Origin of the sequence: Candidatus Pelagibacter sp., from assembly GCF_052049995.1 — a bacterium.
Classification (GTDB): Bacteria; Pseudomonadota; Alphaproteobacteria; order Pelagibacterales; family Pelagibacteraceae; genus Pelagibacter.
Genome location: NZ_JBNGYX010000001.1, coordinates 114,711 through 345,396 on the forward strand (window position 1 = coordinate 114,711; position 230,686 = coordinate 345,396).

The following is a 230,686-nucleotide window of genomic DNA, read 5'->3' on the forward strand; positions in this document are numbered from 1 at the left end:
CTAAAACAGGAGTATTTGGATTGTATGATCTAATTGGAATTGATTTGATGGCCGATGTATTAAAAAGTTTTATAAAGGAACTTTCAGATAAAGATGAATTTAAAATTGTTGCAAAAGAAATTCCATTAGTAAAAAAATTAATTGAGACAGGCTACACCGGCCGTAAAGGAAAAGGTGGCTTTTATAGAATGAATAAAAGTGGAGATCAAAAAATTTTAGAAGCAATTAATTTAGAAACAGGAGAGTATTCAGCAACAAAAAAAATAGATTTAGGAATTGAGACAGTTGACATAAATAATTTAATTAATCGAAAAGATAAGTTTGGTGAGTATGCTTGGATTGTAATCTCAAAAATAATTAAATATGCATCTTCACTTGTTCCAGGAATTACTGATAAGTTCAATGATATTGATGAAGCTATGAGACTTGGTTTTAATTGGGCAATGGGTCCTTTTGAAATGTTGAAATCTATAGGGGTAAAGAATTTCTTTGAAAGAATAGATGACTTTGAAAATAATATATTTTTAGAAAATTTATCAAAAACAAAAGATGAAAACTTTTATGGAGAAAGACAAATTTATACAGACATTCAAACCTTAGGAAAAATAAGGCCATCAGCAATTAAAGTAGATAAAAATAATTCAGCTGAAATTCATCGATTTAAAGATTTTAATATTGTTGAGTTTACGACAAAAGCCTGTGCATTAGATTATGACTCGATGGATGCACTTAAAAATGCAACAGACAAACCTTTAATAGTAATTAATGAAAGCATGCAATTTTCAGCAGGTGTGAATTTAAGTTATACTATGAATTTTGCTGATAAAGGTGATTTTAAATCAATTGAAAAATTTATAAAATATTTTCAAGATACTTGCAAAACTTTAAAATACTCTAAGTACCCAGTTGTATCAGCACCTTCTGGACTTACACTTGGAGGAGGCTTTGAGGTTTTAGTTCAAAGTAATTTTGTTGCCTCACATACAAATTTAGTTATTGGATTAGTTGAAACTATTGTTGGGTTAGTTCCTGCAGGCGGAGGATGTAAAGAAATGTTGTGGAGATGGTCACAAACAGAGGAAGCAAAATCAGATCCAGATTATGCCCCACTAAAAGTTTTTGATATTATTGGTTATGCTAAAACAGCCACATCTCCAATCGAGGCTGAGCCATTAAAGTATTTAAGACCAGAAGATAAAAAAATAATGAACAGAAATAGCCTTTTTGAGGAAGCAAAAAATTTAATTAATCAAAATACTGATTTTGTTCCTCCAGAAGAGTGTAAATTTAAGCTTTCTGGAAAGCCGTTGAAAGATAAAATGATTAAGGTTTTAGAGAAATTATACAACGAAAAGGTAATTTTAGATCATGGAATGTATGTTGGAACTGAGCTTGCAAACGTTTTAAGTGGTGGAGACACTACTATTGAAAAAGTATTGTCAGAGGATGATCTGTACAAACTAGAACTAGATTCTTTTATGAGATTGATAGAAACAAAACAAACTCAAGAAAGAATTAAACATACATTATCGACAGGTAAACCTTTAGTTAATTAGAATTAAACATTCTAAAGGTTTTAATATAATCAGGTCTTAAAACATAAATTGCCTTATTACCTGTTTTAATTTTAGTTAATATATCTAAGCCATAAACTACTTTACCAATTGGAGTATATTCACCTTGATAAATTGGAATTTCTTTTAATGTAATAAAGAATTCACTATCTTCTGTATCAAATTCTGTTGCTCTAGCAAAACCAACACTTCCTTCTGTAAATTTAAAATCGTTGCTCAGTTCTGATTTTAACAATCCCAGTCCAGACTTTCCGCTACCAATTTTAGAATAATCTAAATTATTTATATTTCCATACTCGATATCTCCAGCTTGTACAAAAGTATTTTCTGAAACTTTATAAAAAGCAGAACCATCATACATTTTTTGTTCAATTAAAATTTTAAATCTTTCCACCGCTTTAGGAGAAACATCTGGATAAAGTTCAATTATTACATTTCCACACTCAACATTCATTACTACAATATTATCTGAATTATTAAAATTAAGTTTACTTAAATTATTTTTTTCTACAAATAGACATTTATTTTTTAATAAAAAAAAAGATGTAAAAACAAAAATTGAAAGACAAATTAAAAATATAAATAAAATTTTTTCTGATTTTGAAGCTTTAATTGTTTTAATCATAAAATATTTTTATCTATTTTAGCTAAATTTATTTTTATAAAATTCACTTTGTTTTTTAGAATTTTGTCACTATTAATTTTATCTTCGATTGTTTCCTTATCAGTCATTAAAAATGAAAAAATTTCTGCCATATCTTCAGATGGGATAGATTTAGAATATTCTGTTAAAAAACCATCAGTTTTTTCATATAGATCTAAATTTAATCTATCAGAACAAGTCGAACATTCAGCGTAATTAAATGATGTTAGATTAAAAGAGGAAAATTTATCCTCATCAAAATATTTAACGTGAGTGTTTTGTATCATATGAAAAATTTCATGATGCATCATTCTTTCAAAATATTTTTTATTAAAATTAATATCTAAAATTAATGTCCTGTTTTTATTATCAGGTATTCCTCCAGTATTAATTTCAGAGATGAATAAATTTTCACAAAATACAATATATTTTAATTTAATCTTATTAAGAAAATTAGAATTATATCGATTAAGATTTTTTTCAATTAAAGGAAATTTTGAATTTAAATTATTGATACTAACTTTATCGCAAGAAATGTTCTTATTTATACCAATTTTAAAATTACCTTTAGCGCTCAAATAACGAATATTATTATCGTTTTTTAATTTATAAATTTCTAAATTTGGAATTTTTATAAGATTATAAATTTCATCAGCATTTACATGCGAAATATGAAAAATAAGAATAAATAAAAATAAAATTTTCATTAAATTATTATAGACGAATTAGATGAGATAATATTATCTTAGATTATTAAAAAATGAAAAAAGAAAGAAATAAAAATCCAATTCAACCAGTTAGCGGAACTAAAGTTCCAAGATTTGCTGGCCCAAGCACATTTGCAAGATTACCTGAACTAAGAGATGTGAAAAGTTGTGACGTTGCAATTGTTGGAATTCCGTTTGATGCTGGCACAAGTTATCGACCCGGAGCAAGATTTGGTCCACAAAGCATAAGGCAAGCTTCTAGACATTTAAGAACTAATTATCATCCTAATTATGATGTTGAGCCTTTCAAAATCCAACAAGTAGCTGATGCTGGTGATATCGCTTGCAACCCATTTAGTATTGATGAAGCAATTAAACAAATAGAAGTAGGTGCAACAGATTTATTAAATAAGGTTGGAGGAATTATAAGTTTAGGTGGAGACCATACTATTGCAGTACCATTGTTAAGAGCAATCAATAAAAAAAATAAGGGCCCTGTATCTTTAGTTCATTTTGATGCCCACTTAGATACTTGGGACACATATTTTGGTGCACCTTATACTCACGGAACTCCATTCAGAAGAGCTAGAGAAGAAGGATTATTTTTAGATGATGCTTCTATGCATGTTGGAATTCGAGGACCACTTTATAGTAGAAATGATATTAAAAATGATGAAAGTTTTGGATTTAAAATAATTCATTGTGATGAGTTTCAAACAGAAGGAACTGATAAAATAGCAGAAAGAATTAGAAAAAGAGTGGGAGACAATCCATTGTACTTATCAATTGATATTGATGTTTTAGACCCTGCATTTGCTCCAGGTACTGGTACACCAGAAATTGCAGGGATGACTACAAGAGAAATGGTAAATGTTTTAAGAGGTTTGTCTGGATTAAATTTGGTTTCAGCAGACGTCGTTGAGGTTTCCCCAGCATATGATCATGCAGAAGTAACTTCTTTAGCAGCAGCAACTATTGTTTATGAATTAACTAATTTATTTGCAAAAACATAAAGAAAGGGTAACGTCAAAGCATGTTAGACAAAAAAAATTTTTACATTAATGGAGCGTGGGTTAAGCCAAATAGTTCTGAGGAAATTAAAGTAATTGATCCTGCTACAGAAGAAAATTGTGCAGTAATTACTTTAGGGAACAAAGCTGATGTTGATATTGCTGTTAATGCAGCTAAAGATGCCTATGAATCTTGGGCCTTTTCTTCCAAAGAACAAAGAATTGGATTATTAGAAAAACTTTATGAAAATTATAAGAAAAGATGGGCAGATATTGCAGAAGCTATAACTCTTGAGATGGGTGCTCCAAAAGATTTTGCAACAAAATTACAAGCAGGTACAGGAGCAAGTCATATCAAATCATTTATTAGATATTTAAAAAATTTTGAATTTGAAAAACCGCTAGGAGATCATGCTCCTAACCAAAGATTAATTTATGAACCAAAAGGTGTTTGTGCATTAATAACTCCATGGAATTGGCCGATGAACCAAGTTTGTTTAAAAGTAATGCCAGCAATAGCTGCAGGTTGCACAATGGTTTTAAAGCCATCAGAATTAGCACCACTCTCATCAATGATACTTGCTGAAATTATTGATGAAGTAAAATTTCCAAAAGGTGTGTTCAATTTAGTTAATGGTGATGGAGCAAAAACAGGTAATGCTCTCACAAGTCATCCAGATATTAACATGATATCTTTTACTGGATCAACAAGAGCAGGAGCTTTGATTTCACAAAATGCTGCTAAAGATTTTAAAAGAGTAAGCTTAGAATTAGGAGGCAAGGGTGCAAATATAATTTTTAAAGATGCTGATCCAGAAGCTATTGAAAGAGGTGCTTTTAGATGTTTTAGAAATTCTGGACAATCTTGTAATGCACCGACAAGAATGTTAGTTGAAAAATCTATGTATGGTGAGGCAATTGAGAGATTAAAAAAATATACTGAAAGTTTTGAGGTGGGTGATCCTAAAAAAGAAGGAGAACATATAGGTCCAGTTATTTCAGAAACTCAATATAATAAAATACAAACTTTAATCCAAAAAGGAATAGATGAAGGTGCAAAATTGGTCGCTGGAGGAACAGGTAAACCTGATGGATTAGACAAAGGTTACTTTGTTAAACCAACTGTTTTTGCAGATGTAAATAATGATATGGAAGTTGCAAGAACAGAAATATTTGGACCTGTTTTATCTGTTATTCCTTTTGAAACAGAAGAGGACGCAATTAAAATCGCAAATGATACTGCTTATGGACTAACAAACTATATTCAAACCCAAGACTCTCAAAAAGTACAAAGAGTTGCGAGAAAATTAAGATCTGGAATGGTTGATGTTAATGGAGCTGGTATTGCAGTTGATGCACCTTTCGGTGGATTCAAACATTCTGGAATAGGTCGAGAAGCAGGTGAACACGGTTTAGAGGAGTTTTTAGAGGTAAAAGCAGTGGGTGGTTGGAGTTAATTTACTGATTTATCTTTCACACCTTCTAAAAATTTAAGGCACTTTTTCATTTCATTTAATTCTATAAACTCGTCAATTTTGTGAGCTTGTTCTATCGATCCAGGTCCACAAACAACAGTACTGATACCTAATTCTTGAAACAAACCAGCTTCTGTTCCAAAAGAAACTACTTCTCTAGAATTATCACCAGTTATATTTGATACAAATTCACATGCTTCAGATTCATCTAATCTGTTAAAACCAACAACTTCACCTATCACTTCTTTTTCGATATAAGAATCTGGAAATACTTTTTTCATTTCTGGTAGAAGTACTTCATTTGCATATTTATCAATTTCTTTTGTAACAAATTCTCCATCTTCTTTTACAACTGGTCTTGTTTCCCATTCAACACTACATTTATCTGCAATGACATTATGAGCAATACCACCTTTAATTCCACCAATTGATAAAGTTGAATGTGGAGGATCAAAAATACTATCTTTTTGAACTCTTTTTTTTAATTCTTCTCTAATTTCTAAAAGTTTTCCAACATATCTAGTAGCATATTCAGCTGCATTTACTCCTAAATGTGGTTTAGAACTATGTCCCGCAAGTCCTCCAAAGTGAACTGTGTATTCATTCATACCTTTGTGGGCGTCAATAATTTTCATTTTAGTTGGTTCACCAATTATACAAATTCCATTTTTGATTTCTCTTTTTTTTAATTCCTCTATCAATAAAGGGGCTCCAATACATGCGGTCTCTTCATCAAATGTGTAACAGAAATGTAAGTCTCTATCTAAATTACTTTCTTTGAAGATAGGTGCATAAGCAAGTGTACATGCAATAAAACCTTTCATATCACATGAGCCTCTTCCATATAATTTATCATTTTTAATAGTTGCAACGAATGGATCACTGCTCCAACCTTTAGATACGGGAACCACATCAGTGTGACCAGATAATATGATTGGTTTTTTTATGCTTTGATTTTTTGCTTTTAGAGTTCCAAAAAGATTTACTCTTTTTTTATCATCATCATAAACTTTGAAAGTATCTATTCCGATGTTATTTAAAATTTTTTCACAATAATCAATTAAATTACTGTTATCTTGACCTGAGATAGTTTTAAATGCGATTAAGTCAGTTAAAATCTTGATTGATTTTTCATATAAATTGTTATCTATACTCATAAACTTAAAACACTATATTATATTATGATTAAAGAGCAAATTACCTATAATGATTTTGATAAAGTAGATATTAGAATTGGTACTGTAATTTCTGTAAAAAAAAATGAAAAAGCGAGAAAGCCATCTTTAGTGGTTGAAGTTGATTTTGGAAGCGAAATTGGCATTAAACAATCTTCGGCTCAAATTACCCATTATTATAATGAGGAGAATTTAAAAGGAAAACAGGTTATTGCTGTTTGTAATTTTCCTGAAAAAAATATTGCTGGAATAGTTTCTCAAGTATTGGTTTTAGGGGCAATTGATGCCGATGGCAAAGTTACACTTGTTCATCCTTCTCAAAAGGCAGAAAACGGATTACCGATTGCTTAATAATGCATCCTGAAATTCTTTCTATAACTTTATTTGGAATTGTTGCAGCATTTACTCCTGGACCAAATAATTTCGTTGCTTTCTATTCTGGTTTCAATTTTGGTATTCTTAGAACACTGCCACATATAATTGGTGTAACTTTAGGATTTCCATTTTTGTTATTATGTTTAGCTCTAGGGTTGATAAATATTTTTAAACTTTATCCTTTAACTCAAGAGGTATTGAAATATTTAGGAACTCTATTTTTAATTTATTTAGCATACAAAATTTCTTTTTCAGGACCTTCTGATCAGGAAAATAAAAACAAAAATCCAATTAAGTTTCATGAAACTTTTATTTTTCAATTCTTAAATCCTAAAGGCGTTATTGCATCAATTATTCTTGTTTCAACTTATATTAATCCAGGAGAAACCTTTTTAAGTTATACGACTCAAATTATCATTATGGCCTTAATTGTTTCAGTGACCAGTATAACTCTGTGGACCTTCTTAGGTAAATTTTTCAGGAAATTTGCGACAAATCAGAAATTTATTAATTACTTTAATTATGCTATGTCACTGCTTCTTTTAACAAGCATAATAACTTTTTATTTATAATATGACCCCAGGAAACAAAAATTCTTATAAATCACTAAAAAAAATCACAGTCAATGACAAGGAGTATAATTATTACTCATTAAATGAAGCAGAAAAAAATGGACTTAATGGAATAGATAAACTTCCAAAATCTCTTAAAGTTTTACTAGAAAATTTATTAAGATACGAAGACGACTTAAGTGTAACAAAATCTCAAATAGAGGCGATTAAAAACTGGCTAAAGACAAAAAAATCTAAAACTGAAATTGCATATAGACCAGCAAGAGTTTTGCTTCAAGATTATACAGGAATACCTGCGGTTGCAGATTTAGCTGCAATGAGAGAAGCAGTTAAAGAAAAAAACAAAGATCCAAATACAATAAATCCACTGTCTGCAGTTGATCTTGTAATTGATCACTCTGTGCAAGTCGACCAATCTGCAAAAGCAGATTCTTTTGAAAAAAATGTTGATATAGAATTTGAAAGAAATGGTGAGAGATATTCTTTTTTAAAATGGGGACAGCAGGCATTTGATAATTTTAGAATAGTTCCACCAGGAACAGGAATTTGTCACCAAGTAAATCTTGAATATTTGTCAAAAGTTGTTTGGTCAGAAGAATTTAAAGGTGAAAAATATCTTTTTCCAGATACTTTAGTTGGAACGGATAGTCATACAACAATGGTAAATGGTTTATCTGTTTTAGGATGGGGTGTTGGAGGAATTGAAGCTGAAGCAGGAATGTTAGGTCAACCAATTTCCATGTTAATACCAGAAGTCATCGGTTTTGAAATGAAGAACAAAATGCCAGAAGGAACTACTGCAACTGATTTAGTGTTAACTGTTGTTAAAATGTTAAGAGATAGAGGAGTGGTTGGTAAGTTTGTTGAGTTTTATGGAGAGGGTTTAAAAAATTTAACACTAGCGGATAGAGCAACAATTGCAAACATGGCACCAGAATATGGTGCTACTTGTGGTTTTTTTCCTATCGATGAAGAAACATTAAAGTATTTGAAATTTTCTGGAAGAGATCAACAAACTGTTGATATCGTAGAAAATTATGCCAAGGAACAAGGTTTATGGGCGAGTAACGAAATAGAATTTACTGACATTATATCTTTAGATATGTCCACAGTCGTACCAACTATTTCAGGACCTAAAAGACCTCAAGACAAAGTTCTGTTAACAGATGCACCTAGTTCGTTTCAAAAAGTATTGCAGGAAGCTACAAATAAAAATGAAAAGTCAATTTCGAAAGTATCAAATACAGATTACGAAATTAAAGATGGCTCAATATTAATTGCTGCAATAACTTCTTGTACTAACACTTCTAATCCAAATGTTTTAATCGGGGCTGGACTATTAGCTAAAAAAGCTATTGAAAAAGGTTTGCAGGTTAAACCCTGGGTAAAAACTTCTTTAGCACCTGGATCTCAAGTAGTTACAGACTATTTGGCGAAAGCTGGATTAAACACTTATTTAGATCAGCTTGGTTTTAATTTAGTTGGGTATGGCTGTACTACTTGCATTGGAAATTCAGGACCACTTCCAGAAAATATTGTAGAAGCTATCCAAAAAGAAAATATTTATGCTGTTTCAGTTTTATCTGGAAATAGAAATTTTGAGGGAAGAATTTCTCCACATATAAAAGCTAACTATTTAGCTTCACCCCCACTTGTTGTTGCATATGCAATAGCTGGGCATATGGAGGTTGATTTGTACAAAGATCCATTGGGAAAAGATAAAGAAGGAAAAGATGTATTTTTAAAAGATATTTGGCCTTCAAATAAAGAAATAGAAGAAACTTTAAAAGATTCACTTAATGCTGACATGTTTATAAAAAGATACTCAAATGTTTCAGAGGGCCCAACTCAATGGCAAAAAATTAAAACTGATAAAAGCAGCATCTATAATTGGGATGAGGGATCAACATATGTTAAAAAACCTCCGTTTTTTGACTCGTTACCAGATAAACCAGAAGGATTTAAAGAAATTAAGGACGCAAGACCATTATTAATTTTAGGTGATATGGTTACAACTGATCATATATCGCCAGCTGGCAGTATTCAAAAAGATAGTCCAACTGGTGAATATTTCATGGAACACCAAATTTTACCTAAAGATTATAATTCATACGGTTCCAGAAGAGGTAACCATGAAGTTATGATGCGAGGAACTTTTGCAAATATAAGAATTAGAAACGAAATGGCTCCAGGTACAGAAGGTGGTTTTACAAAGTTATACCCAGAAGAAAAAGTTCTTCCTGTCTATGATGCGGTTGTTGAATATAAAAAAAGAGGAACAGATTTGGTTGTTATTGGTGGAAAAGAGTATGGAACCGGATCATCTAGAGATTGGGCAGCTAAAGGAACAAAATTACTTGGGATAAAAGCAGTAATCGCAGAGAGTTTTGAAAGAATCCACCGATCTAATTTGATTGGAATGGGAATATTACCGTTACAATTTATCGAAGATGTAAATAGAAAAAATCTAAAATTAATTGGTTCTGAATTAATTAGTATTCTAAATATAGAAAAGGGTGTTCATCCTTCAGATGAAGTGACAGTTGAAATTAAATATGCTTCAGGCGAAATAAAGAAAATTAAAACTTTATGCAGAATTGATACAAAAAATGAATTAGAGTATTATAAAAATGGAGGTATTCTGCAGTACGTTTTAAGGAATATGATTTAATTATGGATGAAGATTTATCAATTATAAATACCAATACTAGAAATGAAAAAATTAAGAATTTTTTTGTAAATAATAAAAATAAAATAATTTCAGGTATAATTATCTTAATAATTATTATATTTGGTGTTTTTAGTTACGATAAATATTTAATTAATAAAAAAAAAGATATCTCAGATAGTTATAATTCAATAATCATCGATTATTCTGACAAAACAAAAGAAAAAACAGCTAGTAGTCTGATTGAAATTATAAACAAAAAAGATCCAACTTATTCACCTTTATCTCTTTATTTCATCATTGATAATAATCTTGTAAGTGATCAGTCCAAAATCAATTCATTATTTGATATATTGATAAAAGATACTTCATTAGACAGTGAGATTAACAACTTAATTATATACAAGAAGGCACTTTACAATGCAGATAACGCACAAGAGGGTGATCTTTTAAATATATTAAATCCACTGATCAATTCCAAAAGTGTCTGGAAATCACATTCTTTATATTTAATGGCAGAATATTTTTATGCAAATAATCAAAAACAAAAAGCTAAAGAATTTTTCAACCAAATAATAGCTTTAGAAAATTCAAACCCAGATATAAGGCTTCAAGCAGAAAAAAGATTGAACAGAGACTTGAGTGAATAAATTAATTTTTACTTTAATTGTATTATTTTTTCTTAGTAACTGCTCATTTAACGAAAACTCAAGAATTTGGAAAGATAAAGAAAATAAATTAGAAGCAGATAAAAAAATAACAAAAGTTTTTGCTGAGGAAAATCTTAGTGTTTCAGAATTTAATAGAGATTTAAAATTAGATCTGTCATCAATAAAAATAAATAATAAAAATTATGAAAATCAAAATAATCTTGGTTTGCAAAATTACAAAGGTGAATTAACAAAGATTGGAAACTTTAAATTTTCAAAGCTAGAGGAACTTAATCAATTAGATTTCGAGCCGATTTTTTTGAATAATGGAATAATATTTTTTGATAAAAAGGGTACAATTATTAGGTATGACAATAATCAGAAAGTTATTTGGAAAAAAAACTACTATTCAAAAGCTGAAAAAAAATTAAAACCAAAACTTAATTTTTTAGTAGATAGTCAAAACCTTTTAGTAGCTGATAGCATAGCAAAATATTATTCTGTTAATATTAGTACTGGAGAATTAAATTGGTCCAAAAATAATGATTATCCATTTAATTCAAATATTAAAAAGCATAAAGATAAAATATTTGTTATCGATTATAATAATACATTGAGATGTTTTAAAATTAAAGATGGTTCTGAATGTTGGAATTTGCAAACAGAAGACTCATTTACAATTTCAAATATTAAATATTCTTTAATTATTTTAAACGATAATGTTATTTTCAATAATTCTATAGGAGATATTACAGCTGTAGATATTGAAACAGGTTTAATTACATGGCAACTACCTACACAGAGCAGCTCGATAATAAATGAAACTTATAACTTTAAGACTTCTCAACTAGTATCAGATGGAAATTCTGTATTTTTTTCAAATAATAAAAATCAATTTTATTCTATTGATTTAAAAACAGGAACAACAAACTGGATAAATGAAGTTAATTCCAATGTAAAACCTATTTTGGTTGGAAATCTAATTTTTACAATCTCTAATGAAGGTTATTTATATTTAATTGACAAAAATAAAGGCAATATAGTTCGAATTACAGATCTATTTCTGAATTACAAAGATAAAAAAAGAAAAAATATTTATCCAATTGGTTTTGTAATTGGGGACAAAAACCTATTTTTAACTAACTCAGATGGTAAGATGGTCATAGCTGGGATTGAGGATGGAAAAACAATAAAAATTGAAAAAGTTTCTAGTGGACTGGTATCTGAACCGTTTATATTTAATAACAATTTATATGTAGTAAGAAATGGTTCAATTGTACAATATAATTAAACATGTTCTTAAAATTTTTAGAAAAAATTGGCAGAAAAAAAGTTGTATTAGATAGAGGACCTTCACATCCTAATTTTAAAGAGGCAAAGCCTTGGATGAACCGTTACTATGTTTTAATGAGGTATCGGCCTAAATGGTTTCCATTCAATATATTAATTCATGAGATGCTAGCAGATGACCATGGAGAAGGAGTTCATAATCACACATTTCCTTATATTACCATAATTTTAAGAGGTGGTTATTGGGAGACATTAAGCACTGGCAAGTTTTGGCGTCCACCAGGGTATATTGGTTTTAGATCAGCAAATAATTTGCATCGAGTAGATTTGGAACCAGGAACCAGACCATTAACTTTATTTATCTCAGGTCCATTCGGGCTAAGGAAAGGACCAAGATCAGAGTATGGTATTGACTTTAAAACTAAAAAAAATTGATGCCAAAAAAATTTGAAAAAGAATTCATATCTTATTGTGAAAATCAAAATTTAGAAGTTAATCCTTATCAAATCAAAGTTATTAAAAAATTAGAAGATTACCATAATAGTAATTACAAATCATTTTTTTCAAAATTATTTTCTAAACAAAAAACTAAAAAAGGATTTTATTTGTATGGTGGTGTAGGGGTTGGTAAAACAATGATTTTAAACTTCTTTTATGATCATCTTGAAGAAAAAAAATTAAAAAAGCATTTTAATGAATTTATGTTAGGTTTTCATGATTTTGTCCATGAGCAAAAAGAAAAAAATGAAGAAAATGTAATCAATCAATTTGTTAAAAATTTAAAATCAAAAGCTTCATTAATTTATTTCGATGAATTCCAAGTTACAAACATTGTTGATGCAATGATTTTAGGAAAATTATTTGAACAAATATTTAAAGAAGATATTAAAATTATTCTTACCTCAAATACTGAAATTTCAGAACTTTATAAAGAAGGTCTTCAACGCGAACAATTTATACCTTTTATAAAAATAATGGAAGATCAATCAATCGAGCATGAATTAAAAATTGAGGATGATTATAGAAAATCTAATGATAATCAAAAACAAAGATATTTTTTTCCACTTAATCAAGAAACCAATTTTAAGATTAATAAATTTTTTAGAACCATAACTAAGGATAAAAAACAATCTTCAATAACAGTTAATGTCAAGGGAAGAGAATTAAAAATAGAAAACTTTTATGAGGGAATTGTTAGATGTGACTTTAATCAACTTTGTGATCAAAATTTAGGAGCGGAAGATTATTTGGAAATAATTAAAAACTGTAAATTTATGGTAATAGACCAAATACCTCAATTTAATGATGTCAATTCAAATCAACAAAAACGTTTTATCACTTTGTTAGATGTAATTTATGATAAAAATATTTCATTAGCAGTTACAGCTGATCTAAATTTAGATCAATTTACCTCTTCAAGATTGTTAGAAAAACCATTTAAACGAACCATTAGTCGTTTGTATGAGCTTACATCGAAGGAGTATAATTGATGAAACAAGAATTTTATAATCTTCAAATTAAGACTAATGGTCAAAAGTTATATGAGTTTACTAATGATACAATTCATTGGATTGGTCAAAATAACTTTAAAAATGGTATTCTTAATTTAAGTATTCAACACACAAGCGCCTCATTAATTGTTCAAGAAAATGCAGATCCAGATGTACAAACAGATTTGATAAATTATTTTGATAAATTAGCTCCTATGGACAACAAACTATATGTTCATACTACGGAGGGAAAAGATGATATGCCTGCACATATTAAATCGGCATTAACAAATAATCAAATTTCTCTTAGTGTGAAAGATAGTGAATTGTTGCTCGGAACTTGGCAGGGCATATATTTATTTGAACACAGATTAGAGGCTCAAAAAAGAACTATAATTCATCATTTTATTGGAGAATAAAATTAAATTTATTTTTTCTTCAAAGATTGAAACGCTTCAAGAGCTGCAGCTCTAGCTTTTTCGTGAACAACAATAGGGCCTGGGTAATCTCTGCCAATAATTGTTTTTATAGCTTCTTGATACTTTAATTCCATTTCCCATGGTTTATGAATGAATTTTTTTGGCACTTTGCTTAATTCAGGAACCCATTTTTTTACATATAAACCTTCCTTATCAAATTTTTCTCCCTGCAAAATCGGATTAAATATTCTAAAGTAAGGTGCAGCATCAGCACCACAACCAGCAACCCATTGCCATTGAGCTACATTATTTGCTTTATTGAAATCTAATAAACAATTTCTGAAATGTTTCTCACCTTCAGTCCAATTAATTCTTAAATGTTTTACAAGAAAGGAACCAACAACCATTCGAATTCTGTTATGCATCCATCCAGTTTCATATAATTCTCTCATTCCAGCATCCACAATAGGATAGCCTGTCATTCCTGATTTCCATGCCTTCAAAAATTTATCATTTTTTACCCACGGAAATTTATCAAATTCTTTTCTATAATTACCTTTTAAAAATTCGGGAAAATAATTAATTAAACTATGTGAAAATTCACGCCACCCTAATTCATTGATGTATTTCCTATAGCCAATTCCTTTAGATTTTATTTCATTACATTTTTGCCAAATAGTACTCACGTGAATTTGACCATGTTTAATATATGGAGACAATTTTGATGTACCCTCTATTGATGGATAATCTCTAGCTGTCCCATAATCTTTAATTTTTTTTTCAATTAAATTATTAAGAACTTTTTTCGAATCATTTTCAGAAACTTTCCAGTATTTCTCAAATTTTTTATACCAATTTTTTTTTGGTAAAATGTTTTTAGGTTCAATACTATTTTTAAAAAAAGAAATTAATTTAACTTTTTTTTTTACAATATAATTTTTGCTTGGGGGCAAACTAAGATATTTCTCTTCAGCATTTCTCCAGAATGGACTAAATACTTTAAAAGGTGTACCATCATTTTTAGTTACTTCTTGAAACTCATTAAGAATATTTCCTTTAAAATATTTGAACTCAACTTCGTTTTTTTGAAAAGCATCTCTTATTTTTTTTCCTTTAGCAATTACATCTGGTTCATATATTTTATTCCAATATACAGAAATATTATCTTTTTTTTTAATTTTCGATAATACATCTAGCTCGTCTCCTTCTAATATCTGAAGATTGATTTTGTATTTAAATAATTCTGATTTAAATTCCTCTAGAGACTTATATAACCACCATTTTTGTGCTTCCCTTTTTTTATCAAAATCACTTTTATTATAAATAAACAGTGCTACAACGTTATCGTGATTTTGACTCGCAAAAGATAATGCAGGATTATGTTCAATTCTAAAATCTTCCCTAATCCAAAATATTGCATTTTTTTTCATATGAATTTATTTTCTGCCTTTAGATAACAGTTGTTTGTAAAGTTTTACATCTGCATTACCTTCGCATCCTATTACCAAAACATTAGAATTTTCGTTAAGTTCTAAAAGTTTTTTAGTTTTAGTATTATTACAAACGCCTACCAGGCTTATAATACCAGGTGCAGAGCACTCTCCACCAATTATTGAATTTTTACTAAGCTTTTTGTCTTTCAACATCGCTACAGTTTTAGCAATATTTCGATCACTTACAGACACACAACAATTGCTCGTTTTTTTCAATATTTGCCAAGGAATATATGACATTTCATTACATGACATACCACCCATGATGCTCTCCTTTTTAATTTTAATTTTTTTTAATTTATTGTGTTTTATGCTTTGAAGAACACAATCAGCTCTATCAGGCTCAACAATTATGATCTTTGGAATTCTTTTAAAATATTTTGCAACACCAGCAACTACACCAGCAGCCATACCACCAACACCAGCTTGTAAGAAAATATGGGTTATATATTGATTTGTTTGTTTAGAAATTTCTTTAATCATTATGGAATACCCTGCCATGGTAAGTTGAGGAACTAATTTATATTCTTTTGTTGAAACATCTTGAACAATTTTCCAATTATTTTTTTTTGATAACTTTTTACATTCGTTAAGTGAATTTTCATAATCTCCCTTAACTCTTATTACTTTGGCTCCGAATTTTTTAATTTCTTTAACTCTTGTGTCACTAACGTATTGACTAACAAATATTTTACATTTTAAACCCAACCTTTTAGCACCCCATGCTACGGATCTTCCATGGTTCCCAGCAGTTGCTGAGGAAATGATTATATTTTTTTTTCCTTTAGATATTTTTTCAACAGCATAAGCTCCACCTAAAGCTTTAAATGATTTTAAATGAAATCTTTTAGATTCATCTTTATAAAAAACATTATTAAGTTTTAAATTTTTTTGTAATTTCTCAAGCTTTAATAGTGGGGTTGCTTTATAATTTTTCCAACTGGAAATTGATTTAAAAGCGTTTGTTAATAGTAATGACGGGACAAATCTTAAAACATAATTTCTTTTAAAACCAAAATTATTATTTTTTAAAGATTTTGTAAGTGTCCAGTTCTTAATACTTTTTAAACTCTTCACTTTAACAGTCTAAAGTATTTTGTCTTTCCCATTGAGTTACAGGTTTGGACTTATCGAAGTTTTCTTTATTATCAAATTCCTCAATTTCAGATTTTCTAAGTTTTATATAACTATTGATTGTTTCTTTTCCAAAAGCCTCATTCATTTCTTTATTATTTTGTAATAAATTTAAAGACTGTGTAAGTTTATCAGGCAGTTTTGGTAAGTCAGGATACTTTGCATGGTCTTCATACATATTACAATCCAAAGGTTTACCTGGATTAACTTTATTTTTTAAACCATATAGACCTGCTGCTAAAACGCCTGCTTGTAACAAGTAAGGATTAGCAGAACCATCCATCAATCTTAATTCAAACCTTCCTGGATCAGGTATTCTAATCATATGTGTTCTATTATTACCCGTATAGGATATACTACTTGGTGACCACGATGCTCCAGACTTAGTTGGTGGTGCGTTAATTCTCCGATAGCTATTTATTGTTGGGTTAAAAAAAGCAGATAAAGATGAAGCATTTTTAATTACTCCACCTAAAAAATTATACGCCATTTTACTTAAACCTAGTTTATCTTTATTGTCTAAGAATTTATTTTTACTACCTTGCCAAACAGATACATGGGCATGACAACCGTTACCTGTCAGATTTTCGAATGGTTTAGGCATAAATGTTGCTCTCAATCCGTGCTTTTCAGCAATTGTTTTTACCATAAATTTAAAAAAAGCATGTCTATCTGCTGTTTTTAAGCAATCTGAATAATCCCAATTCATTTCAAATTGTCCATTAGCATCTTCATGATCATTTTGATATGGGCCCCATCCCATTTCAATCATACAGTCACAAATTTCCTTAATTAGATCATACCTTCTCATTAAAGCTGATTGATCATAACAAGGCTTGGATTGTGTATCTCTTGGATCTGCAATTGAGTCGCCATCAGGTGAAATCAAAAAATATTCACACTCAACACCTGATTTCATTGTTAAATTTTGTTTTTTAAGTTTTTTTATTTGATTTTTTAGCATTACCCTAGGCGACGCATCTACTGGTTTACCATTCATCCATAGATCAGAAGCTAACCATCCTACCTCTTTGTTCCAAGGAAGCTGGATTAAGCTATCTGGATCAGGAATTCCAAACATATCAGAGTCAGCAGGTGTCATATCTAACCAAGCAGCAAAACCTGCAAAACCTGCTCCTGTAACTTGCATTTCTTTAATAGCATGTGCAGGGACTAGTTTTGATCTTAATACACCAAACAAATCTACAAAACTAATTAAAAAATATTTAATTTTTTTTTGTTTAGCTATTTTAAATAAGTTTTTAGCCATTGCTAAGGCTACCACAATTATTTGAAAAATGAAAAGATAGTTTCTTTATAATAAGTAAAATTAACTAAAATTATCAGAATAATTGCAAGAATTACTCCATACTTTGCTTTTGGAAAAGCAACACCTCTCATTTTACTCGGTCTTAGTTGTTCGTTTTTGTCTTCACTCATTTAAATCATTAAAAAAGGGCGCTACAATTTTGTAGCGCCCAAATTTTATTTTACCATTCAGTAATATTACTTTTATGGTCGTTAGCACCGTGTCTTTTTCTGGATAATGCGTTCAGCTCATCACTTTCAGATTTGCTTGTAATTACAGTCCATCCTATCCACACAGCAATTAACAAAAGAACTAGTATAAATTCACTAGATCCAGCTCCAGGATAAACCGATCCACCAACTTCTTCAGCTGGTTTATTAAGATGATCTATCCAGTTTGATACTGTTGCCATATTTTTCTCCTTTACCTGGTTGCTGATGAAACTGCTTTTTCATCTTCTTTAGCACTTTCCATCATTTCATAGTCTAGTCCAGCTATTTCAACTTCTCGTGGGATTCTTAATTTACCCATACCATTAAGAACTTTAGCGATGATATAGCCAGGTATCAATCCTAAAACAAAGAACATTATTATTGCTCCAATAAATTGTCCTAATGGATTAATTGTTGCATAAGTTGTTCCATCAAACATAGCTCCAACACTGTAACCAGATGAAGGATAACCATTTAAGACGAATCCACAAATTACAAGACCTACAAAACCAGCATAACCATGTACAGCTACTGCGCCAACTGCATCATCAATTTTGAACTTTCGTTCAACCCAGTAATGAAGTTTGTAGGCAATAACAACTCCGATCATACCAATAATTAATGCTTGAATTGGATGATATAAGTCGTTTCCTGCAGACGCACATATAATGCCAGCAAGTCCACTTGAGTAAGTCCAGAAAGGGTCACCTTTAGCGATAACATATCCAGCCAATAAACCTCCTGACAATGACATCAAAAAGTTCATTGTAATTCCACTTAAAGTAGTAGGTGTTAAATAGATATTAGTTGCTGTCCAGAATGATATACCTTCCATGCCATACTCTGGGCCCAGATCATATATTGGAACGTTACAAGCCGCATAAAATCCCCAAAATCCGGTGTAAATTAAGAACAATCCAATTGTTACTAACCAAGGATTTCGAGGACCAATATTTCTTGGTTCACCACTTGATGAAAATTTTCCAATTCTTGGACCTAAAACCATAAGTACACCTAAGGCAAATCCACCAGCAATAGCGTGAATTACACCTGATGCATAAGCATCATGATAACCTAAGATTTTAAGCATCCAACCATCAAAGTGCCATCCCCATGACGCATCTATTGACCAGAAAACAGATCCTATTGCAATTGCTAAAACTCCAAATGCAAATGTTGTTATTCTTTCAATAACTGCACCCGAAACTATAGAAGCTGCGGTCCATGAAAATAAAAGGAATGCTGCCCAGAACACACCCATTATATGGTCATTAAGATTGATTGCCATAAGAGCATTTGTAGGATTAGCAAGATCATTACCTCCAAATCCTCCACCTAGTACAAGCCCTGTACTTTCTGTCATTATTGACGGAGCTAATCCAGGTCCAGTTGGAAAAGCCCAATAAATCCACCAACCAAACAAAAACCAAGTTACTGTTACCAATGGTATCAGCATTGTGTTTTTCATAAGAGTATGTTGATGGTGTTTGTATCTTGAAGCTCCAACCTCATACATACAGAAACCAACGTGAATTAAAAACATTAGTACCACTGTTGTCCAGTAGTAAAATTCTGTAAATATCGTGGTAAGAGCACCTAACTGATCAGTCATATTCTCTCTCCATATTTGTTTATTTAAACCCTATTAAATTTTCTGAGTCGTTACAAATATAAAGAGATTGAAAAAATCCAGTTATGAACACCAGATTTAAAAAATAATCAACTATTGATTGTAATATTAAAACTTCAAGTAAGCTTTTTTCAAATCAACAAGTGGATGTTTTGGAGACATTTGAAACTTAACCAAAAGCTCTCTTGCAATCATATCTCTATCTTGTTGATTGTTTGGTAACTTAATGGAACTTGGAATAGTAACCCAACCATTTGCATTTCTGCAAAAAACTGCAGGTCTATCTTCTTCATAACCCATGTGCACGTCTTCCAACCAATTCAGATCATCCCATCCCATCGCCTCTATATATTTTTTTAGAAAAGGGGTGATTTTACTATAATCAGGCAAAAGATTAACATCATATCTATAGCCAATAGACTGGCCAATCATTTTTTCTCTGTCTGTCTCTTTCTTTTTACCTAATTGACCTTTAATCTCTTTTGACTTCGTTTTTGATACCTTTTTATTTTTTTTCTTTGGCATAATTATCTCTATATTTTGTGATAGTTATCAACTCCAACAGTGTAGTTAGTTCCAGCTAATGGAACTTTTGCTAAAGCTGATGCTTCTGATGTTAAAGCAGCTAAATCTTCAGGTTCTAGAGAATGGATATTTGTTTTTCCACACGCTCTAGCTAACAACTGAGCTTCTAAAGTCATTGAGTGAAGATAATTGTAAACTCTTAATGCTGCATCATCGGGATTTAATCTAGCTCTAAGCTTAGGATCTTGTGTTGCAACACCAACTGGACATCTTCCAGTGTGGCAGTGATAACATTCACCTGCTTTTACGCCCATTTCTTTTTCAAAATCTGCCTCTGGAATATCTTTATTGCAATTTAATGCTATCATCGATCCAGTACCAATTGCTATAGCATCAGCTCCAAGAGCTAAAGCTTTTGCCATATCAGCACCGTCTCTTACACCACCTGCATAAATTAATGTTACTTTTCCAGTTTTTCCGACATCATCGATTGCTCTTCTCGCTTCTCTAATCGCTGCAATTCCTGGAATTCCAGTATTAGCAGCAGCGATATGTGGGCCAGCTCCAGTAGAACCTTCCATTCCATCTAAGTAAATTGAGTCTGGGTCACATTTTGCAGCCATACGCACATCATCATAAACTTTAGATGCACCTAACTTTAATTGAATTGGCACTTTATTTTTTGTTAATTGTCTTAATTCCTCTACTTTTAAAGCTAAATCATCTGGACCTAACCAGTCTGGGTGTCTCGCAGGAGATCTTTGGTCAATACCAGATGGTAATGATCTCATCTCAGCAACTTGGTCAGTAACTTTTTGACCCATTAAGTGTCCACCCATTCCAACTTTTTGACCTTGTCCAATAAACACCTCAATACCATCTGCTAATTGCGCGTGGTGTGGGTTAAAACCATATCTTGATTGAATACATTGGTAATACCATTTTTCAGAATATCTTCTTTCATCAGGTATCATTCCACCTTCACCAGAACATGTAGCACTACCTGCCATAGTTGCTCCTCTTGCTAAAGCAGTTTTTGCTTCATAAGATAGAGCACCAAAACTCATTCCTGTAATATAAACTGGAATATCTAACTCAATTGGATTTTCACATCTTGGACCAATTACTGTTTTTGTTTCACATTTTTCTCTGTAACCTTCGATTACAAATCTAGTTAGTGTTCCAGGCAAAAAAACTAAATCATCAAAAGTAGGAATTTTTTTCATTAATGCCATTCCACGCATTCTGTATCTTCCTAATTGAGCTTTTATATGAATGTCGTCTATTACTTCAGGAGTGAAGATAGCATTATGTCCTAATAAACTTTTATTTCTTTTACCTTCTTCGTGCACATGTACATCTGCTTTTCCACCAACACCTTTTCCATTTTTTTTAACTTTTTTACTTTTTTTCTTAGGCATTAAATTGCTCCCTTCTTCTCTGTAGGTTCCAAATTATCATAATTCCAAAGTTTTTTACCTGCTACAATTTTTTTCATTTTACTTACATCGAAATTTTCACCAATCTCAGCAACTTTTAATTTTCTTTTAAGCCAATCTTGATCACTTGACGTTAATTCCGAATCTACAGCATCACTACCATATGACCCAATTTCTCCACCTACGAAAATTGTCCCATCATACATGGAGTCACCCAGGTTAATTCCAACATCTCCCAGGATAATTATTCTTCCTCTTTGCATCATAAAACCTGTGAATGCACCCGCATCTCCACCAATAATGATAGTTCCACCTTTCATGTCAATTCCAGTTCTGGCACCAACACTACCTTTGCAAATTAAATCTCCACCTCTAATTGCCGCACCAAAACATGATCCAGCATTTTTTTCAATTACCACTTTACCAGCCATCAAATTTTCTGCACATGACCATCCAACTCTTCCATTAATTCTGACTATTGGACCATCAGAAGAACCCATTCCAAAGTATCCTAAACTTCCTTCAAAAATTAAATTCAGTTTATTTAAAATACCAACTCCAAGACTATGTTTACCTTGTGGGTTTTTAATTACTATTGTTCCATACCCTTGGCTCATTAAGTTATCAATTTCTTTATTAGCTTCTGGTGCAGTCATATCTTTAACATCAAGCTCAGTTCTTTTATTGAAATCTACATCATACGTACCAAAGTAATAAAAGTTTTCTGCTTCGTCAGGATTAAAGAATTTTTGTTGAGTTCTTCCTGTTAATACCTCAGTGTGCATTCCCATTGATTGTGCTTTTGATTTTTTCGACACAGTTTTTAGATTTGCCATACTTTCACCTCCCCATCAAATGGATCATATGTTTCAATTTCTTGTGGTAATACAGACCTAATTGCAATTTCCTCTGATCCCATTGCTACTAAATCATCAGACTCATACAAAACTAAAGGTTTTGCAGCCATTGTATCTTTAGCCATTCCTAATGAGTCTTTAGTTGCAACAAAGTATGTGAAAACTCCGTCGAGACCTGTTAATGACTCTTTCATTCCTTCTTCTAAAGTTGCTCCATGTCTCATTTTTTCTGCAATATAAACTGCAATTAATTCTGAGTCACATTCTGACATAAATCTCATTCCCTTGTTTTCTAAAACTCTTCTGTTATTCCAATAATTAGTTAATTGTCCATTATGAACTACAGATACATCACTAAATGGATAACCCCAGAAAGGGTGAGCAGACTTAATATCCACACCTGATTCAGTTGCCATTCTAGCATGACCAATTGCATGTGTTCCAACCACTTTATCTAAACTATATCTGTCACAAACCATTTTAGCATTTCCAAGATCTTTAATTACTTCTAAAGATTTTCCCATAGAAAGAATTTCAACACCTGGAATACTTTCAATTCTCTGTGAAAAGTCTAACAAATCTTTTGTATCATAATCAATCTCATATCTTAGAGAGTAAGGAAGAGTTCTCTCTTCTTTAACCACTTTAGCTCCCATCTCAGCTAGAGTTTCATCTACAATTTTTTTTCTTTCATCGTAAACAGACACATCTTCCATAACCGATGAACTTCCTTCTCCTACGTTTTCTCCAACTTTAAAACGCATAATGAAGTTTTTTCCGTCTGTATCTCCATATAGAGCATACCCTGTAGAATCTTCACCTCTATGTTTTAATGCTTGGAGCATCCCTTGTAGTTCGCTTCCAACATTTGAAGATTTTCCTCTATGAATTAAACCTGCTATTCCACACATATATTTTTACCCTTTCTATCTATTTCTGTGACCTACGGTAGACAATCAAGATAAGTGTCCAGATCCCATTGTGTTGTTGCACCAAGAAATCTTTCCCACTCATCATTTTTATACCAATGGAAAACTTTATACATTTCATCTGGCATTGCAGATTTGATTACTTCATCCTCTGCCAATCTATCTAAAGCTTCACCTAAACTTAATGGAAGTTTTTTAACATCTTTACCAGCTTTTTGAGCCTCATAAATATTTCTAGATTCAGGAGCTGCTGGTTTCATCTTCTTGCTTATACCTTCATCGCAAGCTTTTAATAAAGCAGCACCTAATAGATAAGGATTATGCATAGAATCTACCGATCTATACTCAAATCTTCCTGGAGCAGAAACTCTTAAACCACAAGTTCTATTTTGATATCCCCAGTCAGCGTAAACAGGAGCCCAAAAACCTTGATCCCATAATCTTCTGTAAGAATTTACAGTTGAAGATCCAAGAGCTGTCAATGCTGGTAAGTGCTTCATGATACCCGCAATTGATTGCAAACCAATTTTACCTGGTAATTGCATATCTTTTGTATCTGGCATGAAAGTATTAGTTCCGCCTTCAACATAACTAAATACTTCTTCAACACCCGGAAGTGTTTTGTTACCAAGTTTGTTTAGTTTAATTTTTCCACCTTTCCATAAAGACATATTTGTATGACAACCACTAGCAGAGACACCCATAAATGGTTTTGTCATAAAGCATGCGATTAAATTATGTTCTCTTGCTACTTGAGCACATATTTGTCTATATGTTGATAATCTATCTGCATTTCTTAAAACGTTATCGTAAGTCCAGTTTAATTCTAATTGGCCTGGGGCATCTTCGTGATCTCCCTGAATCATATCAAGACCCATTGCTTTGGCATACTCAATAACCTTCATAAATACTGGTCTTAATGACTCAAACTGATCGATGTGATAACAGAATGGTTTAGAAAAACCTTTACCTGTAGGAGTTCCATCCTCATTTTTTGTTAACCACATCATTTCAGGCTCAGTACCAACTCTTAATTCTAGACCATGTTTTTTCTTAAATTCATCCATAAAAATTCTTAGGTTTCCTCTACAGTCTGAAGTTAAATGACCACCTGGATTTTTTCTTTCTTCTCTGTTTCTAAAACAAGTTACAAATACTCTTCCAACTCTTTTATCCCACGGTAATTGAACAAAAGTTTCAGGATCAGGTATTCCAACAAGCTCCATAGCTTCTGGTCCATAACCAATATAATTATTGTGACGATCTAAAAATAAGTTTGCGGTAGCACCGTATACTAATTGAAAACCCTTTTCGGCAGTTCTTTCCCAATGATCAGCGGGTATACCTTTTCCAACAACTCTACCTGTTACAGAAATGAATTGGTAATAAATATAAGTGATGCCAAGCTCGTTAATTTTTTCTCTAACTTTCTTAACTAATTTCGCTCTACCTGGCTGGTTAACATGTTTCTCTAGATCTGTCATTTTCACCCCTCAATGAATTTAATTTATTCAAACGTAGCTGAAAAATTTATTTGTGTCTAGGCTTAGAGTCTAGCTCCAAGGAAACGGACTGTTCGAAGTAGGGTGAAGTTCTCCCTTCTCGTAACGGTTGAATCTAAATGGTTTTAACAAATCACTTTCAGTACCAAGAATTTCTTTTGCAACAAGCTCACCAACACCGATCATCTTGTATCCGTGGTTTGCATCTGCAATCATGTAAACATTTTCAAAAAATCTGTCAAAGATTGGAAACGAGTCTGGTGTCATACATCCAAGACCACCTGAAGGTCCTTTTCTATATAAATCAGATTTCCCTTCAAATCTTTTTTGACAATGTGCTAATGCTGAGCACCACATTTCACTAAAAGCATCGGTTGTTTGATACTCAGGAGATTCAATTCCATAAGGATCAACATTAACTTGATCAAAATGTTTTTTAACTATGTATGGTGAAGTACCACCTTGAACACCTAACCCTTCAATATCGGGTTTATAATAAATTCCCCAAATTTTATCTGTTAATAACTTTTTACTTTTGTCTGAATATAACGGAGCAGTCGAGTCTACGTGAACTACAGGTGGTTGTTTACCATCATTTGTTTTCAAAAAATCTGGTTCAACACCAATAACACCTTCTTGTAACATCCAGTAAGTCCACATGTCAGTCTCATGCATCTTACCATCTTTACCTAAAATATTTGCAGTTTTTGGTAGTTCTAGCATGTTCCAAAAATCTCTTGCCCATGGACCTGCACCAATTACTACTTGTTCACACTCAATGTTTCCCTTGTCGGTTTCAACACCTGTAACTGCTTGACTATTACTTCCTCTTTTAAAACCTGTTACTCTTACACCTTTCATTACTTGAACACCATTTGAAGTAGATTTGTTTTCTAGTGCCTTAATTGAATCCTTGTTGAATGCATATCCACCTTTCTTTTCATGAAGAACAGATGTTATACCTTGAGCTTGCCAATCATCAAAAATACCTTTCATGTAGTTAGCACAATCTTTTTCACCTTCTATAAAATTTGACTCATATCCGATTGCTTTTTGTTGCTCGTAAATACTTGCAACATCTTTATGCATTACCTCGGGTGATATTTGTAAATAACCCACTGGATTATATTTAAATGCTTTAGGATCACTCTCCCAAACAGAAACTGAGTGAGCCATCAATTCTCTCATTGCTGGTTGAAAATAATTATTTCTTACTACACCGCACGCAATTCCACTTGCTCCAGCAGCAGTATCTTTTTTTTCTAATACAACGATGTCACCTGGATTTTTATATGTTTCAGAAAGCTTCCAAGCAGTACTTAGTCCGTGGATTCCACCACCTATGATAACTACTTTTGCTTTTGAAGGTAATGTCGTCATAGCAAAACATTATTTTTTGGTAGGGATAATTAATATAATTATTTATAGAACTAAAAATTATATATAAAAAATAGATACTTAAATTTTCGTTAAAAAATGGCTAATAACTTATGTTTTTTAAAGTTACTAAATAATCATTAAACTCTTTAATAAATGATTCACTTGGCATTATATTTTTTATTCTCTGGTCTGCTGAAGTTTTTTCAAGTCTAAAGAATCCTTTTTCACAAGCTTCTGTAATTATTAAAGCTGATTTAGGTCGAGAGGTTTTAAAAAGTTTTGTTTTTAATTCTTCTACTGATAATTTATTACCTTCTTTATATGCAGACATTACTAGCAACATCATATGATAATGGGACGGTGATTTTCTAAAAAAGTAATTACTTGATGTATGAGATTGCCTCATTTGATCTTCCCAAAAATCTAAGAGCGTTTTCTTTTCTTTTGGCATAGCTATTAAGCTTTTACTCTCGATTTAGTTGGATCATAAAAAGGAAAACCAACTACTTTTGCCCCAATTCTTTTTTGATGACCGTCAATTTTACCAATCTCTACATCGGTACCGATCTCAGAGTATTGAACGTCTATTCTACAAAGTGCAATATTTTTATTTAAAGTAGATGACAAGCATCCACTTGTAACTATACCAATTTGAGATCTGCCTATATGAACACAGTCTCCATGACCAGCTATTTCTTTGCCAGCAAGTTCCAATCCTACTAATTTTTTTTGAGGGTTTGCCTTTCTTTTTACTAATTCCTCTTTACCAATGAAATCTTCCTCTTTTGTTTTCAATGGAACAGCAAAACCTATGCCAGCTTCAAAGGGATCTTGTTCACCGTCAAACTCAGCACCAAATAAAATTAAACCTGCCTCAATTCTAAGTTTATCAAGAGCTGCAAACCCAGCTGGAATAAGTCCATCATCTTTACCTGCTTCCATTAATTTATCCCAAACTTCTGGCGCATGTTTTGGATGACACCATATCTCGTACCCTAACTCACCAGTATAACCAGTTCTTGAAACAATTAAAGGTATACCTTGAAGTTCTTCTATTCTACAAATTGTAAATCTAAACCAGCCCAACTCATCTATCGAAGGCTGTGTTGGTGGTGTAAAGATTATTTTTTTTAAAATTTCTCTACTTTTTGGACCTTGCAAAGATACATTACTAATTTGGTCAGTAGAGTTTTTAACAATAGCATTAAAATTCTTTTTTTTTGCAATTTCTTTAAGCCATTCACCACCATACTCATCTCCACATATCCACCTAAAACCTGTTTCGCTTAATTTTAAGAGAGTTCCATCATCAAACATCATTCCATTTTCGTAACACATTGCGGAATATACAACCTGTCCAACAGAAAGTTTTTTTATATTCCTTGTAAGAGTGTAGTTCATTAACTCTTCAGCATCAGGACCAATTATTTCAAATTTTCTTAGTGACGATAGATCAATTAAGACAGCATCATTTCTGCAAGCATTGTACTCATTAACTAATCCATGTTTTGTATAATCATTTGGAAGCCAAAAGCCTCTAGCATCAACAAAGTTTCTAGTTAATTTTGAAGTTTTTTCATAAAACCCAGAATTTCTAGTTAGTTTATTTTCAGAGTCTGTTTTCATTCTAAAACCAAATGATTTTCTAAATTCTTTATTTTTGTCATAAGTTCTAACAAATATATTAGTAGGATTCCATGAATTACACGGATCTATATCACTTGGACATGCAGTTGTTCCTATTGTTAAATCTTTTAAAGCTTTAAACATTACATAGTCACCAGGTCTTGAATAAGATTCATCAGAAATAACAGAATTTAATCCTCCAGCAGAAGTGTTAAAAAATAAATTAATTGCATGCCAACCTTTTTGTTTCTGAACACCGTATTTTGACATACTTTCAGTTAAATTATCTGAACAATTTGGATGACCAAAATATCCCGCGTCTTCATAATATTTAGATGTACATGCTAGATTAAAAGTATCGTGTTTACCTACAGTATCTCTTATAACTTCAACAAGAGGCTCATGGTCTGTATCATAAAATTTAGAGTGTAATCCAGGTCCAGGAAAAGTATTTCCCATAAATGTTCTGGTGGTTTGCCAGTCTAATCCCTTTTCAATCCCTTTTTCTAATTTTTTTGTATCAAATGCTACGAAGTCAGAACATTGTCTTCCAGTTGGACTAATTACCTGAATATAATCTCCTTCTTTTACCTGGTAAGATATAGATGTTTCTTTATTTATGTTTTCTTCATACAGAGGTTCAAATACAGGATCTGGTATTACATTTAGTTCTTTATCATTTATGATTTTAAATCTCTTGATAAAAATCGTTAAATCACTTGGAGGATTTTGATTTGTTATATCCATATCATCGCCAGGTGCAGCAAAAATAGCAAAACATTTATCTTTTGATTTAAATTTCATACTTTCTCCCGCTTTAGTATCGGGATCAAATATGATTGAAGATTTAGACTCTGAGATATTTAAGTTTCTTTTTTTTAATTGATAATTTGTTGCTAATATAGTTTCATCTTTACCATTAAGAATATTTCTAATGAAATTTTTTTTATTGTTTGATTTTAAATTTAATATTCCAACATCAGATTTACCATCTTTGTTAAAACAAAGTATTTCACAAATTTGATTACCCTCATTGTTAATAATTTCTAATTCATCATCAGGAAAAATTTGAAAAGCAGTAAGAGCACCACCATTAACAACATGTCTTTCAACTCCAGGTGGTAAAATATTTAAACCAGGGTATTTAATATCTTTACTAGTTCCTAACATTTTAATTTTTAAATATTGTTATATTTTTTATCATCATTTTTATTGTTTAAATATATATATATTTTTTAGAACTAATAATTCTTTACCTTCCTATTTGTTTTGTCATAGACTATTAAATATTAATATTAATAGAGGGGTATACATGAAAAAAATAATATCATTACTATCTGCTCTAGTGATTTCTGTTGTAAGTTTTGCGGGAATTTCTAACGCTGATAGCAAGAAGCCTATCGTTATTCCAACTCATAACTGGTCAAGTCAAATTGTAATGGCTTATGTTATTGGTGGGATTTTCGAAAGTATGGGCAATAACGTTAAATACGTTAACGCAGACTCACAAGCAGTTTATGAGTCAATTAGAATTGGAGATGTAACTATATCTCACGAGGTATGGGAATCTGCATTTGGTAAATCTTTTACTACTGCTTTAGATAAAGGTGGTTTATTAGATTGGGGTGATCATGAAGCAAGAACTCTTGAGGATATGGGATATCCAAACTGGGTTACTGAGAAAGGATTATGCCCAGGTTTACCAGACTGGACAGCCTTAAAAAATCCAGATTGTGCTAAAAACTTTACAACACCTGATTCACCAGATGGAAAAGGTAGAATGTTGGAAGGTCCACAAACTTGGCATGGTGACTTAATTCCACAAAGGGTTGATGCACTAGGTTTAGGTGATTTATGGTGGGTTAAATTTGCTGGAAGTGCTGATGCACTTTGGGCAGAATTAGCAGCAGCTGAAAAAGAAGGAAGAGGAACAATCATCTTCAACTGGACGCCTAACTTTACGGATGGTGCTGGTTTCACATTTATTGATTTCCCTCCATACACAGCTGGTTGTAGACCAGAAGATGGTGGAGATGGTAAATGTGGTTCTCCTGATGGATATTTGAAAAAAGCAGTTCATGAGGATTTTCCAAAAACTCATCCTAAAGCAGCAGCAACATTTAAGAAAATGTCTTTCTCTACAAGTCAAATTGGTGCAATGGCAGCTTTAGTTGACGTTGACAAAATGACTCACGAAGATGCAGCTAAAAAATGGTTAGCTGATAACGAGTCAGTTTGGAAAGCATTTATTCAATAAGGATTAAAGTTTAAATTTAAAATCTCCCCCAACTTGTTGGGGGGGATTTTTTTTTATATTATTTTGTGTAAAATAAATTCATGAAAAAATTTCTCCTTTTTATATTATTAAGCTTTTTAATAAGCTCTTCTGCATTTGCACGTAGTACCGGCTGTAAAGAGGGCAATTGTGATAATGGATATGGCAAGTGGGTTTACACTGATAAAACCACTTATGAAGGGGAGTGGGTTTCTACAAAAAAAGAGGGACAAGGTGTAGAGACTTGGCCGAATGGATATATTTATAACGGGGAATTTAAAAATAGTGTTTGGAGTGGAATTGGAACGTTAACATTTCCTGATGGTTCCACTTATGAAGGGGAGTGGGCAAATGGTTTTATGAATGGTCAAGGAACATTTACTTGGGCAGATGGAAAACAGAAAACAGGCATTTGGAAAAATGGTAAGTTACAAGAATAATGTCTAAAGAAAATTATATTAATAAAATAAAAAATTTACCTGAGTCTCTAAGACAATTTATTGGTCTTATATTTATTACTCTAATAGTAATTGTATCTTTTAGTATTTTAAATGGAATTTTTGGACAAGGTGATGATTTAGTAAAAAGAATGAAGTTAGAGGAGGAGAGAATTGCTGAAGAAAAAAAACTAAGTGAGTTAATATCTAAACTACCCTCTGGCATATTAGTTTCATTTGATGGAACTGATCACTACAAATTAACAGATGAAGTATATGAGCAAGTATGTAAAGCTACAAAGCTAATTCCTCAAAGAGCAATAATGGGTGCTAATTTTTTAAATTTTAGAGCACATGAGCTTTATACAATTAATGGAAATAAAATTGATGAGACTTTTGTCAAATGGGATGAAGAAAAAAGCAAATGTTTTGCAGGTTTTACAGTTAGTGGAAATAATGTAGGTGTTGATGAAAGTATTACTATAAGTGGAGAAGCTTTAAGTTTTTTAAGCACTGGAATTGATACAAGAGTTTATTTTATCAAAAATTTTTAATGAGGAAAGGTAACAATTATTAACATTTTAATTTTATAGAATTTAATATAACTTTAATACAATTTATGTCTGAGACTGTAATCAAATGCGAGTCGGTTTATAAAATTTTTGGACAAAATGCCAAAAAGATGCTTGAAGAATCTAATGGCAATGTAGATGCAAAAACCTTTCAGGAAAGAGGATGTATAGTTGGAGTAAATAATGCTTCTTTTGAAGTTGCAAAAGGAGAAATGTTAGTTGTAATGGGTTTATCTGGTTCGGGTAAATCAACACTTCTTAGATGTATTTCAAGATTAACTGATGCGACCGGTGGAAAAATTTTTATTGAAGGTCAAGATTTATTAGAATTAAACAATAAAGAACTTATTGAGCTTAGAAGAAATAAAATGGGAATGGTGTTTCAAAGCTTTGCTTTGTTACCTCATAAAACAGTTGTTGAAAATATTGCATTTCCACTTCAGATAAAAGGTACTAATACTGAAAAGAGCATTGGTAGAGCAATGGAAATGGTAAAACTAGTTGGACTAGACGGAAGAGAGAATTATTTCCCAAGAGAACTTTCAGGTGGACAACAACAAAGGGTAGGTATTGCAAGGTCATTAGCAGTAGAGCCTGATATATGGTTTTTAGATGAACCTTTTTCTGCATTAGATCCATTGATTAGAAAAGAAATGCAAGATGAGTTTTTAAGACTTCAGGAAAAATTACAGAAAACCATTATGTTCATTACTCATGATTTTGATGAAGCATTAAAGTTGGCTGATCGAATAGCAATCATGAAAGATGGTATAATTGAACAATTAGATACACCTGCAAATATTGTATTAAATCCAGCAACTGAATATGTAAGAAAGTTTACTGAAGAAGTACCGAGAGAAAAAGTTTTGATTATTGAGGACGTAATGGATGCTTCAAGTAAAGATAATTTAGGAGATTTAAAAGTATCAAAAGATGAAATTATAGAAAATGTTGCAGAAAAAATACTTACTCAAGAAAAACTAGTAGGAGTAGTTGACTCAAATAATAATATTGTAGGATCAATTAAACCTTCAAAAATAATAGATACAGTTTTTGGAGGAAGAAAAAACGGTAGTTAAAATATGGAGTACTTAAAAAAATATCCAAAGTTATTTCAATGGTTATTTTTATTAATTGTATTTTTTGGTTTATGTTTTGCAATTGATGTTCCTGAAACTTATAAATTTATAAGAGGCCAGGCTGAATTTGTTAAAGATCCAAACCAAAGTGTTTACTTTTTTCTGGGAAAAGAGGTTAGGTATTATGCCTTTGATGTATTTTGGAGATTGCCTCCACTTCTAGGATGGCTTCCTATTTGGATAAACGACTCTTTATTTTTCTTGATGAATGAATGGATGCCAATGGAGTTTTGGAACGAAGATACTCAAGAATTTAAAACTCGACCATTATTATTAGAGATAAGTAGAAATTTAACTTCATTTATGACTTTTTTAATTGAATTAATTAGGGAGATTTTACTTGGAGGTTTAGAAACTATTGTTGCATTTACAAGTTGGGATTTTATTGATGCTTATCCATGGTTAGAGTTGCCAGGTTTACCTTGGACCATTGTTGCAGCCGGAGCAGCGATACTTTCTTATAAACTAAGTGGAAAAGGATTAGCTTTGTTTGCAGGTTTAACAATGATCTATATTTCTATATTTGGTCAATGGAAACCATCAATGCAAACGCTTTCTTTTATACTTGTTGCAGCTCCACTTTCATTTATTTTTGGTTTAGGCTTAGGTATTGCAGCTTACAAAAGTAAACGTGTTGAAAAAGCTTTGTATCCAATTCTTTTAGTGATGCAGACTATGCCACAATACGCTGTATTAGTCCCTGCACTTGTTTTATTTGGAGTTGGTGATCATGCTGCAGTAATCATTACAATGGTTGTTGCAGTTCCACCAATGATATTACTTACAATTTTAGGTTTGAGAGCTATACCACCAGAAGTTATTGAGGCTGGAAGAATGAGTGGGTGTACTAATTGGCAACTAATGTTTAAGGTATTAATTCCTACAGCAAGACGAGATATTTTAATTGGGGTTAACCAAGTTATTATGGTTTGTTTTTCAATGGCAGTTATATCTGCTTTCATTGGTGCCAAAGGTTTAGGATTTAATTTATTGTTAGCTTTGAACCAACTTAATATTGGATTAGCATTGGAAGCAGGATTGTGTATTAGTCTAATTGCAATTCTTCTTGATAAAATGTCTTTAGCCTGGGCAAATAAACAAACAGATTATTTTGGTAACCTGACATTTTTCCAAAGAAATAAAAACGTAATATTTTTCGCAGCTTCATTTATAGTTGGAATAATTCTTGCATATGTTGGGACTTTTATTTTCAAAGGTAGTTTTAATTATTTGTTTGAAATTCCACATAACAAAGGAATATCAACAGCAGATTTTTGGAATAAGGGGGTTGATTGGATTTTTGATACTTTCTTCGTGTATATTAAAGCATTCAATACATGGTTAATTCAAGATGTGCTTCAGCCGATGAGAGCTTTATATTTAAGAATGCCTGCAGTTGCTACATTGGTACTAGCAGTTGGAGCAGGATATTTAATTGGGGGAATTCGATCAGCATTAGTTGTTGCTGCTTTGACTTTATTTATAGCATTAAGCCCATGGTGGGATAGAGCGTTAGTTACATTATATATGGCAACTTTTGGAGTAGTTATTTCTTGTTTAATAGGATTTACAGTCGGAACATTATGTTTTCAAAATAAAAAATCAGCAGCGTTTATGCTGGGTGTTTGTGATATATTTCAAACATTCCCATCATTTGTATATCTAATTCCAGTAATGATGCTTTTTGGAATTACTGATACCTCTGTATTAATTGCAGTAATTGTTTATGCCACTATTCCTGCAACAAGGTATACAATTGAAGGGTTAAGAAGTGTTCCTGTTGGCTTACATGAAGCTGCAACAATGTCTGGTGTAAATAAATTTCAAAGATTAACAAAAATTGAGTTTCCATTGGCATTTCCACACATGATGCTTGGTTTAAATCAAACAATAGTTTTTGCTTTATTTATGGTGATAATTGGAGCCTTCATTGGAACGGAAGATCTTGGTCAATACATTTTAAAAGCACTGTCAGATAAAAATGGAGCCGGAATTGGTTTAACTTTAGGTATTTGTGTTGCGTTTATAGGATTGATCTTTGATAATTTGATTCGAACTTGGGTTGGAAAAAGAAAAAAACATCTTGGTATAGATTAGTATTTTGAAAAAATTTATTGTCTCTATTGATCAAGGAACAACCTCATCAAGAGTTGTTTTGTTTGACACTGAAGGGAACATTAAATTTATTTCTCAATATGAATTTAAACAATACTTTCCTAGGAATGGCTGGGTAGAACATAATCCAAATGAAATTTGGTCGACAACACTTAAAGCACTAAAACAAACAATTAAAAAAGCTACAAGTTTGAAAGGTCATATACTTACAATCGGAATTACAAATCAGAGAGAAACTACGATTTTGTGGAATAAAAAAACTGGAAAACCCATTTATAATGCAATCGTTTGGCAAGATAGAAGAACACAGGAATATTGTAAATCTCTAAAGAATAAAAATTATGAAAACACTTTCAGAAAAAAAACTGGATTATTTATAGATCCTTATTTCTCTGCCACTAAAATAAAATGGATTTTAGATAATGTGAAAGTTTCAAAAAAGTTACTCAAAACTAATAATTTATTGTTTGGTACGGTAGATACCTTCTTAATCTGGAAATTAACCAAAGGTAAACAGCATTTAACCGAAGCTACGAATGCAAGTAGAACAATGTTGTTTAATATTAATAACAATAAATGGGATAATGAAATATTACAGAAATTAAAAATTCCAAAAGGTATATTGCCAGAGGTAAAAAATTCTGCAGATAATTTTGGAAATACAGACAAGAGAGTTATAGGAAAAGAAATACCCATTTCAGCTGTTTTAGGAGATCAACAAGCAGCTGCTGTAGGACAAGCTTGTTTTGAAAAAGGATCTATAAAAAGTACCTATGGCACTGGTGCATTTATAATAATGAACACTGGATCAAAAAAAATTAATTCAAAAAACAAGTTATTAACGACAATTTGTTATCGATTGAATAATAAGACTACCTATGCTCTTGAAGGATCTATTTTCATAGCAGGAGCAGGCGTACAATGGTTAAGGGATAAAATTAAATTAATAAACAATGCTTATGAAACTGAAAAAATAGCTAAATCAATAAAAAGCAATAACGAAGTTTATGTTGTCCCAGCTTTTAGTGGAATAGGCGCACCTTATTGGAGACCTGATGCAAGAGGGTTAATAACAGGACTTACAAGAGATAGTGATTGGAAAACTTTGGTTAGAGCAACAGTTGAGTCAGTTGCGTATCAAAGTTATGACTTATTTAATTCAATGAATAAAGATGGTTTAAAGCCCAGGATAGTAAAGATCGATGGGGGTATGGTAGCTAATAATTGGTTTTCACAATTTTTGGCAAATGTAATTAATTTAAAAGTAATTCGACCTAAAGTCTTAGAAACCACTGCTCTCGGAGCAGCTTTGTTTGCAGGTTATCAAGTAGGAGAATTCAAATCATTAAATCAAATTAAAAGTAAATGGAAAAAAGATAAAGCTTTTAAGCCAAAAATTAATAAAAAACTAAGAAATCATATATTGCATGGTTGGAAGCAAGCAATTAAAAAAACCTTAGCATAAAGATAAAATGAAAAAAATATTAATTGTTGGTGCTGGAGCTATGGGAGCTGCTTTTTCGATACCGTTGTTAGACAATGGTCACTCAGTTACATTAACAGAGCCATATAACTTTAAATTATTACAAAAATTAAGCTTAAAAAAAAAAATTCACCCATCATTAAATATAAATTTACCAAAAAAATTAAAAATAAATAAATTTTCAAGTGACATTTTAGATCGCAAATGGGATTTAATTGTAATTGCTGTGAGTTCTATAGGAATAGACTTAATTGGAAAAAATCTATCAAAAATTAAAAATAAATCACCTATTTTGGTATTAACAAAAGGTCTTAAATTAGATGATAGAAATTTAATTTCAATGTCTAGCTTATTAAGAAAGTATAATAAAAATTTAAATATTTCAGTTTTGAAAGGCCCATGTTTAGCAAAAGAATTAGTTAGAAAGGTTAAAAGCTTCACTGTTGTTGCAAATAAAAATATTAATTCTGCAAAAAAAATTGGAAAATTAATTTCAACAAATTATTATCAAACTGAATTTAGTAGAGATGTTAATGGAGTTGAGTTTTTATCTGCAATAAAAAATATTTATTCAATGATAATTGGATCTGGACAATGGCACAATACATCATCGGCTTTATTCAGAAAATCAATTGACGAAATGAAATATCTTGCAAATTATTTTAAAGGAAAAAAGGAAACTGTTTATGGTCTGGCAGGTTTAGGAGATTTATACGTAAGTGCAATGGGAGGAAGAAATAGTAAAATGGGAGATTATCTAGGTAAAGGCTATACTTTTACCCAAGCAAAGAAAAAGTTTATGAAAAATGATACAGTAGAAGGTGCTGATTTAGCAATAGAAATTGCTCCTTTTATATTTAAAAAAATTAATAAAAGAAAAGTCCCTTTAATGATCTCTTTATTAGAGGCAATTGTTAAAAATAAGAAATTAAAAATTAAATATTAATTTTTTATTTATTTAAAAAAGTTTCCATAGAGTCATCCATCGCTGTTTCCCAAGGTGTATGATGAATTGGTGCAACTGATCCAGTCACAGGAGATGAAAACGACTTATTTCTATAAGTTAGAATATCCTCTACTTTATGATGTTCCCATTCTTTGAAATGTTTTCTAATTAGTTCAAAATCAATTTTAGGATAATCAGACATATCATGAAGTTCTTTGGTATATTCTGTTTGAAAATCAATCATTTGATCCGGATTTTCTAATTTTTCCTCCATAGAAACCCATTTATTGATGTCTTTATCTATTTCGTCGTTACTAGGCATTTTTATTTTGCCCACGATCACATCTCTTGCATACCAAGCTTGACAATCAAACATATTAAATGTGTGAAACTGATCCTGCATACCTAAGTATAAAAGTTTATGATTATCTTGCCACACAACCCCTTTATAAAGTTTTGGTGGATACAATCTATTATGTGTTTTTAATTTTAAGCTTTCATCTAAAAATGGGAAATGATGCAAATATCCTGTACATAAAATAACTACGTCAGCATTTTGTTCTGTTCCATCTTTAAATATGGCTTTTTTCCCTTCTAACCTATCTAAATAATGAACTTCTTTCATACCTTTTGGCCATTTGAAACCCATTGGGTTATGCCTGTAACCTATTGTTACACTTCTAGCCCCATACTTATTACATTGCAGAGCCACATCTTCTGCAGAATAACTGCTTCCTAAAACAATCACATCTTTTCCTCTGAACTCTTCTGCGTCTCTAAAATCGTGTGAGTGCATTATTCTTCCTGGGAAAGAATTCATTCCTTTGTACTCAGGAATAAAAGGCACAGAAAAATGACCTGTAGAGACTACCACATAATCAAACGTATCATTTAAAATTTTATTATTAACTTTATCTTGGTAGCTAATTTCAAATTTATCATTTTTGTAAATAGTATTTGTAACTCTTGTATTAAATTTAATCTTACTTTTTACATTTCCTTTGCTCACTCTTCCCAAAATATAATCTTGCAAAACTTCTCTTGGAGGAAAAGAAGGAATTGGCTTTCCAAAATGTTCATCAAAAGAATAATCAGCAAATTCTAAACACTCTTTAGGTCCATTAGACCATAAGTATCTGTACATACTGTTAGGTACAGGATCTCCATATTGATCTGAACCAGTTCTCCAGTTATAGTTCCATAAACCTCCCCAACTTTCTTGTTTTTCGAAGCAAACTATTTCAGGAATTTTTTCTCCTTTATTTTCTAAATGCTCAAATGCTCTTAAAATTGAAAGTCCACATGGACCAGCACCAATGATTGCTACTTTTGACATAGAATTTTTCCTATCATTAATAAATTTATAAATATATCTTACTAACAATTTTTAAAAAAATAAAATTATATTTTGTTATGGGTATTAATTGGAATTATCCAACCACTATGTGGATAGGAGAAAATAGAATTGAAGATTTATCATTGGCCTGTAAACAGTTAAATATTTCAAATCCATTATTTGTAACAGACAAGGATTTAATTAACTTAGATTTGATAAAAAATATAATATTAAGATTAAAAAAAAGTTTTGAAAATTTAGCTATCTTTTCTAATTTTACGGGAAATCCAATTGGAGAAAATGTAGAAGAAGGCGTTAAAGTTTACAATAGCGCGGACTGTGACGGCGTAATAGCTTTAGGAGGCGGAAGTGGTTTAGATGTTGGAAAAGCTATAGCATTTATGTGCAATCAATATCGACCTATATGGGATTTCGAAGATATTGGTGATTACTGGACAAGAGCTGATAGTTCTAAAATTTCAAAAATTATTGCAGTTCCAACCACTGCTGGAACAGGATCCGAAACAGGTAGAGCATCTGCAATTATAAATAAAGAAACAGGTGCAAAAAAAATTATTTTTCACCCAAAAATGTTACCTTCGATTGTTATTTTAGATCCTATACTCACATTAGATTTATCTCCAAGATTAACAGCAGCAACAGGAATGGATGCGCTTGCACATAATCTAGAAGCGTTTTGTGCACCAGGATATCATCCTATGGCTGATGGTATGGCAATAGAAGGAATGAAACTGATTAAAAATTCATTAATTAAAGCATTCACAAATGGAAAAGATGTTAAGGCTAGAATGGATTTGCTTTCAGCTGCTTCAATGGGCTCGACTGCATTTCAGAAGGGACTGGGTGCAATTCACTCATTGAGCCACCCTGTAAACGGTAAATTTAATGTTCACCATGGTTTATCAAATGCAATATTTATGCCTTATGTTTTAACATTTAATAAACCTTCAATTGAAAATAAAATAATATCGATTTGTGATTATCTTAATTTAAATAAAAAATTTGATAGTTTTTTAAATTGGATTTTAGAATTGAGAAATAATTTAAATATTCCACACAAATTGTCAGATGTAATGGATTGTAATAATGTTGATTTAGATGAACTTTCCTTTATGGCATTTAAAGACCCATCAACAGGAGGAAATCCCAAAAAACTAAGTCAAAATGATCTAAAAGAAATGTATTTAAAAAGCATTTCTGGAGAATTATTTTAATGAAAAAAATATTAATTGTAGAAGGAAACGTACGAGAAGAAAATCAAAGTTTTTCTGCAGCTGGTATTCAAACACATACAGAAAGCCTTAAAGATAGTTTAGAGTTTTTTACTGATAAATTAAAAATCCACGTAGTTAATCCTTCTTCAGATGAAAATATAGATAAAAATATTGATACACTTGAAGGCTACGATGGCCTTATTTGGGGTGGGAGTAGTTTAAATATTTATAACAATACTCCAGAAATAAAAAGACAAATTGAATTTATGAAAGAGTGTCAGAAAAAAATTAAAAAAATTCTAGCAATATGTTGGGGTATGCAAGTAGCTGTGACTGCAGCAGGAGGGGAGGTAAAAAAAGCGACAAAGGGATCTCATAAAGGGATTGCCTCAAATATAGAAATTAATGAAATTGGCTTAAATCATCCACTCTATAAAAATAAAGATCGAAAATTTAATACACCTGCATTTAATTTTGATGAAGTAGTTACAATGCCAGAAAATTCAATTTTATTAGCCTCAAACTCAATTAATAATGTTCAAGGAATAAATTTCAAAGTTGGTAACTGTAATATATGGGGCCTTCAATACCATCCTGAGATTACTTATAATAAAATGATCAATTTGATTATTTTCAGAAAAAAAAGACTTTTAGAAAAAGGTGCATTTAAAGATGAGAATGAAATAGATAATCACATTAAACATTTAGAAAATGAGAATAATAAATTAGATAAAGTTTCTAGAATGAGAGAATTAGAGAATTGGTTAAACTACTTAAATTTAGAATAAACCTTCTATCTCACCTTTGTCATTTAATTTTATAGAGTCGGCTGCAGGAACTCTTGGAAGGCCTGGCATTGTCATAATTTCTCCACACACAACAACTATAAATTCAGCACCAGAAGAAAGTCTTACTTCTCTTACAGGCAAAACATGACCTGTGGGTGCACCTTTTAAATTTGGATCTGTTGAAAAACTATATTGGGTTTTTGCAATACAAACAGGTAGCTTACCGTAACCTTTTTCTTCAAAATCTTTTAACTGTTGTCTAACTTTTGTATCTGCCACTACTTCAGAGGCGCTATATATTTCTTGCGCAATTTTTTCTATTTTTTTGAATAGTGGGAGATCATCTTCATATAAAAATTTAAATGTATCTTTTTTGTCCTCGCAAATTTCTGCAACATTTTTAGCTAATTCAATAGTTCCTTCGCTTCCATTTGACCAATGAGTACATTTAGAAGCTTTTACTCCTTGAGTTTCACAAAAATCTAACAATGTTTTCATTTCATCTTCTGTATCAGTGATAAAATGATTAACTGCAACAGTAACTGGTAATCCAAATTTTCTAATATTATTTATATGTCTACGTAAATTTACCATCCCTTCTTTTAGTGCAGATACATTTTCTTTTTTTAAATCTTCTTTAGCAACTCCTCCATGCATTTTTAGTGCTCTGATTGTTGCTACAATAACAACGCAATCTGGTTTGAGATCAGATTTTCTACATTTAATATTAAGAAATTTTTCTGCTCCTAAATCAGCTCCGAATCCCGCCTCTGTTACAACGTAGTCAGCTAATTTAAGTCCAGCTTTAGTTGCAATAACCGAATTACATCCGTGAGCAATATTAGCAAAAGGACCACCATGAATTATTGCAGGATTGTTTTCTAGAGTTTGAGTTACGTTGGGTCTTATCGCTTCTTTTAGTAAGACTGTCATTGGACCTTGTGCATTTAAATCTTTTGCATAAATCGATTGCTTATCTCTTGTATAACCAATTGTAATATTACCAATTCTATTTTCTAAATCTTTAAGGTCTGTTGCTAAACAAAAAATAGCCATTAGCTCAGAAGCAACTGTAATATCAAAACTATCTTGTCTAGGGTAACCATTGGCCACTCCTCCCAGATCAACAATGATAGATCTTAAGGATCTATCATTCATATCCATTACTCTTCTCCAAACAACTCTTCTAACATCGATGTTAAGTTTGTTACCCCAATAAATATGATTATCAATTAATGCAGATAGTAAATTATGTGCAGATGTAATAGCATGAAAGTCACCTGTAAAATGAAGATTGATTTGTTCCATTGGTACTACTTGGGCATAACCACCGCCAGCAGCTCCACCCTTCATTCCAAATGATGGACCAAGACTTGGTTCTCTTAAACAAACGATAGATTTTTTTCCAATTTTATTTAAACCATCATTCAACCCAACCGAAGTTGTTGTTTTACCCTCCCCAGCAGGAGTGGGAGTGATTGCTGTAACTAAAATTAATTTACCATTTTCTTTTTTTAGAGTTTTTAAGTATTCCAGATTTATTTTGGCTATGTGTCTTCCCATTGGACTAAAAGCAAAATTTTCATCAGGGACACCAACCTTAGAAAGAATATCTTTTATTGGTTGCATCTTAGCTTCTCGAGCTATTTGAATGTCAGATTTTACTTCGGCCATAAATAATCAAATAAATTAAAAGTTTTTTATCTGTGACTTCTTATCCTTTTTTGCTATTTTTGGAAACTTCTAAAAAATATATATAAAAAAAATAAGCACTATTTAAATTGATTGTTATAAAATTATTAAATGCAAAAATATTCTATATTTAACCTTGTTAAAAACGCTTTTTCAAACCATGAAAATTGGGATTTAGCTTGGAAAGATCCAACACCTAAGGAAGAATACGATGTTGTAATTATTGGTGGTGGAGGCCATGGATTAGCTACCGCGTATTATCTTGCTAAAGAACATAACATTACAAAAGTTGCAATTATTGAGAAAGGATGGATTGGTGGAGGAAATGTAGGACGTAATACTACAATTATTAGATCCAATTACATGCATGACGAAAATGGTTTGTTCAGTGAGTTTGGAATGGATTTATGGAGAAAGATGAGTCAGGATCTTAACTACAATGTAATGTTTTCTCCAAGAGGAATAATTAATCTTGCGCATTCTGATGCACAAATGAATGCATACGCAAGAAGAGGAAATTCTATGAGATTAAATGGAATAGATGCTGTTCTTTTAAATAGAGAGCAAGTTAAAGAAATTATTCCAATGGCTGATTTTTCTGAAAACGTAAGATTTCCAATTTTTGGTGGTTTGATGCAACCAAGTGCAGGTACAGCAAGACATGATGCTGTTGCATGGGGTTATGCACGTCAGGCAGATTCAATGGGGGTAGATATTATTCAGAATTGTGAAGTAATTGGATTTGATGTTTCAGCAGGAAAAATAAATGGCATTAGAACTTCAAGAGGAAATATTAAAGCAAAAAAAGTTGGTTTATGTGTTGCTGGTAGCACAAATATTTTAGCAGAAAAATTAAATATGACTTTACCAATAGAAACTCATTTACTTCAAGCTTGTGTTTCTGAACCAATTAAACCAGTGTTGGATAATGTAGTCACCTTTGGTGCAGGACATTTTTATGTAAGTCAGTCAGATAAAGGTGAAATGGTAATGGGTGGAGATTTAGATGGATACAACAGTTATGCACAAAGAGGAAACCTACCAACCTTACAGCATGTATTGACAGAAGGGATTGCGATGATGCCATTTTTAAGCAAATTGAAAATGCTTAGAACTTGGGGCGGTATTATGGATATGTCAATGGACGGTTCACCAATTATTGATAAAACTCATATTGAAGGTTTGTATTTAAATTGTGGATGGTGTTATGGAGGATTTAAAGCTACACCTGCCTCAGGTTGGACATTTGCTCACACTATTGCACAAGATAGAGTTCATGAATTAAACGCTGGTTACAGTTTAAATAGATTTAGTACTGGCCACCTTATTGATGAAAAGGGACTTGGAACAAAAACCTGGATATCATAAATGCTTTACATAAATTGCCCACACTGTGGAATGAGATCTCAGAATGAATTTTCATACGGTGGTGATGCAAGTGTTAAGAGACCAGAATTAAATACAGAAATTTCTGATAAAGAGTGGGATGATTTTGTTTATAACCGAAAAAGTTTAAGAGGAAAACACTTGGAGCTTTGGCAACATATTTCTGGATGCAGGCAATGGATTAAAGTTGAGAGAGATACCGCAACTCATGAAATATTTAGAACTTTTAAAGCTGATGAGGAAGTTGTTTAATGACACAAGCTTTTAGAATTGAAAATGGGGGATTAATAAATAGAGATAAAAAATTATCTTTTAAATTTAATGGTAAAAATTACTTTGGTTATGAGGGTGACACATTAGCTTCAGCTTTGTTAGCAAATGGAGTTCATTTAGTAGGAAGAAGTTTTAAATATCACAGACCTAGAGGTTTCTTTGGAGCAGGTGTAGATGAACCTTATGCAGTTGTGCAACTTTATAGAAATGGTGAAACAGAACCTAACATTAAAGCAACAGAGCAGGAATTATTTGAAGGTTTAGAAGCAAAAAGTGTGAATTGTTGGCCAAGTGTTAATTTTGATATTGGTGCAATAAATAATTTTTTGAGAATTTTTTTACCAGCAGGTTTTTATTACAAAACTTTTATGTGGCCAAAAAGTTTTTGGTATCGAATTTATGAGCCTTTCATAAGAAAAGCAGCTGGTTTAGGTGTAGCTTCAACAAAACATGATAAAGAAAGGTATGAACATAAATACGAATATTGTGATTTATTAATTGCAGGCTCAGGACCTTCGGGATTAGCTGGTGCATATGCAGCAGCAAAAAATGGAGCTAAAGTAATTTTAGCTGAGGATAAACCAAGATTTGGTGGATCTTTATTAACTAGTGATGTCAATATTGGCAATCAATCAGGAAAAGATTGGGCTGAAGGAATAATTGCAGAACTTAAAACGATGCCAAATGTTGTTGTAAAAAATAGATCTCAAATTTTCGGATACTATGATCACAACATGCTTGTGATGTCAGAAAAAGTTAGTGATCATTTACCATCAACTAAAAAATATCATCCTAACAAAAGATTATGGTACATTCGAGCAAAAGAAGTTTTGATTTCCTCAGGATCAATTGAAAGACCAATAGTATTTGGAAATAATGATACACCAGGGGTAATGCTTTCTTCAGCAGCTAAGGAATATTTAAAAGTATATGGTGTTTTAGTTGGAAAAAAACCATTGGTATTTACAAATAATGATAGTGGATACGAAACAGCAATTGAATTTAAAAAACATGGAGTTGATCCAGTTGTTTTAGATTCAAGAAAAAATCCGGAGTCAGAAATAATTGATGAGGCAAAAAATTTAGGAATTAATGTTAAAAATTCATATGTTGTTGTTGCAGCACAAGGATACAAAAAAGTAAAATCAGCAGATATTGCAAATATTTCTGAAGACAAAAAACAACTTGGTAAAATAGAAAATATGCAATGTGATTGCATTTGCGTTTCAGGTTTTTGGACACCAACTATTCATTTAGCCTCACAATCAGGAAATAAAACAAAGTTTAAAGAAGAAATTGATGCATTTGTTCCAGGTCAATCAAAACAAAATGAAATTACTTTAGGTGCAGCAAATGGTGTATTTTCGTTAGAGGAAACTTTAAAAACGTCATTTACAGCAGGAAGTGAGTTATCAAAAAAAATTACTGAAAACGATAATAAGATAGCTATTCCAAATGTTGTTGAAAAGAAATCTTCTCAGCATGATAAGTTTTGGTGTGTTCCATTGCCAAAAGGTAAAAATTATAAAAGATTTTTAGATTTTCAAAACGATGTAGCGGTATCTGATATAGAAATAGCTTTAAGAGAAGGGTATCGATCAATTGAACACGTTAAAAGATATACCACTCTAGGAATGGCAACAGACCAAGGAAAAACAAGTAATTTAAATGGATTACAATTAGTATCCGAAATTGAAAACAAAGTTGTTCCTGCTGTAGGTCATACGACTTTTAGGCCTCCATATACTCCTGTTTCTATTGGAGCAATAGTAGGAAGAGAGGTTGGAAAACATTCAAAACCAACAAGAAAATCTCCAATGCATTCTTGGCATAAAAAAAATAATGCAGTCTTTGTTGATGCAGGTGTTTGGTTAAGACCCAGGTATTATAAAAGAGGAAATGAAAATTTATTTGAGGCCTCTAAAAGAGAGGCTAAAAATGTAAGAACAAATGTTGGAATTTGTGACGTAACAACTTTAGGAAAAATTGATGTCAAAGGTCCTGATGCAGCAGAGTTATTAAATAGAGTCTATACAAATGCATGGTTGAAGCTACCAGTTGGTAAAGCTAGATATGGTGTAATGTTAAGAGAAGATGGAATTGTAATGGATGACGGAACAACCACAAGGATTTCTGAAAATCATTATCATATGACTACGACAACAGCTCAGGCAGCAAACGTTCTTTCGCATTTAGAATATTATTTACAACTCGTTTGGCCTGAATTAAATGTGAATGTAGTTTCAACTACAGAACAGTGGGCTGGAGCAGCTATAGCTGGGCCTAAATCTCGAGATTTACTGCAAAAATTATTTCCAAACTCTGATGTATCAAATGAAGGCTTACCTTTTATGGGCTATATGGAGGGAGATTTATTTGGTGTAAAAGCAAGAATATATAGAATTTCGTTTTCAGGCGAGCTTGCTTATGAGGTAAATGTCGAGTCTAATTATGGAAATTTTATGTGGGAAAAAATAATTGAAGTTGGTGAAGAATTTAATATTCAACCATATGGAACTGAAGCATTATCAACTCTTAGAATTGAAATGGGACATGTTGCAGGATCGGAACTTGATGGTAGAACAATTCCATTCGACAACGCCTTAGAAGGTCTTGTAAGTAAAAAGAAAGATTTTATTGGAAAAAGATCATTACAAAGATCTGCATTTATAGCTGAAGATAGACAAAGAATAGTGGGCGTAGTTCCATTAGATAAACAAACAAGTATACCAGAAGGCTCTCACTTAGTTAAAGATGATAAGGCACCGTTACCAAATCCAAAATTAGGTCATATCTCTGCATCTTGTTGGAGTGTTGAATATGACAATCCTTTTTCTTTGGCAATTTTAAAAGATGGAAAAAATATGATTGGTCAAAAGCTTTTTGCGATGTCACCACTTAAAAACAAAGTAATACCAGTTGAGATAGTTTCATCACATTATGTAGATCCGAAAGGTGAAAGAGTTAGATCATGACATTAATTTCAGCTTTATCAAATGTTCATGCAAAAGGTCAATTCGGAGATTATGAAGGTAAAAACGATAATGATATACTTAAAATATCTGAAATCAAAAATATATTAATTGTTCAAATAGTTCAGTACAAAAATTCTTCAGTTTCATTTGAGGGTATTGATATTGATGGTTTAAAATTAAAAAATGAACCTTTGGTCGTAGTATTTAATGAAAATACAAGAATTATGTGGAATGGACCAAAAAACTGGCTTTTAGTTTCAATAAAAAAAGATTTAATAAAAAATGTAGAAGATAAATTTAAGGATACAGATTTTGCTGTAACAGATTTATCTCATTCTAGAGCTATTATAGAAATCGAAGGAAATAATACGATAGAAGTTTTGAAAAAAGGATGTCCTTTTAATTTTAATAAATTAAATAAAAACAATTCAATTAACTCAACTTATAATGGAATAGCTTTTACTGTAGATAGGTTGAGTGATAATCCAAATAAAGTAAGGATATTTGTGCTAAGAAGTTTTGGTGAGTCTTTATATCATTCTATCACAGATGCATCTCTAGAGTTTGGTTTTGAAACTATATAAACTTAAGGTTTCAATCTCTTGTTGCAATATAAACACCTAAAGAAGTAATTAGAAATCCAATTAAATCTAAGCTAGTTAAACTTTCATTTAAGAAAAGCCATGCCATAAAAGCAGACGTTGCTGGAATTAAAAAAAATATAGAAACAGTTTTGCTCGCTGAGTTATTTTTAATTAAAAACATTAATATTGTAAATGCACCAAATGACACCAAAAATATCTGATGGCTCATTGCAATAATAAATGTTTCTGAGAAATCAATATATGGATCAACAAATAAAATAATTATTGATAAATGAAATATACATCCTCCAATAGCTTGATTCATATTACTTACAGACAATGGTAAGTTGTTGCTTAATTTTTTTTGCCATAAAGTTGAAAAAGTAATTGCTAATAAAGCTATTATAGTTGCTATCAATCCAGTTGCTGGTATTTTAGAACCAACATCAAAACCTAATACAAGTCCTGCACCAGCAAATCCCAATAAAACACCCATCCATTGTTTTATAGATACTTTTTCATTTAAAATTGGACCACTTAATGCATTTGTGAGAACTGGTTGAAGGGTTACAATTAGCGCTGCTATTGCTGTAGGCATGCCTATTGAAATTGAGTAAAAGACACCACCAAGATAAAAACCATGAAACAAGACACCGCTAAAAAAAGATTCAAAAAAATCTCTTTTGCTTACTAGAATTTTTTGTTTTGAATAAATTGAAAATAAAAAAAAACCGAAAGCAACTAATGCAAATCTAAAAGCTAGAGCAGCAAATGGATCACTATTGTCTATGATAGGTTTAGTTGTTATGAAAGCGGAAGACCATAGCAGTATAAATATGAAAGGAAATATTTTAATCATATTGTTTAATAAACAAATAAATCAAATAAAATCAAACAAATCGGTACCTATTATGAACAAATTAGAAGTGGAAATGAAATACCAAATCACCTAAGGTTCAACCATGAAGTTTAAATTGTTTCGAATTTTATCAATTATTCTGTCTTTCCTCTTATTGACAGGCTTTGTGCCCATTCTTTCATTTGTTGGTCCAGGTGTAACTGCTCTTACTTCAGGTAATATCTATAAAGCTAGTGCACAATTTATAGTTAATCAACGTATAGAAAAAGAAACTGGAAAGAATTCTTTAGCTTTAATTAAAGAAACGTTGATCGAAGAAAGAGATATAAAAATAAAAAAAAATTCATTTGATGAAGATTTAAGACAATTAATCGAAACAAGAATTAAAATGACTAGACAAAAACTAGATAATCAAAATTTACAAAAATTGCTTAAAAAGCGAATAGAGGTTACTAGATCAATACTTAATATAAGTAATATTACTCAATAATATTAAGATATATCAAGTTTTCTTGTTTAGTTTCTTTGCACCACATTTCATAGCTTTCACAAACTCTCCACAAGTGATCAAAGGCTCTTTGTGAAATTTCTAGTGGAAAATGACTCTTGGTATAATAAAGCTTTGGAATTTTCATTAAAAATTTTACCATAGAATCTTTTTGTATTTCTAAAAGTCTTAAAGTTTCTTGATTTATTTCTTTTTTAGTTATTTGGTCAATAAATTTGTTATTCTTAAGTTCTAAAAACCATTTATCATGAAATTCTCCAGAACTTAAAATGTCATATTCCTTAGAGGTCATAAAAATTTCAAAAGCTTGTATATTATTGATTTCAGGATTTTGTTTTTTAATTTCAATTATATTTGAATAAACAAATTCAGCAGCTCTCAATACATATGGCTTTTCAGTCTTGTTAGACATAAACTAGTTTTTATGCTTAACCATAGCTGAATGAGCCAAAATTAAGTTAGGATCCAAGAAAACTTTTGAGGATTTAACATTTTTAAATGATTTAAATGCAAAAATTGCAATAGGGAGCTCTGTACAACCTAAAATGATTTTTTTACAATTCAATTTAATTAAGAAATCAATTGCAGGTTTAATTGCTTTTGCTGCTGCTTTTACATTACCCATTTTAACTAATTTAATTGCTTTATTAACTGACATTTTTTGTATTTTTTGAGATGGCTCAATTAATTGATAATCTTTTTCAAAAAATTTTTTATAAACTCCAGTTTTAAGAGTACCCTCGGTTGCTAAAAGTCCAACTTTGGAGTTTTTCTTACATTTTTTTTTTGTAAATTTGAAAACTTCTTTTGGCATATTGATAATTGGAATATTAATTTTATCCTGCAAATCATCGAACCAATAATGAGCTGTATTACAAGGTATAACTATAAATTTACATTTATTCTTTTCCAAAAGTTTACAGCCTTTAAGCAAACTCTTTAAAACTTTCTTATATTTTGCTCTACTTGTTTTATTTGTAGATTTGTCTGAAAGATTTTTAGTTTGAGAGCCAATAGACTCAGGTCTTCCAGGAATATTTGATTTATTATAAAGTATAAATAATGGATACTCTTGGTCAATTTTTCCTCTATTTAAAACTGCAAGTTTGTTACAAAAATCAAGACCTGCTTGAGTTCCCATTCCACCTAAAATTCCAATCATATTTTTGATTAATTTATTAATTTTTTATCTTAAATCTATAATTAATAATTGTGTTTAAAGATTGTTATTAAATTTAAATAAGGTATTGGCTGAATAATAAATTTATTAAAGCTAAATAAATTTTTCAGCCAATAGGAAGTTGTGAAATTATGCAGTTTTTAAGTTAACTGCTGAAGGACCTTTAGGACCATCTTCAACATCGAAAGTCAAAGCTTGACCCTCATCTAAACCGTTCATACCAGCATCTCTTACTGCTGAAACATGTACAAACACATCTTTTTCTTTATCTTCTCTTTCAATAAAACCAAAACCTTTGGTTGGATTGAACCACTTTACTTTACCTTGTAGACTCATATTTATCTTCTTACTTTTTGTTATTTAATTATTACTTATAATTAAGTAATATTGGCTTTCTTTAGATTTTATTGGGTTTTGTCAACAAAATAGATCAATAATTAAAAATAATTTTTTATATATTGTCAATAAGCATAGTTAAATAAACAGAATTAATGTCTTCTTTATAGTGTGCAAAAGGTTCGCATACTGTGAAGCCGGTTTTTTTGAAAAGTTTTCTTGCTGGTATAAAAAAATCACCTGCTCCTGTTTCAATACTTAATCTTTTTATTTTAAGCTTTTTAGCTTCATTAATTAAATGATTAATTACATTAATCCCTTTGCCTTGCATTCTAAAATTATCGTGAATTCTAATAGATTTAAACTCTCCGTGTTCTTTATCTAAAAATTTTAAAGCACCACAACCTATTAGTTTTTCATTATCCCATAAACTCCAAAATTTAATTGAAGGTACTTTTAAACCCGTAATATCTAGGACGTGAGCACTTCCCTCTGGAGAAGCGGCTCTAAGCTCAACAAAATGTTTAGTAAGAAGCTCATTAACTTCAGGATTATCAAAATTGCCTTCTATTGATTTTAACATTTATACTAAAGTTGTGATATGACCCATTTTTCTTTTTTCTTTTATATCTTTTTTTAAATAATCAAAGAAAAATTCATTTTCATTAAACTTTTGTATATTTCTATACTGAGTAATTTGATTGCCAAGCAAATTCATCATTTTAGCATTAGATATTTTTTTTAAAGGAATTTGCTCTAAACCACACACAGCTCTTACATGATTTTCAAATTGACTCACATTAAAAGCATTTATTGTTAAATGTCCTGAGTTATGTACTCTAGGTGCAATCTCATTAACATAGAGATTATCATTTCTGTCAATAAAAAATTCTACACATAAAGTTCCTACATATTTAAGCTCTTCAGCAATTAGCATTGCCCAATCTTTAGATTGGTTAAAAATCTTTTCATTAATCTCAGCAGGTATTTTTGAATATTTTAAAATTTGATCTTCGTGCAAGTTTTCTATTGGTTCATAAATTTCATATTTATTATTACTAAACCTTGTAATTATAATTGAAATCTCTTTTTTTAATTTAACAAGTTTTTCAAGAATATATCCTTTTGAAAAATCAATATTCAATGAATTAAGTTCATCGCCTGATTTAATTGGATATTGACCTTTACCATCATATCCTAGTGTTGTTGTTTTTAATATTCCTGGTAAGAAATCTTCTAAAGCATCTATGTCAGATTTTTTTTCAATTGAAACATATCTTGTTGTTCTAATATTTAAATTATTAACAAAATCTTTTTCAGCCAATCGATGTTGAATTAATCTGTTTACCGAAGGCTTTGGCAAGACAGGTTTAAATTTGTTTATTTCATTTAATGTTTCAAATGGAATATTTTCAAATTCATAGGTTACTAAATCAACTTGATTCATAAATTCTGATATTTTTTCTTTATTATCATAACTTCCTGTAACAAATTGATTGCAAAAATTTTGTGCTGGCGCATCTATATCATCACAAAAAACAACAGTTTTAACATTTAATTTTTTAGCTGCTATTGCAAGCATACTTCCAAGTTGACCACCCCCAATGATACCAAGAGTAATTTCTGACATTTTATTTTGGAGATTTCTTTACAGATTTAGTTTGTGATGTTCTAAAATTTTTGAGTTTATTTCGAACATTTAAATTATTATTAGCAATTATTGCTGCTGCTAATAAAGCAGCATTAATAGCTCCGTCCTCTCCTATAGCAAGCGTTCCTACAGGAATTCCTTTAGGCATCTGTGCAATTGATAACAAACTATCTAAACCTTTAAGTTTTTTACTTTCAACAGGAACACCAAGTACCGGTACATGTGTAAGTGCTGACACCATACCTGGAAGATGAGCAGATCCCCCAGCACCTGCAATAATTACTCCTATATTATTTTGTTCAACTTTTGCAGCATATTCATACATTCTTTGTGGTGTTCTGTGAGCAGATATAATTTTTGTTTCAAATGAAACTCCAATTTTTTTTAAGGTTTTTTCAGCTAGTTTCATTACTTTATGGTCAGATTGACTTCCCATTATGATTGAAACTTTTAATTTACTATTTTTTTTCATGAAAATTGATCAATATGTTTATTTCAAAATTAACTTAAAATTTCAATAAAATTAATAGTATTTAAAATACATATTGATTAGAGTTAAGCATACTATGAATTATAAAATCGATAATCTTCAATATTGTAATTGGTCTAGGAAAATCTTTGAGATCAATAGATCTGCTGGATTAGATGCTGTACATGTTACCATTGTCTACCATGAAGATTTTGATGAATTACAACTTGAAATTAAAAAATGGGAAAAATTATTTCAAGAAAATTCTGATTTAATTTTTCTTGGTAAAAATTTCCAAGATATTGATAAAGCTAATAAAGAAAACAAAACTGCAATATTTTTTGGTTTTCAAAACTGTTCACCAATTGAAGATGACATAAATCTTGTTGAAAAGGTTCATCAATTAGGATGTAGATTTATGCAACTTACTTATAATAATCAGTCTTTGCTAGCAACAGGTTGTTATGAAAAAGTAGATAGCGGAGTTACAAATTTTGGACGTGAGGTTATAAGAGAAATGAATAGAGTTGGCCTCGTGGTAGACATGTCACATTCTGCAGAAAAAAGTACTCTAGATGCAATCGAATTCAGTGAAAAACCAATAGCAATTACTCATGCCAATCCTTCTTTTTGGCATCCAGCTAAAAGAAATAAATCCTTAGATTTATTAAAAATTTTGAGTGATAGTGGTGGTATGTTGGGTTTATCATTATACCCTCATCACCTAAAAGATAACACAAATTGTACTCTAGATAGTTTTTGTGAAATGGTGGCAAAAACAGCTGAAATAATGGATGTAAAAAAAATAGGAATAGGATCAGATCTTTGTTTGGACCATCCAGATACTGTTGTTGAATGGATGAGAAATGGTTCTTGGTCTAAAAGTAAAAATTATGGTGAAGGTTCGAAAAATAAACCAGGTTTTCCTAAACAACCTGACTGGTTTCTTGATGCAAGAGGGTTCTCAAATATTGAAAAAGGTCTAAAAAAAGTAGGTTTTTCAGATACCGAGACACATGGAATACTTGGAAATAACTGGTACAATTTTTATAAAACTATTTAATTATGAAAGTTGAATTAAGAGACCCGAATAAGATAATGAAATTATCAAGGCTAGGATCTTTTCATCAATCAAAATTATCTTTTTTAAGAAGTTTTCTTAATGAATTTAAAGAGTGGGAATATAAAAGAGATTTATTTAATTTAAATGAAAATGGTTTTGGAGAAGCTGTTTATTCATTTAAAAAAAATAAAAGAGTTTATTCTTTAATTTGTTTTGCAAATGAAATCAAAGATGAAGAAAGATCAGACAGAGTTATTGCAACAAAATGGGATGCAGCTTTTACATTACATGATGGAGTTCCTACAAAAAAAGACATTGAAAGATTAAAAAATGAAGTTCCAAAACAAGAAGTTGGCAGACTTTCTTATAAAGAATTAACTTTATCGAGAGCAAACAAATCAGTAAGAATTTATAATCATGTAGTTGAAAGTTTGAGCAAAGGTAAGCAGCCAGATTTAAACTTATTATCAAAAGTAGGCTATTTATATAGGACTACAGCAGTATATGGCTCAGGCAAATTTGGTCTTGCAGATCGATTCAGAATTAAAAATCGTAAAGAAATTAATGGTCCATTCAGATTAGAAATGATGTTGGTTTATTTGGTAAGACAATTTACTTTTGATCAAGTTAATCATGTCGCTTATCATAAAAATCCAAAAACAGCTGTTAAGCTTGATGATAATATTTGTAAAAACTTGGGAATAGGCAATTCCACAGGCTTGGGTATGGCTCCATTTATAGTCAATCACCCGACTCTATTAAATAATTGGATTTTAAGTAGAGAAAAAGCACTTAAGAAAATTAGAGAAATCAAAGATGTAGAAAGTCAAGATAGCCATTTGTTTATAGATTGTGTAAAAAAATCGTTAAAAAACATTACAAGCTGGAATACTGATAGCGAATATCAGCAAAAAAAAATTTCTTCATTATTAAAGGATGTTGAAAAATTCTTAAATTTTATTGACAAAGATTTTAATTTTAAGAGCGAATATCCTTTTAACAAAATCTATCAATGGTTAGAGGATAATACTTGCGAGGAATGTATTGAATACATAGTGTCAATAATGATGGAACCTTATAACAATATTATTAATCCTTTGGTAAAAGAAATGAGTTCAGACGAAGAAAAATATTTTAATATTCCAACTCATAGAAAAGTTGAAGAATTGCGTAATATCATTGAAGCAAAGTATCCTAATATTCTAGATATTAATTTTGAAGAAAAAGAAAATAATAAAAACTTTTGGTTTATTTCAAAAAATAAAGAAGAACCTAGATTGGCGGATCGTTTTGAAGAACATGGATCAGAATTAGAACAACCTTTAGCAATAGCAAGAGATATAAAAAAACTTTATGACAAATTATTAGTCTCAAAAAATAGTTTAACTATTGCTGAGTTTTTAACATCAAATTCTGATTTAAGACATGTTGTAAGAAGGGCGTTCATTGTAGAAAAATTTCCTTATTCAGAAATACAAGATAATACAATTGGTAAAGATTTAATGCCAATTGATATGCTAAGACTAAAATTATCTTTTTTTGGGGCCTTAAAATTTGATCCACGATCTGACAAATGGTTAAGAATTTGTATGTTCCAAGGTGCTCCACTTCCAAATGAGTTAAAAAATTATGACGAGCACTGGGTATATAAAACTAATATTTAATAATGAAATCACTGAGTGAAATTGAAACTACTGTTAAAAGAGCTTCAAAGGCAGCAGGATATTCTTGGGGAGTTTCTGAGGAAACAGGAAAAAGTATAAGGTTGTTAGAGTTATTTAGTTTACCGGGTATTAAGTACCTTAATGAATATTTTAATGAAAAAAATAAATGTAAATTTGAAAATTTAAATTTAATTAGTGAAAATAACTTATCATCAAAAAATCCTTACTGTCCAATTACTTTAGGTGTTAGTTTTTTAGATCAAATAAATGTTTTAGAAAATTTAAAAAAAATTGAATTCAAAAATGTTGCTTATCCAATAATTTTTATTTCCTTCATAAGTCGTTCATCAGAAATTATTGGAAAAAAGATTAATGTAAAAATAGATGAAAAAAAAATGTTACTGAATTTAAATGTAAATATTATTTCAAATTTTATTGATCAAGAATTTCCAAAGATAGCGAATAAAATTGAGGTCAATCTACTTGAAAATGAAGATAACTTTACAGACGATGAATGGAATAATTTATACAAATTATCCGAAGAAACTTTTGTTGAAGAGAGTGACAGTTTAAAAGAGGGTGCGGCAGGTGCTGGTTTGACAGATAATGACTGATAAAATTGATGAAAAATATATTAATACAGATACTGAAGAATTAAATAATATTTGCGATGAATGCAAAGAGGAAGACGAAAGTGTCACTCAAAATTTAATTCTTACAGGGTTTAAATTATGTAAATCTTGTAGAGTATCTAAGACTATTTTTCCACTTTAACTGATTTGACTAACTGGAAGCATATTCATCCTACTCATGACAAATGAGATAGATAAAAATGCAATAATTAAAAAAGATAAAAGCACAATCCCAAAAGATTTAAAATTAGATTTTAAACTCAATATTTGTTTAGTTGAAATTATTAAACCTGCAAAAATCCAAAATTGGGTAAGAAAAATTATTGGTATCATTAAATCTGGCGTTACTGCAAAAAATCTTAATAAACCAGGGGCATGTGCAAATCCAACAGCTGTTAAAACTTTTTTGAATGAAACTTTGGTTTGTTTATCAGGAAATAATTTCACTCCAATTACAAAAATAAAAATCGCCCATATTAGCCAAGTAACTATTGCAGTTAGACCAGACATTGCGATAGCTGTTTTAATAATTGTATTCGCTGCTACTGCGCCAGCTATACCATCTAGGATCATTATAATCCCAGCAAAATATATTGATGCTTCTCCAAAATTTTTATTATCTGAATAAAGGGTTTTATCTAATTTGATTGACTTAAAAATTATATTTAAAAATTCAGCAAACATTAATTTTTTTTATTTTTATTTTTTTGAGCCTTATAAGATACAATTAATGGAAATATTATTAAAGCAATAGCAATGATAATGCAAACTGCTATTAGAAAACTTTTGGTCATTAGAATTGAAAAGGGGAGCTGAAATTAGCTCCCCCTTAGTAAATTTTAGCCTTTTACAACTTCTCTTGTATTTGCGTTGAAAGACTCTTTGAATGGAATATCCACAACTACAGCATCTACAGGTGTTCCTGGAGTATCTGAGTATTTTTCTGGAAGATGAACTTTAAACTTAGTTCCAATTTTATTTTTTGGAAATCCATTAAGGTTTAAAGTTCCATCAAACGGAACGTATCCCATAGCAATATTGGTTTTCTTCTCAGGATGCCACCATGGTGAAGTAAGAAATCCAACTGGATCCCCACCACTTTCTGGTGATACAAGCCAAAAGTCTGGCGCATAATCATCAATTGGTTTACCGCCCAACTCCATTCCAACTAATTGAAGTTTATATGGTCTTTTTCCAGCTTTAATATCTGCTCCCATTTTCTCTAAAGCAGCTTTACCAACATAATCAGCTTTTTTATTCCATTCACCTTTACCAGATAATGAAACTTGATAACCTAAATTACATTGAAATGGATTATGTTGTTGATCCATGTCTTGCCCCCAGGAAAGAATACCTGCTTGTATTCTTCTATGGTGTGCTGGTGCAATCACCATCAATTTATGTTTTTTTCCAGCATCTAACACTGCGTTCCACATATCTTCAGCATATAAAGTTGCATTTCTTAAATATATCTCGTAACCAGCTTCTCCTGAAAAACCAGATTGAGAAATTACACAACTTCTTCCACCAACTGTTGCTTCTGCTAATCCATAGAAAGGCATATTATCAAAATCAACTTGGTCACCGCAAAGGTCTTGCATTAAAGCTTTTGATTTAGGACCTTGAATTTGTACTGGACATGCATCTATTTCCTCAATTGTACAATTAAATTTTCCATCTGCATTTACACCTTGTAAATACATTCCAATATCAGAATCTGATAACGAAAACCAAAATTCATCTTTTGAAATTCTTAAAAGAATTGGATCGTTTAAAACTCCTCCGTAAGCATTACATAATATTACATATCTTGCTCTCATAGGAGAAATTTTTGTTGCATCTCTAGTTATAACGTAGTCAGTAAATTTTTCTGCATCTGGACCTTTAACCCTTATTTGTCTTTCAACAGCTACATTCCACATTGTAACATGGTTTACGATTGCATCGTACTCAACCATTGCTCCACCATCTTCAGGTTTTACATATCCTCTAGGATGATAAATTCTGTTGTATACAGTTGCTCTCCAACAACCTGCCTGCATTGATAAATGCCAATAAGGTGACTTTCTTACCCTTGTTGAAATTAATAATTCAACTTTAGTTGGACCACTTTGTCTTAAATTGTATGGTACCTCTCTATCAGACTGATCAACAGAAGTAACATGTTGTACTTTAGTATAGTCAAATTCCTTAGACATAACTATTCTCCTTCAACCACTTGTTAGTTTCCTTCAAGCCGCCGAATGTATAAATGTGGAAGTTATCAGTATGCGATTTTACTTTCCCAATTAAATCATTAGGGTCTTTAGGTTTCAATAAATCTAATGCCTTAGTAAAATTAGATTTAAGAAAGTTAATGGAATTTTTTGCACCTACAATATTAGCAAATTTAATTAAGCTAGATATTTTTAGTGGCCCAGTAATTCCCACATGCACTGGTACGCTTTGTTTAGAAATAAAATCTATAATAGGCTGAGGATCAAGCAACCATTGTGTTACAATGTAATCAGCGTAAGGCTTTTTATCTATCATAGCTTTTTCTAAATCTGAGTCGGATATATCAGGACTCCCCTCGGGATGTCCAGCAATTCCTATTTTCATTTTTTCAAAATAACCTGTCTCTAAAAGTTGAAATGAACTATCAAATTTACCAGTTGGCTCTCTTCCACCACCAATAATCAAGGCTTGCTTTACTCCTCCATCTTTGCATCTAGATACATAATCTTTAAGTTCTTTTTCATCATGCATTGATCTAGCAGGAAAATGAGGAACAGGATTAAATCCTTTTTTTACAAGCTCTACTGCTTTATCAGCAGTCTCTCTGTAATCGCCTCCAGGTAGCATTGTAATATATATATCTGACAATGCTGGAACAGTATCAATCTCTGTTTTAGGACCTATTTCCAATGAAAAATTCATTATCTGAATATTTATTTATTTTGATATATGTGTCTAGATAATTCGATGCAACAAAGTATCTAGTGTTTTATTTGGCCTCTATGCTTTTGGATCCTTCTTCCGTATTCTTGGGTGACCCTATCAAAGACAATTGCGAGAGCTACTATTGCTAGCCCATTCATCATACCAAGAGCCAAATATTGGTTAGAAACAGCTCTTAATATTGGTACTCCAAGACCTTTTACACCTATCATAGAAGCAATAACTACCATAGCTAGAGCCATCATTATGGTTTGGTTTACTCCAGCAAAAACAGTTGGTAAAGCTAGTGGAATTTGAACAGATTTTAATTTTTGCGCTGTGGTTGCTCCAAAAGCTTCGCTAGCCTCTAAAGTTTCTTTATCTACCTCTCTAATTCCAAGATTAGTTAATCTAATAATTGGAGGAACTGCATAGACACAAACAGCAATTAATCCTGGTACTTTACCAATTCCTAACAACATTAATATAGGTATCAAATAAACAAAACTAGGAATTGTTTGCATCATATCCAATACAGGAAGTATTGCTTTTTCTGCTCTAGAAGATCTAGCCATTACAATTCCTATTGGGATTCCAACAACAATACAAATGATTGTACAAACGGTAATAATTGCAACTGTTGCCATGCAATCTTCCCACATTCCAAAATAACCAATTAATAAGAAAGCAATTCCACTTCCTACAACTAATTTCCAACTTCTTGAACCCAACCATGCTAACCCACAAATTATACCAATGACTATTATCCATGGTGTAGACAATAATAATTTTTCTAATGATACTAAAAAAAATAATAATGGATCAAAAAATGCCTCTATACTGTCTCCATATTCTCTCGAAAAATTTCTAAAAGCTAAGTCGATACCTTTTCTTAGCTCCATTTGCGATCTTCTTCCAAGCTCTGGAAATTCAGTAAAAAATTCCATAAATAAAAAATTTGTTACGAGCCTACATTATATAGGCTCGTAATTTTAAGTTTAATTATAAACTTTTTTTGATTTTTTTTGCTGCATCAGAAGACACCCATTTTGTCCAAATATCTTCGTGCTTAATTAAAAACTCAACTGCAGCATCTGATCCTTTTGCTTGGTTGTCAGCCATGTAGACCAACATTCCATTCATAACTGTACCTGGATACGTTCTTTTTTCAACATAACTAAGAACATCTTTTCCCCCAGTTTTAGCAAAGTTAGCACTCACAATTGAGTTCACTTCAGATTTTGTCCATGCAGTTGGTTTTGGACTTGCGCAATCTTGCTCAGCAAGAGTTATGCAATTATCCCAATTATCTCTTCCTGCAAAAGGAACACCAAAATCAACTGGTTGTAAATTATACTTCCCAACCATTGAAGTAGGATTCCAATAATATCCAAACCATGGTTCACCTGAATCTGATGCTTTAGCAATAGAACCATCTAAACCTGCAGCAGAACCTGGATCAATTAGTTTCCAACCTTTTTTCTCCATCTCAAATGCTCTGTATAAATTTGCATTTGCTAATTGACATCCCCAACCTGCTGGACATCCCATGAAAGCACCTTTAGATGGATCCTCTTTATCAGGAAATAAGTCTGGTCGTTCTAAAATTTGAACAGCAGTCATACCTTTAAGTTCTGGATGTTTTTTTAAAGCTGCTGGGTTTAACCACCAACCTTCTCCAAGACCAGTAATTGGCGCTTTATTAGCAATAATTAATCTTTTTTCACTTACTGCTTTTTTTAAAGGAGTGTAAACAGCATTCGCCCATTGCTCAGGGTTCATGTCAGGTGTTCCTTTATCATTCATAGATGTAAATGTTGGCATAGTAGCACCAGGTACTAATTCTACGTCACATCCGTATCCCTCTTCTAGTATGATTTTATCAACGTTTGCCATCAATTCAGCAGATGCCCAGTTCTGTTCGGCAATCACTAATTTTCCACATGCATTTGCAAAAGAAGTCATACCAAATGCTAAAAGTGTGGAAAATAGAATTGTTTTTAATTTTTTCATTATATCTCCGTTAGTTAAATTTAGATTAACACTACAACATATCGAAGAAAATATTGCAAATATCTTTCAACTGTTAGTTGAAGTTAAATTGTCTTTAATTGCGATTTATTAAGTTATAAAGTTTTTTTTATGAAATTTTCTGCAAATTTTTTTTTTAAAGAGTTTGTTTATATTTTAAATTGCAAAACTGTATTTCAACAAATCATTATAAGAGAGTCGAAAAAATTTAGCTTTAATTAATTCCAACTTTAACAAGGAGGTATAATAAAAGTTGAAATGAAAAAGTTATCACAGATACTCAATTTAAATAAATTAAAAGTAGTCAATAAAGATATTCATAAAGCTCATGGGCTACCTAATGAGTGTTATACTAATGATGATTATTTAAATATTGAAAGAAAAAAAATATTTGAAAATAAATGGATCGTGATTGGTGTTGGAAGCTCTATTCCAAATATTGGAGACGCAAAACCTTTTGATCTTTTAGGTATTCCTTTAATTATTTTAAGAGATAAAAATAAAAAAATAAGAGTATACCATAATGTTTGTAGTCATAGGGGCTACAAAATACTTCAAGAAAAATGCAAAATCAAAAATGTAATTAGATGCCCTTATCATTCTTGGTCGTACGATTTTAATGGTAAATTAGTTGCGACTCCTCACATTGGTGGAATGAACAAGCATAATTGTAGTAAATTTAGTAAATCAGAGAGTGGACTTAAAGAAGTTAGATCTCATACTTGGTTAGATTTAATATTTATAAATCTGAAAAATAATGAGATTGATTTTGAAAAATATATTAAACCTTTAAGTGATAGATGGAAAAAATTCTGGCCAATTAAAGATAGAACTTTAATTGTTTATTCAAAAGATTATGGTTATTTTAATTTAAATGCTAAATGCAATTGGAAATTTGCAATAGAAAATTATTGTGAAAGTTATCATCTACCCTGGGTTCATCCTGGATTAAACTCTTACTCAAAAATTGATGATCATTATCATATTCAAGGATTGCCTAATCGTTTTGCTGGGCAAGGCACTATGGTTTATAATCCAAGGTTTAAAAGTAACTTAAAATTTCCAACATTTCCAAACTGGCCTAAAGATCAAGAGCATATTGCTGAATACGTTGCTCTTTTCCCAAATGTTATGCTTGGGATACATAAAGACCACTTTTATGCTTACTGGTTAGAACCGGTAAATAATGAATATACAAAAGAACATATGGAAATTTTTTATGTTGGTAATGAAGCAGCAAATTCGAAAAAATTTAAAACACTTAGAAAACAAAACTTTGAACTTTGGAAAGGAGTTCAAAGTGAAGATTTAAATATAATTGAGGGAATGCAGGATGGTAGAAAATCACCATCTTATAATGGGGGAAATTTTTCACCTGCGATGGATAATCCTACCCATCATTTCCACAAATGGGTTGCAAACAATATAATGAAATGAAAGGATAAATTATGAAAAAAGATCTTATTTCAAGATTAAATGAAGGTCCAATAATGTGTGCAGAGGGATATCTTTTTGCAATGGAAAGAAGAGGGTATTTATCAGCAGGACCATTCGTGCCTGAAGTTGTATTAGAACATCCTGAGGTAGTAACGCAATTACATAGAGAGTTTATTCGTGCGGGATCTGATGTTGTTCAAGCATTTACTTATTATGGGCATAGAGAAAAACTTAGAATTATAGGCAAAGAGGATATGTTAGAGCCTCTTCAAAAAAATGCTCTTAAGATAGCAAAAGATGCTGCAAATGAATTTAAAGATTTAGACCTGATGGTTTGTGGCGATGTAGCCAATACAAATATTTTCGATCCAGGAGATACTAGTACCCACAAAGAATGTCAAAAAATGTATGAAGAACAAATTAGCTGGGCAAAAGAAGCAGGAGTGGATTTTGTAATAGCAGAAACAATAAACTGGACAGAGGAAATGAAAATTGCATTAAAAGCAATTAAAGATTCTGGACTTATTGCTGTTTGCAATTTCGCAATCCCCAGAGGAGATAAAACTAGAGAAGGACATAGTGCTGAAGATGCATGTAAGATTATGGAGGATCTAGGAGCCGATGTGGTCGGTTTAAATTGTTATCGTGGTCCAGAGATGACAATGAAGTTATTAAAAAAAGTAAGAGAAAAAGTATCATGTCATGTTGCTGGCCTCCCAGTGCCATATAGAACAACAGAAAAAGAGCCTGGATTCTTAAATATTACTGATCATGGCTGCAATTGTATTCCTGGTGGTAATGCATTTCCAGTCGCTTTAGATAATTTGCTATGTAACAGATTTGAAATGGCAGAATTTGCAAAAGACTGTGTTCAAAATAAAATAAATTTTATTGGTATTTGTTGTGGAGCAGAAGCGCATCACGTAAGAGAAATGTCTGTAGCGATTGGTAAAAAACCAATTTCAATGAAATACATGCCTGACATGAGCAAACATTTCCATCATGGAACAGATAAGTCATTAAAAAAAGTAAATAAGGAAATTAAATACTAATGGAAAAAAATGCCAAAGTAGTAATCATAGGAGGTGGTGTAGTAGGGTGTTCTATTCTTTATCATTTATCTAAATTTGGATTAAAGGATTGTATCTTACTTGAAAGAAATGAGCTTACTTCAGGCTCGTCTTGGCACGCAGCGGGAAATGTGCACGTTATTTCATCCGATCCTAATATTTCTAGGATGATGGCTTATACAATAGGCTTATATAAAGAAATAGAAAAAGAGTCAGGACATTCTGTAGGCTTTAAACCCAGTGGAGGTTTTTATTTAGCTTCAAATGAGGTGTGGGCAGATTATTTAAAGAGAGAAAGATCAAAAGCAAGATATATGGGGCTTGACCAAGAATTTATTTCTTTAGAGGAAGTAAAAAAGAAACATCCATTAATTGATCCCTCTAGATATTTGCTAGCTTTATGGGATCCTATTGATGGAGAAGTGGATCCATCAGGAGTGACTTACGCTTTTGCAAAAGCTGCAAAAATCCATGGTGGAAAATACTATACTCACACTGTCGTAAAAGACACGAAACAAAAAGAGGATAGAACTTGGGAAGTCTTTACCGACAAAGGAAACATCAATGCAGAAATAGTAATTAATGCAGGTGGTTTGTGGGCTAGAGAAGTTGGTCAACTAGCTGGACTTAATCTTCCAGTGCAACCAATGGAGCATCATTATTTGATAACTGAACCAATTCCAGAAATTGAAGCTATGGGTGATCAAAGATTACCTATTGGTACGGATTTTGAAGGAAACATTTATTTTAGACAAGAAGGAAAAGGAATGTTACTTGGAACTTATGAGCCAAAGTCAACTCCATGGAAAGTAGAGGGAACTCCAATGAATTTTGGTCATGAACTACTTGAACCAAAATTAGATAATATCGAAGATAGATTGGCAATTGGGTTTGAGAGAATGCCAGCATTAGAGCGGGCAGGAATAAAAAATATTGTTAATGGACCTTTTACTTTTGGTCCAGATGGAAGTCCTTTGATTGGTCCAGTACCAGGATTGGAAAATTATTGGGTCGCTGTTGGTGTGATGGCTGGATTTTGTCAAGGTGGTGGTGTTGGAAAATGTATTGCTGAATGGATTATTGATGGTGAACCTTCAATAGATGTTTGGGCTATGGATGTTGCTCGTTTTGGAGATTATGCTTCACCTCAGTATGGAACAATCAAATCTTCAGAAAATTATGAGCGAAGATTTATTATGACTTTTCCTAATGAAACTTTACCAAAAGGAAGAAAACAAAAAACTACTGCCTTATATGATCGTTTAGTAAATCAAGGCGCTGTTATGGGAGATAGTTTTGGGTTGGAAAATGTTTTGTGGTTTGCAAACAATAAAGAAGATGCTCACGAAGAGCCTACCATTAAAAGATCGAGATCACACGACTATGTTTCAAAAGAAGTTATTAATGTGAGAGAAAATGTTGGTTTAATCGAAGTTGCAAATTTTTCAAAGCATGAGTTCAAAGGTCCTGATGCCAGAAAATTTTTAGATCACATAATGGCTGGAAGACTTCCAAAACCAGGAAGAATATCTTTATCTCCAATGTTGTCGTACAGAGGAAAATTATGTGGCGATCTAACTGTGGCTTGTTTAGATGAGAACGAATTCATGGTATTTGGATCTGGAGCTGCTCAGGAAATGCATAGACGTTGGTTTGAAAGTCATTTAGGAAAATTTAATTTAAGTTACACTAACAAATCTGACGAGTATCATGGATTGTCTATTGCAGGACCAAATTCAAGGAAAGTTTTAGAAAAAATTGTAAGAGACGATGTTTCAAATGAAAAATTTAAATTTAGAGATTCTAGAAGAATGTTTGTTGGGGGAGTTCCAGCAATAATAAATAGAATTTCATTTACCGGTGAACTCGGATACGAAATTTATGTAGCACCTCACTATCAATTAAAACTTTATGAAGAATTAATAAAAGCTGGAAAAGAATTTAATATTAAACCATTTGGTGGAAGAGCATTAATGTCAATGAGATTAGAGAAAAATTGGGGAGCTTGGACTTTAGATTATAGACCAGATTTTACTGCAAAAGAAACAGGCTTAGACACTTTTATTAATTGGGATAAAGAGTTTATTGGTAAAGAAAGTGCACAGAAGAAAAATTCATCAAATAAACTCATACCATTAATTATTGAAACAAATGATATTGATGTAACAAATAATGAAGCTGTTATGAATGGAGATCAAAGTATTGGCTATGTAACTTCAGGTGGGTTTGCTCATTTTGTAAACAAAAGTGTAGCGTTTACTTTTGTTGATCAAAAAAAAATTAAATCTGAAAATAAAATTCAAGTAGAGATAAATGGAGATTTATTTAATTGTTCAATTATCAAAGAACCACTTTACGATCCAAGTGGTCAAAAAATGAGAAGCTAAATGATTTCAGATGAAGATAAAATAATGATGGAAACACTTTATTGGTGGGGTATACCAACTTTGTTTAGATGTAAAAATGATCCAAATCCAAAAAATTGTGATATTGCATTAGTTGGTGTTCCACACAGCACAGGAAATGGAACCACTGAAAGGGACCAGCATTTAGGTCCTAGAGCAGTAAGGAATATTTCTGCGATGCTGAGACGTTCTCATTTTGATTACAAAATTGATCCTTGGACAGAAAATAAAATACATGATTTAGGTGATGTTCCCTTTCCAGAAGCGAATGATAATGAAAAATGTATTGAGAGAATATCAACTTTTTATGATCATATTGAGCAAGCTGAAAAACCAGTTGTATCAATTGGAGGTGATCATTCAATTACAGGAGGTATCGTTCAAAGTCTGGCTAAAAAAAATTCAAAATTAACTAAGGGAAAAAAAATTACTCTTGTTCATTTTGATGCGCATACAGACTGTTTTGAGAAATTAGACCATTTTTTAGGTGCAAAAAAATCTGCTGCGCATTGGGCCTCTTATTTAGTAAGGCAGGGAAATGTAGATCCTCATACAAGTACACAAATAGGAATAAGAGGAAATCCTAGAACATTAGATTGGTTACAAGCAAGTTACGATATTGGATACCAAGTAATTACTATGGATGAGTACAGAGAACTAGGTCAAAAAAAATGTGCTCAAATGATTTTAGATAGATTAGGGGATAATCCTATTTATATTACTTTTGATTTAGACTGTTTAGATCCAACTGTTGCACCAGGAGTAGCTAACATCGAACCTGCTTACAAAGGATTTAATATGGACGAAGTAAGAAAACTTATTCAGTCTTTAAAAGGAAAAAATATAATTGGAGGAGATGTTGCCTGCTTGATGCCAACAAAAGATAGTCCAAATCAAATTACTGCTTTGGTTGCATCCTCAATTATGTTTGAAATAATCTGTTTAATTTCAATTAATTTAAGAAATAAATAAATGTCGCAGAAAGATGTAGGAAACAAAATTCCAATTTATAAACTTAAAACCACCGATGAGGTTATGAAATATTATGACGAGTGGGGAAATAAAGATAAATACAATAAAGACATGGTTGATTGGAACTATACAGGCCCTAAAGAAACCTCAGAAATTTTAAATAAACATGAGAAGAATAAAGACATTTTAATATTTGATGCTGGATGTGGCACAGGTTTAGTAGGTATAGAGCTAAATAAATATGGTTTTAAAAATTTTCATGGAGCAGACTTATCACAAACTTTATTAGATTCTGTTCCAAATAATCTCTATCAAAAATTAACAAAAGTTGATCTTAATAAAACAATTGATACAAAAGACAATTCATATGATGCTGTTATGTGTGTAGGAACATTTACATTTGGTCATGTAAAACCAAATGCATTAGATGAGTTTGTTAGAATTACAAAATCAGGTGGGTTAATTTGTTTTACTATTAATGAGGGTATTCATGAAGAATATGGGTTTGATAAAAAAATAATAAGTTTAAACGAAAACAATAAATGGAAAGAACTAGAGTTTTTTAAATCAGACTATATTGCTAGTAAAGATGTAAATGCTTGGTTAGGTTTGTATAGGGTTACGAAAAATGTATAGACCATTACCAAAAAGTCTTACGATAAAAGATTCTAAAATTGATGGTTTGGGCTTATTTTCTAAAACCAAAATTCAAAAAAATACTTTTATAGGTATAACTCATGTAAAACATGATGATTTTCAAGACATGTATATAAGAACTCCTCTCGGTGGTTTCTATAATCATTCAAAAAATCCAAATGTAACTAAAATATCATCAGACACACTTCCAAAATATTATTTTGGTCAGAATATTGAAATGAAAATTAAAGAATCTTTGGAAGATAAAAATAATAATAAACTAAAGTATTTTTACTTAGTATCATTAAAAGACATTGAACCTGGTGAAGAAATTTTAGCTAAATATACATTTTATGAATTTTGAGATAATATTTTTTGAACTATGAAATTTAAAAGAAAAATAGCTCCAGAAATAAAACCAAAACAAAATTTTATAACAAAAAAAAGATTAAGAGAGGATCAAATTAATTTTGACAAACTAAGATCATATCGTTTAGATCGGGTAAAAAAAGAATTACAAAAAAATAATTTAGAAGCTTGTATTTTATTTGATCCTGTAAATGTTCGCTATGCTTTAGATACTGTAAATATGAGTGTTTATAATATGCATAATTTAACAAGATATTGTTTCGTTCCAGTAAATGGACCAACGATTCTTTTTGAGTATTTTAATTGTGAAATATTATCAAAGCATTTAAATCTAATTGATGAAATAAGACCTGCAATCACGTGGGACTACTTCAGTAATGGAGACCAAGCAAACAATCAATTATTAAAATGGATAAATGAAGTTAAAGATTTATCAAAAAATTATTTTAAATCAAAAAAGATTGCAATTGATGTTTTAAATGGTCCTGCGGTTACAGCTTTAAATAAAGAAGGAATTGAAGTTGTAGATGCAAAATTGATTTTAGAACAAGCAAGAGTAATAAAATCACCTGATGAATTGACTTGTATGAAAGCAGCAATAGAAGTTGCAGAAAAAGGTGTATCAAAAATGAGATCAGATCTTAAGCCAGGAATGACTGAAGATGAATTGTGGTCAATTTTACATAAAACGAATATTGAAAATGGAGGTGAGTGGATTGAGTGTAGGATTTTATCGTCTGGTGAAAGAACAAATCCATGGATGCAAGAGAGTAGTAATAAAGTTATGCAACAAGGAGAAATTGTTGCTTTTGATACAGATATGGTTGGTCCCTATGGATACTGTGCTGACATATCAAGAGCCTTTGTAGTTGGACATAAATTTAATGATGAGCAAAAAAAACTATATTCAATGGCTAGAAATCAAATTGATCATAATTTTAGATTAATAAAACCAGGAATGAGTTTTAAAGAATTTATAAAAAAATCTTGGGTTTTGCCTGATGAGTATTATGGAAATAGGTATTCATGTATGGTTCATGGAATTGGGTTGTGTGATGAGTGGCCTCAAATAAGATATCCAACTGATGGTGGAGAAGAAGGTGGAACTTTTGAGAAGAACATGACAATTACACTTGAGAGTTATATTGGTAAAGTTGGTGGTAAAGAAGGTGTAAAACTTGAACAACAGTATCTTGTAGGTGAAAATGGACTTGAATTAATGTCCCATCATCCGTTAGAAGATATTTAATGAAAATTATTTTAGTAATGGGTTTGCCTGGTGCTGGTAAAACAACTCTAGCAGATGAAATGGCACCACTTTTAAATGCAAAAAGATTAAATGCAGACGAGGTAAGAAAAGCTGCAAACGATTGGGATTTTTCTGAAGAAGGAAGGGTAAGACAGGCAAAAAGAATGGCTGAGGCAGCTTTAAAATTAAAAGCAGAAAGTCATTATGTAATTGCAGATTTTATTGCACCAACTCCCGAAGCTAGAAGTTTGTTTCCTGCAGATTTTACAGTGTGGGTAGATACGATTAAGGAAGGAAGATTTGAAGACACTAACCAAATGTTTGTTAATCCTAAGAATTTTGATTTTCATGTAACAACTCAGGATGCAAAAAATTGGGCACCAAAAATAATAGAGGAGATAAAAAAATGAAACATCAATGGGATAACAAAAAACCAACAGCACAAATGCTAGGAAGATGGCAACCTTTTCACGATGGACATTATACTTTGTTTAAAGAAATTATTAAAAAAACTGGACAAGTTTGTATTCAAATTAGAGATGTACAAGGTGTAGATGATAATCCTTTTGATTTTGAAACAGTAAAAAAAAATATTGAAGACAGATTAAATCCTATGTTTGAAGGACAATTTAAAATAATGTTAGTACCTAATATTACAAATATTTGTTATGGTAGGGGAGTTGGATATAAGATTGAGGAAATAGTTTTAGATGAAGAAACTCAAAAAATATCAGCTACTAAGATAAGAGCGAAAATGAGAGAAGAGGGAAAGTTAAAATAAAATTAAATGAACGATAGACTTAAGACTATTGTAGATTTAGAAAAATATCCAATACACGATTTAAATTCACCAATAATTAAAAATCTAGTTAAAAAATGTAAAGAAGAACTGGATCAACATAGTTGTTCAACAATTCCAAATTTTATTTTACCTAAATCACTTAAAGTTATGAATTCTGAGTTAGAAAAACAATTAGACGAAGTTTATATGTCTAAAGAGAATATAAATGCTTATTTGTATGCAAAGGACGATCACTCATTACCAAAAGATCATCCAAAAAGAACTTTTATGAATAGATATAATGGATATTTAAATTCAGATTGTTTTCCAAAAGATTCCGAGATGAAATATTTATACGAAACTGAAGAACTTTTAAAATTTGTATCTGCTTGTTTAGGTATTTTTCCTATTTACAGATGGGCAGATCCTTTGGCATGTCATGCTTATAATGTTATGAAACCAGATGGAGTACTCCCATGGCATTTTGATAGTTGTGAATTTACACTTAGTTTAATGATACAGAAACCCGAGAAGGGAGGAGTATTTGAGTACTGTCCAAATATTAGAGAACCAGGAAATGAAAATTTCAAAGAAGTTCAAAAAGTTATAGCAGGAGATAGAACTAGAGTGAGACAATTGAAATTAGAGCCAGGAGATTTACAAATATTTAAAGGTAGATTTACTTTGCACAGGGTAACAAAAGTTGAAGGTCAAAAATCAAGATATATGTGTATTCCAGCTTATGTTTTAGATCCATGGAGAGTAAACACTCCAGAACATTCTAAAGCTATTTATGGCAAAGTTTTACCAATTCATATAGAAAGAAATCAGGCTAGATCCGATGGATTAACTGATTAAATGACTAGTAACATTAAAATTAAAAAAATTAATAACGAAGTTTCATCAATTATGATTGATGAACCAAAAACTTATAATTCTTTATCATTCAAAAATCTTTCAGATTTATTAAAAGCATTAAAAAAATTAGATGCTGATAAAAAAGTTAAAGTAATAATATTAGAGGGTGCTGGTAAAGGATTTAGTGCAGGACACAATTTAAAAGAAGTTAGAGGTCTAAAAAAGAGAGATAAATATTTAAAATTATTTAATCTTTGTTCAAAAGTAATGCTTCAAATTGTTGAAGGTAGAAAACCTGTAATTGCTAAAGTTCATGGAGCTGCATTTGCAGCTGGCTGTCAATTGGTTGCAAGTTGTGATTTAGCTTATAGTTCTAAGGACTCACTGTTTGCTACTCCTGGTGTAAATATCGGTTTATTTTGTAGCACACCTATGGTTGCTGTCAGTAGAAAGATAAATCGAAAACCTATGATGAAAATGTTACTAACTGGAGAACCTATCAATGCAAATTATGCAAAAGAAATAGGATTAATAAATGATTATTTTTCAAAATCAAAATTAAATAATGAAGTATTAAAGGTGGCAAACAAAATTGCCTCAAAATCTAATTTGACAATTAAAATTGGAAAACAAGCTTTTTACAAACAATTAGAAATGCCTTTAAATAAAGCTTATGCTTATACAAGTAAAATGATGACCCTTAACATGATGGCAATGGATGCTAAAGAAGGAATTTCTGCTTTTTTAGAAAAAAGAAAACCAAATTGGAAAAATAAATAGTGATAAAAAATATTTTAATAGTAGTTTTTATTATTATTGGTGCATTAGTAATTTATAATTTTAAGGATCATAATCAAAAAAGAGCGATCGAGGCATGTGTGGCTGGAACTAAAACATTGGAAAAACCAATGACTGCGTCTGAAGCTAGAATATTTTGTGAGAAACAGATTAAAAATAAATAATGAGTGATATTAAGGAAATTCTCTCAAAATATAAGACTATTGCTATGGTAGGAGTAAGTAATGATCCTACTAAAGCATCAACTATTGTAATGAAATACATGCAAGAATATGGATATAAAGTTTATCCAGTTAACCGCAGAGCAGAGGGTCAAAAAATTTTAGGGCAAGAGGTTTTTGCTAAAATATCAGATATTAAAGATCATATTGATATTGTAGATGTGTTTAGACCATCTAAAGAAGTCTATGCCATAGCAGAGGATACAATTAAAATTGGGGCTAAAGTTTTATGGTTACAGCTCGGTATACGAGACGAAAAGGCAAAAGAATTGATGGAAAAAAATGATATTAAGTATGTAGAAAACAAATGTACTAAAATGGAATATCAAAAATATTTTTTAAATGTTAGACAAGCTTTTCCGGTTTTAAGTGACTAATGAGCAAAATAATTAAATTTTTAGACAGCACATTTTTAGATTTGGGTCGTCAATTTAAATGGACTTATCTACCTCCATTAATGGTTTATATGGCTGCGGGTATTTCTGGTTTAACAGGTATTGTTGGTACATTTTTTGTTAAAGATTATTTAAATTTATCAGCAGCATTTTTAGCAGGCCTAGGTTTTTGGGCTGGAATTCCTTGGGCATTAAAAATGCCTTTAGGACATTTAGTAGATCTAATCTGGGAGAGAAAAAATTACATGGTCTATTTTGGAGCTTCATTGATAGCTCTTAGCTTACTAATTATGTATGGATTGATTATTCATACTGAAGATATGGCCCAGGTATTTTCGGTAGAAACATGGTTTGTGATAAGTGTAATTTTAGCTCCAGTTGGTTATGTGGTTCAGGACGTTGTGGCCGATGCTATGACAGTTGAGGCAGTTCCTTTGGTTGATGAAACAGGAAATGATTATTCTAAAGATCAAATAAAAATAATGCACACAACAATGCAAACACTTGGAAGGTTTGCTATTATTGGCGGTACAGTACTTGTTGCATTAGTTAATGTAATATTGTTTAGAGATGTTGAAAGCCTTGAGCAGGCCGATAAGATAAATTTATATGGAACTATCTACATTTATGCTCTTGTAATACCTGTAGTTTCAATACTGGGAGTAATTTTAGCAAATTATTTAAGACATAAAAAAATACAAAATTTAAAATCTAAAGGTCTAGAATTTAAAGATGAAAGAGGTGATGAGAAAACAAAGATAAACTGGTGGATATTAGGAGGAAGTTTAGTTTTTGTTATTTTCACATTGTCTATTGGTTCCTTTAAGGTTCCGTTTGCACAAGAAATTGTGTTTATTGGCTCAGTCATAATCATTTTGTTTTTAATGTTTAAACTTATTAAGGAATTACCTCAGGAACTAAGATTAACAATTGTAGGTACAGCAGTAATTATTTTTGTATTTAGAGCTATGCCAGGTCCTGGACCAGGATTAACTTGGTTTGAAATTGATGAGCTTGGATTTAATGAGCAGTTTTTTTCTGTTCTATCATTATTGGCATCAATTTTAACATTAGCAGGAATTGTATTGTTAAGACCTTTTATGGCAAATAATTCAATTGCTAAAATAATTGTAGTTCTAAGTATTGCCGGTGCGATTTTGTTTTTACCAAGTGTTGGAATGTATTATGGTTTTCATAACTGGACAGCCTCGTTAACAGGTGGAGTTGTTGATGCTAAGTTCATCGCATTAATAAACACAGCTCTTGAGTCTCCTTTGGGACAAGTCTCAATGATTCCTCTTTTGGCATGGATAGCAAAAAATGCTCCAGCACATTTAAAAGCAACATTTTTTGCAGTTTTTGCATCCTTTACAAATCTAGCGTTATCAGCAAGTGCACTAGGAACTAAATATTTAAATGAAATTTTTACGGTTACAAGAGAAGTAAAAGATAAAGTTTCAGGTGAAATTCAAACTACAGCAGATTATTCTGAGCTTGGGATTTTATTAATTGTTGTGACACTTTTGACATTAATTCTTCCAATATTATTTGTAATTATTATCAATAATAGTAAATACAAAACATCAGAGTAATTATTTTTAAAATGAAAACTGTCTTTAAAGTATTAATTTTTTTATTTATATTTTCGACTTTTTCAAACGCTGAATTATTAAATCCAAATAGCAACATTAAACCAAAAGAAGTTATAGAGATACAACTAACTGGGCTTCAAAAAAATGACTCAAAATTCAAAGATAGTGGAATTGAACAAACATGGAATTTTGCTCACCCAAACAATAAGAGAGTAACAGGACCATTAAGCAATTTTAAGATGATGTTAAAAAGTGACTCTTATGGGATGATGATTAATCACTTAAGTCATACAATTACTGAGCTTGGAAGTAGTGACAAATGGGCACAATTTGAGGTAATCATTCTTGATAAAAACAAGATTTATCATAAATTTAATTGGCAAGTTGAAAAGTATACTTTGGATGGAAGTTTAAAAGATTGTTGGTTAACTACAATGGTATCTAGCCCAATCCCTCTAGGAAGCTCAATTTGATTTTAAACATACATTTTTGTTTCGTAACAATTAAAAATTTAGTAGGAATCGCAGAATGAAAACAAAAACCAAAGTTGTAGTAGTCGGTGGAGGAGTCGTAGGTGTTAGTGCTCTTTATCACTTAGCAAAAAAAGGTTGGTCCGATGTTGTTCTTGTTGAAAGAAAAGAGTTAACCTCAGGATCTACTTGGCACGCCGCAGGATTATTACCTTTATTCAATATGAGTTATTCTGTGGGACAACTTCATAAGTATGCAGTTAATCTTTACAAAACATTGGAGGAAGAAACTGGAAAAAATGTTGGCTTTAGTGTTGTTTCAAATATTCGTTTAGCTAGTACAAAAGATAGAATGGATGAGTATCATCAATATGCAGGTGTTGCTCGAACTATTGGAGTAGATGTAAAATTCTTGAAACCGGAACAAGTAAAAGAAATTTGGCCTTTATGTCATACAGATGACTTAGTTGGCGCAATACAACACCCCGAAGATGGATATATTCAACCAGCAGACTTAACGCAAGCATTAGCAACAGGTGCAAGAAATAGAGGAGCAGAAATTTATAGAAACACAACTGTCCTATCAATGAGGCAAACTAAAAATGGATGGATTGTGGAAACAGATAAGGGATCAATAGAGTGCGAACATGTTATTTCTTGTTCTGGAAATTTTGCTAGACAAACAGGTGAAATGGTAGGATTAGATATTCCAGTAATACCTGTTGAACATCAATACATTGTTACAGAACCGCATCCTTTAATTCAAAAAAGAAAAAAAGATGGATTACCAGAAATGGGAGTCTTAAGAGACAGTGATAGCAGATGGTATATGAGAGAAGAAGCTGGAGGATTAATTTTAGGCCCTTATGAAGATGGTGCACCAGCTTGTTATGTAGAGGGACCATCAAAAAATTCTGAATATGAATTATTTCAAGAAGACTTAGACAGATTAGCTCCACATATAGAGGGAGCAATTCATAGAGTTCCTGCATTTGGAGAGGTTGGGGTAAAAAAAGTTTATAACGGAGCAATTTGTTATACTCCTGATGGAAATCCAATTGTTGGTCCTGCTTGGGGACTTAAGAATTTTTGGATTAATGAAGGACATAGTTTTGGAATAACAGCAGCAGGTGGTGCAGGTTGGCAATTAGCAGAATGGATCGTTGATGGTGAACCTACAATTGACATGTTAGGAGTTGAACCAAGACGTTACGGTAACTATGCAACCAAATCTTATTTGAAAGCAAAAAATGAAGAAGCATATAGCCATGTATTTATTGTTCACTATCCAGATGAAGAAAGACCAGCAGCAAGACCATTAAGAACAGCCCCTTGTTATGAACGAATGAAAAACTTAGGAGCAGTTTTTGGACAGAAATTTGGTTGGGAAAGACCTAATTTTTTTGCAACAGATGGAATGGAGCAAAAAGATGATTGGTCATTTAGAAGATCAAAATGGTTTGATGCAATTAAAAAGGAATGTCAAAATGTAAAAGAAAACGTGGGTCTTTTAGATATGACTGCGTTTGCAAAATGTAGAATTAGAGGACCTAAAGCTGAGGAATTTTTAGATTATTTGGTAGCTAATAAACTTCCAAAAAAGATTGGAAGGATAAATCTGTGTCATGCTTTGAACACTAAAGGTGGAGTACATTCAGAATTTACGATAATGAAAGAAGCAGAGAATAGTTACTATTTAGTTTCTGCTGGAGCAAATTTAAGATTAGATCATGATTGGATACAAAAATGGATGCCAGAAGATGGATCTGTAATTTTTGAAGATCTAACAAATAGCACAGGAGTTCTGGTAGTAGCAGGACCTAAAGCTAGACAGTTAATGCAAAAGGTTTCAACAGATGATTTTTCAAATGAAAATTTCAAATGGCTAACTGCAAAAAATGTAAATGTTGGATATGCTCCAGTAAATGCAATGAGAGTAAACTTTGTTGGTGAGCTTGGTTGGGAATTACATCATCCAATTGAATATCAAAATCATATTTTTGATAAATTAATGGAAGCAGGAAAAGATTTGGGAATTAAACCTTTTGGAATTAGAGCCATGAATAGTTTAAGAGTGGAAAAATCTTACAAGCTAGTTGGAACAGAATTATCAATTGAATATTCACCATACGAGTCTGGTCTTGATAGATTTGTTCACCCAAATAAAGGAAACTTTATTGGGTTAGAAGCACTTAACAAATGGAGAGAAAAAGGTTTTGACAACAAATTGGTCACTTTAGAGGTTCATAACACTAAAGATGCAGATGTGCTTGGAAATAACCCAATTTTTAAAGATGGAAAAGTTGTTGGAAGAGCAACCGGGGGTGAATTTGGTTTTAGATTAGATAAATCAATAGCGCTGGCGATGGTTAAACCAGATTGTTCGAATGTGGGCGACAAATTACAAGTTGATATATTAGGCGAAATGTACGACGCTACTGTCTTGGATGAGAGTCCATACGACTCAGAAAATAATTTATTGAGAGCTTAATGAAAATTTTAGTAGCTGTAAAAAGGGTTATTGATTACAACGTGCAAATCAGAGTTAAAGAAGACGGAACAGGTGTAGTTACTGACAATGTTAAAATGTCAACTAATCCTCCTGATGACAATGCAATAGAAGAGGCTGTAAAAATTAAAGAGGCAGGTAAAGCTTCAGAAGTAGTTGCTGTAACTGTAGGGGAAGAAAAAGCTCAAGAGACAGTTAGGAAAGCTTTAGCTGTTGGAGCAGACAGAGGTATTCACGTAAAAGTGGATGGAACATTAGAACCACTCGCTGTTTCTAAAATTTTACAAAAAATAGTAGATAAAGAAAAACCAGATTTAGTATTTATGGGTAAACAAGCAATTGATGATGATTGTAATCAAACCGGCCAAATGTTGAGTGCTTTATTAAATTGGCCACAAGCAACATTTGCTTCAAAGATTGATGTAAAAGATAATAAATTAGAAGTAACTAGAGAAATAGACGAAGGTCTTGAAACAATTGAAATAAATGTTCCAGCTATTGTAACTTGTGATCTTAGACTGAATGAACCAAGATATGCATCACTACCAAATATAATGAAGGCTAAGAAAAAACCTATAGAGGAAATTGCTGCTTCTGATTTAGGTGTAGATTTATCACCAAGATTAGAACAATTAAAAGTAGAGGAACCGCCAAAAAGAAAAGCAGGTATAAAAGTGGCAAATGTTGCTGAATTAGTTCAAAAGTTAAAAAATGAGGCGAAGGTAATTTAATGGCAGTTTTACTTATAGCAGAGCACAATAATAAAGAGTTAAGACCATTTACTCTTAATGCAGCTACAGCAGCATCTCAAATTGATTCAGATGTTCATGCTGTGATTATTGGTCAAAACTCTTCAGAAGCTGCAAAACAATTATCTGAACTTTCAGTGGTTAAAAAAGTATTGAGTGTGGAAGGAGCTCACTATGAAAATTTCACAGCAGAAAACTTTACTCCAGTAATTGTTAAACTTGCAGAGAATTATTCTCACATTGTTTGTTCAGCAAATACATTTGGAAAAAATTTGATGCCACGAATTGCAGCTCATCTTGATACATCGCAAGTAAGCGATATTATTAAAGTAATATCACCAGATACTTTTTTAAGACCAATTTACGCAGGTAACGCTTTTGCAACAATTAAGAGTAATGATACTAAAAAGTGTATAACAATTAGACCTACTTCATTCGATCCATGTGAGAGTACAGGTGGATCAGCAGCAATTGAAAAAATAGATGCAGGTGAAGAGTTTTCAAATACAAAATTTATCAAAAGAGAAGAAATTAAATCTGATCGACCTGAGCTTGGAACGGCAAGAATTGTTGTATCAGGTGGTAGAGGAATGCAAAGTGGAGATAATTTTAAATTAATTACAGAAATTGCTGACAAACTTGGTGCGGCTATTGGAGCATCTAGAGCAGCAGTAGACGCTGGTTATATCAGTAATGATCACCAAGTAGGTCAAACAGGAAAAGTAGTTGTTCCAGATTTGTATATTGCTATTGGAATTTCAGGAGCAATTCAGCATCTAGCTGGAATGAAGGAAAGCAAAGTGATTGTTGCAATTAATAAAGACGGTGAAGCGCCGATTTTTAGTGTAGCAGATTATGGTCTTGAAGCAGATTTATTTGAGGCAATACCTCAGTTTATGGAAGAGTTGAACAAATTAAACACTATACAAAAATAATCCTTACAGTTAAAAACTAGTTAATGTCTAGAGAAACAATGGAATATGATGTTGTAATCATTGGTGGAGGTCCATCAGGGTTATCAACTGCAATAAAGTTAAAACAACTAGATCCAAATTTAAATGTTTGCTTATTAGAAAAAGCATCAGAGATTGGAGCTCATATTTTAAGTGGAAATGTATTTGAAACTCGTGCTCTAGATGAATTAATACCTAATTGGAAAGAATTAAATTCTCCAATCAAAACAAAAGTAACTAAAGAAAAATTTTTATTTTTAGGAAAAACCAAATCTTTAAGTTGGCCAACTTGGCTACTACCTGCGGTGCAACAAAATCATAAAAATTACATTATCAGCTTAGCAAATCTATGTAGATGGCTTGCTGAACAAGCTGAGAATTTAGGTGTAGAAATCTTTCCAGGATTTCCAGCAAGTGAAATTTTATATACCGAAGATGGATCTGTTAAAGGTGTTGCGACTCAAGATATGGGTATAGATAAAGATGGGAATAAAAAAGATAGTTTTGAACCAGGTATTGAGCTTTTAGGCAAAGTAACTGTTTTTGCAGAAGGGTGTAGAGGTCATTTAGGAAAACAATTGATTGAAAAATTTGAACTAAATAAAGGTAAAGATCCTCAACAATATGGAATTGGTTTTAAGGAAATTTGGGAAATAGAGGATAAAAATCATGAAGAAGGCCTAGTAATGCATACAGCTGGATGGCCATTAGACAACAATACATACGGCGGTAGTTTTATGTATCACGCAGAAAATAAACAGGTTTATCTTGGCTATGTAATAGGTTTAGATTACAAAAATCCTCACCTTTCTCCTTATGATGAATTTCAAAGATTTAAAACGCATCCAGCAATAAAAAAAATAATAGAAGGTGGAAAAAGAATTTCTTACGGCGCAAGAGCCTTAATCGAAGGTGGATTTCAAAGTTTGCCAAAAATGTTCATGCCCGGAGCTTTACTAGTTGGTTGTGATGCTGGAACTTTAAATATGCCAAAAATTAAAGGTTCTCATACAGCGATGAAAAGTGGGATGATTGCAGCTGAAACTATAAATGACCATTTAAAAGAAAACAAAGATTTATCTATTTATGAAAATAAATTTAAAAATAGCTGGTTACATAAAGAGCTTTATGAAGCTCGGAACGTGAAACCTAGTTTTAGCTGGGGATTAATTTTAGGAATAATTTTCACAGGTATCGATCAAATTTTATTTAGAGGAAAACTTCCCTTTACACTTAAACATAAACACGCTGATCATGAAACATTAAAACCTGCAAATCAAATGCCAAAAATAGATTATCCAAAATATGACAACGTATTAACTTTTGATAAAACAAGTTCAGTTTATCTAACAGGAACCAATCATGCAGACAATCAACCAGTTCATCTAAAACTTAAAGATCCTGATTTACCAATAAATTATACTTTAGAAAAATTTGATGAACCTGCTCAAAGATATTGTCCTGCAGGTGTGTATGAAGTTCAAAAAGAAAATGAAGTAAACAAATTTGTGATCAATTCTCAAAATTGTATCCATTGTAAAACTTGCGATATTAAAGAACCATCTCAAAATATTACTTGGGTTACTCCAGAGGGAAGCGGTGGTCCAAGATATGGAAATATGTAAATTAGGACAAATCTATTGCAAACTTTTTTAAAGTTTCAATAGGAACATATTTAAGAGTGTTTTCGTGAGTTCTTTTCAAAAATATTGGACATCCTTTACCAGCCTCAACTGCTTTTGCATACCAACTAGCACACAAACACCATCCATCTCCATCTTTTAAACCTGGAAACCCAAATTCAGGATGTGGAGTAATTAAATCGTTACCTGCTTCTTTCATCCACTCTAAACACTCGGTAGTAACTTTAGCACAAACTGTATGAAGTCCATGATCATTCTCGTCAGTATTACAACAACCATCACGAAACCATCCCGTTAAAGGATCATTTGAACATTCCTCCAAGTCTTCACCCAAGACATTCTTTTGTTTTTCACTCATTTAAATTTTTGTTGGGTTAGGTTGTCCTTTATAAACTTCTTCTGGATCAAATTTTTTTTCTTTTTCAAGAAATTCCATTTCAATTTTTCTTCCGTTATCAATAGGCCCCATTGGAATTGATCGATAAAAACATGATCTATATCCTACATGACAGCTAGCCCCATCACCTATATCAACTGTTAACCATATAGAATCTTGATCATCATCAATTCGAATTTCTGTTACTTTTTGGGTAAACCCACTTGTTTTACCTTTATGCCAAATAGCCTTTCTAGATCTGCTATAATAATGTGCCTCTTTAGTTTCAATTGTCTTTTTTAGAGCTTCTACGTTCATGTATCCATGCATTAAAATATCTTTAGTTTTTGAACACATGGTAATTACAGGAATCAGTCCATCATTATCAAACTTGGGTGAAAGAAGATTTCCTTCTTCAATATCATAGATATTTTCTCTTTTTTTGAACATACGGGGTGATTATTTAGCACATATCTAAATATATTAAATATTTTTAATTTAAGGTATTTACTGTATAAAAAAGCGCTATGAAATTAGTAAAAAACACAGACGACAATAATTTAGAGACAAAAAAAGTTTCAGATAAAGAAGCAGAGGAAGCCATCAGAACAATTTTGTCATGGATGGGAGAGGATCCAAAAAGAGAGGGATTGTTGGAAACCCCTAAAAGAGTTGTAAAAGCATTTAAAGAATATTTTCAAGGCTATAACGAAGACGCAAAAAAAGTATTAGATAAAACTTTTGGTGATGTAGAAGGTTATAGCGATATGGTGGTCCAAAAAAATATTTCAGTACAAAGTCATTGTGAACATCATATGGCTCCAATTATTGGAAAAGCACATGTTGCCTATATACCAAATGAGAGAGTTGTGGGATTGAGTAAAATTGCAAGAGTAGTTGAAATATTTTCAAAAAGATTACAGACACAAGAGAGATTAACAGTACAGATAGCAAACAGCTTAATGGAAGCCTTAGATGCAAAAGGTGTAGCTGTTACAATAGATTCAACCCATCAGTGTATGACTATGAGGGGTATTAAAAAAGAACAAGCAACAACTGTAACCAATTTTTACTTAGGTCAATTTAAAGAAGATCTGAGTTATCAAAATAGATATTTACGATTTATCAGCACTGAGTTAAAAGACTAGTGTGTCTGACCAATTTAAAGCACTAATTCTTAATCAAGAAGGTGAAAACTTCTCACGTGAAGTTAAATCCATTGATAAAAGTTTTCTAAAGCATGGAGATGTAACTGTAAAAGTATATTATTCTGATCTTAATTTTAAAGATGGAATGATTTTAAAAAACGGTGGACGATTAGTAAAAGAATTCCCACATATTCCAGGAATAGATTTTTCAGGAAAAGTTATTGAGAGTGAAAATTCAAAATTTAAAAAAGGAGATGAAGTAATCTTAACCGGATTTAGAGTAGGAGAAATTTTTTTTGGTGGTTATTCACAAATTGCAAAAGTAAATGCAGATTTTCTGGTTAAAAAACCTGATAGCTTAACAAGTAAACAAGCTATGATTTTAGGTACAGCTGGATTAACTTCATTAATGAGCGCCTTTGCAATTCAAGCAAGAGAAAGTATTTTGTTAGGTGAAAAAGTTAATGATGTTTTAGTAACAGGTGCAACAGGAGGAGTTGGTAGTGTAGCAATCATGGCATTAACTAAAATGGGATATAATGTTTCTGCTGTTACTGGAAAGGATTCAAAATCGGATTATTTAAAATCATTAGGTGCAAAAAACATTATAAATAGGGCTGAATTTGACAAAGATCCACGTCCAATAGACAAAGGTCTATGGGATGGAGTGGTAGACACGGTTGGTGGAAAAATTTTGGCAAATGCAATTGCTCAAACAAAATCAAATGGAATTATAGCAGTTTGTGGAAATGCAAACAGCAATGAGCTTAATACAAATTTATTACCATTTATGTTGAGGGGTATTAAAGTTTGGGGCATGGACTCTGCTAATTGTAGCATAAAAAGAAGAGGTTTCATTTGGGGAGAAGCAATAAATTTAATTGATTTTGATTTATTGGAAAAATCAGTTTTAACAGTAAGCTTGGAGGAATTAATTGAGACTTATCCTAAAATTTTAAAAGGTGAAATTTCTGGAAGAGTATTAGTTGATTTAAATAAATAATGGATTGGGATAAATTAAAAATTTTTCATGCTGTGGCTGAAGCTGGAAGCTTTACTAATGCTACTATTAATTTAAATCTTAGCCAATCAGCTATAAGTAGACAAATTCAATCTTTAGAACAAGATTTAAAAGTGCAGTTGTTTGAAAGACATGCAAGAGGTTTAACTCTCACACAAAATGGAGAATACGTTTTTAAAACTGCTCATGAGGTAATTAGCAAACTTAAAGAAGTTGAAACCTCATTAGGTGATCAAAAGAGCAAACCAACAGGAAAATTAACTATCACAACTGTAAGAAGTTTTGGTACCCACTGGTTAACACCAAGAATTCAAGAATTTATGATGCTTAATCCAGAGATTGAGATTGAGCTTGTTTTTGATGATAAAGAATTAGATTTAAGTACTCGTCAAGCTGATATTGGAATTTTTATGAGAAGACCAAAACAGCTTAATTATATTCAAAAAAAATTAGTAGATATTAAGTATTATATCTATGGCTCAAATAAATATTTAGAAAAAAATGGAATGCCAAAAACAGTAAATGATTTAAATAAACATAAATTTATTTCTTTTGGAAAAGGCGCTCCTTCACCAGTTTATAATCCTGATTGGGCATTAAAAATAGGAATGCATGATGGGAAAAAAAGAAAATCTATTATGAAGGTTAATAGTGTTAGTGGTCTTTTGTACGGTGTTGAGTCTGGGGTAGGATTGGCTGCACTTCCAGAATATTTAGTATCAAATACTAGTAATATAATTAAAGTGCTTCCAAAAGTAGAAGGACCAATAACAGAAGCTCACTTTGTTTACCCTCAATCGTTAAAAAACACAGCTAGAGTTCAAGCTTTCAGAAATTTCTTATTCAGTAAAATTGGCGACTGGAAATAGAAATAGCCAAAAACCCTTAAAATTATTAATAAATCCAAATCTGCGACACTATTGCGATTGATAATCATTCGCATTGAGAATAGTTCTCATTCTCAAAAGTAACGTAATAATTTAAGGAGCTTAATGAGAAAATTATCAATTTTAGCGTTAATTACATCTTTATTCGTATCAACTTTTGCGATTGCGAATGAGGTAAATGTATTTAATGCAAGACATTATAAGGCTGATGCTGAAATGTATGGAAAATTTACAGCAGCAACAGGAATTAAAGTAAATTTAATTAATGGTAAATCAGGAGCTTTAGAAAAAAGAATAGCCGAAGAAGGAGCAGATTCTTCAGCTGATTTATATATCACTGCCGATGCTGGAAGATGTGGTGCTATGGATGCAAAAGGTTTGCTTCAAGGTGGTTTATCATCTGCAACAATTAAAGCGTCTGTTCCAAAAAATTTCAGAACGAATAAATGGGTTGGAGTAGCAAAAAGAGCAAGAATTATCTATTACTCACCTGAAAGAGTTAGTGGTGCTGAGTTGTCAGGTTTAACTTATGAAGGTTTAGCTGATCCAAAATGGAAAGGTAGACTAGTAATAAGAAAATCTAGTAACATTTATAATAAATCACTTGTGGCTTCATTAATTGCAAATAATGGAAAAAAAGCTACAGCCGCATGGGCAAAAGGTGTTGTTTCTAATATGGCAAGAGAGCCAAAAGGAAACGATAGAGCACAAATCATGGCTGTTGCAGCAGGAGAAGCTGATATTGCTGTAGCTAATACTTATTATTTAGCACTTATGCTTTCAGGTAAAAAAGGTGCTGAACAACAAGAAGCTGCAAAAAAAGTAAAAGCGTTTTTCCCCAATCAAAATGATAGAGGAACACATATGAATATTAGCTGTGCTGCTTTAGTTAAAGGTGCGCCTAACAAAGCAAATGCGATTGCACTTGTTGACTTTTTATTATCACCAGAGTCTCAGGAACACTTTACAAATAACACGTTTGAGTTTCCTATGATTGGTGGTGTCTCTCCAAGTCCATTAGTAGTAAATAATTTAGGGCTAGATTTTAAACAAGATTTAGCAACTAAAGTTTCAACTTATGGAAAAAATCAAGCTGCTGCATTAGAAGTTATGACAGCTGCTGGTTGGAAGTAACATATAGTGAAAAAAAATTTATTTAATTTTGATTTAAGTAATTCTTCTGTCATGAGTGGTTCACTTGAGGGTCAGATAACATGTGAACCATGCACATCAGAGTGTGAAAAGATTAAAAGAAAAATAAATAATAGAAAATTATCTGAGATTGAAAAAGACGAGGCTCTAGACATCCTCACTCCTTTTAAATGATGATATATTTCTTTTTAGATGGTGCCCACGTCACTCTCCTTTAGGATCTTTACCCTTTCCTAAAAATTGTCGTGGGCATTAAAAAAATATGATTGAAGGATTTAAAATACCCAAAGTAACTTTTAGAATTAGAGAAGGTGATACATCGGATAATGAAATTGCATGTGCAATTGGTGGAAAGTGGAAAAATAAATCTACTGACGATTTTTTTAAAAATAAAAGAGTAATTTTATTTAGTTTACCTGGTGCATTTACACCCACATGTTCCTCTCAACAGTTGCCTGGATTTGAAAAAAATGCTGATGAATTAAAAAAACTAGGTATTGATGAAATTTATTGTTGCTCAGTAAATGACTCATACGTAATGAATGCTTGGGCTAAAAAGATGAATATTTCTAACGTAAAAGTAATTCCGGATGGCTCAGGACTTTTTACAAAATATATGGGGATGCTAATTTCTAAAGATCATGATGGATTTGGTCAGCGAAGTTGGCGATATATGGCAGTTATTAATGACGGTATTGTTGAAAAATGGTGGCAAGAGCCTGGAATTAATAATTCAGGCTCTGATGATGATCCATATTTAGAAACAACACCAGAAAACACTCTAAAATACCTTTCTGCATCAAAGTAAAATTATATTAAAAAATTTTTTTTATACTATAAGACCCTTAATGGTAAAAAATTTTAATATTTGGTTTCTCTCATCCTTATTAATTTCCATAGGTGTATTAATTCCAATAATTACTGTTTTTTTTAGTTTTTTTGAGGAAACTTCAAATTATTATCAAATATTAAAAGATACTTTTTTATTTGAATATGTATTTAATTCTTTCATTTTGTTAGTTTGTGTTTTGGTCTTAACTTTTATTGTAGGAACTACATGTGCATATTTAGTTTCATTTTACAAATTTCCTTTTAGTGATTTCTTTAAATGGGCACTTATACTTTCTTTTGCTGTTCCTCCCTATATTTACGCATATTCTCTGACAGCTTTTTTTGAGAATTACGGTACAGCTTTTACAATCTTAACGAATTTATTTGGGGAAGGAGAATATAACAAAAATATTCCAAAATTTGATGGTCTTCTTGGAGCAGTTCTTTCACTATCATTCTCATTATATGCTTATGTATACATTCTTTCTAGAGCATCATTTTTGTATCAATCTCAAAACCTAATTGATCTAGGAAGAAGTTTAGGTTTTTCAAAATTCAAATCTTTATATTCTTTGATATTACCAGCCGCTAGACCAGCTATAGTTGCTGGGTTATCCTTAGTTGCAATGGAAACATTAGCAGAATTTGGTGCAGTTGATTTCTTTTCAATTAATACTCTAACCACTGGTATTTATAATGCTTGGATTACATTTGACGATTTAGCTTTTTCAAATAGGTTATCATTTTTCTTACTTATATTTATATTTGGATGTTTTATAATCGAAAATTATTCAAGAAAAAAAGCTAAGTACCATTTTAATTCAAGAGGTGGATTTAAACAAAAAGAAAAAATAAACTTAACTGGAAAAAAATCTTTTTTTGCATTTTTGTTTTGTTTTATTATTTTCTTTTTAAGTTTTTTATTTCCTTTAAGCCAAATGTTATATTGGACAATAAAGTTTCCAGAAAACCTTTTTGATCTTGATGTCATTTCACTTACTTTAAATACGATTTATTTAGTTTTTTTATCTAGCCTTGTATTGATTTTATTTTCTCTGATTTCAAATTATGGAAATAGAGTTTCTAATAATAAAATTTTAAATTTTTTATCAACAATATCTATCTCAGGTTATGCTATTCCAGGTGTTATTCTGGCAGTAGCATTTATTTCATTCATTGCTTGGTTTGATGAAAATATTGTTAAGACCTTAGGATTTATATCTATTAAAAAAATCTTTATTGGTTCTGTTCTTGGACTGGTTTTAGTTTACTTTGTCAGATTTTATTCATTAGCATTTAATGGAATAAAATCAGGTTATGAAAAAATAAATATTTCAGTCGATGAAAGCTCATATTTGCTAGGTTATTCTAAGCAAAAAACTTTTCTTAATATTCACGTTCCTTTTCTAAGAAATTCACTTTTATTTGTGGCAATATTGATTTCCTTAGAAATTATAAGAGAGCTTCCAATAACCCTTATTTTAAGACCATTTAATTTTGAAACTTTTGCAACAACTGCATATATATCTGCGTCTGAGGATTTACTAGAGGCTGCAGCAGTTCCATCATTATTTTTAATTTTAATTGCAACTATATTTATTATGTTTACATCTAAATATATTCTTAGAGAAAATGAAAAATAATTTTTTAGAAATTAAAAATGTTGATTTTACAATTGGTGGAAAATCCAAGGTTAAAAATGCTTCATTTGTCATAGAAAATGAGGGAGAGACTTTATGTATTTTAGGTCCTTCAGGAATTGGAAAAACTACGATATTAAGAACTATAGCTGGTTTAGAAGAAATTGAAAAAGGTTCAATTAAATTAAACGGAAAATTAATATCATCAAAAGATAAACACGTTGAACCTGAATATAGAAATGTTTCTTTAGCTTTTCAGGATAACAGTTTGTTTCCACATTACACTGTGGAAAAGAATATACTGTTAGGCACTGAGAGGAACAAAACAAAAAAGAAAAAAAAACTAACTTTTAAGGAAATTGTTGATTTACTTGATATTTCAAAAATACTTGAAAAATATCCTCACGAAATAAGTGCCGGAGAAGCACAAAGAGCTTCTCTTGCGAGATCTTTATTAACACAACCTGATCTTTTGTTATTAGATGAGCCATTATCAAATGTTGACCAAAGTTTTAAAGAAGAAATTCAAGTAAGATTGAAAAAAATTTTAAGCAAATTAAAAATTACAACAATAATTGTAACCCACGACTCTTATGAGGCTTTTTATTTAGGGCATAAATGTGCAATTATATTAGATGGTCAAATTAAACAGTTTGATGATCCTTATAATGTATATCATTTTCCAAATTCAGTGGAGGTGGTGAATTTTTTAAATCGTGGAATTCTAATTCCAGCGAAAGTAACAGGAGAAAACTCACTAGAAAATAAAGATCTTGGAACAATAAATGGGAATTTTATTAAGCATTATCCAAAAGGATCGAACGTACAATTATTATTACAGCCAGAGGATCTTGAGCACGATGATAAAAGCAATCTAAAATTAGAGGTTGTTGATAGAAAATTTAGAGGTACCAACTTTATTTACACCTTAAAAACCAGTAGTGATTTATTAATACCAGTATTTGTTCATTCTCATCATGAGCATCAGCATGAAGCTGACGAAAAGTTTGGAATTAAAAGACCGATTCATATTGATCACATAGTTTGTTTTTAATAAAACAAGCGAATGCTTTCAAAAAAACAATTATTTACCAGAGGCATGCTGGATATTTCTCCACATATGTTGTCAGTAATTCCATTTGGAATTATTTGTGGAGCTATCGGAGTTGAACTAGGTTTTAATCCTTATTTAGTTTATGCAATGTCCTTCATTATTTTTGGAGGTGCTTCGCAAATAGTTTTTTTGCAGCTTTTATCAGGAGGTGCATCCAGTTTAGTTGCTGTGACTTCTGTTGGAATTATTAATTCTCGACATTTATTATACGGAGCAGTTTTATCTGAATATCTAGAAAAATTATCTTTTATTAAAAAATTATTAATATCATATGTAATAGTTGATCAGGGCTTTGCGGAGTCTAATAAATTTTTTAAAAAAAATAAATCTGAGGAATATTTACATTATCATTTAATAGGCACTGGATGCACTATGTGGGTTTGTTGGCAAATTGCTACACTTTCAGGAATTATTTTAGGATCATTTGTTCCTGAAGAACTTGGATTAAAATTTGCCATTCCTCTGACATTTATTGCAATCGTTGTACAAGATTTAAAAAAAATTGATCATGTGATTGTAATGATTACTTGTGGTTTAAGTTCATTGTTATTTTTTGATGCACCATTTAAATCTTATATTATTATTTCACCACTTATTGCTTTATTTGTTGCTTCGTTATTATTGAGGTTAAAAAAGTGACTTTAGTATCAATTATCTTTGCTGGTATATTAACTTACTTCACTAGAATGACTATGGTTGCATTAATTTCTAGAGATATGTTGGGAGATAAAGTCAAAGCTGTATTAGAATATGTTCCATCTGCAGTATTCCCAGCCATAATATTTCCTGGAATATTTATAAATGATTTTGGAACTTTTATAGAAATGAATGATCCAAAAATCTTTGGAGCATTAGTTGCAGTAATTGTGGGTTATTTTTCAAAAAATATAATTGCAACTATTTTAGCAGGATTAGTTTCTTATTGGTTTTTAATTTTTGTGATTTTTAGCTAGCACCTAATTTAATATTACTTCTAATATTGCTATCCATTAGCTCAGGCTTAGATAATTTAAGATTTGACATTATCTCAGCATATTCGTCAGCATTATTAACTTGAAGCCTTGGATTTGATTTTTTTTCATTTCCAATAGTACTAACAAGTTTACCGTTATAATCATGACCTGGATAAAGCAAAGTATCATCAGGTAGTTTAAGTAATTTATTAAATAAAGAATTATAAGCATCTTTTGAGCTACCATTTTGAAAATCTGTCCTACCTGTACCATTAATTAACAACGTATCACCTGAAAACAAATATTTATCCATCAAAAAACTATAACTATCTGAAGTATGACCAGGTGTGTACATTGCTTTAATTTCAATTTGATCAATTTTAATTATTTCTTCATCTTTTACCTTGACTTCTACTGCATCAGCAGGAGTGTGTTCTCCCATGATTGTAGAGCAATTTGTAACTTTTTTTAATTTTGAAGCACCTGTTATGTGGTCTGCATGAATATGTGTATCAATTACTTTTACAAGTTTAAGATCTAATTCATTTAGTAAAGTTATATAGCTATCAACATTTTCAATAACTGGATCAATGATTACTGCTTCGCGACCTTTTGCCGATGCAATTAAATAAGTGTAGGTAGACGATTTTTGATCAAATACTTGTTTAAAAATCATTTTTCATTAATATCAAATTATTGTGAATACCTCTACTGCTACATTTAATTGGTCTTGTAAACATACCTGGAAAAGAAGTGCAAAAAATACAGCTTGGTGTGTATTAGGTTGTGCTATAGGTGATTTTGGTACAATTTTATTTTTTCAATTAACAGAAATTCCTTTTCCAGTTTTAGGAATTATGATTTTAGCAATCATTAATGGTTTGATTACAAGTATTATTTTAGAAACAATTATTTTAATGACACAAAATTTTAATTTTATTAATGCGTTTAAAACTGCTTGTGGAATGAGTTTAATATCGATGATCAGTATGGAAATTATGATGAATTTGACAGATTATGTTTTGACTGGTGGCGCCATATTAACTTGGTGGGTTGTTCCAATAATGTTAATCGTAGGTTTTTTAACTCCTTGGCCTTACAATTATTGGAGATTAAAAAAATATGGAGTTGCTTGTCATTAATCTAGAGCATTCTTTTCAATAAATTATCTTTAAATAATAATCTGTGAGCAATCACAGCTAAAATATGAAGAGATATTAGAGCTATAATTGTATAATTTGAATATATGTGAATATTATAAAATTGATCTGCTAATTCAAAATTATCTTTGATTTTTATTTCTTTGAAAAAAATAACTAAAGTTTCTCCATTAAATAATTTTTTTAAAATACCCGAAATAGTTATTGATAAAATTGCCACATATAAAAGCACATGGTTTAATTTTGCTATAAACTTTTGTCCAACAAAAATACCTGCAGCTAGTTTAGGAGTAGGATTAAGTATTTTATTTATTAGCCTTAAAATTACTAAATAAAATACAGTTAGTCCTAATATCACATGAATATTTTCTATAGCTATTCTCTCTTCACCAAAATCTAAATCAACTAAGTAAAAACCTAATGGTATCTGTACAACGAGAACGAGAGCACTTATCCAATGTAACAACTTTGAAATGAGACCGTACTCTGTTACAGTATTTGTAATATGCATAAATTATTTAAACACATTACTTCATTCATTAAAATATTATTATTGTCAATTTTATCTGTCTTTTTGGTCTCAACTACTAATGCTGAACAAAGTGTTGAGGACATTATAAAGGGAAGGCAAGCACTATTTAGCAAGAATTATAGCACTGCTAAAAGAGTCCAATCATATGCATCAAATGGAGATTTTGATGAGTCAATGGAGTTAATGTTGGAAATGAGCGAGAATTATAAAGTTTTGATTGATTTATTTCCTGAAAACACCAAAGAAGGATTTAAAACAGAAGCCTTACCAATCATTTGGGAAGAAAAAGATGCTTTTAATTCTTTAATGAAAAAAGCATCTGATGATATGGTTACACTTGCATCTGTTATTGAGGATAGCGATGATATTAGAGATACATTAAAACAATTAATGTGGAGTAATTGCAAAGCTTGTCATAGCAAGTACCGGATGCCCCATTAAAATTTACTTTTAAGGGTTCGCTCTTTAAGCGAATACCTAAAGAGCTCCCTTTTTTAAGCCTCTTTGGCATTTTAATCCAAACGGATTTTAATGTTATTAACTTTTTTGGTATTTAAAAGACTTCAGCTAAGTATCAGGTGGTGAAAGTATTAACATAAACCTCCTTCTAAAAAAAAGGTAATTATATTTAATACAAATTCAATAAATTTATTTGAGTTTTAGTTAAATAAAATTCTTGAATACAACCTGGTGCTATAGTAGATTCCCGGTATCTAATCAATCTACTTAAAACTATTTTTTATTAATTAATTCACTAATAAAATTTTCACCAAAACCATCATCCACAGCTTTTTGAAAATAATTTTTGTTAACTTCAGCAACTTTTTCTGCTTCAGGAAAATCTTTTAATAAGTCTTGAATATAATTTAAATCTTTTACAGAATTACTGGCGGTAAATTTAAATCCGGTATAATCTCCTTTTAATAAATTATCAAAAACTCTATTTAGAGCTGCAGAATTACCCGAACCAAGTTTAGCAACATCAAAAACCTTTTTTAAATCTAAACCCATTTCTTTTGCACTTTTAGCTAAATGATTAACTAGTGCAGCATTTCCAAGGGATAAAAAATTATTTAAAAGCTTCGATTTTGCACCCATTCCGACGGTTCCAAAATGAAAATATTCTTTACAAAAAAACTTAAAATAGGGTTCAGCTATTTTAAAATTTTGATCTGATGCTCCTACTATTCCTCCTAAAACTCCCTCTTCGGCTTGAACAGGACCACCCATTACAGGACATTCAACATACTTAATATTATTTTTCTCAAATATGGCTTCAGTTTCTATAGAACCAGTTTTGTTATGAGTTGTGATATCAATAACTATAGTTTTATTATTTAAAATTGCTGAAATTTTTTCAGATATTGATTTTGCAATTGGGGTATTTGTTACACACATGAACAAGGCATCAAGATTTTTATCTGCAAAATCCTCAAAAGATTTTACTTCTTCTGCACCATCGTTGACAATTTTTTCAATTGGTTTTCTATTTTTATTTGCAATTACAAAAAGTTTATTTTTATGTTTCAAAATGTTTTTGGCTATTCCGTAGCCCATATAACCAACACCAATAAATCCAATATTTTTCATGTTTGTTTCAAAAATTAACTTTTCTTTATCCCTTCTGTTCTTATAAACATTATACCAAAAACAATAATTCCTACCACACCAACAATTTTGTTATAATCAAAGGGTACACCAAAAATTAAGAAGTTAATAATTGTTGACCAAACAAGTTGTGAATATTGAAAGTTTGTCACAAATGATAAATTAGAAAGTTGAATTGCATAAATTATTAAAGAATGACTAACAAAACCTGCCACACCAAGTAATAATAAATAAAGCCAAAAAATATTCTTTTCTAATGGAACCCAATTAAAAAAAATAAATATACTAAATATAATTGCACCTAAAATTGAGGTATAGAATATCGCAGCAAATGGGTCGTTGTCACCTGATACAAGTTTAGTAAAAAATTGATAAAGAGCCCAACAAATTGGTGGAACTATTGGAAAAATTAAATCAATACTAAATATTTTCATACTTGGTCCTAAGGAGTAAATAATTGAACCAAAGCTAAGTAACATTAAAATTATACCTTTAGGTGTTAAAATATCTTTTAAAAAGTATGCTGAAAGCAAAGAAACTAATAAAGGAGCTGTAAAGAAAACTACATATATGTCTACTAAGTCAAATTTTTGTAAAGAATAAAACATAAATGACGTTGCTGTAACCATCAATATTGATCTTATTATTTGAACCTTAAAATTTTTTTTTAAATTTACTTTTGGTTTAAATATTAAAAAAAATATAACTAAAGAAACTAGGTGAAAAAAAAATCTACCCCAAATTGCTTGAGTAACAGGCATAACTGTACCAAGGTACTTTGCTGTGGAGTCCATACATACAAACATGAAAAAGCCACCTGCAGCTAATAAAATTACATTAATTAATGATGTTTGCTGTGGCACTGGAAATTAAAATTACATCACTACGCCTACTTGCCAAGGATTGAACTCCTCGTCACCGTAGCCGTTGATTTCACTCTTTGATTTATTTCCTGAAGCAGTATTAACAATTAGTTCAAATATTTTTTGACCAACTTCTTCAACTTTTTCCTTTCCTTCAGCAATTGTTCCACAATTAATATCCATATCTTCAGACATTTTTTTAAACATTGCTGAGTTTGTTGAAAGTTTTAAACTTGGAACTGGTTTGCAGCCAAAGCACGATCCACGTCCTGTTGTAAAACAAATTATATTAGCACCTGATGCTACTTGACCTGTAACAGATACAGGATCGTAACCAGGAGAGTCCATAAAATTAAATCCTTTGTTTTTTAAAGGTTCTGCATAGTGCAGTACATCTTGAAGAATAGAATTACCTCCTTTTGCAACAGCACCTAATGATTTTTCTAAAATTGTCGTAAGGCCACCCTTTTTATTTCCAGGGGCTGGGTTATTATCCATAGAACTATTATTGATTGAAGTATAATGTCTCCACCACTCTAATCTTTTTATCAGCTTGTCAGCAGTCTCTTGAGAGCTAGCTCTATTAATTAATAAATGTTCAGCTCCATAAATCTCAGGGGTTTCAGATAAAATTGAACTTCCACCTTTGTTAACCAGGAGATCTGCTGCAACACCTAATGCAGGATTTGCAGTTATTCCAGAATATCCATCTGAGCCACCACACTGAAGAGCTAAAGTTAGATGACTTACAGGTTGTGAGGTTCTCTGCACATTGTTTGCATCTGAAAGCAAATTTTTAATTTGTGATAATACTTTTTCGACTATTTTTTTAGTCCCACCTTCATCTTGAATTGTTAGAAAATGAATTCGGTTATGTTTTTTTAAAGACTCATCAAACAAACTGACTTGCGCACATTCACATCCTAAACCTATTACAAAAACATGAGAAAAATTAGGATGATTTTTAAATCCATCAATAGTCCTTTGAAAAATTTGCATCCCTTCACTTTCCGTATTCATTCCACATCCAGTTGAGTGAGTAATTGGCACTATGCCATCAATATTTGGGTAATCTTTTAAAATGTCAGAATATTTAATCCTTTCAACAATCATTTTAGTGACAGTTGCTGAGCAATTTACTGTGCTCACTATTCCAATATAATTTCTAGTAGCGACCTGTCCATTATCTCTTAAAATTCCATTAAAGAAGGTATCTGCTTTTTCATCTACAATGTGTTTTTTGTCTGTTACTTTAAATTCTCTTTTAAACTCTCTAAATTCTAAATTATGTGAGTGGACATGTTGTCCAGGTTTAATTTCATCTAAAGCAAAACCAATAATTTGATCATATTTAATGATTGGATCACCCTTTTTAATTGTTTTTAAACAAACTTTATGTCCAAAAGGTATTGGATCGATAGTACTAATTTCATGACCTTCAATTTTTGTTTTTTCAGGAATAATAAATTGACTAACACCCACATTGTCATTCTTATTTAAAACTATTAGATTATTCATAAAATTATTATATAACTATAAATCTAAAGAGACCATTAAACAATTATGCCTAAAAAAAGAAAAAAAAGTTTCAGAAGTCAGCAGTGGTTTAATAACCCAAAAAACCCAGATATGACTGCTTTGTATCTAGAAAGATATTTAAATTATGGTCTTACTAGAAAAGAATTACAATCTGGAAATCCAATAATAGGAATAGCTCAATCTGGTAGCGACCTTTCACCATGTAATAGGCATTTTATGTCACTGAGTAAGAGAATAAAAGATGGAGTCAGAAGAGCAGGTGGTATACCTATGGAGTTTCCAACTCATCCAATCCAAGAAACAGGAAAAAGGCCTACTGCGATGTTGGATAGAAATCTTTCATATTTGTCATTAGTAGAAGTTTTATATGGATACCCACTTGATGGAGTTATCTTAACAACAGGATGTGATAAAACTACTCCAGCAGCTTTGATGGCAGCAGCCACGGTAAATATTCCAGCAATAGTTTTATCTGGTGGCCCAATGTTAGATGGAGTTTATAAGGGAAAATTAGCTGGATCAGGAATGGTAGTTTGGGAAGCTAGAAAAATGTTAGCTAAAGGAGAAATTAAATATGAGGAATTTATGGATATGGTTTCATCATCCTCACCAAGTGCTGGCCATTGTAATACAATGGGAACAGCTTCTTCAATGAACTCAGTCGCAGAAGCATTAGGAATGTCTTTACCAGGGGGTGCAGTTATTCCTGCTCCTTACAGAGAAAGAGAACAAATTTCTTACGAAACAGGAAAAAGAATTGTTGGAATGGTTTATGAGGATTTAACCCCATCAAAAATTATGACACGTAAAGCTTTTGAAAACGCAGTAGTAGTAGCAAGTGCTATTGGTGGATCAAGTAACTGCACTGCTCATCTAAGTGCTATTGCAAAACATATGGGAATTAAATTTGATCTTTCTGATTGGCAAAAACTTGGGCACAACATTCCTCTATTGGTGAATTGCCAACCTGCAGGAGAATACTTAATGGAAAGTTTTCATAGAGCTGGAGCAATACCTGCGGTAATGAGGGAATTAATTAAAAACAAAAAAATTCATACAAAAATAAAGACAGTTACAGGAAAAACTGTAGGAGAAAATTTAAGAAAGAAAGTTGATGTAGATAACAAAGTAATTAAAACATTTAAGAATGCATTGACTGAAAAAGCTGGTTTTTTAGTTATGAAAAGTAATTTTTTCTCATCTGCTATCATGAAAACATCTGTAATTAGTAAAGAATTTAGAGATCAATATTTATCAAACCCCAAACACCCAAATGTTTTTGAATGTAAAGCTATAGTTTTTGAAGGTCCTGAGGATTATCATAAAAGACTTAATGATAAGAAGCTTAAGATAGATGAAAACTCTCTATTAATTATTAGAGGTTGCGGACCTGTTGGTTATCCTGGATCAGCAGAGGTGGTTAATATGCAACCACCTGACAGATTATTAAAAAAAGGAATAAGACATTTACCAACTTTGGGAGATGGAAGACAGAGTGGAACATCCGAGAGCCCATCAATACTTCACGTTTCACCAGAGTCAGCAGTAGGTGGAGATCTAGGCATTGTTAAAACTTACGATAAAATAAAAATAGACTTAAATAAAAGAAGAGTTGATTTATTGATTTCTCAGGCTGAATTTAAAAAACGAAGGAAAAACAAAAAAGTATTTAAGCCAAAAAATCAAACTCCTTGGCAAGAAATATTTAGAAATACTGTTGGTCAATTGGATGATGGTGCATGCATTAATTCTCGAGGTAAATATTTAGACGTATCACATACCAAAGGTTTACCAAGAGACTCTCACTAATGCGGCCAAAAATATTAGTTTCAAGAAAAATATCAGATTTAGCAGAGGAAAAACTTCAAAAAGAATTTGAAGTAACTTTAAATCCAAAAGACGAACCTATTCCAGAAAGTGATTTAATAAAAATTGTTAACGATTATGATGGTATGATTTCGACTGGTTTTGATAAAATTAGTGAAAATTTTTTTAACAATTTAAGTGGTAAATTAAAAATTATTGCTCAAGTTGGTGTTGGTTATGATAATATTTCAATAAAATCTGCAAAAGAAAAAAAAATTAAAATTACAAATACTCCTAATGTTTTAAATGAAGCAGTAGCAGAAACGACTATTCTATTAATTCTGGCAGCTTCAAGAAGAATTGGTGAAGCTTATAATCTTGTAAGAACTGATAATTGGAAAAATCAAAAACCAGATCTTACTAAATTTATGATTGGAAATTCTGTTACAGGTAAAACTTTAGGAATTATTGGTATGGGTCGTATTGGAAGAATGGCTGCAAAAAGTGCTAAAGCATTTGGGATGAAGATTATTTACCATAACAGAAATAAACTCACTGATGATGTGGAGGATGGTGCAAAATATTATTCTGATATTAAGTCAATGCTACCAGTCTGTGATTTTTTAAGTATTCATACACCTGCAACAGCTGAAACCAAAAATATTCTTAATTCATCAACAATAAGTTTGTTACCAAAGCATGCTGTGGTTATTAACACTTCAAGAGGATCGACTATTGATGATGATGCATTGATAGATGCATTAATAAATAAAAAAATTTATGCAGCAGGTTTAGATGTTTTCAACAATGAACCAAATTTAGATAAAAGATATTTAAAATTAGATAACTGTTTTGTTTTACCACATATTGGTAGTGCGACTCATGAGACTCGATTAGCAATGAGTATGATGGCAGTTGACAACATTTATTGTTATTTCAATAAAAAACCTCTTATTTCAGAAGTGGTTTAGAACAACTAGAAGTTGTCTGTTCAATGAATATATATAATTTCTATATATAAAAATTAAACGAAATTATTGATCTCAAAAATCATTTATGGTTAACTTTAAAAAAAACATAAACGAGAGGAAGATAATGTTTAAACTTATATCTAAAACTATAGCAGCTGTAGCTATTGTTTCAGTTGCTTTATTTGGCTCTGCAAATGCAAAGACTTTAAAGATTGAAACACACTTTACAGCTAGTTCACCTAATGGTGAAGTTGCCGCTCAATTCGCTAAAAACGTTGAAAAGTTTTCTGGCGGAAGCTTAAAAGTAGAAATGTTCTACTCATCATCAGTAACTGGTAAATCTGCTGAGGTATTTAACTCGGCACAAACTGGAATTATTGATTGTGATATGACTGGTGCAGGTTACCAAACAGGTAAAAATGCAGCATTCCAATTCGCAGGTGATGTAATGGGTGGATACGATAACCCATATCAACAATATGAATTCTTGAATTTCCCTGGAGCTCAAGAAGCAGTTGATGCACTTTACAACAAATATGGAATGACATTAATTGGTTGGTGGATACCAGGACACGAGTCTTTAATATCTAGCAGACCAATCCCAGATGTTGCTTCATTAAAAGACTTTAAATTTAGATCACCTCCAGGAATGGAAAGTATGATCTTTACAGCATTAGGTGCTAAGCCAATTGTGATGGACTTTGGTGAAGTTCCAACTGCTTTACAAACTGGTTTAATTGATGGTGCTGACTATTCATCTTTAGCGACTAACTATGCAGGTGGACACTATGAGCAAAATAAATATGCTACATATCCAGGTTTTCACTCTATGCCAGCTGACCACTTAGCTTGTAACACAAAAGTATGGAACAAGTTAAAGCCTCATGAAAAAGGTGCAATGTTAGCTGCAATCGAAATCTGTGGAAGAACTATCACTAGTTTGGTTGAAAGAAAGAACGCAGAAGCTGTTAAAGCTTTAAAAGAAATGGGTGTTACTCTTCACGACTGGTCTAAAGAGGACAGAGCTAAATTTAGACAAGCTGCACTTGGTGCTTGGGAAGAATGGAAGACCAAATCCCCAGAAGCTGCAGCACTTATTGAGATACACAAAGCTTATATGAAAGCTAACGGTATCTTATAATTATAAGTATATAAAAAATTTTGAAGGGCCTGAAAAGGCCCTTCAAATTAAAAAAATTTTTAGTTTATGCGTGACAAAGAATTGCAAGATAAACAGTTACAAGAGCAAAGTGAAAAAGTCGCAAGTAAAGATGATTTTCCAATAAATTGGATTGATAGAATTTCCTTATTTTTAAGTCACACAATTAAATATTTAATTCCTGTAATTGTAATTGTGATGATGTATGAAATTTTTATGAGATATGTATTGTTAAAACCTACTTTGTGGGCAAATGAACTATGTCTATGGCTTGCTGGTGTTTGTTATTTAGTTGGTGGAATATACGCAACAAGATTAAGAAGCCATATTAGAATAGTATTATTGTATGATTGGGTAGGTAGACCAACCCAGAGAATTTTTGATATAATCAGTACTTTAATTATTGTTCTTTTCGCAGCAGCTGTAATTTATGGTGGGATGGAGGACGCTTATAGATCATTTATAAATTGGGAGAGATTTGCAACTTATTGGGATCCACCAATTCCTGCTACTATGAAGCCACTAACACTTATTTGTGTATTTCTTATAGCCGTCCAATCTGTAAATAATTTAATTATTGATTGGAGAAATCCTAAAGAAAAACAATACGACCCTTCTAAAGAATTGAAATAAAATGGATATAGGATCACTTTCTATAATACTTATAGTAGGATTATTATTACTTATCTCTATAGGTGTTCCAATGGGATTTGCATCTGGTTTTATGGGTGCAGTACTAGTATTTTTATATATAGGTGAACATGCATTAGGCATATTACTTTCAAGATACTATTCTCTTGTTGTCACTTACTCATTTTTGTCAGTTCCTTTATTTATATTTATGGCCTCCTTGCTAGAACGTTCAAATATAGCAAGAGATTTATATGATGCATTAAATGCTTGGTTAAGAAAAACTAGAGGTGGAGTAGGTGTAGTAACTGCCATCATGGCAACAATCATGGCAGCGATGAGTGGAATTATTGGTGGAGAAATAGTTTTATTAGGTTTGATTGCATTACCTCAAATGTTGAGATTAAAATATGATCAAGATATGTCGATAGGTATAATTTGTGCATCAGGATCTTTGGGAACAATGATACCGCCTTCAATCGTTTTAATTATTTATGGATTAACAACAGAGACTTCTATTACGATGTTATTCCAAGAAGCTATTGTTCCTGGTTTAATGATTTCAGGTTTAATTATTACATACATTTTAATTCGTACAAGATTACAACCTCATTTGGCACCTTTAAGTGATGAGCCTGCTTTAACTTTAAAAGAAAAAATGTCATACCTTCCAGGTCTTTTACCACCTATTGGTATTGTAATAATTGTATTAGGTTCAATTTATTCTGGAATGACAGGAATTACGGAAGCAGCTGGTATGGGAGTAGTTGCTACATTGATTATAATTTTTGCAAGAAAAGAACTTACGTGGTTTTTATTTAAAGATGCATTAACAAGAACTTTCAAAGCATCAGGAACTATTTTAACTATTACTTTTGGTGCTACAGTTTTAGCAGGTGCTTATTCTCTTGCTGGAGGTCCTAAATATGTAGCAGAAACTATTTTGGCTTATGATTTAAAACCAATGTATTTAATCTTCATGATGCAGATTATGTTTTTGATTATGGGAGCATTTATGGATTGGGTTGGAATTGTATTGTTAGCAATGCCTGTATTTTTACCAATAGTTATAGCTCTTGGATTTGATCCAATTTGGTTTGGAATATTATTTTGTGTAAATATGCAAGTTTCATTTTTAAGTCCACCGTTTGGGCCTGCCGCTTTTTATTTAAAATCTGTTGCACCTCCACATATTTCATTAACAGATATATTTAGAGGTTTTGCTCCATTTATAGTTATTCAGTTAATTGTATTAGCATGTGTTATGTTTTTCCCAGAAGCAATGACGCAAAACTTCCACGAGTTTAAACCGAAACCATGATGAAAATAGGCTTTATTGGAACAGGTCTAATGGGCCTGCCAATGGCTAAAAATTTGTTAAAATCAGATTTTAAACTAAAAGTATTCAATCGTTCAATTAAGAAAGCAGAACCTTTGAAAGAGTTTGGTGCTGAAATATCAAAAACATTAGGTGAAGTTGTTAAAGATAATGATTTTATTATTACAATGTTAACAGATGATAGCGCTGTTGATGCAATAATGAGTAATTCAGATTTATTAGAAAATTTAAAATCTGGATCAACTGTTATTGATATGAGTTCGGTTAAACCAACGACAGCAACAAAATATGGAAATAGTCTAAAATCAAAAAATGTAAATTATTTAGATGCACCGGTTTCAGGAGGAACAATTGGAGCTGAGGAAGCTTCATTAGCTATAATGGTTGGAGGAGAACAAAGTGTCTTTGATAATTCTATAAATATTTTAAAAGCTATGGGAAATCCAACTTTAGTTGGACCAATTGGTAGTGGACAAGTTTCAAAGTTAGCAAATCAAATTGTAGTAGGGGTTACTATAGGAGCGGTTGCTGAAGCAATAATTTTATGTGAAAAAGCTGGAGCTGACCCAGTAAAATTAATTAAAGCTCTTACTGGAGGTTGGGCGGATAGTAAAATTTTACAAACTCATGGAAAAAGAATGATAGATAAAGATTTTACTCCAAAAGGTAAAACTTTTACGCATTTAAAAGATATGAATAACATTTTAGAGTGTGCAAATTCATATAATACACATTTACCTATTTCAAATTTAGTGAAAGAAATGTATAAAACTCTTGTCGATAATGGTCATGGAAACACTGATCATAGTTCACTTTATAATGAAATCGAAAGGATAAATAAAAAATGAGTGGAAGATTAGATGGTAAAAAAATTCTCGTAACAGCAGCGGGCCAAGGGATTGGAAAAGCAACAGCAATAGCTTTTCAAAAAGAAGGCGCTCATGTAACTGCAACTGATTTAAATGATAAAACTTTAGCTGATTTAAATAAAGAATATCCTAAGATAAAAGTGCAAAGGTTAGACTCAACAGATAATAATGCGATTTTAGAATTTACTAAAACTTTAGATAGAGTTGATGTTTTATTTAATGCTGTTGGATTTGTTCACCATGGAACAATATTGGAATGTAATGAAAAAGATTGGGATTTTTCTTCTAATGTAAATGTTAAGTCGATGTACTTTATGTGCAAATCTATTTTACCTTTAATGATCAAACAAAATGGTGGAAGTATTATTAATATATCTTCATGCGCATCTAGCTTTAAAGGTTTTCCAAATAGATTTGTTTACGGAACAACAAAGGGTGCGGTTATTGGTTTAACAAAAGCGATTGCTGCAGACTTCGTTAAACAAAATATTAGATGTAACTCAATTGCGCCAGGTACAGTTTATTCACCTTCTTGGCAAGATAGGGTAAATCAAAGCCCAGATCCCGTTCAAGCAAAAAAAGATTTTATAGCAAGACAACCTATGGGAAGGTTAGGTACGGCAGAAGAAATAGCAGCTGTGGCTGTTTATTTAGCTAGTGATGATGCAACGTTTACAACAGGTAGTACAATTCATGTTGATGGTGGAATTTCAATATAATTAAACAACAAAAGGATAAATATGAAATTATTAAGAGTAGGACAAAAAGGAAGTGAAAAGCCAGCTATTATGGATAAGGATGGTAAAATTAGGGATATAAGTTCACACATTAAAGATTTAAATCCTAATTTTTTAAACTTCGATACTTTTGCAAAGTTACAAAATGCTGATTTATCGAATTTACCTGAGTTATCCTCAAATGAAAGAATCGGCTCTTGTATAACTAGCCCACGTAAGTTTATAGCTATAGGCCTTAATTATTCAGATCATGCTGCTGAAGTTGGTGCTGATATTCCAAAAGAACCGATAGTTTTTATGAAGGCAACTAGCTGTATAGTTGGACCCAACGATGATGTTGAAATAGTTTCAGGATCAAAAAAATTAGACTGGGAGGTAGAGCTTGGTATTATAATTGGTAAAGAAGCCAAACATATTTCAGAAAATCAGTCACAGGATCATATTTTAGGTTATTGTTTAGTAAATGATGTAAGTGAACGTGAGTGGCAACTTGAAAAAATGGGACAATGGGTTAAAGGAAAATCTCATGACACTTACGGTCCTGTTGGTCCACATTTAGTTACAAAAGATGAAATATCAGACGTTAATAATTTAAAAATGAGCTTAGATGTAAATGGAAAAAGAATGCAAACAGGTAATACAAGCACAATGATATTTAATGTAGACGTGATAGTATCTTATTTGAGTAAGTATATGACTCTTTTACCAGGAGATATTATTACAACAGGGACACCTCCAGGAGTAGGTATGGGAATGAAGCCGCAGCAGTTCTTAAAAGCTGGTGATATGATGAAATTATCAGTTGAAAACTTAGGAGAGCAAAACTCAAAGGTAGTTGCTTTATAATCTTGTTGTGAAAATAACTTCTATTAAAAGTCATGTACTTAAATATGAGTTAGAAAAAGAACTTGGATACTCACAACAATATTACAAACATCGTACAGCTCATCTAGTTGAAGTCCAAACAGATCAAGGTATAACGGGTTGGGGTGAGTGTTTTGGCCCTGGAAATATAGCCCTAGCAAACAAGTATATTGTTGAAAAGGTTATACAGCCTTTGGTGATTGGCGAAGACCCTTTAAACAAAGAGTATATCTGGCAAAAAGTTTACAATCTTTTAAGAGATAGTGGTCAAAAAGGGATGCCGATACAAGCTTTATCAGGAGTAGATATAGCTCTATGGGATATCTTAGGAAAAAAAACAAACTCTCCTCTTTACCAACTTGTTGGTGGAAAATGTAATGATGATGTTCCTGTATATGGATATGGGATGATGTTGCAAAAAAAATCAATTGATGAGTTAATTCCATTATTTCAAGAAGAAGCAAAACAGATTAAATCAAAAAATTTTAAAGCTATGAAAATGAAAGTTGGATTGGGTCCAAAAGAAGATTTAAAGTTAGTACAAGCAGTTAGAGACTCTATAGGTAAAGACTTTAAATTAATGGTTGATGCAAATCATGCTTACAATTTAAAAGATGCTCTTTATGTTGGAAAAGGACTTGATGAACTAAATATTTATTGGTTTGAGGAACCTGTTGCTCCTGAAGATTATAATGGATATCGAGAATTGAAAAAAAAGATATCTACTAGTGTCGCAGGTGGGGAAGCAGAATTTACAAAGTATGGTTGGAATAAATTAATTGTCAACGAATGTATCGATATAGCTCAACCAGAGGTATGTGGGTTAGGTGGCATCACAGAATATTTGAAGGTTTTGGCTATTGCTCAAGCTAACTTTGTTCCAGTTGTCAATCATGTTTGGGGATCTGCTGTAAGTATTGCGGTCAATCTTCATTTGTTGACCTCACAACCTGATATGCCAGGGGGATTATTTCCGACGAAATCGATGCTTGAGTTTGATACGACAGAAAAAAATATCTTTATAACAGATCTGCCAAAAGAGAGTTTTTCGATTTTAGATCAAGTTAAAGATAACAATGGATTTGCATCAGTGACAGACAATGCAGGTATTGGTATAAACCCAAATGAGGACTTTATTAAAGAGTTTGAGATAAATGAATAAAATTATAACTACAGAACCAAAACCAATTTGGAAATTAAGATGCACTTTAGGTGAAGGAACACTTTGGGTTAAAGAGCATAATTCAATTTATTTTGTAGATATAAAGAAAAAGAAAATTTGTTCTTTAAATATTAAAAATAAAAAAAAGAATATATTTAAAGTTAATAAAGAAGTAGGTTTCATTGCTCATATTAAAAATCATATTTTTATTTTAGGTCTTCAGGGAGAATTAAGAATTCAAAATTTAAAATCAAAAAAAGTTTTAAAATCAATACCTATAGAGCCAAAAATAAAGTTAAATAGAATAAATGATGGTAAAACAGATCCTGCTGGAAATCTTTGGTTTGGTACTATGGATAATCTAGAGAGAAATGTTGAAAAAGGATCTTTGTATAAGTTAGATAAAAATCTTAAATTAACTAAAGTTGACAAAAATTATAGAATTACAAATGGTCCAGCATTTATTGATGAATATAACCTTTATCACACTGATAGTCGGAAAAAAACTATTTATAAAATTAAGATTAATAAAAAAAACAAAATAATTAGTAAAAATATATTTAAAAAGTTTTCACCTGAAGAAGGAGTTCCAGATGGAATGACTTTAGATAAAAATAAAAATTTATGGGTAGCGCATTTTCGTGGGGCATGTATCTCAGTATTTAACAGTAAAGCAAAATTAATTCATAGAATTCATTTTCCAGCTAAAAACATTACTAACTGTGCATTTGGAGGAAAAAATAATCAAGAACTCTATGTTTCAACAGCAACAAAAGGAATGAACAAAGCAGATTTGCGAAAATTTAGATATTCTGGCTTCTTTTTTAGTGTAAAAACTAATTCGAAAGGAATTTTACAGAAAAAATTTATTTTAAGTAATGAAGAAAAGAGATCTTTACTATGAACGAATACCTACAAAGCTTTTAAGGGAGGATTTTAGATTATTAGGTACTTTTCTTGGCAAAGTTATAAAGGATCAAGAGGGCAAGAAATTTTTCAATATTGTTGAAAAGTTTAGGCTAATATCAAAAAATACTCTAACAAACAAAAATAAAAGAAAAGTTTTTTCGAGAATATCATCAGAAGTTAAAAAACTTTCACCATTAAACTCATTTAAATTAACAAGAGCATTTTCACACATTTTAAATTTATTAAATCTTGCGGAGTCACTTGATGCTTCAAGAAAACTTAATGAATATGAAAATCCATATTTTAAAGATAAAAATCAAAATTTATTTATTGAAGATTTAATTAATGGTCTTTTTAAAAATAAAAAAATTTCTAACAAAAAAATTTATGAACAGGCAACAAAACTTGACATCGGAATTGTTTTAACTGCACATCCAACAGAAGTAAAAAGAAGGACCTTAATTCAAAAATATGCAAATTTAATTGATATATTGGAAAAAAGGCATCTTTATAAAAAATACCCATCCAAGATTATTGAATTAGACAGACAGCTATATTCAGAAATTGCTATAATATGGAAAACAGACGAACTTAAAAGGACTAAACCTTCACCAATAGATGAGGCAAGATGGGGTTTAGCAGTAATAGAGGATAGTTTATGGGATACAATACCTAAAGTTTATAAGAGACTTAATGATATATTTAGAAAAAATTTAAAGAAAGATTTACCTAGAGACTTTAATCCAATTCAATTTGGATCCTGGATGGGTGGAGATAGAGATGGAAATCCAAATGTGACTGCTGAAGTCACCAAGAAAGTTTTGCTATTTTCTCGATGGCAGGCCGCAAAATTATACGACAAAGAACTTACAAAATTAATACAAGATTTATCAATGGAAGAATGTTCGGCGAAAATTAAAAAAGAAACTGGAAATAGTTTTGAACCATACAGAGTATTTCTAAGACCTATAAGAAATAAAGTAAGATTAACACATCAGCTAATCGAAAATCATTTAAATAATAATTCATATCTAGATGAAAAGAAATTGATACAAAATAAATATGAAATTACTCTTCCATTAAGAGAGGTTAGAAATTCTTTAAAATTAAACAGAGAGGACCATATTGCAAATGCAGATTTATTAGACTTAATGAGAAGAGTAAGATGTTTTGGCATCAATCTTGCTAGATTAGATATTAGACAAGAGGCAGATCGACATACCAAACTTCTAAATGAACTTTTTAGAAAAAAATATAATATTAAATATAATTCTTTAAGTGAAAAAGAAAAAATAAAATTATTAAATAAATTAATTAAAGAAAAAAACTATTTTGTCGATAGAATAAAAATAACTAACAAAGAAAACAAGGAAGTTTGGAACACATTTAAGCAGATATCAAAAACTCCTCATGAATGTTTAGGCGCCTATGTTATATCAATGACTTCAACTGCGTCAGATATTTTATCTGTATATTTTTTACAAATACAAGCAAAAATAAAGAATTTTTTAAGGGTTGTCCCACTTTTTGAAACTTTAGATGACCTAAAAAATGCAAATAGCGTTATGAAAAATTTATTTAAACTTTCTTGGTACAGAAAAATGACAAGCGCTAAGCAAGAAGTAATGATTGGATACTCAGACTCAAGTAAAGATGCAGGTAAATTATCAGCTAGTTGGTATCAATACAAACTTCAAGAGGAATTAAGAGGTCTAGCGAAAAAATATAGGTTTGATTTGGTTTTCTTCCATGGAAGAGGAGGGTCTCCTGGAAGAGGAGGTGGTCCTATTCAGGCAACATTAAAATCCCAACCAGCTGGAACTGTAAATGGAAAAATTAGAATTACTGATCAGGGGGAAGTAATTCAACAAAAATATGGATACAAACCTTTAGCTGAATACAATCTATGTAGCTACATCGGAGCGGTTATGGATGCTTCTTTAAATCCACCTCCAAGATCAAAGCCTAATTGGCGAGAGTTAATCCAGAACATGTCTGAAATTTCAACATCTGCTTATAGGAAATATTTAAATCAAAGCGAAGACTTTATTAGATACTTTAAAACAGTTACACCTCACAAATCTCTTGGAAAGTTAGCTATAGGGTCAAGACCAACAAAAAGGAAGAATGTTGATAATATTCAAGGTTTAAGAGCTATACCGTGGGTATTTGCTTGGACACAAATTAGATTAATGTTACCAGCTTGGTTAGGAACAACAGAGGCTTTGAGATATGGATCAATTAAAAAATTTAAAAAAACTATGATGGACATGGAAAAAAACTGGCCATATTTTGTTTCGACAATGGATATTTTAGACATGGTAATCTCAAAAGTTGATCCAGAAATTTCAGTGATTTATGAAAATAATTTGGCAGATGCTCCATTAAGGAGAATTGGTAAAAAATTAAGATTTCAATTTGAAGCACTGGTCAAATTGCATAATAAAATAACTCCAGGAGAAGTGATAAGAGAGAGGAAAAAATTTAGAAAGGCTTTGTTTATAAGGAGCAATTACACAGAAATGTTAAACATTTTACAGGCAAATATAATGAATAAATTAACAAAGAAAAAATACAAAAAATTAGATAAAAAATTTCTTGATGATGCTTTAATGACATCTATTGCAGGGATATCTGCTGCAATGAAAAATACTGGTTAAATGTTTGAATATTTAATTGCATTTGGAGCAGGACTTATAAGTTTTTTGTCTCCATGTGTATTACCTTTAATACCCGGATATATTTCTTATATATCTGGTCAATCATTACAAGAAATACTAAATAAAAAAGAAATAAACTTTTTTCCGTTAATTTTATTTTGTTTGGGGTTCTCAACAGTTTTTGTTCTTTTAGGAGCATCTGCATCATTTTTAGGTCAAACACTTTTACAAAATTCAGAAATATTAAGAATTGTAGCCGGAATAGTTATAATTATTTTTTCTCTTCAATTAATTGGAATAATCAATATTCCCTACTTAAATTTTGAGAAAAGATTCGACGCAAAAGAATCAAGAAATATTCTTTTTCCATATGTAATCGGAGTAGCTTTTGGTTTTGGTTGGACACCATGCATTGGTCCAATTTTAGGTTCAATTTTAGCTTTAGCATCTATTGAAGAAACTTTAACAAGAGCAGTCATATTATTAATTTTTTACTCATTAGGACTTGCAATTCCTTTTGTTTTATCAGGATATTTAATTCAAAGATTTTTATTATTTTCTAAGAACTTTAGGAAAAATATTAATTTAATATCAAAAATTGGCGGAATTATTCTTTTAGTAACAGGTATTTTAATCTTAACTAATCAATTACAGGCAATTGGATTTTATATAATTGAAATCTTTCCTTTTATGCAAAAATTCGGATAAAAGGTATTAATGAAGATTTACCAAATAGATTCAAGTGCTAGAAAAAAAGGATCAACTTCACGTGCACTTGCTAAAAAGCTTTTAGAAAAAATTAAAAAGCCTGGAGACGAGGTGATTTATCGTGATCTAGATGATGAAATGTTTTTTGTAAGCGGACTAACAGAGTCGGGTATGAAAATTGATGAAAAAGATCAGACAGAGCACCACAAAAAAATGTTCGAACTTTCTGATAAATTAGTAAAAGAGCTAAAAGAAAGTGATGTGATTATAATTTCAGCTCCTATTTATAATTATGGTCCTCCCGCAACACTTAAAGCTTGGTCAGATTTAGCAGCAAGAATAGGAGAAACATTTAGATTTAAACCTAATGGGAGAAGAGAAGGGTTATTAAAAAATAAACATGCCTATTTAGTAATAACCTCTGGAGGAACAAAATTAAATAGCTCTGAGGATTTCTTAACTCCTTGGTTAAAATTTATTCTTAATTTTTTTGGGATTGAAAAAGTAGATATAATTAGTGCAGATCAAATGGCATTAGATTATGAAAAATCAATAAGTGATGCAGAGGAACAAATAGAAAAATTATTTAAAGATTAAACTTTCTTTTTAGATGTCTAAGTTTCCCTTCGGTACTGTCAAAATCAATATAACAACCTTGTAAAAATCTTTCACCCTGTTTGGTTTCATAAGATGTTCTCCCATGAAGTAATCGATGATTATCCATCATTATTAAGTCTTTAGGTTCAAGTTTAAATTCAATTCTATATTTTTCAGAATTATACATTTCAGATAGTTTCTTTCTTGCTTGATAATAAAGATCTAATTTTTCTTTATCTAAAATCGGAACGTAGTCTAGTCTAGGACTAAATCTGACTTGTTTAAAACTTTTATCATCGTTAAGTTCAATCAAAGGGGAGATGTTTTCAAGAATTACCTCTTTATCTATAAATCTAAATCTAACTTTTACTTCTGTTAAAATTTCATAAAATTCTGAAAATTTATTTCTTAATTCTTCTGTAACAGTAAATCCATCTACTAAGGTTGATAATCCCCCTGATACTTTACTTTCAATACAATGTAACAGCTGAATACAAGGCACAGGATTTCTATAAGGATTATCAGTATGAGGAGCTAAGGCTAAAGATGTATAAGCAAGATCATTGGGATCTGGTTTAGATTTAACATCAAAATATTCTCCAAAATTTGTTCTTCGTACACTTCCTATAGAGTTTGCAAATTCTACAATAAAGTTTTTTGATGTCGGAATATTTTTAATAATAACAAATCCATATTTATAAAAAGAAACAAGCAAATCATGCATTTCTCTACTTTCATAAAAATCTTCTTGATACTGAAATTTTTTAATATTTTTAAGTCTCGAGTCCCATTTAGCTTTTTCTATTGATTTAATAACAATATCTTCTTTAGAAAACTCTAAAGCAATTTTATCAATTTCTAGTTTAAAACTAACACCATCATTAAAGTCAATTTCCAAATATTTTTCATTAATATTTGCTTTATTTATTGAAATATTATTACTTAAAGAAGTTGGATCAAAAAGTCTCTGTTGAGTTCCCTTATCTAAGTATTCTTCACCATTTACTCTTTCACGCAACCAAAATGGGTGAATTTCTTTTTTTTCGGAACCATTATTGTAAAAAACCTTATTTTGATTTAGCTCAATTTTCATAACTGCTACCTGAGGATTATTTAAAATTTAACTTTAATCAACATAAATTAAATAGTAAGAGTTCTGTGTGATTAATTTTGATAGAAAAAAATACCCTATATATGCTAGTTTTTTAAATCAATTAGCAAAGGATTTAACTCAGTTCTATCATTCAAAATTGAATAGAACCTTTAAAGTATCTAACAAACTTAAAGGCAAAGGTTATGATCCAGTAACTACTTCAGACAGAGCCTTTGAAAAATTTATACGCGCAAAGATTAAAAAAAAATTTCCTTCACACCAAGTTATTGGCGAAGAATATGGTTCAACAAGTTCTAAAAGTGATTATACTTGGGTAATTGACCCTATAGATGGAACAAGATCCTACGTTATAGGAAACCCAACTTGGAGTAACTTAATTTCATTAAATTTTAAAGGAACACCAATTCTGGGATTAGCAAACTTTCCAGTTCTTAAAAAATATTATTTAAATTATTCTGATAAACTTGCCTATGTTGTTGCTGAAGGAAAAAAGAAAAAATTATCAGTAAATAAAAAAGCTACATTTAAAAATATAAAGGTTTCTGCAGCATTTCATGGGTGGTTGTCATTAAACAAACAAAAAAAAATTCCAAAAATTTTAAAATTAATGCAATTTCCATGCAGTGATGCTTTAAGTTATTCTCACTTAGCAGAAGGAAGAGTAGACATAGTAATACAGTGCTCAAATAAAATTTGGGATATTCACCCACTTATACCAATTATTAAGGCAGCAGGTGGTATCATTAGTACTTGGGATAATAGAGATGCCGCTAACGCTGGAAATATCTTAGTTTCTTCAAATAAAAAAATTCATAATAATTTTCTAAAATTATTAAAACCAGTCTCTAAATGATACCAGAAAGAGCACAAGTTATTTTAGATTTTTGGTTTAAAGAAACCCCTTTTGAAATGCGTTTCAAAAAAGATGACATCTTTGATAAAAAAATCAGAGAAAATTTTCAAAAAGATTATGAGCTTGCATGTAATAATGAGTATGACGATTGGCAAGATAACCCAATGAGCTGTCTAGCTCTTGTAATTTTGTTTGATCAATTTTCCCGAAATTTATTTAGAGGCAATAAAAGAGCTTTTGATCAGGACCAAAAAACAAGATTAATTGTAAATGATGCAGTTTACTCCGGTTATTTAGAAACAATGAATGTTGATCAAAGATTTTTTATGCTATTACCTTTAATTCATAGTGAGGAAATTAGTGATCACGAAATGGCATATTATTTATTAAATAAATATTTAAGAGAGCATGAAGAATATAATAAAATTAAAAAGTTTTGGCAGGATCATACAAAAGCTATTAGATTATTTCATAGATATCCACATAGAAATGAAATTTTAGGTCGAGAATCTACTGAAGAAGAAAAAGAATTCTTAAAAGGTCCAAACTCTTCCTGGTAAAATGAATTTAGAGTTTATTTTCAAAATTATTGATAAAGATGAATGGCAAAAAGCCAAACAAACCGGAACCTATGGAGGATCAAAAAAAGATATTGAAGACGGTTACATACATTTCTCAGAGGAAGATCAAGTAGAGGAAACCCTAAGAAGACATTATCCAAAAAAAGATAATTTATTTTTATTAAAAGTGAATGCATTTAAACTTGAGCACTTACTATGGGAACAAGCTTCAAATGGAGATATGTATCCTCATTTATATTCGCCTTTAGACATTGCAAATGTTGAGGAAGAGTTTGAGTTGCCATTAAATGGTGATGGAAATCATATACTTCCAGAGATTTTAAAAAAATATCAGTTTAGCCGTCCAAGATAATTAACCATAATTACACCAACAATAATTAATATTATTCCTACAATTCCGTAAATATTTGGAACCTGATTAAGTTTTAATACTGCAAATAGAACAACCCCCGTTACAGTTAGCCCGCTATATGTTGCATAAGCAAAACCAACTGGAAGAGCATGCATTGCCTTTGCAATTGAAAACATTGTAATACACATAAATAGAATGCATAAAACAGAAGGAGTTAATTTTGTAAATCCTTCAGAAATTTTGGCTAAGCTATTGGATGCAATTCCAAAAGAAATACCTAAAGCTAAAAATAAATAACCCAACAAAGGTTTCATATTATTGATTTCCTAATAAATTTACCATTAATACCCCAACTATAATAAATGCTAGGCCTATCATAGAATATAAATTTGGAACTTGATTATATTTAATTACACCAACGATGACTGTCGCTATAATTGTAAGTCCCGCAAAAGAGGCGTAAGTAATTCCCATAGGAATATTTTTCATTACTAATGACAGTGCATACATACACAACACAATTGTAATTGCTGTAATTATGCTTGGAACAAGAAGTGTAAAACCCTCAGCACTTTTTGCAAAACTATTAGAAGTTACACCTAAAAATACCGCAATACCTAAAAATAAGTATGAACTAGCAAGACTCATACAATGACTTTAAATGAATTTTGAGAGAATATATAGAATTATTTAAGAGACCATTTAATAGCATCTTCCATTCTATCATCACCCCAGAACATTTCATTTTTCACTATAAAAGATGGACTACCAAAAATTTTATTTTCACGAGCTGAATTTGTGTTTTCGTTGTATTTTAACTCTATATTTTCTGATTTTGCTTCTGATATTATTTCATCTTTATTTAAATTTAATTCAGTACAAACCTCAGAAATGCTAGGTTCAATTGCAGGTTCTTTTCCTTCCTGAAACCATTTTTTATAAGTCAGCATTACAAATTTTTCTCCCCAGCCTTTTTCAAAACCTAAGATTGCTATTTGATTTGCTAAATCGAATTCAGATAGAGGGTAGGGAACTGGTGTCTTAGCAAAAAAACCATATCCTTCTGCTCGTCTTTCAATATCTCTCCACATGTAATTGACTTTATTAATTTTGTCTTTTGGAAATGGGATATTATTCATTTCCTTCATAATTGCTCTAACTGAAAAGGGTTTCCAATTAAATTTTACTTGATGTTGTTTTTCAACATCAAGTATTCTAGTTACAGAAAGATAGGTGTAAGTACTCCCTATCGAAAAATAAAAATCAATACCACTCACTTACTTTGGCATAGGTGTAGCACCAGTTTCTAAACTAACAATTTTTCCATTATCATATTTATAAACTGCCATTACAGCCTCTACATTTCCATCATCAAAAGTGACAAATGAATGATGAACACCAACCTCGTCATTTTCATAAACAACTCTTACTTTATCTTGATTTATATCGCCGCTCATTGCCCATTTGATAACGTCACTTTTGCCTAAAACATTTCCTGACTTATGCATTGTGAATTTAAAATCATCATGCAAAAGATCATTCATCACTGCTTCATCTTTATTTTTTATTGCAGCACTATATTTTTCTAATATAGACATATTATTCCTTTCTATTTATTCACCTGGTTTTTTATAACTTTTTGAAACATCAGCTGCCTTTTTAAATGCACTGTTGTAATCAAATACTTCATGAACCATTAGATCTGACATCATTCCACTATTTAAAACAGTTACTTTCATAGCAAGAACGCTTTCATAATCTCCTTCAACACAGAAAAGAACATCAAAACGTCCTCTTAACCATTCATAACTAATGGCTTTTACTCCCAAGCTATCACACATTGATTTCATTACCGCACCTCTATCTGCGTTAGGGTCAGCATGCATTTTTTTTAATAACTCAGGACTTGCCTTTCCAATCACATAAAATTTAGACATTATTCACCCCACATTCCATGAAATTCATATACTATTGCTGGTTTATCTCCAACAACCCATCCATCATGACCTGGTTGTATTGAATATGCATCACCAGCTTTATAAGTTAGTTCAGTTCCATCATTATGTTTTGCACAAACAGCACCCGAGATAATTATACCAAGATGTGTAGCTTGACAGCTTTCGCCACCAACTGTTGGCTTTATATCTTTTGACCATTGCCAACCTGGTTGCAAAGTAAGTTTCATCAATCTTTGATTTCCAACTTTTACCGCTTCGATTTTAGCATTATTAAAATTATCATTTACCTCATCTGCTTTATCAAAACTTTTTACTTCTATCCCAGCCATTTTTCCTCCTTGTTACCAATTATTTAGCTATATAGTCTAGCAGAGATTAGTCAGTATGTGTAGACTCAGTCTTCTATTATACTTTAGCTAATTCGTAAATTTCATAACCATTCATCACTTCATCAAATACAGGTTTTGAAACTGGATTTGATCCATCCAAAAATGAATGAAGTGCTGCCATGTCATGAACTGCAATTTTAAACATTATTGTTGATTTATCAGGTGAGACACTAGCTATTGTTTTTGAAACATCTGCAACTTTTTTTCTTTCAGCCATACCCTCATCTGATTGCATAAAGCCCATAAACTTTTCAAAGGCTCCTTCTTTTAGTTTTCCTACTACCAATATATCTTTCATTTTAACCTCCTATTTTATTATCCTGAAAAATTTTCCATAAAGTCTCCATCCATGGGAGTGATTTTTGCAGAATCTAAATCAACTCCAGCTGCAGCTCTTGCTGCGTGAAGTTCTTTATCATTTTTAAATGCCTCAAACCCCTCCATAGTTGCATATTTTACAATTACTGTAAATTTTGAAGCATCTTCTTTTGATACACCAGCAAAAATAATGGTTGCACCAAATCCTTTAATTTTTTCAGCATTAGCTTTAACCATATCCCTCCATGCTGAAAACGATTTTATATTTTCCTCTATTTTTATAATCATATTTTATCCTCCATAAATTGTTTTCGAAGTCTCTTCTACTTTTTCTTTACCATTTGGTATTAATTTGAAAATAAACGCATAGCAATTATCCATTAAAGTTTTTTGATAAGGTTTACCAAACATTTCATCAACAGTAGAATTTATACTTGAATTTATTTTATCCTCTAAAACACCCTCATTTGTAAGAAATTCTCTAGTAACCTTTGCTGCAGCCAAACTATTTTCTTTGTAAGCCAAATCTCCATTTGGAAGCTCACCTTGTTTAATAAATTGAGTAGATGTAAAAATTCCTGCACATTTTAAGGAATCGGATATTTCTTTATCACTCATATCTGCATGTGAAGTTGCTGTTAGCAAAATCAATAAAAACGTAAAAATTATTTTTTTCATTTTTTCTCTTTCTATTTTACCGGTGTCATAATTTTTTGACCTTCAACTCCTATTGCAACAACAATTGCTTTAACCGGTACATTTCCAATATTTTTTGATTCATGAACTACACCTACATCTTCTACAAATGCATCTCCAGCTTTATAGTTATAGCTTTTACCACCTTGGGTAAGTTCAATCTCTCCTTGTTGGATCATTATTAACACTGGAAAGGAGTGAGTATGAGCAACAACTGGACTTCCAACAGGTACAGTAAATTCAAAAGCTGTTATCATCGCTTTACCTGAGGGGTAAACTATTTCCTTACCCATACCAGTCTCACTGGTAGATATAATTCTCTTCACATGTCCATCTGCTAAAGAATAATTTGAAATCGTTAAAAACATCATAACAAACAAAATTTTTCTCATTATTACTCCTATAAATTATTTTAATTTATCCATCAGTGTTTCATAATTGTTTAGAAGTCTCTTGTGTTTATAGCGCGCGACAGTTATGCAATTTCTGAGGGTAAAAAATCTTGATTATGCTGTTTTATTTAACTTAAATATTTGATAATAAATAATTATGATCGAAAAATTTAATGGAATTGTTTATCTTATAATCTTTATTGTTCATTTCCTTGTTTATGCTGTTTATGCTTTTAGAGCTATAGTTGGAACAAAAAGTTTTATGGATCAATATAACATCGATCACTCGGCAGCTGTGATTACAAGATTTTTTGGAGCTCCTTTTGTTGGGTCTTTCTTAATGGCTCTTTATATCATGTTTGTAAGAGATGGTGGAGTAAATGGAACTTGGGCATTCTTTAATTTAGTATTTGTTCAAAATTTAATGTACTTAATATTTGGTATTTATACCATTTATATAAATAAACTTGGACACACTGAAAAAACTAACAGTGAAGGTGTGATAGCTGCTGGAGTACTTACAATTTTAAGTGCTATTCTTACTTACGGATTAGCTGATAAAATTTATATTTAAAACCAATTAGGTATCGGCAAACCTTTTTCTTCTAAAAATTTTTTATTAAACATTTTAGTTGCGTATTTGTCACTTCTATCACAAAGAATAGTTACAATAGTTTTTCCTGGCCCTAATTCTTTTCCCATTCTAATAGCTCCCGCAATATTGATACCACAACTAGTTCCTAGGCTAAGACCCTCATTTTGAATTAAGTCATAAAGTATAGGCAATGCCTCATGATCATCTATTGAATAGGCGTCATCTATTTTGGCCTCACCAAAGTTAGCTGTTACTCTACTTGAGCCAATTCCTTCAGTAATTGAACCACCCTCCGATTTAAGTTCACCATTTTTAATATAATTATAAAGAGCAGAACCTTTTGGATCTGATAAATAGATTTTTATATCTTTGTTCTTTTCTTTAAGAGCATTGCTAACACCTGAAATTGTGCCTCCAGTACCTGAAGAACAAACAAAACCATCAACTTTACCATCAGTTTGTTCCCAGATTTCTTGACCTGTTCCCTCATAATGTCCTCTAGCATTTGCAGTATTATCAAACTGGTTAGCCCAAATAACCCCGTTATTATTTGTAGGTCTTAGTTCATCTGCAAGTCTCGCTGCTACTTTTACAAAGTTGTTATCATCTTTATAAGGCTTAGGTGGAACTAATCTTAATTCAGCTCCAAGGTTTCTAAGTAAATCTTTTTTTTCTTGTGTTTGATTGTCATTCATTACAATTATTGTTTTGTAACCAAGAGAATTTCCTAAAAGACCCAAACCTATTCCTGTATTACCAGCTGTTCCCTCAACAACAGTCCCGCCTTTAGAAATTAATTTTTTTTCTTGAGCGTCTTTTATTAATGCAAGTGCAGCTCTATCTTTTACAGATCCTCCGGGATTTAAAAATTCTGCTTTTCCATAAATGTTACACCCAGTAATTTCAGAGGCTGCTCTGAGTTTAATTAATGGAGTATTTCCTATTCCAGAAATAAAATCGTTTTGGGTATTATTCATTATCTGATTTTTTATCACTATCAGACGTAATTCCATAAGGTTTAAATTCACTATCTGCTATTCCAACACTTCTTGCAGGAATTCCAACCATTACAGCATTTTCTGAAACATCTTTTGTAATAACTGCATTTGCTCCAATTCTAGCACCTTTGCCAACGACCACAGGACCTAATACTTGTGCACCTGAGCCAATAACCACATCTTCTTTTATAGTAGGATGTCTTTTCATATTTCGTTGGTCATTTGAATTAATACTTGGAGCAATTCCACCTAACGTAACCATGTGATAAATAGTTACATTATCTCCAATGTCTGAAGTTTCACCAATCACAACACCCATTCCATGATCTATAAATAAATTTTTTCCAATTTTTGCATTAGGATGAATTTCTATTCCAGTTAAGAATCTAGAAAATTGAGAAATGATTCTTGCTATCAAATGAAATTTTGCAGTACTAAAAAAATTTGCAATTCGATGAAAAAAAACTGCTTTAACACCAGGGTAAGTTAATATTAAACTTAACTTAGACCTTGCAGCAGGATCTCTATCAATTATGGATTGTAAAAAATCACTCATATTTCTTTAGTTTAGTTGCTGTTGATTAAAAAATAATATGCCTTATATAGTACTTAATTGCTTAATTTAAAGAGGTTTAAATGTATAAAAACACCAATTGTTTTCATCTAGCCATCCCGTGTGGAGACTTAGAGATCGCAAAAAAGTTTTACAGTGAAACTTTGGGATGTAGATTAGACAACTCAGCACAAGAGTGGGCAGATGTAGATTTTTGGGGCAATGAATTAACCTTACATAAAAGTGAACATAAATTAGATAATGAGAGACACGATGTAGACATGGGTAATGTTTCAGTTCCTCATTTTGGTGTTCATTTATCAAGAAAAGACTTTGATGCTCTAAAACAAAGATTAAAGGATAGTGGAACCAAGTATTACGACGAACCTTATTTGAGATTTAAAGGAACAAAATATGAGCAAGAAACTTTCTTTGTTAAAGACCCAAACGAAAATATACTAGAAATTAAAACTTTAACAGCAAATCCAGAGTAGTCCAAAACCTTAATGGAATACCTAGTATTAGGCTTCTTCACAGGGATTAGCTTAATTTTAGCTATAGGTGCCCAGAATATTTTTGTTATAGAACAAGGTTTAAAAAACCAACATGTATTTATTGTTTGTTTAATATGCTCTTTATCAGATCTGATATTAATTTTTTTAGGTATTTTCCTTTTCCATTATTTTAATCAGTATTTTAATTCTTTAATTGAACTAATTCTAAATTTATTTTTAGTTTTATTTTTACTTCACTTTATTTATAAAAAAATAAAATCTCATTATTTAGATTTTTACTTTAGTACTAAGCCAAATAATATTTCAAAGTTAAACATCATATTAAAAACTTTAGGATTTACCTATTTAAATCCACACGTTTATTCTGATACAGTTTTTTTTCTTGGAAATTTTTCAAAAAATTATTTACTAAATCAAAAAATTTTATTTGGAGTAGGTGCGTCTATAGCATCATTTTTATTTTTTTTTTTATTAGGGTATTTATCTAATTATTTATCAAAGTATGCTAAAAGTAAAAAAATTTGGAAAGTAATTAATATATTTATTATAGGTTTTATGACTGTCTTAATTTTTTTTATTATTAAGGAAATGTTGTGAGTAATATTTATGTAGAGGACGTAGGTAAAGGGTTTCCATTTGTTTTTGTTCATGGTTATTTAGGCTCATCTGAAATGTGGAACTTTCAAAAAAAATTTTTTTCAAAACATTATCGTGTAATAATTCCAGCTCTTCCAGGGTTTGGTGAAAGTCATAATGTTAAATCTTTAGACTCTATAAATAAAATGGCCAGACAAATAATAAATTTATTAGATCAAAAAAATATTGATAAATTTAATCTAATTGGACATTCAATGGGAGGAATGATTGTTCAAGAAATTACAAAACTAATTGGTGGTAGAGTTAATAAATTAATTTGTTTTGCTACCGGATCAATTGGAGAAATTCCCGGTAGATTTGAAACAATTGATGAAACAAGAGAAAAATTAAAAAAGGATGGAATTGAGGTTTCATTTTCTAGAGTCCCAAAAAAATGGTTTGTTAAAGGAGTTAAAGATAAAAATTATTATTTATGTAAAAATGCAGTCAAAAATGTTTCTTTAGAGACTGCTGATAATGCTTTACTGGCAATGAAAAATTGGAGAGGAATAGATAATTTAAAAAATATAAAGAATAAAACTTTGATTATATGGGGTGATAAAGATACCTCTTATAACTTTGATCAAGTTGATACATTAAATAAAAACATAAAAAATAGTCGTTTAGAAATTTTTAAAGATTGTGCTCATAATGTTCATTTAGAACAGCCTGATCAATTTAATAATTTAGTAAAAGAATTTATTTCAAAATAATATTTTTACTAAGTCTATAAACTTTTTTATAAGCACCAATAAATTTTCTTGAAGAGTGAAATTTTCCAGGAAAAATTATACATTTTATTTTAGCTCGCTTAGCTGAATTTAGGCTTTCTTGCGTGTCTTCAATGGCCAAACAATCGTTAGCTTTAATCTTAAGTTTTTTTAGTGCTAGCAAATATATTGCAGGATTTGGTTTAAATTTTTTTACTAATTTTGAATTACCTATAAAACTAAAATCTTTTTTATGTATTGAATTCCTTAATGAATATAAGATTGCATTTATATTGTTTGTAGATGTTGATGAGACAAAAGCTAATTTTATTTTTTCTTTCTTACAGAATAAAATTAAATTTTTAACACCTGGTCTTAATTTAAGCTGGTTTTTTTTAAGATAATTATTGAATATTTTAGTTTTTAAATTTCTTAAATATGTAGAGTTTACAATTTCTTTATTCTTCTTTGCGTATCTAGATATTCTATCTTTTCCCCCAGATTTATTTAGTAAACTTACATACTCTCGCTTAGTCCAATTCCAATCAAGCCCATATTGTTTAAATGCTTTGTTAAATGACTTTCTTTGAATCTCTGAAGTTTCGACAATTGATCCAATAGAACCAAAAAGTAAAGCTTTGTAATACTTCAACCTTTTACAGCTCCAGCAGTTAAACCACTAATAACCTGTCTTTGAAAAAACATCACCAACATAAATAGAGGGGCTGTTGCTGAAACTACTGCAGAAACTGCCCACATTAAATTACCTTCATGCTGATTTGTTCCTAAATAACTTTGAATTTTTGGAACCATTGTATGATTTTCTTGGTTTAAAAGTAATGCGGTTACCGTAAAATCATTGTAAGCAAGCATTAAACTAAATAATCCTGCAGTAATTACTCCTGGCCACATCACTGGCATGATAATATGTCTAAAAGCTTGAAAGTATGAACATCCATCTATTAAAGCACTTTCATCAAGCTCTTTAGGGACTGTTTTAAAAAATGAATATAGTAACCATAAAGTAAATGGTTGATTAATTGCAACTAGCACAATAATAGTTGTAGGGAGAATTCCCCATATTTGTAATTGAAAAAATGGAAATAAATATCCAGATACTAAAGTGATGTGAGGCATTGCTCTAAATATTAATGCAGCAATTAATATCCAAAATGCATATCTTTCAGTTGATCTTGAAAGAGCGTAAGCACCTAGTGTACCTAAAAACAAAGAAATACTTACGACAAATACAGTCACAATTATTGTATTCTTTGAAGCTTTCCAAAATTCTCCTTCAGTCCAAGCTTGGGTATATGCATCTGTTGTAAATTTTCCACCAGTTTCAATTAAAGTGTTAAAAGCAGAAATTGCATACCACCAATCTGATCTTGAAAAAAAATCAGCTCTAACTTTAAATGATCCCCAAAAAGTCCAAATGAAAGGAAAGCAAGCAATTAAAAGCCAAACGATAATAAAGATTGTATTAAAAGTTTTTAAACTTGTTGATTTTTTATCTAAACCATAATCCATAATTATCTCGCTGTCTTAAATTCTTTCCATGTTCTTATTAAAACTGGCGCTAATAAAATTGCTATACCAACAATCGTCATCATAGAGGTCGCTGCAGCAGATCCAAATAATATTACTTCCTCATTAACTAAATTATCATAGATTAACCATGATAATGATTGCGCACTTCCCTCAGCACTGAAACCAATTATTGGCTCAAAAACTCTAAAGTTATCCATTAACGAAATCAAAGCCACAAATGTAACTACAGGATAAATATGTGGTAACACTATATGTTTAATTCTTTGAAACCTTGAAGCACCATCAATAATTGCTGCTTCCACTGGTTCTTGAGGAACTGTTTGAAGAGCTGCATAAAATACTACAAATGCAAAAGGTGAATGATGCCAAATTCCATATATAATAATAGTGATCCAGGTTAATGTTTTAGAGGATTTAAGTGATAAATACGGATCATTCATTAAATTTTGAATATTAGCTCCAATAATCCCTTGAGAATCTATCATCCAAAATAATACAAGTGACCCTACTAAAGGTGTGACAATCATAGGCAATATCGTACCAAAAATTAATGGACCCCTAATTTTTCTTGCAACAGCATTTAAACTTAAAGCAATAATAAATCCTAATAAAAGAACATTCGGTGTAACAAATAGACAATAGGTTAGGGTAAATATTAATGCTTTGTAAAATGGAAGATTGGTTACTTGATCAACGAAAGCACCAAAGTTCTCAGTTTCATTCCAAAATTTTTTAATTTCATCAATAGCAAGATGATTTCTATCTACATAGGTTCCAAACCCATTAAATTTACCAAGCGGCTTTGCTTCTCTTAATTTTGTAGTTTCTTCGTTATCTACAACTATTGAAACAGTACAACCAAAAGGGTCACACTTTTTAACTTCTTTAACTACTTGATCGTGTTGCGCATAAAAAGATTGAATACCTGTCGAAATAATCGGCAGCCCAATAAACAGGATCATTGCTAGACCTGTTGGTAAAAAAAACCAAAAAAATGTTTTATTAGGCATTTAAATTTTGATTAAGTGGGGAATAAATCCCCACTTAGAAGTTTTTAGATTTTATAGAAAGCCTTGTTCTTTAGCTTTACTAATGTAAGCAGCCTCAACATCTTTTAATGCTTGTTCAGCTGACTCTTTACCTTGTAAAAACTCAACAATCTCACTTCCTAATGCACCATGCATTAAACCCATTTGCGGTAACATTGGATATGGTTTTGCTCCCATTTTTACAGCTTCAATTACACCAATAGATTTTGGTCCTGGTACAAATCCTTCAACTAACCAAACAGCTTGGTCAGCAGCGTCAGCTACCATTTTCTTATTTGATGCTGCATGCGCTAAAGCTCTAAATGTTGCTTCTGCGTCTGCATCTGATCTGTTTTTAGCAAGCGTAAAACCATCCCACCATAATGTAGCTGCTGGAATATTTCCACCACCCACCGTGGCTGGTCCAGTTAGTTTTGTTGCTTTAGTAATATTTGGATCTCCTTCATCATCTAAAAGAGTACCTGATCTTGAAGCCCACAATGTCATTAATGCAACATTACCTGACTCCCATTCAACTTTAATAGCTTCACTATCGTGAGTTAAGTAATCAGGATTACTTAGTTCAGATAATTTTTTAAGCATGTTTAAAGTAGCAACACCCTTTGCATTATTAATGTTAGGTTGTGCGCCACCAGCTTTAAAGAATTCACCACCATGACCAATAAACATGTTTACAAACTCTTCTGCTAAATTCCAACCTGCTTTATAAGCTGCAGCATAAGGATATTGCATTTTACCTGAGGCTCTGATTTTTTCAGATGCAGCAACTACTTCCTCGTATGTTTTTGGAACAGCTATACCAAGATCTTTTAAAACATCTTCTCTGTAGTATAAGTGTTGTGTATTAGCCATAAATGCTACAGCCATTACTTTTCCATCAATAGTAATTAATTGTGAGTCCTGAATTCCTTTACCATATTTTTTAACAAGATCGTCTAATGGTCTAATTAAATCTTGGTTCATTAAAGGAACAATTGAACTATTAGCAGCGATCCTAGCTGAAAACTCAGAGGGATTCGCAGTTAATGCTGGCACTGCAATTTTATTGTGCTCTGATGAGTGAGTCACTTTAAAATCAGCACTTCCTTTACATTGTTTAGAAGTTTCAACGAAAGTTCTTAATGCAGGAAAATCATTAGCCAAAATATTTATTGAACCACTTTTAATGTTACAATCTGCAAAAGCAGAAGTTCCAAATAGTAGAAACAATAAAGTAACTAGTATTTTTCTCATATTTTTCTCTCTATATTTGTTAGTTAAATTATAATTTAAGTACAAAAACTATATCTATTCCTCAAAAAGAATAAAAGAGATAATTAAATCACTTTTGACGCAAGCTCTGAGCCCCTCACAAGTGATTCAAGTTTTTTGTAAACTATATTTTCGTCTACATTTCCAAAACCAGCAAAGGTACTAAATCCACAATCAGTGCCAGCTAGTAATTGTTCTGCATCAATGACTTTAGAAAAGGTTAAAATTCTATTTTTTACAACTTCGGGATGTTCTATAAAATTTGTAGTAGAATCTATTACACCTGGAGCAATTATTTTATCACTTGGAATTTTTAAATTTTCAAAAATTTGCCACTCATGAGAGTGTCTTGGATTAGATGACTCAATTAGATAGGTTTGTACATTTGCCTTTAATGCTATCGGCATTATTTTTTCTAGGGCAATATCATGTAAATGTGGTCCTTCATAGTTACCCCAACAAATGTGAAGTCTTATTTTTGAACTATCAATATTATTAATTGCACTATTAAGACATTCAATTTGTTTTTCAGCTCTTAACAAAAATTCGTTTTCGGAAAAATCTTTAAATGTCATGTGTCTAGCTAATGCTAAATCAGGGCAGTCCAATTGTAATTTTATTCCATTTGAAGTAATTTCTTCATATTCTTCTTTCATTACATTTGATAAATTTTCTAAATACTCATCATCATTTTTATAAAATTTATTTGGTAAGAATGCAGATATAACACCTGGCGAAGCAGCATTCATAAATCCATTTTTATGATTATTTTTATTTAATGCTTCTCTAAAATTTTTAATATCTTTTGAAAGAGAAGTTTTATCTTTTATTTTTAATTCATTTGTACAACAGGGTCTTGTATAGGTTGGTGTTCCACCTGTTCTTGCTATTCTTTCTTTAAAAGATGGAAAATCATCTAAATCTTTTGGCGCTTTTCTATCACTTTCACCAGAAAAACCATCAATTCTATCCTTAACATAGGTAGCATAACTTATTTTAGACATTTCACCATCGCTGATAAAATCTATACCTACATCGATTTGTTTTTTAACAACCTCATTTACATCTCTGTTAACTATTTGATCAAATACATCTAAATTAATTTTTTGCTTTTGATCTTTCTTAAATAAAAGATCTGATAACTCATTTGATCTTGGTAGACTTCCAACATGTGTTGTTTTAATTTTGACCATAAATTATTTCATCAAGATTTGTTTCCAGATTGCCACTTCATCAAATAAAACCCATTCCCTTATAACATTTCCGTCACTTATTTCTGCATGATTAATACCCATTACAAAAATATTTTTATTTGTTGCTTCACCAAACTCGGAAGTATCATTTGAATGAACACCTTCTAAAAACCATCTAATTGATGCCTTATAATTTTTATTGGGTTCCTCTAAGTATCCAATATGTTCAATAGAAAATTTTATATTACTTAAAGCTTCTTTTATTAAACTCCAAAATTTCAGAATATCTTCTCTACCATGTCCAATTCTATTACCTGGCCAATAAATACTCCCGGCTCTGGCATAATCAGAAAAATCATAATCATCGTTGAAAATTTTATTTAGTATATTTGAATATTTAATTCCGACAGAGTTTTTTGGTACAGGGCTCGGTTTATACTCTGAACTCATATCAGATTTAGAATTAAATAATTTTTGTGCTTTTTCTAATCCACCTTCATTTTCAATAATTTTTTGAGCAAATTCTTTAGGAGTGAAACCAATTTGTCTAACCATAGCACCTTGATCTCTTACAATCCACTCATCGTAAACCTGATTATCTTTACATGCACAATCTGCAATAACTCTATAATAAATTTTTTTTCCTGTTGGTTTGCCGTAATAACCTTCTCCAAGATGAGTACCTTTACTTAAAATTCTATGAGAGGAATGATAACTGTCATGATTGTTTCTATTCCAAATAACATCCTCTCCCAATAATTGTCTGTCCGGGAATTCTTTAAGCGTTTTAAATGTTGAATCAATAACTGGTTTATTTCCATAAGTAACTCCAAAAGGAGATCTTACAGGAATATCATTGGTATAAAAATCTGCTATAGAGTTTACGTCTTTACCTTCCCAAATTTGTTTTGTAATCTTCAGAATAAAATCAGGAAAACTTTTATATTTTTTATCAAACCCTTTCATTAGATTTGATTTACACAATTCAATAAATTTTCTTCATCATCATTAATTTCAATATTTACTTGTGAATTAATTGGAATAGAAATTGTATCTCTAGGATTAAGTTTCATTAAAAAATCATCAATTTTTATTTGCCAACTTCCTTTCTGTGAGAACATTATTGTAGGCTTTAAAAATTTCAAATTTTCTAATTTACCCTTTTTTGCTTTTAAAATAGAAAAGTTAAAACCTGTATTTTGATTTATAACAGGATTAAACTTTTTATCTTGAAAAGTACCACCTAATACTTGAATTAAATTAAAATCCTCATTTATTTTATTTTCATAATTTGTTCTATCAGAAAATTTACAAATGTATTTTTCAAGTTCATTTAATTTATAATTATCAAATTTTTTAATTTCTTCAGAAGAAATTGGTTTAAGTAGGGATTTATCTTTAGGAATTTCATTTAAAGATAAATCAATTAGCGAATTATCATTTAGAAGGGCCATTCCTGTCTGTTTAGCTTTTTCTAAGATACTAGGTACCCACGTGATTATTCCTGGATCATCTCCACCTAATACAACAAAAATTAATCCTTCTTTATTTCCTGCATTCTCAAATCCTCTAAACATATTAGTTGGCATAGAAATTATATCTCCTGCACTTAGAATTGTTTCATCTTTACCTTCAGCGCCCCAATAAAACCTCCATTTACCAGAATAGATAATAAAAACTTCAGCAGTTGTATGACTGTGGAGACCTGAGCCATTTTTTGGCAATGCTGAGACTGCACCTAAATTAAAGCTATGAGGCATTGCTATTTTAACGAATTGTTTACTATCTTCCGCAACTCCAGGACCTACAATAGAATAATTTTTTCTTTCTCTGTGTCCCTCAAGTTTTCCCTCAACAAATGGCAAAGTGCTTGGTACAAGATCTTCAAATTTAGCTAATCGATTATTCATATTTTTTTAAACTATATTTTGTGATACTAAATTTATCTAACAAAAAATTTATGCAAATAGAACAATTTGATACAGGTCTTAAGGGTCAGAAGAATGTAGAAAAAATAGATATAACACCTGAAGAAAACTATAATTATAAACAGGTTGTTAGAAAATATTTAGGAACGATTGTAAGAGAGGGTATCTCTAGGCTTGATCAAAACCTTCAAAATATGTTCTCAAAAGATGTTAGTATTAATTGTTTCTATCCATTAAATGAATTTAATGGAATTGATGATTTTAAAGAAAAATTCTGGAAACCATTGTTTAACTCATTTCCTGATCTTGAAAGGAGAGAACAGTTAGTAATTAGTGGCGCTTTTAGGGATAAAATTCAAGTCGGAACAATTTCTACTTTATCAGGAGTGTTTAAAAAAACATGGTTGAGCATCAAACCAAACAACAAAATGATAAATCTAAAATGTTGTGAAATTCACGAACTAAAAAATAACAAGATTATTGAGAGTTATATTTTAATTGATTTAATAGATCTATTAATTCAAACAGGAAAAAATCCATTAAATAATTCAAGAGGCTCTGAAGGAAATTGGCTAAACCCAATTAATACTGATGGTATAAATTTTTTTGAAAAGGACATACAAATTTCGAAAAATAATTTGAAACAATCACTTACTATGCAGAGAAGCTTAAATATAAAACCTGAACTGGAAGTTTCTTCTGATAAAGATCTTAAAGAAAGATTAATCAATCATCCACAAAGTGATTATTGGCATGATAAAATGGTTTGGTATGGACCAAGCGGCATTGGTACTGCAAGAACTTTAGAGGGATTTGTAGATAATCATCAATTACCGTTTAGAAAAACTTTTAAAGAAAGAAATTATTGGGAACTTGGTCATTATTGTGAATTAGGAGATGGAAAATTTTCTTTAACTGCTGGCTGGAATAGTATTCATGCTACTTATGGAACTGATGACTGGCTAGGTTATAAATCTGACAATCAAAAAGTAACTATGAGAGTTATGGATTTTTATCATCATGATGAAGGAAAAATTCGTGAAAACTGGGTACCAATTGATATAATTCATATATTAAAACAAATCGGAATAGATATTTTAGAAAATATAAAAAATTAAAATGGCAAATATAAAATTTACAGGTGTGCATAAATCTTTTGGATCAAATAAAATTATTACTGATTTTAATCTTTTAGGTAAAGAGGATGAGTTTCTTGTTCTTGTTGGACCATCCGGATGTGGAAAATCAACATTATTGAGAATGATTGCCGGATTAGAAAAAATTGATGAAGGTGAAATTTTTATTAACGATCAAAAAATTAATGAACTTCATCCTTCAAAGCGACAAACTGCAATGGTTTTTCAGTCTTATGCACTTTACCCTCACATGAATGTTTATGAAAATATGTCTTTTGGTTTAAAAATAGAAAAAAGACCAAAAGAAGAAATCAATACAAAAGTTATGCAAGCGGCAAAAATTCTAAAAATTGAAGAACTTCTTGAGAGGAAACCAAAACAATTATCTGGAGGTCAAAGACAAAGGGTTGCAATAGGAAGAGCTATTACAAGAAATCCAAAAATATTTTTATTTGATGAACCATTATCAAATTTAGATGCTGCTTTAAGGGCTGAAATGAGAGTAGAAATATCAAAATTACATAATCAAATAAAAACCAACATGATATATGTTACTCATGATCAGGTTGAAGCTATGACTTTAGCTGATAGAATAGTTATTTTAAACCAAGGTAACATCGAACAGGTTGGTACCCCTGAAGAAATTTATAACGACCCAGCAAATATTTTTGTAGCTCAATTTATTGGTACACCCAAAATGAATATTTTAGAAATTGATGAAAAAAACGTAATTTCTGATAACAAAATTAGGTTATTAGGTAATGATATTATGTTTGATAACCTAAAACTCAATAAATCAAAACACTTTGTGGGCATAAGACCTGAACACTTAAAAGCAAATCAAGAAAATCAATTTACTTTTAATCCTGAAATAGAATTAATTGAAAACTTAGGTAACGAAAAAATTGCTTACATGAAAAAAGAACAACATCAATTAAGTGCCAAAATCCCAAGCAACATAGAAATTGGAAATAAAATTGGATTTGATCTAAATGACATTTTTATTTTTGATGAAAATGGAAAAAGACTAAAATCTTAGCACAACTTACAATTGACAAATTTCAATTTTTTCCCAATTTTTTGATATTTGCTATGAGGCTAGCACATATCTGATATGTGACAGTGAGTAGTTTGCGAAACATTCTCAAATTAATATAGTTTTAACTATAAATAGGAGGGGAAATGAAAAATATAATAAGACTGTTTTGCGTAATATCTTTTTTTATTTCAAGTATTGTTTACGCAGACATAAAGTTTTGGACTACAGAAGTTCAGCCTGCCCGAATGGCTAAGCAAGAGGAAATGGCAAAAGCTTTTGAAGCTAAAACAGGAATTAAAGTAGAGGTGATCCCAGTAGAAGAAAAAGATTTGGGAACTAGAGCTACAGCAGCTGCTGCTGCAGGTGATTTACCAGATGTGATCTATCATACTCTACAATATGTATTACCATGGGCTGAAGCAGGAATTTTAGATGTAGATGCCAACAATGCTGTAGTTAAAGACCTAGGTAAAGACACATTTGCACCTGGTGCACTTAACATGGCTAAAAAAGGTTCAAAGATTGCAGCTGTTCCGGTTGATGGATGGACACAAATGGTTGTTTATAGAAAAGACCTTTTTGATAATGCAGATTTAGCTCCACCAACAAGTTATGCAAACATTGTTGCTGCGGTTGAGAAATTATCAAAACAAAACGGCATGTTTGGTTTTGTTGCTGCTACAAAAACTGATGAAAATTTCATGAGTCAGGTTTTAGAGCATGTACTTTTAGCAAATGGTGTTAATATTGTTAAAAAAGGTGGTATCAAGAAACAAGGTAAGAAACTTAAAGAAGCATTAGAGTTTTATAAAGTAATTGCTAAAGCAAGTCCTCCAGGGGAATTGTACTGGAAACAATCTAGAGCACTTTACTTTGCAGGTAAAACTCCAATGATAATTTGGTCTCCATTTATTATGGATGAACTTGCTGGATTAAGAGATTCAGCTCCACCAACAATTAACAGTGATCCAACATCACCTGAACTAGCATCTAAAACTGGTTTCATTACAAATTTTAGTGGACCTAGTAACAAAAAAGGTGCTGCATGGGCAGATATTAGATACTTTGGTATAACAGCTGATGCTGATACCGATGAAGCTAAACAATTTGTCATGTACTCTATGGATGAAGGTTATGCAAGCACACTATCCATTGCTCCAGAAGGTAAATTTCCTGTAAGAAGAGGAAATTCGAGTGACCCTGAGGCTTTCACAAAAGCATGGAGTAAACTACCTGTTGGAGTTGATAGAAAAGCTCCTTTGTCAGATCTATACGACCCAGATGTAATTAATAATATTGTAGCTGGTTTGGATACTGCAAATAGATGGGGTGTTAAAGAAGGTGAACTATCAAGAGCATCAAAAGTTATAAATTCTCAATTTATTAATAGAATTACTAGACTTTATATTGATGATCAAATTGATGTCGATGAAGCTGTTGATATGATTAACAAATCATTAGCTAAATTCAAATAATTTTAATTTTATAAAAAAGCGGATAATATAAATTATCCGCTTTTTTTATGAATGATACTCTAGCAAATACAGAAAAAAAAACTGCATACATCCTAACTTTACCTGCAGTCCTATTAGTTTTTTCAATAATTTTATTTCCAATTTTTGCAAATGTTTGGATTAGCTTTAAAGAGGTTGAGTTAAAAGATATTAGAATTCCAGAACCTAGAGCAAAAAAAATTGTAAAATCTATTTCTGATGAGCCTTCTAAAATAAAAATACTATATAAATTAAGAAACAGTTCATTAATTCAAGAGATAAGAGATGTTTCGTTTCAAGATAATTTCCCAAAAACTTTTGAAATAGAAAATTTAGATCCAAGATGCTCTTATAAAAGGCAAAATCTAAAATGTGAATTTGGAAATTGGCCAGCTAAATATAGGGAAAATTTCCAAGTAATATTTGCAACAAATGATGGATCAAAAATAGACAAAAAAAATCTTAAGTCAATTAAGCCAAAATTAGAGGGAAAATCTGATAATATATTACTTAATACTAACTTTACTCTCAAAAACTTTAAAAAGGTTTTATTCGAAAATGAATTTGTAGACTTATTACTTACAACTTTTTATTACACATTTTTTGGAACAGTTGGGTCTATTGTATTTGGTATTTTAACTGCTCAGATGGTTAACCAAAAATTTTATGGAAGAACTTTTATGAGAAGTGTTTTACTTTTCCCTTATGTAGCTCCAGTTGTCGCTTTAGCTTACACTTGGGAACTATTATTGGACCCAAACAGTGGGACACTTAATAGTTTGTTATTGAATTATCAAATTATTGAAACTCCAATAAATTTACTTGGACAAAAATATATTGAAATTGGTATTTTTGGTTTTGATTTTAAATTAAGATTAGCACTTACAACAGTTATAATGTTTGAAATTTGGAGGTATTTCCCTTTAGCCTTTTTATTTATTCTTGCAAGACTTCAAGCCATACCAAAAGAATTATATGAAGCTGCTGATGTTGATGGTGCTAGTCCTTTTCAAAAGTTTTTTAAAATTACACTTCCTCAAATTACCGCAGTAATTTCAATTCTTTTTATGATTAGATTTATATGGAATTTTAATAAATTTGAGGATGTTTTTTTATTAACCGGAGGGGCATCTGGAACAAGAACTTTGCCAATAAATGTTTATCAGCAAGGTTTCGCAATATCAGATATTGGAATGGGCTCAGCTGTTTCAATAGTAATTGTTGTATTGCTTTTAATGTTTATGTTTTTTTATTTCAGACTTTTAGGAAAGAGGGTAGATGAGAATTAAGAACACAATTATATTTTCATTAATTTCTAGCTTTTTCTTAATTTTTTTAATTTCAATCTGGAAAATATTAGCTACGTTACAGGGTTTAAACATCAATAGTTTTAAAATAGAAGTACTTTTCATTTTAGGATTATTAATATCGTTAGCTCACCTTGGAATAGCTAATAGAATTAAATCAATATATAAATCAATAATTTTTTCATTAGTATTTGTTTTTTGTGATGGCTATTTAATTCAAAAATTACCTATTTGGTATAATGTGGGAGTATTTTTAATATTATATTTTTTTAGTTATAAAATTGGCAAATATAGTTTTATAGGTTTAAAAGAAGAGCACTCAACTCAAGTAATTTTATTTGACTTTTTAACTTTATTTGGAATTTTATTTTTTTCATTCGTAATATTATTTCCATTTTACATGATGTTAATTACGAGTTTTAAGACACAGATTGCATTGTTGGTTAATCCTTTAGATTTCAGTATTAACTTTGGGCAAGATATTAAAGATTTATTTAAATCCTACTTTGTTATTTTTAAATCTTATAAATTTGGAAAGTATATTTTGACTAGTACAATTGTTTCTGTAGGTACAGTTATTATAACCCTTCTTTTTGCAATTCCTGCAGCTTATGCAGTTGCAAGATTGAATTTTTTTGGAAAAACATTTTTGTCTACATCCATACTTATAATATATATGTTTCCGGCAATTGTGCTTGTAATTCCACTTTACACAATTTTTAGTCAATTAGGATTACGAAATTCAATAGAGGGTTTATTGATTGTTTACACAGCAACCACACTCCCAGTAGCAATTTATATGCTGCAAGGTTATTTTAAAAGCATACCTAAAGAATTAGAGGAAGCAGCAATATTGGACAAATTAAGCTGGTTCGGAATTATAACAAAAATTATAATTCCTCTAAGTATCCCTGCTATTTCTTCTGTTGCACTATATGTATTTATGATTGCATGGAATGAGTTTTTATTTTCTTTAATGTTCTTGGATAATCCTAATTCATTTACACTATCAAGGGCAATTCAATATTTAAGTGGTGATGCCGAAACCCCAAGACAATATTTAATGGCAGGATCAGTTGTTGTCACGTTGCCCGTATTGTTTATATTTGTTTATTTTGAAAAATATCTAGTAAGTGGTCTAACCGCTGGAAGTGTGAAGGGTTAATGAAAATTTCAATTAATAAAGCAAAAAAAACTTTACTTGGCAATAGAAGGAGAGGTTATACTTTGCCAACTAATAGCAAACTTTATCCAGCTCAGTGGAATTGGGACTCTGGTTTTATAGCTCTCGGCTATTCTTACTTTAATTTAAACTTTGCATTAAAAGAAATAAATTCATTATTAGATGGACAATGGAATGATGGAATGGTTCCACATATTCTATTTCATAACACAAAAACAAATTATTATCCAAATTACACTGCGTGGAATTGTGGTAATAAAATTCATTCATCTGGAATAACTCAACCACCAATATTAGCAACAATTTTAAAGGAAATTTTAAATAAAAATAAAATTAACAAATCTCAACTTTTAAATATAAAAAAAATAATAAAAAAAATAAATAAATTTCATGAATGGTTTATTAAATATAGAGATCCAAAAAAAACTGGTTTAGTATCGATTTTGCATCCATGGGAAAGTGGATACGATAATTCTCCTATATGGGATGAGCCTATGAATAAAGTAAAAATTGAGAAAAATATTAAATATAAGAGAGCTGATAATAAAGTTGTAAATCCAGATTTTAGACCATTAGATATTGATTACGATCGGTATGTAACAATCAAAAACAATTTGAGAAAATTGAAATATAATCCAAAGAAGGTTTACAAATCCTCATTTTTTAATGTTGTAGACGTAGGTTTTAATTCAATATTTTTAAAAGCAAACAAAGATCTCGTTACGTTATTAGATACTTTTGGATTTAACAAAACTAAAATAGATAATTATATTAAAGTGACAGAAAAAAATTTTCTTAAATTGTATGATAAAAAAAGAAAAACTTTTTTTTCAAAAGATATAAAAAATAATAAAAAGATCTACATTCCTTCAATAACCAATTATTTTTTATTATTTGCTGATTTCAATAATGATAAAATTAATAAAAGACTTATTCAAAACCTTAAAAAACATAATTTAAAAGAAAAATATTTTTTTTCATCAATTAAATCAAATCATAAAAGTTTTGAGGAGAAAAGATACTGGCGTGGCCCTGTGTGGATTAATTGTAATTGGTTTATTTATAAAGGACTAAAAAATAAAGATAAGTTATTTTCTGATAAAATAAAAAATAAAACTATCCAAATACTAGAAAAAAAAGGATTTTTTGAATATTTTAGTTGTAAGAATGGTAAACCAATGGGTGCAAAAAATTTTTCTTGGTCAGCAGCTCTTTACTTAGACTTAAAGCTTAATAAAAGTTAGTTTGAAAAGCCGTATTTTCTTAATCTAACATCACCTGTTCGTGCATGTGCTTCCATGCCTTCGTATCTAGAAATTCTAGCACAAGCTGCTCCCACTTCTTTCGTTGCCTCTTTACTCATTCTTTGGAAGCTAAGTGTTTTGATAAATTTTCCAACAAATAAACCGCCTGTATATTTTCCAGCACCTTTTGTTGGTAAAATATGATTTGTACCTGAGCATTTATCACCATAAGCTACTGTTGTTTCTTCTCCAATAAATAAAGAGCCATAATTTTTAAGTCTATCATGATACCATTGTAAATTTTTTGTCTGAACTTCTAAATGCTCTGGCGCATAATCATCACTTACTTTTGCAATTTCCTCATCAGTATCGCATAATATTACTTCTCCATAATCTCTCCATGCTGCACCAGAATTTTCTCTAGGTAAATCTGGAAGATCTTCGATCAATTCAGGAACCCTTTGCAATACATAATCAGCAATTTTTTTACTTTTTGTAAATAACCATGCAGGAGAATTGTAACCATGCTCAGCTTGTCCAACAAGATCGTAGGCAACCATTTCAGGATCAGCTGTCTCATCTGCAATTACTGCAATTTCTGTTGGTCCTGCAAATAAATCGATACCAACTTTACCAAATAAAAGTCTTTTTGCTTCAGCAACAAATTGATTTCCTGGTCCAACTAAAATATCTGCTGGTGCATTTCCAAATAATCCGTTAGTCATTGCTGCAATAGCTTGAACACCACCTAAATTCATAATTACATCAGCGCCACATAAATCTGCCGTATAAACAATTGATGGATGCACACCAACACCAGGTTTAGGTGAGCTACAAACTATTATATTTTTAACTCCTGCTACTTTGGCTGTTGTTACACTCATTACGGCAGATGCTATATGAGCATACCTACCAGCTGGGACATAACAACCAGCAGTATTTACTGGAATTAATTTTTGACCTGCAAACAGACCATCAGATAATTCAACTTCAAAATCTTGACCGTAATTTTTTAATTGTGCTTCAGCAAATTTCCTCACTCTTTCATGGGAAAATTGAATATCATCTTTAGTTTTTTGATCTAAATTTTTTTTAATCTCTTCAATTTTTTCTTTAGAAATAATTACATCACCTTCATATTTGTCAAATTTTTTTGAAAGTTCTTTACATCCCTCTTCTTTGGTTTTTTCAATATCTTTTAAAATATTTTCTACTATTTCTCGCGTCTTAGTATCATCTGTAGATGAAGTTTTAGGTGATCTTTTTAGATATGTTATAGCCATTTTACTCCTTCAAAATTAAGTTTATTTAAATGAAATTTTTTTAAATTTCAATGAAACATTTAGTCTAAAGCAACCACAGCAGCAGCAATCGATGCTAGTCTTGCTTGTGCTTCATCTGATCTACTTGTTATTACCACAGGCACTTTCCCTCCAACAACTACTCCTGCGGCACATGCACCACTGAAATAAATAAGCATTTTGACCAATGCATTTCCAGTCTCTACACTTGGTACCAACAATACATCCGCTTCTCCAGCAACCAAGTTTTTAATTCCTTTAATAGCTGCTGACTTTTTTGAAATACTATTATCAAATGCCAATGGACCAAAAACATCAGCATTTAAATTTTCTTTTTCAGCTAATTTAGTAATTTCCGCAGCTTCAATCGAACTTGGTACACTTTCTAAAACTTCTTCAGTTGCAGACAATACAGATACTTTGGGTCTTTCTATTCCTATTCTATTTGAAAAATTAACAACATTCTTTAAAATATGCATTTTTGTTTTCAAATTTGGCAAAACATTTAATGCTCCATCTGTAATAATTAATGGTTTGTCGTCTTTATCAAGGGTCATATGCCAAATATGACTGAGCCTTGTTTTTCCTAGCAAATTATATTCACGTTTTAAAACTTCTTTCATTAAAACATCTGTATGAATATGTCCTTTAACTATTATTTGAACCTTACCTTCACTTGCTAATTTAGCTGAAATTTTAGCAGTTTCATTTTCTACAGGCTCATGGATAAGTTCATATTTAGAAATATCCCATTTTATATCTTCAGCACATTTTTGTATTTCAACTTCATGACCTATAAATATTGGCTCAATTAAACCTTCATTAACTGCGTCTTGAACTGATAACATGGGCAAAGGTTTACCAGCATTTACAACTGCAACTTTAACTCCCTTTTTTTTATGAGCTAAATCTAACAAGTTATTTGGGCAGATTATTTCTTTGTTTGAAAGCATTTTCTTTAAATAAGTCAAAAAACTCAACATGTATATAGAAAAAAATCGTGTAAACAAATTATGTAAAAAGTTATAATCTAGATATTAAGAGGGTAACACTTTGGACATTGTAACAAAAATAGCGCCAATTATTTTGGCTTTGATAATGCTGGGCTTAGGCCTTGGATTAAAACTAGAAGATTTTGGAAGAGTATTAAAAACACCAAAAGATTTTATTGTTGGTTTTATTTCTCAATTAATAATTCTTCCAATTGTAGCATACGTATTAATTTTAATTTTTAGGGCACCTCCAGAAATAGCAATAGGGGTTATGATTATAGCTGCTGCTCCAGGAGGTGTTACATCTAATATTATGACAAAATTTGCTGATGGAGATGTTGCATTATCAATATCTTTAACTGCTATAATTAGTTTATTAAGTATAATTACAGTTCCGTTGATAATTTTTTCATCTGCAGGTTTACTTGGAATAACAGAAATGTCTCAAAATATTTCAATGACAGGAATAGCACTAAAAATGTTTTTAGTTGTAACGGTTCCTGTAATTTTAGGAATGATTATCAGAAAAGTTGCTGAAAATTTCATAGCATCTAAAGTTGGAATTTTTAATAAACTTAATATTGTGTTATTTGTAATTTTTTTCTTTGCAGCATTTTACGAAGAAAAAGAAAATTTAATTAGCTTTATAATGCAAGCTGGTTTAATAACTTTAATATTAAATGTATCGATGATGGTTATTGCTTACTACATTGCAAAAGCTTTTACTTCTGGAATTAAACAAATGAGGTGTATAGCATTAGAATGTGGACTACAAAATGGTACTTTAGCTATATTCGTTTCTACACAAATATTTGGTACCGATATATTGTACGCAATACCAACTGCTGCATATGCATTAATCATGTATATCACAGGATTTATTTTTATTTTTATTTTAAGAAAATCTAATTAAGAATTTATAATTCTTATTTGATTAAAAACTTTATAGATAAAATGACTTAAGCTAATCATATTTTTATTCACCATTCCCTTAGTCGTTATAAAAGCACTATCTTTAGCATTGAATGTTATCAATTTTTTTTCATTTATATGAAGATATTTTTTATCAATTAAATTTTTTAATTTTCTAACAACAGTAGGTCTTGGAATACCTGTTATCTCAGAAATTGACATAGCATTTACACCTCTACTATCAGAACCCATAACTTCTTTATGGAATGAACGCATATTTTTTTTTGGAGTAAAATTTTTATTTTTAACTGCGTTAATTACTACAACCATACCAATACCTAAGGTTTCTAAATCTTTAAGCTCATTTCTCCATCTATTAATATAAATAAACCAAAATTTATTAAACTGATACAAGCAATAAGAAAAATTTTCTTTTATTGCTAATATTATTTCTTTAACAGAATAAACTTTATTTACTAATTTTTCCTTTTTTAAAATTTTATTAAATTCATGTAAGATATTTGCAACCTCTGTAAGAGTGTCGACTGCTTTAGCTGAGTACAGGGTATCTCTAACAATAAAAATTTTCTTACCAGCTCTTTTAATTACTTTTTGTTTTTCTAATTCTAAAACTTTTCGTCTAATGCTTTCTTTCGGAATACCTAAATCTTTTGAGATATCTGAAATATTAATTTTATCAATCTCGATTGATTTTTTTTCGTAAAACGTTTCGTAGTTAATTTTTAAGCCATTCTGCCTGAAATATATAAGATCTTGATGAATCAAATATATAATGATGACGAACTTATCTATGTCTTTCCAATGATCATAGGCTCTGATGAACCAGTTACTTGTTAGAGTAAAATAAAATGGTGCTAGTGCGGCAAAGTTATCTTCAATTACTTTGTTAATAATTTTCTCATTAATGTGCTCGGATATACTAGGTAAAGTGCTCATGTTTTTTAAAAAAACCCAATATGAACAATATCGAATAACGAGTCAACCCATTTTGGACAAATAGATCTATTTAAAAAAAACTCAATTTATGTTTACTTATGGCAATGAGTACAGAAAGCTTTAATAGAACATCTAAAATTATAGAGACCCCTTCTCAATATGTTGAAACTCCAAAAAGAGTTAACGTGGATGTTCTAAAGCAAAGACTTCTAGAAGAAAAAAAGAAGGAAAAAGTTAAACGAACAATAATTTTATCATCTGTTATCTTTTCTTTGGGTGCTCTAACGATGTTAACTTATTAAAGTTTCCAAATCTTTCTTTATTATATCCGGTATAGAAATTTCTTTTTTTGAGTTATTTTTATACCGGTTAAATTTATTTTGTCCTGGATACATTATTTCTTTAACTCCTTTTATCTTAGGAAGTTTTTTTATTGTTTTAATATTATCTTTAATTCTTTGATTATAATTTTTTTGAAATAAATTCGCTTTAAAAGTTATAAACAAGTGACCGATATTTTGTGGTCCTGAAAAATCATCAAATGGATCTTTAACTCTTCCTGCATGATTTCCTCCAGTTAAAACTCCACTTAAAATATCTACCATCCAAGCAAGTCCTGAACCTCTAAAACCTGCAATTGGTAATTGAACTCCCGCTAATGCTTTTTTTGCGTCTGTAGTTTGTTTTCCAAATTTATCTAAAGCAACTCCCGCAGGAATTGATTGATTGTTTCTCGCTGCAACTCTAATTTTACCTCTATTAATCATTGAGATTGATGTATCTAAAATAAATGGAATTTTAGAACCAGTAGGGGATCCAAAACAAATTGGATTTGTTCCAAATAATGTTTTTAATGCACCATGTGGAGCAACTGCAGGAGGGGCATTTGTATAGATCATTGTAATTAAATTTTTCTTTACTGCTTGTTCAGCATAATAACCCGATAAACCATAGTGACCACTATTTTTAACAGCAACCATTCCTATTCCAGTTTTTTGTGCATGTTTAATTGCAGTTTTGATTCCTAGATCAGCTGCAACAAAACCAATACTATTATTTGCATCAATATGGGAAATTGAAGTAGAAATTTTTTTAATTTTAATTTTTGGTTTTGGATTAATTACTTTTTTAGAAATTCGATCGCAGTACATCTTAAGTCTTGATAAACCATGTCCATATGCACCAACTAATTCTGCATTAATTAATGCATCAGCAGAAATAGAGGCGTGGTCATTATTTAGACCATATTTTTTGAAGATGAGTATAATCTTATTCTTTAATTTATTTTTTTTCATTACATTACTTCTAAATATATAGAACTTGGTTGACAATTTTCATTTAAATACGGACAGTTATTTTTAAGATCTTTGAAATAATCGTTTTTAAGTAAATTTAATGAAAGTAGAATTTTGTATCTCTTTGAATGGTCCATAATTGCTTCAAATAAGTATTGTTCATTATAAAATCTGTTTTCTTCCTTTAACCACTTTGATGGGTAATCTCTGGGAGTAAAAATATCATGAATATGAATTACAACACCTTTATTTAGCTTTGGAAATAATTCTAAAAATATTTTTAAAATATCTCCTTGGGGTTTGATTACATGTGAACTGTCTATAAATAAAATATCGTTTTTTTTTAAATTTATGAAAAGGTCTTCTTTAACTTCCTCAATTTTTTTTCTAATAACATTTACTCCTTTTTCTTCTAACCATTTATTTTCATAAGGCTCAATACACAAAAGTTCGGATTTGATTTGATCTACTTTATAATTTTTATCAACTGCCTCTAAAGCAATTAAAGATGAATGACCAGACCCTATTTCAATAATATTTTTTGGTTTTAAATGTCTAATTATTGAATAATAAATTTCAGCATCACCTTCTTCAAAGAAATTATTTTTAAGATTAAAATTATAATTCGGACTACTTTTTAAGAGATTTAAACTTTTTAATTCTTCAATATATTGTAATTTTCTTAAAAAACTAATTTGTTCTTGAATATTAAAGTTTATTCCAGGTAAATTTCTTTTACTATTCAAGTCATTTTTTAAGATTTCAAAATCGAAAATAGGCTCATAATAATTTTTAATTATAGGAAAAACGCCAATTCTTTTTAAAATAGCTCTGCTAATTTTAAATTTATGACCGCCTATAAATCTAAAAAATAACATTATATATGAGGCCGGAATTATTAGGATTGATAAAATTAAATCAACCGGAATTTTAAAAAGATTTAATATTTTTTTATAATTCATCAACCTTTTCCACGCCATGGAATAGTTTTGTCTATTATTTTTCTTAATGTAATATCAAATAAAAGACCTAGTAAACCCATTATAATTATTGTTATCCAAATAACTTCCCACTGGAAGTATTTTTTTGCAACATTTTCAACAAAACCAATACCTGTAGTCCCCGCTAAAAACTCTGCAGCAACAAGTGTTCCCCAGCACATACCAACTGCAACTCTAATTCCTGTAAGAATTTCAGGAAGTGAATTAGGGAAAATCACATATCTTAAAATCTGTTTTTTAGTAGCCCCTAAAGAGTGTGCAGCATGAATTTTTGATAATTGAGTTCCTGATGCACCAGCTCTTGCAGAAATAATCATAATCGATAACGAGACCATAAATAATAAAAATACTTTTCCAGAGTTATCAATTCCAAGTACAGAAATAATTAAAGGTGCCCATGCAAGAGGAGGGACAGGTCTGTAAAGTTCAATTAATGGGTCAAAGAAACCTTTAGCAAATCTGTTTAGACCCATAAATAATCCCAATGGAACACCAATAATAATCCCGAACGCCAATCCTAAAAACACCCTCATAAAAGAGTCCCAGATATGTCCGTATGGAACAGGAACTTTCAGTAATTTAAAGTCACCTGTAGCAACTTTTAAAACATTACTTTTAAAGTTTTCTTTTACAATTCCATCTTTTGTATGAACCGGGTATTCACCAGGCAATATATCAGCTATCCAATCTGGCAAAATAAACCCTATCATTTTACTGACATCAACCATTTCAATCCATAAAAGAGGAACATTTTTGTATCCAACACTTGGTTTTGATAGTTCCACAAATTTATTAAATGTATCAGATGGTTTAGGCAGCCATCTACCTGAACCTTGTTCAGAACATGTTGCTCCACTTGCTACAATTGTTCCTGAAGGAAACAAAAGGATATCAATTAATCTTAATCCACCTTGTTCTTTGTTTTGCAATTCATCAAACTCTAAGATGGCTTCTTGCATTTCATTTAAAGCATTAGGAGGATAAATACTTGCAAATTCTATTCTTCTTGCAATTTTAACAATATTTTTTGCATAGTCAGATGCTATCTCACCACTATCGTCTAAACTTTTTCTGAAAGCTTTAATATCATCTTTTAATTGTTTTATTGCGCTTTTGAATAATGGATTGTGATTTCTTAATTTAAAAAACTTGTCATTTATTGAACTTAGTTCTTTTGCTGCTGCATGAAATTTTAACCCTTTTTTTGTCTGAGGAGCAGTTGGTATCTCGATTGTGTTTTCTATTGATCCACTTCCAGAGTCTATTGTGACAATTCCCCAACCACCTTGTTCATCAATAAGTTTTTGTCTTTCATTTTTTTCAACTTCTGTTTCAAAAGGATAATCTTTCTTTTGGAAATTAATACTGAGTTGCTTTATTTGCTCAGTCATTTCTTGAATTTTTATTTTGGTATCCATTTCTATTAATTCTTCACTAGTTAAAAATGGAATTAATTTAGAGGTTCTATCAATGTAACTTACAAGGATTGTTTTTTGTAGATCATTTAGATCTGTAGATCCTTTTATTTCATTTGCAATCTTTATAAGATTTTTATTTTCAATTTTTATAATAGATGTACTTTTGAATTCTCTCTCTTCAATAGGAAATTGATATTTTAAACCTAATAATGATTCATTTATTTTAGCAACTTGACACAATTCGTTTGCAGATTTTGGATAAAAACCTCTTGCTATATCCCATGAATAATAAAGCCACAGCATTAATATTACACTACTACCAACAATTACCCAGTGCGTTCCACCTTTAGATCTTTCTGGATTACCAAATACAGCATCAACTTTTTCAGTTTTAATTAATCTTCTTCCATAAAGAATGCATCCAATAATAGATACTATAATTAGTATTGTTACAATTTGGGTTAGCATTAATTCTCTTTTCCCATTATTTCTTCTTCCATGTTCCAGATCATGGATAAAATTTCTTCTCTAGTAGATGAAAAGTCTTTATTTTTTTTAATTTCTCTTAAATCTTGTGTAAGACCCATTTCTGCAAATGGAAGATTGTATTCTTTATGTATTCTTCCTGGTCTTGGTGCCATAACATATAATCTTTCACCAAGTAAGAGAGCCTCCTCTACGGAGTGAGTAATTAAGATAATTGTTTTTCCCGTCTCTTTCCAAATTTTTAAAACTAAAGACTGCATCTTTTCTCTTGTTAATGCATCTAAAGCCCCTAATGGCTCGTCCATTAAAATTAAATCTGGATCATTAATTAAACATCTTGCAAGCGCTACTCTTTGCTGCATACCTCCAGATAATTGATAAGTAGGTGTATTACCAAAACCTTTCAGTCCAACTATATCTAACCACTCATCCACTTTCTTTACTGTAACTTCAGGATCTTCTTTTTTCATCCTAAGTCCAAAATTTACATTCTCAGCTACCGTTAACCATTCAAACAAAGCACCTTGTTGAAATACCATTCCTCTTTCAACACCAGGTCCATCAATTTCATTATTATTTAATGTAATTTTTCCTGAAGTAGGTCTTAAAAATCCAGCGGTAATATTTAATAAGGTTGTTTTTCCACAACCAGAAGGACCAAGAACCGTAAGTAATTCTCCTTTTTTTAAAGTAAAACTGACATCCTTAAGTGCATGAACTGTTTCTCCTTTTGGAGTTTTAAAAATCATGTTCAGATTTTGAGAAACAAGATCACTCATAGTGCCCTTATATTTGAAATTTTTTAAAAAAAATAGGCACTAATTTTTTTAAATCAGTGCCTATTTAAAAAGTTTTAAACCTTTAAAATTATAAAGGTAAGAAACTTGTATCTACGTTTCCTTTTGGTGTTCCCATTCCATCTAAGAAACCAGCTAGATTACCACTCTCCATAGATTTTTTAGTTTCTTCAGGAGTTAAGAATTTAAATCCATCTAAAGTACCTTTCATTTTTGATACTTCCATCGCAGATGCTTTAGACATAGAATTCATATCGCTTTTACCTGAATTATATCTTGCGTTAGCTTCATGAGTAACTTCAACAAAAGTCCTTACCATACCTGGATTTTCATTCATAAACTTATTAGTTACAGAAGTAATATCTATACCTAGAATACCTCCAGCTCTAGCTTCCTCAACTGAAATTAATCTAGAACCAACTTCTGTAGCTGCTGCAATTGAATTACCACCAAATAAACATGCCATTGCAACATCACCACTTACTAAAGCTGCAGCTCCATCTTCTGGAACCATATCAATAACAGTCATTTTGCTTGGATCGGCACCAACAATTTCCATACTTGCAGTAAAAACATAATCAGCCATAGTTCCTAAAGGCACTGCAACTTTTTTACCCTCTAATTCACTAGCGTTTGCTTTTGTAATTCCAGAAGCATTAGATGTAACACATGTAGTTCCACCCATTCCGTATTCCATTGCAATATCAATCAGTTTGATAGGTGCATTAGACTTCACAGCATTGATAAAAGGCACTAAACCTTGTGAGTAAGAAATATCAATATCTCCTGCTAACATTGCTTCTGTCATTTCCACACCAGTGTTAAAGCTTGTCCACTTGACTGGAACTCCTAAAGCTTTTGAGTAATTTTTCTTCATCATGTCCTCTAGGTTTGGACTTGGCCATTCTAGAAAGTATGCAACTCTAACTTCATTTGCAGCTGAATTAGCAACTGAAATTGATAGGTTAAGTGCAAAGATAGATCCTAGAATAAAACTTAGTATTTTTTTCATTTATTCCCCTATGTTTAATTAATTAAATTATCGATATTTAAGTTTAAATTGAGCTCGAAGTAAAACAAAAAAAGAAACTTATACAATCTTTGGTTGTGTCAATAATGTGGTAGTTAATCCATTTATTTTAGTCTAAAGAGGCCTTAAGATTAAATTAAATTATTTTATAGAAAAAAATTTTTATGAGCACACAAAACAAAACAGCAATTCCAAATTCTTTAAATGAGCATTGGATGCCATTTACATCCAACAAAGACTTCAAAGAGAACCCAAGATTAATTGTTGAAGCCAAAGGTGTGTATTTAAAAAACCATCAAGGTCAAACTCAAATTGATGCAAGTTCTGGATTATTTTGTAATCCATTAGGTCACGGTAGACAAGAAATTATTGATGCAATAACAAATCAATTAAAAACTTTAGATTATTGTCAACCTTTCCAACAAGGTTTTGGAGGATCATTTGAATTAGCAACAAGGATTTCAAAACATACTCCGGGAAATCTAAATAGAATGTTTTATACTATTTGTGGATCAACAGCTGTTGAGACTGCAATCAAGATTGCAATAGCATATCATAGAGCAAGAGGAGATAGTCAAAGATTTAGATTTGTAGGAAGAGAAAGAGGTTACCATGGTATGAATATTGGTGCGACCTCTGTAGGTGGTATGGTGAATAATGTTAAAACTTTTGCAAGTGTTTTAATGCCAGGTGTTGTACATATGAGACATACACATTTACCAGAACATAAGTTTGTAAGCGGTCAACCAGAAACAGGTGTTGAGTTAGCAGAAGATCTAGAAAGAATTTGTACGAACTTTGGGGCTGAAAATATTGCAGCTTGTATCGTTGAACCTATTGCAGGATCTACAGGCACATTAGTTCCACCAAAAGGATATCTACAAAGATTAAGAGAAATTTGTGATAAACATGGAATACTTTTAATTTTTGATGAAGTAATCACTGGATGGGGAAGAACTGGATCTCCATTTGCATCACAAGAGTACGGAGTAACTCCAGACATGATGACAATGGCAAAAGCTACCACAAACGGTATTAGTCCAATGGGAGTTGTTGCATGTAAAGAGGATATATATGATGCTATTGCAGAAAATGCTCCTAAAGGAACAATTGAACTATTTCATGGATATACTTATTCAGGAATTCCAATTTCTGTAGCCGCTGGCTTAGCTGTGCAAGATATTATTGAAAAGGATGACATTTTTAATAGAGCTAAAAATTTAGCTCCTTATTTCCAAGAAGGTTTAATGTCTTTAAAAGATATTGATGTTGTTGATAACATCAGAGGATATGGAATGATGGGCGGAATTGATATTGTAATGGATAAAAAACCAGGTGCAGCAGGACTTACTTGTTTTAAACATTGTTATGAGGCAGGGGTAAATTTTAAAGCTACAGGTGATTGTTTAATCATTGCTCCAATGTTTATTTGTGAAAAAAAACATATTGATGAGATAATTGAAAAACTTCGAACTGGAATAACAAATTACGCAAAAAGTAAAAAAAATTAATTTTCATTTATGAAAATTGGAGTTCCCAAAGAAATTAAACCACAAGAAAATAGAATTGGTTTAACACCAGATAGTGTTCAAACTTTAGTTTCAGAAGGTCATGAAGTATTGGTTGAAAACAATGGTGGATTTGAAGCTGGTTTTGAGAATGATCAATATAAAAAAGCTGGAGCTAAAATTGCTGATACAGCAGCAGACATTTTTAATGATGCAGAAATAATTGTTAAAGTAAAAGAACCTCAAAAAGTAGAAGTTGACATGATTAGAGAAAATCAAATTGTATATACTTATCTCCATTTAGCTGCTGCAAAAGAATTAACTAAAGGATTAATAAAATCAAAAAGTATTAACATTGCTTACGAAACTGTAACGGATGATAACGGAAGATTACCATTACTTGCTCCAATGAGTGCTGTGGCAGGAAGAATGTCAGTACAAGCAGGTGCTCATTGTTTAGAAAAAAATCAAAAAGGTAGAGGGGTATTATTAGGAGGAGCGCCAGGAGGTGAACCAGCTAATGTATTAATTTTGGGAGGTGGAGTAGTTGGAGAAAACGCAGCAACAATTGCAACTGGGATGCAAGCGAAAGTTCATATTGTTGATAAATCGGAAGCAAGATTAAAACAACTTGTAGAAATTTTTGGCGACAAAATAATACCTGAACAAAGTGATAAAGTAGATTTAAATAAATTAGTTGCTGAGGCGGATCTTTTGGTCGGAGGTGTATTAATTCCAGGTGCAGAAGCTCCAAAACTGATAACTAAAGATATGTTGAAATTGATGAAAAGAGGTTCAGTGATCGTTGATGTTGCAATTGATCAGGGTGGATGTGTTGAAACAAGTAAACCTACAACACATGGTAATCCAACCTATATAGTTGATGATGTAGTTCATTACTGTGTAGCAAATATGCCAGGAGGTGTTCCTAGAACTTCAACATTGGCATTAAATAATGCAACGTTACCTTTCTTAGTTAAACTTGCTAATAAAGGTTATCAAAAAGCATTAAGTGAAGATAAAAACTTTTTAGCAGGGTTAAATGTCCATAAAGGTCAAGTAACTTACAAAGCAGTTGCAGATGTGTTTGGGCATAATTTTGTTGAACCTGGAGAAGCAATCAAACATTAGAAATGGAAAAAAACTATCCTTCAAGCGCAAAGGTAGTTGTAATAGGGGGTGGTGTTGCTGGCACTTCTTGTGCTTATCATTTAGCAAAGTATGGTTGGAATGATGTTATTTTGTTAGAAAGAGATCAATTAACATCTGGTACAACTTGGCATGCAGCAGGATTAATAGGTCAATTAGGAGCAACTTCTACAATTACTAAATTAAGAAAATATTCTTTAGATCTTTACAAAGAGCTTGAAAAAACAACAGGTTTATCAACTGGTCTTAAACAAAATGGAGCAATAACTGTTGCATCGTCTAAGGCGAGGATGCAGGAATTATTAAGACAGGCTACAACAGCACAATTATCTAATGTTGAAGTTGAAGTTTTAAACCAACAAAGAATAAAAGAGTTATATCCAGTAGTAAAAAATGAAGATTTAGTAGGAGGTGTTTATATGCCAAAAGACGGTCAGGCAGACCCTGTAGGAGTTACCAATGTATTGGCTAAAGCTGCTAAAATGCTGGGTGCTAAAATATTTGAGAAGTCGCCAGTAAAAAAAATTTTAGTAAAAAAAAAAAGAATATGTGGTGTGGAAACTATCCATGGAAAAATTGATTGTGAATATGTAGTTTTAGCAACAGGAATGTGGTCTAGACAAATTGGAAGAGATATAGGTGTTAGTGTTCCGTTATATCCAAATGAGCATTTCTATGTGATTACAGAACCAATGAAAGACCTTCCTAAAGATTTACCTGTTTTCAGAGATTACAACGCTTGCCTTTATTTAAAAGAAGATGCTGGAAAAATGTTAGTTGGAATTTTTGAACCTAATGCAAAACCTGCTTTTAAAGATAGCGGAAGAGTTCCTGATAATTTTTCATTTGGAGAATTTCCTGATGATTTTGATCACTTTGAACCATATCTTGAAAAATCTTTTCATAGACTTCCAATGTTAGAAAAAGCTGGTATAAGAAAATTTTTTTCCGGTCCTGAGTCTTTTACACCTGATACCCAGTATTTACTTGGAGAAACATCAGAAGTTAAAAATCTTTATACTTGTTGTGGTTTTAATAGTATTGGAATAGCAAGCTCAGGAGGAGCAGGAAGAGTAACTGCGGAATGGATGATTAACGGTCATATAAATGAAGATTTATTTTCATTAGATATAAAGAGATTCCAAAAGTTTCATTCATCTAAAAAATTTATCATGGATAGGGTTACTGAAACCTTAGGTGATTTATATGGTATGCATTGGCCGTATAAACAGCACGAAACTTCAAGAAATGAAAAATTATTACCTTATCATGAAGAATTAAAAAAAGCTGGTGCTTGTTTTGGAGTTGTTGGAGGGTTTGAAAGACCTATGTGGTATGCTTTAAATGGAGAGGAGCCAAAATATAATTATAGTTTTAATTTTCAAAATTGGTACCCATCTGCAAAACATGAAACAATAAATGCTAGAAAAAATGTTGGACTTTTTGATTTTTCAACTTTTTCAAAATTTGATTTAAAAGGTGACAAAACACATAGTGACTTACAAAAAATTTGTACAGCTAACATTAAAAATGAAATTGGAAAATCTACCTATACTCATATGCTTAATGAGGATGGTGGTATCGAAACAGATCTAACAATTGTTTGTATTGATAAAAATCATTTTAGAATAGTTAGTTCAGCAACAACAAGAGAAAGAGACAAATTTCATATCCTCAAATATTTATCTGAAGATGTAAAATTTACAGATGTTACTGAGGAGATTTGCTGTCTTGGTTTATTTGGTCCTAAAAGTAGAGATATGATTCAAAAGATTAGTGATGAAGATTATTCACCAGAAAATTTTCAATTTGGATCAGGAAAAAATGTATTAATTGAAAATATAAAAGTTTGGGCGCAAAGAATATCGTATGTTGGTGAACTTGGCTTTGAATTATATGTAAATAAAAATGATGCCTTGGAATTATATGAAATTTTAATTAATGAGGGAAAAAATTTTAGCTTATCTCATTGCGGTATGCATGCAATGGATATAATGAGAATGGAAAGTGGTTTTTTACATTGGGGCCATGATATTTCACCAGAAGAAAATCAGTACCAAGCAGGTTTAAATTTTACTATTAGTTATAAAAAAAATGTTAATTTTATTGGCAAAGACGCATTATTAAAAATAAAAGATAAACCTTTAGTAAAGACAATGATGATGTTTACATTAAAAGATAGTAAACCAGGTCAACCTTTGTTGTTACATGAAGAGCCTATTTATTTAGATGATAAAATCATTGGAAGAACAACTTCAGGAAATTATTCATTCTGCTTTAACAAAAACTTATCATTTGGCTACGTAAATTCAGGAAACACAATAGATACACTTAAAGATAAAAATTTGTTTATAGAAGTTGAGAAGATCAAGTATCCAGTCGAAATTTTATCAAAACCTTTGAATACTAAAGATTTTAAACGAGCTTAGTTTTCTCTAATTTTATTGTATTTATACTTGTTACCTGTTTAAATTAAGTGTGAAAAAAAAAGATCAAGACACATCATTATTTAATACAGATGTTGCTCAAACTAAAGATTTTGAGTCAGACAAGATTAAAACTACTAATGTAAATATTTTACTGAATAGGGTTCGATTAGATCAAAAAAGAACTTTAAAAAAAAGAATTGTTTTGTCAATTTTTCTGGCTGGTTTAGTTAGTTTGTTAGCTATTTATTTTATTATTTAATTTAGAATTTGATTAAAAAAAGTTTATTGAATCAATAAAGATTTGTATTATAAACCACTTATCAATTAAGGCGGGGTAGCTCAGTTGGTTAGAGCGCGGGACTCATAAGCCCGAGGTCAGTGGTTCGATCCCACTTCCCGCTACCAAAAAATTATGAAAGATATTTATGTAACTTGGGAAGATTATCATAAAAAGATTGAACAATTAGCTAAAAAAGTTCATGATGATAATTTAAAATTTAATCAAATAATTTGTATTGCAAAAGGTGGATTAAGGGTTGGGGATATTTTTAGTAGACTTTTTAATGTCCCTTTAGCCATTTTATCTGTTGAGTCATACCATGGTGATAGTGACGATATAAAAAATCAACAAGGACAGTTTACTTTTTCAAGAGATTTAGCAAAAACTACTCCAAATTTAGGCTCACATGTTTTGTTAGTTGACGATTTGGCGGACTCTGGAAAAACTTTAATAAAAAGTATTAAATGGTTAGAACATTTTTATGGTTTTTATTTTGATGAAAAAATTAAAACTGCAGTTTTATGGCACAAATCAACTTCAAAATTTAAACCTGATTATTCTGTAGATTATTTAAAAGATTCTCCTTGGATACATATGCCTTTTGAGAAATACGAAACTACAAATATAAAAGATTATAAGTTTGAGAAATAAATTATTTAATTAAACTATCATTAAATTGATTGGATACTCTAACGAATGTTGTACATTTGCTTAATTGTTTTAGTGAAGGTGCTCCAACATATGTACAACTGCTTCTCACACCTCCAAGAATATTTAAAATAGTATCGTTTATTTTACCCCTGTATTTTACTCTTACTTTTCTCCCTTCACTACTTCGATAATCTGAAAGTCCACCATAGTGTTTTTTATTAGCAACTTCAGAGCTAGATCCATAAAACTCTATATATTTTTCTCCATTAATTTTAACAATTTTACCATTTCCTTCATCATGTCCAGCTAACATACCTCCAAGCATTACAAAATCTGCACCACCTCCAAAACCTTTAGCCACATCACCAGGACAAGTACATCCACCGTCTGCTATTACATGTGCACCAAGTCCATGAGCTGCATCAGCACATTCGATTACTGCACTTAATTGCGGATAACCAACTCCAGTTTGAATTCTTGTTGTACAAACACTACCTGGTCCTATTCCAACTTTAACAATGTCGGCTCCACTCAGAACTAATTCTTGAGTCATATCAGCTGTTACAACATTACCTGCAATTATTGTTTTTGTTGGGTATTTATCTCTTACTGATTTAATAAAATTAGTGAAATGTTCTGTGTAACCATTTGCAACATCAATACAAATAAATTTAAAAAAACTAAATTCTTTTAATACTTTATCTAAATTTTGAAAATCTTCTTTTTTTATACCAACACTAAGTGCGATATTAGGAAAGATTTTTTTAATATTTTTATTTTGTTTAAGTTTTTTAACATCATGTTGTTTTGTTAAAGATGTAATCATTCCATATTCATTTAACTTTTCAGCCACACTCAGTTCTCCAACCCCATCCATATTTGCAGCCATTATTGGAATACCTGACCATTCATTCTTACTGTATTTGAATCTATAAGTTCTTAAGAGATTTACGTCTTTGCGACTTTTTAATGTACTTCTTTTAGGTCTAAACAGCACATCTGAATAATCTAATTTTAACTCTTCTTCAATTCTCATTCCCGATTAAGTTATAATCATAAATATTAATTTCAAACAATATATAGCCTGTGGATAAGTTTTTTTAGTTTCTAATGCCCTGGAAATTCAATTAAATTCTCAACTTTATAATTACTTTTTACTAGGTTATCTGATCCTCCTAGATCAAATAGGTTTATTACAAATACAAATGCTGCAACTTTACCTTTAGAAACCTCAACCAATTTTGCTGCTGCTTCAGCTGTACCTCCAGTCGCAATTAAATCATCTATGATTAAAACTTCATCTTTTTCATCAATAGAGTCTTTGTGAACTTCAATTGTTGCAGTTCCATATTCAAGCTCAAAATCTACCGAGTGAACATCTGCTGGCAATTTATTTTTTTTTCTGAGCATAATAAATGGTTTTTTTAGGACAAACGAAACAGCTGAAGCAAATACAAAACCCCTAGATTCAATAGCTGCTATTTTTGTAAAATTATACTTTTTTGATATTTCAATAATTCGATTAATTGTCTCTGCAAACGCGTTTTCATCTTTGATTAAAGTAGTTATATCTCTAAATAAAATGCCTTTTTTTGGGTAATCAGGAATAGATCTAATATAATCTTTTAAATTCATAATAGTTAAATATAAAAGTATAAATAAATAATTTTTTAACTATGACAACAAATAAATTAGCAATAATTGGTGGCAGCGGCCTTTATGATGTTGAGGAATTCAAAGAAAGAGAATTACTTGATTTACAAACACCTTGGGGAAAACCTTCTGATCAGATTTTAAAAACTAAATATAATGGCAAGGAAGTTTATTTTTTACCAAGACACGGAAGGGGACATTTTGTTTCTCCTTCAAATATAAATTTTAGAGCAAATATAGATGCTCTTAAACAATCAGGTGTAACAGATATTGTTTCCATATCAGCTGTTGGTTCTCTTAAAGAAAATTTACCCCCTGGAAAATTTGTAATTGTTGATCAATTTATTGATAGGACTTTTGCAAGAAATAAAACTTTCTTTGATGATGAGATTGTTGCTCATGTATCAATGGCTCACCCAACCTCTAATGGATTAATGAATGCATGCGAAGAAGCAATTAAAAAATCAAACATAGACTATCAAAGAAATGGAACATATGTAGTTATGGAAGGACCTCAATTTTCTACATTAGCAGAGTCTAATTTATATAGATCTTGGAAAGCAGATGTAATTGGAATGACAAATATGCCAGAAGCTAAGCTAGCAAGAGAAGCTGAAATTAGATATGCTTCAGTTTCAATGGTAACTGATTATGATTGTTGGCATCCAGATCATGAAAATGTTGATGTTCAACAAGTTATAAAAGTACTCTTAGATAATGCCGCAAAAGCAAAAAATATGATAAAAAATTTAATTGAGAATTTTGAAAATCATATTGATCCAAATGATCCCACTAATAATTGTTTAGATGTTGCAATAATTACGGCTCCAGAAAAAAGGACACAAAAAACTAAAGATAAATTAAAAACAATTGCAGGAAGGGTTTTAAATATATGAAGAAAATATTTTTAATTTTATTATTTTTGATTATTTCTAATTTCGCTTACGCTAATGGTAAAATTTTAAAAAGTGGATTTTTCACTAAATCAGCTTCAGTAGAGGTGGGTATGGACGTAAAAGATCCAAAAAACAAAATTATAATTATTTATAATCATGGTCAAAATTCAAATGATAAAGCACACAAGAATGAATGTATTTGGGTAAATCAAATAAGAAATCAAGCTTCATTAGTTGATGAGGAAATTAATGGTAAAAAAATTATGGTTTATAATTTCTGCTCAAATGATTTTGCAGGCGATATGTCTTTAAAAAAACACTGGTGGAAGTCCAAAACTTCTTATGTGGGTAAACATAAGTTAGACAAAAGGATTGAAAAAAATTTAGAATTAGTTGAAAAATTTATAAGCATAGGAGTTCCAAGAAAACAAATTATCATATCAGGTCATTCATGTGGAGGTCTTTTAACCCTAATGTTATTATCATCTCACCCTGATAAAGTAGGTGGCGGTATATCATATATGCAAGCTTGCTTTGGTAAGCTTTCTAAAAGTTATAAGGTAAAAAAAGTTGGCCCTGAAAAGGCATTAGAAAAATTTGCTAAAAAATACCCAGGCCCTGCTGAATTAAGAGCAAGACAAATTAATAATATTAAAAATTCTGAAAATGTTCCTGTTCTAGCTTTTACGCATCCAAAAGATAAGTTTGAAGGTCTGTTATCTGACTGGTTAGAAGAAGTTCCAGGAGTTAAAAGAATTGTTATTTCTGAAGATTATAAAATTAACGGAAAATCTTGTGTTGTTAAAGGAGTTGATTGGCAAAATAAGATCTCAGCTCAGAAAAATCCTGGTCATGAAATGAACCAGGCTGATTGTTTTCAATATTATAATCCAACAATTAAAGAATACATTGCTTCAAGAATAAAATAATGAAAATTAATGGTGTTGAATATAAAACAATTTGGTTTGATGAAGAAAAACAAATTGTAAAAATTATAGATCAGACAAAGCTGCCACATAAATTTATAATAAAAGAATTAAGTTCAGTTAAAGACGCTATAAATGCTATCAAAACAATGGAGGTCCGGGGTGCACCATTAATTGGAGGCACAGCTGCATTTGGATTGGTTTTAGCTATAAAAGAAAATAACAGTTTAGATTTTATTAAAAAAAGTTCAGAAGAATTAGTTGCATCTAGACCAACAGCAATAAATCTTCAATGGGCAGTTCATAGAATGAATAACAAATTGTCATTTGTTGAACCTGGAGATTTATTTAAAGTTGCTCTCAATGAAGCTAAGGAAATTTGTAAAGAAGACGAGGGATTTTGTGAAAGTATTGGTAAAAATGGATTAAATATTATTGAAGATATATATAATAAAAAGAAAGATACCGTAAATATTCTTACACATTGCAATGCAGGTTGGTTAGCTACAATAAATTGGGGAACAGCAACATCTCCTATTTATCATGCACATAAAAAAGGAATACCACTACATGTTTGGGTAGATGAAACTCGACCAAGAAATCAAGGAGCAAACCTTACATCATATGAACTTAATGAAGAAGAAATTCCAAATACAATTATAGCAGATAATACAGGTGGAATATTAATGCAAAGAGGAAAAGTTGATATGTGTATTGTAGGTACTGATAGAACTTTATCTAACGGAGACGTTTGCAATAAAATTGGAACTTATCTTAAAGCATTAGCCGCTCATAATAATAATGTTCCATTTTATGTTGCTCTTCCAAGCTCAACAATTGATTGGGATATTAAAGATGCAAAAGATATACCAATTGAAGAAAGGAATTTAGAGGAATTATCTCACGTTGAAGGTATAGACGAGAATAATCAACTTAAGAAAGTTTTGATATATCCAAAAAAAAGTAAGGCATTAAATTTAGCATTTGATGTTACACCTGCAAAATATGTAACTGGATTGATTACTGAAAGAGGTGTTACCACAGCTTCTTCTGAAGGATTAAAAAAACTCTTTAAATAAATTATCTTAGGGAAGCAGCTATATTTCCACCATCTACTGTTAATACTGCACCAGTTGTCTTTTTTGAAACCGCTAGATGAAAAAATGCTTTAGCAACATCTTCAGCCTTTACCTCATTTAAAAGTAAGTTTCCTCTCATATATTCATCTGTAGAAACTTCTCTAGCTTTTGCACGGGATTTAATCATTCCATCATTAAGCAAGCCACTTCTAATTCGATCTGCATTAACACCATTAGATCTTATTCCAAGAGACCCATAATCTACTGCATATTGTTTACATAAACTTAATAAAGCAGTTTTTGGTAAACCATAAGGACCAAAATTTTTTCCTGGATTTACTGATTGCTTAGAAATATTAAACAGCAAGCATCCTTGAATATTTTGCTTTTTCATTATTTTAATCGTTTCCGATGCACAATTTTGGTGTGAGAAGAAATTGTCCTCAAAACTTTTTCTTAAAATTTTATCATCTACTTCAGCAATTGAACCACCAATCGCAGTTCCTGCATTGGAAATTAAAATATCAACACCACCATATATTTCATTTATTTTTTTAAAAGCATCTTTAACACTATTTTTATTTCGTACATCACAATGCAAACAAAGATCTGTAATTTTGCTTTGCATTTCTTTAACTTTTTTTTCATCGTAATCTAAGAGAACAATTTCAGCACCATAAGTTTTAAATAGTTTATAGGTTGCAGTGCCAATTGCACCAAACCCTCCAGTGATTACAACAATGTTTCCTTGAAGAATTTTTTTAGCTTTTTTAATCTTAGCTTGCTCCAAAGACCAATATTCAACATCAAATAAATCTTTTTCTGGTATAAATTTATATTTTGTAGTTTCCTCGACAGATGAAATCACCCTTGCGTTTGTTTCAGTTAAATCTCCAGCTATTTTAGATGCCTTAAGGCTATCTCCTACGCTAAACAAACCAACATTTTGTACCAAAATTACTCTCGGGGAAGTATCCAGCATAGTTTTCTTACCTTTAACTTTTTTCTTATTGGTATTGAAATATCTCACATACTTTTTTCTGTAATCATTAAAACTTTTCTCAGCTAGTTTTTTAAAATCTTCAATTGAAGAATTTTCTTTTGGGCTTATAACTAGTGGAAATGGCTTTACTCTAATAACATGATCTGGTGTTGCCGTTCCTATGCCAGAGTATCTTTTAACATCTTTACCATTAATAAAATAATTAAGATTTTTATTTGTTCTATAATTTAAGATAAATTTTTGATCTTTTTTTTCAGTTAATAAGCCTCTTAAAATTGGTGCAATTTCATGTGGCTTAAACTTTGTATTATATTTTTTGATTTGTTTTATTTTTTTTCGTTTTAATTTTCTAATAGTTTTTTCTGCTATAGAAACATATTTAATCATTAAGTCATATGATTTTTTAGCATCATTATCAAAAGTGAATATTCCATGGTTTAAAAGTATTAAGCAGTTAATATTTGGATTTTTATTATAAACTTCATTAATTTTTTGAGCCAAACCAAATCCAGGCATTACGTAAGGTACAATACTAACCTTGGCTCCAAAAATTTTTTTACAAAGATCTTTACCATTTTGCCTATTTGTTACATCCATAATTGCATCAGAATGGGTGTGATCAACAAATTTGAAAGGTAAAAAGGCATGTAAAAAAGTTTCTACAGATGGGTTAGGTGACTTAATATCAATTAAGTTTCTTTTTTGGTAAGCAACCATATCTTCATCACTTAAATATTTTTTATTTTTAAGAGCTAAGAGTGGATTTAATTTTACAGCAGGCAAACCAGCTGGCTCTATTTCAGCCATGTCCCATCCACTTCCTTTAACACAAAGCACCTCATAATTTTTGCCATCAATATCTTTAATTGAGGTCTTTACAGATGTATTTCCTCCTCCATGAAGAACAAGTTCACTATTTCTTCCTAATAATCTGGTCGTATAAACTCTTAAAGCCATATCTTTTGAATGACCAAGTTTTGTATACTTTTTGATGTATTTTTTTGCTTCTAAATTAGACCAATTGTTTTTCACAGTTACAACCTCAGCGAAGTATTATAATAGTTTTTTGTTTGAAAGAAGCAAAAAATTTGATTAGTAAGGTTTCATCAAGGTTATTATGACAAAAGTTGGTGAACACATTACCCTAGATATTATTGGAACTACAGAAGAATATGATCCTGTTTTATTTGAAAAGGTAATTCATGATATTGCAAAAGCTGCCAAAGTAACAATTCTTAATATTTCAAAATATAAATTTGAACCACAAGGTTTTACAATTTTAGCTTTATTGGCTGAAAGTCACATTAGCTTTCATACTTTTCCAGAAAAGGGGATTATTAGTTTTGATTTTTTTACTTGTGGAAAGGTTAGCCCTTCCGTTGCAATTGATATTATAAAAAAAGAATTTGAACACAAAAGAATAGTTAAAAAAGAATTTAATAGAGACACAAAATCTCTTTATCATGACATTTATAGTTCACCAGGTTTACAAAAGTCATATGTTGTAAACGATGTATTAGAAGACTTTAAATCTAAAGTAGGTCAACATATTGAAATTTTAGATTTAGAACAATTTGGTAAGTCTTTATTTATAGATGGTGAAATACAAGTCGCGTCAAATGATGAACATTTGTACAGCTCAACTTTTGTTGGTTCTGGTTTAGATTTAAATAAAGACAATGAAAGGGCTGCAATCATTGGAGGAGGTGACGGTGGTGTAGCAAGAGAATGTATTTCTAAAAAATTTAATTTTATCGATTGGTATGAATTGGATCCTGAAGTAGTTGATGTTTGTAATAAGCATCTTGGAAAAATTGGTAAGAAGGCAACAGAAAAAAATTCTGTTAAATGTGTGTGGGGTGATGCATTTGAAAGTATTAAATCAGTAGGTGATGACACTTATGATCATATTTTTGTTGATCTTAATGATGATCAATTTTGTATAGATTTAGCTGCTAAGAATATGGACTCATTAGTAAGAATTTTAAAACCTAAAGGAGTCATTACTACACAGGTTGGAAGCCAGGACAAAAAACCACAACAGGTTGAAAATTGGTTAAATGTTTTTAATCAAAATTTTGGGAATGCAAAATTATCAAGAGTTTACATACCTAGTTTTGATTGCTCTTGGAATTTTTCTTCATCAATTAATCATTAATTTTTCTTTTTTCTTATTAAAATTTGTGAAATAATTCTTCTTAATTAAAGGAGAAAATAATGAATATATTCAAAAAAACTATTTTAACAGTTCTTGCTTCTTTATTTATCATTGGAAATGTTTCTGCTGAAAAAATAAAAATAGGAACTGAAGGCGCTTACCCTCCGTGGAATTCAAAAGATGCATCAGGTAATCTTATTGGTTTTGAGGTAGAGCTTGCTCAAGAACTTTGTGCGATCATGAAATATGAGTGTACGATTGTTGAACAAGATTGGGATGGAATGATTCCAGCTCTAGTAATGAGAAAGTTTGATGCAATAATGGCTGGAATGTCAATTACTGCTGAACGACAAAAGACAATTACTTTTTCTCAAGGTTATGCTGACGAAGTAGCTTCTCTTGCAGTAATGAAAGGTTCAAGTTTAGAAGGAATTGATACACCAGAAGGTATTAATTTATCATTAGGTGGATCTGATGTTAAGAAAGCTCTTAAAACATTAACTGGAGCACTTGCTGGTAAAACTGTTTGCACTCAAACAGGTACAATTCACCAAAATTTTTTAGAGTCTGGTGATGTAGGAAGTGTAAATGTAAGAACTTATAAGACTCAAGATGAAGTTAACCTTGATCTAACTTCTGGAAGATGTGATGTTGCTTTAGCAGCAGCAGTAGCATTTACTGATTATGCAGATAAATCTGGTAAACCAGTAGTATTAGTTGGACCAACTTTTTCAGGTGGTGCATTTGGTAATGGTGTAGGTGTTGGTATTAGACAAGCTAGCGATAGTGCTATTGGAAAAAGAGATGCCAAAATCTTAAAAGACTTCAACAAAGCAATTAACAAAGCTAGAAAACAAGGAATTATTAGCAAACTTGCTATTAAGCATTTTGGTTTCGACGCTTCTATGTAATTAATTTCAGATCTGGCGACTATAATATATAGTCGCCAATCTATATGGAACTTCTCGCATTTGGTAAAACAGGTTGGGGTGATGAGTTATTTTACTCCACATTGATGACCATTGCTGTATCGATTACAGCAATGTTAGTTGGTTTCTTTTTTGCATTAATCTTTACGCCTTTAAAACTTTCAAAATATAAAACTTTAAATTTAGTTGGTAATTTTTATACAACAGTAATCCGTGGAGTGCCTGAACTATTAGTAATTTATCTTTTCTTTTTTGGTGGCAGTGGAGCGATCATGTATGTAGCTTCTATTTTTGGTTATTATGAATATATAGAAATAAATGCTTTTGTCACAGGATCAATGGCTATTGGCATTATTTCTGGAGCTTATTCAACTGAAGTATTTCGGGGAGCAATTCAATCAATAGATAAAGGTCAGTTTGAAGCTGCAAAAGTTCTTGGAATAAATAAGTTTGGGCAGTTTTATAAAATAATACTACCCCAGATGTTAAGACTAGCTATTCCAAATTTAAGTAATGTTTGGCAAATAACTTTAAAAGATACCTCTCTTATCTCAGTTACAGGTTTAGTTGAAATAATGAGACAATCTTATATTGCGGCAGGATCTACTAGAGATCCATTATTCTTCTATTCATTTGCAGCAGTATTATATCTTTTGCTTACTTATGTGAGTATGAAATTAATTAACAAATTAGAAGTTAAGTATAGCAGGGGGTATTAATGGATTTTGATTTAATGATTACTAGTTTCCCTAAACTTTTAGGAGCAACAGTAGTTACTTTAAAATTATTATCTGCATCATTATTTTTTGGATTATTCCTAGGTCTTTTCTTTGCAATTTTAAGATTAAATAAAAATATATTTATTAATAAATTTGCTTATGGATATTCATATATATTTAGAGGAACACCGTTATTGGTCCAGATTTTCATAATTTATTTTGGATTAGGACAAATTGAGTATTTAAGAACAACATTTCTATGGGTAATTTTAAAAGAGCCTTATTGGTGTGCAATAATAGCATTTACTTTAAATACAGGAGCTTATACTTCTGAAATTTTAAGATCAGCATTTCAAACTATAAAACCAGGTATTGTTGAAGCTGGAAAAAGTCTAGGTATTTCAAATAAAATTATATTTTATAAAATTCAAATTCCGATTGCGATAAGACAATCACTTCCAGCATATGGAAATGAAATAATACTAATGATGAAAGGGACTTCCTTAGCAAGTACAGTAACTTTGATGGATTTAACAGGTGTTGCTAAATATATAATTTCAACAACTTTTAAACCAATCGAAGTATTCATTGTTGCTGGTGGAATTTATTTGTTCATGACTTTTATCATTCATAATGTGATTAAATATTTAGAGAAAAAGTACAGCTTTCAACAATAAAAATGTTTTTATCAGAGAAACAAATTAATGATTATCAAAATGATGGTGTAATAATAATTAAAGATGTATTTAAAGATTGGATTGAGCCACTTAGAAAAGGATTTCAAAAAGTTTTAGATAATCCAAGTAAGCATGGACGTGAGAATGTAGCTCATGATAATGGAAGATTTTTTGAGGATTATTGTAACTGGGAAAGAATAGATGAATTTAAGGATTGTTTATTTAATTCACCTGGAGCTCAAATATTTGCAGAAGCAACTAACTCTAAATCTACTCAAATTTTTCATGAACACATTTTTATAAAGGATCCAGGAACTCACAAAGAAACACCATGGCATCAAGATATGCCATATTACTGTGTTGATGGTAACAATACAGGAAGTTTTTGGATTCCATTAGATGAAGTTGATCAGAAAAATAATCTTAAATTAATCTTAGGTTCTCACAAATGGCCTAAATTAATTAAACCTACAAAATGGTCCAATAATCAATCCTGGTATGATGATGATGATTCTTTTATGGATATGCCTTCAGAAGAAGAATTTAAAAAAAATATTTTAATACCAAAACTAAGCTTAGGTGATTCTGTTTTGTTTAATTTTAAAATTATACATGGATCAACAGGAAACAATACTTCAAAAGCTAGAAGGGCTTTTTCTATGAGATTTATAGGGGACGATGTTAAATATATTGATAGAGGAGGACCTACTTCGCCACCATTTGATGGTATTAATTTAAAAACAGGAGATTCGATGAGAGAAGATTGGTTTCCTAAAATTTTATAGATTTACTAAATCTAATTTTTGTTTACCTAATCTTTCGTTACCATTCTCCGTTACCAGATATGTCTCCCCTAAATTCATTGCTAACTTATTATCCGAGTCCATCAAGATCATATGCATGAAAAAGACATTACCTGGTTTTATGATATAAGGATTATCGGTATATAGCATAGGCCAGTCCATCCAATTTGGTGAAAATGTTGATCCTAGTGAATATCCACAAGCATTCATTCTTGATTTATTATATCCAAGATCGTCAAAAGTTTTTGCATGAATATCAAAAACTTCACCAACTTTACTTCCAGGTATTAATTTTTTTTCACAATTTTTTAATGCTTCTAAACATGCATCGTACATTTTAAAGTGTTTAGCATCAGGTTTTCCTACAGTAATAGTTCTAAACATTGCAGAGTGATAGTGTTTGTAAGTACCTGCCCATTCAATACTCAATTGGTCTGTATTTGATAAAACTCTTTTTTCTGATTGGTATCTACACAGCAAGGCATTATGGCCTGATCCAATAATATATTCATTAGCAGGATAATCTCCGCCACCCTCCAAGACAACTTTTTGCATCTCGCCTAAAATTTTAGCTTCACTTTCACCGGCCTTAGTATATTTCCAAGCTTGATCTAAAGCTAAGTCAGCTAACTCTGCAGCTTTTTTCACATAAGTAATTTCTTCTGGAGATTTGATAACTCTCAGTTTTGTTATCAATTCTGATTGATCCTCTATATTACAATAACTTTCTAACGATTTATTTAATCTCAAAGCATTACGCCCGGTTAAACCATAAGCTTCATACTCAATACCAATTTTTTTCCCCTTCAAAGACAATTCCTCTAAAATATTCTTAAGATCATAAGCAGGGTTTGAGTTATCTTTATCAACCCAAATTCTAATATCTTCAATATTAGATGTATTTTGCGCTTGTCTTAAATCTGGAGCTCTAGTTAAAAGAATTATATTACCTTTGCTATCGAGAACTAATGTTTGAAAGAAAACATAACCAAAAGTATCATAACCAGTTAACCAATACATTGACTCTTGTCTGAACATTAATAAGGCATCAAGACTTTGTTCTTTCATTGACTGAAGTACTTTGGTTTTTCTTTGTAAAAATTCTTGCTTTGAAAAATGAAGCGCCATTAATTAATAACTAGTGTATTCTTTAATTTCTTTTATTTTTGATCCAGTATGCTCATTTATTTCTAATTTAATTTTAGCTCGATCATCATTCAGAAAATGTACATCTCTTGAAAGTTTTACAAATTTTTCAGTAAAATCCTTATCTTTTTCACAAAGTCTTTTAGCATCTTCAATAACCCAAAGTTTAGAGTTAATATCTTTTAGTGATTGAAATAAGTTATTAAGTTTATCATCTGATTTGATATTTTTGTTTAATTGCTCTTTTAAAACAGAGTGCTCATCTGAAATGAATTTTAACTTCTCAGGGTCTTTAATTTTATCTCTCTTAATTTCTAGTATAGAAATTTTATCTAACAATTCCCCAATTGATATTTCAACTATAATTTTATTCATAAAATTTAATACTATGCTAAGTTGTTAGAAATATGTCTAATATTTTAATCATTAAACATGGATCTTTGGGTGATATTGCTCAAGCTTGTGGTGCAATTCAAGATATTTCTGAGAATCATAAAGGAGATGAAATTCATTTGCTAACAACTGAACCATACTTTGATTTATTTAAAAAAAATCCACACATTTCTAATGTTATTTTAGATAAGCGATTATCAAGATTAAACCTGATTTATTTATATTCATTAATGAAAAACATAAAAAAATATAATTTCTCTAAAATTTATGATCTTCAGAACTCAAGTAGAACAGCCTTTTATAAAAAAATTTTATTTCCAAAAGCAACAAAAGATACTTGGTCATCTACTGATACAACTTTACCTCAAGGAACAACAAAAGAAGACTTTGATAAAGACTCTGTTTTGTCTAGATTTGATCATCAATTAAAAAGCTCAGGTATAAACACAAGTCATACTATGAGCCCTGATTTTTCTTGGAGTACAACAGATATATCTCAGATAAAAAACCATCATCAATTAGATAAATATATTCTTCTTTTTCCTTTTTGTTCGTCTCATTTAAGTTCAAAGAAATGGCCTTATTACAATGAATTAATTTCAATGATTAATCAAAAGTCAAAGAATAAATTTAAAATAATAATTGCGCCTGGACCAAGTGAAATTAAAGAAGCGTCAAATATTAATGCACTCTGTGTTTTAGATAATGGTAAAGCTTTAGATATCTCCCAGTTAGCAGCATTGATTAAAGATAGTACTTTTGTTGTTGCTAATGATACTGGACCTGCACATATGACAGCTCACTTGGGATCTAAAGGAATTGCTTTATTTGGATCTCATACAACTCCCTTTAAAGTAAGTATTGAAAGAGAAAATTTTAAAGCAATTCAGGCACCTGAGTTATCTAAAATCTCAGTAGAAAAAGTTCTTGAAAGGCTTTCTGAAATTATTTCTTAATTTTTTCTAATACTTTTAAAAAAATAGGAACTGTGAAAAGTATGAAAAGTAATCTTATGATATGATGAAAAGCAACAAAGTCTGGGTCTAAATCAAAAGCAATTGCTATAACTGCCACTTCATAAATTCCACCAGGACTAAAAGATAATATTAAAGTTAAAATATTAGTCTCAACAAAGAATGTTGCAATATACGCTGCAACTAAACCTAATATTACCAAAATAGTAGTAGCTACAATACTATGAAGAGAATTATTAGCTATCTCTTTGACGGTTTTTTCAGCAAACCTACATCCGACCGAAGAACCAAGAATAAGCAGGCAAAAGTTTACTGTTTCATCGGGTAATTTATATGAAGCTATATCTGTAATTTGTAATAAACCACTTGCAAATAAAGTTCCAGACAGTAAAGCGGCAGGAATTCTAATTTTATCAAAAACAAAAATAAAAAACAAAGATGCAATAATAAGTACAATTAAATTTAAATGATTCTGAGCTAAATAATTGAAGTCATCATTTAATAAAACATTATTGTCAGTATTATTAACTATAATAAATGGAATGAAAGTTATTATGATAATTAATCTAATCAAGTGAGAGGTTGCTACTTGAGATAAATCTGTTTTTTCATTTTCAGCTAATATCATTAAAGGACCCAGAGCACCGGGAGCTGCTGAAAATATTGATGCTTTTTCACTATAACTTGCAAATTTTTGGAGGTATTTAGCAACAACCAAAATACATATTATTATGTAGATTAACATAATCAATGAAGTCCAAATCCAATCAAGCATTTGATTAAATAGATTTTGGTCTATGTAATTTCCAATATGCAATCCTAAAATTATCAAGATAAAGCTTAATACAATTTTAGGCATAATGATTTTTAGACCTGATAAAGCAGCAATTGAGGTGATAATCATAGGGCCCAAAAACCAAGCTAAAGGAATATTAAAATAATCAGCAATAATTGCGCTAGGAAAAGAAATTATTAAAACAGAAATAAATTTAATTGAAAATGCTTGTTTTGCATTTTCAAGATAAGATTTGATTTGATGTTTAATCATCCATTAAGCTTCTACCATCTACTATGCAAAAGATAAGAAAAAATGTATTAGTCAATAAAGTGAAAATTTAATTTTTAAAATTAATAAAATTTTAAGTTTTATTAATATCTTTTTTGAGAAAATTCTTTCAATTAAAAGTTGTGTTACTTAATTAGAGGTTGAATAAAGATTAAGACTATAATTAACTTACATTTTTAAATTAGAGAGGGATAAATAATGAAAAACTTAAAAAAAATAGTTTCAGTATTATTTTCAGCAATCCTATTATTCTCAGCAACAACTACAAGCTCAGTAGCAATTGACAAATTGCACTTTGTAATTGGTGGTGGTGCTGGTGGTGGTTGGGATGGAACCGCTAGAGGTACTGGAGAAGCTTTAACAAAAGCTGGAATGTTAAGTAGTGCATCATTTGAAAATATGTCAGGTGGTGGTGGTGGAAAAGCTTTAGCTTATATGATCAATACTAAACCTGCTAATACAGTTTTAGTTCAATCAACACCATTAGTATTAAGATCAATTACGAGACACAAAGGTTATGTAAAAGGTAGCGGAACATTATCTTATAAAGATGTTGTGCCAATTGCCGGTGTAATTGGTGACTACGGCGCTATTGCAGTTGCAAAAAGTTCATCTTTTAAAAATTTTAAAGATGTAGTTGATGCTTACAAAAAAGATCCAAATTCAGTTAAAATGGCTGGTGGATCAGTAAGAGGAAGTATGGACCATTTAATTGGTGCTTTAGCTTTCCAAGCTGCAGGTGCAGATCCAAATGCTGTTCAATACATTCCTTATGATGCTGGTGGAAAGGCTTTAGCTGGACTTTTATCTGGAGAAACGCAAATCATTTCAACTGGTTTAGGTGAATTGATGGGTGCAAGAGACCAAGTAAGAATTATTGGTATTACTGCTCCTTCAAGAGTTTCTGATGCACCAGATGCGCCAACTCTTAAAGAACAAGGATATGATGTACAATTCGTTAACTGGAGAGGTTTCTTTGGCCCTCCAGGTATGAGCAATGCTGATAGATCAGCTATTGCAAAAATGCTTGGCGATGTACAAAAAACTCCTGAATGGGAAACTGTCAGAGCAAGAAATGCTTGGGTTAATATTTATAATCCAGAAGGTAAGTTTGTTTCTTTCTTAGAAAAACAAACTCAAGAAATGACAGCTCTTATGAAAAAACTAGGAGTGATATAATCCTTAGGGTTATTTAAAACTAGAGCAGTGAATATAAATACTACAAAAATTATATCACTGCTCTTTTTTATATTTTCAGCATTTTATTTATATACTGCTTATCAAATTCAAGTTTTTACATTTGATGAAAATGCACCATTTAATGCAAGAACATTTCCAATTTATTTAGGTTATGCTGGATTATTCTTTTCTGGATTAAAACTTATTTTACCAGACCCAAATACTATTAAAGTTGATCATAAAAATTTAGAATATAAGAAAACAGGTATTCTTATATTGATTGCTATTATTTATGGAGCTACAATTTTAAAAGTTGGTTATTTTTTAACTACTTCTTTATTTTTATTTGCTTCATATTATTTCTTAGGAGAACGAAGATGGATTTTAATGTTTTTATTATCCTTTCCATTTGTTGCTGCCTTTATGTATCTTCTTCATGGTATTCTTGACATTTATTTAAGAGATCCATTTTTACAGTCAATTGGAGTTATGAGATGATTGAAGGAATATTAATTGGATTAACAACAGCACTTACTTTTCAGAACATATTAATGGTTATGGTTGGTTGTTTTTTTGGAACAATCATTGGAATGCTTCCAGGCCTTGGTCCAATGACAGCTATCGCATTAATGATACCAATAACTTATGGTTTTGATCCTGCAACAGGTTTAATTTTGATGGCTGGAGTTTATTATGGAGCAGTATTTGGTGGTTCTACTTCTTCTATATTGTTAAATGCACCCGGGGTTCCAGGAACAGTTGCAACTTCATTTGATGGTTATCCTATGGCACAACAAGGTAAGGCAGGAAAAGCATTAGCAATTGCTGCATGGAGTTCGTTTGCAGGCGGAACATTATCTGCAATTTATTTATTGTTTATGGCACCAAGTTTATCAAAAGTAAGTTTATCTTTTAGATCACCTGATTATTTTGCGCTAATGATTTTAGGTTTAACTGCAATTGCTGCTTTTTCATCTAAAGGACAATTTTTAAAAGCAATGATGATGGTAGTACTTGGTTTGATGCTAGCATCAGTTGGTCAAGATAGTTTGTCTGATATTACCAGATTTACATTTGATAATATGAACTTAACTGATGGAATTAGTTTTGTACTTGTTGTGATGGCAACATTTGCAATGAGTGAAGCTTTAACAATTATTTTAAAAAGAAATGATCCTACTAGTGCTGCTAAACAAGTTTCATTGACTGAATTAGGTTCCATTAAAATTAATAAAGAAGAACGAACTAAGATGTACAAAACAATACCAAGATCATCAGTAATTGGATTTTTGATTGGTGTATTGCCTGGTGCAGGTGCAACAATTGCATCATTTTTAGCTTATGGAATGGAACGAAACGTAGTTAGCGATGAGGAGAAAGAAAAATTTGGTAAAGGAAGTGTAAATGGCTTATCTGCACCAGAAACTGCAAATAATGCAGCCTGTTCAGGTTCATTTGTTCCAATGCTTACTTTGGGAATACCTGGAAGTGGAACAACCGCTGTAATGCTAGGAGCACTTTTAGGATTTGGTGTTCAGCCTGGTCCTAGACTTTACATGACTAATCCAGAGATTTTTTGGTCAATAATTATGTCTATGTATATTGGAATGGTAATATTGTTGATATTAAACTTACCACTTATTCCGTATATAGCTAGAATTCTTGCTGTTCCTAAAAATTATTTAATTCCTCTTATTTTATTTTTCTCTGTTACTGGAATTTACGTAATGTCATTTAATAATTTTGATATTTATTTAATGATTGGGATAGCTGTAGTTGCAACTTTTTTAAGATTATATGATTTTCCAATGCCACCTTTAATATTAGCTTTTGTTTTAGGTGGATTGATGGAGGAGAATCTTAGAAGGTCTTTGTTATTAAGTAATGGTTCATGGGAATTTTTGTGGGACAGAACATTAACTGCATGTATCCTAGCAACTACAATTTTAATCGTAGTTTGGCATATTTACAAAACCTTTAAGAAGAAAAATTAAGATTTAATATCTATACGTTTTCTAATGATTTCTTTATCAAGCTTCATTTCACGATATGACATTATTAAAACACCTAAAAATATAATACTAGCACCAATCCAAGTGAAGAGATCAGGTGTTTCACTAAAAACATAATATCCAATTAAAGAGGCAAACACTAAACTAAGAAATGAGTATGGTTGTGTCATACTAACATCTACTAATTTGTATGCGTGATTAATGCAAAGATGTAATAATGTACCAAATAAACCTGCAAAAAATAAATAAATCAAAGTTTGAAAACTAGGTGTTTGCCAATAAAACAACGCAATAATGAAACTAAAAATTGTCATATACGTATATCCATAAGATAAAATCGTAATCGAACTATCATCTTTTGCGATAGTTTTTGTAATTATAATCACTATTGACCACATAAAAGACGATGCCAGTGCCATATAAACTCCAAGAGAGATTTCAATTATTCCTGGTCTTAAAATTATTAACATTCCTATAAATCCTAAAACTAGTGCAAAACTCCTGTATATGTAAATTTTTTCTCCTAGAAATAAAACTGCCAATATTGTTACTATAAAAGGAACCACAAAAGATATAGCTGTAGCTTTTTCAATTGGCATCATTACTAAAGCTGAGAAATATAACAGCATTGAAGGTAAATTTAAAACTGCTCTTAAAAAATGTTTTTTATGATGATTAGTTTTAAAAACTGTAAATTTAGATTTTAACATATAAGGAAAAATAATTAGGAAGCCAAACAAAAATCTAAAAAATCCAGCAACATAAACATTAACTTCTTCTTGGGCTAATTTTAAAAATGTAAGCATCAAAGTTCCAAATAGCACCGAAGCTATAATTAAAAAAATTGCTAGTTTATTATTAGACATCAATAGATGACTATATGTAAAACTAAACTATAAACAATCATAGTTTAAGTTAATTTTTTGATGATTGGTTTAAAACAAAAATGCCAGAACAAGTAATTATTATAGCTCCAATAACTGTGAACATATCTGGAATATCATTATAAAATATATATCCAAAAATTATTGCCCAAAAAATTAAAGTGTAATGAAATGGTTGAATTATACTTGCTCTAGCTTTACTTAAAGCAATTATTTGAAGGTAAAGACCTAATGAAAAAAATATGCCTATACCCAAAAACATTGGGTATAAAGAGTAATCTATTGGTCTCCAAAAATTAGAAGCTAATAACGACATAACTAACAAACCAATTATTGAGGTAAAAAACAAAGATGTTTCGTTTGAGTCATATTGTGAAACTTTTTTAGTGATGACCTGATAAAGTCCTAGCACAAATGCTGCGAATAGAGGTATTAAAGCTTTAGGATCAAAAATTGATGAAGTTGGTCTTAGAATTATCAAAACTCCGAGAAATCCAATAAAAATTGCTGTCCATGTTTTAACAGATACTTTTTCTTTCAAGATTATTGCAGATAAAGCAACCACTATTACTGGCGCTAAGGAACCAATACTATGGGCATTTGCTAAAGATAAATATTTAAATGACAAAACAAAACACCCAGATTCTAACACAGATAATAAGCTTCTAAATATCTGTAATTTAACATCTTTAGATTTATAAAATAAATTATTTTTTTTTCTCTTAGCCTCAAAAAAAGCTAAAAATAAAACAAAAAAATACTTCACGAAAAGTAATTGAAAAACTGAATGATTAATAATTAGAGTTTTTTGTATAGTGTCTAAAATAGAAAAAGATAAGTAAGCAAAAATTCCAAAAAGTATTCCAATAGACTCTTTGGATTTTAAAATAAGCATAAATTAGCTTAGGGTTTTTTTATATTCTTCAATAATTTTTGACCATTGAAATTTGTTCACAAATTCTTTTGCATTTTTTCCAAGCTCCAAATATCTTTTATTTTCCAACAGTGAATTAATTGAAGAATAAACTTCATCAAGACTGTTACCATCGCATATTAAGCCAGTTTTTTCATGTTCAATTGCATCTGCAGCACCTCCGTCTTTACCACCAATAGATGGAATACCATACTGTGCAGCCTCAACATACGATATACCAAAACCCTCAACTGATTTTTTATGGATTATGGATGGCATCACAAAAATATTTGATTTTGAAACTAAAGCATTTTTTAAATCAGTACTTATATCTTTAAAAAACATAACTTGTGCTTCAAGATCTAGCTCTTTAACTAGTTTTTTTATATTTTCTTCTTCTTCTCCATATCCAATACAAATGTAAACAATGTCAGGATAAATTTGTTTTAAATTTCTCAAAGCCATTACTATTTTTTCGTGATTTTTACGCTTATCAAATCTTGAAACTGTAATTAGTCTTGGGTTTTTAACTTTAAGTATACTTTCAACTTTATCTAAAGTTTTTTTGTTTAGTTCTGCGGCTGGATCCACACCTGGATTTATTACAATTACTTTATTTGCATTAACACCAAGTTTTATTGCTAGATTTTTTGTAAACTGAGAATTTGCTATAACTTTTTCAACATTATTTAAAACACTAACCACTCTTTTATTTTGACTAGAACCATTAGGATGGTTGATTTCTTTACTATGAATTAAACAGTATGTTTTCTTAGAAGTTTTAATTAGTTCTAAACTTTTCCAATGATCAGCAATAATTCCATCTATTTTATTTTCTTTTATATATTCATTAATTAATTGTGCTTTTCTATATTTTCTTAGTAATTTAATTCCACCAACTCTTTCGATTGAAAAAGAAGCTTGTTCATCAAAATTTTTGTGACCTTCTATATGATCTGCAAAAACTTTTATCATGAAGTTTTTAGATAATTCTCTTGAAAGACCCCACATTAGATTTTGCATACCACCAAGCTCAGGTGGAAATGATCTAGTTACAATTAGATACATTAATCATACTTCCATTTAATACCACAGCCCGCACTGGGTATTTGATCCTCAGGACCTTTTCCAGTTTCAGCTATTTGCCTCATAGCTGTTAGCAGATCACTTTCTCCGTCTTTAACTGGAATAAACTTTTTAAGTTCTCTTAAACGTCCTCTGTATTGAAGTTCTAAATTTTTATTATAGCCAAAGAAATCTGGAGTACATACAGCATCATATGCTTTAGCAATTTCTTGAGTTTCATCATGTAAGTAAGGAAAATTGAAATGATTTTCATTTGAAAACTTGATCATGTTATCAAATGAGTCATCTGGATAATTAATAAAGTCATTTGAGCAGATAGCGACTGGGTTGATACCAATTTTTTTCAATTCACTACAATCTTCAACTAATTCTTTTGTAATAGCTTTTACATATGGACAATGATTGCAAATGAACATTATCAAAGTTCCATTTTCACCTTTGATATCATTTAAAGACAGAATTTTATTATCAGTAGATTTTAATTCAAATGGAATAGCTTTTTGACCAAAATCACATATTGGAGTTTGTATAGGCATAATGTAAAATATATAAATTATGTTTTATGATTTAAAAGATAAAAAACCAAAAAACTCTGGCGAAAATTGGGTAGCTCCTAATGCCACAATAATTGGAGATGTTACTTTAGAAAAAAATACAAGTATTTGGTTTAATGCAGTGCTGAGAGGAGATATTGAAAATATTCATATTGGTGAAGGATCTAATGTACAAGATGGAAGCGTATTACACACAGATCCTGGATGTCCTTTAAAAGTAGGAAAAAATGTTACGGTTGGCCATCTAGTTATGCTTCATGGGTGCACCATAGGAGACAACAGTTTAATTGGAATTGGAGCTGTCATCTTAAATAAAGCTAATATTGGTAAAAATTGTATAATTGGAGCTAAAGCCCTAATTACAGAAAATAAAGTTATACCTGATAACTCTTTAGTTGTTGGTTCTCCAGGCAAGGTAATTAGAGAGGTTACAGAGGAAGAAAAACAAGCAGTCTTTGAAAATACAAAACACTATCAAGATAATTGGAAAAAATATTCTAAATCAATTTTTTAAAGGAGATAAATGCCAGCAGGATATGTCATAGCACAATTGAAAATAACTAATCCGGAAAGTTATAAAGAGTATATTGAAAAAGTGAATCCAATTATAAAAAAATTTGGTGGAGAATATTTGGTAAGAGCTGGTGAGTTTCAAATATTTGATGGGGAAACAAAATTTCCAAGAATAATTATTTTAAAATTTCCGAGCTATGAAAGAGCTCTTGAGTGGTATAATTCAGAGGAATATAAACCAATAAAACAAATAAGATTGGATAATGCTGAGGGAACAAATATAATAATCAAAGGTCTATGAGAAAAATATTTATAGTTTTAATAATTTCTTTAATTTCTCAATTATCTCAAGCAAACGAAAGATTTATACCACTTGAATTATTTACAGGTGGGGAAATTCGTGATGATACTGAAATTAAATTTACAAAAGCCAATTTGGTCTTTGGAGACAAGAAAAGAAAAAAAATAGTAGGACCTGAAGATTGGAAAAATCCAAATACAGGTGAGATCATTAAAGTCTATAAAAGAACAAGAAAAAGCCAAAGTGGCGTTAAAACACAATTATTTGCCGTTACTAATGATGGACAATGCATTGGAAGAGTATGGGATAGTAGGAGGAGTGGAAGAATAATTGTAAATGGATGTAAATTTCCTTTAGGAGTGTGGAATGAAGGTGAAAAAAGAACATTTAAAGGATCTTCTGGAGGAAAGACTAGAAAAATTGAATTGACTATTTTAAAACTGGGAAAAAAACAAAAAGATAAAGTAACATTTAATTGGAAACTTTACGATGGAGCTGGAAAATTAATGGATGACAATGATTATACATTTTCTGCTGGCAAAGCAATGACAAAGCTTAATGATAAAAAAATATCAAAATGAAAAAAATATTTATATTTTTATTTGCTATAGTTTTTTATTCTACATCATTTTTAACAAATAATATTTTTGCAGAGATTAAAGTTCCAGGTTCTGGGGGGATTAATTATTGGAATGATTTTGAAAAATTTTACAAAAAACAACTTAAGAAATCTCAAAAAAAGAATCAAAAATTAATTTTTTATGGATCTACAAGTGGAGGAGGATGGGCGACTGGATTTAAAATTGTAAAAGATATAAATGATCAAGTACATGAACAAGCCTATAAACAGTGTATGAAGAGAGCAAAAAAGTACACTCAAAATGAATGTTTTTTGTTTGCAATTAACGACAAAATTGTTTGGACTAATATTGATGAACCTATTGCAAGTGTAAAGATGAATTTGGAAATAGATGAAAATGATAAAAAACCTGGAAGATTTTTTAAAGATCAACCTGATGTTACAGATGAACCTCAAGTTCATTTTATTTATATATTGAATAAAGACAGTGAGGATAACGAGTGGGATATTAATGGCAAAATGGAAAAAGAGCTATTAGCTGCAAATGAAAAAGTTTTTGAAATGACAAAAGGTAAACAAAAATTTAGATATGATATGAGAGAAGATGGAAAATTAGATATTTCATTTGTTAGATTTAATAAGCAATATAAAGGTAATTATGGAATGAATTATCCTGATGCTTATTTAACACAAAAAGGGTTTAATGATCCTAACAAATTATATTTTGCCTGGGCTGATGTTAAACATCGTGATGGTGGACAGGGAAGTGTTCACCATGGATATATTTTTTTACAAAGTAAATACATAACAAATGCAAATAAAAGAATGATGATGACATTACATGAAATACTACATGTAAATGGTTTTGCATGGCCTTGTACAAAAGGTAATTCTAATGGACACACATCAAGCTCAACTGTTATTGGTGGTCCAGTTGGTGACGATTCGTATAGACTTGGAGTTTTGTATGATCACGGTGATGATACTTGTCCAGATTTTAAAGACTCTGCTTTTCTAGAACCAAAATCTAATAGTCCTTTTAATCCTGTTGAGCTAAAATGTGCAATGGCAGCTGAAGTTGGACGAGGAAAAGCTCCAAATGAGAATTATGACTGGAGAAAAAGATATTCACATAAAAAACTACAAAAAATAAAAGCTAAAAGAACCTGGTGCACTTACAATGTTGGAAATTAACTAAAAAGTAAACCATTAATTGAATAAACTATTAATCCAATAATTATTATTAATAAAGTTAAAAAAGAAATTTGCCCACTTAAGTGCGCTTTTAATTTTGTTTTTCCTTCTTTAAATTTTTTAAAAAGAATGCTCCCAAATCTCATTATAGCTAATCCTAGAATAATAAGAAATGCTGTGAATATATATCCAGTAACCATCTACGGAACTAACCAGGTATCTTTATTATTTTCTAAATTAAATTTAGCTCTTCGATGGCCTTTAGCTGCTAAATAAAGCCATTCCATAGATTTAATTTTGCACTGAATAACAGTAAAGTTTTTATAACCTTCTTCACTTTTTTCTTTTGTGTAGTCAAAATTGTCTAATTCTGGTTTTAGTCCAGAGGTTGGTAGATCTGATTCAGTTCCTGGACCATTATCAACTAAATAACATTTTCTACTTATATGCTGGGTTTTAGACCACGATTCTTTTGTTACATCATTATTGTGATTAATAATGCATTTTACTTTTAATCTGACCTGTATCTTTTCATCTTTATCATAAAATAACATTGCAGCATTTTTATTTGCTTTTAGCTTTTCTATTTTATCTGATCTAATATCACTATGATATTGCACTATATTATTTGATTGGTCTGATTTTCTTAAAACTACAATTCTTCCATCTAGGTCAGATTGATCCCCACAAATAAACACAGGTATTCTAAAAGGTGAACTTCTATCTTTAACAGCATTATCTAACATTGACCAAATTTTCTTTTTGATCTCTGCAAAGTCCTCGTAATAAGGAACTGTATCCGTCACAAATATTATTTTTTCTTTTTTAATCGAGCAATCAAACCTGAGCTATCCCAACGATTGCCACCCATTTTTTGAACTTCAGCATAATAACCATCAATAATTTCTGTTATAGGCACAGGTGAACCATTTTTTTTTGCTTCCTCGATTGCAATTTTTAAATCTTTTCTCATCCAATCAATAGCAAAACCATAATCAAATTTATCATCAGTCATAGTTCGATATCTATTTTCCATTTGCCAAGATTGTGCTGCACCCTTAGATATTGTTTCCATTACTTTATCCATATCTAAACCGGCGTTTATTCCAAAATTAATTGCTTCAGATAAACCTTGAACTGTTCCAGCAATACACATTTGGTTCATCATCTTTGTTAACTGACCACTTCCACAAGGACCAATCAATTTTACTTTTTTACTGTAACAATCAATTACAGGCTCAGCTTTTTTAAACACTTCTTCATCACCACCTACCATTACTGTTAGTATTCCACCCTCAGCACCAGCTTGTCCACCAGAAATAGGGGCATCTAAAAAACTAAACCCTTTATCATTTGCTTTTTTATTTAATTCTCTTGATACTTCTGCAGATACAGTTGAGTTATCAATAAAAATAGACCCAGCTTTTGCTGTGTTAAATAATCCATTTGCCCCAGTTGCTACTTCTCTTAAATCATCATCATTACCTACACATGTAAAAATGAAATCAGCTCCATCTGCAGCCTCCGCAGGTGTATTGGCCATTTTACCTTTATATTCACCAATCCATTTTTCAGCTTTTGATTTTGTTCTATTAAAAACAGTTACATTGTGTCCAGCTTTTGATATATAACCAGCCATTGGGTAGCCCATAACCCCAAGACCTATGAAAGCAACATTACAAGTCATAATTTATTTCTATGTTTAAAAGTTTAAGTTTAAAAGTAATTGTATTTGGATTTATTTTTACATTTTTTTCAAGTTTTGGACAGAGTTTTTTTCTTGGCCTATTTAATTCTAGTATTAGAGACGCCTTATCAATTACACATGGACAATTTGGCTCAATTTATGCATCAGCCACTTTACTAAGTAGTATTGTTTTAGTTTGGATTGGAAAAAAAATTGATGACGTAAACATATTAAAGTTTGCTTCTTATGTAATTATTTTTCTATCTGCTTCTTGTTTTATATTTTCAAAGATTTCATCTGTTATTTTTTTATTTGTAGGAATTTTTTTAATGCGATTAGCTGGACAAGGTTTATCAAGTCATACAGCAACAACAACCATATCTCGTTTTTTTGAAAAAAATAGAGGTAGGGCTTTAAGTACAGGTTGGTTAGGATTGTCATTGGCTGAATTTATAATGCCAGTTTTAATTGTTTTCTTTTTAACTTTTATAGAATGGAGAGATATTTGGGTTTCAATTTCTATTTTAGTTATACTTGTTCTGCCTGTTGCAACATTTATTTTAGTTAAAGATGTTAAGCTTGATACTAGAGAAGAATCCAAAATAGAAGAAAACAATAAGGAAATTAAACAATGGAAAAGAATAGAAGTTTTAAAAGATTATCGATTTTATATTATTTGTATGACGATGTTAGCAATGCCATGGATTGCAACAGGATCTTTTGTCTATCAATCTTTTATATCTTCTTCTAAAGAGTGGGGACCTTATGTTATTGCGCAATCATTTATGGCATACTCAATTTTATCAGTGATTACTCTTTTTATATCTGGTTTTTTAATTGATAAATTTTCAAGTAGAAAATTATTAATTTATATGAATATCCCACTTTTTTTTGGCACCGTGGTTCTATACTATTTTGATGCACCGATTTCCTCTTTTGTATTTTTTGGTTTAGTGGGGGTCACGAATGGTTTGGCAAACGTACTTGGTTCTTCAACTTGGGCTGAGATTTATGGTGTCAAATATATTGGATCTATAAAGGCTTTAACAACTGCACTGATGGTGTTTGCAACAGCTTTTGGTACAGCTTTATTTGGATTTTTGATTGATATTGGTTTTTCAATTGAACAGATAGCCGTTGTTTCAGGAACTTATATCTTTGGCTCAATAATTCTTCTTTATTTAGTAAAAAATAAGCTAAATCCATATTATTTACAAAATAGCTCTTGATTTTTAAAGACTCACTGTGTAGATACTCCGCATGGCAAGAGTTACTGTAGAAGACTGTATAGATAAAGTAGAGAGTCCTTACGAATTAGTTCTAGTTGCTAAAGAAAGAGCCACCCAACTCAATGCAGGAATAGAACCAACAATTGATAGAGATAATGACAAAAATACTGTCATTTCATTAAGAGAAATTGCTGAAGAAAAAATTAAAGTTTCAGATTTAACAGATAGTGCTGTTTATAAACTTAGAAAACATGTTGAACAAGTTGATGATACTGTAGAAGATGACGAGGATATAGGCGATGACTTTGAAAATTTATACAAAGGCGAAATCTCAAAAAGTGGTACCCCTATCTTACCATCTAAAAGAGCAAGAAAAACTCCTGAAAAAATTCAAGTAACAAAAGAAGATTTGGCTGAGCTATCTGAAACAGCTACAGCAGAAGTTGATAATTCAGTAGGAGAAGAAACGATGAATGAGCAAGGAGAAGTTTCTTTAGATGAAGTATCAGAATCAGAAAATCAAGAAGCAGACGTATCTTCAGATGACACTGAAGCTTCAAACTCATAAAAAAATAATATAAAGTTATACCATGAATAGGAAAGTATCAGTTGCTCCTATGATGGATTGCACAGATCGTCATGAACGATTTTTTCTAAGATTAATATCCAAAAACACTCTTCTTTACACTGAGATGGTAGTCGATGAAGCTATAAATAGAGGAGATAAAAAAAAGTTATTGCAGTTTAATATTAATGAGAAACCTGTAGCACTTCAATTAGGAGGCTCTTCTCCAAAACTTTTAGCTGAAGCCACTAAAGTAGGCGAAGATTTTGGTTATGATGAAATTAATCTAAACTTAGGTTGTCCCAGTAAAAAAGTTGAAAAAAATAGATTTGGTGCTTGTTTAATGAAAGAGCCAAATTTAGTGGCAGATTGTTTAAGTAAAATGCAATCAGTTACAAAACTACCAGTCACTATAAAAACAAGAATTGGTTACGATGATGTAGATGATTATGAAAATTTACATAGTTTTATTTCTACCTTAAAAGCAACTGGAGTTAAAACTTTCATCATTCATGCAAGAAAAGCAATGTTAGGTAAGTTTACACCTAAGCAAAACTTAAATATTCCTCCTCTAAAATACGAATATGTTTATAAATTAAAAAAAGATTTTCCTAATGAAGAGATAATTATTAATGGAGGAATAACTTCAGTAGATGAAATAAAGCCTCATTTAGAAAAAACAGATGGTGTAATGATTGGAAGAGCCGCTTATCATACCCCATATTTGTTAGCAGATATTGAAAGAGAAATATTTAATAACGACGATGTTCCAAGTAGACAAGATGTAATTGAACAACTAATTCCTTATGTTAAAGAAGAATTAAAAAAAGGGACAAGATTGAATCAAATTATGAGACACACTCTTGGTTTATTTCATGGTCAAACAGGTGCAAGTTATTGGAAAAGATATTTAAGTGAAAACATGTGTGTAAGAGATGCTGACGTAAAAAAAATTGACCACATCATGGATAAAATTAAATACAACAATGTAGATACTAGAGTAGGACAGTCTGCTTAATTCAATTCTAACAAACGAATACAGTTATATTATTTTATTAATGGCTTTAACAGCTATTCCAGTAGGTTTTGTGGCTGGATTATTTGGTATAGGTGGAGGGTTGATAACTGTTCCATTTTTGTATTTTATTTTTGGTTCATTAGAAATTGACCCTCAATATGTTATGCACCTTGCGGTCGGAACTTCCTTTGCAATTATAATACCAACCTCTACAGTTTCAGTTTTAACACATCATAAATTTAAAGCGGTTGATTTTGATATCGTTAAGAATTACGGTCTATTTGTTGTACTAGGAGTTATTGTTGGTACTGCTTTTGCAGCTTCTGTAAAAACCAAATCTTTGGTTTTATTTTTTTCAATTATGATCTTATTTTTAGGAATTTACTTATTGTTAATAAAAGAAAAGGAACAAAACATAATTGTTAAAATGAAATTACATTTAAAAGTAATACTTGGTTTTCTTGTTGGCTTTATATCTGCTCCTATGGGTATTGGAGGAGCTGTAATGAATGTTCCTATTCTAAAGTTCTTTGGTTATTCAATAAATAAAGCCATAGGAAGTGCAGCTGCTATTGGCTTTTTAATTGCTTTATTTGGAGCAATAGGATTCCTTGTTTCAGGAAGTTATTTAAATTCAAGTCTTCCACTAAGTATTGGTTTTATAAATATCCCTGCTTTTTTAATTTTCATACCAATCACAACTTTTATGGCTAGGATAGGAGCTAAAACAGTTCATAGTATTGATAAGAATAAAATTAGTAAGTTTTTTGGAATTTTTCTTCTAGTGGTTTCGATTAAATTTTTTTATGAATACTTAAAATTATAACAAGCAAAAAAAAGAGGTGATTTCAGTCTCCCTCCATCACCTCACTAATTCAAATTAAGTGATTCTTTAAATATTTATGAACACTTAATAGTTGTAAATGCAATTTATTAACTAATTTAAACCCAAACAATCTTAAGTTGTATTTAGTCTTAAAAAAAAACTCAATTTAGCCATACATAATATTTAGTGTTATTATTCTAATTGATACTTTTAAAAATGGTTTCAGTAAAAGACATTAATAAAAATATTAAAAAATTATTTGATCCAATAGATAAAACTAAAAATAAGTTTTCCTCACTTTTAAAAGATTTCAAAAAAAACAAAATTAAAAAAGATTTAGCATTACAAAAACAATTAGAAAAAGAAAAGAAAAGAGAATTAACTTTAGAAAAAAAATTAGCGAAAAAAGCCAAACAAGATGAATTAAAAGAAGAAAGAAAGAAACTTCTTTTTCAAAAAAAATTAATCATTGAAAATGATAAACAAAAAAAAAAGAATGAAGAAAAAAGACAAAAGATAGAAGCCCAAAGAATTAAAATAGAACAGAAAAAAATTAAAGACGAAGAAACTAAAAAACTTAGAGAGGAAGCCAGAAAGCTTAAACAAGAAGATTTAAGGCTAAAAATGTTAGAGAGACAAAGAATTAGAGAAGAAAATTTTAAAATTAAAGAGGAACAATTAAAAAATAAAGAAATTGAAGCCCAAAAGAGAAGAGATGAAAAAGAAAAAGAAAGACAAGAAAAAATAAGATTAAAAGAAATTGAAAGGAAAAATAGACTTGAGGAAGAACAAAGATTAAGAGAGGCAGCAAGGAAGCTGAAATATGAGCAAGAAAAACTTAAAGAAATGGAAGAAAGATTAAGAGATCTAGAAACTGAAAGACAGCAAGAAATTCAAAGACAAATTTTAAAAGAAGAGGCTGAGCAAAGAGCGAAAGAAGAGGAATTAAGGATCAAAGAAAAAGAACTTAAAGAAGCTGAACGTGAGAGAATAAATAAAGAAAATGAAAGACGTCAAAGAGAAAGAGAATTGAAAATAGAGGAGGAAAGACAAAAAAGAGTTGATGAAGAAAACGAGAGAATTAGATTAGCTGAAATTGCTCAAAAAGAGAGAGAAGATGAGGAAAACAGGCGAATGAAAGAATGGGAGAAAAAATTTGATGAAGAACAGCGACTAAAAGAGGAGGAATTAGTTAGAAAGTTTTATAGCGATGAAATTTCTGAACAAGAAAACAATCTGGATGGCGATAATTTAGAAACTAAAGTTAATAACGATAATTTAGAAAATAAAAACGATGAAGATAATTTAAAAAATTAAATTTTCTGATCATATTCACCGACCTTACCTGTTTTTTGTAACAAATCGTCAATAAAATCAAAGATTTTTCTTTTTCTTTCATCTGATGTTGGGCTTTCAGTGACAATAACTAAAGATGGTTTGTTTGAAGAAGCTCTTATAAGTCCCCAAGAACCATCTTCGAATGAAAACCTAACTCCATTAACAGTTAAAATATCATTAATAACTTGGCCATCTATTTCAGTTTTGTTTTCTTTTAAATTTTTAATTTGTTTAACAAGCTCTTCAACAACAAAATACTTCTCCTCATCTTTGCAAAAAGGTGCCATTGTTGGTGTTTGAAATGTATTAGGTAATTCACTAATAATTTCACTCATTTTTTTATTTTGATTATATAATAAGTTACATACTTGAATTGCTGAGTTAATTCCATCATCATAGCCATATCCTATAGGTTGATTAAAAAAGAAATGACCACTTTTTTCAAAGCCTGCTAATGCTTTTTCAGTGTTCACTTTTCTTTTAATATGAGAATGACCCGTTTTCCAATAAATTGTTTCACAATTGTTTTCTAATAAGATTTTATCTTTTGTAAATAAACCTGTTGATTTTACATCAACCACAAACTTTGAATTTTTATGTTTGCTTGATAAATTTCTAGCAATTAGAAGTCCTATTTTATCTGAAAATATTTCGTTACCTTTGTCATCAATAACACCAACCCTATCTCCATCACCATCAAATCCAAAACCTATATCAGCATTATTTTCTTTAACTACTTTTGCTATCTCATGAAGCATTTCTAAATCTTCCGGATTTGGATTGTATTTAGGAAAATTCCAATCTAGGTTACAGTCTAACTCTATTACCTCACATCCAATACCTCTAAGAATGTCTGGGGCAAAAACACCCGCTGTTCCATTTCCACAAGCCACCACAGCTTTAATTTTTTTCTTAATTTTGTTTTTACTAATCAGGTTTTCTTTATAAATTTTATCAAAATCTTTTATTTGTTTTTCACTACCTTCGCCTTTTGTGAACTTTTCATTTAAGGTAATTTCTTTTAATTCTTTCATTTCTTCAGGTGCATGAGTTAATCCTTTTTTGATTCCCATTTTCACACCAGTCCAACCATTTTCATTATGACTAGCTGTAACCATAGCGACTGCATCAGCATCTAAATTAAATTGTGCAAAATAAACCATTGGTGATAACGACAAGCCAATATCTTCTATATTGCATCCTGTAGATAATAATCCTTTTTTAAGAGCTGTTTTTATTTCTTCACTATAAGAACGATAATCATGCCCAACTACGATTCTAGGATTATCTTTTTCAGTATGTATTTTTATCTGTGTTCCAAGGCCTTTTCCTAGATTCTCTATTCCAGATTGGTTTATATCTTTCTCATACAACCATCGGGCGTCATATTCCCTAAAGCCAAATGGGTCTATTTTTATGTTTTGATTCATTACCTATTTTCTTACCCTTTTTTTGTTAATTTCTTTCAAAAAAATTTATTTTTTTATTGATTATCATTTTGTCGCGTTCTATAAATGTTCTATTGTACAAATGTTTATATAGTATATTTACGTTAAACGCCTACAACATATAGTTGTTTTCGTACTAATAACAAAATATAATTAAAATTTATGAATAAGATTCTTTCTCAAGCCCTCAAAAAAGCTGTCTCTGAATATAGCCCCGTAGTTAAGGAAGTTTCTAAGATAAATAAACCTGATCTTTTCTCATTAAATAATGAAACAGAATTATTTCAAAATGATAAAGGTATCATAATTAAAATTGATCGTTCAAAAGACGCTAACCTTACAGACTTTGGTAAAGCAACTTTAAAAGACAGATATTTAGGTTTTAACGAATCTTATCAAGATTTATTTGCAAGAGTAGCAAGCACATATGCAGATGATAATTTGCACGCTCAAAGAATTTATAATTACATAAGTAACCTTTGGTTCATGCCAGCAACACCAGTTTTGTCAAATGGTGGTACAAAAAGAGGATTACCAATTTCATGTTTTTTAAATGAAGCATCTGATAGCTTAGGAGGTATTCTTGATTTATGGAGTGAGAATGTTTGGTTAGCAGCGAAGGGTGGAGGAATTGGAAGCTATTGGGGTAACTTAAGATCTATTGGTGAAAAAATAGGAAGAGTTGGAAAAACATCTGGAATAATTCCTTTCATAAAGGTGATGGACTCTTTGACTATGGCTATCAGTCAAGGATCATTAAGGAGAGGTTCTGCAGCATGTTATCTTCCAATTGATCATCCTGAAATAGAAGAGTTTATTGAAATGAGAAGACCAACGGGTGGTGATCCAAATAGAAAAGCATTAAATCTTCATCATGGCGTTTTAGTTTCAGATGCATTTATGAGAGCTGTAGAAACAGATGAACAATGGGCTTTAAAAAGTCCCGTTGATGGATCCATACAACAAACTATTTCAGCAAGAAATTTATGGATTAGATTATTAACTGCAAGAATAGAAACAGGAGAGCCATATATTATTTATATTGATACTGTTAATAGACAAATTCCACAGCACCACAAGTTAGCAAACCTTACAGTTAAAACTTCCAATTTGTGTAGTGAAATAACCTTACCAACAGGAATTGATAAAGATGGAAGAGACAGAACTGCAGTATGTTGTTTATCTTCTTTAAATTTAGAAAAATATGATGAATGGAAAGATGATCCAGACATGATTAATGATGTTATGAGATTTTTGGATAACGTTTTATCTGATTTTATTAACAAAGCTCCTGAGCAGTTTAAAGATGCAAAATATTCAGCAGAAAGAGAAAGAAGTGTTGGTTTAGGTGTAATGGGTTTTCACTCTTTCTTACAAAAAAATAGAATTCCACTTGAGTCAGTAATGGCAAAATCATGGAATAAAAAAATATTTAAAAATATTGATGAAAAAGTAAATCAGGCATCTAAAGATTTAGCTGAAGAGAGAGGTGCTTGTCCAGATGCAGCTGAGTATGGTTACAAAGAAAGATTTTCTAATAAGACAGCAATCGCTCCAACAGCATCAATTTCAATTATTTGTGGTGGAGCATCTCCAGGAGTAGAGCCTATTGCAGCAAACAGCTATACTCATAAAACTCTATCAGGTTCTTTTAATGTCAGAAATAGATATCTAGAAGAAATACTACAAAATCATGGTAAAAATGATGATGAAACTTGGTCTACTATTACTACCAATCAGGGCTCTGTTAGCCATCTAGATTTTTTAACTGATTTAGAAAAAGATGTATTTAAAACAGCATTTGAGCTTAATCAAAATTGGATAATTGAACTTAGTGGAGACAGAACTCCTTATATTTCCCAAGCTCAATCAGTAAATTTATTTTTACCAGCAGATGTTCATAAAAAAGAATTACACAAAATTCATTTTGATGCATGGAAGAAAGGCTTAAAAAGCCTTTATTACTGTAGATCAAAATCAATTCAAAGAGCTGAAAATATCAATGATGCCAAATCTACTGATATTACGGCAAACGTTTATAAATCTAAAAATCAACAATCTAACGAGCAGCCAGAGTACGAGGAGTGTTTATCATGTCAGTAGCAGAAAAAATTAATAAAGAGATTATTCAACCAAAAAAGATGGGTCTATTAGTAGAAAACCCTGTGTACAAACCTTTTAGATATCCATGGTGTTATGATGCATGGTTAACTCAACAAAGAATTCATTGGCTACCAGAAGAAGTTCCTTTAGGTGATGATGTTAGAGATTGGCAAAAAAACTTGTCTCAACCAGAAAAAAATCTATTAACACAAATTTTTAGATTTTTTACTCAAGCGGATGTAGAAGTTAATAATTGTTATTTAAGACATTACACAACTGTATTTAAACCAACAGAAGTATTAATGATGATGACAGCATTTGCTGCAATGGAAACAGTTCATGTAGCCGCTTATTCTCATCTTTTAGATACTATTGGTATGCCAGAGTCAGAATACTCGGCTTTCATGAAATATAAAGAAATGAAAGACAAGTACGATTACATGCAGGGCTTCAATGTAAATTCTAAAGAGGATATTGCAAAAACGGTTGCAGTGTTTAGTGCATTTACAGAAGGATTACAGTTGTTTGCAAGTTTTGCAATTTTATTGAATTTTCCAAGACACAATAAAATGAAAGGAATGGGGCAGATAGTTACTTGGTCTGTAAGAGATGAAACACTTCATTGTAATTCTATGATCAGAATTTTTAAAGAATTTATAAAAGAAAATCCTGAAATTTGGACACCTAAACTTAAAAAAGAACTTTATGAAGCTTGTAGAATAATTGTTGAGCATGAAGATGCTTTTATTGATTTAGCTTTTGAAATGGGACCAATGGAAGGATTAACAGCTCAAGAAGTTAAAGATTATATTAGGTTCATTGCGAACAGAAGACTTATCCAATTAGGGTTAGAACCAATTTATGACGTTCAAAAAAACCCACTAACTTGGTTGGATACAATGCTAAATGCAGTTGAGCATATGAATTTCTTCGAAGGTAGAGCGACTGAATATTCTAAAGCATCAACCCAGGGTACTTGGGCAGAAGCTTTTAGTTAATCTTAAAATTATCTTTGATTTAACTGCATCACTTTTCGATGCTTGCTACCTTTGTAACTAGCTAAAGGTCTAATAAGTTTATTAGCAGCATGTTGCTCCATTATATGAGCAGACCAACCAGTAATTCTTGAAATTACAAATATTGGAGTAAAAAAATCAGTTTCAAATCCCATTAAATGATAAGTAGGTCCTGTAGGATAGTCTACATTAGGATATATGTTTTTTTCTTTTATCATTACCCTTTCAACAATATCGTAAATTTTCTCGAATTTTTTATCTTTCTTAATTTTCGCAACTTTTGCAAAATATTTCCTCATGGTTGGAACTCTAGAATCACCTGATTTATAAACCCTGTGTCCAAATCCCATCACCACCTCTTTATTTTTCAAGGCGTTGTTAATCCATTTTAAGGCATTTTCAGGCTTTTTAATTTTGTTCATCATATGCATAACTTCTTCATTTGCTCCACCGTGAAGAGGGCCTTTTAAACTGGCGATTGCGCCTGTTATTGCTCCATGTATATCAGACAAACTGCTAGTGATTGTTCTTGCCGTAAATGTAGAAACATTAAAACTATGCTCAGCATAAAGAATTAGAGATACATCAAAAGCCTTAACAATTTCTTTTTGAGGTACTTTTCCAAAACACATATAGAAAAAGTTTTCAGCAAAAGTTAAAGTTTTTTTTGGTTTAATAATTTTTTTTCCTTTCCTTATTCGGTAAAAAGCAGCAAGTGCTGTAGGAGTTTTTGCAAAAATTCTTAGGGCTTTTCTCATATTTGCTTCAGGTGAAGAGTCAGTGGTCTCTTTATCTTCCAATCCCATTACACTTACAGCAGTTCTAGCTACATCCATCGGATGAGATTTTTTTGGCATATGCCTAATAATTTCATATAAATTTTTAGTTAGCTCCCTATGATTTCTTTCTTCTTTCTCAAATTTTCTAAGTTCAAGAGTATTTGGTAAATCTTTATTTAAAATTAAATATGCAACCTCCTCAAATCTACAATACTCACATAAATCTTGAGCAGCATAACCCCTATAAGTAAGGGAGTTAATCTCAGGCATTACTTTTGAAACCTCTGTTTCATCAACAACAATGCCTAGTAATCCCTTCTTGATATCATCACTCATTATTCATGTCCTTCCGTACTAAAATTATAAATTTTTTCATCCAATGAATTATATTTTTCATAATCAACTAATTCATAAAGTCTTTTTCTAGTTTGCATCTTATCAATTATATTGTTTTGATGTCCATTTGCATAAATGTCTCTTAATCCATCTTCCACATTTTTCATAGCTAATCTTTGTGTGGTAACTGGATAAATCACAATATTGTATCCAAAATTTTCTAACTCTTTGTAGTTAAACAATTTAGACTTACCAAACTCAGTCATATTAGCTAATAAATATCCTGTTAATTCTTTACGAACTTTTTCAAAATCTTTCTCATCTTGAAGAGCTTCAGGAAATATTATTTCAGCACCAGCATCAATGTAGGCCTTGCATCTTTCTATCATTTTATCGATACCTTCAACACTCTTGGCATCTGAACGGGCTATAATTTTAAAATTTTGATCTTTTTTTGCTGCTACACATTCTTTAATCTTTTTAACCATAGCATCAGTTGAAATAAGTTCTTTATTATCAAGATGACCACATCTTTTTCTCTCAATTTGATCTTCTAAATGAACTCCTGTTATCCCAAATTCCTCAAATATTTCTATTGTTTCCTTACATGATTTAAATCCTGTATCTATATCTACTATTGTTGGAAGATTAGTAACTCTAGAAATTAAATAAGATCTTGTACTAACATCTTGCAGTGTTGTTAAACCAATATCAGGAAAGCCAAGATCATTAGCCATTACTCCACCAGATACATAAACTGCATCATATCCAATTTCTTCAATTAATTTTGCTGTCAGTGGATTATATGCACCAGGAACTCGTAATATTTTATTTGATTTTAATTTTTGGTTAAAATCTAATCTCTTTTGACTTGGTTCTTTTTCAACAAAGTGCATTAAAAAATTCCTTTTTTATTATTTTGTTTTAATTTGTTCTTTCTAACTTCAATATTTAGTTTATCAAGTTGACCAGGTTTTAAATTTTTTAAATTTTGTACTGTTTTTAAAAAACGATCACTCTCATTTCTATCTAAAATACCATCGGTTAAAGTTAAAAATTTATTTATATAATTTTCTCTCTTAAATGGTCTAGCACCATATGGATGTGCGTCTGCTCTATCTAGTTCCTCTGTTATTTTTTTTCCATTATTAAGCGTCACTACTACTTTAGCTCCGAATGCTTTGTTTTTTGGGTTCGGATCGTGATATTTCTTTGTCCATTTTTTATCCTCATGTGTTTTTATTGATTTCCAAATTTTGATTGTACTTTTTCTATTAGCTCTGGCTTTTGTATAAGACCTGACATGATGCCAATCTCCATCTTCAAGTGCTACGGCAAAGATGTACATTATAGAATGATCTAATGTCTCTCTGCTTGCATTAGGATCCATTTTTTGAGGGTCATTAGCACCTGTCCCAATTACAAAATGAGTGTGATGACTTGTAAAAATATCAATTTTTTTTATATGGTTTAAATTAGATATTTTTGTTTTTAATTTTTTTGCTAGATCAATTAATGCCTGAGACTGATATTCAGCAGAATACTCTTTTGTATATGTTTCTAAAATAGCTTTTTTGCTTTCACCTTTTTTTGGTAAAGGGACTTTGTATTTAGCTTTTTTACCATCTAATATTCTTGCTATTACACTATCCTCACCTTCATATATTGGACTTGGGGCTCCTTCACCTCTCATTACTCTGTCTACCGCTTCTATTGCAAGCTTACCTGCATGTGCAGGAGCATAAGCTTTCCAACTTGAAATTTCTCCTTTTCTTGATTGTCTTGTAGAAATTGTTGTATGTAGCGCCTGTTGAATAGCTTGATAAATAGTTTCTGTATTTAATTTTAACATTGTTCCTAATCCAGCAGCCACACTAGGTCCTAAATGAGCAATGTGATCAACTTTATGCTTATGCAAACAAATTCCTTTAACTAAATTTACTTGAACTTCGTATGCAGTAATTATTCCTCTTAGTAAATCCAATCCACTTTTTTTATTTTGTTGGGCAACACTTATAAGTGGAGGGATATTGTCACCAGGATGACTATAATCAGCAGCTAAAAAAGTGTCATGAAAATCTAATTCTCTAACTGCAGTTCCATTAGACCAAGCTGCCCATTCGCAATCAAATTTTAATTTCGAATTTACCCCAAATATAGTAGCACCATTTTTTCTAGAATGCTTTAAAGCCATCTCTCTAGATGAGATTACTGGTTTTCTATTTAACGAAGCAATAGCAACTGAGGCGTTATCAATTATTCTATTGATAACCATTTGGATAGCGTTTTTATTTAATTTAGCATTATCACTTGCTATCTCAGCTATCTTCCATGCTAGTTGTTTCTTCTTTGGAAGATTAATTTTTGATGGATATACTTTAACTGTATGTAATAACAAAATAACTCCTAATTAGTGATTTTGTTTTAATAGTTAAAATAAATTAATCAATATTAAAGATATTGAGATACAATTTTTTCAATACCTACAAAGTCTTTTATTAAGTGATTGTGATAAATTTCGTCTTTATTTTTTTCAGTATATCCGTCCTCCAATAAGATAATTGGTATTTCAGCTGCCTTTGCTGCATTTGCATCAGTTTCACTGTCACCTATCATTATCGATTTTTTTATATCTCCATCTAGTATTTCAACCACAGAGGTAAGATGCCTTGGATCTGGTTTACAATAATCAAAAGTATCTGATCCAGCCACATATTCAAAATAATCATAGATACCAATTTTTTTTAAAAGATCATTTGATAATCGTTCTTGTTTATTTGTACAAACAGCCATGGATATACTTTGATCTTTACACCAATTTAAAAATTCTTTTACACCTTTAATAAGTGTACTTTCCTTTATTATATTCTTTCCATAAAAATCAACAAACTCAGTAACCATTTCTTTTTTTACTTTTTCATCATTTACTTTACCAAATTCTTTTTTTGCTTGACCCCATATAGACCTACCAATCATTGCCCCAGCACCATTACCAACAAGATTTCTAATTTCCTCAGTTGATTTGGTCGGGTAGCCAAATTTCTTCATAACATGATTATGAGCCCTCATTAAGTCTGGGGCAGTATCAACTAATGTACCATCTAAATCGAATAAAATTGTAAATTGTTGTTTCATTTTAAAAGTATTTTAAAGAAATAAATTGTGAATTAATCAATGTATATACTTAATGTAAATAAATTTTAAATGAAAGTTTTAAATCAAAAAAAACTTAGAGAAAAATTTACAAAGTCAGGCGTAAAGATGATTGGTCCTGAAACCATTTTTTTTTCAAAAGATACCAAGATTGGAAATAATGTGACTATAGAACCTTATGTTGTTATTGGCTCTAAGGTAAAAATTGGGAATAATGTAATTATAAAATCTTTTTCACATTTAGAATCTTGTAAAATTGAAAATAAAGTTGAGATTGGTCCATATGCCAGAATTAGACCTAATACAATTTTAAAAGAAGGATCTAAAGTAGGTAATTTTGTAGAGATTAAAAAAAGTACTTTAGGAAATAAATCTAAAGTAAACCATTTATCTTACGTTGGAGATGCTCAAATTGGAAAATCAGTGAACATTGGAGCTGGTACAATTACTTGTAATTATGATGGAGTAAATAAGAGTGAGACAAAAATTAAAGATAAAGTATTTATAGGTTCAAACTCTTCCTTAGTTGCTCCAGTTACTATAAACAAAGATAGTGTTGTTGGAGCTGGATCAGTTATAACAAAAGACGTTAAAAAACAATCTTTAGCACTAACAAGATCGCCACAATTAGAAGTTAATAATTACAAAAGAAAGAAAAAATAATTTATGTGTGGAATTATTGGAATATCTAGCAACAAACCTGTTTCTGCAAATATAATTAATTCGTTAAAAAAATTAGAATACAGAGGATATGACTCGGCAGGTATAGCTACACTTTCAGATGGTGAAATTAATGAGATAAAATCAGAGGGCAGAGTAGATAATTTAGAAAATAACTTTGATTTAAAAAACTTAACAGGAAATATTGGTATAGGGCATGTTAGATGGGCCACACATGGTGTTCCAAATCGTTTAAATGCCCATCCTCATTCTTCTCACAATGTCTCAGTGGTTCATAATGGAATTATTGAAAATTCGACAATATTAAAAAAATATTTAGTTAATAAAGGTCATAGTTTTAAATCTCAGACAGATACAGAAGTAATCGTTCATTTAATAACAGAACATTTAAAAACTTCAGAACTAGAAGAAGCTATAACAAAAACATTAAAACAACTTCATGGTAGTTTTGCACTTGGAATTGTGTTTAAAGAGATGCCAGATTTAATTGTTGGTGCTAGAAGAGGCTCGCCTTTAGCAGTTGGATATGGTCCTAATGAAAATTATTTAGGATCAGATTCTTATGCTTTAAAATCAATGACAAATAAAATCACATATCTTGATGATGGTGAATTTTGTATTGTTAAAAAAGATCTAGTTCTTTTTTTCAATGAAGAAGGAAAAAAAGTTAATAAAAAAATATTAGAACTATCATCAGATCAAACAAATTACGATAAAGGTGACTTTAAACATTTCATGGCAAAAGAAATTGAAGAGCAGCCAACAACTATTAAAACTGGAATTAAAGAATATGTAGATAATGTAAATAAAGATATAAATATTTTTAATTTTCCTTGGAAAATAGAAGAGATTAATTCAATCACATTAATAGGGTGTGGAACAGCGTATCACTCTTGCTTAATGGCAAAATATTGGTTTGAAGAACTTACAACTTTAGATGTAAACATAGATATAGCATCAGAATTTAGATACAGAAAAAATAGGTTCAAAAAAGACACTCTATATGTTTTTGTTTCACAATCAGGAGAAACAGCAGATACTTATGCAGCCTTAGATCTTTGTAATAAAAATAATATGAAAACATGTGCAGTAGTCAATGTAATTGAAAGTTCAATCGCAAGGGACTCTAATTTTGTTTTACCAATTCATTGTGGTCCTGAAATAGGAGTTGCATCAACAAAGGCATTCTTAGGACAAATTCTTGTTTTATATATATTAGCCTTAAAATTTGGGTCTTTAAGAAATGAGATTGAAAAAAAAGAGTATCAAGAAAAGATCAGAGACTTAAAAGATTTACCGGGATTAATAGAAAAAACTTTATTATATGATAATGATATTCAAGCAATATCTTCAACATTTAATGAAGCTAAAGGCTCAATGTTTTTAGGAAGAGGGTATTCATATCCAATAGCTTTAGAAGGAGCACTAAAACTTAAAGAACTCTCCTATGTTCATGCTGAAGGTTATCCCGCGGGAGAAATGAAACATGGACCACTTGCTTTAATAGAAGAAGGTATGCCAGTAGTAGTTTTGGCTCCAAGAGATAGCTATTATAAAAAAACAATTTCAAATATGCAGGAAGTTGTTGCAAGAGGAGCAAAGGTATTATTAATAACAAATAAAAGTAAAGATGAAGTGATGTCAGAAAATATTTGGGAAACTATCGAAGTTGAAAATACCAATGATGACTTACTTCCATTCCTTTTGACTATTCCACTTCAAAAACTTGCATATTATTCTGCCCTTAAAAAAGGTTACGATATTGATAAGCCAAGAAATTTAGCTAAATCTGTCACTGTTGAATAAACTTTAAACTCTGCTAAAACACTTTTTGGTTGAATATGAAAAGTTGGAAAAAAAATAGTTGGAGAAAGTATCCAGTAAAACACATACCTGAATATCCAGATAAAAAAGAATTGGATAAGGTATTAGATAAAATTGGCACATTTCCACCATTAGTTTTTGCAGGTGAAACAAGACATTTAAAAAATCAATTAGCAGATGTTGTTGATGGAAAAGCATTTTTACTTCAGGGTGGAGATTGTGCAGAAAGTTTTGCTGAATTTAATCCAGATAACATAAGAGATACCTTTAAACTGATGTTGCAAATGTCATTAGTTTTAACTTATTCAGCTTCTTTACCAGTTGTTAAAGTTGGAAGAATAGCTGGTCAATTTTCAAAACCTAGAAGTGCACCAACAGAAACAAAAGATGGGGTAGAGCTTCCAAGTTATTTAGGTGACAACATAAATGCTATGGAATTTACTGAAAAGGCTAGAGTTCCAGATCCTAAAAGATTGTTTAAAGCATATTCTCAATCAGCTGCAACTCTTAATCTTATAAGAGCTTTCTCAAAAGGAGGTTTTGCAGATTTAAATAAAGTTCACTTATGGAATTTAGATTATATTAAAAAAAGTCCACAAGCTAAAAAATTTAAAGACCTTGAAGACAAAATTGCTGATGCCATAGCTTTCATGAGAGCTTGTGGTATTACGTCGGATTTTAATAATAGGTTGTATACAGTAAATTTTTGGACATCACATGAAGCTTTATTGTTACCTTTTGAAGAGTCTATGACTAGAACAGATTCTACGACTGGAGAAAATCATGATACTTCAGCTCACTTTGTTTGGATAGGAGACAGAACTAGGCAATTAGATGGGGGACATGTAGAATTTTGTAGAGGAATAGAGAATCCAATAGGGATTAAATGCGGCCCGACATTAAAAGCAGAAGATCTAATTAATCTTTGTAATAGAATTAATCCGAAGAATGAAAAGGGTAAAATTACGTTGATATCTAGATTTGGTGCTGACAATGTTTCAAAATTTCTACCTAAATTAATCAGAGCTATTAAAAAAGAAGGATTAAATGTTATTTGGTCATGTGATCCTTGTCATGGAAATACTATTAAAGCTGCAACTGGTTTCAAAACAAGACCTTTCAACAGCGTATTAAAAGAAGTTAAAAATGTTTTTGAATGCCATCAAAGCGAAGGAAGTTATGCTGGTGGTCTTCATATTGAATTAACAGGACAAAATGTTACAGAATGTATTGGTGGAGCTCAAAAAATATCTGAAAAAGATTTATCTTCTAGATATCATACTCACTGTGATCCAAGACTTAATGGAAATCAAGCTTTAGAATTAGCTTTTTTAATATCAGATGAGATAAAGAAGAATAGCTCATATTCTAAAAATGCAAGCAGAGCGGCATCTTAGACATTGTAAAAAAAAAAATTATTTATATTAACAAAGTATGAATTCTTCAGAAAAAGTAAAATTTATATCAAATTGGATAAAAGAATATGTGGATAAAATGCCCTCAAAAGCAGAGTCATTAGTTATAGGAATTTCTGGAGGTATAGACTCATCTGTATCAAGTACACTTAGTGCTATGACAGGTTTAAAAACTATTGTTTTATCTATGCCAATTAAACAAAAATCTCATCAACATGATTTAAGTCTAAAGCATCAGGAGTGGTTACTAAAAAATTTCAAAAATGTTGAAGCACATACAATTAATCTTGACGAGTTATTTTTAGCATTTAATGCAAGCTTATCAAAATTTGATAGTGAGCATGGAATGGCTAATTCAAGAGCTAGATTAAGGATGACTACTCTTTATCAAGTAGCAGCAGCAAATAAAGGAATTGTTGTAGGAACTGGAAATAAAGTTGAGGATTTTGGTGTTGGATTTTATACGAAGTATGGAGATGGTGGAGTAGATATTTCACCAATAGCTGATTGTAACAAAACTCAGGTTTGGGAATTAGGAAAAGAGCTAGGAATTTTACAAGAGATTATCGATGCACCTCCAACTGATGGTTTATGGGACGACGGTAGAACTGATGAAGGTCAACTTGGTTTAAAATATAATGAATTAGAAGAAGCTATGGAGAATCCAAATTCTCCGAATCGTGCAAAATACGAAATTATTAGAAAACAAAATATGCATAAAATGGAGCCAATTCCCGTATGCATAATTCCAAATTAATCAAATAGATTCACAAATCTATAATTTAAGTATATTTCTCAATTAATGAGTAAAGATATTTTTTTAACAAATAATTTAACAAATAAAAAAGAAAAATTTGTTCCAATAAATGATCATGATATTAGAATGTATGTGTGTGGACCAACAGTATACGATGATCCACACATAGGAAACGCAAGACCAATAGTTATATTTGATATCCTTTATAAGATTTTTAAAAAAAATTATCAAAAAGTAACCTATGTAAGAAATATCACTGATGTCGATGATAAAATTATAAATTTTTCTAAAGAAAATAAAATTTCTATTTCAGAATTAACTAAAAAAGTAACTAAAAGTTTTAGTGAAGATTGTAATTATTTAAATTGTGAATTACCAACACATGAACCCAAAGCTACTGAACATATTGACTTGATGATTCAGATGATTTCTGAATTACTAAAAAAAGGTTATGCATATGAAATTAATAACCATGTTTATTTTGAAGTTAAAAAATTTAAAGATTATGGAAAACTATCAAACAAAAAATTAGAAGAATTGATAGCTGGATCAAGAATTGAGGTTAGTGAGAATAAAAAAAATTCTGAAGATTTTGTTTTATGGAAACCATCCAAAAGTGATGAACCTTATTGGGAATCTCCATGGGGTAAGGGTCGACCAGGTTGGCATTTAGAATGTTCAGCAATGTCAAAAAAATACTTGGGTAAAGAGTTTGATGTTCATGGGGGTGGTATTGACTTGTTATTCCCACATCATGAGAATGAAATAGCACAATCTAGATGTGCTAATGGTACTAAAGTTTTTGCTAATTTTTGGTTGCATAATGCTTTTATTACTATGTCTAATGAAAAAATGGCAAAATCTCAGGGTAATATTTTAAAGATAAAAGATTTTAGAAGTAAAATTAGTGGACAAGTTTTAAGATTAGCTCTTATTAGTGCTCACTACAAACAACCATTAGATTGGAATGATAAATTATTAGAGGATTGTAAAAATACAATTGATAAATGGTACAATGTCTATTTACCTTCAAATAAAGAATTGGATAATGAAGTTACTAAACCCCTACATGATGATATTAATACACCGGGTTATATTGCAAATTTGCACAAACTTTATGACAAAGCCAGTAAAGGAAGTGATGAAGATAAAAAAATATTCAATTCAGCTTGTAATTTTATAGGTCTGCTTCAAGAAACAAAAGAAGAGTGGTTAAAGTATAAAAAAGATAAAGCAGATATATCAGAGGCAGAAATTGAAAATAAGATAGAACTTAGAAATAAAGCTAGATTAAATAAAAAATATAAAGAAGCCGATGATATTCGAGATTATCTTTTAGACAAAGGTGTTTTAATAGAAGATAAAGATGGTAAAACGATTTGGAAATTCAAATGAATAAGGAAAAAATATATATTTTTGACACTACATTAAGAGATGGTGCTCAAACTCAGGGTGTTGATTTTTCAATTGATGATAAAGAAAAAATATCAAATTCATTAGAGGCCCTAGGTGTAGATTATATTGAAGGTGGGTGGCCAGGAGCTAATCCAACCGATACTGAATTTTTCAATAAAGATCATGGTTTTAAAAATGCAAAACTTACAGCTTTTGGCATGACTAAAAAGTCAGAGCATAGTGCTGAAAATGATCCAATGTTAGCATCATTGATAAATTCAAAAAGTACATCGGTTTGTCTGTTTGGAAAATCTTGGGATTTTCAAGTTAGTGTGGCACTTGGAATTACTAATGAGGAAAATTTAGAAAATATTAGTGAAAGCGCAAAACATATAGTCGGATCAGGTAAAGAATTTATGTTTGACGCGGAGCATTTTTTTGATGGATACAAATCTAATCCTGATTATGCATTAAAATGTTTAAAAGCTGCATATGACCAAGGGGCTAGATGGATTATTTTATGTGACACTAATGGTGGTACACTTCCTCATGAAGTTAGTGAAATTGTATCTGAAGTTATCAAGCATATTCCAGGAGAAAATTTAGGTATTCACGCTCATAATGACACAGAAAATGCTGTAGCAAACAGTTTGGCAGCAGTCCAAGCAGGTGCTAGACAAATCCAAGGAACTATTAATGGACTAGGGGAGAGATGTGGTAATGCAAATTTGATGTCTTTAATTCCTTCATTATTTTTAAAAAAAAATTTTAGTGAGAAATTTGAATTAAATATTAAGAGAAAAAATCTAAAAAATTTAACTCAGTGCTCTAGATTATTGGATGAACTTTTAAACAGAAAGCCTAATAAACATTTACCCTATGTTGGAGCCTCAGCGTTTTCACATAAAGGAGGCATGCATGTTTCTGCAGTTCAAAAAGATCCAAAAACTTATGAACATATTGACCCAGAAGAAGTAGGAAATTCAAGAAATATTGTGGTTTCAGATCAAGCTGGACAATCAAATATAATGTCCAGATTAAAATCAATTGGTATTCAAATTGAAAAAAATGATCCAAAAATTAAAAAACTCTTAGCAGAAGTTAAGGATAGAGAATTTATTGGATATAGTTATGATGGTGCAGACGCTTCTTTTGAATTATTAGCCAGAAGATTAATGGGTGATATACCAAGGTATATTTCAATTAATGAATATGATGTTTCAGTTAAAAAGGATAGCTCAGGTGAAATTGTTTCACACGCCAAAGCACACTTAGAAGTTGATGGTCAAAAAATATTATGTGAGGGAATGGGGAATGGTCCTGTAAATGCACTTGATAATGCTATTAGAAAAAATGTAAATAAACTTGCGAAATATTCTGATTATTTAAAAGACTTAAAATTAGTTGACTATAAAGTGAGAATTTTAAATACAGGTACAGAAGCAGTGACAAGAGTTTCAATTGAAAGTACAGACTCTAAAGGTGTTAACTGGTTCACTATAGGCGTTTCTCCGAATATAATTGATGCATCATTTAAAGCATTAGTAGATAGCTTGGATTATAAATTGTTTAAAGATAAGGCACCAGCTAGTCTATAAATTAAATTAATAATGTTAACAAGCAATATTACCTTTATTCTACATAAGCCTCAACTTTCAGAAAATATAGGATCATGCGCCAGAGGTATGAAAAATTTTAATTTTAATAAATTGATTGTTGTTAATCCTAAACCAATATTTCCAAATGATAAAATCTTAGCAACCTCTGTAGGAGCAAAAAACGTAATAAATAACTCAAAGAATTATGAAAATATTGAAAAAGCTCTTAAGAATATTGACATTGTTATTGCTACATCTACAAGATTTAGAAATAAAAATATTAAACATATCCAATTAGAGGATTTAAAAAAAATTAATTATAAAAAAAAAGTAGCTTTCTTATTTGGATCAGAGGCATCTGGTTTATCAAATAACGAAATAAGCTATGCAAATTACACACTTCAAATTCCAACAAATCCTGACTTTAAATCTTTAAATTTATCTCACAGCTTAATAATAGTTGCGCAATATGTATCAAATATAATTAATTCAAAAAAATTCCCTTTTAAGAAATCAGATAAAGTTAAATCAGCTTCTAAAAAAGAGATAGTTGCTATGGCAAACCTTTGTATCAAGAATCTTGATGATATTGATTTCTTTAAAACAAAAGAAAAGAAACCAATAATGCTAGAAAACTTAAGGAATATTTTTTACAGGATGGAATTATCAGCTAAAGAAACACGTATTTTATCTGGTGTATTTGCTAGTTTAGGTAAAAAACGTTGATTGACAAAATTAAGAGTAAGTTTATAAAGCCCACTATCAGATGACAAAAAGATTAAACTCTAAACATAAAGTAGATAGAAGATTAAAAGTAAACCTTTGGGGTAGACCTAAAAGTCCTTTTAATAAAAGAGCTTATGGGCCAGGTCAACATGGACAAACTAAAACATCAAAGCCCTCTGACTATGGTATTCAGCTTCAAGCAAAACAAAAGCTAAAAGCTTATTATGGAAATATTAACGAAAGACAATTTAGAAATATTTATAAAAAAGCTGTAATGCTTAAAGGTGATACAGGTGAAAACTTAATAGGACTATTAGAAAGAAGGTTGGATGCAGTTATTTATAGAGCTAAATTTGCTACTACAATTTTTTCAGCTAGACAATTAATTAACCATGGTCATGTGAGAGTAAATGGCAAAAAAGTAAATATTGGTAGTTATTTAATTAAAGAAGAAGATACTATTGAGATTAGAGATAAGTCAAAACAACTTGCAATAATAGATATTGCATTAGCAAACAAAGAAAGAGAAACACCTGAATATATTCAAATGGATGAAAAAAATAAAAAACTTAAATTTGTTAGGATTCCAAAATTTGAAGAAGTTCCTTATCCAATAGTTATGGAACCAAACCTAGTAATTGAATATTATTCAAGATAACCTCTTGATTAAAAGATCCTCAAAAAAATATATTAATAAACTCTTAGACGATAATCCAAACTGGAAAGTGTTAGATATTGGTTGTGGATATGGTGCACATAAAAAAGCTTCAGTTGTTTGTGATGTGCTAGATTTATCTAAATTTTATGAGGATAAAACATTTATTAAACTCGAAACTGAAATTTTACCGTTTAAAGATAAAGAGTTTGATTTTGTAATTGCTTCACATGTTCTCGAACATGTTAAAGATATAGATATATTTATAAAAGAATTGGAGAGAGTTTCTTCAAAAGGTTATATTGAAGTACCCACCAAACTTGAGGATAATTTAGTTTTTGAAAATAAAAAAGACCATATCTGGCATATGGAGTTTGATGATATAAATTATGAATTAATTATTTCAAAAAAGGTTCAATATTTTGAGCCTATTTTAACAGTTTCTACTATAAAAAAATTGTCAGAAATTTTTAAACAAAGCTTGGTTTTAGAACTTTATTGGGAAAACCAGATAAAATATAAAAAAAATGTAGAAAGTAAAATAACTCAAAAATTTTCTAGACTTTATTTGTTAAGAAAATTTATCTCAAAAAACTTAAGGACTTTTTTTAGAAAAAATTAATAAGGAAAATTATTAAGATTTGTGTTTAATATTTTTTTCAACCAACAGTTTTTTTAATTCACCACTTTCATACATTTCTTTAACTATATCGCATCCACCTATAAACTCATTTTTAATATATAATTGTGGAATAGTTGGCCAATCACTAAAAACTTTTATACCTTCTCTTAAATTTTGATTTTCCAAAACATTTATACCTTTAAAATTTACTTCAAGGATTTTTAAAATATTGGATGTAGCCATTGAAAATCCACATTGTGGTGCATCTGGCGTTCCTTTCATAAATAAACAAACTTCGTTGTTTTCAATTTCATTTTTAATTAAATCATTTGTTTGTTGATCCATTTTAACTCTCCTTTGTTTTAATTGCTAAAGCATGTAATTCATTGCCCATTCTACCTTTTAATGAGTTGTAAACCATTTTATGTTGCTCAATTTTACTTTTTCCAGAAAATTCTGAAGAGGTAACTGTTGCTGAATAATGATTTCCGTCTCCTGCTAAATCTTGGATTTCAACAATTGCATCTGGCATTGCCTCTTTTATAAAGTTCTCAATTTCTTTTAAATCCATTGCCATTATTTACTCATATATTTCTTTAGCCAACTTTTATCCGTGGTTGATAATTCGTCAATTGTAACTTTTGTCTTATCGTTAATATATAGTTCATTTTCACTAATTGTACCAAGTTCATCAAAATGGACTGCATTTTTATTTAGTATATCAGCTACATTTTTAAAATCTTTTTTATTAATTTCTATAATATATCTACCTTGATCTTCAGCGAATAAGTATTCAATCTCATTTATTAGAAACTTAGGTTTTTTAATATTTATTCCTTTTTTTCCTTTAATACACATTTTTGCAACCGCAGTAATTATGCCACCTAAAGAAACATCGTGTGCGCTTTTTATTAAATTATTAGCAATCAATTTAAGCAATGTTTCTCCATTATTTTTTTCATTAAATAAATTTACTTCTGGTGGTGGTCCATTTTTTTCATCTAAAATAGTTCTTGCAAATAAACTTTGATCAATATGTCCCTCAGTTTTTCCAATGACCAAAACTAAATTATTAACTTCTTTGAATTCCATAGTAATCATATTCTTATAATCTTTAATTAATCCAACTCCACCAATTGAAGGTGTAGGTTTTATACCTTGGTCTTTTGTCTGATTATAGAAAGATACATTTCCAGAAACCACTGGGAATTTTAAATAATCGCTTGCTTCACCAATTCCTTGAACACATTCAACAAATTCGCCCATATTTTCTTCATTTTCAGGACTACCAAAATTTAAACAATTAGTTATAGCAATTGGTTTTGCCCCTACCGATATAAGATTTCTAAAACTTTCACATACAACTTGTTTTCCACCAGTTAAAGGATGCGCCCAACAATAAACTGCAGAAGAATCTACAGAAGCAGCAACAGCTTTATCCGTTCCATGAACTCTTACTACACCTGCATCTCCACCAGGTTTTTGTATTGTATCACCCATTACAGTATGATCATATTGTTGCCAAATCCATTCTTTGCTGCATACATTTGGATTTGCTAAAATTTTCTTTAGAACATTAATAATTTTTAATTGTTTAATGTCTTCTTTTTTAATTTTATTCTTTTTTGGAAGTTTTGCTTTTTTCCATTTACGGTCATACATTGGAGAGTTTTCAACTAAGATATTAACTGGAATGTCTGCAACTTTTTCTTCATCAAAATAAAGTTCTATTTTTTTGGTCTTAGTGGTTTTTCCAATTATAGCAAAATCAAGATTCCATTTATCGAATATTTTTTTTGCTTGTTCTTCCTTACCGTTTTCTAAAACAATTAACATTCTTTCTTGGCTCTCAGATAGCATAATTTCATAAGGTGTCATCTTGGCTTCTCTACAAGGTACTTTGTTTAAATTAATTTCTATTCCAAGGTTTCCTTTTGATGCCATTTCAATACTTGAGGAAGTCAATCCGGCAGCACCCATATCTTGAATAGCTATAATTGAGTCTCCTGCCATTAACTCCAAACAAGCTTCAAGTAAAAGTTTTTCTGTAAACGGATCTCCTACTTGAACAGTTGGTTTCTTTTCCTCTATTTTTTCATCAAAACTAGCTGAAGCCATACTTGCACCATGTATTCCATCTCTACCAGTTTTAGACCCAACATAAATAACTGGTTTATTTAAACCTGCAGCTTTAGAATAAAAAATCTTATCTTTTTTGACTAATCCCAATGTCATAGCATTAACCAAAATATTTCCGTTATACGAGCTATCAAAGCTTGTTTGTCCAGCTATTGTTGGAACACCCATGCAGTTTCCATAACCGCCTATGCCATGAACAACGCCTCTTAATAAATTTTTTGTTTTTTTATGTTGTGGTGACCCAAAATGAATTGAGTTCAAGTTAGCTATTGGTCTTGCGCCCATTGTAAATACATCTCTCATTATTCCTCCAACACCAGTAGCAGCACCTTGATATGGTTCAATAAATGAAGGGTGATTGTGACTTTCTATTTTAAAAACTATCGCATCATTATCCTCAATATCTATAACACCAGCGTTTTCTCCAGGACCTTGAATAACTTTCTTTCCTTTAGTAGGTAGTTTTTTTAGGTGTAATCTTGATGATTTATAAGAACAATGTTCATTCCACATTGCAGAAAAAATACCTAGCTCTGTGATATTAGGAGTTCTTTTTAATAGCTCACAAATTTTAGCGTATTCATCTTTCTTTAAACCATGATCAACTGCTGCTTGTTCGTTTACAATCATTTTAAGTTGTTTATTAAGTTTTTAAAAAATAATGATCCATCCTCACCTGATAAAGATGTATCAATCATTCTTTCAGGGTGGGGCATCATTCCTAGAACATTTTTTTCTTTATTAAATATACCTGCAATATTTTTTAAGGATCCATTAGGGTTAAATTGATCCTCTATTTTCCCATTTTCATCACAATAGTTAATAGCTACTTGATTATTATCTTCAATTTCTTTTAATTGATCATTGGTACAAAAATAATTTCCTTCATTATGAGCGATATGAAATTCCAAAACATCATTATTTACATTTTTAAAATATTTATTTTTTTTATCATTAATTTTTACAAAAACATTTTTACAAATAAATTCTAAATATTTGTTTCTAAGCAAAACACCTGGAACTAAACCAGTTTCTACCAATATTTGAAATCCATTACAGATACCCATAACCATACCGCCAGAATTCGCAAAATTAATTACTGACTGCATTATTTTTGATTTAGATGCCATACTTCCACATCTTAAGTAGTCCCCATATGAAAAACCACCTGGCAATACAACCAAATCACTTTTTGGTAATTCAGCATCAGCATGCCAAACCATTTTGTTTTTAAATCCAAATTTTTTTAGAGCAACATCCATGTCTCTGTCACAATTTGAACCTGGAAAAGTAATAACTGATGATTTCATTAATTACTTTGGATCAATAATTTTATAATTTTCAATTACAAGATTTGCCAAAAGTTTTTTGCACATTTCTTCAACTTTTGCTTTTGCTTTGTCGTTATCAGTTTCTTTGGTGTTTATTTCAAAATATTTACCTTGTCTAACTTCATTAATATCCTGAAATCCCATTCCATCCAGAGTTTGATGAATAACTTTTCCTTGTGGATCAAGTACATCCTTTTTTAGAGTAATGATTACAGAAATTTTCATTTTTTCTTTCTTTTAACTGAAGATAATTTAGTTACATTTACTGCTGAAACATTAGATTGTTCATGAAGTATACCTAATCTTTTAGCAACCTCAGTATATGCTGGAATTAAATCACCCAGATCTTTTCTAAACCTATCTTTATCTAATTTTTTTTCTGTAATACTGTCCCACAATCTGCATGTATCAGGGCTAATTTCATCTGCTAAAATAACCTCATTTTTTCCATCGATTTTAATTCTTCCAAATTCTAATTTAAAATCGATAAGTTTAATTCCAACACCTCTGAACATTCCAATCATAAAATCATTAATTCTGAAAATCATTTTTTTTATTTTATCTATCTCTGCTTTTGCCGCCCAATCAAATGCTAAAATATGCTCTTCAGATATCAATGGATCTCCAAGCTTGTCATCTTTTAAGCAGTATTCAATTAGAGGTTCTTTTAAAACAGTACCATCCTCAATGCCCAATCTTTTAGTAATTGAACCTGTCGCAACATTTCTCACAATGAATTCAATCGGAATTATTTCTACAAGCTTTATAATTTGCTCACGCATATTTAATCTTTTAACTAAATGATTTTTAATTCCTATTTGGGAGAGGTTAGAGAGTATATGTTCTGATATTCTATTATTTAGAACACCTTTACCTTCAATGGTAGTTTTTTTTTGATTATTGAATGCTGTTGCGTCATCTTTAAAATATTGGATAACTAAATTTTTATCATTTGTTGAATAAATGATTTTAGCTTTCCCTTCGTATAATTTTTTACCTTTTTTCATTATTTAAAAACTCTTCTAAAGATAAAATTTACATTTTTAAAGTGTTTAGAATAATTAAATATAGACTTTAGTTTTTTTTGTGAAATTTTATTCATTATAAATTTATCAGATGAAATAACGTCAATTAAGTTTAAATTCTCAGCAAAACATTTTTTTGCATAATTTTGAACCATCTTGTATGATTTTTCTCTGCTCAATCCTGTTTTAGTTAATTCCAACATAACTTCTTGAGAGAAAATTAAACCTTTTGTTAAATTTAAGTTTTCAAGCATCTTTTTAGGATAAACAATCATGTTATCTAAAATATTTGTAAGTCTAACCAATGCAAAATCAGTTGTTATATTGGCATCTGGTCCGATATTTCTCTCAACACTTGAATGAGAAATGTCTCTTTCATGCCAAAGTGCTATATTTTCAAGTGCTGGTACAACCGCACTTCTAACCATTCTAGCTAAGCCTGTTAAGTTTTCGCTTAAGATTGGATTTTTTTTATGAGGCATTGCTGACGATCCTTTTTGATTTTTAGAAAAATATTCTTGTAATTCATAAACTTCACTTCTTTGTAGATGTCTTATTTCAACTGCTACTCTTTCAATAGACCCTGCAATAATACCTAAAACAGAAAAATAAAATGCATGTCTATCTCTTGGAATTACTTGTGTAGAAATTGGTTCAACTTTCAGTCCTAATTTTTTTGCCACATGTTTTTCAACATTTGGATTAATGTTAGCAAATGTTCCAACAGCGCCAGATATTGCACAGGTTGATACTTCATCGATTGCATTTTTCAATCTATTTCTGTTTCTTTTAAATTCCTCATAAAACGAAGCCAATTTTAATCCAAAAGTAATTGGTTCAGCATGGATGCCGTGGCTTCTTCCCATACACGGTGTAAATTTATATTTTTTGGCTTGTTTTTTTAAAACTTTTAAAATTTGATCTATATCTTTTAAAATGATTTTACCTGATTGGACTAATTGAATATTAAAACTAGTATCTAAAACATCTGATGATGTCATTCCTTGATGCAGGTAACGTGCTTTAATTCCAGCTTTTTCAGTTATAGAGGTAAGAAATGCTATTACGTCATGTTTTACCTCAGATTCTATTTTGTGAATTCTGCTTACATTAATTCTAGCTTTTTTTTTAACTATTGAAGCAACACCTCTTGGAATTTGACCAAGTTTTTCCATTGCTTCTGCAGCTGCAACCTCAACATCTAACCAGATTTTGTATTTATTTTCTTCTGACCAAATATCAGTTAATTCTTTTCGCGAGTATCTTTTAATCATTAATTATAAGTATGGAGGCTTTGAATAACCTTTAGCAGATTCTGTAAAGATTTCATAACCATTTTCAGTAATTCCTAACGTATGTTCAAATTGTGCAGATAAAGATTTGTCTTTTGTAACAGCTGTCCAGCCATCATTTAACATTTTAACATCATATTTACCTGAATTAATCATTGGTTCTATTGTAAAGGTCATGCCTGGCTTTAATTCCATTCCTGAGTTTTTATTTCCATAGTGTAGAATATTAGGAGGCTCATGAAATGTTGTACTTATTCCGTGACCACAAAAATCTCTTACGACTGAAAATCCTTTTTCTTCTACATAGGATTGAATTTCATAACCAATGTCTCCTAATTTAATTCCAGGTTTTAAAATTTTAATTGCTCTCATCATAGATTCGTAAGTAGCATCTATAAGATTGTTTAATTTTACTGGCGTTTTTCCAATACAAAACATCCTGCTTGTATCACCATAATATTCATCAACAATTGCTGTTACATCTACGTTTACAGCGTCACCTTCTTGTAAAATTCTATCAGAGGGTATTCCATGACACACAACATGATTTAAAGATGTGCATAACGATTTTGTAAAGCCTCTATAATATAGTGGCGCAGAGTAGCCTCCATTATCTTTTATAAATTCATAACCTAGTTTATCTATGTAGTCAGTGGATATACCTTCTTTGATATTCTCAGTTAACATGTCCAAAGTTCTTGCAGCTAAATTTCCTGCAATTCTCATTTTTTCAAATTTTTCTTTATAATCAGTCATCTATAATTTTTAATTTTTTATCTATAAAAATTTTTTTAGAACTTATATCACATCTATATGCTAAAAAATTTACACCTGCTTTTTTAGCTATTAAATAGTTATTATAATATTGTTCATCTATGTCTTTGGCTATTTTAAAATATTTCATATTTTGGATTTGAACTAAAAATATTAAGTATGTTTTATAACTTTTTTTTATGGCATCAATAAGGGTTAATAAATGCTTAGTTCCTCTTGCTGTTGGCGCATCTGGAAATTCAGCAGTATCTTTATTTCTAAATAAAGTAACATTTTTAACCTCAACAAACATTTTTTGACCTTTTTTTTCTAACAAAAAATCAAATCTTGTTTCCTTATTAAAAAAAACCTCAGGTTTAATAATGTCATTATTATTGAGCTCATTTACTAGATTGTTTTTGAGACCATGCTCAACTATTCTATTTGCCATATGAGTGTTAACTCCAACTAAATTTTTTCTAGATTTAATAATTTCCAATCCATATTTAAGTTTTCTTTTTGGATCGTTATTAGGAAGCAAATAAACTTCATTACCTTCATCTAGTAAACCTTTCATTGATCCTGTGTTAGGACAGTGAGCTGTGACAATTTCTTTACCTAGCTGCACATCAGTAAAAAACCTTTTATAACGTTTGATTAATTTGCCTTTTATTAAAGACTTGGTAAATTCCATTAGTAAATTATATATTTCATATGAATAAAAAAGTAAAAGTTAATGCTTCAATTTTAATAATAGGTAATGAAATTTTATCTGGAAGAACCCAAGATACGAATACATCTACTTTAGCAATCTGGCTAAATTCAATCGGTGTTAATGTTGGTGAAGTTAGAGTAATACCTGATGTTGAAGATATTATTGTTGATACTTTAAATTTACTTAGATCTAAATATGACTACGTTTTTACAACTGGTGGTATTGGTCCAACACATGATGATATTACAGCTCAGTCAGTATCAAAGGCTTTTGGAATAAAATATGAAGTTCATAAAGAAGCTTTTAAAATTTTAGAAGCTTATTATCAACCAGGTGAATTTAATGATGGAAGACAAAAAATGGCCTGGATGCCAGAGAATGCAAATTTAATTTTAAATCCAACGAGTGGCGCACCAGGTTTTAATGTTAAAAATGTTTTTTCATTGCCAGGAGTTCCATCCATTTTGAAATCAATGTTGGGTGGTTTGACTAACAGTATAGTAGGAGGGAAGCCAATCAAAAGTCTTACTATAAGCTTAAGAACTGTCGAAAGTGAAATAGCAAATTCATTAACAAAGGTTCAAAATAATAATACTGATGTAGAAATTGGAAGCTATCCTTTCTTCCATGCAGGTAAATTAGGTGTATCAATTGTGATTAGATCAGAAGATCAGAATAAAATAGATGATTGTAATTCTCAAATTTTAAAATTTGTTAATGAAAAAAAAATTGAGGTAGTAGATAGATAATGCTGTATTTTGCTTATGGAAGTAATCTTCATCATTTTCAAATGAAACGTAGATGCAAAGACAGTATTTTTTTAAAAAAAATAAATTTAAAAGATTTTAAATTAACCTTTAGAAGCAAATATAGAGCTGCAGATATAGAGGCAAAAAAAAATTCAATTGTACCAGGTGCTTTATTTGAAATTTCTAAAAGTGATGAAAAAAAGCTAGATGTGTATGAAGATTTTCCAATATTATATAAAAAACATTATTTTTATTATTATGGAAAAAAAGTGATGACTTATACAATGGTTAAAAAATCTCCATTCAAATTTCCAACTGAAAGATATCTAAATGTTGTAAAAAAAGGATATCGAGATTGTAAACTTGATAAAAGATTTTTACATAAAGCACTTAGAACATAAATAAGACTAAAGATAATATTTATTATCTTCATTAACAGCTTTTTCTAATCTTAATAAAAAATCTGGGATAGCGCTTTTAACTCTGCTCCATGTTGGTATAAATGGAGCATCCATGGGGTTTAAGTAAAAGTCTTCGCCAGCTTTAATTATATTTTTTGAAAATAATTCAACTGCTTTTTCTTCAGAATGTGAATCAAATTTCAAACCATTCATTTCAGCATCACCTCGATAAGCGTCAATTAAATCAAGTGCTGACCTATAGTATGTTGCTTTAAGTGATCTTAATTCTTCTCTACTAAACGAGTGACCTTGAGTGGCAAGCTTTTTGATAAAGGTCTTAATTATATCAATGGACATTCTTGATAAACCTTTATTTTCATCATCAATAGATAAATCCTGATGTTTGTGGTCATATGTATCTGCTAAATCAACCTGACAGATATTTTGTGGAGAAAAGTTTCTTTGCATTTCTGACAATATTCCAATTTCTATTCCCCAGTCTGATGAAATTCTTAATTCTGGAAGAATATTTCTTCTAAAAGAAAATTCCCCAGCTAGTGGGTATTTAAATGATTTCATAAAATCCAAATATTCACTTTTGCCTATTGTTTTTTCTAAAGCATTTAACATCGGAAAAACTAACAGTCTGGCTACTCTTCCATTCATTTTATTGTCCGCAACCCGGGGATAGTAACCTTTGCAAAATTCAAAATTAAATAAAGGATTCACCACTGGGTAAAATAATTTTGCTAGCATCCTTCGATCGTATGTTTTTATATCACAATCATGTAAAGCAACTGATCTTGCACTATTTCTTGCTATTGACATCCCAATACAATACCAAACATTTCTTCCTTTACCTTTTTCATTTGGTGCTAATGCTTTTTTTTTTAATTCTTTATCTAATTTTTTCAAATTTGGACCATCATTCCAAAGTATTGTGAAAGGGGTTTCTAATTTTTCAAAAAATGTCCATGCTTTCCTAGCCTGTTTTTCATTAGCTTGATCTAATCCTATTATTATATGATGAAGATAGTTAGTTTGAGCAATTTCAGAAACAATTTTTGGTAATGCCTCTCCATTTAACTCGCTATAAAGACATGGCAAGATAAGTTCCATTTTCCTCTCTTTTGAAAAACTTAAAAGCTCTTCCTCTATTTGTCTTGTTGACTTTGTTCCAAAGTCATGAAGTGTAGATATAATTCCATTTTGTGTAAATTCACTCATACAGTTTTTTATTAATTTTTATTAATTTTAACTAGAGCCATTTTAATCACATCTGCCCAGCCCTCAGGTGATGGCTTGTTAGTTGTAATTAAGTTATTTATAGGAATTTCATCTAAAATGAATTTATCATTAAATACTAAGCAGGGAAAATCACTTGTTTTCAACATATCTAAGTCATTATAATTATCTCCTACTGCCACTGTTTTTACATTTTGATGATATCTTTTATAAAATCTTACAAATACTCGAAGAGCTTTAGCTTTATTTACTTTATCAGTTAAATTAATTACCCTGCCACCTTCTTGCAAAGATAGACCGTCTTTTTTTATTATTTTTGATAATTGATTTTTTTCATTTTTAGTTCCATTAAATATAAAAGGAATAGTGTACCTACGATCTAAAGCCATTTTAAGTTTTTTATCATATAAACCAAAAATTAAACTTTGGTTTGTATTATTCATTTCAGACAACCATTTGCATTTGTTTTGCAGGTTTAATGGAACTATATTTTTAAAAATATTAAAAATATCATTTTTTTCTCTACTAAGAATTAATTCTTTGGGTAAATTTGGATTTAATAAGTCTAAGCCATTAATAGCAGCTCCATTTTCAGAAATAAAAGGTAAATTTGATCCTAACTCGTAATTAAATTGTAAAATTTCTTTCTCAGTTTTACTAGTATTCGGTATTATAAAGATACCTTTTGATATGAGTTGTATTAAATAGTCTTTTATTTCATCAAATTTAAACGTATCTCTATGAAGCAGAGAACCGTCTAGGTCAGTAAATATCAAAATTTTGATTGCTTTTTCCATTAATTGATATTTATAAAATATTCTAATAAATAACAATTTTACTAATTAGCCTTGTTCAATTATAAATATTAGCATAAACACTCATGAAATTCATTAATGCCCTCGTGGTGAAATTGGTAGACACAAAGGACTTAAAATCCTTGCCGCTTGCGGAGTGCCAGTTCGAGTCTGGCCGAGGGCACCACTAAATGAGTAAACTTCAAATCATTTCAGATAAAAATAAAAAATCATCAAGCATTAAAAATCTATTATTAAATAAAATAAAATCAAATCAGTTTAAAAAAGAGAATCTTATCATCGTTATTGGTGGTGATGGTTTTATGCTTCAAACACTAAAAAAGAATAAAAATTCTCATAAACATTTTTATGGGATTAATTCTGGAAATTATGGATTTCTTATGAATAAATTTTCCTCAAAAGATATTCTAAAAAACTTGTCAAAAGCAAATTTGGTTTCAATTTCTCCGCTAGAAATGATTGTTAAAAATAAAAATAATCAAACCAAGAGATCTATAGCAATAAATGAAGTTTCTGTGCTTAGACAAAGTAGGCAGGCCGCCTCATTATCTATTAAGCAAGGTTCAAAACAAATAATCAAAAAATTAGTGTCTGACGGTGTGTTGGTATCAACACCAGCAGGAAGTACTGCCTACAATCTTTCTGTTCATGGACCTATTTTAAGTCTTCATTCAAAAAAATTATCAATATCTCCAATAAGTGCATTTAGACCAAGAAGATGGAAGGGCAAAATAGTTAATGATAAAACTAAAATAGTTATAACTAACTTAAACCCAACCAAGAGACCTATAAGTGCTGTAGCAGATAATTTAGAAGTAAGAAATGCTAAATTAATTACAGTAAAAACTAATAACAAAATAAAGTTTAATCTTCTTTATGATAAAAACAGAAGTTTACAAAAGAAGATTAAAATAGAGCAAATAAGAAGAGAGACTAGTTAAATAAATGAAAAAAATTAATCCAATAATGCTCGTAGTCATTGTTTTGGTTGCAGGTTTTTGTGCATTTAAAATTATGTCTTTTCTTGGTTGTTACGTTCGTATTGAAGACGCTAATGAGTGCTGGAAATTAACAGCCTGGTAGATTAAATGAAAAAATTTTTATGGATTGTGGTTCTTAGTTATGACACTTGAGATTATTATAATTTTATTAACCGTTGTTCTTGCAGTTTATTTTTTATTCAGACCTACATCCAAAAAAGAGAAAGAGCGGTTCGAAGATAAAGATAACTGGAGAGGTGGATTTTAAATTGAACACTTGATTGGTCTACAAACCTGCCCACACTCTGGCCACACTTATTGTGTTAGGAATAGCTTTTGCATAAATTATTTTGATAAAAAACTAAGTGAAGTGGTGCCCCCGCACGGATTCGAACCGCGGACCTATTGATTACAAATCAATTGCTCTACCAGCTGAGCTACAAGGGCATGCGCAATAATTATTAACTATTTGTTAAATAATCAACTCTTTTTTTTTAAATAAGCAAGGTGATGAAACACTATTGCAGCACTATTTGAGATATTTAAACTTTCTATATCTTCATTAATATTAATTTTAACAAAAAAATCTGTATATTTTCCTGTATGTTGTCTCATACCAAATCCTTCTGATCCAAATAGAAGGATTTTATTTCCTTCCCATTCGATGTCTGTAAAATCTTTTTGACCTTTTGAATCAAAACCATAAACCCAGAAATTTTTTTCTCTTAAATTTTTTAAAGTGGAATTAATATTAGATACTTGGAATATATTTACGTGTTCCATACATCCACTAGCCGATTTATACATCAGCTTACTATCACGTGGAAAATGTCTTTCTTTAATTATTAATCCATCAATATCAAATGATGCTGCACTTCTGATTAATGAACCAATATTTCTTGGATCAGTAACCTCATCAAGACAGACAAATGTTAAATTATTTTTATTTTTTATAAATTGTTTTAGATCTGGTTGATCCAAATGTTCAATCTCTGCAACATAACCATTATGCATTAATTGTTCTTTAGAAGTATATTTGTCTAATTCTTTTTTAGATTTAAAGTAAATTTTGACATCCTCTAAAATGTTTTTATTTGGGTTTTTTCTATGAATATTTTTTTTAGACTCCTCCGTTAAAAATACTCTTAAAACTTTTCTTTTAGGATTTTTTAGAGCCTCAATAACTGCGTGTTGACCAACAATGAAAAATGATGATTTATTCATAAATTAGTATCTGTTTTATACGGTTTTTTTAATATTTTCCTATTAAATCACGTGTTGCATTTGCATAAATAAAATATATAAAACGCTTGTTATTTGAAGCTTTATTGAACAAGGGGACACTTCCCCAAAGGAGGGGTTCCAGAGCGGTCAAATGGGGCGGGCTGTAAACCCGTTGACTTCGGTCTTCGAAAGTTCGAATCTTTCCCCCTCCACCATTTAATAAATTTTAGATAACATGGAGTGTTACTCTTGGGGTTGTGCGGGTGTAGTTCAATGGTAGAACGCTAGCCTTCCAAGCTGGATGTAAGGGTTCGATTCCCTTTACCCGCTCCAAGAAAATAAAATTGAAAATGAAAACAAATAAACTGAGGTAAAAAAGTAATGTCAAAAGAAAAATTTGTAAGAAATAAACCCCACTGTAACATTGGGACTATTGGTCATGTCGACCATGGTAAAACAACTCTTACTGCCGCGATTACAAATGTATTAGCACAAGCTGGCGGTGGAACTGCAGTTGCTTATGATCAAATTGATAAAGCACCTGAGGAAAAAGAGAGAGGTATAACAATTTCAACAGCACACGTTGAGTATGAAACAGAAAAAAGACACTATGCTCACGTAGACTGCCCAGGTCACGCTGACTATGTTAAAAATATGATTACTGGTGCTGCACAAATGGATGGAGCAATTTTAGTTGTTAATGCAGCTGATGGTCCAATGCCACAAACAAGAGAGCACATTCTTTTAGGAAGACAAGTTGGTATTCCTGCAATTGTTGTTTACTTAAATAAAGTAGATCAAGTTGATGATAAAGAAATGATTGAACTTGTTGAAGAAGAAATTAGAGAACTTTTAACTTCATACAAGTACCCAGGTGATAAAACACCAATCGTAAAAGGTTCAGCTTTAGCAGCAGTTGAAGGAAGAGATGATGAAATTGGAAAAAATTCGATTTTAGAATTAATGAAAGCTGTTGATGAACATATTCCACAACCAGCTAGAGAAGTTGATAAACCTTTCTTGATGCCAGTTGAGGACGTATTCTCAATTTCTGGTAGGGGAACAGTTGCAACTGGAAGAGTTGAATCTGGTGTAATTAAAACTGGTGAAGAAGTTGAGATAGTTGGAATTAGAGAAACTAAAAAGTCAGTTTGTACTGGAGTAGAAATGTTTAGAAAACTTTTAGATTCTGGTGAAGCTGGAGATAACGTTGGAATTTTATTGAGAGGGATAGAAAGAAATGACATTGAAAGAGGTCAAGTTCTTTGTAAGCCTGGATCAATAACTCCACATACTAAATTTGAAGCTCAAGCGTATGTACTTAAAAAAGATGAAGGAGGAAGACATACTCCATTCTTTACTAAGTATAGACCACAGTTTTATTTTAGAACAACAGACGTTACGGGTGAAGTAGAATTACCAGCTGGTACTGAAATGGTTATGCCAGGTGATGATGCTAAATTTACTGTAAAACTGATTACACCTATAGCTATGGCAGAGAAACTAAACTTTGCAATTAGAGAAGGTGGAAGAACTGTTGGAGCAGGAGTAGTAACTAAAATTATAGAGTAACTCTATAAATAGGAGTGTAGCTCAATTGGTAGAGCGCCGGTCTCCAAAACCGGAGGCTGAGGGTTCGAGTCCCTCCGCTCCTGCCAATTTGAGCATATAAATTATGAGAAACCCGATTAAATTTATACAAGAAGTTAAACAAGAGGCTTTTAAAGTTACATGGCCAACTTGGAAAGAGACATTACAAGGTGCTTTAATGGTATTTGTAATGGCAGTTGTAATGTCTTTATTTTTTCTTCTTTTAGATCAGGTTTTAAAATTTTTCTTAGAACTTTTACTTAAAGTGAGTATTTAATGAAAAATTGGTACATAGTTCAATCTCATTCTAGCTTTGAAAATAAAGTAGCAGCTTTAATCAAAGAGGAAGCAGATAAAGCTAAAATTGCTGATAAGTTTGAGGAGATTATTGTACCAACTCATGACGTTACTGAGGTTAAGAGAGGTAAAAGAATTCAAAGAAAAAAGAAATACTTTCCTGGGTATGTGCTTATTAAAAGTGAGATGGATAATAATATTTATCACATGATTAAGAATATTAAGAGGGTCAGTGGTTTCTTAGGAACAAAAGGTATTCCTGTTCCAGTTTCAGATAAAGAAGTAGAGAAGATTTTAGGCCAGATAAAAGATGGTGTTGCTCAGCCAAAATCTGGCGTAGATTACAGTGTAGGTGAAAAAGTTCAGGTTGTAGATGGTCCATTTGCTTCATTTACTGGCATGATTGAAGAAATTGATGAAGAAAAAGCTAGACTTAAGGTGTCAGTTTCTATATTTGGTCGTCCCACACCTGTAGATTTAGAATATAATCAGGTTGAGAAGGTAAGTTAATGGCAAAAGAAATTAGTGGATTTATAAAACTACAAATTAAGGGTGGTCAAGCTAATCCAGCTCCTCCAGTTGGTCCAGCATTAGGTCAACGAGGTGTAAATATTATGGAGTTTTGTAAAGCGTTTAATGACAAAACTAAATCAATGGCAGGTAAGCCTGTTCCAGTTGAAATCACAGTTTATAAAGATAAAAAATTTGATTTTAAAATTAAATCACCTCCAGCATCTTTTTATATTAAAGAAGCAGTAAAACTTAAAGGTGGATCTAAAGAACCTGGAAGAAATATTGTTGCTTCAATCTCAAAAAAACAACTAGAGAGTATAGCAAAAGAAAAAATGAATGATTTGAATGCACATGATATTGAAGAAGCTATAAAAATTATTGCAGGATCTGCTAGATCTATGGGTATTGAGGTAAAAGAATAATGGCATCAAAAAGATACAAAAAATTACCTGAAAAGACAAAAGACTTGAAAGCGGAGTCTATAGAAAAATTGTTACCTGAGCTTAAGAAAAACTGCACAACTAAATTTGACGAGTCCTTAGACTTAAGTTTCCAAATTAATAACAAACAAAAGAAAAGTGAAGTTAATATTAGAACAGTAGTTAATTTACCTGGAGGCACAGGTAAGAAAGTCAAAGTAGCAGTAGTTTGTGAGGATAATAAAGCACAAGATGCAAAAGATGCGGGTGCAGATATTGTGGGTGGTGATGAATTTGTTGAAAAAATTAAAGCTGGAGAGTTAAATTTTGAAAAATTAATTTGTACACCTGGAATGATGATTAAACTTTCTAAATTAGGAAAAGTTTTAGGACCCAAAGGTTTAATGCCAAACCCTAAACTTGGTTCAGTTTCTGAAAATATTAAAGAAGCTGTAACTAATGCTAAATCTGGTCAAGTAGAAATTAGAAATGACAAAGACGGAAATATTGGAGTTAGCATTGGTAAAAAATCTTTTAGTGATGATCAATTAATGAAAAACTATAATGCAATTTTAGATGCTTTAGAAAAAGAAAAATCAAACAATACTTTGAAAGGTGATTTAATTAGAAGTGTATTTGCTACATCAACAATGGGTGTTTCATATAAAGTTAAATTAGGGAAATCGATATAGTTATGATGAACAAAGAACAAAAGAAAAATTATATTGAAGAGATGACTAGTAAGTTTGAGAACAGTAAAGCTGTGATGGTTACTCATTATCAAGGTTTAACCATGACTCAATTAGATGAATTGAGAGCGAAAATGAGAGAACATGGAATTATTTTCAAAATAACAAAAAACAGAATAACAAAATTAGCTTTAGAAAAAACAAAGTGTAAAGATCTATCTAATTTATTTACTGGTCCTACGGCAGTTGCGTTTGGAGAAGATGCTATAATGTCAGCAAGGATTCTTTCAAAATTTGCAAAAGATAATGAAAACTTAAAATTGATTGGTGGAATCATGGATAACGAGGTCTTAGATCAGGCCGGTGTCCAAAATGTAGCAAGTTTACCTACATTAGATGAAGCAAGAGCCAATATTGTGGGTATTTTGAACGCTTCTGCATCTAAATTAATCAGTATTTTGCTTGCACATTCAGAAAAAATGAGTAGTTTGACCGCAGAAAATTCTGAAACACAACCCAAAGAGTAATACATATGCCTGACCTAAACAAAATTATTGAAGATTTATCAAGTTTGACTGTTGCAGAAGCAGCTGAACTTTCAAAACAATTAGAAGAAAAATGGGGTGTAACTCCTATGGCAGCAGCAGCTCCAGCAGCAGCAGGTGGTGCGGCTCCAGCAGAAGATAAAGATGATTTTACAATCATGCTAGTTTCTGCAGGTGATAAAAAAATTAATGTTATCAAAGAAGTAAGAGCAGCTACTTCATTAGGTTTAAAAGAAGCTAAAGATCTTGTAGAGGGAGCACCAAAAGAAGTTAAATCTGGTGTAAACAAAAAAGACGCTGAAGAGATCAAAGCTAAGTTAGAAGCTGCTGGCGCTAAAGTAGAACTTAAATAAATTAAATAGAAAGAATTCGAATACTGATTATTTTTTAATCAGTATTAATAAACATAGATGCAATTATCTTTTACTGAAAAGAAAAATATTAGAAAAAGTTTTGGTAAACTAAAAGAAAGTTTATCTATACCTAACTTAATTGAAGTACAAAAAAATTCCTACAAAGAATTAACAGAATTTAATGCTCAAGCAGCTGAACTGACCAAAGGTTTCGATAGAGTATTCAAGAGTATTTTTCCAATTGAGGATTTAAATGATAAAGCAACTTTAGAGTATGTTTCATACAGACTAGATAAACCAAAATTTGATGTTGAAGAGTGTATTGCAAGAGGACTTACATATTCATCAGCTCTTAAATGTACTTTAAGACTAGTAGTTTATGAAATAGATCAAGAAAATAATACAAAAGATATTTTATCAGCTAAAGAGCAGGAAGTTTATATGGGTGAGGTCCCCATGATGACTAATAGCGGAACTTTTATAACCAATGGTGTTCAAAGAGTTGTGGTAAACCAAATGCACAGAAGTCCAGGTGTATTTTTTGATCATGACAAAGGAAAAACTCATGCAAGTGGTAAACTTTTATTTAATTGTAGAGTAATACCTAATAGGGGCTCTTGGTTAGATTTTGAATATGATGTTAAGGATTTTCTATATTTTAAAATTGATAGAAAAAAGAAAATTTTTTCATCTACTTTATTATTAGCTTTAGGTTATACAAAATCAGAAATTGTGGATGAGTTCTATGAAAGTGAACAGTATACTTTTGATTCAAAAACAGAAAAGTGGAGAACTAAATTTAATCCAGAAAACTACAAAGCAAAAAATTTCTCAGAAGAAGTAATTGATGCCAAAACTGGAGAAGTTGTAATTAAATTAGGTGACAAAATTAATTTTTTAAGTGCAAAAAAATTAGCTAATGATGGTTTGAAAGACATACTAGTTTCTAGAGAGTCTTTGTTTGGTAAATTTTTACACAGAGATGTCAAAGTCAATGAGGAAGACGATGGTGTATTTAAAATTGGGACTGAATTAAATGATACAATTATTCAACAAATTTTAGATGCAAATATACATACACTTCAAATTTCTGTTACAAACTCTATAAATAAAGGACCTTATCTACTTACAACTATTTTATCTGATAAAAATAATACTAAAGACGAAGCTATCACGGAAATCTATAAAATGTTAAGACCAGGAGAGCCACCAACCATAGAGATAGCAACTCAAATATTTAATAATCTTTTCTTTAGCTCAGACAGATATGATTTATCTGATGTTGGAAGAGTAAAAATGAATTCAAGATTAAACCAAGAATGTTCTGATAAAATTACCATATTAAGAAATGACGATATAATAGCAATTATTCATAAAATGTTGGATTTACGTGACGGTAAAGATGATGTTGATGACATTGATCACCTAGGAAATAGGAGAGTTCGTTCTGTTGGAGAGTTAGTTGAGAACCAAGCTAGAATCGGTGTTTACAGAATGGAAAGAGCTATTAAAGAAAAAATGACAACTTTAGATGTTGAGTCAGCAATGCCACAAGATCTAATTAATGCAAAACCATTAACAGTTTCATTGAAAGATTTTTTTGCAAGTTCACAACTATCTCAGTTTATGGATCAAACAAATCCTTTATCTGAAATTACTCATAAAAGAAGAGTTTCAGCGTTAGGTCCGGGTGGTCTAACAAGAGAAAGAGCAGGTTTTGAAGTTAGGGACGTGCATCCAACGCACTATGGAAGAATTTGTCCAATTGAAACACCGGAGGGTCCAAATATTGGTTTGATTAATAGTTTATCTACTTATGCAAAAATTAATAAGTATGGTTTTATAGAAAGTCCATACAAAAAAGTCAAAGATGGGGTTGTTCAAGATAAAGTCGAATACCTATCAGCAATGGAAGAAACAAAATTCACTATTGCTCAAGCAAATACAAAACTTGATAAAAATGGAAAAATTACTGAAGAACTAGTTTCATGCAGACAAAACCTAAACTTTCTTTTAGCAAAACCAGACTCTATTGATTATATTGACGTATCACCAAAACAATTAGTTTCAGTTGCAGCATCTTTAATTCCATTCTTAGAAAATGACGATGCAAACAGAGCCTTAATGGGATCAAACATGATGAGGCAAGCAGTTCCGTTATTAAAACCTGAGTCGCCGCTTGTTGGTACAGGAATAGAAAGTGATGTTGCTTTAGATTCTGGGGTGACTATTGTTGCTAAGCGCGATGGAGTTGTTGATAAAATAGATGGTAAAAGAATTGTTATAAAAGTAACAGAGGAAACAGACTTTAGTAAATCTGGTGTTGATATCTATAACCTTCAAAAATTTAAAAGATCGAACCAAAATACTTGCATAAATCAAAGACCACTAGTTAGAGTTGGTGATAAAGTTAAATCTGGAGACATTATAGCTGATGGTCCTTCAACAAAATTAGGTGAACTTGCTTTAGGTAAGAACGTTACTGTAGCATTCATGCCATGGCAAGGTTATAATTTTGAAGATTCAATCTTAATTTCAGAAAGATGTGTTACAGATGATGTATTTACATCTGTTCACATTGTTGAATACGAAATAATGGCGAGAGATACAAAGCTTGGCGAAGAAGAAATAACTAGAGATATACCAAATGTAAATGAAGAAGCTTTAAAAAACCTTGATGAATCAGGAATAGTTTATATTGGAGCAGAGGTTAATGCTGGAGATATTTTAGTTGGTAAAGTTACTCCAAAAGGTGACTCAGCATCAGGTCCTGAAGAAAAATTATTAAGATCAATATTTGGAGAAAAAGCTATCGATGTTACAGATACATCTTTAAGAATGTCTAGAGGATCAAGTGGAACGGTAGTTGACGTAAGAGTATTCAATAGACATGGAATTGAGAAAGACGAAAGATCAATAACAATCGAAAGAGCTGAAATTGAACAAGTTCAACAAGATAAAATTGTTGAGGAAGAAATATTAGAAAGAAGTATCAAGCAAAGAGCTTCACAATTCCTGTCAGGATCATCTTTAACTAAAAAAATAAAAGATTTATCTGAGGGAACTAAGTTAGATTTTGATAAAATCAATAAACTATCAATTAATGATGTTTTCAAAATCACAGTAGGAAATGTAAATGATGAAGCAACATTAGCTCAATTAAAAGATCAACATAATAAAGCAAAACAAGACATAACAGAGAGATTTGAAGATAAAGTTTTAAAAATTAGAAGTGGTGATGATTTATTACCAAGCGTTATGAAAATGGTAAAAGTATTCGTTGCTATAAAAAGAAGATTAAGACCTGGTGATAAAATGTCAGGAAGACATGGAAACAAAGGAGTTGTAAGTAAAATTGTACCTGTTGAAGATATGCCATATAGAGAAGATGGTAGACCAGTTGATATTGTATTAAATCCTCTGGGTGTTCCAAGCAGGATGAACGTTGGTCAAATTCTAGAGACACATTTGGGTTGGGCATGTAAAGAATTTGGTGAACAAGTTAAAAATTTAGTTAACGAAAATAACAAAAAAATCGAAAGAACAGAAAAAATCGAAAAATTCTTAAAATCTGTTTATGGAGAAGAAATTTTTAACGATAAAGTTGATAAGTTAAGCAAGAGTGAATTTAAAGATCTTTGTGAAAATTTACAAAATGGTATCGCAATCTCAACGCCTGTTTTTGATGGTGCTAAAGAAAAAAATGTTACAGAGATGCTTGAACTAGCAAATTTACCAGGATCAGGACAAACTTACTTGTGGGATGGTAGAACGGGAGAGAAATTTGACAGACCAGTTACTGTTGGAATAATTTATATGTTAAAACTTCATCACTTAGTTGAAGATAAAATTCATGCAAGATCTACAGGACCTTACAGTTTGGTTACTCAACAACCACTTGGTGGTAAAGCACAGTTAGGTGGTCAAAGATTTGGTGAAATGGAAGTATGGGCACTTGAGGCATATGGTGCATCATATACATTACAGGAAATTTTAACTGTTAAATCCGATGATGTTGCAGGAAGAGTTAAAGTTTATGAAACAATTGTTAAAGGTGAAGAAAATTTTGAGTCTGGAATACCAGAATCTTTTAACGTTTTAGTTAAAGAGATTAAATCATTAGCATTAAATGTGGAGTTAAATTAATGAAAAAAGAATTAACAGATCTATTTAAGGGTAGCGAAATTTCAGAAGCTCAAAATTTTAATAGTATTAAAATTTCACTTGCTAGCCCAGAGAAAATTAAATCTTGGACATTTGGTGAAATTAAAAAGCCTGAAACAATTAATTATAGAACTTTTAGACCTGAAAAAGATGGTTTGTTCTGTGCAAGAATTTTTGGACCTATAAAAGATTATGAGTGTTTATGCGGCAAGTATAAACGAATGAAATTTAGAGGAATTATCTGTGAGAAATGTGGTGTTGAGGTTACAAAATCAAATGTGAGAAGAGAAAGAATGGGCCACATTAATCTTGCTACACCAGTAGCACATATTTGGTTCTTAAAGTCTCTTCCAAGCAGAATTGCTTTGGCAGTTGATATGAAATTAAAAGAAATAGAGAGAGTTCTTTATTTTGAAAACTTTATAGTAATAGAACCTGGTTTAACTGGTTTACAAAAAAATCAACTCTTAAATGAGGAAGAATTAGCAAAATACCAGGATGAGTTTGGAGAAGAAAGTTTTACAGCGGGAATAGGAGCAGAAGCTGTTCTAGAGATGTTAAAGAATTTAGATTTAGAATTAGAAAGAAAAAATCTTGTTAGCTTTATTAAAGAAACTAAATCAAAGGTTAACGAAGAAAGAGCAATTAAAAGATTAAAATTAATTGAGTCATTTATTGAAACAGGTCAAAAACCTGAGTGGATGATTATGACAGTAGTTCCAGTTATACCACCTGAATTAAGACCTTTAGTTCCCCTTGATGGTGGAAGATTCGCTACTTCAGATCTTAACGATTTATACAGAAGAGTAATAAACAGAAATAACAGATTAAAAAGATTAATGGATCTTAAAGCTCCAGATATCATTGTAAGAAATGAAAAAAGGATGCTTCAAGAGTCGGTAGATGCATTATTTGATAATGGTAGAAGAGGTAGGGTAATTACAGGAACAGGTAAAAGACCACTTAAATCACTTGCAGAAATGCTAAAAGGTAAACAGGGTAGATTTAGACAGAATCTTTTAGGTAAACGAGTTGATTATTCAGGAAGATCAGTAATCGTTGTTGGCCCAGATTTGAAACTCCATGAGTGTGGTTTACCGAAAAAAATGGCTTTAGAATTATTTAAACCATTTTTATATGCAAGATTAAATAAATTAGGATTAGCATCAACAATCAAACAAGCTAAAAAATTAGTCGAAAAAGAGACAAATGCTGTTTGGGATGCTTTAGAATTAATTGTTAGAGAGCATCCTGTGCTATTAAATAGAGCTCCAACACTGCATAGACTCGGAGTTCAAGCATTTGAGCCAAAATTAATTGAAGGAGATGCAATTGAGTTACACCCTTTAACTTGTGCAGCATTTAACGCTGACTTTGATGGTGACCAAATGGCAGTTCACGTTCCGTTAAGTTTAGAAGCACAGTTAGAGGCAAGAATTTTGATGTTATCTACAAATAATATTCTTTCTCCATCAAATGGTAAACCGATCATTGTTCCAAGTCAGGACATGATTTTAGGAATTTATTATCTGTCACAAGAACCTATATCTGACAAACCAGCTGGATACTTTACAAATTCAGATCAAATTGAATTTGCATTATCATCTGGTCAAATAAATGTACATAGCACTATTATTTCAAGATATGAAACTGTAGACGAGCAAGGTAACAAAAAAATAGAGAAATACACTTCTACTGCAGGAAGATTTTTGTTAGCAAATTTGCTACCTAGGAATAGCAACATTAAATTCTCATTAGTAGATAGATTATTGCCTAAAAAAGTAGTTTCAGAAATAATTGATGTAGTATTTAGATTTTGTGGTCAAAAAACAACAGTAATTTTCTGCGATAAGCTTAAAGATTTAGGATTTAAACATGCATTTAAAGCAGGAATTTCATTTGGTAAGGATGATCTTGTAATACCTGCAAATAAAACTCAATTAATCGATGATACTAAGAAATTAATTGCAGACTATGAAACTCAATATGCAGAAGGATTAATTACAAGAGGTGAAAAATACAACAAAGTTGTTGATGCTTGGTCTAAGTGTACAGACAAAGTTGCTGGCGAAATGATGAAGGGAATTTCAGCTACAGAAAAAACTGATGAAGGATTAAAAATAAATTCTGTATTTATGATGGCTGATAGTGGAGCTAGGGGATCTGCTGCCCAAATGAAACAATTAGCCGGTATGAGAGGATTGATTGCTAAGCCTTCAGGGGAAATTATTGAAAGTCCGATTATCTCAAACTTTAAAGAAGGGTTAACCGCTCTAGAGTATTTCAATTCAACACACGGGGCTAGAAAAGGATTAGCAGACACAGCTCTAAAAACAGCTAGTTCAGGATATTTAACAAGAAGACTATGTGATGTAGCTCAAGATCTAACAATAACCAAAGTTAAATGTGATGATCCTGGATTTATTGAGCTTTCTGAAATTTTAGAGGGTGGTAATGTTGTTGTTAGTTTATCTGAAAGAGCATTAGGAAGAGTAACAGCAGCTGAAGTTAAAAACCCTTTATCAGGCGAGGTAATAATTAAAAAATCTGAAATGATTGATGAGGCAGGCTGTGATAAAATTGATGCCGCAGGAGTTAAATCAATTAAAGTTTATTCAGTAATGACATGTAGTTCAAAAGAGGGTGTTTGTGCTACTTGTTATGGACGAGATTTATCAAGAGGTAAGATGGTTCATGTTGGTGAAGCAATTGGAATGATATCTGCTCAATCAATTGGAGAACCAGGAACGCAGCTAACAATGAGAACGTTCCACGTTGGAGGTACAGCTTCAGTAAAACAAGATTCTCAGATAGTAACTAAAAATGATGGAACTTTAAAAATAATCAATTCAAATATTTTAGAAGACTCTAAAAAGAATTTGATTGTTATGGGAAGAAATACTCAACTTTCTATTGAGGACGACAAAGGAGTTCAGATAGCAGTTTATAAAGTTGCTTATGGATCAAGACTATTTTTCAACAATGGTGACAAAGTAAAAGCAAATACTAAAATATGTGAATGGGATCCTTACACAACTCCAGTTATAGCAGAGAAAAGTGGTACAGCTAGCTATGTAGATTTAATAGATGGTGTGTCAATTCAAGAAACTACTGACGATGCAACAGGAATTTCTTCTAAATCAGTAATTGATTGGAGAGGTCAATCAAAAAGTACTGATTTAAAACCTAGAATTACTCTTAGAGATGAAAAAGGAAATGTGATTAAAAAAGCTGATGATAATGAAGCTAGATATTATTTAGTACCAGATTCAATTTTATCAATTAAAGATGGTCAAAAAGTTTATGCAGGTGACGTGATTGCAAGATTACCTAAAGAAACTACAAAAACAAAAGATATAACGGGAGGTCTTCCAAGAGTTGCTGAGTTATTTGAAGCTAGAAAAGCTAAGGATAGTGCAATCATTGCAGAAAATGATGGTAGTGTTGTTTTTGGTAAAGAGGTAAGAGGTAAACAAAGAGTATCTATTGTTCCTGAAGATGGATCAGAACCTTCAAATTATTTAATTCCAAAAGGTAAACATATCAATTTCAATCCAGGTGAAAAAATTCAAAAAGGAGAGTATCTTTTAGATGGTCAACCATTACCACATGATATTTTAAGAATTTTAGGAATCAAAGATTTAACAGAATATTTTGTTAATCAAGTTCAAGAAGTTTATAGATTACAAGGTGTAATAATAAACGATAAGCATATTGAAACTATTTTAAGACAAATGCTTAAAAAAGTTGAAGTTAAAGTATCAGGTGACTCAAGTTATTTACCTGGTGAAGTGGTTGATAGAATTAAGTTTGATAATACTAATGAAAAATTGGTTGCAGAAGGAAAAACACCAGCCGTTGGTGAAAGAGTTCTAATGGGTATTACTAAGGCTTCACTTCAAACAGAATCGTTTATTTCAGCTGCTTCTTTCCAAGAAACAACAAGAGTATTAACAGACGCTGCGATTAAAGGAAAAGTTGATCCATTAAATGGCCTAAAAGAGAACGTAATTGTTGGAAGATTAGTTCCTGCAGGTACTGGTAATATTAAAAATAGATGGAACAATAAAGCTCTAGAGGATGATAATAATTTCTTAGCAGAGCAGGAAAAAATAGAAGCTTCAGAACCTGAAGAAACACAAGCAAATCAGTAAAAAAATCGCCTAAAAATTGCAGTTTTAGTTTGACAAAGGGCTATTAATAAGTAATTTGGCGATATTTTTGGTTGGAATGTAGTGCTTCTAACAGTACTAAACGCTGCCACAAAATAACCTGTCAGTTATTTTCATCTAAAAATAAATTAATTAATTTTAAAAAATTTATGCCTACTATAAATCAGTTGTTAAGAAAAAAAAGAGTTAAACCAGCAGTAAGGAATAAAGTTCCTGCTCTACAAAAACAACCTCTAAAAAGAGGCGTTTGCGTAAAAGTTTATACAACAACCCCTAAGAAACCAAACTCTGCATTAAGAAAAGTTGCTAGAGTGAGATTGTCAAATGGATTTGAAGTTACAGCTTATATTCCAGGTGAAGGTCATAATCTTCAAGAACACTCGGTAGTACTAATTAGAGGTGGTAGGGTAAAAGATTTACCAGGTGTTCGTTATCATATTCTAAGAGGTAATCTGGATACTCAAGGTGTTGCGAATAGAAAACAAAGAAGATCTTTATACGGAACGAAAAAAGGTAAATAATGTCTAGAAAAAAAACTCAACCTAAAAAAAATGTAGTTCCAGATCCAAAATTCAAATCAACTATTATTCCTAAATTAATCAACAATATCATGTATGACGGCAAAAGAGGTATTGCTGCCAAAATAGTTTATGACGCTATAGATAAAATTAAAACAAAAACTAAAGATGAACCGATTAATATTTTTAATGAAGCAATTAACAACATCAAACCAACAGTAGAAGTTAGATCTAGAAGAGTTGGTGGTGCAACTTATCAAGTTCCTGTTGAGGTAAAAAGTAAAAGAGCACAAGCGTTAGCGATCAGATGGTTAGTTGAGTCAGCAAGAAAAAGAAAAGATAAACACATGGCAGATAAAATTTTTAATGAGCTTTATGATGCTTATGAAAAAAAAGGAGCTGCTGTTAAAAAAAGAGAGGATGTACATAAAATGGCAGAGTCTAACAAGGCATTTGCTCATTTTAGATGGTAATAAGATATGGCTAGAACTCATACATTAGATAAGTATAGAAATATTGGGATCATGGCCCATATAGACGCTGGAAAAACAACTACTACAGAAAGAATTTTATATTATACAGGTAAAAGCCATAAAATTGGTGAAGTGCATGATGGTGCAGCAACCATGGATTGGATGGAACAAGAACAAGAAAGAGGAATTACAATTACTTCAGCAGCAACTACTTGTTTTTGGAATGATCACAGAGTTAACATTATTGATACCCCAGGCCACGTAGACTTTACTATTGAAGTAGAGAGATCTTTAAAAGTTTTAGATGGTGCCGTAGCTGTTTTTGATGGTGTAGCAGGTGTAGAACCACAATCTGAAACAGTATGGAGACAAGCAGACAAATATAAAGTTCCAAGAATTTGTTTTGTAAATAAACTAGATAGAACAGGTGCTGATTTCTTTAGATGTGTTGACATGATTAAAGATAGATTAGGCGCAAAGCCATTAGTATTACAAGTTCCTATTGGAATTGAGGCTTCTTTAGCTGGAGTCGTTGATTTAGTTAAAATGAAAGCTCAAGTTTGGAAAAATGAGGCATTAGGTGCTGAATGGGAATACAAAGATATTCCCGATGATCTTAAAGAAATTACTGAAAAATATAGAACAGAATTAGTCGAAACTGCTGTAGAGCAAGACGAAAAATTAATGGAATCTTATTTAAATGGAGAGGAAATTAAAGAGGAAGATTTAGTTAAGTGTATAAGAAAAGGAACATTGAATTTTAGTTTTGTTCCAGTTTTAACTGGTTCTGCCTTTAAAAATAAAGGTGTTCAGCCTTTATTAGATGCAGTTGTGAACTACTTGCCAAGCCCAGTTGATATTGGTTCAATTAAAGGAACAAAAGTTGGATCAGAAGATGAAATAGAAATGAAATTTGATGATGGTTCTTCTTTTTCTGGTTTAGCATTTAAAGTTGCTAACGATCCTTTTGTAGGTTCTTTAACATTCGTTAGAATTTATTCTGGTACGATTAAGTCTGGAACTGCCGTATACAACTCTTCATCTGATAAGGAAGAAAGAGTTGGTCGTATGCTTTTAATGCATGCTAATTCAAGAGAAGATATTAAAGAGGCTAATGCAGGTGATATTGTTTCACTAGCAGGGTTAAAAAATACTATGACAGGTCACACTTTATGTGACAAAGAAAATCCAGTTTTATTAGAGCCAATGGAATTCCCAGACCCAGTAATTGAAATTGCTGTAGAGCCAAAAACAAAAGGTGACCAAGAAAAAATGGGTGAAGCATTAGCAAGATTAGCTAAAGAGGATCCATCATTTAGAGTTTCTTCAGATGAAGAGTCGGGCCAAACAATCATTAAAGGTATGGGTGAACTTCACTTAGATATTATTGTTGATCGAATGAAAAGGGAATTTAAAGTTGAAGCAAACGTAGGTGCTCCACAAGTTGCATACAGAGAAACTATAGAAAAATCAGCTGAGTACGAATACATACATAAAAAACAAAGTGGTGGTGCTGGTCAGTTTGCTAAGGTTAAATTATTCGTTGAACCTCAAGAACCAGGAAAAGGAAGAGAAGTTGAAAGTGCTATTAAGGGTGGAGCTATTCCTAAAGAATTCATTCCCGGTGTTGAAAAAGGTATTGAAACTGTCTCTGATAGTGGAATTTTGGCAGGTTTTCCGATGATTGATTACAAGGTAACTATTGTTGATGGTTTACATCACGATGTTGACTCAAGTGTTTTAGCTTTTGAACTTGCAAGTAGGGCATGTTTTAAAGAAGCTTGTACTCAAGGTGGATTAAAACTTCTGGAACCAATTATGAGAGTAGAAGTTGTTACTCCTGAAGATTATATGGGAGATGTTATTGGTGATTTAAACAGTAGAAGAGGCCAAATTAGCACTCAAGAACAAAGAGGGAATGCAACTGTAATTACAGCTATGGTTCCTCTAGCTAATATGTTTGGTTACATTAATAATCTTAGATCAATGTCACAAGGAAGAGCACAATATTCAATGTTCTTTGATCATTATTCTAAAGTTCCTCAAAACGTTCAAGATGAAGTAACTAAAAAGGTAGCGGGATAATGGAAAAGCAAAATATAAGGATAAAACTAAGAGCGTACGATAATAAGGTTCTAGACGCTTCTACAGAAGAAATTGTGAATACAGTTAAAAGAACTGGAGCTACAATTAAAGGTCCTATTCCATTGCCTACAAGAATTGAAAGATACACTGTATTAAGATCACCTCATATAGATAAGAAAAGTAGAGAACAGTTTGAATCAAGAACACACAAAAGATTAATAGATATTATTGAACCAACACCACAAACTGTAGAAGCATTGATGAAACTTGATTTAGCTTCTGGTGTAGATGTGGAGATAAAAATTTAATTATGAGCGAGATAGCATTATTAGGAAAAAAAATAGGAATGACGAGAGAATTTTATAAATCTGGTCAGTTAGTTCCTGTGACTGTGCTTAAGGTTGAAAAAGCTAGAGTTATTCAGGTTATTGAAGAGGAAAAAAGAGGATACAAAGCTGTTCAGCTTGGATATGGGAAAATTAAAAATTCAAAATTAACCAAAGCTATGAAAGGTGTTTTTGCTAAAAAAAATACTGAAGCTAAGAAAAAATTAAAAGAATTTAGAGTAAACGACACATCTGCTTACAAAGAAGGAAACGAGTTTGGTTTAGAAATATTCAAAGACATTAAATTTGTAGACACAAGATCCAAAACAATTGGTAAAGGTTTTGCAGGTGCTATGAAGAGACATAATTTTGGTGGTTTAAGAGCCAGTCATGGTGTTTCTATATCTCACAGAGCACATGGTTCGACAGGACATAGTCAAGATCCAGGAAAAGTTTTTAAAGGAAAAAAAATGGCTGGTCATATGGGTGACAAGCTAAGAACAATGCAAAATATTGAAATAATAAAAACTGACTTAGAAAACGAACTCCTTTACTTAAAAGGATCAATACCTGGTTCAAAAAATTCTGAAGTAATGGTTAAAAAATCTGTAAAAAATATAAGTAAAATGACAATTGGTGAGAAACAAGCAGCTGCTGAAGAGGCTAAAAAAACACCTGAGAAAAAGAAAAAATAATGAAATTAGATAAAATTAGTATAGACGGGAAAAAAGATAGCATTGAAGTTTTGGATAAGATTTTTTCTGCCAAAATTAACCATAAATTAGTTAGTGCTGTTCTTTATAAAACAAATGCTAATTACAAAGGAAGACATGCCAAAACTAAACAACAAAATGAAGTAAAAGGACCAACTTCAAAAATATATGCTCAAAAAGGGACTGGTGGTGCAAGGCATGCTAGTAGAAAAGCTCCTATATTTGTTGGTGGTGGTATTGCTCATGGACCAAAAGGTGAATTAGCTTATAAAAAAAGAAAACTAAATAAAACTGAGAAAAAACAAAGCGTAGCTTCACTAATTACAGAAAAAAATAATAATAAAAACTTATTAATCTTAAATGACTTTAGTTCAGAAATTAAAAAAACTAAAGAGATGAACTCAATTATTAATAAACTTGAAATTACAAATTCACTAATAATTTTAGACAAAAATTCAAAAGAAAAAATAGAAAGATCAGTAAGAAATATTCCAAATGTTAAAGTTACAGATGTAAATCATTTTAGTGCTTACGACATTATTAAATTTAAAAAAGTAGTTTTCACAGAAAGCTCCGTAAAAGAATTAGAAAAGAGATATTCATAAAATGGAAAAAATTCACTTATACGACAAAATTCTTTCTCCAGTGGTTACTGAGAAATCTACTAATTTATCTGAACTTAATAAAATTGTTTTTAAAGTTCCGGATGGAGCAAATAAGAAAAATTTAAAAAAGAATATAGAAAAAATATTTAAAGTTAATGTGACCAAGATAAATATTATAAACAAACAGAACAGAACAAAAGTTACCAGAGGTAGAAAAGTAAAAGTATCCGGTTATAAAAAAGCAATAATAACTTTAAAAAAAGGTCAAAGTATTGATCTAACAACAGGAATTTAATAAATGGCATTAAAAACTTTTAAACCATACACTAAATCTACAAGAGGCACTATCTTAGTTGATAGAACTGGTTTATGGAAAGGTAAACCATTCAAGACCTTAGTTTCTCCTAAAAATGCGATGAAAGGTAGAAATAACAATGGTCATATTACCTCTATAAATAGAGCAGGTGGGCATAAAAAAATGTACAGACATGTTGATTTTTATAGAAAAAAATTCGACATGGAAGCTACAGTTGAAAGAATAGAGTATGATCCAAATAGGTCGTGTTACATCATGTTAGTTAAATTTGAGGATAGTACTCATGCATACTTTTTAGCACCACAAAAAATTAAAGTTGGAGATAAAGTTGTAAGCGGTTCTAAAAAAGAAATTAAAGTAGGTAATTGTATGCCATTGCAAGACATTCCAGTGGGTATAAATATACATAATGTCGAGATACAGCCAGGTGGTGGTGGAAAAATTGCTAGAGCAGCTGGCTCATCAGTTACTATTAGTGGTCTAGATGGAAACTATAGTTTAATAAAATTAGCCTCAGGTGAAGTGAGAAAAATAGATTCAAGAGCTTTAGCTACAATTGGAATTTTAAGTAATCCAGATCAAAAAAATATTAAAATTGGAAAAGCAGGTAGATCAAGATGGTTGGGCAGAAGACCTCATACTAGAGGTGTTGTTAAAAACCCTGTTGATCACCCACATGGAGGTGGTGAAGGAAAATCTGCTGGAGGAAGACATCCAGTTTCACCTACAGGACAATCTGCTAAAGGTTTAAAAACTCGAGATAATAAGAGAACAGATAAATTTATAGTTAAGAGAAGAAATAAGAGGAAGGATACTAAGTAATGGCTAGAGCAGTTTGGAAAGGACCGTTTGTAGAGGAAAGCTTGATGAAGAAGGTTGACAAGTACAAAGACGATCCAAAGAAAATTCCTATTAAAACTTGGTCAAGAAAATCTACAATTTTACCTGATTTTGTAGGGGTAAGTTTCCAAATTTATAATGGAAAAAAATTTATACCAATAACTGTTTCAGAAGATATGGTAGGACATAAATTAGGTGAGTTTGCACCAACAAGAACATTCTTTGGTCATACACCAGCTGATAAAAAAGTTAAACCAGCAACAGCAGAGAAAAAATAATTATGGGTAAGAAAAAGAAAATTGATAAATCGAACCAAAAAACTGTAAAGTCTGTTAATAATGGTATTAGATCAAGTGTTAGAAAGCTAAATCCAATA

General features: G+C 30.8%; 245 protein-coding genes and 6 tRNA genes (2 of these 251 only partly in view). 155 read left to right on the forward strand and 96 right to left on the reverse strand.

Annotation, left to right across the window (positions count from 1 at the left end):
- Positions 1–1,556: the 3' portion of a 3-hydroxyacyl-CoA dehydrogenase NAD-binding domain-containing protein gene (locus ACTT9Y_RS00620; RefSeq protein WP_440932557.1), read on the forward strand. The gene continues 667 nt to the left of window position 1, outside the view; the window shows 1,556 of its 2,223 coding nt (coding positions 668–2,223); the start codon falls outside the window, past its left edge; the stop codon is at positions 1,554–1,556.
- Here ACTT9Y_RS00620 and ACTT9Y_RS00625 read toward each other — a convergent pair.
- Both ACTT9Y_RS00625 and ACTT9Y_RS00630 read right to left on the reverse strand, forming a co-directional pair.
- Positions 1,549–2,199 (reverse strand): peptidylprolyl isomerase, encoded by a 651-nt coding sequence (locus tag ACTT9Y_RS00625; RefSeq protein WP_440932558.1) that lies wholly within the window; start codon positions 2,197–2,199, stop codon positions 1,549–1,551. The genes ACTT9Y_RS00620 and ACTT9Y_RS00625 overlap by 8 nt on opposite strands.
- Positions 2,196–2,924 (reverse strand): putative zinc-binding metallopeptidase, encoded by a 729-nt coding sequence (locus ACTT9Y_RS00630; protein ID WP_440932559.1) that lies wholly within the window; start codon positions 2,922–2,924, stop codon positions 2,196–2,198. The genes ACTT9Y_RS00625 and ACTT9Y_RS00630 overlap by 4 nt, the downstream gene beginning before the upstream one ends.
- Before the next feature lie 53 nt (positions 2,925–2,977).
- On the opposite strand from ACTT9Y_RS00630, the gene speB reads away from it, so the two are divergent.
- Together speB and ACTT9Y_RS00640 are read left to right on the forward strand one after the other, a co-directional pair.
- Complete coding sequence (gene speB / locus ACTT9Y_RS00635; RefSeq protein ID WP_440932560.1) at positions 2,978–3,937, forward strand: agmatinase; 960 nt, start codon at positions 2,978–2,980, stop codon at positions 3,935–3,937.
- 20 nt (positions 3,938–3,957) lie between these two features.
- The gene (locus tag ACTT9Y_RS00640; RefSeq protein ID WP_440932561.1) at positions 3,958–5,391 is read left to right on the forward strand and encodes an aldehyde dehydrogenase family protein; all 1,434 of its coding nucleotides are present in this window, start codon (positions 3,958–3,960) and stop codon (positions 5,389–5,391) included.
- Here the strand turns inward: ACTT9Y_RS00640 and argE are convergent.
- Entirely contained in the window at positions 5,388–6,566 is a 1,179-nt protein-coding gene (argE, locus tag ACTT9Y_RS00645; protein WP_440932562.1) for an acetylornithine deacetylase, read from the reverse strand. The genes ACTT9Y_RS00640 and argE overlap by 4 nt on opposite strands.
- Before the next feature lie 27 nt (positions 6,567–6,593).
- On the opposite strand from argE, the gene ACTT9Y_RS00650 reads away from it, so the two are divergent.
- Genes ACTT9Y_RS00650 through ACTT9Y_RS00685 form a run of 8 tightly spaced genes read left to right on the forward strand, consistent with a single transcriptional unit; the run spans position 6,594 to position 14,048 of the window.
- Entirely contained in the window at positions 6,594–6,935 is a 342-nt protein-coding gene (locus ACTT9Y_RS00650) for a tRNA-binding protein (protein ID WP_440908614.1), read from the forward strand.
- Positions 6,936–6,937: 2 nt separating this feature from the next.
- The gene (locus ACTT9Y_RS00655; RefSeq protein ID WP_440932563.1) at positions 6,938–7,531 is read left to right on the forward strand and encodes a LysE family translocator; all 594 of its coding nucleotides are present in this window, start codon (positions 6,938–6,940) and stop codon (positions 7,529–7,531) included.
- Position 7,532: 1 nt separating this feature from the next.
- A complete protein-coding gene (gene acnA / locus ACTT9Y_RS00660) occupies positions 7,533–10,202 on the forward strand; it encodes an aconitate hydratase AcnA (RefSeq protein WP_440932564.1) in 2,670 nt (889 codons plus the stop codon).
- 2 nt (positions 10,203–10,204) lie between these two features.
- Entirely contained in the window at positions 10,205–10,849 is a 645-nt protein-coding gene (locus ACTT9Y_RS00665) for a hypothetical protein (RefSeq protein ID WP_440932565.1), read from the forward strand.
- Entirely contained in the window at positions 10,842–12,140 is a 1,299-nt protein-coding gene (locus ACTT9Y_RS00670) for a PQQ-binding-like beta-propeller repeat protein (RefSeq protein WP_440932566.1), read from the forward strand. The genes ACTT9Y_RS00665 and ACTT9Y_RS00670 overlap by 8 nt, the downstream gene beginning before the upstream one ends.
- Before the next feature lie 2 nt (positions 12,141–12,142).
- On the forward strand, positions 12,143–12,574 hold the full coding sequence (locus tag ACTT9Y_RS00675) for a hypothetical protein (RefSeq protein ID WP_440907600.1): 432 nt from the start codon (positions 12,143–12,145) through the stop codon (positions 12,572–12,574).
- On the forward strand, positions 12,574–13,629 hold the full coding sequence (gene zapE, locus ACTT9Y_RS00680; protein ID WP_440932567.1) for a cell division protein ZapE: 1,056 nt from the start codon (positions 12,574–12,576) through the stop codon (positions 13,627–13,629). The genes ACTT9Y_RS00675 and zapE overlap by 1 nt, the downstream gene beginning before the upstream one ends.
- Entirely contained in the window at positions 13,629–14,048 is a 420-nt protein-coding gene (locus tag ACTT9Y_RS00685) for a secondary thiamine-phosphate synthase enzyme YjbQ (protein ID WP_023854184.1), read from the forward strand. Before zapE ends, ACTT9Y_RS00685 begins: the two co-directional genes overlap by 1 nt.
- An 8-nt stretch (positions 14,049–14,056) precedes the next feature.
- Here ACTT9Y_RS00685 and ACTT9Y_RS00690 read toward each other — a convergent pair whose 3' ends face one another.
- From ACTT9Y_RS00690 to ACTT9Y_RS00755, 14 genes are all read right to left on the reverse strand, one after another.
- Positions 14,057–15,478 (reverse strand): cryptochrome/photolyase family protein, encoded by a 1,422-nt coding sequence (locus tag ACTT9Y_RS00690; protein WP_440932568.1) that lies wholly within the window; start codon positions 15,476–15,478, stop codon positions 14,057–14,059.
- Between the two features lie 6 nt (positions 15,479–15,484).
- Complete coding sequence (locus ACTT9Y_RS00695; protein WP_440932569.1) at positions 15,485–16,618, reverse strand: diaminopropionate ammonia-lyase; 1,134 nt, start codon at positions 16,616–16,618, stop codon at positions 15,485–15,487.
- 1 nt (position 16,619) lies between these two features.
- Entirely contained in the window at positions 16,620–17,945 is a 1,326-nt protein-coding gene (glnT, locus tag ACTT9Y_RS00700) for a type III glutamate--ammonia ligase (RefSeq protein WP_440932570.1), read from the reverse strand.
- Positions 17,946–17,962: 17 nt separating this feature from the next.
- A complete protein-coding gene (locus tag ACTT9Y_RS00705; protein ID WP_440932571.1) occupies positions 17,963–18,115 on the reverse strand; it encodes a hypothetical protein in 153 nt (50 codons plus the stop codon).
- Positions 18,116–18,165: 50 nt separating this feature from the next.
- Positions 18,166–18,396: a hypothetical protein gene (locus ACTT9Y_RS00710; protein WP_440907607.1), complete on the reverse strand. Its 231-nt coding sequence runs from the start codon at positions 18,394–18,396 to the stop codon at positions 18,166–18,168.
- A gap of 11 nt (positions 18,397–18,407) precedes the next feature.
- Entirely contained in the window at positions 18,408–19,808 is a 1,401-nt protein-coding gene (locus tag ACTT9Y_RS00715; RefSeq protein ID WP_440907608.1) for an ammonium transporter, read from the reverse strand.
- A gap of 126 nt (positions 19,809–19,934) precedes the next feature.
- Positions 19,935–20,351: a hypothetical protein gene (locus ACTT9Y_RS00720; RefSeq protein WP_440932572.1), complete on the reverse strand. Its 417-nt coding sequence runs from the start codon at positions 20,349–20,351 to the stop codon at positions 19,935–19,937.
- Positions 20,352–20,359: 8 nt separating this feature from the next.
- On the reverse strand, positions 20,360–21,772 hold the full coding sequence (locus tag ACTT9Y_RS00725; RefSeq protein ID WP_440907610.1) for an FMN-binding glutamate synthase family protein: 1,413 nt from the start codon (positions 21,770–21,772) through the stop codon (positions 20,360–20,362).
- A complete protein-coding gene (locus ACTT9Y_RS00730) occupies positions 21,772–22,626 on the reverse strand; it encodes a GXGXG motif-containing protein (protein WP_440932573.1) in 855 nt (284 codons plus the stop codon). Before ACTT9Y_RS00730 ends, ACTT9Y_RS00725 begins: the two co-directional genes overlap by 1 nt.
- Positions 22,614–23,558 carry a glutamine amidotransferase gene (locus ACTT9Y_RS00735; protein ID WP_440907612.1) on the reverse strand — a complete coding sequence of 315 codons (945 nt, stop codon included), beginning with the start codon at positions 23,556–23,558 and terminating at the stop codon, positions 22,614–22,616. The genes ACTT9Y_RS00730 and ACTT9Y_RS00735 overlap by 13 nt, the downstream gene beginning before the upstream one ends.
- A gap of 32 nt (positions 23,559–23,590) precedes the next feature.
- The gene (locus tag ACTT9Y_RS00740; protein ID WP_440907613.1) at positions 23,591–25,060 is read right to left on the reverse strand and encodes a glutamine synthetase family protein; all 1,470 of its coding nucleotides are present in this window, start codon (positions 25,058–25,060) and stop codon (positions 23,591–23,593) included.
- A 69-nt stretch (positions 25,061–25,129) separates the two neighbouring features.
- Positions 25,130–26,458, reverse strand: a complete 1,329-nt coding sequence (locus tag ACTT9Y_RS00745; protein ID WP_440932574.1) for an NAD(P)/FAD-dependent oxidoreductase — start codon at positions 26,456–26,458, stop codon at positions 25,130–25,132.
- Positions 26,459–26,558: 100 nt separating this feature from the next.
- Positions 26,559–26,909 (reverse strand): hypothetical protein, encoded by a 351-nt coding sequence (locus ACTT9Y_RS00750; protein ID WP_440932575.1) that lies wholly within the window; start codon positions 26,907–26,909, stop codon positions 26,559–26,561.
- 5 nt (positions 26,910–26,914) lie between these two features.
- Positions 26,915–29,254, reverse strand: a complete 2,340-nt coding sequence (locus tag ACTT9Y_RS00755; RefSeq protein ID WP_440932576.1) for a DUF1989 domain-containing protein — start codon at positions 29,252–29,254, stop codon at positions 26,915–26,917.
- A gap of 142 nt (positions 29,255–29,396) precedes the next feature.
- On the opposite strand from ACTT9Y_RS00755, the gene ACTT9Y_RS00760 reads away from it, so the two are divergent.
- The 7 genes from ACTT9Y_RS00760 (at position 29,397) to ACTT9Y_RS00790 (ending at position 37,051) form a co-directional block, all read left to right on the forward strand.
- The gene (locus tag ACTT9Y_RS00760) at positions 29,397–30,341 is read left to right on the forward strand and encodes an ABC transporter substrate-binding protein (RefSeq protein ID WP_440932577.1); all 945 of its coding nucleotides are present in this window, start codon (positions 29,397–29,399) and stop codon (positions 30,339–30,341) included.
- An 80-nt stretch (positions 30,342–30,421) separates the two neighbouring features.
- A complete protein-coding gene (locus ACTT9Y_RS00765) occupies positions 30,422–30,799 on the forward strand; it encodes a hypothetical protein (RefSeq protein WP_440932578.1) in 378 nt (125 codons plus the stop codon).
- A complete protein-coding gene (locus ACTT9Y_RS00770; RefSeq protein ID WP_440932579.1) occupies positions 30,799–31,350 on the forward strand; it encodes a hypothetical protein in 552 nt (183 codons plus the stop codon). The genes ACTT9Y_RS00765 and ACTT9Y_RS00770 overlap by 1 nt, the downstream gene beginning before the upstream one ends.
- A gap of 65 nt (positions 31,351–31,415) precedes the next feature.
- On the forward strand, positions 31,416–32,447 hold the full coding sequence (locus ACTT9Y_RS00775; protein ID WP_440932580.1) for a quaternary amine ABC transporter ATP-binding protein: 1,032 nt from the start codon (positions 31,416–31,418) through the stop codon (positions 32,445–32,447).
- A 3-nt stretch (positions 32,448–32,450) separates the two neighbouring features.
- On the forward strand, positions 32,451–34,604 hold the full coding sequence (locus tag ACTT9Y_RS00780; protein WP_440932581.1) for an ABC transporter permease: 2,154 nt from the start codon (positions 32,451–32,453) through the stop codon (positions 34,602–34,604).
- 4 nt (positions 34,605–34,608) lie between these two features.
- Positions 34,609–36,087 carry a glycerol kinase GlpK gene (gene glpK / locus ACTT9Y_RS00785; protein ID WP_440932582.1) on the forward strand — a complete coding sequence of 493 codons (1,479 nt, stop codon included), beginning with the start codon at positions 34,609–34,611 and terminating at the stop codon, positions 36,085–36,087.
- Between the two features lie 7 nt (positions 36,088–36,094).
- On the forward strand, positions 36,095–37,051 hold the full coding sequence (locus tag ACTT9Y_RS00790) for a 2-dehydropantoate 2-reductase N-terminal domain-containing protein (RefSeq protein WP_440932583.1): 957 nt from the start codon (positions 36,095–36,097) through the stop codon (positions 37,049–37,051).
- A gap of 4 nt (positions 37,052–37,055) precedes the next feature.
- Here the strand turns inward: ACTT9Y_RS00790 and ACTT9Y_RS00795 are convergent, their stop codons facing one another.
- Positions 37,056–38,387: an NAD(P)-binding domain-containing protein gene (locus ACTT9Y_RS00795; RefSeq protein ID WP_440932584.1), complete on the reverse strand. Its 1,332-nt coding sequence runs from the start codon at positions 38,385–38,387 to the stop codon at positions 37,056–37,058.
- A gap of 77 nt (positions 38,388–38,464) precedes the next feature.
- Between ACTT9Y_RS00795 and ACTT9Y_RS00800 the strand changes: the two genes are divergently transcribed.
- Both ACTT9Y_RS00800 and ACTT9Y_RS00805 read left to right on the forward strand, forming a co-directional pair.
- The gene (locus tag ACTT9Y_RS00800) at positions 38,465–39,622 is read left to right on the forward strand and encodes an iron-containing alcohol dehydrogenase (RefSeq protein ID WP_440932585.1); all 1,158 of its coding nucleotides are present in this window, start codon (positions 38,465–38,467) and stop codon (positions 39,620–39,622) included.
- Positions 39,622–40,410, forward strand: a complete 789-nt coding sequence (locus ACTT9Y_RS00805) for a type 1 glutamine amidotransferase (protein WP_440932586.1) — start codon at positions 39,622–39,624, stop codon at positions 40,408–40,410. Before ACTT9Y_RS00800 ends, ACTT9Y_RS00805 begins: the two co-directional genes overlap by 1 nt.
- Here the strand turns inward: ACTT9Y_RS00805 and ACTT9Y_RS00810 are convergent.
- On the reverse strand, positions 40,402–42,084 hold the full coding sequence (locus tag ACTT9Y_RS00810; RefSeq protein ID WP_440932587.1) for a formate--tetrahydrofolate ligase: 1,683 nt from the start codon (positions 42,082–42,084) through the stop codon (positions 40,402–40,404). The two genes, ACTT9Y_RS00805 and ACTT9Y_RS00810, sit on opposite strands and share 9 nt — an antisense overlap.
- Positions 42,085–42,213: 129 nt before the next feature.
- On the opposite strand from ACTT9Y_RS00810, the gene ACTT9Y_RS00815 reads away from it, so the two are divergent.
- From ACTT9Y_RS00815 to ACTT9Y_RS00830, 4 genes are read left to right on the forward strand one after another with little or no spacing between them, the layout of a single operon-like run.
- On the forward strand, positions 42,214–43,470 hold the full coding sequence (locus ACTT9Y_RS00815) for a sarcosine oxidase subunit beta family protein (protein WP_440932588.1): 1,257 nt from the start codon (positions 42,214–42,216) through the stop codon (positions 43,468–43,470).
- Positions 43,471–43,740 (forward strand): sarcosine oxidase subunit delta, encoded by a 270-nt coding sequence (locus ACTT9Y_RS00820; protein WP_440932589.1) that lies wholly within the window; start codon positions 43,471–43,473, stop codon positions 43,738–43,740. It begins immediately after the preceding gene.
- Positions 43,740–46,736, forward strand: a complete 2,997-nt coding sequence (locus ACTT9Y_RS00825) for a sarcosine oxidase subunit alpha family protein (RefSeq protein WP_440932590.1) — start codon at positions 43,740–43,742, stop codon at positions 46,734–46,736. Before ACTT9Y_RS00820 ends, ACTT9Y_RS00825 begins: the two co-directional genes overlap by 1 nt.
- On the forward strand, positions 46,733–47,320 hold the full coding sequence (locus tag ACTT9Y_RS00830; protein ID WP_440932591.1) for a sarcosine oxidase: 588 nt from the start codon (positions 46,733–46,735) through the stop codon (positions 47,318–47,320). The genes ACTT9Y_RS00825 and ACTT9Y_RS00830 overlap by 4 nt, the downstream gene beginning before the upstream one ends.
- 10 nt (positions 47,321–47,330) lie before the next feature.
- On the opposite strand, the gene ACTT9Y_RS00835 is transcribed toward ACTT9Y_RS00830, so the two are convergent.
- Positions 47,331–48,179: a DMT family transporter gene (locus ACTT9Y_RS00835; protein ID WP_440932592.1), complete on the reverse strand. Its 849-nt coding sequence runs from the start codon at positions 48,177–48,179 to the stop codon at positions 47,331–47,333.
- A gap of 166 nt (positions 48,180–48,345) precedes the next feature.
- Between ACTT9Y_RS00835 and ACTT9Y_RS00840 the strand changes: the two genes are divergently transcribed.
- Positions 48,346–48,669, forward strand: a complete 324-nt coding sequence (locus tag ACTT9Y_RS00840) for a hypothetical protein (protein ID WP_440932593.1) — start codon at positions 48,346–48,348, stop codon at positions 48,667–48,669.
- Here ACTT9Y_RS00840 and ACTT9Y_RS00845 read toward each other — a convergent pair.
- The 6 genes from ACTT9Y_RS00845 to purE form a co-directional block, all read right to left on the reverse strand.
- Entirely contained in the window at positions 48,659–49,099 is a 441-nt protein-coding gene (locus ACTT9Y_RS00845; RefSeq protein ID WP_440932594.1) for a hypothetical protein, read from the reverse strand. The two genes, ACTT9Y_RS00840 and ACTT9Y_RS00845, sit on opposite strands and share 11 nt — an antisense overlap.
- 3 nt (positions 49,100–49,102) lie before the next feature.
- Positions 49,103–49,849, reverse strand: coding sequence for an aspartate/glutamate racemase family protein (locus tag ACTT9Y_RS00850; protein ID WP_440932595.1), 747 nt, complete (start codon positions 49,847–49,849; stop codon positions 49,103–49,105).
- Positions 49,850–49,996: 147 nt separating this feature from the next.
- On the reverse strand, positions 49,997–50,203 hold the full coding sequence (locus ACTT9Y_RS00855; protein ID WP_008545539.1) for a cold-shock protein: 207 nt from the start codon (positions 50,201–50,203) through the stop codon (positions 49,997–49,999).
- A gap of 115 nt (positions 50,204–50,318) precedes the next feature.
- Positions 50,319–50,786, reverse strand: a complete 468-nt coding sequence (locus ACTT9Y_RS00860; protein ID WP_440932596.1) for a GNAT family N-acetyltransferase — start codon at positions 50,784–50,786, stop codon at positions 50,319–50,321.
- A complete protein-coding gene (locus tag ACTT9Y_RS00865) occupies positions 50,787–51,833 on the reverse strand; it encodes a 5-(carboxyamino)imidazole ribonucleotide synthase (protein WP_440932597.1) in 1,047 nt (348 codons plus the stop codon).
- Between the two features lies 1 nt (position 51,834).
- Positions 51,835–52,326 carry a 5-(carboxyamino)imidazole ribonucleotide mutase gene (purE, locus tag ACTT9Y_RS00870; protein WP_440932598.1) on the reverse strand — a complete coding sequence of 164 codons (492 nt, stop codon included), beginning with the start codon at positions 52,324–52,326 and terminating at the stop codon, positions 51,835–51,837.
- Between the two features lie 94 nt (positions 52,327–52,420).
- Between purE and ACTT9Y_RS00875 the strand changes: the two genes are divergently transcribed.
- From ACTT9Y_RS00875 to ACTT9Y_RS00895, 5 genes are read left to right on the forward strand one after another with little or no spacing between them, the layout of a single operon-like run.
- The gene (locus ACTT9Y_RS00875; protein ID WP_440932599.1) at positions 52,421–53,386 is read left to right on the forward strand and encodes a membrane dipeptidase; all 966 of its coding nucleotides are present in this window, start codon (positions 52,421–52,423) and stop codon (positions 53,384–53,386) included.
- Between the two features lie 2 nt (positions 53,387–53,388).
- Complete coding sequence (locus ACTT9Y_RS00880) at positions 53,389–55,050, forward strand: hypothetical protein (protein ID WP_440932600.1); 1,662 nt, start codon at positions 53,389–53,391, stop codon at positions 55,048–55,050.
- A gap of 2 nt (positions 55,051–55,052) precedes the next feature.
- A complete protein-coding gene (locus tag ACTT9Y_RS00885; RefSeq protein ID WP_440932601.1) occupies positions 55,053–55,664 on the forward strand; it encodes a DUF3726 domain-containing protein in 612 nt (203 codons plus the stop codon).
- A complete protein-coding gene (locus ACTT9Y_RS00890) occupies positions 55,657–55,824 on the forward strand; it encodes a hypothetical protein (protein WP_440907641.1) in 168 nt (55 codons plus the stop codon). Before ACTT9Y_RS00885 ends, ACTT9Y_RS00890 begins: the two co-directional genes overlap by 8 nt.
- 36 nt (positions 55,825–55,860) lie before the next feature.
- Complete coding sequence (locus tag ACTT9Y_RS00895) at positions 55,861–56,310, forward strand: hypothetical protein (protein ID WP_440932602.1); 450 nt, start codon at positions 55,861–55,863, stop codon at positions 56,308–56,310.
- 211 nt (positions 56,311–56,521) lie between these two features.
- Here the strand turns inward: ACTT9Y_RS00895 and ACTT9Y_RS00900 are convergent, their stop codons facing one another.
- From ACTT9Y_RS00900 to ACTT9Y_RS00915, 4 genes are read right to left on the reverse strand one after another with little or no spacing between them, the layout of a single operon-like run.
- On the reverse strand, positions 56,522–57,880 hold the full coding sequence (locus tag ACTT9Y_RS00900) for an aminomethyl transferase family protein (RefSeq protein WP_440932603.1): 1,359 nt from the start codon (positions 57,878–57,880) through the stop codon (positions 56,522–56,524).
- Positions 57,873–58,601 (reverse strand): methylenetetrahydrofolate reductase, encoded by a 729-nt coding sequence (locus tag ACTT9Y_RS00905; RefSeq protein WP_440932604.1) that lies wholly within the window; start codon positions 58,599–58,601, stop codon positions 57,873–57,875. The genes ACTT9Y_RS00900 and ACTT9Y_RS00905 overlap by 8 nt, the downstream gene beginning before the upstream one ends.
- 59 nt (positions 58,602–58,660) lie before the next feature.
- The gene (locus ACTT9Y_RS00910) at positions 58,661–59,548 is read right to left on the reverse strand and encodes an ABC transporter permease (protein ID WP_440932605.1); all 888 of its coding nucleotides are present in this window, start codon (positions 59,546–59,548) and stop codon (positions 58,661–58,663) included.
- A gap of 55 nt (positions 59,549–59,603) precedes the next feature.
- Entirely contained in the window at positions 59,604–60,614 is a 1,011-nt protein-coding gene (locus tag ACTT9Y_RS00915) for a glycine betaine ABC transporter substrate-binding protein (RefSeq protein ID WP_440932606.1), read from the reverse strand.
- Positions 60,615–60,890: 276 nt separating this feature from the next.
- Between ACTT9Y_RS00915 and ACTT9Y_RS00920 the strand changes: the two genes are divergently transcribed.
- From ACTT9Y_RS00920 to ACTT9Y_RS01010, 19 genes are read left to right on the forward strand one after another with little or no spacing between them, the layout of a single operon-like run.
- Entirely contained in the window at positions 60,891–62,069 is a 1,179-nt protein-coding gene (locus ACTT9Y_RS00920) for an aromatic ring-hydroxylating oxygenase subunit alpha (protein WP_440932607.1), read from the forward strand.
- Between the two features lie 11 nt (positions 62,070–62,080).
- On the forward strand, positions 62,081–63,121 hold the full coding sequence (locus ACTT9Y_RS00925; protein ID WP_440932608.1) for a homocysteine S-methyltransferase family protein: 1,041 nt from the start codon (positions 62,081–62,083) through the stop codon (positions 63,119–63,121).
- The gene (locus ACTT9Y_RS00930) at positions 63,121–65,526 is read left to right on the forward strand and encodes a GcvT family protein (protein WP_440932609.1); all 2,406 of its coding nucleotides are present in this window, start codon (positions 63,121–63,123) and stop codon (positions 65,524–65,526) included. The genes ACTT9Y_RS00925 and ACTT9Y_RS00930 overlap by 1 nt, the downstream gene beginning before the upstream one ends.
- Complete coding sequence (locus tag ACTT9Y_RS00935) at positions 65,527–66,516, forward strand: arginase family protein (protein ID WP_440932610.1); 990 nt, start codon at positions 65,527–65,529, stop codon at positions 66,514–66,516.
- Complete coding sequence (locus ACTT9Y_RS00940; protein WP_440932611.1) at positions 66,517–67,152, forward strand: class I SAM-dependent DNA methyltransferase; 636 nt, start codon at positions 66,517–66,519, stop codon at positions 67,150–67,152. It begins immediately after the preceding gene.
- Positions 67,145–67,516 carry an SET domain-containing protein-lysine N-methyltransferase gene (locus ACTT9Y_RS00945; RefSeq protein WP_440932612.1) on the forward strand — a complete coding sequence of 124 codons (372 nt, stop codon included), beginning with the start codon at positions 67,145–67,147 and terminating at the stop codon, positions 67,514–67,516. Before ACTT9Y_RS00940 ends, ACTT9Y_RS00945 begins: the two co-directional genes overlap by 8 nt.
- Positions 67,517–67,534: 18 nt before the next feature.
- Positions 67,535–68,770, forward strand: a complete 1,236-nt coding sequence (locus ACTT9Y_RS00950) for a M24 family metallopeptidase (RefSeq protein WP_440932613.1) — start codon at positions 67,535–67,537, stop codon at positions 68,768–68,770.
- Complete coding sequence (locus ACTT9Y_RS00955; RefSeq protein ID WP_440925047.1) at positions 68,770–69,180, forward strand: adenylyl-sulfate kinase; 411 nt, start codon at positions 68,770–68,772, stop codon at positions 69,178–69,180. Before ACTT9Y_RS00950 ends, ACTT9Y_RS00955 begins: the two co-directional genes overlap by 1 nt.
- Positions 69,177–69,551 carry a cytidyltransferase gene (locus tag ACTT9Y_RS00960; RefSeq protein ID WP_440932614.1) on the forward strand — a complete coding sequence of 125 codons (375 nt, stop codon included), beginning with the start codon at positions 69,177–69,179 and terminating at the stop codon, positions 69,549–69,551. Before ACTT9Y_RS00955 ends, ACTT9Y_RS00960 begins: the two co-directional genes overlap by 4 nt.
- A 6-nt stretch (positions 69,552–69,557) precedes the next feature.
- Complete coding sequence (locus ACTT9Y_RS00965) at positions 69,558–70,409, forward strand: HalD/BesD family halogenase (protein ID WP_440932615.1); 852 nt, start codon at positions 69,558–69,560, stop codon at positions 70,407–70,409.
- The gene (locus tag ACTT9Y_RS00970) at positions 70,410–71,189 is read left to right on the forward strand and encodes an enoyl-CoA hydratase (RefSeq protein ID WP_440932616.1); all 780 of its coding nucleotides are present in this window, start codon (positions 70,410–70,412) and stop codon (positions 71,187–71,189) included.
- The gene (locus ACTT9Y_RS00975) at positions 71,189–71,371 is read left to right on the forward strand and encodes a hypothetical protein (protein WP_440907655.1); all 183 of its coding nucleotides are present in this window, start codon (positions 71,189–71,191) and stop codon (positions 71,369–71,371) included. The genes ACTT9Y_RS00970 and ACTT9Y_RS00975 overlap by 1 nt, the downstream gene beginning before the upstream one ends.
- Complete coding sequence (locus tag ACTT9Y_RS00980; RefSeq protein WP_440932617.1) at positions 71,371–71,805, forward strand: CoA-binding protein; 435 nt, start codon at positions 71,371–71,373, stop codon at positions 71,803–71,805. The genes ACTT9Y_RS00975 and ACTT9Y_RS00980 overlap by 1 nt, the downstream gene beginning before the upstream one ends.
- On the forward strand, positions 71,805–73,415 hold the full coding sequence (locus tag ACTT9Y_RS00985) for a hypothetical protein (protein WP_440932618.1): 1,611 nt from the start codon (positions 71,805–71,807) through the stop codon (positions 73,413–73,415). Before ACTT9Y_RS00980 ends, ACTT9Y_RS00985 begins: the two co-directional genes overlap by 1 nt.
- Positions 73,416–73,426: 11 nt before the next feature.
- Positions 73,427–73,888: a hypothetical protein gene (locus ACTT9Y_RS00990; protein ID WP_440927967.1), complete on the forward strand. Its 462-nt coding sequence runs from the start codon at positions 73,427–73,429 to the stop codon at positions 73,886–73,888.
- A gap of 55 nt (positions 73,889–73,943) precedes the next feature.
- A complete protein-coding gene (locus ACTT9Y_RS00995; RefSeq protein ID WP_440932619.1) occupies positions 73,944–76,376 on the forward strand; it encodes a GcvT family protein in 2,433 nt (810 codons plus the stop codon).
- Positions 76,376–77,125, forward strand: a complete 750-nt coding sequence (locus ACTT9Y_RS01000) for an electron transfer flavoprotein subunit beta/FixA family protein (protein ID WP_440932620.1) — start codon at positions 76,376–76,378, stop codon at positions 77,123–77,125. The genes ACTT9Y_RS00995 and ACTT9Y_RS01000 overlap by 1 nt, the downstream gene beginning before the upstream one ends.
- Positions 77,125–78,078, forward strand: coding sequence for an electron transfer flavoprotein subunit alpha/FixB family protein (locus ACTT9Y_RS01005; RefSeq protein WP_440932621.1), 954 nt, complete (start codon positions 77,125–77,127; stop codon positions 78,076–78,078). Before ACTT9Y_RS01000 ends, ACTT9Y_RS01005 begins: the two co-directional genes overlap by 1 nt.
- A gap of 23 nt (positions 78,079–78,101) precedes the next feature.
- On the forward strand, positions 78,102–79,721 hold the full coding sequence (locus ACTT9Y_RS01010) for an electron transfer flavoprotein-ubiquinone oxidoreductase (protein WP_440932622.1): 1,620 nt from the start codon (positions 78,102–78,104) through the stop codon (positions 79,719–79,721).
- A 1-nt stretch (position 79,722) separates the two neighbouring features.
- On the opposite strand, the gene ACTT9Y_RS01015 is transcribed toward ACTT9Y_RS01010, so the two are convergent.
- Positions 79,723–80,097 (reverse strand): DUF2237 family protein, encoded by a 375-nt coding sequence (locus ACTT9Y_RS01015; protein ID WP_440932623.1) that lies wholly within the window; start codon positions 80,095–80,097, stop codon positions 79,723–79,725.
- Positions 80,098–80,565, reverse strand: coding sequence for a phosphoribosyl-AMP cyclohydrolase (gene hisI, locus ACTT9Y_RS01020; RefSeq protein ID WP_440932624.1), 468 nt, complete (start codon positions 80,563–80,565; stop codon positions 80,098–80,100).
- 77 nt (positions 80,566–80,642) lie between these two features.
- Here hisI and folE point away from each other — a divergent pair, with 77 nt between their 5' ends.
- The 10 genes from folE to ACTT9Y_RS01070 all read left to right on the forward strand — a co-directional run bounded on the left by folE (position 80,643) and on the right by ACTT9Y_RS01070 (position 88,861).
- Entirely contained in the window at positions 80,643–81,263 is a 621-nt protein-coding gene (folE, locus tag ACTT9Y_RS01025) for a GTP cyclohydrolase I FolE (protein WP_440932625.1), read from the forward strand.
- A 1-nt stretch (position 81,264) separates the two neighbouring features.
- Positions 81,265–82,266, forward strand: a complete 1,002-nt coding sequence (locus tag ACTT9Y_RS01030; RefSeq protein ID WP_440932626.1) for an MDR family oxidoreductase — start codon at positions 81,265–81,267, stop codon at positions 82,264–82,266.
- The gene (locus tag ACTT9Y_RS01035) at positions 82,266–83,153 is read left to right on the forward strand and encodes a LysR family transcriptional regulator (RefSeq protein ID WP_440932627.1); all 888 of its coding nucleotides are present in this window, start codon (positions 82,266–82,268) and stop codon (positions 83,151–83,153) included. Before ACTT9Y_RS01030 ends, ACTT9Y_RS01035 begins: the two co-directional genes overlap by 1 nt.
- Before the next feature lie 123 nt (positions 83,154–83,276).
- Positions 83,277–84,305, forward strand: a complete 1,029-nt coding sequence (locus tag ACTT9Y_RS01040; RefSeq protein ID WP_440932628.1) for an extracellular solute-binding protein — start codon at positions 83,277–83,279, stop codon at positions 84,303–84,305.
- A gap of 6 nt (positions 84,306–84,311) precedes the next feature.
- Positions 84,312–84,497, forward strand: a complete 186-nt coding sequence (locus ACTT9Y_RS01045) for a hypothetical protein (RefSeq protein WP_440932629.1) — start codon at positions 84,312–84,314, stop codon at positions 84,495–84,497.
- A 91-nt stretch (positions 84,498–84,588) separates the two neighbouring features.
- Positions 84,589–85,131, forward strand: coding sequence for a peroxiredoxin (locus ACTT9Y_RS01050; RefSeq protein WP_440932827.1), 543 nt, complete (start codon positions 84,589–84,591; stop codon positions 85,129–85,131).
- A 40-nt stretch (positions 85,132–85,171) separates the two neighbouring features.
- Complete coding sequence (locus ACTT9Y_RS01055) at positions 85,172–86,797, forward strand: ABC transporter permease (protein WP_440932630.1); 1,626 nt, start codon at positions 85,172–85,174, stop codon at positions 86,795–86,797.
- Entirely contained in the window at positions 86,787–87,848 is a 1,062-nt protein-coding gene (locus tag ACTT9Y_RS01060; RefSeq protein WP_440932631.1) for an ABC transporter ATP-binding protein, read from the forward strand. Before ACTT9Y_RS01055 ends, ACTT9Y_RS01060 begins: the two co-directional genes overlap by 11 nt.
- Positions 87,849–87,860: 12 nt before the next feature.
- Positions 87,861–88,547, forward strand: a complete 687-nt coding sequence (locus ACTT9Y_RS01065) for an AzlC family ABC transporter permease (protein WP_440932632.1) — start codon at positions 87,861–87,863, stop codon at positions 88,545–88,547.
- Positions 88,544–88,861: an AzlD domain-containing protein gene (locus ACTT9Y_RS01070; protein WP_440932633.1), complete on the forward strand. Its 318-nt coding sequence runs from the start codon at positions 88,544–88,546 to the stop codon at positions 88,859–88,861. Before ACTT9Y_RS01065 ends, ACTT9Y_RS01070 begins: the two co-directional genes overlap by 4 nt.
- Here ACTT9Y_RS01070 and ACTT9Y_RS01075 read toward each other — a convergent pair.
- Positions 88,854–89,537, reverse strand: a complete 684-nt coding sequence (locus ACTT9Y_RS01075) for an MBL fold metallo-hydrolase (RefSeq protein ID WP_440932634.1) — start codon at positions 89,535–89,537, stop codon at positions 88,854–88,856. The genes ACTT9Y_RS01070 and ACTT9Y_RS01075 overlap by 8 nt on opposite strands.
- Before the next feature lie 22 nt (positions 89,538–89,559).
- Between ACTT9Y_RS01075 and ACTT9Y_RS01080 the strand changes: the two genes are divergently transcribed.
- The gene (locus ACTT9Y_RS01080; RefSeq protein ID WP_440925072.1) at positions 89,560–90,003 is read left to right on the forward strand and encodes a DUF4396 domain-containing protein; all 444 of its coding nucleotides are present in this window, start codon (positions 89,560–89,562) and stop codon (positions 90,001–90,003) included.
- Position 90,004: 1 nt separating this feature from the next.
- On the opposite strand, the gene ACTT9Y_RS01085 is transcribed toward ACTT9Y_RS01080, so the two are convergent.
- Positions 90,005–90,532, reverse strand: a complete 528-nt coding sequence (locus ACTT9Y_RS01085) for a cytochrome b (protein ID WP_440932635.1) — start codon at positions 90,530–90,532, stop codon at positions 90,005–90,007.
- Here ACTT9Y_RS01085 and ACTT9Y_RS01090 point away from each other — a divergent pair.
- Positions 90,527–90,994: a c-type cytochrome gene (locus ACTT9Y_RS01090; protein ID WP_440932636.1), complete on the forward strand. Its 468-nt coding sequence runs from the start codon at positions 90,527–90,529 to the stop codon at positions 90,992–90,994. The two genes, ACTT9Y_RS01085 and ACTT9Y_RS01090, sit on opposite strands and share 6 nt — an antisense overlap.
- A 291-nt stretch (positions 90,995–91,285) precedes the next feature.
- On the opposite strand, the gene ACTT9Y_RS01095 is transcribed toward ACTT9Y_RS01090, so the two are convergent.
- From ACTT9Y_RS01095 to ACTT9Y_RS01105, 3 genes are read right to left on the reverse strand one after another with little or no spacing between them, the layout of a single operon-like run.
- Complete coding sequence (locus ACTT9Y_RS01095; protein WP_440932637.1) at positions 91,286–92,143, reverse strand: NAD(P)-dependent oxidoreductase; 858 nt, start codon at positions 92,141–92,143, stop codon at positions 91,286–91,288.
- A gap of 14 nt (positions 92,144–92,157) precedes the next feature.
- Entirely contained in the window at positions 92,158–93,024 is an 867-nt protein-coding gene (locus ACTT9Y_RS01100) for a DMT family transporter (RefSeq protein WP_440932638.1), read from the reverse strand.
- Positions 93,025–93,036: 12 nt separating this feature from the next.
- Positions 93,037–94,542 carry a UxaA family hydrolase gene (locus ACTT9Y_RS01105; protein WP_440932639.1) on the reverse strand — a complete coding sequence of 502 codons (1,506 nt, stop codon included), beginning with the start codon at positions 94,540–94,542 and terminating at the stop codon, positions 93,037–93,039.
- Positions 94,543–94,587: 45 nt separating this feature from the next.
- Here ACTT9Y_RS01105 and ACTT9Y_RS01110 point away from each other — a divergent pair, with 45 nt between their 5' ends.
- The 13 genes from ACTT9Y_RS01110 (at position 94,588) to ACTT9Y_RS01170 (ending at position 108,974) form a co-directional block, all read left to right on the forward strand.
- Entirely contained in the window at positions 94,588–96,372 is a 1,785-nt protein-coding gene (locus ACTT9Y_RS01110) for an IlvD/Edd family dehydratase (protein WP_440932640.1), read from the forward strand.
- Positions 96,372–97,340, forward strand: coding sequence for a 2-hydroxyacid dehydrogenase (locus ACTT9Y_RS01115; RefSeq protein WP_440932641.1), 969 nt, complete (start codon positions 96,372–96,374; stop codon positions 97,338–97,340). Before ACTT9Y_RS01110 ends, ACTT9Y_RS01115 begins: the two co-directional genes overlap by 1 nt.
- Before the next feature lie 124 nt (positions 97,341–97,464).
- Positions 97,465–98,481, forward strand: a complete 1,017-nt coding sequence (gene dctP, locus ACTT9Y_RS01120) for a TRAP transporter substrate-binding protein DctP (RefSeq protein WP_440932642.1) — start codon at positions 97,465–97,467, stop codon at positions 98,479–98,481.
- 66 nt (positions 98,482–98,547) lie between these two features.
- Complete coding sequence (locus ACTT9Y_RS01125; protein WP_440932643.1) at positions 98,548–99,132, forward strand: TRAP transporter small permease subunit; 585 nt, start codon at positions 98,548–98,550, stop codon at positions 99,130–99,132.
- Between the two features lies 1 nt (position 99,133).
- Positions 99,134–100,450 (forward strand): TRAP transporter large permease, encoded by a 1,317-nt coding sequence (locus ACTT9Y_RS01130; RefSeq protein WP_023854093.1) that lies wholly within the window; start codon positions 99,134–99,136, stop codon positions 100,448–100,450.
- Positions 100,447–101,316, forward strand: a complete 870-nt coding sequence (locus ACTT9Y_RS01135; RefSeq protein WP_440932644.1) for an NAD(P)-dependent oxidoreductase — start codon at positions 100,447–100,449, stop codon at positions 101,314–101,316. Before ACTT9Y_RS01130 ends, ACTT9Y_RS01135 begins: the two co-directional genes overlap by 4 nt.
- Complete coding sequence (locus tag ACTT9Y_RS01140) at positions 101,313–102,056, forward strand: SDR family oxidoreductase (protein ID WP_440932645.1); 744 nt, start codon at positions 101,313–101,315, stop codon at positions 102,054–102,056. The genes ACTT9Y_RS01135 and ACTT9Y_RS01140 overlap by 4 nt, the downstream gene beginning before the upstream one ends.
- Positions 102,057–102,077: 21 nt before the next feature.
- Complete coding sequence (locus tag ACTT9Y_RS01145; RefSeq protein WP_440932646.1) at positions 102,078–102,920, forward strand: fumarylacetoacetate hydrolase family protein; 843 nt, start codon at positions 102,078–102,080, stop codon at positions 102,918–102,920.
- 7 nt (positions 102,921–102,927) lie between these two features.
- The gene (locus ACTT9Y_RS01150) at positions 102,928–104,100 is read left to right on the forward strand and encodes a mandelate racemase/muconate lactonizing enzyme family protein (protein ID WP_440932647.1); all 1,173 of its coding nucleotides are present in this window, start codon (positions 102,928–102,930) and stop codon (positions 104,098–104,100) included.
- Complete coding sequence (locus ACTT9Y_RS01155; RefSeq protein WP_440932648.1) at positions 104,093–105,004, forward strand: SMP-30/gluconolactonase/LRE family protein; 912 nt, start codon at positions 104,093–104,095, stop codon at positions 105,002–105,004. Before ACTT9Y_RS01150 ends, ACTT9Y_RS01155 begins: the two co-directional genes overlap by 8 nt.
- Positions 104,979–107,669, forward strand: a complete 2,691-nt coding sequence (ppc, locus tag ACTT9Y_RS01160) for a phosphoenolpyruvate carboxylase (protein WP_440932649.1) — start codon at positions 104,979–104,981, stop codon at positions 107,667–107,669. Before ACTT9Y_RS01155 ends, ppc begins: the two co-directional genes overlap by 26 nt.
- The gene (locus tag ACTT9Y_RS01165; protein ID WP_440932650.1) at positions 107,670–108,377 is read left to right on the forward strand and encodes a cytochrome c biogenesis CcdA family protein; all 708 of its coding nucleotides are present in this window, start codon (positions 107,670–107,672) and stop codon (positions 108,375–108,377) included. It abuts the gene before it with no gap.
- Between the two features lie 9 nt (positions 108,378–108,386).
- Positions 108,387–108,974: an FMN-dependent NADH-azoreductase gene (locus tag ACTT9Y_RS01170; RefSeq protein WP_440932651.1), complete on the forward strand. Its 588-nt coding sequence runs from the start codon at positions 108,387–108,389 to the stop codon at positions 108,972–108,974.
- Here ACTT9Y_RS01170 and ACTT9Y_RS01175 read toward each other — a convergent pair.
- The gene (locus ACTT9Y_RS01175; protein WP_440932652.1) at positions 108,964–110,067 is read right to left on the reverse strand and encodes a TauD/TfdA family dioxygenase; all 1,104 of its coding nucleotides are present in this window, start codon (positions 110,065–110,067) and stop codon (positions 108,964–108,966) included. The two genes, ACTT9Y_RS01170 and ACTT9Y_RS01175, sit on opposite strands and share 11 nt — an antisense overlap.
- 67 nt (positions 110,068–110,134) lie before the next feature.
- Between ACTT9Y_RS01175 and ACTT9Y_RS01180 the strand changes: the two genes are divergently transcribed.
- The 3 genes from ACTT9Y_RS01180 to ACTT9Y_RS01190 are packed head-to-tail and all read left to right on the forward strand — an operon-like array spanning position 110,135 to position 111,874.
- Positions 110,135–110,941: an inositol monophosphatase family protein gene (locus ACTT9Y_RS01180; protein ID WP_440932653.1), complete on the forward strand. Its 807-nt coding sequence runs from the start codon at positions 110,135–110,137 to the stop codon at positions 110,939–110,941.
- Positions 110,938–111,501 (forward strand): DUF924 family protein, encoded by a 564-nt coding sequence (locus tag ACTT9Y_RS01185; RefSeq protein WP_075484742.1) that lies wholly within the window; start codon positions 110,938–110,940, stop codon positions 111,499–111,501. Before ACTT9Y_RS01180 ends, ACTT9Y_RS01185 begins: the two co-directional genes overlap by 4 nt.
- A 1-nt stretch (position 111,502) precedes the next feature.
- Positions 111,503–111,874 (forward strand): DUF952 domain-containing protein, encoded by a 372-nt coding sequence (locus ACTT9Y_RS01190; RefSeq protein ID WP_440932654.1) that lies wholly within the window; start codon positions 111,503–111,505, stop codon positions 111,872–111,874.
- On the opposite strand, the gene ACTT9Y_RS01195 is transcribed toward ACTT9Y_RS01190, so the two are convergent.
- The 10 genes from ACTT9Y_RS01195 to ACTT9Y_RS01240 all read right to left on the reverse strand — a co-directional run bounded on the left by ACTT9Y_RS01195 (position 111,853) and on the right by ACTT9Y_RS01240 (position 115,627).
- Positions 111,853–112,188, reverse strand: coding sequence for an SMR family transporter (locus tag ACTT9Y_RS01195; protein WP_075484748.1), 336 nt, complete (start codon positions 112,186–112,188; stop codon positions 111,853–111,855). The genes ACTT9Y_RS01190 and ACTT9Y_RS01195 overlap by 22 nt on opposite strands.
- 1 nt (position 112,189) lies before the next feature.
- Positions 112,190–112,522, reverse strand: a complete 333-nt coding sequence (locus ACTT9Y_RS01200) for a DMT family transporter (RefSeq protein ID WP_075484752.1) — start codon at positions 112,520–112,522, stop codon at positions 112,190–112,192.
- Positions 112,523–112,560: 38 nt separating this feature from the next.
- Entirely contained in the window at positions 112,561–113,151 is a 591-nt protein-coding gene (locus ACTT9Y_RS01205) for a 2-hydroxychromene-2-carboxylate isomerase (protein WP_440932655.1), read from the reverse strand.
- A complete protein-coding gene (locus tag ACTT9Y_RS01210) occupies positions 113,152–113,472 on the reverse strand; it encodes a nuclear transport factor 2 family protein (RefSeq protein ID WP_440907701.1) in 321 nt (106 codons plus the stop codon).
- Between the two features lie 15 nt (positions 113,473–113,487).
- Positions 113,488–113,811, reverse strand: coding sequence for a hypothetical protein (locus tag ACTT9Y_RS01215; protein ID WP_440927926.1), 324 nt, complete (start codon positions 113,809–113,811; stop codon positions 113,488–113,490).
- A complete protein-coding gene (locus ACTT9Y_RS01220) occupies positions 113,811–114,161 on the reverse strand; it encodes a cupin domain-containing protein (protein WP_440932656.1) in 351 nt (116 codons plus the stop codon). Before ACTT9Y_RS01220 ends, ACTT9Y_RS01215 begins: the two co-directional genes overlap by 1 nt.
- A 76-nt stretch (positions 114,162–114,237) precedes the next feature.
- On the reverse strand, positions 114,238–114,519 hold the full coding sequence (locus ACTT9Y_RS01225) for a hypothetical protein (protein WP_440925101.1): 282 nt from the start codon (positions 114,517–114,519) through the stop codon (positions 114,238–114,240).
- 17 nt (positions 114,520–114,536) lie between these two features.
- Entirely contained in the window at positions 114,537–114,827 is a 291-nt protein-coding gene (locus ACTT9Y_RS01230) for a hypothetical protein (protein ID WP_440925102.1), read from the reverse strand.
- 3 nt (positions 114,828–114,830) lie between these two features.
- Complete coding sequence (locus ACTT9Y_RS01235) at positions 114,831–115,217, reverse strand: hypothetical protein (RefSeq protein ID WP_440932657.1); 387 nt, start codon at positions 115,215–115,217, stop codon at positions 114,831–114,833.
- 11 nt (positions 115,218–115,228) lie between these two features.
- A complete protein-coding gene (locus ACTT9Y_RS01240; RefSeq protein ID WP_440932658.1) occupies positions 115,229–115,627 on the reverse strand; it encodes a cupin domain-containing protein in 399 nt (132 codons plus the stop codon).
- 157 nt (positions 115,628–115,784) lie between these two features.
- Between ACTT9Y_RS01240 and ACTT9Y_RS01245 the strand changes: the two genes are divergently transcribed.
- Positions 115,785–116,201 carry a hypothetical protein gene (locus ACTT9Y_RS01245; protein WP_271560130.1) on the forward strand — a complete coding sequence of 139 codons (417 nt, stop codon included), beginning with the start codon at positions 115,785–115,787 and terminating at the stop codon, positions 116,199–116,201.
- Here ACTT9Y_RS01245 and ACTT9Y_RS01250 read toward each other — a convergent pair.
- Together ACTT9Y_RS01250 and epsC are read right to left on the reverse strand one after the other, a co-directional pair.
- Entirely contained in the window at positions 116,198–117,199 is a 1,002-nt protein-coding gene (locus tag ACTT9Y_RS01250) for a cysteine synthase A (protein ID WP_440932659.1), read from the reverse strand. The two genes, ACTT9Y_RS01245 and ACTT9Y_RS01250, sit on opposite strands and share 4 nt — an antisense overlap.
- Entirely contained in the window at positions 117,192–117,776 is a 585-nt protein-coding gene (gene epsC, locus ACTT9Y_RS01255; protein WP_440907704.1) for a serine O-acetyltransferase EpsC, read from the reverse strand. Before epsC ends, ACTT9Y_RS01250 begins: the two co-directional genes overlap by 8 nt.
- 80 nt (positions 117,777–117,856) lie before the next feature.
- Between epsC and ACTT9Y_RS01260 the strand changes: the two genes are divergently transcribed.
- The 3 genes from ACTT9Y_RS01260 to ACTT9Y_RS01270 are packed head-to-tail and all read left to right on the forward strand — an operon-like array spanning position 117,857 to position 119,637.
- Positions 117,857–118,267: a VOC family protein gene (locus tag ACTT9Y_RS01260; RefSeq protein ID WP_271560141.1), complete on the forward strand. Its 411-nt coding sequence runs from the start codon at positions 117,857–117,859 to the stop codon at positions 118,265–118,267.
- A 12-nt stretch (positions 118,268–118,279) separates the two neighbouring features.
- Positions 118,280–118,885 carry a LysE/ArgO family amino acid transporter gene (locus tag ACTT9Y_RS01265; RefSeq protein WP_440932660.1) on the forward strand — a complete coding sequence of 202 codons (606 nt, stop codon included), beginning with the start codon at positions 118,280–118,282 and terminating at the stop codon, positions 118,883–118,885.
- Complete coding sequence (locus tag ACTT9Y_RS01270) at positions 118,882–119,637, forward strand: alpha/beta fold hydrolase (protein ID WP_440932661.1); 756 nt, start codon at positions 118,882–118,884, stop codon at positions 119,635–119,637. The genes ACTT9Y_RS01265 and ACTT9Y_RS01270 overlap by 4 nt, the downstream gene beginning before the upstream one ends.
- On the opposite strand, the gene ACTT9Y_RS01275 is transcribed toward ACTT9Y_RS01270, so the two are convergent.
- The 7 genes from ACTT9Y_RS01275 to ACTT9Y_RS01305 form a co-directional block, all read right to left on the reverse strand.
- Entirely contained in the window at positions 119,624–120,286 is a 663-nt protein-coding gene (locus tag ACTT9Y_RS01275) for an HAD-IA family hydrolase (RefSeq protein WP_440932662.1), read from the reverse strand. The genes ACTT9Y_RS01270 and ACTT9Y_RS01275 overlap by 14 nt on opposite strands.
- Positions 120,283–121,164 (reverse strand): carbohydrate ABC transporter permease, encoded by an 882-nt coding sequence (locus ACTT9Y_RS01280; RefSeq protein WP_075484542.1) that lies wholly within the window; start codon positions 121,162–121,164, stop codon positions 120,283–120,285. Before ACTT9Y_RS01280 ends, ACTT9Y_RS01275 begins: the two co-directional genes overlap by 4 nt.
- Before the next feature lie 2 nt (positions 121,165–121,166).
- Entirely contained in the window at positions 121,167–122,195 is a 1,029-nt protein-coding gene (locus ACTT9Y_RS01285) for a carbohydrate ABC transporter permease (RefSeq protein WP_440932663.1), read from the reverse strand.
- Positions 122,196–122,246: 51 nt separating this feature from the next.
- Positions 122,247–123,467 carry an ABC transporter substrate-binding protein gene (locus ACTT9Y_RS01290; RefSeq protein ID WP_440907711.1) on the reverse strand — a complete coding sequence of 407 codons (1,221 nt, stop codon included), beginning with the start codon at positions 123,465–123,467 and terminating at the stop codon, positions 122,247–122,249.
- A gap of 83 nt (positions 123,468–123,550) precedes the next feature.
- Complete coding sequence (locus ACTT9Y_RS01295; RefSeq protein WP_440932664.1) at positions 123,551–124,678, reverse strand: cobalamin-independent methionine synthase II family protein; 1,128 nt, start codon at positions 124,676–124,678, stop codon at positions 123,551–123,553.
- 3 nt (positions 124,679–124,681) lie between these two features.
- A complete protein-coding gene (locus ACTT9Y_RS01300; RefSeq protein ID WP_440932665.1) occupies positions 124,682–125,644 on the reverse strand; it encodes an ester cyclase in 963 nt (320 codons plus the stop codon).
- Positions 125,644–126,588, reverse strand: coding sequence for a cupin domain-containing protein (locus tag ACTT9Y_RS01305; RefSeq protein WP_440932666.1), 945 nt, complete (start codon positions 126,586–126,588; stop codon positions 125,644–125,646). The genes ACTT9Y_RS01300 and ACTT9Y_RS01305 overlap by 1 nt, the downstream gene beginning before the upstream one ends.
- Positions 126,589–126,638: 50 nt before the next feature.
- Between ACTT9Y_RS01305 and ACTT9Y_RS01310 the strand changes: the two genes are divergently transcribed.
- From ACTT9Y_RS01310 to ACTT9Y_RS01335, 6 genes are all read left to right on the forward strand, one after another.
- Complete coding sequence (locus tag ACTT9Y_RS01310; RefSeq protein ID WP_440932667.1) at positions 126,639–127,724, forward strand: ester cyclase; 1,086 nt, start codon at positions 126,639–126,641, stop codon at positions 127,722–127,724.
- Position 127,725: 1 nt separating this feature from the next.
- Positions 127,726–128,781, forward strand: coding sequence for an ABC transporter ATP-binding protein (locus ACTT9Y_RS01315; RefSeq protein WP_440932668.1), 1,056 nt, complete (start codon positions 127,726–127,728; stop codon positions 128,779–128,781).
- Between the two features lie 143 nt (positions 128,782–128,924).
- Positions 128,925–130,256: an ABC transporter substrate-binding protein gene (locus ACTT9Y_RS01320; protein ID WP_440932669.1), complete on the forward strand. Its 1,332-nt coding sequence runs from the start codon at positions 128,925–128,927 to the stop codon at positions 130,254–130,256.
- A 47-nt stretch (positions 130,257–130,303) separates the two neighbouring features.
- The gene (locus tag ACTT9Y_RS01325; RefSeq protein WP_440932670.1) at positions 130,304–131,563 is read left to right on the forward strand and encodes a carbohydrate ABC transporter permease; all 1,260 of its coding nucleotides are present in this window, start codon (positions 130,304–130,306) and stop codon (positions 131,561–131,563) included.
- On the forward strand, positions 131,553–132,746 hold the full coding sequence (locus ACTT9Y_RS01330; RefSeq protein ID WP_440932671.1) for a carbohydrate ABC transporter permease: 1,194 nt from the start codon (positions 131,553–131,555) through the stop codon (positions 132,744–132,746). The genes ACTT9Y_RS01325 and ACTT9Y_RS01330 overlap by 11 nt, the downstream gene beginning before the upstream one ends.
- Positions 132,746–134,008 (forward strand): MGH1-like glycoside hydrolase domain-containing protein, encoded by a 1,263-nt coding sequence (locus tag ACTT9Y_RS01335; RefSeq protein WP_440932672.1) that lies wholly within the window; start codon positions 132,746–132,748, stop codon positions 134,006–134,008. The genes ACTT9Y_RS01330 and ACTT9Y_RS01335 overlap by 1 nt, the downstream gene beginning before the upstream one ends.
- Here the strand turns inward: ACTT9Y_RS01335 and hisD are convergent.
- Together hisD and ACTT9Y_RS01345 are read right to left on the reverse strand one after the other, a co-directional pair.
- Positions 134,005–135,291: a histidinol dehydrogenase gene (gene hisD, locus ACTT9Y_RS01340; RefSeq protein WP_440927904.1), complete on the reverse strand. Its 1,287-nt coding sequence runs from the start codon at positions 135,289–135,291 to the stop codon at positions 134,005–134,007. The genes ACTT9Y_RS01335 and hisD overlap by 4 nt on opposite strands.
- 59 nt (positions 135,292–135,350) lie before the next feature.
- Positions 135,351–136,262: a bifunctional enoyl-CoA hydratase/phosphate acetyltransferase gene (locus ACTT9Y_RS01345; RefSeq protein ID WP_440932673.1), complete on the reverse strand. Its 912-nt coding sequence runs from the start codon at positions 136,260–136,262 to the stop codon at positions 135,351–135,353.
- Between the two features lie 100 nt (positions 136,263–136,362).
- On the opposite strand from ACTT9Y_RS01345, the gene ACTT9Y_RS01350 reads away from it, so the two are divergent.
- The gene (locus ACTT9Y_RS01350) at positions 136,363–137,214 is read left to right on the forward strand and encodes a bile acid:sodium symporter family protein (RefSeq protein WP_440932674.1); all 852 of its coding nucleotides are present in this window, start codon (positions 136,363–136,365) and stop codon (positions 137,212–137,214) included.
- Here ACTT9Y_RS01350 and ACTT9Y_RS01355 read toward each other — a convergent pair.
- Positions 137,211–138,170, reverse strand: a complete 960-nt coding sequence (locus ACTT9Y_RS01355) for a MarR family transcriptional regulator (protein ID WP_440932675.1) — start codon at positions 138,168–138,170, stop codon at positions 137,211–137,213. The genes ACTT9Y_RS01350 and ACTT9Y_RS01355 overlap by 4 nt on opposite strands.
- A gap of 104 nt (positions 138,171–138,274) precedes the next feature.
- On the opposite strand from ACTT9Y_RS01355, the gene ACTT9Y_RS01360 reads away from it, so the two are divergent.
- Positions 138,275–138,472: a hypothetical protein gene (locus ACTT9Y_RS01360; RefSeq protein ID WP_440932676.1), complete on the forward strand. Its 198-nt coding sequence runs from the start codon at positions 138,275–138,277 to the stop codon at positions 138,470–138,472.
- Here the strand turns inward: ACTT9Y_RS01360 and ACTT9Y_RS01365 are convergent.
- The 5 genes from ACTT9Y_RS01365 to ACTT9Y_RS01385 form a co-directional block, all read right to left on the reverse strand.
- Positions 138,461–139,465, reverse strand: a complete 1,005-nt coding sequence (locus ACTT9Y_RS01365) for an Ldh family oxidoreductase (protein ID WP_440932677.1) — start codon at positions 139,463–139,465, stop codon at positions 138,461–138,463. The genes ACTT9Y_RS01360 and ACTT9Y_RS01365 overlap by 12 nt on opposite strands.
- Complete coding sequence (locus ACTT9Y_RS01370; RefSeq protein ID WP_440932678.1) at positions 139,465–140,427, reverse strand: class I SAM-dependent methyltransferase; 963 nt, start codon at positions 140,425–140,427, stop codon at positions 139,465–139,467. Before ACTT9Y_RS01370 ends, ACTT9Y_RS01365 begins: the two co-directional genes overlap by 1 nt.
- A complete protein-coding gene (locus ACTT9Y_RS01375) occupies positions 140,427–142,352 on the reverse strand; it encodes an ABC transporter permease (RefSeq protein WP_440932679.1) in 1,926 nt (641 codons plus the stop codon). Before ACTT9Y_RS01375 ends, ACTT9Y_RS01370 begins: the two co-directional genes overlap by 1 nt.
- Positions 142,352–143,149, reverse strand: a complete 798-nt coding sequence (locus tag ACTT9Y_RS01380) for an ATP-binding cassette domain-containing protein (protein WP_440932680.1) — start codon at positions 143,147–143,149, stop codon at positions 142,352–142,354. Before ACTT9Y_RS01380 ends, ACTT9Y_RS01375 begins: the two co-directional genes overlap by 1 nt.
- Positions 143,150–143,237: 88 nt before the next feature.
- Positions 143,238–144,179 carry an ABC transporter substrate-binding protein gene (locus tag ACTT9Y_RS01385; RefSeq protein WP_440907728.1) on the reverse strand — a complete coding sequence of 314 codons (942 nt, stop codon included), beginning with the start codon at positions 144,177–144,179 and terminating at the stop codon, positions 143,238–143,240.
- Between the two features lie 182 nt (positions 144,180–144,361).
- Here ACTT9Y_RS01385 and ACTT9Y_RS01390 point away from each other — a divergent pair, with 182 nt between their 5' ends.
- The 6 genes from ACTT9Y_RS01390 to ACTT9Y_RS01415 all read left to right on the forward strand — a co-directional run bounded on the left by ACTT9Y_RS01390 (position 144,362) and on the right by ACTT9Y_RS01415 (position 150,214).
- Positions 144,362–145,708: an aminotransferase class III-fold pyridoxal phosphate-dependent enzyme gene (locus ACTT9Y_RS01390; protein ID WP_440932681.1), complete on the forward strand. Its 1,347-nt coding sequence runs from the start codon at positions 144,362–144,364 to the stop codon at positions 145,706–145,708.
- 9 nt (positions 145,709–145,717) lie between these two features.
- The gene (gene ald, locus ACTT9Y_RS01395; protein WP_440932682.1) at positions 145,718–146,836 is read left to right on the forward strand and encodes an alanine dehydrogenase; all 1,119 of its coding nucleotides are present in this window, start codon (positions 145,718–145,720) and stop codon (positions 146,834–146,836) included.
- A 2-nt stretch (positions 146,837–146,838) separates the two neighbouring features.
- Positions 146,839–149,283 carry a GcvT family protein gene (locus tag ACTT9Y_RS01400; protein WP_440932683.1) on the forward strand — a complete coding sequence of 815 codons (2,445 nt, stop codon included), beginning with the start codon at positions 146,839–146,841 and terminating at the stop codon, positions 149,281–149,283.
- Between the two features lie 49 nt (positions 149,284–149,332).
- Entirely contained in the window at positions 149,333–149,542 is a 210-nt protein-coding gene (locus ACTT9Y_RS01405; protein WP_440932684.1) for a hypothetical protein, read from the forward strand.
- Between the two features lie 69 nt (positions 149,543–149,611).
- Positions 149,612–149,688: transfer RNA gene (locus tag ACTT9Y_RS01410), tRNA-Met, on the forward strand.
- A 7-nt stretch (positions 149,689–149,695) separates the two neighbouring features.
- Positions 149,696–150,214, forward strand: coding sequence for a phosphoribosyltransferase (locus tag ACTT9Y_RS01415; protein ID WP_440932685.1), 519 nt, complete (start codon positions 149,696–149,698; stop codon positions 150,212–150,214).
- A 1-nt stretch (position 150,215) separates the two neighbouring features.
- On the opposite strand, the gene ACTT9Y_RS01420 is transcribed toward ACTT9Y_RS01415, so the two are convergent.
- Complete coding sequence (locus ACTT9Y_RS01420; protein WP_440932686.1) at positions 150,216–151,250, reverse strand: GMP reductase; 1,035 nt, start codon at positions 151,248–151,250, stop codon at positions 150,216–150,218.
- 71 nt (positions 151,251–151,321) lie between these two features.
- On the reverse strand, positions 151,322–151,849 hold the full coding sequence (locus ACTT9Y_RS01425; protein ID WP_440932687.1) for an adenine phosphoribosyltransferase: 528 nt from the start codon (positions 151,847–151,849) through the stop codon (positions 151,322–151,324).
- 41 nt (positions 151,850–151,890) lie between these two features.
- Between ACTT9Y_RS01425 and ACTT9Y_RS01430 the strand changes: the two genes are divergently transcribed.
- From ACTT9Y_RS01430 to mtnA, 3 genes are read left to right on the forward strand one after another with little or no spacing between them, the layout of a single operon-like run.
- Complete coding sequence (locus ACTT9Y_RS01430) at positions 151,891–152,763, forward strand: S-methyl-5'-thioadenosine phosphorylase (RefSeq protein ID WP_440932688.1); 873 nt, start codon at positions 151,891–151,893, stop codon at positions 152,761–152,763.
- A complete protein-coding gene (locus ACTT9Y_RS01435) occupies positions 152,760–153,692 on the forward strand; it encodes a hypothetical protein (protein ID WP_440932689.1) in 933 nt (310 codons plus the stop codon). Before ACTT9Y_RS01430 ends, ACTT9Y_RS01435 begins: the two co-directional genes overlap by 4 nt.
- Positions 153,692–154,768 (forward strand): S-methyl-5-thioribose-1-phosphate isomerase, encoded by a 1,077-nt coding sequence (mtnA, locus tag ACTT9Y_RS01440; RefSeq protein WP_440932690.1) that lies wholly within the window; start codon positions 153,692–153,694, stop codon positions 154,766–154,768. The genes ACTT9Y_RS01435 and mtnA overlap by 1 nt, the downstream gene beginning before the upstream one ends.
- Position 154,769: 1 nt before the next feature.
- Here the strand turns inward: mtnA and ACTT9Y_RS01445 are convergent, their stop codons facing one another.
- Positions 154,770–156,803, reverse strand: a complete 2,034-nt coding sequence (locus tag ACTT9Y_RS01445; RefSeq protein ID WP_440932691.1) for a bifunctional aldolase/short-chain dehydrogenase — start codon at positions 156,801–156,803, stop codon at positions 154,770–154,772.
- A gap of 85 nt (positions 156,804–156,888) precedes the next feature.
- On the opposite strand from ACTT9Y_RS01445, the gene speD reads away from it, so the two are divergent.
- The 5 genes from speD to ACTT9Y_RS01470 are packed head-to-tail and all read left to right on the forward strand — an operon-like array spanning position 156,889 to position 161,039.
- Entirely contained in the window at positions 156,889–157,929 is a 1,041-nt protein-coding gene (gene speD, locus ACTT9Y_RS01450) for an adenosylmethionine decarboxylase (protein ID WP_440932692.1), read from the forward strand.
- A gap of 59 nt (positions 157,930–157,988) precedes the next feature.
- Positions 157,989–158,840 (forward strand): transporter substrate-binding domain-containing protein, encoded by an 852-nt coding sequence (locus tag ACTT9Y_RS01455; protein ID WP_440932693.1) that lies wholly within the window; start codon positions 157,989–157,991, stop codon positions 158,838–158,840.
- A 44-nt stretch (positions 158,841–158,884) separates the two neighbouring features.
- The gene (locus ACTT9Y_RS01460; RefSeq protein ID WP_440932694.1) at positions 158,885–159,577 is read left to right on the forward strand and encodes an ABC transporter permease; all 693 of its coding nucleotides are present in this window, start codon (positions 158,885–158,887) and stop codon (positions 159,575–159,577) included.
- The gene (locus ACTT9Y_RS01465; RefSeq protein WP_440932695.1) at positions 159,577–160,254 is read left to right on the forward strand and encodes an ABC transporter permease; all 678 of its coding nucleotides are present in this window, start codon (positions 159,577–159,579) and stop codon (positions 160,252–160,254) included. The genes ACTT9Y_RS01460 and ACTT9Y_RS01465 overlap by 1 nt, the downstream gene beginning before the upstream one ends.
- Positions 160,255–160,256: 2 nt before the next feature.
- Positions 160,257–161,039, forward strand: coding sequence for a phytanoyl-CoA dioxygenase family protein (locus ACTT9Y_RS01470; protein WP_440932696.1), 783 nt, complete (start codon positions 160,257–160,259; stop codon positions 161,037–161,039).
- On the opposite strand, the gene ACTT9Y_RS01475 is transcribed toward ACTT9Y_RS01470, so the two are convergent.
- Together ACTT9Y_RS01475 and ACTT9Y_RS01480 are read right to left on the reverse strand one after the other, a co-directional pair.
- The gene (locus tag ACTT9Y_RS01475) at positions 161,034–162,185 is read right to left on the reverse strand and encodes a M24 family metallopeptidase (RefSeq protein WP_440932697.1); all 1,152 of its coding nucleotides are present in this window, start codon (positions 162,183–162,185) and stop codon (positions 161,034–161,036) included. The genes ACTT9Y_RS01470 and ACTT9Y_RS01475 overlap by 6 nt on opposite strands.
- A gap of 3 nt (positions 162,186–162,188) precedes the next feature.
- Positions 162,189–162,578, reverse strand: coding sequence for a DUF6165 family protein (locus ACTT9Y_RS01480; protein WP_440932698.1), 390 nt, complete (start codon positions 162,576–162,578; stop codon positions 162,189–162,191).
- A gap of 32 nt (positions 162,579–162,610) precedes the next feature.
- On the opposite strand from ACTT9Y_RS01480, the gene ACTT9Y_RS01485 reads away from it, so the two are divergent.
- Positions 162,611–163,552 (forward strand): glycosyltransferase family 9 protein, encoded by a 942-nt coding sequence (locus tag ACTT9Y_RS01485; protein WP_440932699.1) that lies wholly within the window; start codon positions 162,611–162,613, stop codon positions 163,550–163,552.
- Here ACTT9Y_RS01485 and ACTT9Y_RS01490 read toward each other — a convergent pair.
- Positions 163,542–164,618 (reverse strand): AbrB family transcriptional regulator, encoded by a 1,077-nt coding sequence (locus tag ACTT9Y_RS01490; protein ID WP_440932700.1) that lies wholly within the window; start codon positions 164,616–164,618, stop codon positions 163,542–163,544. The two genes, ACTT9Y_RS01485 and ACTT9Y_RS01490, sit on opposite strands and share 11 nt — an antisense overlap.
- 216 nt (positions 164,619–164,834) lie before the next feature.
- Between ACTT9Y_RS01490 and ACTT9Y_RS01495 the strand changes: the two genes are divergently transcribed.
- From ACTT9Y_RS01495 to ACTT9Y_RS01505, 3 genes are read left to right on the forward strand one after another with little or no spacing between them, the layout of a single operon-like run.
- Positions 164,835–165,815 carry a Bug family tripartite tricarboxylate transporter substrate binding protein gene (locus tag ACTT9Y_RS01495; protein WP_075504759.1) on the forward strand — a complete coding sequence of 327 codons (981 nt, stop codon included), beginning with the start codon at positions 164,835–164,837 and terminating at the stop codon, positions 165,813–165,815.
- Positions 165,816–165,842: 27 nt separating this feature from the next.
- Positions 165,843–166,313 (forward strand): tripartite tricarboxylate transporter TctB family protein, encoded by a 471-nt coding sequence (locus ACTT9Y_RS01500; RefSeq protein ID WP_440932701.1) that lies wholly within the window; start codon positions 165,843–165,845, stop codon positions 166,311–166,313.
- Positions 166,310–167,809, forward strand: a complete 1,500-nt coding sequence (locus ACTT9Y_RS01505) for a tripartite tricarboxylate transporter permease (protein ID WP_440932702.1) — start codon at positions 166,310–166,312, stop codon at positions 167,807–167,809. Before ACTT9Y_RS01500 ends, ACTT9Y_RS01505 begins: the two co-directional genes overlap by 4 nt.
- Here the strand turns inward: ACTT9Y_RS01505 and ACTT9Y_RS01510 are convergent.
- From ACTT9Y_RS01510 to ACTT9Y_RS01525, 4 genes are read right to left on the reverse strand one after another with little or no spacing between them, the layout of a single operon-like run.
- On the reverse strand, positions 167,806–168,693 hold the full coding sequence (locus ACTT9Y_RS01510; RefSeq protein ID WP_440932703.1) for a DMT family transporter: 888 nt from the start codon (positions 168,691–168,693) through the stop codon (positions 167,806–167,808). The two genes, ACTT9Y_RS01505 and ACTT9Y_RS01510, sit on opposite strands and share 4 nt — an antisense overlap.
- Before the next feature lie 49 nt (positions 168,694–168,742).
- The gene (locus ACTT9Y_RS01515) at positions 168,743–169,606 is read right to left on the reverse strand and encodes a DMT family transporter (protein ID WP_440932704.1); all 864 of its coding nucleotides are present in this window, start codon (positions 169,604–169,606) and stop codon (positions 168,743–168,745) included.
- A gap of 3 nt (positions 169,607–169,609) precedes the next feature.
- Entirely contained in the window at positions 169,610–170,692 is a 1,083-nt protein-coding gene (locus ACTT9Y_RS01520) for a glycosyltransferase family 4 protein (RefSeq protein WP_440932705.1), read from the reverse strand.
- Positions 170,692–171,246: a thioredoxin family protein gene (locus ACTT9Y_RS01525; protein WP_440932706.1), complete on the reverse strand. Its 555-nt coding sequence runs from the start codon at positions 171,244–171,246 to the stop codon at positions 170,692–170,694. The genes ACTT9Y_RS01520 and ACTT9Y_RS01525 overlap by 1 nt, the downstream gene beginning before the upstream one ends.
- Before the next feature lie 19 nt (positions 171,247–171,265).
- Between ACTT9Y_RS01525 and ACTT9Y_RS01530 the strand changes: the two genes are divergently transcribed.
- The 4 genes from ACTT9Y_RS01530 to ACTT9Y_RS01545 are packed head-to-tail and all read left to right on the forward strand — an operon-like array spanning position 171,266 to position 173,852.
- Positions 171,266–171,778, forward strand: coding sequence for a gamma carbonic anhydrase family protein (locus ACTT9Y_RS01530; RefSeq protein WP_075504754.1), 513 nt, complete (start codon positions 171,266–171,268; stop codon positions 171,776–171,778).
- Positions 171,779–171,787: 9 nt separating this feature from the next.
- Positions 171,788–172,078, forward strand: a complete 291-nt coding sequence (locus tag ACTT9Y_RS01535) for a DUF1330 domain-containing protein (RefSeq protein WP_440932707.1) — start codon at positions 171,788–171,790, stop codon at positions 172,076–172,078.
- The gene (locus ACTT9Y_RS01540; protein ID WP_440932708.1) at positions 172,075–172,659 is read left to right on the forward strand and encodes a hypothetical protein; all 585 of its coding nucleotides are present in this window, start codon (positions 172,075–172,077) and stop codon (positions 172,657–172,659) included. The genes ACTT9Y_RS01535 and ACTT9Y_RS01540 overlap by 4 nt, the downstream gene beginning before the upstream one ends.
- Positions 172,656–173,852, forward strand: coding sequence for a hypothetical protein (locus tag ACTT9Y_RS01545; protein ID WP_440932709.1), 1,197 nt, complete (start codon positions 172,656–172,658; stop codon positions 173,850–173,852). The genes ACTT9Y_RS01540 and ACTT9Y_RS01545 overlap by 4 nt, the downstream gene beginning before the upstream one ends.
- Here the strand turns inward: ACTT9Y_RS01545 and ACTT9Y_RS01550 are convergent.
- The 3 genes from ACTT9Y_RS01550 to ACTT9Y_RS01560 are packed head-to-tail and all read right to left on the reverse strand — an operon-like array spanning position 173,849 to position 175,539.
- On the reverse strand, positions 173,849–174,052 hold the full coding sequence (locus ACTT9Y_RS01550; RefSeq protein WP_440932710.1) for a hypothetical protein: 204 nt from the start codon (positions 174,050–174,052) through the stop codon (positions 173,849–173,851). The two genes, ACTT9Y_RS01545 and ACTT9Y_RS01550, sit on opposite strands and share 4 nt — an antisense overlap.
- A complete protein-coding gene (locus ACTT9Y_RS01555; protein WP_440932711.1) occupies positions 174,053–174,658 on the reverse strand; it encodes a flavin-binding protein in 606 nt (201 codons plus the stop codon).
- A gap of 5 nt (positions 174,659–174,663) precedes the next feature.
- Entirely contained in the window at positions 174,664–175,539 is an 876-nt protein-coding gene (locus tag ACTT9Y_RS01560) for an NAD(P)-dependent oxidoreductase (protein WP_440932712.1), read from the reverse strand.
- 11 nt (positions 175,540–175,550) lie between these two features.
- Here ACTT9Y_RS01560 and ACTT9Y_RS01565 point away from each other — a divergent pair, with 11 nt between their 5' ends.
- From ACTT9Y_RS01565 to ACTT9Y_RS01585, 5 genes are all read left to right on the forward strand, one after another.
- Positions 175,551–176,768, forward strand: coding sequence for an MFS transporter (locus ACTT9Y_RS01565; protein ID WP_440932713.1), 1,218 nt, complete (start codon positions 175,551–175,553; stop codon positions 176,766–176,768).
- Positions 176,769–176,799: 31 nt separating this feature from the next.
- Positions 176,800–177,336, forward strand: a complete 537-nt coding sequence (gene rpoZ, locus ACTT9Y_RS01570) for a DNA-directed RNA polymerase subunit omega (RefSeq protein WP_440932714.1) — start codon at positions 176,800–176,802, stop codon at positions 177,334–177,336.
- A 22-nt stretch (positions 177,337–177,358) separates the two neighbouring features.
- A complete protein-coding gene (gene dusA, locus ACTT9Y_RS01575) occupies positions 177,359–178,351 on the forward strand; it encodes a tRNA dihydrouridine(20/20a) synthase DusA (RefSeq protein ID WP_440932715.1) in 993 nt (330 codons plus the stop codon).
- Positions 178,352–178,391: 40 nt separating this feature from the next.
- A complete protein-coding gene (locus tag ACTT9Y_RS01580; RefSeq protein ID WP_440932716.1) occupies positions 178,392–179,177 on the forward strand; it encodes a sulfite exporter TauE/SafE family protein in 786 nt (261 codons plus the stop codon).
- A 216-nt stretch (positions 179,178–179,393) separates the two neighbouring features.
- Entirely contained in the window at positions 179,394–180,494 is a 1,101-nt protein-coding gene (locus tag ACTT9Y_RS01585) for a hypothetical protein (protein WP_440932717.1), read from the forward strand.
- Here ACTT9Y_RS01585 and ACTT9Y_RS01590 read toward each other — a convergent pair.
- Positions 180,491–181,945 carry a phosphomannomutase/phosphoglucomutase gene (locus ACTT9Y_RS01590; protein ID WP_440932718.1) on the reverse strand — a complete coding sequence of 485 codons (1,455 nt, stop codon included), beginning with the start codon at positions 181,943–181,945 and terminating at the stop codon, positions 180,491–180,493. The genes ACTT9Y_RS01585 and ACTT9Y_RS01590 overlap by 4 nt on opposite strands.
- A gap of 180 nt (positions 181,946–182,125) precedes the next feature.
- On the opposite strand from ACTT9Y_RS01590, the gene ACTT9Y_RS01595 reads away from it, so the two are divergent.
- Both ACTT9Y_RS01595 and ACTT9Y_RS01600 read left to right on the forward strand, forming a co-directional pair.
- Positions 182,126–184,066, forward strand: a complete 1,941-nt coding sequence (locus ACTT9Y_RS01595; protein WP_440932719.1) for a ribonucleoside-diphosphate reductase subunit alpha — start codon at positions 182,126–182,128, stop codon at positions 184,064–184,066.
- Positions 184,057–185,064 (forward strand): ribonucleotide-diphosphate reductase subunit beta, encoded by a 1,008-nt coding sequence (locus tag ACTT9Y_RS01600; RefSeq protein WP_075485814.1) that lies wholly within the window; start codon positions 184,057–184,059, stop codon positions 185,062–185,064. The genes ACTT9Y_RS01595 and ACTT9Y_RS01600 overlap by 10 nt, the downstream gene beginning before the upstream one ends.
- Before the next feature lie 8 nt (positions 185,065–185,072).
- Here the strand turns inward: ACTT9Y_RS01600 and ACTT9Y_RS01605 are convergent, their stop codons facing one another.
- The 4 genes from ACTT9Y_RS01605 to ACTT9Y_RS01620 are packed head-to-tail and all read right to left on the reverse strand — an operon-like array spanning position 185,073 to position 189,332.
- A complete protein-coding gene (locus tag ACTT9Y_RS01605; protein WP_440907996.1) occupies positions 185,073–186,197 on the reverse strand; it encodes a bifunctional 2-methylcitrate synthase/citrate synthase in 1,125 nt (374 codons plus the stop codon).
- On the reverse strand, positions 186,197–187,093 hold the full coding sequence (gene prpB, locus ACTT9Y_RS01610; protein WP_440932720.1) for a methylisocitrate lyase: 897 nt from the start codon (positions 187,091–187,093) through the stop codon (positions 186,197–186,199). Before prpB ends, ACTT9Y_RS01605 begins: the two co-directional genes overlap by 1 nt.
- Positions 187,093–188,595: an MmgE/PrpD family protein gene (locus ACTT9Y_RS01615; protein ID WP_440932721.1), complete on the reverse strand. Its 1,503-nt coding sequence runs from the start codon at positions 188,593–188,595 to the stop codon at positions 187,093–187,095. The genes prpB and ACTT9Y_RS01615 overlap by 1 nt, the downstream gene beginning before the upstream one ends.
- Before the next feature lie 53 nt (positions 188,596–188,648).
- Positions 188,649–189,332, reverse strand: coding sequence for an HAD-IA family hydrolase (locus tag ACTT9Y_RS01620; protein WP_440932722.1), 684 nt, complete (start codon positions 189,330–189,332; stop codon positions 188,649–188,651).
- 69 nt (positions 189,333–189,401) lie between these two features.
- Here ACTT9Y_RS01620 and ACTT9Y_RS01625 point away from each other — a divergent pair, with 69 nt between their 5' ends.
- From ACTT9Y_RS01625 to ACTT9Y_RS01665, 9 genes are read left to right on the forward strand one after another with little or no spacing between them, the layout of a single operon-like run.
- The gene (locus ACTT9Y_RS01625; RefSeq protein WP_440932723.1) at positions 189,402–190,013 is read left to right on the forward strand and encodes a DapH/DapD/GlmU-related protein; all 612 of its coding nucleotides are present in this window, start codon (positions 189,402–189,404) and stop codon (positions 190,011–190,013) included.
- A 3-nt stretch (positions 190,014–190,016) separates the two neighbouring features.
- On the forward strand, positions 190,017–191,837 hold the full coding sequence (gene glmS, locus ACTT9Y_RS01630) for a glutamine--fructose-6-phosphate transaminase (isomerizing) (protein ID WP_440932724.1): 1,821 nt from the start codon (positions 190,017–190,019) through the stop codon (positions 191,835–191,837).
- A 35-nt stretch (positions 191,838–191,872) separates the two neighbouring features.
- Positions 191,873–193,252, forward strand: a complete 1,380-nt coding sequence (locus ACTT9Y_RS01635) for a class II 3-deoxy-7-phosphoheptulonate synthase (RefSeq protein WP_440932725.1) — start codon at positions 191,873–191,875, stop codon at positions 193,250–193,252.
- A gap of 37 nt (positions 193,253–193,289) precedes the next feature.
- Positions 193,290–194,027 carry an NAD(+) synthase gene (nadE, locus tag ACTT9Y_RS01640; RefSeq protein ID WP_075485798.1) on the forward strand — a complete coding sequence of 246 codons (738 nt, stop codon included), beginning with the start codon at positions 193,290–193,292 and terminating at the stop codon, positions 194,025–194,027.
- Positions 194,028–194,072: 45 nt separating this feature from the next.
- Positions 194,073–195,422: a cysteine--tRNA ligase gene (gene cysS / locus ACTT9Y_RS01645; RefSeq protein ID WP_440932726.1), complete on the forward strand. Its 1,350-nt coding sequence runs from the start codon at positions 194,073–194,075 to the stop codon at positions 195,420–195,422.
- On the forward strand, positions 195,419–197,020 hold the full coding sequence (gene cimA / locus ACTT9Y_RS01650; protein WP_440932727.1) for a citramalate synthase: 1,602 nt from the start codon (positions 195,419–195,421) through the stop codon (positions 197,018–197,020). The genes cysS and cimA overlap by 4 nt, the downstream gene beginning before the upstream one ends.
- A gap of 12 nt (positions 197,021–197,032) precedes the next feature.
- Positions 197,033–197,746, forward strand: a complete 714-nt coding sequence (locus ACTT9Y_RS01655; RefSeq protein WP_440932728.1) for an RNA methyltransferase — start codon at positions 197,033–197,035, stop codon at positions 197,744–197,746.
- A 40-nt stretch (positions 197,747–197,786) separates the two neighbouring features.
- Complete coding sequence (gene rpsD, locus ACTT9Y_RS01660) at positions 197,787–198,404, forward strand: 30S ribosomal protein S4 (protein WP_075485790.1); 618 nt, start codon at positions 197,787–197,789, stop codon at positions 198,402–198,404.
- Between the two features lie 4 nt (positions 198,405–198,408).
- Complete coding sequence (locus ACTT9Y_RS01665) at positions 198,409–199,023, forward strand: class I SAM-dependent methyltransferase (RefSeq protein WP_440932729.1); 615 nt, start codon at positions 198,409–198,411, stop codon at positions 199,021–199,023.
- Between the two features lie 12 nt (positions 199,024–199,035).
- On the opposite strand, the gene grxD is transcribed toward ACTT9Y_RS01665, so the two are convergent.
- The 9 genes from grxD to sfsA are packed head-to-tail and all read right to left on the reverse strand — an operon-like array spanning position 199,036 to position 206,257.
- Positions 199,036–199,368 carry a Grx4 family monothiol glutaredoxin gene (grxD, locus tag ACTT9Y_RS01670; protein WP_075485786.1) on the reverse strand — a complete coding sequence of 111 codons (333 nt, stop codon included), beginning with the start codon at positions 199,366–199,368 and terminating at the stop codon, positions 199,036–199,038.
- Between the two features lies 1 nt (position 199,369).
- Positions 199,370–199,600: a BolA/IbaG family iron-sulfur metabolism protein gene (locus ACTT9Y_RS01675; protein ID WP_075485784.1), complete on the reverse strand. Its 231-nt coding sequence runs from the start codon at positions 199,598–199,600 to the stop codon at positions 199,370–199,372.
- Positions 199,600–201,792 carry a phosphoribosylformylglycinamidine synthase subunit PurL gene (gene purL, locus ACTT9Y_RS01680; protein WP_440932730.1) on the reverse strand — a complete coding sequence of 731 codons (2,193 nt, stop codon included), beginning with the start codon at positions 201,790–201,792 and terminating at the stop codon, positions 199,600–199,602. The genes ACTT9Y_RS01675 and purL overlap by 1 nt, the downstream gene beginning before the upstream one ends.
- Entirely contained in the window at positions 201,789–202,472 is a 684-nt protein-coding gene (gene purQ / locus ACTT9Y_RS01685) for a phosphoribosylformylglycinamidine synthase I (protein WP_440932731.1), read from the reverse strand. Before purQ ends, purL begins: the two co-directional genes overlap by 4 nt.
- A 3-nt stretch (positions 202,473–202,475) precedes the next feature.
- Positions 202,476–202,718, reverse strand: a complete 243-nt coding sequence (gene purS, locus ACTT9Y_RS01690; protein ID WP_440907978.1) for a phosphoribosylformylglycinamidine synthase subunit PurS — start codon at positions 202,716–202,718, stop codon at positions 202,476–202,478.
- The gene (gene purC / locus ACTT9Y_RS01695) at positions 202,715–203,500 is read right to left on the reverse strand and encodes a phosphoribosylaminoimidazolesuccinocarboxamide synthase (protein WP_440932732.1); all 786 of its coding nucleotides are present in this window, start codon (positions 203,498–203,500) and stop codon (positions 202,715–202,717) included. The genes purS and purC overlap by 4 nt, the downstream gene beginning before the upstream one ends.
- Positions 203,500–204,792, reverse strand: a complete 1,293-nt coding sequence (gene purB, locus ACTT9Y_RS01700) for an adenylosuccinate lyase (RefSeq protein ID WP_440932733.1) — start codon at positions 204,790–204,792, stop codon at positions 203,500–203,502. Before purB ends, purC begins: the two co-directional genes overlap by 1 nt.
- A 3-nt stretch (positions 204,793–204,795) precedes the next feature.
- The gene (gene map / locus ACTT9Y_RS01705; protein ID WP_440932734.1) at positions 204,796–205,566 is read right to left on the reverse strand and encodes a type I methionyl aminopeptidase; all 771 of its coding nucleotides are present in this window, start codon (positions 205,564–205,566) and stop codon (positions 204,796–204,798) included.
- Complete coding sequence (sfsA, locus tag ACTT9Y_RS01710) at positions 205,559–206,257, reverse strand: DNA/RNA nuclease SfsA (protein ID WP_440932735.1); 699 nt, start codon at positions 206,255–206,257, stop codon at positions 205,559–205,561. Before sfsA ends, map begins: the two co-directional genes overlap by 8 nt.
- Before the next feature lie 20 nt (positions 206,258–206,277).
- On the opposite strand from sfsA, the gene ACTT9Y_RS01715 reads away from it, so the two are divergent.
- Together ACTT9Y_RS01715 and ACTT9Y_RS01720 are read left to right on the forward strand one after the other, a co-directional pair.
- Positions 206,278–207,027, forward strand: coding sequence for a competence/damage-inducible protein A (locus tag ACTT9Y_RS01715; RefSeq protein WP_440932736.1), 750 nt, complete (start codon positions 206,278–206,280; stop codon positions 207,025–207,027).
- Positions 207,027–207,428 (forward strand): gamma-glutamylcyclotransferase family protein, encoded by a 402-nt coding sequence (locus ACTT9Y_RS01720; protein WP_440932737.1) that lies wholly within the window; start codon positions 207,027–207,029, stop codon positions 207,426–207,428. The genes ACTT9Y_RS01715 and ACTT9Y_RS01720 overlap by 1 nt, the downstream gene beginning before the upstream one ends.
- 6 nt (positions 207,429–207,434) lie before the next feature.
- Here ACTT9Y_RS01720 and ACTT9Y_RS01725 read toward each other — a convergent pair whose 3' ends face one another.
- Both ACTT9Y_RS01725 and ACTT9Y_RS01730 read right to left on the reverse strand, forming a co-directional pair.
- Positions 207,435–208,655, reverse strand: coding sequence for a glycosyl transferase (locus tag ACTT9Y_RS01725; RefSeq protein WP_440932738.1), 1,221 nt, complete (start codon positions 208,653–208,655; stop codon positions 207,435–207,437).
- 11 nt (positions 208,656–208,666) lie between these two features.
- On the reverse strand, positions 208,667–209,470 hold the full coding sequence (locus ACTT9Y_RS01730) for an HAD-IIB family hydrolase (protein ID WP_440932739.1): 804 nt from the start codon (positions 209,468–209,470) through the stop codon (positions 208,667–208,669).
- Positions 209,471–209,568: 98 nt separating this feature from the next.
- Here ACTT9Y_RS01730 and ACTT9Y_RS01735 point away from each other — a divergent pair.
- From ACTT9Y_RS01735 to ACTT9Y_RS01750, 4 genes are all read left to right on the forward strand, one after another.
- Positions 209,569–209,654, forward strand: a tRNA-Leu gene (locus ACTT9Y_RS01735).
- A 4-nt stretch (positions 209,655–209,658) separates the two neighbouring features.
- Positions 209,659–210,429: an NAD kinase gene (locus ACTT9Y_RS01740; protein WP_440932740.1), complete on the forward strand. Its 771-nt coding sequence runs from the start codon at positions 209,659–209,661 to the stop codon at positions 210,427–210,429.
- 4 nt (positions 210,430–210,433) lie between these two features.
- The gene (locus tag ACTT9Y_RS01745; RefSeq protein ID WP_440932741.1) at positions 210,434–210,571 is read left to right on the forward strand and encodes a hypothetical protein; all 138 of its coding nucleotides are present in this window, start codon (positions 210,434–210,436) and stop codon (positions 210,569–210,571) included.
- Between the two features lie 39 nt (positions 210,572–210,610).
- Positions 210,611–210,736, forward strand: a complete 126-nt coding sequence (locus tag ACTT9Y_RS01750; protein ID WP_440932742.1) for a hypothetical protein — start codon at positions 210,611–210,613, stop codon at positions 210,734–210,736.
- Between the two features lie 103 nt (positions 210,737–210,839).
- On the opposite strand, the gene ACTT9Y_RS01755 is transcribed toward ACTT9Y_RS01750, so the two are convergent.
- Positions 210,840–210,915 (reverse strand) — tRNA-Thr (locus tag ACTT9Y_RS01755).
- Positions 210,916–210,948: 33 nt separating this feature from the next.
- Positions 210,949–211,692, reverse strand: a complete 744-nt coding sequence (rlmB, locus tag ACTT9Y_RS01760; protein ID WP_440932743.1) for a 23S rRNA (guanosine(2251)-2'-O)-methyltransferase RlmB — start codon at positions 211,690–211,692, stop codon at positions 210,949–210,951.
- 129 nt (positions 211,693–211,821) lie between these two features.
- Here rlmB and ACTT9Y_RS01765 point away from each other — a divergent pair.
- The 22 genes from ACTT9Y_RS01765 to rplV form a co-directional block, all read left to right on the forward strand.
- Positions 211,822–211,907, forward strand: a tRNA-Tyr gene (locus ACTT9Y_RS01765).
- 44 nt (positions 211,908–211,951) lie between these two features.
- Positions 211,952–212,025, forward strand: a tRNA-Gly gene (locus tag ACTT9Y_RS01770).
- Between the two features lie 48 nt (positions 212,026–212,073).
- Positions 212,074–213,264 (forward strand): elongation factor Tu, encoded by a 1,191-nt coding sequence (gene tuf / locus ACTT9Y_RS01775; protein ID WP_440932744.1) that lies wholly within the window; start codon positions 212,074–212,076, stop codon positions 213,262–213,264.
- 10 nt (positions 213,265–213,274) lie between these two features.
- Positions 213,275–213,350, forward strand: a tRNA-Trp gene (locus ACTT9Y_RS01780).
- Between the two features lie 17 nt (positions 213,351–213,367).
- Entirely contained in the window at positions 213,368–213,559 is a 192-nt protein-coding gene (secE, locus tag ACTT9Y_RS01785; protein ID WP_072090353.1) for a preprotein translocase subunit SecE, read from the forward strand.
- Positions 213,559–214,089, forward strand: coding sequence for a transcription termination/antitermination protein NusG (nusG, locus tag ACTT9Y_RS01790; RefSeq protein WP_440932745.1), 531 nt, complete (start codon positions 213,559–213,561; stop codon positions 214,087–214,089). The genes secE and nusG overlap by 1 nt, the downstream gene beginning before the upstream one ends.
- Positions 214,089–214,514 carry a 50S ribosomal protein L11 gene (rplK, locus tag ACTT9Y_RS01795; RefSeq protein ID WP_023853690.1) on the forward strand — a complete coding sequence of 142 codons (426 nt, stop codon included), beginning with the start codon at positions 214,089–214,091 and terminating at the stop codon, positions 214,512–214,514. The genes nusG and rplK overlap by 1 nt, the downstream gene beginning before the upstream one ends.
- Complete coding sequence (gene rplA / locus ACTT9Y_RS01800; protein ID WP_440932746.1) at positions 214,514–215,203, forward strand: 50S ribosomal protein L1; 690 nt, start codon at positions 214,514–214,516, stop codon at positions 215,201–215,203. The genes rplK and rplA overlap by 1 nt, the downstream gene beginning before the upstream one ends.
- Before the next feature lie 5 nt (positions 215,204–215,208).
- Entirely contained in the window at positions 215,209–215,727 is a 519-nt protein-coding gene (rplJ, locus tag ACTT9Y_RS01805; protein WP_440932747.1) for a 50S ribosomal protein L10, read from the forward strand.
- A 5-nt stretch (positions 215,728–215,732) separates the two neighbouring features.
- Positions 215,733–216,098 carry a 50S ribosomal protein L7/L12 gene (rplL, locus tag ACTT9Y_RS01810; RefSeq protein ID WP_145597943.1) on the forward strand — a complete coding sequence of 122 codons (366 nt, stop codon included), beginning with the start codon at positions 215,733–215,735 and terminating at the stop codon, positions 216,096–216,098.
- Between the two features lie 57 nt (positions 216,099–216,155).
- Positions 216,156–220,244 carry a DNA-directed RNA polymerase subunit beta gene (gene rpoB, locus ACTT9Y_RS01815; RefSeq protein ID WP_440932748.1) on the forward strand — a complete coding sequence of 1,363 codons (4,089 nt, stop codon included), beginning with the start codon at positions 216,156–216,158 and terminating at the stop codon, positions 220,242–220,244.
- Complete coding sequence (gene rpoC / locus ACTT9Y_RS01820; RefSeq protein WP_440932749.1) at positions 220,244–224,416, forward strand: DNA-directed RNA polymerase subunit beta'; 4,173 nt, start codon at positions 220,244–220,246, stop codon at positions 224,414–224,416. The genes rpoB and rpoC overlap by 1 nt, the downstream gene beginning before the upstream one ends.
- 167 nt (positions 224,417–224,583) lie before the next feature.
- Positions 224,584–224,955: a 30S ribosomal protein S12 gene (gene rpsL / locus ACTT9Y_RS01825; protein ID WP_440932750.1), complete on the forward strand. Its 372-nt coding sequence runs from the start codon at positions 224,584–224,586 to the stop codon at positions 224,953–224,955.
- Entirely contained in the window at positions 224,955–225,425 is a 471-nt protein-coding gene (gene rpsG / locus ACTT9Y_RS01830; RefSeq protein ID WP_075485276.1) for a 30S ribosomal protein S7, read from the forward strand. Before rpsL ends, rpsG begins: the two co-directional genes overlap by 1 nt.
- 6 nt (positions 225,426–225,431) lie before the next feature.
- Positions 225,432–227,510 carry an elongation factor G gene (fusA, locus tag ACTT9Y_RS01835; protein WP_440932751.1) on the forward strand — a complete coding sequence of 693 codons (2,079 nt, stop codon included), beginning with the start codon at positions 225,432–225,434 and terminating at the stop codon, positions 227,508–227,510.
- Entirely contained in the window at positions 227,510–227,818 is a 309-nt protein-coding gene (rpsJ, locus tag ACTT9Y_RS01840; protein WP_023853699.1) for a 30S ribosomal protein S10, read from the forward strand. Before fusA ends, rpsJ begins: the two co-directional genes overlap by 1 nt.
- Before the next feature lie 2 nt (positions 227,819–227,820).
- Positions 227,821–228,531, forward strand: a complete 711-nt coding sequence (gene rplC, locus ACTT9Y_RS01845) for a 50S ribosomal protein L3 (RefSeq protein WP_440932752.1) — start codon at positions 227,821–227,823, stop codon at positions 228,529–228,531.
- Positions 228,531–229,154 carry a 50S ribosomal protein L4 gene (gene rplD, locus ACTT9Y_RS01850; RefSeq protein WP_440932753.1) on the forward strand — a complete coding sequence of 208 codons (624 nt, stop codon included), beginning with the start codon at positions 228,531–228,533 and terminating at the stop codon, positions 229,152–229,154. The genes rplC and rplD overlap by 1 nt, the downstream gene beginning before the upstream one ends.
- 1 nt (position 229,155) lies before the next feature.
- Positions 229,156–229,449, forward strand: a complete 294-nt coding sequence (gene rplW / locus ACTT9Y_RS01855) for a 50S ribosomal protein L23 (protein ID WP_072091192.1) — start codon at positions 229,156–229,158, stop codon at positions 229,447–229,449.
- A gap of 3 nt (positions 229,450–229,452) precedes the next feature.
- On the forward strand, positions 229,453–230,292 hold the full coding sequence (rplB, locus tag ACTT9Y_RS01860; RefSeq protein ID WP_440932754.1) for a 50S ribosomal protein L2: 840 nt from the start codon (positions 229,453–229,455) through the stop codon (positions 230,290–230,292).
- Entirely contained in the window at positions 230,292–230,588 is a 297-nt protein-coding gene (gene rpsS, locus ACTT9Y_RS01865; RefSeq protein ID WP_440932755.1) for a 30S ribosomal protein S19, read from the forward strand. The genes rplB and rpsS overlap by 1 nt, the downstream gene beginning before the upstream one ends.
- A 2-nt stretch (positions 230,589–230,590) precedes the next feature.
- Positions 230,591–230,686, forward strand: partial view of a 50S ribosomal protein L22 gene (rplV, locus tag ACTT9Y_RS01870; RefSeq protein ID WP_440932756.1) — the 5' end (the start) only. It continues 303 nt past the right edge of the window; 96 of the gene's 399 nt are visible here — the first part of the coding sequence; it begins with the start codon at positions 230,591–230,593; its stop codon lies beyond the right edge, outside the window.

Bases quoted from the DNA above. Each gene is read 5' to 3' on its own strand.
- glmS (WP_440932724.1), top strand. From the start codon at position 190,017: ATGTGTGGAATTATTGGAATATCTAGCAACAAACCTGTTTCTGCAAAT.
- ACTT9Y_RS01175 (WP_440932652.1), bottom strand. From the start codon at position 110,067: ATGAAAATTGAGCTAAATCAAAATAAGGTTTTTTACAATAATGGTTCC.
- ACTT9Y_RS00960 (WP_440932614.1), top strand. From the start codon at position 69,177: ATGAAACATCAATGGGATAACAAAAAACCAACAGCACAAATGCTAGGA.
- ACTT9Y_RS01265 (WP_440932660.1), top strand. From the start codon at position 118,280: ATGGAATACCTAGTATTAGGCTTCTTCACAGGGATTAGCTTAATTTTA.
- ACTT9Y_RS01310 (WP_440932667.1), top strand. From the start codon at position 126,639: ATGCAAATAGAACAATTTGATACAGGTCTTAAGGGTCAGAAGAATGTA.
- ACTT9Y_RS00890 (WP_440907641.1), top strand. From the start codon at position 55,657: ATGACTGATAAAATTGATGAAAAATATATTAATACAGATACTGAAGAA.
- rlmB (WP_440932743.1), bottom strand. From the start codon at position 211,692: ATGAATAAATCATCATTTTTCATTGTTGGTCAACACGCAGTTATTGAG.
- ACTT9Y_RS00945 (WP_440932612.1), top strand. From the start codon at position 67,145: ATGTATAGACCATTACCAAAAAGTCTTACGATAAAAGATTCTAAAATT.
- ACTT9Y_RS00690 (WP_440932568.1), bottom strand. From the start codon at position 15,478: ATGAAAAAAAATGCAATATTTTGGATTAGGGAAGATTTTAGAATTGAA.
- ACTT9Y_RS00745 (WP_440932574.1), bottom strand. From the start codon at position 26,458: ATGACGACATTACCTTCAAAAGCAAAAGTAGTTATCATAGGTGGTGGA.
- ACTT9Y_RS01170 (WP_440932651.1), top strand. From the start codon at position 108,387: ATGAAGATTTACCAAATAGATTCAAGTGCTAGAAAAAAAGGATCAACT.
- ACTT9Y_RS01585 (WP_440932717.1), top strand. From the start codon at position 179,394: ATGGTTTCAGTAAAAGACATTAATAAAAATATTAAAAAATTATTTGAT.
- ACTT9Y_RS01580 (WP_440932716.1), top strand. From the start codon at position 178,392: ATGGCTTTAACAGCTATTCCAGTAGGTTTTGTGGCTGGATTATTTGGT.
- rplL (WP_145597943.1), top strand. From the start codon at position 215,733: ATGCCTGACCTAAACAAAATTATTGAAGATTTATCAAGTTTGACTGTT.
- rpsG (WP_075485276.1), top strand. From the start codon at position 224,955: ATGTCTAGAAAAAAAACTCAACCTAAAAAAAATGTAGTTCCAGATCCA.
- ACTT9Y_RS01370 (WP_440932678.1), bottom strand. From the start codon at position 140,427: ATGAATTATAAAAAAATATTAAATCTTTTTAAAATTCCGGTTGATTTA.
- ACTT9Y_RS01165 (WP_440932650.1), top strand. From the start codon at position 107,670: ATGTTTGAATATTTAATTGCATTTGGAGCAGGACTTATAAGTTTTTTG.
- rplK (WP_023853690.1), top strand. From the start codon at position 214,089: ATGGCAAAAGAAATTAGTGGATTTATAAAACTACAAATTAAGGGTGGT.
- ACTT9Y_RS01015 (WP_440932623.1), bottom strand. From the start codon at position 80,097: ATGAGTGAAAAACAAAAGAATGTCTTGGGTGAAGACTTGGAGGAATGT.
- ACTT9Y_RS01290 (WP_440907711.1), bottom strand. From the start codon at position 123,467: ATGAGAAAAATACTAGTTACTTTATTGTTTCTACTATTTGGAACTTCT.
- ACTT9Y_RS01385 (WP_440907728.1), bottom strand. From the start codon at position 144,179: ATGAAAAAAATACTAAGTTTTATTCTAGGATCTATCTTTGCACTTAAC.
- ACTT9Y_RS00755 (WP_440932576.1), bottom strand. From the start codon at position 29,254: ATGTTAGGAACTAGTAAAGATATTAAATACCCTGGTTTAAATATTTTA.
- argE (WP_440932562.1), bottom strand. From the start codon at position 6,566: ATGAGTATAGATAACAATTTATATGAAAAATCAATCAAGATTTTAACT.
- ACTT9Y_RS01190 (WP_440932654.1), top strand. From the start codon at position 111,503: ATGAATTTAGAGTTTATTTTCAAAATTATTGATAAAGATGAATGGCAA.
- purC (WP_440932732.1), bottom strand. From the start codon at position 203,500: ATGAAAAAAGGTAAAAAATTATACGAAGGGAAAGCTAAAATCATTTAT.
- ACTT9Y_RS00725 (WP_440907610.1), bottom strand. From the start codon at position 21,772: ATGCCTAAGAAAAAAAGTAAAAAAGTTAAAAAAAATGGAAAAGGTGTT.
- folE (WP_440932625.1), top strand. From the start codon at position 80,643: ATGAAATTAGTAAAAAACACAGACGACAATAATTTAGAGACAAAAAAA.
- ACTT9Y_RS01090 (WP_440932636.1), top strand. From the start codon at position 90,527: ATGCATAAATTATTTAAACACATTACTTCATTCATTAAAATATTATTA.
- purS (WP_440907978.1), bottom strand. From the start codon at position 202,718: ATGAAAATTTCTGTAATCATTACTCTAAAAAAGGATGTACTTGATCCA.
- rpsD (WP_075485790.1), top strand. From the start codon at position 197,787: ATGACAAAAAGATTAAACTCTAAACATAAAGTAGATAGAAGATTAAAA.
- rpoC (WP_440932749.1), top strand. From the start codon at position 220,244: ATGAAAAAAGAATTAACAGATCTATTTAAGGGTAGCGAAATTTCAGAA.
- ACTT9Y_RS01380 (WP_440932680.1), bottom strand. From the start codon at position 143,149: ATGAGTGATCTTGTTTCTCAAAATCTGAACATGATTTTTAAAACTCCA.
- ACTT9Y_RS00880 (WP_440932600.1), top strand. From the start codon at position 53,389: ATGAAAGTTGAATTAAGAGACCCGAATAAGATAATGAAATTATCAAGG.
- ACTT9Y_RS01745 (WP_440932741.1), top strand. From the start codon at position 210,434: ATGAAAAAAATTAATCCAATAATGCTCGTAGTCATTGTTTTGGTTGCA.
- ACTT9Y_RS00685 (WP_023854184.1), top strand. From the start codon at position 13,629: ATGAAACAAGAATTTTATAATCTTCAAATTAAGACTAATGGTCAAAAG.
- ACTT9Y_RS01425 (WP_440932687.1), bottom strand. From the start codon at position 151,849: ATGAATTTAAAAGATTATATTAGATCTATTCCTGATTACCCAAAAAAA.
- ACTT9Y_RS01010 (WP_440932622.1), top strand. From the start codon at position 78,102: ATGTCTAGAGAAACAATGGAATATGATGTTGTAATCATTGGTGGAGGT.
- ald (WP_440932682.1), top strand. From the start codon at position 145,718: ATGAAAATTGGAGTTCCCAAAGAAATTAAACCACAAGAAAATAGAATT.
- ACTT9Y_RS01525 (WP_440932706.1), bottom strand. From the start codon at position 171,246: ATGCCTATACAAACTCCAATATGTGATTTTGGTCAAAAAGCTATTCCA.
- cysS (WP_440932726.1), top strand. From the start codon at position 194,073: ATGAGTAAAGATATTTTTTTAACAAATAATTTAACAAATAAAAAAGAA.
- ACTT9Y_RS01300 (WP_440932665.1), bottom strand. From the start codon at position 125,644: ATGAAAGGGTTTGATAAAAAATATAAAAGTTTTCCTGATTTTATTCTG.
- ACTT9Y_RS00965 (WP_440932615.1), top strand. From the start codon at position 69,558: ATGAACGATAGACTTAAGACTATTGTAGATTTAGAAAAATATCCAATA.
- ACTT9Y_RS01725 (WP_440932738.1), bottom strand. From the start codon at position 208,655: ATGAGTGAATTTACACAAAATGGAATTATATCTACACTTCATGACTTT.
- ACTT9Y_RS00940 (WP_440932611.1), top strand. From the start codon at position 66,517: ATGTCGCAGAAAGATGTAGGAAACAAAATTCCAATTTATAAACTTAAA.
- ACTT9Y_RS01490 (WP_440932700.1), bottom strand. From the start codon at position 164,618: ATGATTAAACATCAAATCAAATCTTATCTTGAAAATGCAAAACAAGCA.
- ACTT9Y_RS01360 (WP_440932676.1), top strand. From the start codon at position 138,275: ATGAGTACAGAAAGCTTTAATAGAACATCTAAAATTATAGAGACCCCT.
- ACTT9Y_RS01155 (WP_440932648.1), top strand. From the start codon at position 104,093: ATGAATAAAATTATAACTACAGAACCAAAACCAATTTGGAAATTAAGA.
- ACTT9Y_RS01235 (WP_440932657.1), bottom strand. From the start codon at position 115,217: ATGAAAAAAATAATTTTTACGTTTTTATTGATTTTGCTAACAGCAACT.
- ACTT9Y_RS01530 (WP_075504754.1), top strand. From the start codon at position 171,266: ATGTTTTATGATTTAAAAGATAAAAAACCAAAAAACTCTGGCGAAAAT.
- ACTT9Y_RS00835 (WP_440932592.1), bottom strand. From the start codon at position 48,179: ATGATTAAAATATTTCCTTTCATATTTATACTGCTATGGTCTTCCGCT.
- ACTT9Y_RS00805 (WP_440932586.1), top strand. From the start codon at position 39,622: ATGAAAAAAATATTAATTGTAGAAGGAAACGTACGAGAAGAAAATCAA.
- fusA (WP_440932751.1), top strand. From the start codon at position 225,432: ATGGCTAGAACTCATACATTAGATAAGTATAGAAATATTGGGATCATG.
- ACTT9Y_RS01635 (WP_440932725.1), top strand. From the start codon at position 191,873: ATGAAAAGTTGGAAAAAAAATAGTTGGAGAAAGTATCCAGTAAAACAC.
- rpoB (WP_440932748.1), top strand. From the start codon at position 216,156: ATGCAATTATCTTTTACTGAAAAGAAAAATATTAGAAAAAGTTTTGGT.
- ACTT9Y_RS01550 (WP_440932710.1), bottom strand. From the start codon at position 174,052: ATGGTTACTGGATATATATTCACAGCATTTCTTATTATTCTAGGATTA.
- zapE (WP_440932567.1), top strand. From the start codon at position 12,574: ATGCCAAAAAAATTTGAAAAAGAATTCATATCTTATTGTGAAAATCAA.
- ACTT9Y_RS01005 (WP_440932621.1), top strand. From the start codon at position 77,125: ATGGCAGTTTTACTTATAGCAGAGCACAATAATAAAGAGTTAAGACCA.
- ACTT9Y_RS01750 (WP_440932742.1), top strand. From the start codon at position 210,611: ATGACACTTGAGATTATTATAATTTTATTAACCGTTGTTCTTGCAGTT.
- ACTT9Y_RS01485 (WP_440932699.1), top strand. From the start codon at position 162,611: ATGTCTAATATTTTAATCATTAAACATGGATCTTTGGGTGATATTGCT.
- ACTT9Y_RS01185 (WP_075484742.1), top strand. From the start codon at position 110,938: ATGATACCAGAAAGAGCACAAGTTATTTTAGATTTTTGGTTTAAAGAA.
- ACTT9Y_RS00770 (WP_440932579.1), top strand. From the start codon at position 30,799: ATGTCTAAAGAAAATTATATTAATAAAATAAAAAATTTACCTGAGTCT.
- ACTT9Y_RS01430 (WP_440932688.1), top strand. From the start codon at position 151,891: ATGACAACAAATAAATTAGCAATAATTGGTGGCAGCGGCCTTTATGAT.
- ACTT9Y_RS01620 (WP_440932722.1), bottom strand. From the start codon at position 189,332: ATGAAACAACAATTTACAATTTTATTCGATTTAGATGGTACATTAGTT.
- ACTT9Y_RS01105 (WP_440932639.1), bottom strand. From the start codon at position 94,542: ATGAATAATCTAATAGTTTTAAATAAGAATGACAATGTGGGTGTTAGT.
- ACTT9Y_RS01130 (WP_023854093.1), top strand. From the start codon at position 99,134: ATGGATATAGGATCACTTTCTATAATACTTATAGTAGGATTATTATTA.
- mtnA (WP_440932690.1), top strand. From the start codon at position 153,692: ATGAAAATTAATGGTGTTGAATATAAAACAATTTGGTTTGATGAAGAA.
- sfsA (WP_440932735.1), bottom strand. From the start codon at position 206,257: ATGGAATTTACCAAGTCTTTAATAAAAGGCAAATTAATCAAACGTTAT.
- glnT (WP_440932570.1), bottom strand. From the start codon at position 17,945: ATGGCTAAAAACTTATTTAAAATAGCTAAACAAAAAAAAATTAAATAT.
- purE (WP_440932598.1), bottom strand. From the start codon at position 52,326: ATGAAAAAAAATAGTAAATTAAAAGTTTCAATCATAATGGGAAGTCAA.
- ACTT9Y_RS00850 (WP_440932595.1), bottom strand. From the start codon at position 49,849: ATGATTGGAATTTTAGGTGGAATGGGAACTCAAGCAGGTCTTGATTTT.
- ppc (WP_440932649.1), top strand. From the start codon at position 104,979: ATGAAGAAAAGAGATCTTTACTATGAACGAATACCTACAAAGCTTTTA.
- ACTT9Y_RS00735 (WP_440907612.1), bottom strand. From the start codon at position 23,558: ATGTGTGGAATAGCAGGTTTAATTCATAGAGGAAAATCTTCAAATGTT.
- ACTT9Y_RS00705 (WP_440932571.1), bottom strand. From the start codon at position 18,115: ATGAGTGAAGACAAAAACGAACAACTAAGACCGAGTAAAATGAGAGGT.
- acnA (WP_440932564.1), top strand. From the start codon at position 7,533: ATGACCCCAGGAAACAAAAATTCTTATAAATCACTAAAAAAAATCACA.
- ACTT9Y_RS01210 (WP_440907701.1), bottom strand. From the start codon at position 113,472: ATGTCTATATTAGAAAAATATAGTGCTGCAATAAAAAATAAAGATGAA.
- rplJ (WP_440932747.1), top strand. From the start codon at position 215,209: ATGAACAAAGAACAAAAGAAAAATTATATTGAAGAGATGACTAGTAAG.
- ACTT9Y_RS00800 (WP_440932585.1), top strand. From the start codon at position 38,465: ATGGGTATTAATTGGAATTATCCAACCACTATGTGGATAGGAGAAAAT.
- ACTT9Y_RS00625 (WP_440932558.1), bottom strand. From the start codon at position 2,199: ATGATTAAAACAATTAAAGCTTCAAAATCAGAAAAAATTTTATTTATA.
- tuf (WP_440932744.1), top strand. From the start codon at position 212,074: ATGTCAAAAGAAAAATTTGTAAGAAATAAACCCCACTGTAACATTGGG.
- ACTT9Y_RS00985 (WP_440932618.1), top strand. From the start codon at position 71,805: ATGAGCAAAATAATTAAATTTTTAGACAGCACATTTTTAGATTTGGGT.
- ACTT9Y_RS01260 (WP_271560141.1), top strand. From the start codon at position 117,857: ATGTATAAAAACACCAATTGTTTTCATCTAGCCATCCCGTGTGGAGAC.
- hisD (WP_440927904.1), bottom strand. From the start codon at position 135,291: ATGGCTATAACATATCTAAAAAGATCACCTAAAACTTCATCTACAGAT.
- ACTT9Y_RS01315 (WP_440932668.1), top strand. From the start codon at position 127,726: ATGGCAAATATAAAATTTACAGGTGTGCATAAATCTTTTGGATCAAAT.
- ACTT9Y_RS01600 (WP_075485814.1), top strand. From the start codon at position 184,057: ATGTCAGTAGCAGAAAAAATTAATAAAGAGATTATTCAACCAAAAAAG.
- rpsS (WP_440932755.1), top strand. From the start codon at position 230,292: ATGGCTAGAGCAGTTTGGAAAGGACCGTTTGTAGAGGAAAGCTTGATG.
- ACTT9Y_RS01420 (WP_440932686.1), bottom strand. From the start codon at position 151,250: ATGAGAATTGAAGAAGAGTTAAAATTAGATTATTCAGATGTGCTGTTT.
- ACTT9Y_RS00710 (WP_440907607.1), bottom strand. From the start codon at position 18,396: ATGGCAACAGTATCAAACTGGATAGATCATCTTAATAAACCAGCTGAA.
- ACTT9Y_RS01590 (WP_440932718.1), bottom strand. From the start codon at position 181,945: ATGAATCAAAACATAAAAATAGACCCATTTGGCTTTAGGGAATATGAC.
- ACTT9Y_RS01655 (WP_440932728.1), top strand. From the start codon at position 197,033: ATGTTAACAAGCAATATTACCTTTATTCTACATAAGCCTCAACTTTCA.
- ACTT9Y_RS01200 (WP_075484752.1), bottom strand. From the start codon at position 112,522: ATGAGTCTTGCTAGTTCATACTTATTTTTAGGTATTGCGGTATTTTTA.
- ACTT9Y_RS01225 (WP_440925101.1), bottom strand. From the start codon at position 114,519: ATGAAAGATATATTGGTAGTAGGAAAACTAAAAGAAGGAGCCTTTGAA.
- ACTT9Y_RS01145 (WP_440932646.1), top strand. From the start codon at position 102,078: ATGAAATTATTAAGAGTAGGACAAAAAGGAAGTGAAAAGCCAGCTATT.
- secE (WP_072090353.1), top strand. From the start codon at position 213,368: ATGAGAAACCCGATTAAATTTATACAAGAAGTTAAACAAGAGGCTTTT.
- ACTT9Y_RS00640 (WP_440932561.1), top strand. From the start codon at position 3,958: ATGTTAGACAAAAAAAATTTTTACATTAATGGAGCGTGGGTTAAGCCA.
- purQ (WP_440932731.1), bottom strand. From the start codon at position 202,472: ATGAAATCATCAGTTATTACTTTTCCAGGTTCAAATTGTGACAGAGAC.
- rplC (WP_440932752.1), top strand. From the start codon at position 227,821: ATGAGCGAGATAGCATTATTAGGAAAAAAAATAGGAATGACGAGAGAA.
- ACTT9Y_RS01365 (WP_440932677.1), bottom strand. From the start codon at position 139,465: ATGAAAAAAAATAAATTAAAGAATAAGATTATACTCATCTTCAAAAAA.
- ACTT9Y_RS01055 (WP_440932630.1), top strand. From the start codon at position 85,172: ATGGTAAAAAATTTTAATATTTGGTTTCTCTCATCCTTATTAATTTCC.
- ACTT9Y_RS00845 (WP_440932594.1), bottom strand. From the start codon at position 49,099: ATGTCTAACAAGACTGAAAAGCCATATGTATTGAGAGCTGCTGAATTT.
- ACTT9Y_RS00930 (WP_440932609.1), top strand. From the start codon at position 63,121: ATGGAAAAAAATGCCAAAGTAGTAATCATAGGAGGTGGTGTAGTAGGG.
- ACTT9Y_RS00740 (WP_440907613.1), bottom strand. From the start codon at position 25,060: ATGACAGATCTAGAGAAACATGTTAACCAGCCAGGTAGAGCGAAATTA.
- ACTT9Y_RS00915 (WP_440932606.1), bottom strand. From the start codon at position 60,614: ATGAAAAAATTAAAAACAATTCTATTTTCCACACTTTTAGCATTTGGT.
- ACTT9Y_RS01115 (WP_440932641.1), top strand. From the start codon at position 96,372: ATGCGGCCAAAAATATTAGTTTCAAGAAAAATATCAGATTTAGCAGAG.
- ACTT9Y_RS01675 (WP_075485784.1), bottom strand. From the start codon at position 199,600: ATGGCAATGGATTTAAAAGAAATTGAGAACTTTATAAAAGAGGCAATG.
- ACTT9Y_RS01250 (WP_440932659.1), bottom strand. From the start codon at position 117,199: ATGAATAATACCCAAAACGATTTTATTTCTGGAATAGGAAATACTCCA.
- ACTT9Y_RS01110 (WP_440932640.1), top strand. From the start codon at position 94,588: ATGCCTAAAAAAAGAAAAAAAAGTTTCAGAAGTCAGCAGTGGTTTAAT.
- ACTT9Y_RS00780 (WP_440932581.1), top strand. From the start codon at position 32,451: ATGGAGTACTTAAAAAAATATCCAAAGTTATTTCAATGGTTATTTTTA.
- dctP (WP_440932642.1), top strand. From the start codon at position 97,465: ATGTTTAAACTTATATCTAAAACTATAGCAGCTGTAGCTATTGTTTCA.
- ACTT9Y_RS01135 (WP_440932644.1), top strand. From the start codon at position 100,447: ATGATGAAAATAGGCTTTATTGGAACAGGTCTAATGGGCCTGCCAATG.
- speD (WP_440932692.1), top strand. From the start codon at position 156,889: ATGACAAAAGTTGGTGAACACATTACCCTAGATATTATTGGAACTACA.
- ACTT9Y_RS01060 (WP_440932631.1), top strand. From the start codon at position 86,787: ATGAAAAATAATTTTTTAGAAATTAAAAATGTTGATTTTACAATTGGT.
- ACTT9Y_RS01520 (WP_440932705.1), bottom strand. From the start codon at position 170,692: ATGTATCTAATTGTAACTAGATCATTTCCACCTGAGCTTGGTGGTATG.
- ACTT9Y_RS01320 (WP_440932669.1), top strand. From the start codon at position 128,925: ATGAAAAATATAATAAGACTGTTTTGCGTAATATCTTTTTTTATTTCA.
- ACTT9Y_RS01375 (WP_440932679.1), bottom strand. From the start codon at position 142,352: ATGCTAACCCAAATTGTAACAATACTAATTATAGTATCTATTATTGGA.
- ACTT9Y_RS01285 (WP_440932663.1), bottom strand. From the start codon at position 122,195: ATGCCTAATAAAACATTTTTTTGGTTTTTTTTACCAACAGGTCTAGCA.
- ACTT9Y_RS00790 (WP_440932583.1), top strand. From the start codon at position 36,095: ATGAAAAAAATATTAATTGTTGGTGCTGGAGCTATGGGAGCTGCTTTT.
- ACTT9Y_RS00825 (WP_440932590.1), top strand. From the start codon at position 43,740: ATGACACAAGCTTTTAGAATTGAAAATGGGGGATTAATAAATAGAGAT.
- ACTT9Y_RS01565 (WP_440932713.1), top strand. From the start codon at position 175,551: ATGTTTAAAAGTTTAAGTTTAAAAGTAATTGTATTTGGATTTATTTTT.
- ACTT9Y_RS01480 (WP_440932698.1), bottom strand. From the start codon at position 162,578: ATGAATAAAATTATAGTTGAAATATCAATTGGGGAATTGTTAGATAAA.
- rpoZ (WP_440932714.1), top strand. From the start codon at position 176,800: ATGGCAAGAGTTACTGTAGAAGACTGTATAGATAAAGTAGAGAGTCCT.
- ACTT9Y_RS01245 (WP_271560130.1), top strand. From the start codon at position 115,785: ATGATCGAAAAATTTAATGGAATTGTTTATCTTATAATCTTTATTGTT.
- ACTT9Y_RS01455 (WP_440932693.1), top strand. From the start codon at position 157,989: ATGAATATATTCAAAAAAACTATTTTAACAGTTCTTGCTTCTTTATTT.
- ACTT9Y_RS01220 (WP_440932656.1), bottom strand. From the start codon at position 114,161: ATGGCTGGGATAGAAGTAAAAAGTTTTGATAAAGCAGATGAGGTAAAT.
- ACTT9Y_RS00925 (WP_440932608.1), top strand. From the start codon at position 62,081: ATGAAAAAAGATCTTATTTCAAGATTAAATGAAGGTCCAATAATGTGT.
- ACTT9Y_RS01065 (WP_440932632.1), top strand. From the start codon at position 87,861: ATGCTTTCAAAAAAACAATTATTTACCAGAGGCATGCTGGATATTTCT.
- ACTT9Y_RS01355 (WP_440932675.1), bottom strand. From the start codon at position 138,170: ATGAGCACTTTACCTAGTATATCCGAGCACATTAATGAGAAAATTATT.
- grxD (WP_075485786.1), bottom strand. From the start codon at position 199,368: ATGGATCAACAAACAAATGATTTAATTAAAAATGAAATTGAAAACAAC.
- ACTT9Y_RS01715 (WP_440932736.1), top strand. From the start codon at position 206,278: ATGAATAAAAAAGTAAAAGTTAATGCTTCAATTTTAATAATAGGTAAT.
- ACTT9Y_RS01460 (WP_440932694.1), top strand. From the start codon at position 158,885: ATGGAACTTCTCGCATTTGGTAAAACAGGTTGGGGTGATGAGTTATTT.
- rpsJ (WP_023853699.1), top strand. From the start codon at position 227,510: ATGGAAAAGCAAAATATAAGGATAAAACTAAGAGCGTACGATAATAAG.
- purL (WP_440932730.1), bottom strand. From the start codon at position 201,792: ATGATTGTAAACGAACAAGCAGCAGTTGATCATGGTTTAAAGAAAGAT.
- ACTT9Y_RS01140 (WP_440932645.1), top strand. From the start codon at position 101,313: ATGAGTGGAAGATTAGATGGTAAAAAAATTCTCGTAACAGCAGCGGGC.
- ACTT9Y_RS00970 (WP_440932616.1), top strand. From the start codon at position 70,410: ATGACTAGTAACATTAAAATTAAAAAAATTAATAACGAAGTTTCATCA.
- ACTT9Y_RS00815 (WP_440932588.1), top strand. From the start codon at position 42,214: ATGCAAAAATATTCTATATTTAACCTTGTTAAAAACGCTTTTTCAAAC.
- dusA (WP_440932715.1), top strand. From the start codon at position 177,359: ATGAATAGGAAAGTATCAGTTGCTCCTATGATGGATTGCACAGATCGT.
- ACTT9Y_RS00730 (WP_440932573.1), bottom strand. From the start codon at position 22,626: ATGGCAAATCTAAAAACTGTGTCGAAAAAATCAAAAGCACAATCAATG.
- ACTT9Y_RS01740 (WP_440932740.1), top strand. From the start codon at position 209,659: ATGAGTAAACTTCAAATCATTTCAGATAAAAATAAAAAATCATCAAGC.
- ACTT9Y_RS01280 (WP_075484542.1), bottom strand. From the start codon at position 121,164: ATGGATTATGGTTTAGATAAAAAATCAACAAGTTTAAAAACTTTTAAT.
- ACTT9Y_RS01125 (WP_440932643.1), top strand. From the start codon at position 98,548: ATGCGTGACAAAGAATTGCAAGATAAACAGTTACAAGAGCAAAGTGAA.
- map (WP_440932734.1), bottom strand. From the start codon at position 205,566: ATGACTGATTATAAAGAAAAATTTGAAAAAATGAGAATTGCAGGAAAT.
- ACTT9Y_RS00750 (WP_440932575.1), bottom strand. From the start codon at position 26,909: ATGCCAAAAGAAAAGAAAACGCTCTTAGATTTTTGGGAAGATCAAATG.
- ACTT9Y_RS01560 (WP_440932712.1), bottom strand. From the start codon at position 175,539: ATGACTTGTAATGTTGCTTTCATAGGTCTTGGGGTTATGGGCTACCCA.
- ACTT9Y_RS00950 (WP_440932613.1), top strand. From the start codon at position 67,535: ATGAAATTTAAAAGAAAAATAGCTCCAGAAATAAAACCAAAACAAAAT.
- ACTT9Y_RS00665 (WP_440932565.1), top strand. From the start codon at position 10,205: ATGGATGAAGATTTATCAATTATAAATACCAATACTAGAAATGAAAAA.
- ACTT9Y_RS00765 (WP_440932578.1), top strand. From the start codon at position 30,422: ATGAAAAAATTTCTCCTTTTTATATTATTAAGCTTTTTAATAAGCTCT.
- ACTT9Y_RS00675 (WP_440907600.1), top strand. From the start codon at position 12,143: ATGTTCTTAAAATTTTTAGAAAAAATTGGCAGAAAAAAAGTTGTATTA.
- ACTT9Y_RS00810 (WP_440932587.1), bottom strand. From the start codon at position 42,084: ATGGCCGAAGTAAAATCTGACATTCAAATAGCTCGAGAAGCTAAGATG.
- ACTT9Y_RS01720 (WP_440932737.1), top strand. From the start codon at position 207,027: ATGCTGTATTTTGCTTATGGAAGTAATCTTCATCATTTTCAAATGAAA.
- ACTT9Y_RS01325 (WP_440932670.1), top strand. From the start codon at position 130,304: ATGAATGATACTCTAGCAAATACAGAAAAAAAAACTGCATACATCCTA.
- ACTT9Y_RS01035 (WP_440932627.1), top strand. From the start codon at position 82,266: ATGGATTGGGATAAATTAAAAATTTTTCATGCTGTGGCTGAAGCTGGA.
- ACTT9Y_RS00715 (WP_440907608.1), bottom strand. From the start codon at position 19,808: ATGACTGATCAGTTAGGTGCTCTTACCACGATATTTACAGAATTTTAC.
- ACTT9Y_RS00830 (WP_440932591.1), top strand. From the start codon at position 46,733: ATGACATTAATTTCAGCTTTATCAAATGTTCATGCAAAAGGTCAATTC.
- ACTT9Y_RS01510 (WP_440932703.1), bottom strand. From the start codon at position 168,693: ATGTCTAATAATAAACTAGCAATTTTTTTAATTATAGCTTCGGTGCTA.
- ACTT9Y_RS01040 (WP_440932628.1), top strand. From the start codon at position 83,277: ATGAGAAAATTATCAATTTTAGCGTTAATTACATCTTTATTCGTATCA.
- ACTT9Y_RS01330 (WP_440932671.1), top strand. From the start codon at position 131,553: ATGAGAATTAAGAACACAATTATATTTTCATTAATTTCTAGCTTTTTC.
- ACTT9Y_RS01515 (WP_440932704.1), bottom strand. From the start codon at position 169,606: ATGCTTATTTTAAAATCCAAAGAGTCTATTGGAATACTTTTTGGAATT.
- hisI (WP_440932624.1), bottom strand. From the start codon at position 80,565: ATGTTCAAAAAAAGAGAAAATATCTATGATATTGAAGAAGGAAATCTT.
- ACTT9Y_RS01465 (WP_440932695.1), top strand. From the start codon at position 159,577: ATGGATTTTGATTTAATGATTACTAGTTTCCCTAAACTTTTAGGAGCA.
- purB (WP_440932733.1), bottom strand. From the start codon at position 204,792: ATGATTAAAAGATACTCGCGAAAAGAATTAACTGATATTTGGTCAGAA.
- ACTT9Y_RS01305 (WP_440932666.1), bottom strand. From the start codon at position 126,588: ATGAATAATCGATTAGCTAAATTTGAAGATCTTGTACCAAGCACTTTG.
- rplW (WP_072091192.1), top strand. From the start codon at position 229,156: ATGGAAAAAATTCACTTATACGACAAAATTCTTTCTCCAGTGGTTACT.
- ACTT9Y_RS00655 (WP_440932563.1), top strand. From the start codon at position 6,938: ATGCATCCTGAAATTCTTTCTATAACTTTATTTGGAATTGTTGCAGCA.
- ACTT9Y_RS00875 (WP_440932599.1), top strand. From the start codon at position 52,421: ATGAATTATAAAATCGATAATCTTCAATATTGTAATTGGTCTAGGAAA.
- nadE (WP_075485798.1), top strand. From the start codon at position 193,290: ATGAATTCTTCAGAAAAAGTAAAATTTATATCAAATTGGATAAAAGAA.
- ACTT9Y_RS00855 (WP_008545539.1), bottom strand. From the start codon at position 50,203: ATGAGTCTACAAGGTAAAGTAAAGTGGTTCAATCCAACCAAAGGTTTT.
- ACTT9Y_RS01470 (WP_440932696.1), top strand. From the start codon at position 160,257: ATGTTTTTATCAGAGAAACAAATTAATGATTATCAAAATGATGGTGTA.
- ACTT9Y_RS00865 (WP_440932597.1), bottom strand. From the start codon at position 51,833: ATGTCAGAAATTACTCTTGGTATCATTGGGGGTGGTCAACTTGGAAGT.
- ACTT9Y_RS00775 (WP_440932580.1), top strand. From the start codon at position 31,416: ATGTCTGAGACTGTAATCAAATGCGAGTCGGTTTATAAAATTTTTGGA.
- ACTT9Y_RS00995 (WP_440932619.1), top strand. From the start codon at position 73,944: ATGAAAACAAAAACCAAAGTTGTAGTAGTCGGTGGAGGAGTCGTAGGT.
- ACTT9Y_RS01495 (WP_075504759.1), top strand. From the start codon at position 164,835: ATGAAAAACTTAAAAAAAATAGTTTCAGTATTATTTTCAGCAATCCTA.
- ACTT9Y_RS01240 (WP_440932658.1), bottom strand. From the start codon at position 115,627: ATGAGAAAAATTTTGTTTGTTATGATGTTTTTAACGATTTCAAATTAT.
- nusG (WP_440932745.1), top strand. From the start codon at position 213,559: ATGAAAAATTGGTACATAGTTCAATCTCATTCTAGCTTTGAAAATAAA.
- epsC (WP_440907704.1), bottom strand. From the start codon at position 117,776: ATGAGTGATTTTTTACAATCCATAATTGATAGAGATCCTGCTGCAAGG.
- ACTT9Y_RS01195 (WP_075484748.1), bottom strand. From the start codon at position 112,188: ATGAAACCTTTGTTGGGTTATTTATTTTTAGCTTTAGGTATTTCTTTT.
- ACTT9Y_RS00795 (WP_440932584.1), bottom strand. From the start codon at position 38,387: ATGTCAAAAGTAGCAATCATTGGTGCTGGTCCATGTGGACTTTCAATT.
- ACTT9Y_RS00820 (WP_440932589.1), top strand. From the start codon at position 43,471: ATGCTTTACATAAATTGCCCACACTGTGGAATGAGATCTCAGAATGAA.
- ACTT9Y_RS00905 (WP_440932604.1), bottom strand. From the start codon at position 58,601: ATGAATTTTTCATTGGAAATAGGTCCTAAAACAGAGATTGATACTGTT.
- ACTT9Y_RS00720 (WP_440932572.1), bottom strand. From the start codon at position 20,351: ATGCCAAAGAAAAAAAATAAAAAGGTATCAAAAACGAAGTCAAAAGAG.
- ACTT9Y_RS01415 (WP_440932685.1), top strand. From the start codon at position 149,696: ATGAAAGATATTTATGTAACTTGGGAAGATTATCATAAAAAGATTGAA.
- ACTT9Y_RS00920 (WP_440932607.1), top strand. From the start codon at position 60,891: ATGAAAAAGTTATCACAGATACTCAATTTAAATAAATTAAAAGTAGTC.
- ACTT9Y_RS00630 (WP_440932559.1), bottom strand. From the start codon at position 2,924: ATGAAAATTTTATTTTTATTTATTCTTATTTTTCATATTTCGCATGTA.
- ACTT9Y_RS00990 (WP_440927967.1), top strand. From the start codon at position 73,427: ATGAAAACTGTCTTTAAAGTATTAATTTTTTTATTTATATTTTCGACT.
- ACTT9Y_RS00900 (WP_440932603.1), bottom strand. From the start codon at position 57,880: ATGTCTAAGGAATTTGACTATACTAAAGTACAACATGTTACTTCTGTT.
- ACTT9Y_RS01535 (WP_440932707.1), top strand. From the start codon at position 171,788: ATGCCAGCAGGATATGTCATAGCACAATTGAAAATAACTAATCCGGAA.
- ACTT9Y_RS00910 (WP_440932605.1), bottom strand. From the start codon at position 59,548: ATGGAATTTTTTACTGAATTTCCAGAGCTTGGAAGAAGATCGCAAATG.
- ACTT9Y_RS01335 (WP_440932672.1), top strand. From the start codon at position 132,746: ATGAAAATTTCAATTAATAAAGCAAAAAAAACTTTACTTGGCAATAGA.
- ACTT9Y_RS00935 (WP_440932610.1), top strand. From the start codon at position 65,527: ATGATTTCAGATGAAGATAAAATAATGATGGAAACACTTTATTGGTGG.
- ACTT9Y_RS00760 (WP_440932577.1), top strand. From the start codon at position 29,397: ATGAAAAAAATAATATCATTACTATCTGCTCTAGTGATTTCTGTTGTA.
- rplA (WP_440932746.1), top strand. From the start codon at position 214,514: ATGGCATCAAAAAGATACAAAAAATTACCTGAAAAGACAAAAGACTTG.
- ACTT9Y_RS01730 (WP_440932739.1), bottom strand. From the start codon at position 209,470: ATGGAAAAAGCAATCAAAATTTTGATATTTACTGACCTAGACGGTTCT.
- rpsL (WP_440932750.1), top strand. From the start codon at position 224,584: ATGCCTACTATAAATCAGTTGTTAAGAAAAAAAAGAGTTAAACCAGCA.
- ACTT9Y_RS01595 (WP_440932719.1), top strand. From the start codon at position 182,126: ATGAATAAGATTCTTTCTCAAGCCCTCAAAAAAGCTGTCTCTGAATAT.
- ACTT9Y_RS01345 (WP_440932673.1), bottom strand. From the start codon at position 136,262: ATGCTTTCAAACAAAGAAATAATCTGCCCAAATAACTTGTTAGATTTA.
- ACTT9Y_RS01545 (WP_440932709.1), top strand. From the start codon at position 172,656: ATGAAAAAAATATTTATATTTTTATTTGCTATAGTTTTTTATTCTACA.
- ACTT9Y_RS00980 (WP_440932617.1), top strand. From the start codon at position 71,371: ATGAGTGATATTAAGGAAATTCTCTCAAAATATAAGACTATTGCTATG.
- ACTT9Y_RS01435 (WP_440932689.1), top strand. From the start codon at position 152,760: ATGAAGAAAATATTTTTAATTTTATTATTTTTGATTATTTCTAATTTC.
- ACTT9Y_RS00860 (WP_440932596.1), bottom strand. From the start codon at position 50,786: ATGTTAAAATCAATAGAAGGCAATTTTGATAATCCTGAAGTTAATGAG.
- ACTT9Y_RS01085 (WP_440932635.1), bottom strand. From the start codon at position 90,532: ATGCATATTACAAATACTGTAACAGAGTACGGTCTCATTTCAAAGTTG.
- ACTT9Y_RS01625 (WP_440932723.1), top strand. From the start codon at position 189,402: ATGAAAGTTTTAAATCAAAAAAAACTTAGAGAAAAATTTACAAAGTCA.
- ACTT9Y_RS00955 (WP_440925047.1), top strand. From the start codon at position 68,770: ATGAAAATTATTTTAGTAATGGGTTTGCCTGGTGCTGGTAAAACAACT.
- cimA (WP_440932727.1), top strand. From the start codon at position 195,419: ATGAATAAGGAAAAAATATATATTTTTGACACTACATTAAGAGATGGT.
- speB (WP_440932560.1), top strand. From the start codon at position 2,978: ATGAAAAAAGAAAGAAATAAAAATCCAATTCAACCAGTTAGCGGAACT.
- rplD (WP_440932753.1), top strand. From the start codon at position 228,531: ATGAAATTAGATAAAATTAGTATAGACGGGAAAAAAGATAGCATTGAA.
- ACTT9Y_RS01095 (WP_440932637.1), bottom strand. From the start codon at position 92,143: ATGAAAAATATTGGATTTATTGGTGTTGGTTATATGGGCTACGGAATA.
- ACTT9Y_RS00895 (WP_440932602.1), top strand. From the start codon at position 55,861: ATGACAAATGAGATAGATAAAAATGCAATAATTAAAAAAGATAAAAGC.
- ACTT9Y_RS01230 (WP_440925102.1), bottom strand. From the start codon at position 114,827: ATGATTATAAAAATAGAGGAAAATATAAAATCGTTTTCAGCATGGAGG.
- ACTT9Y_RS01605 (WP_440907996.1), bottom strand. From the start codon at position 186,197: ATGAGTGATGATATCAAGAAGGGATTACTAGGCATTGTTGTTGATGAA.
- ACTT9Y_RS01475 (WP_440932697.1), bottom strand. From the start codon at position 162,185: ATGGCGCTTCATTTTTCAAAGCAAGAATTTTTACAAAGAAAAACCAAA.
- ACTT9Y_RS01390 (WP_440932681.1), top strand. From the start codon at position 144,362: ATGAGCACACAAAACAAAACAGCAATTCCAAATTCTTTAAATGAGCAT.
- ACTT9Y_RS01540 (WP_440932708.1), top strand. From the start codon at position 172,075: ATGAGAAAAATATTTATAGTTTTAATAATTTCTTTAATTTCTCAATTA.
- ACTT9Y_RS01505 (WP_440932702.1), top strand. From the start codon at position 166,310: ATGATTGAAGGAATATTAATTGGATTAACAACAGCACTTACTTTTCAG.
- ACTT9Y_RS01400 (WP_440932683.1), top strand. From the start codon at position 146,839: ATGGAAAAAAACTATCCTTCAAGCGCAAAGGTAGTTGTAATAGGGGGT.
- prpB (WP_440932720.1), bottom strand. From the start codon at position 187,093: ATGCACTTTGTTGAAAAAGAACCAAGTCAAAAGAGATTAGATTTTAAC.
- rplB (WP_440932754.1), top strand. From the start codon at position 229,453: ATGGCATTAAAAACTTTTAAACCATACACTAAATCTACAAGAGGCACT.
- ACTT9Y_RS01000 (WP_440932620.1), top strand. From the start codon at position 76,376: ATGAAAATTTTAGTAGCTGTAAAAAGGGTTATTGATTACAACGTGCAA.
- ACTT9Y_RS01295 (WP_440932664.1), bottom strand. From the start codon at position 124,678: ATGGTCAAAATTAAAACAACACATGTTGGAAGTCTACCAAGATCAAAT.
- ACTT9Y_RS01215 (WP_440927926.1), bottom strand. From the start codon at position 113,811: ATGTCTAAATTTTATGTGATTGGAAAGGCAAGTCCTGAGTTATTAAAA.
- ACTT9Y_RS01075 (WP_440932634.1), bottom strand. From the start codon at position 89,537: ATGATTTTTAAACAAGTATTTGATCAAAAATCGTCTACCTACACTTAT.
- ACTT9Y_RS00885 (WP_440932601.1), top strand. From the start codon at position 55,053: ATGAAATCACTGAGTGAAATTGAAACTACTGTTAAAAGAGCTTCAAAG.